Annotated in this window: 201 protein-coding genes, 1 tRNA gene, 1 pseudogene and 2 riboswitches (2 of these 205 only partly in view); of the genes and pseudogenes, 98 read left to right on the plus strand and 105 right to left on the minus strand. The window is 69.9% G+C overall.

Annotated features, from left to right (window positions below):
* Positions 1–431, plus strand: partial view of an AAA family ATPase gene (locus tag ACU6RU_RS10860; protein WP_120264724.1) — the end only. Its footprint begins 535 nt before the window's first position; 431 of the gene's 966 nt are visible here — the last part of the coding sequence; its start codon lies off the left edge, out of view; it ends in the stop codon at positions 429–431.
* A 6-nt stretch (positions 432–437) separates the two neighbouring features.
* Positions 438–1739, plus strand: coding sequence for a DUF58 domain-containing protein (locus ACU6RU_RS10865; protein WP_446726532.1), 1302 nt, complete (start codon positions 438–440; stop codon positions 1737–1739).
* A gap of 457 nt (positions 1740–2196) precedes the next feature.
* On the opposite strand, the gene katG is transcribed toward ACU6RU_RS10865, so the two are convergent.
* Genes katG through ACU6RU_RS10880 form a run of 3 tightly spaced genes read right to left on the minus strand, consistent with a single transcriptional unit; the run spans position 2197 to position 6070 of the window.
* Complete coding sequence (gene katG / locus ACU6RU_RS10870) at positions 2197–4542, minus strand: catalase/peroxidase HPI (RefSeq protein ID WP_446726533.1); 2346 nt, start codon at positions 4540–4542, stop codon at positions 2197–2199.
* A gap of 39 nt (positions 4543–4581) precedes the next feature.
* Entirely contained in the window at positions 4582–5019 is a 438-nt protein-coding gene (locus ACU6RU_RS10875; RefSeq protein WP_289330007.1) for a Fur family transcriptional regulator, read from the minus strand.
* A 55-nt stretch (positions 5020–5074) separates the two neighbouring features.
* A complete protein-coding gene (locus ACU6RU_RS10880) occupies positions 5075–6070 on the minus strand; it encodes a stage II sporulation protein M (protein WP_446726534.1) in 996 nt (331 codons plus the stop codon).
* Between the two features lie 16 nt (positions 6071–6086).
* Between ACU6RU_RS10880 and ACU6RU_RS10885 the strand changes: the two genes are divergently transcribed.
* Positions 6087–6929, plus strand: a complete 843-nt coding sequence (locus ACU6RU_RS10885) for an RDD family protein (protein WP_120264719.1) — start codon at positions 6087–6089, stop codon at positions 6927–6929.
* Here ACU6RU_RS10885 and ACU6RU_RS10890 read toward each other — a convergent pair.
* Positions 6919–7125 (minus strand): DUF3499 family protein, encoded by a 207-nt coding sequence (locus ACU6RU_RS10890; protein WP_120264718.1) that lies wholly within the window; start codon positions 7123–7125, stop codon positions 6919–6921. The genes ACU6RU_RS10885 and ACU6RU_RS10890 overlap by 11 nt on opposite strands.
* 80 nt (positions 7126–7205) lie before the next feature.
* Between ACU6RU_RS10890 and ACU6RU_RS10895 the strand changes: the two genes are divergently transcribed.
* A complete protein-coding gene (locus ACU6RU_RS10895) occupies positions 7206–7646 on the plus strand; it encodes a metallopeptidase family protein (RefSeq protein WP_120264717.1) in 441 nt (146 codons plus the stop codon).
* Positions 7647–7652: 6 nt separating this feature from the next.
* Here the strand turns inward: ACU6RU_RS10895 and ACU6RU_RS10900 are convergent, their stop codons facing one another.
* The 4 genes from ACU6RU_RS10900 to manA form a co-directional block, all read right to left on the minus strand.
* Positions 7653–9044 carry a DUF5719 family protein gene (locus tag ACU6RU_RS10900; RefSeq protein WP_120264716.1) on the minus strand — a complete coding sequence of 464 codons (1392 nt, stop codon included), beginning with the start codon at positions 9042–9044 and terminating at the stop codon, positions 7653–7655.
* The gene (locus ACU6RU_RS10905) at positions 9041–11878 is read right to left on the minus strand and encodes a glycosyltransferase family 2 protein (protein ID WP_446726535.1); all 2838 of its coding nucleotides are present in this window, start codon (positions 11876–11878) and stop codon (positions 9041–9043) included. The genes ACU6RU_RS10900 and ACU6RU_RS10905 overlap by 4 nt, the downstream gene beginning before the upstream one ends.
* Before the next feature lie 90 nt (positions 11879–11968).
* Positions 11969–12289, minus strand: coding sequence for a WhiB family transcriptional regulator (locus ACU6RU_RS10910; RefSeq protein ID WP_023955405.1), 321 nt, complete (start codon positions 12287–12289; stop codon positions 11969–11971).
* Positions 12290–12434: 145 nt separating this feature from the next.
* Positions 12435–13604 carry a mannose-6-phosphate isomerase, class I gene (gene manA, locus ACU6RU_RS10915; RefSeq protein ID WP_120264714.1) on the minus strand — a complete coding sequence of 390 codons (1170 nt, stop codon included), beginning with the start codon at positions 13602–13604 and terminating at the stop codon, positions 12435–12437.
* Between the two features lie 71 nt (positions 13605–13675).
* Between manA and ACU6RU_RS10920 the strand changes: the two genes are divergently transcribed.
* Genes ACU6RU_RS10920 through ACU6RU_RS10940 form a run of 5 tightly spaced genes read left to right on the plus strand, consistent with a single transcriptional unit; the run spans position 13676 to position 20837 of the window.
* Positions 13676–15100, plus strand: a complete 1425-nt coding sequence (locus ACU6RU_RS10920) for an O-antigen ligase family protein (RefSeq protein ID WP_446726536.1) — start codon at positions 13676–13678, stop codon at positions 15098–15100.
* A 36-nt stretch (positions 15101–15136) separates the two neighbouring features.
* Positions 15137–16585 carry an O-antigen ligase family protein gene (locus tag ACU6RU_RS10925; protein WP_120264712.1) on the plus strand — a complete coding sequence of 483 codons (1449 nt, stop codon included), beginning with the start codon at positions 15137–15139 and terminating at the stop codon, positions 16583–16585.
* Positions 16582–17928: an O-antigen ligase family protein gene (locus ACU6RU_RS10930; protein WP_446726537.1), complete on the plus strand. Its 1347-nt coding sequence runs from the start codon at positions 16582–16584 to the stop codon at positions 17926–17928. The genes ACU6RU_RS10925 and ACU6RU_RS10930 overlap by 4 nt, the downstream gene beginning before the upstream one ends.
* A 37-nt stretch (positions 17929–17965) precedes the next feature.
* On the plus strand, positions 17966–18910 hold the full coding sequence (locus ACU6RU_RS10935; protein ID WP_446726638.1) for a glycosyltransferase: 945 nt from the start codon (positions 17966–17968) through the stop codon (positions 18908–18910).
* 13 nt (positions 18911–18923) lie between these two features.
* On the plus strand, positions 18924–20837 hold the full coding sequence (locus tag ACU6RU_RS10940; protein WP_446726538.1) for a glycosyltransferase: 1914 nt from the start codon (positions 18924–18926) through the stop codon (positions 20835–20837).
* Between the two features lie 3 nt (positions 20838–20840).
* Here ACU6RU_RS10940 and ACU6RU_RS10945 read toward each other — a convergent pair whose 3' ends face one another.
* Positions 20841–21584, minus strand: coding sequence for an ABC transporter ATP-binding protein (locus ACU6RU_RS10945; protein WP_120264709.1), 744 nt, complete (start codon positions 21582–21584; stop codon positions 20841–20843).
* Positions 21584–22375 (minus strand): ABC transporter permease, encoded by a 792-nt coding sequence (locus ACU6RU_RS10950; protein ID WP_446726539.1) that lies wholly within the window; start codon positions 22373–22375, stop codon positions 21584–21586. The genes ACU6RU_RS10945 and ACU6RU_RS10950 overlap by 1 nt, the downstream gene beginning before the upstream one ends.
* A gap of 66 nt (positions 22376–22441) precedes the next feature.
* Between ACU6RU_RS10950 and ACU6RU_RS10955 the strand changes: the two genes are divergently transcribed.
* Positions 22442–23338 (plus strand): hypothetical protein, encoded by an 897-nt coding sequence (locus tag ACU6RU_RS10955; RefSeq protein ID WP_446726540.1) that lies wholly within the window; start codon positions 22442–22444, stop codon positions 23336–23338.
* Positions 23339–23340: 2 nt separating this feature from the next.
* On the opposite strand, the gene ACU6RU_RS10960 is transcribed toward ACU6RU_RS10955, so the two are convergent.
* Complete coding sequence (locus ACU6RU_RS10960) at positions 23341–24333, minus strand: glycosyltransferase domain-containing protein (RefSeq protein WP_446726541.1); 993 nt, start codon at positions 24331–24333, stop codon at positions 23341–23343.
* A 115-nt stretch (positions 24334–24448) separates the two neighbouring features.
* On the opposite strand from ACU6RU_RS10960, the gene ACU6RU_RS10965 reads away from it, so the two are divergent.
* Positions 24449–25390 (plus strand): NAD-dependent epimerase/dehydratase family protein, encoded by a 942-nt coding sequence (locus ACU6RU_RS10965; protein WP_446726542.1) that lies wholly within the window; start codon positions 24449–24451, stop codon positions 25388–25390.
* A gap of 17 nt (positions 25391–25407) precedes the next feature.
* On the opposite strand, the gene ACU6RU_RS10970 is transcribed toward ACU6RU_RS10965, so the two are convergent.
* The 4 genes from ACU6RU_RS10970 to glf form a co-directional block, all read right to left on the minus strand.
* A complete protein-coding gene (locus tag ACU6RU_RS10970; RefSeq protein WP_446726543.1) occupies positions 25408–26631 on the minus strand; it encodes an ABC transporter ATP-binding protein in 1224 nt (407 codons plus the stop codon).
* The gene (locus ACU6RU_RS10975) at positions 26631–27536 is read right to left on the minus strand and encodes an ABC transporter permease (RefSeq protein WP_446726544.1); all 906 of its coding nucleotides are present in this window, start codon (positions 27534–27536) and stop codon (positions 26631–26633) included. The genes ACU6RU_RS10970 and ACU6RU_RS10975 overlap by 1 nt, the downstream gene beginning before the upstream one ends.
* An 81-nt stretch (positions 27537–27617) precedes the next feature.
* Positions 27618–29609, minus strand: coding sequence for an acyltransferase family protein (locus ACU6RU_RS10980; protein WP_446726545.1), 1992 nt, complete (start codon positions 29607–29609; stop codon positions 27618–27620).
* Between the two features lie 52 nt (positions 29610–29661).
* Positions 29662–30798: a UDP-galactopyranose mutase gene (gene glf / locus ACU6RU_RS10985; RefSeq protein ID WP_446726546.1), complete on the minus strand. Its 1137-nt coding sequence runs from the start codon at positions 30796–30798 to the stop codon at positions 29662–29664.
* A gap of 168 nt (positions 30799–30966) precedes the next feature.
* On the opposite strand from glf, the gene ACU6RU_RS10990 reads away from it, so the two are divergent.
* From ACU6RU_RS10990 to ACU6RU_RS11025, 8 genes are read left to right on the plus strand one after another with little or no spacing between them, the layout of a single operon-like run.
* Positions 30967–32898 (plus strand): DUF6541 family protein, encoded by a 1932-nt coding sequence (locus tag ACU6RU_RS10990; protein ID WP_446726547.1) that lies wholly within the window; start codon positions 30967–30969, stop codon positions 32896–32898.
* Positions 32895–34106, plus strand: a complete 1212-nt coding sequence (locus ACU6RU_RS10995) for a glycosyltransferase family 4 protein (RefSeq protein ID WP_446726548.1) — start codon at positions 32895–32897, stop codon at positions 34104–34106. Before ACU6RU_RS10990 ends, ACU6RU_RS10995 begins: the two co-directional genes overlap by 4 nt.
* Positions 34103–35293 carry a glycosyltransferase family 2 protein gene (locus tag ACU6RU_RS11000; protein WP_446726549.1) on the plus strand — a complete coding sequence of 397 codons (1191 nt, stop codon included), beginning with the start codon at positions 34103–34105 and terminating at the stop codon, positions 35291–35293. The genes ACU6RU_RS10995 and ACU6RU_RS11000 overlap by 4 nt, the downstream gene beginning before the upstream one ends.
* Before the next feature lie 3 nt (positions 35294–35296).
* A complete protein-coding gene (locus ACU6RU_RS11005; protein WP_446726550.1) occupies positions 35297–36430 on the plus strand; it encodes a glycosyltransferase family 4 protein in 1134 nt (377 codons plus the stop codon).
* Positions 36423–37661 carry a lipopolysaccharide biosynthesis protein gene (locus ACU6RU_RS11010; protein ID WP_446726551.1) on the plus strand — a complete coding sequence of 413 codons (1239 nt, stop codon included), beginning with the start codon at positions 36423–36425 and terminating at the stop codon, positions 37659–37661. Before ACU6RU_RS11005 ends, ACU6RU_RS11010 begins: the two co-directional genes overlap by 8 nt.
* On the plus strand, positions 37658–38662 hold the full coding sequence (locus tag ACU6RU_RS11015; RefSeq protein WP_446726552.1) for a glycosyltransferase family 2 protein: 1005 nt from the start codon (positions 37658–37660) through the stop codon (positions 38660–38662). The genes ACU6RU_RS11010 and ACU6RU_RS11015 overlap by 4 nt, the downstream gene beginning before the upstream one ends.
* Positions 38663–38682: 20 nt before the next feature.
* Complete coding sequence (gene rfbA, locus ACU6RU_RS11020) at positions 38683–39552, plus strand: glucose-1-phosphate thymidylyltransferase RfbA (RefSeq protein WP_446726553.1); 870 nt, start codon at positions 38683–38685, stop codon at positions 39550–39552.
* Complete coding sequence (locus ACU6RU_RS11025) at positions 39549–41786, plus strand: glycosyltransferase family protein (protein ID WP_446726554.1); 2238 nt, start codon at positions 39549–39551, stop codon at positions 41784–41786. Before rfbA ends, ACU6RU_RS11025 begins: the two co-directional genes overlap by 4 nt.
* Here the strand turns inward: ACU6RU_RS11025 and ACU6RU_RS11030 are convergent.
* Together ACU6RU_RS11030 and ACU6RU_RS11035 are read right to left on the minus strand one after the other, a co-directional pair.
* The gene (locus ACU6RU_RS11030; RefSeq protein ID WP_446726555.1) at positions 41783–43717 is read right to left on the minus strand and encodes a rhamnan synthesis F family protein; all 1935 of its coding nucleotides are present in this window, start codon (positions 43715–43717) and stop codon (positions 41783–41785) included. The genes ACU6RU_RS11025 and ACU6RU_RS11030 overlap by 4 nt on opposite strands.
* A complete protein-coding gene (locus ACU6RU_RS11035; RefSeq protein ID WP_446726556.1) occupies positions 43714–45498 on the minus strand; it encodes a rhamnan synthesis F family protein in 1785 nt (594 codons plus the stop codon). Before ACU6RU_RS11035 ends, ACU6RU_RS11030 begins: the two co-directional genes overlap by 4 nt.
* A gap of 237 nt (positions 45499–45735) precedes the next feature.
* Between ACU6RU_RS11035 and rfbB the strand changes: the two genes are divergently transcribed.
* From rfbB to ACU6RU_RS11050, 3 genes are read left to right on the plus strand one after another with little or no spacing between them, the layout of a single operon-like run.
* Positions 45736–46734 (plus strand): dTDP-glucose 4,6-dehydratase, encoded by a 999-nt coding sequence (rfbB, locus tag ACU6RU_RS11040; RefSeq protein WP_446726557.1) that lies wholly within the window; start codon positions 45736–45738, stop codon positions 46732–46734.
* A gap of 3 nt (positions 46735–46737) precedes the next feature.
* Positions 46738–48156, plus strand: coding sequence for a sugar nucleotide-binding protein (locus tag ACU6RU_RS11045; protein WP_446726558.1), 1419 nt, complete (start codon positions 46738–46740; stop codon positions 48154–48156).
* Between the two features lie 55 nt (positions 48157–48211).
* A complete protein-coding gene (locus tag ACU6RU_RS11050) occupies positions 48212–48634 on the plus strand; it encodes a GtrA family protein (RefSeq protein WP_446726559.1) in 423 nt (140 codons plus the stop codon).
* A gap of 13 nt (positions 48635–48647) precedes the next feature.
* Here ACU6RU_RS11050 and ACU6RU_RS11055 read toward each other — a convergent pair whose 3' ends face one another.
* The 12 genes from ACU6RU_RS11055 to ACU6RU_RS11110 form a co-directional block, all read right to left on the minus strand.
* Positions 48648–49052, minus strand: coding sequence for a DUF2304 domain-containing protein (locus tag ACU6RU_RS11055; RefSeq protein WP_446726560.1), 405 nt, complete (start codon positions 49050–49052; stop codon positions 48648–48650).
* A complete protein-coding gene (locus ACU6RU_RS11060) occupies positions 49049–49780 on the minus strand; it encodes a glycosyltransferase family 2 protein (RefSeq protein ID WP_446726561.1) in 732 nt (243 codons plus the stop codon). The genes ACU6RU_RS11055 and ACU6RU_RS11060 overlap by 4 nt, the downstream gene beginning before the upstream one ends.
* Positions 49781–49833: 53 nt before the next feature.
* Positions 49834–51897, minus strand: a complete 2064-nt coding sequence (locus ACU6RU_RS11065) for a DUF7657 domain-containing protein (RefSeq protein ID WP_446726562.1) — start codon at positions 51895–51897, stop codon at positions 49834–49836.
* 71 nt (positions 51898–51968) lie between these two features.
* Positions 51969–54134: a hypothetical protein gene (locus tag ACU6RU_RS11070; protein ID WP_446726563.1), complete on the minus strand. Its 2166-nt coding sequence runs from the start codon at positions 54132–54134 to the stop codon at positions 51969–51971.
* 218 nt (positions 54135–54352) lie between these two features.
* Positions 54353–54886 carry a hypothetical protein gene (locus ACU6RU_RS11075; protein WP_289330045.1) on the minus strand — a complete coding sequence of 178 codons (534 nt, stop codon included), beginning with the start codon at positions 54884–54886 and terminating at the stop codon, positions 54353–54355.
* A gap of 74 nt (positions 54887–54960) precedes the next feature.
* A complete protein-coding gene (locus ACU6RU_RS11080) occupies positions 54961–55893 on the minus strand; it encodes a glycosyltransferase family 2 protein (protein ID WP_289330046.1) in 933 nt (310 codons plus the stop codon).
* A 34-nt stretch (positions 55894–55927) separates the two neighbouring features.
* Positions 55928–57013, minus strand: coding sequence for a glycosyltransferase (locus tag ACU6RU_RS11085; protein WP_289330047.1), 1086 nt, complete (start codon positions 57011–57013; stop codon positions 55928–55930).
* Positions 57014–57016: 3 nt separating this feature from the next.
* A complete protein-coding gene (locus ACU6RU_RS11090; RefSeq protein WP_289330048.1) occupies positions 57017–58459 on the minus strand; it encodes an LCP family protein in 1443 nt (480 codons plus the stop codon).
* Positions 58456–58923, minus strand: a complete 468-nt coding sequence (purE, locus tag ACU6RU_RS11095; RefSeq protein WP_120265158.1) for a 5-(carboxyamino)imidazole ribonucleotide mutase — start codon at positions 58921–58923, stop codon at positions 58456–58458. The genes ACU6RU_RS11090 and purE overlap by 4 nt, the downstream gene beginning before the upstream one ends.
* Before the next feature lie 111 nt (positions 58924–59034).
* Positions 59035–60162: a 5-(carboxyamino)imidazole ribonucleotide synthase gene (locus ACU6RU_RS11100; protein ID WP_289330049.1), complete on the minus strand. Its 1128-nt coding sequence runs from the start codon at positions 60160–60162 to the stop codon at positions 59035–59037.
* 78 nt (positions 60163–60240) lie between these two features.
* Positions 60241–60795, minus strand: a complete 555-nt coding sequence (locus ACU6RU_RS11105) for a PH domain-containing protein (RefSeq protein ID WP_289330050.1) — start codon at positions 60793–60795, stop codon at positions 60241–60243.
* Between the two features lie 62 nt (positions 60796–60857).
* Positions 60858–61646 carry a biotin--[acetyl-CoA-carboxylase] ligase gene (locus ACU6RU_RS11110; RefSeq protein ID WP_289330051.1) on the minus strand — a complete coding sequence of 263 codons (789 nt, stop codon included), beginning with the start codon at positions 61644–61646 and terminating at the stop codon, positions 60858–60860.
* Positions 61647–61775: 129 nt separating this feature from the next.
* On the opposite strand from ACU6RU_RS11110, the gene ACU6RU_RS11115 reads away from it, so the two are divergent.
* Both ACU6RU_RS11115 and ACU6RU_RS11120 read left to right on the plus strand, forming a co-directional pair.
* Positions 61776–63365 carry an acyl-CoA carboxylase subunit beta gene (locus ACU6RU_RS11115; protein ID WP_183045392.1) on the plus strand — a complete coding sequence of 530 codons (1590 nt, stop codon included), beginning with the start codon at positions 61776–61778 and terminating at the stop codon, positions 63363–63365.
* Positions 63362–63613: an acyl-CoA carboxylase subunit epsilon gene (locus tag ACU6RU_RS11120; RefSeq protein WP_120264677.1), complete on the plus strand. Its 252-nt coding sequence runs from the start codon at positions 63362–63364 to the stop codon at positions 63611–63613. The genes ACU6RU_RS11115 and ACU6RU_RS11120 overlap by 4 nt, the downstream gene beginning before the upstream one ends.
* Positions 63614–63832: 219 nt before the next feature.
* Here the strand turns inward: ACU6RU_RS11120 and ACU6RU_RS11125 are convergent, their stop codons facing one another.
* Genes ACU6RU_RS11125 through ACU6RU_RS11140 form a run of 4 tightly spaced genes read right to left on the minus strand, consistent with a single transcriptional unit; the run spans position 63833 to position 68095 of the window.
* A complete protein-coding gene (locus ACU6RU_RS11125; protein ID WP_289330052.1) occupies positions 63833–64909 on the minus strand; it encodes a hypothetical protein in 1077 nt (358 codons plus the stop codon).
* A complete protein-coding gene (locus ACU6RU_RS11130) occupies positions 64906–66144 on the minus strand; it encodes an ATP-binding protein (RefSeq protein ID WP_259455368.1) in 1239 nt (412 codons plus the stop codon). Before ACU6RU_RS11130 ends, ACU6RU_RS11125 begins: the two co-directional genes overlap by 4 nt.
* Positions 66134–66790, minus strand: coding sequence for a response regulator transcription factor (locus ACU6RU_RS11135; protein ID WP_289330053.1), 657 nt, complete (start codon positions 66788–66790; stop codon positions 66134–66136). The genes ACU6RU_RS11130 and ACU6RU_RS11135 overlap by 11 nt, the downstream gene beginning before the upstream one ends.
* Positions 66791–66799: 9 nt before the next feature.
* Positions 66800–68095 (minus strand): class I SAM-dependent RNA methyltransferase, encoded by a 1296-nt coding sequence (locus tag ACU6RU_RS11140; RefSeq protein ID WP_289330054.1) that lies wholly within the window; start codon positions 68093–68095, stop codon positions 66800–66802.
* Between the two features lie 44 nt (positions 68096–68139).
* Between ACU6RU_RS11140 and ACU6RU_RS11145 the strand changes: the two genes are divergently transcribed.
* The 3 genes from ACU6RU_RS11145 to ACU6RU_RS11155 all read left to right on the plus strand — a co-directional run bounded on the left by ACU6RU_RS11145 (position 68140) and on the right by ACU6RU_RS11155 (position 71124).
* On the plus strand, positions 68140–68796 hold the full coding sequence (locus ACU6RU_RS11145; protein ID WP_289330055.1) for a Maf family protein: 657 nt from the start codon (positions 68140–68142) through the stop codon (positions 68794–68796).
* A gap of 98 nt (positions 68797–68894) precedes the next feature.
* Positions 68895–70661 carry an acetyl/propionyl/methylcrotonyl-CoA carboxylase subunit alpha gene (locus tag ACU6RU_RS11150; RefSeq protein WP_120264673.1) on the plus strand — a complete coding sequence of 589 codons (1767 nt, stop codon included), beginning with the start codon at positions 68895–68897 and terminating at the stop codon, positions 70659–70661.
* Positions 70662–70674: 13 nt separating this feature from the next.
* A complete protein-coding gene (locus ACU6RU_RS11155; RefSeq protein ID WP_289330056.1) occupies positions 70675–71124 on the plus strand; it encodes a hypothetical protein in 450 nt (149 codons plus the stop codon).
* A 114-nt stretch (positions 71125–71238) separates the two neighbouring features.
* Here the strand turns inward: ACU6RU_RS11155 and ACU6RU_RS11160 are convergent, their stop codons facing one another.
* A complete protein-coding gene (locus ACU6RU_RS11160; RefSeq protein ID WP_120264671.1) occupies positions 71239–72702 on the minus strand; it encodes an NAD(P)H-quinone dehydrogenase in 1464 nt (487 codons plus the stop codon).
* A 68-nt stretch (positions 72703–72770) separates the two neighbouring features.
* On the opposite strand from ACU6RU_RS11160, the gene ACU6RU_RS11165 reads away from it, so the two are divergent.
* The 3 genes from ACU6RU_RS11165 (at position 72771) to ACU6RU_RS11175 (ending at position 75962) form a co-directional block, all read left to right on the plus strand.
* Entirely contained in the window at positions 72771–73604 is an 834-nt protein-coding gene (locus ACU6RU_RS11165) for a purine-nucleoside phosphorylase (protein ID WP_120264670.1), read from the plus strand.
* A 26-nt stretch (positions 73605–73630) separates the two neighbouring features.
* On the plus strand, positions 73631–75331 hold the full coding sequence (locus ACU6RU_RS11170) for a phospho-sugar mutase (RefSeq protein ID WP_446726639.1): 1701 nt from the start codon (positions 73631–73633) through the stop codon (positions 75329–75331).
* A 61-nt stretch (positions 75332–75392) separates the two neighbouring features.
* Complete coding sequence (locus tag ACU6RU_RS11175) at positions 75393–75962, plus strand: GNAT family N-acetyltransferase (RefSeq protein ID WP_120264669.1); 570 nt, start codon at positions 75393–75395, stop codon at positions 75960–75962.
* A gap of 10 nt (positions 75963–75972) precedes the next feature.
* Here the strand turns inward: ACU6RU_RS11175 and ACU6RU_RS11180 are convergent, their stop codons facing one another.
* On the minus strand, positions 75973–77892 hold the full coding sequence (locus ACU6RU_RS11180; RefSeq protein ID WP_446726564.1) for a BglG family transcription antiterminator: 1920 nt from the start codon (positions 77890–77892) through the stop codon (positions 75973–75975).
* A gap of 107 nt (positions 77893–77999) precedes the next feature.
* Between ACU6RU_RS11180 and ACU6RU_RS11185 the strand changes: the two genes are divergently transcribed.
* From ACU6RU_RS11185 to ACU6RU_RS11220, 8 genes are all read left to right on the plus strand, one after another.
* Complete coding sequence (locus ACU6RU_RS11185) at positions 78000–78350, plus strand: PTS sugar transporter subunit IIB (protein ID WP_120264667.1); 351 nt, start codon at positions 78000–78002, stop codon at positions 78348–78350.
* Positions 78347–78619 (plus strand): HPr family phosphocarrier protein, encoded by a 273-nt coding sequence (locus ACU6RU_RS11190; RefSeq protein ID WP_120264666.1) that lies wholly within the window; start codon positions 78347–78349, stop codon positions 78617–78619. The genes ACU6RU_RS11185 and ACU6RU_RS11190 overlap by 4 nt, the downstream gene beginning before the upstream one ends.
* Positions 78620–78669: 50 nt before the next feature.
* Complete coding sequence (gene ptsP, locus ACU6RU_RS11195; RefSeq protein ID WP_289330059.1) at positions 78670–80325, plus strand: phosphoenolpyruvate--protein phosphotransferase; 1656 nt, start codon at positions 78670–78672, stop codon at positions 80323–80325.
* Positions 80326–80378: 53 nt separating this feature from the next.
* Entirely contained in the window at positions 80379–81962 is a 1584-nt protein-coding gene (locus ACU6RU_RS11200; RefSeq protein ID WP_446726565.1) for a PTS mannitol transporter subunit IICB, read from the plus strand.
* 86 nt (positions 81963–82048) lie between these two features.
* Positions 82049–82486 carry a PTS sugar transporter subunit IIA gene (locus ACU6RU_RS11205; protein WP_023955519.1) on the plus strand — a complete coding sequence of 146 codons (438 nt, stop codon included), beginning with the start codon at positions 82049–82051 and terminating at the stop codon, positions 82484–82486.
* Positions 82483–83649, plus strand: a complete 1167-nt coding sequence (locus ACU6RU_RS11210) for a mannitol-1-phosphate 5-dehydrogenase (RefSeq protein WP_446726566.1) — start codon at positions 82483–82485, stop codon at positions 83647–83649. Before ACU6RU_RS11205 ends, ACU6RU_RS11210 begins: the two co-directional genes overlap by 4 nt.
* On the plus strand, positions 83646–84443 hold the full coding sequence (locus tag ACU6RU_RS11215; RefSeq protein WP_446726567.1) for an alpha/beta hydrolase: 798 nt from the start codon (positions 83646–83648) through the stop codon (positions 84441–84443). Before ACU6RU_RS11210 ends, ACU6RU_RS11215 begins: the two co-directional genes overlap by 4 nt.
* 202 nt (positions 84444–84645) lie before the next feature.
* Positions 84646–85446 carry an endonuclease domain-containing protein gene (locus tag ACU6RU_RS11220; protein WP_289331520.1) on the plus strand — a complete coding sequence of 267 codons (801 nt, stop codon included), beginning with the start codon at positions 84646–84648 and terminating at the stop codon, positions 85444–85446.
* An 81-nt stretch (positions 85447–85527) separates the two neighbouring features.
* Here ACU6RU_RS11220 and ACU6RU_RS11225 read toward each other — a convergent pair whose 3' ends face one another.
* The 8 genes from ACU6RU_RS11225 to ACU6RU_RS11260 form a co-directional block, all read right to left on the minus strand.
* Positions 85528–86643, minus strand: a complete 1116-nt coding sequence (locus ACU6RU_RS11225) for an adenosine deaminase (protein ID WP_120264660.1) — start codon at positions 86641–86643, stop codon at positions 85528–85530.
* Positions 86644–86716: 73 nt separating this feature from the next.
* Positions 86717–88027: a thymidine phosphorylase gene (locus ACU6RU_RS11230; RefSeq protein WP_120264659.1), complete on the minus strand. Its 1311-nt coding sequence runs from the start codon at positions 88025–88027 to the stop codon at positions 86717–86719.
* Positions 88024–88425, minus strand: coding sequence for a cytidine deaminase (locus tag ACU6RU_RS11235; protein ID WP_023955526.1), 402 nt, complete (start codon positions 88423–88425; stop codon positions 88024–88026). The genes ACU6RU_RS11230 and ACU6RU_RS11235 overlap by 4 nt, the downstream gene beginning before the upstream one ends.
* An 8-nt stretch (positions 88426–88433) precedes the next feature.
* Entirely contained in the window at positions 88434–89711 is a 1278-nt protein-coding gene (locus ACU6RU_RS11240) for an ABC transporter permease (RefSeq protein ID WP_120264658.1), read from the minus strand.
* Entirely contained in the window at positions 89711–91045 is a 1335-nt protein-coding gene (locus ACU6RU_RS11245) for an ABC transporter permease (protein WP_120264657.1), read from the minus strand. The genes ACU6RU_RS11240 and ACU6RU_RS11245 overlap by 1 nt, the downstream gene beginning before the upstream one ends.
* Positions 91042–92556, minus strand: a complete 1515-nt coding sequence (locus ACU6RU_RS11250; RefSeq protein ID WP_289330064.1) for an ABC transporter ATP-binding protein — start codon at positions 92554–92556, stop codon at positions 91042–91044. Before ACU6RU_RS11250 ends, ACU6RU_RS11245 begins: the two co-directional genes overlap by 4 nt.
* Before the next feature lie 85 nt (positions 92557–92641).
* Complete coding sequence (locus ACU6RU_RS11255; protein WP_120264655.1) at positions 92642–93754, minus strand: BMP family lipoprotein; 1113 nt, start codon at positions 93752–93754, stop codon at positions 92642–92644.
* Positions 93755–93881: 127 nt separating this feature from the next.
* Positions 93882–94997, minus strand: coding sequence for a mannose-1-phosphate guanylyltransferase (locus ACU6RU_RS11260; protein ID WP_120264654.1), 1116 nt, complete (start codon positions 94995–94997; stop codon positions 93882–93884).
* 189 nt (positions 94998–95186) lie between these two features.
* On the opposite strand from ACU6RU_RS11260, the gene sdhC reads away from it, so the two are divergent.
* Genes sdhC through ACU6RU_RS11300 form a run of 8 tightly spaced genes read left to right on the plus strand, consistent with a single transcriptional unit; the run spans position 95187 to position 102374 of the window.
* Positions 95187–95621, plus strand: a complete 435-nt coding sequence (gene sdhC / locus ACU6RU_RS11265; RefSeq protein ID WP_120264653.1) for a succinate dehydrogenase, cytochrome b556 subunit — start codon at positions 95187–95189, stop codon at positions 95619–95621.
* Positions 95621–96064 carry a succinate dehydrogenase hydrophobic membrane anchor subunit gene (locus ACU6RU_RS11270; RefSeq protein WP_023955540.1) on the plus strand — a complete coding sequence of 148 codons (444 nt, stop codon included), beginning with the start codon at positions 95621–95623 and terminating at the stop codon, positions 96062–96064. The genes sdhC and ACU6RU_RS11270 overlap by 1 nt, the downstream gene beginning before the upstream one ends.
* A 46-nt stretch (positions 96065–96110) precedes the next feature.
* Complete coding sequence (gene sdhA, locus ACU6RU_RS11275) at positions 96111–97937, plus strand: succinate dehydrogenase flavoprotein subunit (RefSeq protein WP_120264652.1); 1827 nt, start codon at positions 96111–96113, stop codon at positions 97935–97937.
* Positions 97937–98707 (plus strand): succinate dehydrogenase iron-sulfur subunit, encoded by a 771-nt coding sequence (locus ACU6RU_RS11280; protein WP_120264651.1) that lies wholly within the window; start codon positions 97937–97939, stop codon positions 98705–98707. The genes sdhA and ACU6RU_RS11280 overlap by 1 nt, the downstream gene beginning before the upstream one ends.
* 58 nt (positions 98708–98765) lie before the next feature.
* Positions 98766–99926: a YihY/virulence factor BrkB family protein gene (locus ACU6RU_RS11285; protein ID WP_289330067.1), complete on the plus strand. Its 1161-nt coding sequence runs from the start codon at positions 98766–98768 to the stop codon at positions 99924–99926.
* A gap of 33 nt (positions 99927–99959) precedes the next feature.
* Positions 99960–100799 (plus strand): exodeoxyribonuclease III, encoded by an 840-nt coding sequence (locus ACU6RU_RS11290; protein ID WP_446726568.1) that lies wholly within the window; start codon positions 99960–99962, stop codon positions 100797–100799.
* A 59-nt stretch (positions 100800–100858) separates the two neighbouring features.
* On the plus strand, positions 100859–101863 hold the full coding sequence (trpS, locus tag ACU6RU_RS11295) for a tryptophan--tRNA ligase (protein ID WP_446726569.1): 1005 nt from the start codon (positions 100859–100861) through the stop codon (positions 101861–101863).
* Positions 101856–102374: a hypothetical protein gene (locus ACU6RU_RS11300; protein ID WP_259455367.1), complete on the plus strand. Its 519-nt coding sequence runs from the start codon at positions 101856–101858 to the stop codon at positions 102372–102374. The genes trpS and ACU6RU_RS11300 overlap by 8 nt, the downstream gene beginning before the upstream one ends.
* 577 nt (positions 102375–102951) lie before the next feature.
* Here ACU6RU_RS11300 and ACU6RU_RS11305 read toward each other — a convergent pair.
* On the minus strand, positions 102952–103833 hold the full coding sequence (locus ACU6RU_RS11305; protein ID WP_446726570.1) for an endonuclease domain-containing protein: 882 nt from the start codon (positions 103831–103833) through the stop codon (positions 102952–102954).
* Between the two features lie 402 nt (positions 103834–104235).
* On the opposite strand from ACU6RU_RS11305, the gene ACU6RU_RS11310 reads away from it, so the two are divergent.
* The 10 genes from ACU6RU_RS11310 to ACU6RU_RS11355 all read left to right on the plus strand — a co-directional run bounded on the left by ACU6RU_RS11310 (position 104236) and on the right by ACU6RU_RS11355 (position 113671).
* Positions 104236–104799 carry a GNAT family N-acetyltransferase gene (locus tag ACU6RU_RS11310; protein WP_446726571.1) on the plus strand — a complete coding sequence of 188 codons (564 nt, stop codon included), beginning with the start codon at positions 104236–104238 and terminating at the stop codon, positions 104797–104799.
* A gap of 105 nt (positions 104800–104904) precedes the next feature.
* The gene (locus tag ACU6RU_RS11315) at positions 104905–105768 is read left to right on the plus strand and encodes an Fpg/Nei family DNA glycosylase (protein ID WP_289330072.1); all 864 of its coding nucleotides are present in this window, start codon (positions 104905–104907) and stop codon (positions 105766–105768) included.
* 56 nt (positions 105769–105824) lie between these two features.
* Positions 105825–105971, plus strand: a riboswitch (FMN riboswitch).
* 57 nt (positions 105972–106028) lie between these two features.
* Positions 106029–107111, plus strand: coding sequence for a bifunctional diaminohydroxyphosphoribosylaminopyrimidine deaminase/5-amino-6-(5-phosphoribosylamino)uracil reductase RibD (gene ribD, locus ACU6RU_RS11320; RefSeq protein ID WP_446726572.1), 1083 nt, complete (start codon positions 106029–106031; stop codon positions 107109–107111).
* Positions 107111–107743: a riboflavin synthase gene (locus ACU6RU_RS11325; protein ID WP_446726573.1), complete on the plus strand. Its 633-nt coding sequence runs from the start codon at positions 107111–107113 to the stop codon at positions 107741–107743. Before ribD ends, ACU6RU_RS11325 begins: the two co-directional genes overlap by 1 nt.
* The gene (gene ribA, locus ACU6RU_RS11330; RefSeq protein WP_446726574.1) at positions 107740–109071 is read left to right on the plus strand and encodes a GTP cyclohydrolase II; all 1332 of its coding nucleotides are present in this window, start codon (positions 107740–107742) and stop codon (positions 109069–109071) included. The genes ACU6RU_RS11325 and ribA overlap by 4 nt, the downstream gene beginning before the upstream one ends.
* Complete coding sequence (gene ribH / locus ACU6RU_RS11335) at positions 109068–109541, plus strand: 6,7-dimethyl-8-ribityllumazine synthase (protein ID WP_446726575.1); 474 nt, start codon at positions 109068–109070, stop codon at positions 109539–109541. The genes ribA and ribH overlap by 4 nt, the downstream gene beginning before the upstream one ends.
* A gap of 40 nt (positions 109542–109581) precedes the next feature.
* Positions 109582–109932 (plus strand): Fe-S protein, encoded by a 351-nt coding sequence (locus ACU6RU_RS11340; RefSeq protein ID WP_094260210.1) that lies wholly within the window; start codon positions 109582–109584, stop codon positions 109930–109932.
* Between the two features lie 221 nt (positions 109933–110153).
* Complete coding sequence (locus ACU6RU_RS11345) at positions 110154–111596, plus strand: MFS transporter (RefSeq protein WP_120264641.1); 1443 nt, start codon at positions 110154–110156, stop codon at positions 111594–111596.
* Between the two features lie 123 nt (positions 111597–111719).
* Complete coding sequence (locus ACU6RU_RS11350; protein ID WP_120264640.1) at positions 111720–112700, plus strand: NADP-dependent oxidoreductase; 981 nt, start codon at positions 111720–111722, stop codon at positions 112698–112700.
* 41 nt (positions 112701–112741) lie between these two features.
* The gene (locus ACU6RU_RS11355) at positions 112742–113671 is read left to right on the plus strand and encodes a phosphotransferase (RefSeq protein ID WP_120264639.1); all 930 of its coding nucleotides are present in this window, start codon (positions 112742–112744) and stop codon (positions 113669–113671) included.
* Between the two features lie 9 nt (positions 113672–113680).
* Here the strand turns inward: ACU6RU_RS11355 and ACU6RU_RS11360 are convergent, their stop codons facing one another.
* Genes ACU6RU_RS11360 through ACU6RU_RS11370 form a run of 3 tightly spaced genes read right to left on the minus strand, consistent with a single transcriptional unit; the run spans position 113681 to position 116306 of the window.
* The gene (locus ACU6RU_RS11360) at positions 113681–114511 is read right to left on the minus strand and encodes an ABC transporter permease (RefSeq protein ID WP_446726576.1); all 831 of its coding nucleotides are present in this window, start codon (positions 114509–114511) and stop codon (positions 113681–113683) included.
* Positions 114508–115368, minus strand: coding sequence for an ABC transporter permease (locus tag ACU6RU_RS11365; RefSeq protein ID WP_120264637.1), 861 nt, complete (start codon positions 115366–115368; stop codon positions 114508–114510). Before ACU6RU_RS11365 ends, ACU6RU_RS11360 begins: the two co-directional genes overlap by 4 nt.
* Complete coding sequence (locus tag ACU6RU_RS11370) at positions 115365–116306, minus strand: ABC transporter ATP-binding protein (protein ID WP_114599154.1); 942 nt, start codon at positions 116304–116306, stop codon at positions 115365–115367. The genes ACU6RU_RS11365 and ACU6RU_RS11370 overlap by 4 nt, the downstream gene beginning before the upstream one ends.
* 62 nt (positions 116307–116368) lie before the next feature.
* Between ACU6RU_RS11370 and ACU6RU_RS11375 the strand changes: the two genes are divergently transcribed.
* Entirely contained in the window at positions 116369–117220 is an 852-nt protein-coding gene (locus ACU6RU_RS11375; RefSeq protein ID WP_446726577.1) for a sulfurtransferase, read from the plus strand.
* Positions 117221–117256: 36 nt separating this feature from the next.
* Complete coding sequence (rraA, locus tag ACU6RU_RS11380; protein ID WP_120264634.1) at positions 117257–117724, plus strand: ribonuclease E activity regulator RraA; 468 nt, start codon at positions 117257–117259, stop codon at positions 117722–117724.
* Positions 117725–117728: 4 nt separating this feature from the next.
* Here rraA and ACU6RU_RS11385 read toward each other — a convergent pair whose 3' ends face one another.
* Positions 117729–118265 carry a hypothetical protein gene (locus ACU6RU_RS11385; RefSeq protein WP_120264633.1) on the minus strand — a complete coding sequence of 179 codons (537 nt, stop codon included), beginning with the start codon at positions 118263–118265 and terminating at the stop codon, positions 117729–117731.
* Between the two features lie 96 nt (positions 118266–118361).
* Between ACU6RU_RS11385 and ACU6RU_RS11390 the strand changes: the two genes are divergently transcribed.
* Entirely contained in the window at positions 118362–120314 is a 1953-nt protein-coding gene (locus ACU6RU_RS11390; RefSeq protein WP_446726578.1) for an ABC transporter transmembrane domain-containing protein, read from the plus strand.
* Positions 120315–120426: 112 nt separating this feature from the next.
* Here the strand turns inward: ACU6RU_RS11390 and ACU6RU_RS11395 are convergent, their stop codons facing one another.
* On the minus strand, positions 120427–122325 hold the full coding sequence (locus tag ACU6RU_RS11395) for a phosphoenolpyruvate carboxykinase (GTP) (protein WP_446726579.1): 1899 nt from the start codon (positions 122323–122325) through the stop codon (positions 120427–120429).
* Positions 122326–122443: 118 nt separating this feature from the next.
* Between ACU6RU_RS11395 and ACU6RU_RS11400 the strand changes: the two genes are divergently transcribed.
* A complete protein-coding gene (locus ACU6RU_RS11400) occupies positions 122444–123886 on the plus strand; it encodes an XRE family transcriptional regulator (RefSeq protein ID WP_289330084.1) in 1443 nt (480 codons plus the stop codon).
* Positions 123887–123973: 87 nt separating this feature from the next.
* Here the strand turns inward: ACU6RU_RS11400 and ACU6RU_RS11405 are convergent, their stop codons facing one another.
* On the minus strand, positions 123974–125110 hold the full coding sequence (locus ACU6RU_RS11405; RefSeq protein WP_446726580.1) for a winged helix DNA-binding domain-containing protein: 1137 nt from the start codon (positions 125108–125110) through the stop codon (positions 123974–123976).
* Between the two features lie 238 nt (positions 125111–125348).
* On the opposite strand from ACU6RU_RS11405, the gene ACU6RU_RS11410 reads away from it, so the two are divergent.
* Genes ACU6RU_RS11410 through ACU6RU_RS11420 form a run of 3 tightly spaced genes read left to right on the plus strand, consistent with a single transcriptional unit; the run spans position 125349 to position 127815 of the window.
* Complete coding sequence (locus tag ACU6RU_RS11410) at positions 125349–126200, plus strand: ABC transporter substrate-binding protein (protein WP_446726581.1); 852 nt, start codon at positions 125349–125351, stop codon at positions 126198–126200.
* Positions 126201–126220: 20 nt separating this feature from the next.
* Positions 126221–127066: an amino acid ABC transporter permease gene (locus ACU6RU_RS11415; protein WP_289330087.1), complete on the plus strand. Its 846-nt coding sequence runs from the start codon at positions 126221–126223 to the stop codon at positions 127064–127066.
* The gene (locus tag ACU6RU_RS11420) at positions 127063–127815 is read left to right on the plus strand and encodes an amino acid ABC transporter ATP-binding protein (protein ID WP_446726582.1); all 753 of its coding nucleotides are present in this window, start codon (positions 127063–127065) and stop codon (positions 127813–127815) included. The genes ACU6RU_RS11415 and ACU6RU_RS11420 overlap by 4 nt, the downstream gene beginning before the upstream one ends.
* 112 nt (positions 127816–127927) lie before the next feature.
* On the opposite strand, the gene ACU6RU_RS11425 is transcribed toward ACU6RU_RS11420, so the two are convergent.
* Positions 127928–128809, minus strand: coding sequence for a bifunctional methylenetetrahydrofolate dehydrogenase/methenyltetrahydrofolate cyclohydrolase (locus ACU6RU_RS11425; protein WP_120264626.1), 882 nt, complete (start codon positions 128807–128809; stop codon positions 127928–127930).
* Between the two features lie 132 nt (positions 128810–128941).
* Positions 128942–130216: a serine hydroxymethyltransferase gene (gene glyA / locus ACU6RU_RS11430; protein ID WP_120264625.1), complete on the minus strand. Its 1275-nt coding sequence runs from the start codon at positions 130214–130216 to the stop codon at positions 128942–128944.
* 38 nt (positions 130217–130254) lie between these two features.
* A riboswitch (ZMP/ZTP riboswitch) is annotated at positions 130255–130338 on the minus strand.
* Positions 130339–130407: 69 nt separating this feature from the next.
* On the opposite strand from glyA, the gene ACU6RU_RS11435 reads away from it, so the two are divergent.
* From ACU6RU_RS11435 to ACU6RU_RS11455, 5 genes and pseudogenes are all read left to right on the plus strand, one after another.
* Entirely contained in the window at positions 130408–131904 is a 1497-nt protein-coding gene (locus ACU6RU_RS11435; RefSeq protein ID WP_289330090.1) for a family 20 glycosylhydrolase, read from the plus strand.
* Positions 131892–133052, plus strand: a complete 1161-nt coding sequence (locus ACU6RU_RS11440) for an N-acetylglucosamine-6-phosphate deacetylase (protein ID WP_446726583.1) — start codon at positions 131892–131894, stop codon at positions 133050–133052. The genes ACU6RU_RS11435 and ACU6RU_RS11440 overlap by 13 nt, the downstream gene beginning before the upstream one ends.
* 61 nt (positions 133053–133113) lie before the next feature.
* Entirely contained in the window at positions 133114–133512 is a 399-nt protein-coding gene (locus ACU6RU_RS11445; RefSeq protein ID WP_289330092.1) for a YrdB family protein, read from the plus strand.
* Positions 133509–134876, plus strand: coding sequence for an FAD-binding oxidoreductase (locus ACU6RU_RS11450; protein WP_446726584.1), 1368 nt, complete (start codon positions 133509–133511; stop codon positions 134874–134876). Before ACU6RU_RS11445 ends, ACU6RU_RS11450 begins: the two co-directional genes overlap by 4 nt.
* Before the next feature lie 44 nt (positions 134877–134920).
* A pseudogene (locus tag ACU6RU_RS11455) lies at positions 134921–135187 on the plus strand (NUDIX hydrolase); the annotation flags it as partial.
* Here ACU6RU_RS11455 and ACU6RU_RS11460 read toward each other — a convergent pair.
* From ACU6RU_RS11460 to ACU6RU_RS11480, 5 genes are all read right to left on the minus strand, one after another.
* On the minus strand, positions 135082–136158 hold the full coding sequence (locus tag ACU6RU_RS11460; RefSeq protein WP_446726585.1) for an ROK family protein: 1077 nt from the start codon (positions 136156–136158) through the stop codon (positions 135082–135084). The pseudogene ACU6RU_RS11455 and the gene ACU6RU_RS11460 sit on opposite strands and share 106 nt — an antisense overlap.
* Positions 136155–137120, minus strand: coding sequence for a carbohydrate ABC transporter permease (locus ACU6RU_RS11465; RefSeq protein WP_120264621.1), 966 nt, complete (start codon positions 137118–137120; stop codon positions 136155–136157). The genes ACU6RU_RS11460 and ACU6RU_RS11465 overlap by 4 nt, the downstream gene beginning before the upstream one ends.
* On the minus strand, positions 137117–138088 hold the full coding sequence (locus tag ACU6RU_RS11470) for a carbohydrate ABC transporter permease (protein WP_120264620.1): 972 nt from the start codon (positions 138086–138088) through the stop codon (positions 137117–137119). Before ACU6RU_RS11470 ends, ACU6RU_RS11465 begins: the two co-directional genes overlap by 4 nt.
* 64 nt (positions 138089–138152) lie before the next feature.
* Positions 138153–139412: an extracellular solute-binding protein gene (locus ACU6RU_RS11475; RefSeq protein WP_120264619.1), complete on the minus strand. Its 1260-nt coding sequence runs from the start codon at positions 139410–139412 to the stop codon at positions 138153–138155.
* A 94-nt stretch (positions 139413–139506) separates the two neighbouring features.
* Entirely contained in the window at positions 139507–140655 is a 1149-nt protein-coding gene (locus ACU6RU_RS11480; protein WP_120264618.1) for an ROK family transcriptional regulator, read from the minus strand.
* 172 nt (positions 140656–140827) lie between these two features.
* Here ACU6RU_RS11480 and ACU6RU_RS11485 point away from each other — a divergent pair, with 172 nt between their 5' ends.
* From ACU6RU_RS11485 to ACU6RU_RS11495, 3 genes are all read left to right on the plus strand, one after another.
* On the plus strand, positions 140828–141265 hold the full coding sequence (locus tag ACU6RU_RS11485; RefSeq protein ID WP_120264617.1) for a hypothetical protein: 438 nt from the start codon (positions 140828–140830) through the stop codon (positions 141263–141265).
* Between the two features lie 123 nt (positions 141266–141388).
* Complete coding sequence (locus tag ACU6RU_RS11490; RefSeq protein ID WP_446726586.1) at positions 141389–142828, plus strand: L,D-transpeptidase family protein; 1440 nt, start codon at positions 141389–141391, stop codon at positions 142826–142828.
* Positions 142829–142906: 78 nt separating this feature from the next.
* Positions 142907–143359 (plus strand): GNAT family N-acetyltransferase, encoded by a 453-nt coding sequence (locus ACU6RU_RS11495; RefSeq protein ID WP_094260231.1) that lies wholly within the window; start codon positions 142907–142909, stop codon positions 143357–143359.
* A 76-nt stretch (positions 143360–143435) separates the two neighbouring features.
* Here ACU6RU_RS11495 and ACU6RU_RS11500 read toward each other — a convergent pair whose 3' ends face one another.
* Positions 143436–145652, minus strand: coding sequence for an NADP-dependent isocitrate dehydrogenase (locus ACU6RU_RS11500; protein WP_289330095.1), 2217 nt, complete (start codon positions 145650–145652; stop codon positions 143436–143438).
* A 115-nt stretch (positions 145653–145767) separates the two neighbouring features.
* Here ACU6RU_RS11500 and ACU6RU_RS11505 point away from each other — a divergent pair, with 115 nt between their 5' ends.
* Both ACU6RU_RS11505 and ACU6RU_RS11510 read left to right on the plus strand, forming a co-directional pair.
* The gene (locus ACU6RU_RS11505; RefSeq protein WP_289330096.1) at positions 145768–146748 is read left to right on the plus strand and encodes an acetylxylan esterase; all 981 of its coding nucleotides are present in this window, start codon (positions 145768–145770) and stop codon (positions 146746–146748) included.
* Positions 146745–147671, plus strand: coding sequence for an N-acetylglucosamine kinase (locus ACU6RU_RS11510; RefSeq protein ID WP_446726587.1), 927 nt, complete (start codon positions 146745–146747; stop codon positions 147669–147671). Before ACU6RU_RS11505 ends, ACU6RU_RS11510 begins: the two co-directional genes overlap by 4 nt.
* Positions 147672–147774: 103 nt before the next feature.
* Here the strand turns inward: ACU6RU_RS11510 and ACU6RU_RS11515 are convergent, their stop codons facing one another.
* The 8 genes from ACU6RU_RS11515 to ACU6RU_RS11550 form a co-directional block, all read right to left on the minus strand.
* Entirely contained in the window at positions 147775–149586 is a 1812-nt protein-coding gene (locus ACU6RU_RS11515; RefSeq protein ID WP_446726588.1) for an ABC transporter ATP-binding protein, read from the minus strand.
* Positions 149583–151403 (minus strand): ABC transporter ATP-binding protein, encoded by a 1821-nt coding sequence (locus ACU6RU_RS11520; RefSeq protein WP_120264611.1) that lies wholly within the window; start codon positions 151401–151403, stop codon positions 149583–149585. The genes ACU6RU_RS11515 and ACU6RU_RS11520 overlap by 4 nt, the downstream gene beginning before the upstream one ends.
* 309 nt (positions 151404–151712) lie before the next feature.
* On the minus strand, positions 151713–152258 hold the full coding sequence (locus ACU6RU_RS11525) for a methylated-DNA--[protein]-cysteine S-methyltransferase (protein WP_120264610.1): 546 nt from the start codon (positions 152256–152258) through the stop codon (positions 151713–151715).
* A complete protein-coding gene (locus ACU6RU_RS11530) occupies positions 152255–153769 on the minus strand; it encodes a DNA-3-methyladenine glycosylase 2 family protein (RefSeq protein ID WP_446726589.1) in 1515 nt (504 codons plus the stop codon). Before ACU6RU_RS11530 ends, ACU6RU_RS11525 begins: the two co-directional genes overlap by 4 nt.
* A gap of 141 nt (positions 153770–153910) precedes the next feature.
* The gene (locus ACU6RU_RS11535) at positions 153911–154528 is read right to left on the minus strand and encodes a hypothetical protein (RefSeq protein ID WP_446726590.1); all 618 of its coding nucleotides are present in this window, start codon (positions 154526–154528) and stop codon (positions 153911–153913) included.
* A gap of 28 nt (positions 154529–154556) precedes the next feature.
* Positions 154557–155201 (minus strand): hypothetical protein, encoded by a 645-nt coding sequence (locus tag ACU6RU_RS11540; RefSeq protein ID WP_446726591.1) that lies wholly within the window; start codon positions 155199–155201, stop codon positions 154557–154559.
* Between the two features lie 57 nt (positions 155202–155258).
* Positions 155259–156950, minus strand: coding sequence for an alpha/beta hydrolase (locus ACU6RU_RS11545; protein ID WP_446726592.1), 1692 nt, complete (start codon positions 156948–156950; stop codon positions 155259–155261).
* The gene (locus ACU6RU_RS11550) at positions 156947–157240 is read right to left on the minus strand and encodes a hypothetical protein (protein ID WP_289330103.1); all 294 of its coding nucleotides are present in this window, start codon (positions 157238–157240) and stop codon (positions 156947–156949) included. Before ACU6RU_RS11550 ends, ACU6RU_RS11545 begins: the two co-directional genes overlap by 4 nt.
* Positions 157241–157742: 502 nt before the next feature.
* Here ACU6RU_RS11550 and ACU6RU_RS11555 point away from each other — a divergent pair.
* On the plus strand, positions 157743–159170 hold the full coding sequence (locus ACU6RU_RS11555) for a dihydrolipoyl dehydrogenase family protein (protein ID WP_446726593.1): 1428 nt from the start codon (positions 157743–157745) through the stop codon (positions 159168–159170).
* A gap of 27 nt (positions 159171–159197) precedes the next feature.
* Here the strand turns inward: ACU6RU_RS11555 and ACU6RU_RS11560 are convergent, their stop codons facing one another.
* The 9 genes from ACU6RU_RS11560 to ACU6RU_RS11600 form a co-directional block, all read right to left on the minus strand.
* The gene (locus ACU6RU_RS11560; RefSeq protein ID WP_120264602.1) at positions 159198–160007 is read right to left on the minus strand and encodes a hypothetical protein; all 810 of its coding nucleotides are present in this window, start codon (positions 160005–160007) and stop codon (positions 159198–159200) included.
* Entirely contained in the window at positions 160004–160654 is a 651-nt protein-coding gene (locus ACU6RU_RS11565) for a hypothetical protein (RefSeq protein WP_446726594.1), read from the minus strand. The genes ACU6RU_RS11560 and ACU6RU_RS11565 overlap by 4 nt, the downstream gene beginning before the upstream one ends.
* Before the next feature lie 107 nt (positions 160655–160761).
* Positions 160762–161178, minus strand: a complete 417-nt coding sequence (locus ACU6RU_RS11570) for a hypothetical protein (protein WP_446726595.1) — start codon at positions 161176–161178, stop codon at positions 160762–160764.
* 103 nt (positions 161179–161281) lie between these two features.
* Complete coding sequence (locus tag ACU6RU_RS11575) at positions 161282–161956, minus strand: hypothetical protein (RefSeq protein WP_289330108.1); 675 nt, start codon at positions 161954–161956, stop codon at positions 161282–161284.
* A gap of 10 nt (positions 161957–161966) precedes the next feature.
* Positions 161967–162608, minus strand: coding sequence for a hypothetical protein (locus ACU6RU_RS11580; protein ID WP_446726596.1), 642 nt, complete (start codon positions 162606–162608; stop codon positions 161967–161969).
* Entirely contained in the window at positions 162608–163735 is a 1128-nt protein-coding gene (locus tag ACU6RU_RS11585) for a hypothetical protein (RefSeq protein WP_120264597.1), read from the minus strand. Before ACU6RU_RS11585 ends, ACU6RU_RS11580 begins: the two co-directional genes overlap by 1 nt.
* The gene (locus ACU6RU_RS11590) at positions 163732–164034 is read right to left on the minus strand and encodes a hypothetical protein (RefSeq protein ID WP_023955668.1); all 303 of its coding nucleotides are present in this window, start codon (positions 164032–164034) and stop codon (positions 163732–163734) included. Before ACU6RU_RS11590 ends, ACU6RU_RS11585 begins: the two co-directional genes overlap by 4 nt.
* Positions 164035–164098: 64 nt before the next feature.
* On the minus strand, positions 164099–164386 hold the full coding sequence (locus tag ACU6RU_RS11595) for a WXG100 family type VII secretion target (protein ID WP_112617469.1): 288 nt from the start codon (positions 164384–164386) through the stop codon (positions 164099–164101).
* 216 nt (positions 164387–164602) lie between these two features.
* Entirely contained in the window at positions 164603–164896 is a 294-nt protein-coding gene (locus tag ACU6RU_RS11600) for a hypothetical protein (protein WP_120264596.1), read from the minus strand.
* Between the two features lie 110 nt (positions 164897–165006).
* Between ACU6RU_RS11600 and ACU6RU_RS11605 the strand changes: the two genes are divergently transcribed.
* On the plus strand, positions 165007–166401 hold the full coding sequence (locus tag ACU6RU_RS11605; protein WP_446726640.1) for a DUF222 domain-containing protein: 1395 nt from the start codon (positions 165007–165009) through the stop codon (positions 166399–166401).
* A 623-nt stretch (positions 166402–167024) separates the two neighbouring features.
* Here ACU6RU_RS11605 and ACU6RU_RS11610 read toward each other — a convergent pair.
* The 7 genes from ACU6RU_RS11610 to ACU6RU_RS11640 all read right to left on the minus strand — a co-directional run bounded on the left by ACU6RU_RS11610 (position 167025) and on the right by ACU6RU_RS11640 (position 177866).
* Positions 167025–167393: a hypothetical protein gene (locus ACU6RU_RS11610; RefSeq protein ID WP_446726597.1), complete on the minus strand. Its 369-nt coding sequence runs from the start codon at positions 167391–167393 to the stop codon at positions 167025–167027.
* A 256-nt stretch (positions 167394–167649) separates the two neighbouring features.
* Positions 167650–168015 carry a hypothetical protein gene (locus ACU6RU_RS11615; RefSeq protein WP_289330111.1) on the minus strand — a complete coding sequence of 122 codons (366 nt, stop codon included), beginning with the start codon at positions 168013–168015 and terminating at the stop codon, positions 167650–167652.
* 80 nt (positions 168016–168095) lie between these two features.
* Positions 168096–172673, minus strand: a complete 4578-nt coding sequence (locus ACU6RU_RS11620) for an FtsK/SpoIIIE domain-containing protein (RefSeq protein ID WP_446726598.1) — start codon at positions 172671–172673, stop codon at positions 168096–168098.
* A gap of 42 nt (positions 172674–172715) precedes the next feature.
* Positions 172716–174203 carry an RDD family protein gene (locus ACU6RU_RS11625; protein ID WP_446726599.1) on the minus strand — a complete coding sequence of 496 codons (1488 nt, stop codon included), beginning with the start codon at positions 174201–174203 and terminating at the stop codon, positions 172716–172718.
* A gap of 113 nt (positions 174204–174316) precedes the next feature.
* The gene (purH, locus tag ACU6RU_RS11630; protein ID WP_120264589.1) at positions 174317–175921 is read right to left on the minus strand and encodes a bifunctional phosphoribosylaminoimidazolecarboxamide formyltransferase/IMP cyclohydrolase; all 1605 of its coding nucleotides are present in this window, start codon (positions 175919–175921) and stop codon (positions 174317–174319) included.
* A 39-nt stretch (positions 175922–175960) separates the two neighbouring features.
* Positions 175961–176575, minus strand: coding sequence for a phosphoribosylglycinamide formyltransferase (purN, locus tag ACU6RU_RS11635; RefSeq protein ID WP_289330113.1), 615 nt, complete (start codon positions 176573–176575; stop codon positions 175961–175963).
* A gap of 4 nt (positions 176576–176579) precedes the next feature.
* Positions 176580–177866, minus strand: coding sequence for a cell division protein PerM (locus ACU6RU_RS11640; RefSeq protein ID WP_446726600.1), 1287 nt, complete (start codon positions 177864–177866; stop codon positions 176580–176582).
* Between the two features lie 80 nt (positions 177867–177946).
* Between ACU6RU_RS11640 and ACU6RU_RS11645 the strand changes: the two genes are divergently transcribed.
* Positions 177947–179383, plus strand: a complete 1437-nt coding sequence (locus ACU6RU_RS11645) for an NCS2 family permease (RefSeq protein WP_289330115.1) — start codon at positions 177947–177949, stop codon at positions 179381–179383.
* Between the two features lie 78 nt (positions 179384–179461).
* Here the strand turns inward: ACU6RU_RS11645 and sucD are convergent, their stop codons facing one another.
* From sucD to ACU6RU_RS11665, 4 genes are all read right to left on the minus strand, one after another.
* Entirely contained in the window at positions 179462–180364 is a 903-nt protein-coding gene (gene sucD, locus ACU6RU_RS11650) for a succinate--CoA ligase subunit alpha (protein ID WP_120264586.1), read from the minus strand.
* Positions 180365–180391: 27 nt separating this feature from the next.
* Positions 180392–181558: an ADP-forming succinate--CoA ligase subunit beta gene (sucC, locus tag ACU6RU_RS11655; RefSeq protein ID WP_120264585.1), complete on the minus strand. Its 1167-nt coding sequence runs from the start codon at positions 181556–181558 to the stop codon at positions 180392–180394.
* 132 nt (positions 181559–181690) lie between these two features.
* Positions 181691–182293 (minus strand): response regulator transcription factor, encoded by a 603-nt coding sequence (locus tag ACU6RU_RS11660; RefSeq protein WP_120264584.1) that lies wholly within the window; start codon positions 182291–182293, stop codon positions 181691–181693.
* Positions 182290–183546 (minus strand): histidine kinase, encoded by a 1257-nt coding sequence (locus ACU6RU_RS11665; protein ID WP_446726601.1) that lies wholly within the window; start codon positions 183544–183546, stop codon positions 182290–182292. The genes ACU6RU_RS11660 and ACU6RU_RS11665 overlap by 4 nt, the downstream gene beginning before the upstream one ends.
* 111 nt (positions 183547–183657) lie before the next feature.
* Between ACU6RU_RS11665 and ACU6RU_RS11670 the strand changes: the two genes are divergently transcribed.
* Both ACU6RU_RS11670 and ACU6RU_RS11675 read left to right on the plus strand, forming a co-directional pair.
* Positions 183658–184158 (plus strand): small multidrug efflux protein, encoded by a 501-nt coding sequence (locus ACU6RU_RS11670; RefSeq protein WP_120264583.1) that lies wholly within the window; start codon positions 183658–183660, stop codon positions 184156–184158.
* Positions 184159–184220: 62 nt separating this feature from the next.
* Positions 184221–185915, plus strand: coding sequence for a long-chain-fatty-acid--CoA ligase (locus tag ACU6RU_RS11675; RefSeq protein ID WP_120264582.1), 1695 nt, complete (start codon positions 184221–184223; stop codon positions 185913–185915).
* Positions 185916–185920: 5 nt separating this feature from the next.
* Here ACU6RU_RS11675 and ACU6RU_RS11680 read toward each other — a convergent pair whose 3' ends face one another.
* On the minus strand, positions 185921–187447 hold the full coding sequence (locus tag ACU6RU_RS11680) for an FAD-dependent oxidoreductase (protein WP_446726602.1): 1527 nt from the start codon (positions 187445–187447) through the stop codon (positions 185921–185923).
* A gap of 61 nt (positions 187448–187508) precedes the next feature.
* On the opposite strand from ACU6RU_RS11680, the gene ACU6RU_RS11685 reads away from it, so the two are divergent.
* Both ACU6RU_RS11685 and ACU6RU_RS11690 read left to right on the plus strand, forming a co-directional pair.
* On the plus strand, positions 187509–188174 hold the full coding sequence (locus ACU6RU_RS11685; RefSeq protein WP_120265147.1) for a TetR/AcrR family transcriptional regulator: 666 nt from the start codon (positions 187509–187511) through the stop codon (positions 188172–188174).
* Positions 188175–188229: 55 nt separating this feature from the next.
* Positions 188230–189477: an acyl-CoA dehydrogenase family protein gene (locus tag ACU6RU_RS11690; protein ID WP_289330121.1), complete on the plus strand. Its 1248-nt coding sequence runs from the start codon at positions 188230–188232 to the stop codon at positions 189475–189477.
* Here the strand turns inward: ACU6RU_RS11690 and ACU6RU_RS11695 are convergent.
* Together ACU6RU_RS11695 and ACU6RU_RS11700 are read right to left on the minus strand one after the other, a co-directional pair.
* The gene (locus tag ACU6RU_RS11695) at positions 189470–190459 is read right to left on the minus strand and encodes a COG1470 family protein (protein WP_446726603.1); all 990 of its coding nucleotides are present in this window, start codon (positions 190457–190459) and stop codon (positions 189470–189472) included. The two genes, ACU6RU_RS11690 and ACU6RU_RS11695, sit on opposite strands and share 8 nt — an antisense overlap.
* 75 nt (positions 190460–190534) lie before the next feature.
* A complete protein-coding gene (locus tag ACU6RU_RS11700) occupies positions 190535–192406 on the minus strand; it encodes an alkaline phosphatase (RefSeq protein WP_446726604.1) in 1872 nt (623 codons plus the stop codon).
* Between the two features lie 218 nt (positions 192407–192624).
* On the opposite strand from ACU6RU_RS11700, the gene ACU6RU_RS11705 reads away from it, so the two are divergent.
* The 4 genes from ACU6RU_RS11705 (at position 192625) to ACU6RU_RS11720 (ending at position 198443) form a co-directional block, all read left to right on the plus strand.
* Positions 192625–193782 carry an AI-2E family transporter gene (locus tag ACU6RU_RS11705; RefSeq protein WP_120265146.1) on the plus strand — a complete coding sequence of 386 codons (1158 nt, stop codon included), beginning with the start codon at positions 192625–192627 and terminating at the stop codon, positions 193780–193782.
* Positions 193783–193791: 9 nt separating this feature from the next.
* Entirely contained in the window at positions 193792–194835 is a 1044-nt protein-coding gene (locus tag ACU6RU_RS11710) for an ATP-dependent DNA ligase (RefSeq protein WP_446726605.1), read from the plus strand.
* 141 nt (positions 194836–194976) lie between these two features.
* Positions 194977–197073, plus strand: a complete 2097-nt coding sequence (locus tag ACU6RU_RS11715; protein WP_446726606.1) for a phosphatase PAP2 family protein — start codon at positions 194977–194979, stop codon at positions 197071–197073.
* Positions 197074–197144: 71 nt separating this feature from the next.
* Positions 197145–198443, plus strand: a complete 1299-nt coding sequence (locus ACU6RU_RS11720; RefSeq protein WP_120264575.1) for a threonine/serine ThrE exporter family protein — start codon at positions 197145–197147, stop codon at positions 198441–198443.
* 40 nt (positions 198444–198483) lie between these two features.
* On the opposite strand, the gene ligD is transcribed toward ACU6RU_RS11720, so the two are convergent.
* From ligD to ACU6RU_RS11745, 5 genes are all read right to left on the minus strand, one after another.
* Positions 198484–199515, minus strand: a complete 1032-nt coding sequence (gene ligD / locus ACU6RU_RS11725) for a non-homologous end-joining DNA ligase (RefSeq protein ID WP_446726607.1) — start codon at positions 199513–199515, stop codon at positions 198484–198486.
* A 103-nt stretch (positions 199516–199618) separates the two neighbouring features.
* Positions 199619–200710 (minus strand): SseB family protein, encoded by a 1092-nt coding sequence (locus tag ACU6RU_RS11730; protein ID WP_446726608.1) that lies wholly within the window; start codon positions 200708–200710, stop codon positions 199619–199621.
* Positions 200711–200756: 46 nt separating this feature from the next.
* Positions 200757–203225, minus strand: coding sequence for an ATP-dependent helicase (locus ACU6RU_RS11735; protein WP_446726609.1), 2469 nt, complete (start codon positions 203223–203225; stop codon positions 200757–200759).
* A gap of 68 nt (positions 203226–203293) precedes the next feature.
* Entirely contained in the window at positions 203294–203953 is a 660-nt protein-coding gene (locus ACU6RU_RS11740; RefSeq protein ID WP_289330129.1) for a LuxR C-terminal-related transcriptional regulator, read from the minus strand.
* The gene (locus ACU6RU_RS11745) at positions 203946–205187 is read right to left on the minus strand and encodes an ATP-binding protein (RefSeq protein ID WP_446726610.1); all 1242 of its coding nucleotides are present in this window, start codon (positions 205185–205187) and stop codon (positions 203946–203948) included. The genes ACU6RU_RS11740 and ACU6RU_RS11745 overlap by 8 nt, the downstream gene beginning before the upstream one ends.
* Positions 205188–205301: 114 nt before the next feature.
* Between ACU6RU_RS11745 and ACU6RU_RS11750 the strand changes: the two genes are divergently transcribed.
* The 3 genes from ACU6RU_RS11750 to ACU6RU_RS11760 all read left to right on the plus strand — a co-directional run bounded on the left by ACU6RU_RS11750 (position 205302) and on the right by ACU6RU_RS11760 (position 207343).
* On the plus strand, positions 205302–206798 hold the full coding sequence (locus ACU6RU_RS11750; RefSeq protein ID WP_446726611.1) for a PspC domain-containing protein: 1497 nt from the start codon (positions 205302–205304) through the stop codon (positions 206796–206798).
* The gene (locus ACU6RU_RS11755; RefSeq protein ID WP_289330132.1) at positions 206791–207204 is read left to right on the plus strand and encodes a hypothetical protein; all 414 of its coding nucleotides are present in this window, start codon (positions 206791–206793) and stop codon (positions 207202–207204) included. Before ACU6RU_RS11750 ends, ACU6RU_RS11755 begins: the two co-directional genes overlap by 8 nt.
* 63 nt (positions 207205–207267) lie before the next feature.
* A tRNA-Met gene (locus tag ACU6RU_RS11760) sits at positions 207268–207343 on the plus strand.
* A 7-nt stretch (positions 207344–207350) separates the two neighbouring features.
* Here the strand turns inward: ACU6RU_RS11760 and ACU6RU_RS11765 are convergent.
* From ACU6RU_RS11765 to ACU6RU_RS11775, 3 genes are all read right to left on the minus strand, one after another.
* Complete coding sequence (locus ACU6RU_RS11765) at positions 207351–207665, minus strand: biopolymer transporter Tol (RefSeq protein ID WP_120264557.1); 315 nt, start codon at positions 207663–207665, stop codon at positions 207351–207353.
* A gap of 42 nt (positions 207666–207707) precedes the next feature.
* Positions 207708–208739 carry a fatty acid desaturase family protein gene (locus ACU6RU_RS11770; RefSeq protein WP_120264556.1) on the minus strand — a complete coding sequence of 344 codons (1032 nt, stop codon included), beginning with the start codon at positions 208737–208739 and terminating at the stop codon, positions 207708–207710.
* A 240-nt stretch (positions 208740–208979) separates the two neighbouring features.
* Entirely contained in the window at positions 208980–209315 is a 336-nt protein-coding gene (locus ACU6RU_RS11775) for a DUF7882 family protein (RefSeq protein WP_120264555.1), read from the minus strand.
* 133 nt (positions 209316–209448) lie between these two features.
* On the opposite strand from ACU6RU_RS11775, the gene ACU6RU_RS11780 reads away from it, so the two are divergent.
* From ACU6RU_RS11780 to ACU6RU_RS11790, 3 genes are all read left to right on the plus strand, one after another.
* Positions 209449–209658 carry a hypothetical protein gene (locus ACU6RU_RS11780; RefSeq protein ID WP_120264554.1) on the plus strand — a complete coding sequence of 70 codons (210 nt, stop codon included), beginning with the start codon at positions 209449–209451 and terminating at the stop codon, positions 209656–209658.
* 186 nt (positions 209659–209844) lie between these two features.
* Positions 209845–210171 (plus strand): DUF7882 family protein, encoded by a 327-nt coding sequence (locus ACU6RU_RS11785; protein WP_289330134.1) that lies wholly within the window; start codon positions 209845–209847, stop codon positions 210169–210171.
* Between the two features lie 121 nt (positions 210172–210292).
* Positions 210293–211108, plus strand: coding sequence for a helix-turn-helix transcriptional regulator (locus ACU6RU_RS11790; protein WP_147374400.1), 816 nt, complete (start codon positions 210293–210295; stop codon positions 211106–211108).
* Between the two features lie 10 nt (positions 211109–211118).
* Here the strand turns inward: ACU6RU_RS11790 and ACU6RU_RS11795 are convergent, their stop codons facing one another.
* The 5 genes from ACU6RU_RS11795 to ACU6RU_RS11815 form a co-directional block, all read right to left on the minus strand.
* Positions 211119–212306: a sensor histidine kinase gene (locus ACU6RU_RS11795; RefSeq protein WP_120264551.1), complete on the minus strand. Its 1188-nt coding sequence runs from the start codon at positions 212304–212306 to the stop codon at positions 211119–211121.
* Positions 212307–212313: 7 nt separating this feature from the next.
* Positions 212314–213405, minus strand: coding sequence for an ABC transporter permease (locus ACU6RU_RS11800; protein WP_446726612.1), 1092 nt, complete (start codon positions 213403–213405; stop codon positions 212314–212316).
* Positions 213402–214343 (minus strand): ABC transporter ATP-binding protein, encoded by a 942-nt coding sequence (locus ACU6RU_RS11805; protein ID WP_446726613.1) that lies wholly within the window; start codon positions 214341–214343, stop codon positions 213402–213404. The genes ACU6RU_RS11800 and ACU6RU_RS11805 overlap by 4 nt, the downstream gene beginning before the upstream one ends.
* A 10-nt stretch (positions 214344–214353) precedes the next feature.
* Positions 214354–215976, minus strand: coding sequence for a sensor histidine kinase (locus tag ACU6RU_RS11810; RefSeq protein ID WP_120264549.1), 1623 nt, complete (start codon positions 215974–215976; stop codon positions 214354–214356).
* Positions 215977–216066: 90 nt separating this feature from the next.
* Positions 216067–217065, minus strand: coding sequence for a glycerophosphodiester phosphodiesterase family protein (locus ACU6RU_RS11815; RefSeq protein WP_446726614.1), 999 nt, complete (start codon positions 217063–217065; stop codon positions 216067–216069).
* Between the two features lie 156 nt (positions 217066–217221).
* Between ACU6RU_RS11815 and ACU6RU_RS11820 the strand changes: the two genes are divergently transcribed.
* From ACU6RU_RS11820 to ACU6RU_RS11855, 8 genes are all read left to right on the plus strand, one after another.
* Positions 217222–218124, plus strand: coding sequence for a Bax inhibitor-1/YccA family protein (locus ACU6RU_RS11820; protein WP_183045430.1), 903 nt, complete (start codon positions 217222–217224; stop codon positions 218122–218124).
* A gap of 88 nt (positions 218125–218212) precedes the next feature.
* Positions 218213–219442, plus strand: coding sequence for an ROK family transcriptional regulator (locus ACU6RU_RS11825; protein ID WP_120264546.1), 1230 nt, complete (start codon positions 218213–218215; stop codon positions 219440–219442).
* Positions 219443–219549: 107 nt separating this feature from the next.
* Positions 219550–220905, plus strand: coding sequence for an extracellular solute-binding protein (locus ACU6RU_RS11830; RefSeq protein ID WP_289330140.1), 1356 nt, complete (start codon positions 219550–219552; stop codon positions 220903–220905).
* A 7-nt stretch (positions 220906–220912) separates the two neighbouring features.
* Positions 220913–221857 (plus strand): carbohydrate ABC transporter permease, encoded by a 945-nt coding sequence (locus ACU6RU_RS11835; RefSeq protein ID WP_120264544.1) that lies wholly within the window; start codon positions 220913–220915, stop codon positions 221855–221857.
* 1 nt (position 221858) lies between these two features.
* Positions 221859–222710, plus strand: a complete 852-nt coding sequence (locus tag ACU6RU_RS11840) for a carbohydrate ABC transporter permease (RefSeq protein ID WP_446726615.1) — start codon at positions 221859–221861, stop codon at positions 222708–222710.
* 27 nt (positions 222711–222737) lie between these two features.
* Positions 222738–225767 carry an alpha-mannosidase gene (locus ACU6RU_RS11845; protein WP_446726616.1) on the plus strand — a complete coding sequence of 1010 codons (3030 nt, stop codon included), beginning with the start codon at positions 222738–222740 and terminating at the stop codon, positions 225765–225767.
* A gap of 217 nt (positions 225768–225984) precedes the next feature.
* Positions 225985–227781 carry a ribonucleoside triphosphate reductase gene (locus ACU6RU_RS11850; protein ID WP_446726617.1) on the plus strand — a complete coding sequence of 599 codons (1797 nt, stop codon included), beginning with the start codon at positions 225985–225987 and terminating at the stop codon, positions 227779–227781.
* A gap of 1 nt (position 227782) precedes the next feature.
* Positions 227783–228508, plus strand: coding sequence for an anaerobic ribonucleoside-triphosphate reductase activating protein (locus ACU6RU_RS11855; RefSeq protein ID WP_289330144.1), 726 nt, complete (start codon positions 227783–227785; stop codon positions 228506–228508).
* A 33-nt stretch (positions 228509–228541) separates the two neighbouring features.
* Here ACU6RU_RS11855 and ACU6RU_RS11860 read toward each other — a convergent pair whose 3' ends face one another.
* The 3 genes in view from ACU6RU_RS11860 to ACU6RU_RS11870 are tightly spaced (at most 25 nt apart) and all read right to left on the minus strand, a layout consistent with a single transcriptional unit that may run on beyond the window.
* Positions 228542–229138: an energy-coupling factor transporter transmembrane component T family protein gene (locus ACU6RU_RS11860; protein WP_120265144.1), complete on the minus strand. Its 597-nt coding sequence runs from the start codon at positions 229136–229138 to the stop codon at positions 228542–228544.
* A 25-nt stretch (positions 229139–229163) separates the two neighbouring features.
* Entirely contained in the window at positions 229164–229883 is a 720-nt protein-coding gene (locus ACU6RU_RS11865; protein WP_446726618.1) for an energy-coupling factor ABC transporter ATP-binding protein, read from the minus strand.
* Positions 229880–230019 carry the end of a biotin transporter BioY gene (locus ACU6RU_RS11870; RefSeq protein ID WP_446726619.1) on the minus strand. It continues 502 nt past the right edge of the window, so only the last 140 of its 642 coding nucleotides appear in the window; the start codon falls outside the window, past its right edge; its stop codon occupies positions 229880–229882. Before ACU6RU_RS11870 ends, ACU6RU_RS11865 begins: the two co-directional genes overlap by 4 nt.

The following is a 230019-nucleotide window of genomic DNA, read 5'->3' on the forward strand; positions in this document are numbered from 1 at the left end:
TCCCCGCGCGCGACGACGAGATCTCGGTGCTGCGCCGGCACGCCGACGGCTTCCGGCCCGGGTCGCTCGAGACCGCGGGCGTTTCGGCCGTCGTCACGGCAGCCGAGATCCGCGCCGCTCAACAGGCCGCCGCCGCGGTGGAGGTTTCCGACGACGTCCTCGGGTACGTCGTGGACCTCGCGCGGGCGACCCGGCAGTCCCCCTCGGTGCAGCTCGGGGCGAGCCCGCGCGCCGCGACCGCGCTGCTCGCCGCCGCCAAGGCGTGGGCGTGGCTCGGCGGGTACCCGGCGATCACGCCTGACCATGTCCAGACCATGCTCGTGCCCGCCTGGCGTCATCGGCTGCAGCTTCGCCCGGACGCCGAGATCGAGGGGGTCTCGCCCGACACGATCCTCACCTCGGTGCTGCAGCAGACGCGCGTCCCGATCTGAGTCGCCGTGTACCTCTCCGGCTTGTTCGTGCTGCTCGTCGCCCTCGGCGTCGTGCCCGTCGTCCTCGCCCCCTCCGCGGGGATCGACGCGGCGTGGACGGCGCTCGCATGGGCCGCGCTGTGCCTCGTCCTCGCCATCGTCGATACCGTGCTGGCCGGCCCGCTGCGCGACATCGAGATCGAGCGGCGCATCCCCTCCCGGGCGCGGGCGGGCGAACGCGTCGAGACGAGCCTCCTGCTGCGAAACCGCGGACCCCGCCGCATCCGCGGCGATCTTCGCGACGGCTGGCAGCCGACCGCCGGTGCCGGCGAGGCCCGCGCCACCATCGACATCCCCACCGGTGAGCGCAGATCCGTCGCGATGCCACTGCTGCCCCGACGTCGCGGCGAGCTGCGCTCGGCCTTCATCGCGGTGCGCAGTCGCGGCCCGATGGGGCTCGCGGGACGGCAGCGCGTGATCGCCGCGCCGGGGGCGTTGCGGGTGCTGCCGCCGTTCGCCTCGCGCCGGCACCTGCCGTCGCGCCTCGCCCGCCTACGGGAGCTCGACGGCAACACGAGCGTTCAGGTACGCGGGCGCGGAACCGAGTTCGACAGCCTCCGCGAGTACGTGCGGGGCGACGACGTCCGCTCCATCGATTGGCGTGCGACCGCCCGAGCGGGGACGACCATGCTGCGCACCTGGCGCCCGGAACGCGATCGTCACGTCGTGATCGTCATCGACACCGGCCGCACGAGCGCGTCACGCGTGGGCGACGGTGTCCGTCTGGATGCAGCGATGGAGTCGGCGCTGCTGCTGAGCGCTCTCGCCGCACGTGCGGGCGACCACGTCCACCTGCTCATGTTCGACCGAGCTCGGCGCGCGCGGGTCACGGGCATCGACGGTCCACGGCTGCTGCCCGCCCTCGTGGACGCGATGGCGCCGGTCGAGCCGACACTCATCGACACCGACTGGAACGCCGTACTCACGGAGGTGCGCGCGCTGACGTCGCGCCCCTCGCTCGTGGTGCTGCTGACCGCGCAAGACGCCCCCGACGCCGCCCGGGGCTTCCTCGGAGCTCTGCCGTCGGTGACCGAGCGCACGACCGTGCTCGTCGGCTCGGCGCAGGACGCCCCGGAGCCGGCACCGGCCGAGCGCCTCGCCGAAGACGTCTACCGTGAGGCGGCGATCGCTCACGCCACGCGTGACGCCGAACTGGTCGCCGGCGCGATCCGCCGTGCCGGAGGCGAAGCCCTCAGCGCGACCCCGGAGGCCCTCCCGCCCGCGGTTGCCGACCATTACCTCGCACTGAAGGCCGCGGGCCGCCTCTGAGCGGTGCCCCGGTGCTGGGCTCTGAGCGCGGCCGCTCAACCGCGGAGAGAGGGCCGCAACTGTCAACCCGCCTCGCAGCCTCCCGCTCGCTTGGCAGCTCGCGCCCACACCCAGCGCGCGATCGGGCACCATCTGCCAACCCAAGCCAGCGTCTCCCCCTCACCTGGCAGCTCGCGCCCCCTCGGGCTCAGAGAAGCGGCGCCAACTGCCAACCCAAGAGCCTGTGGCAGCGCGCCCCAACCTCCGGCGAGCAGGCACGCCGGCTACGCAGCCACCCCGCACCACCAGCATCCCGCTCGCTTGGCAGCTCGCGCCCACCCCCAGCGCGCGATCGGGCACCATCTGCCAACCCAGGCCTGCGTCTCCCCCTCACCCAGCCACCCCGCCCCACACAAAGCCCAGACGACGAAGGCCCGCCCCGGAGAATCGGGGCGGGCCTTCGAGAGGATGCCGCGGATCAGCGCAGGTCGAACCGGTCGAGCTCGGTGACCTTGGTCCACGCGGCGACGAAGTCGCGCACGAACTTCTCGCTCGCGTCATCCGAGGCGTACACCTCGGCGATGGCGCGGAGCTCGGAGTTCGAGCTGAACAGCAGGTCGACGCGCGTGCCGATGCCGATCTCCGACCCGTCGGCGTTCACACCGCGGAAGGCGTGCGACCCCGGGTCGAGCGGCTTCCACGTGGCGCCCAGGTCGAGCAGCTTGACGAACACGTCGTTCGTGAGCACCCCCGGACGCTCGGTGAACACGCCGAACGACGATCCGTCGTAGTTCGTTCCCAGGGCACGGAGGCCACCGACGAGCACCGTCATTTCGGGCGCGCTCAGCGTCAGCAGGTTCGCCTTGTCGATGAGGTGGTGCTCGGCCGGCAGCACCGCGTTCGGGCCGTAGTAATTGCGGAAGCCGTCGGCGACCGGCTCGAGGTGGCTGAACGACAGCTCGTCGGTCTGCTCGGCAGTTGCGTCGGTACGTCCCGGACGGAAGGGAACCGTCACGTCGACACCACCGTCACGCGCGGCCTTCTCGACGCCGGCGTTGCCCGCCAGCACCAGGAGGTCGGCCAGCGAGACCTTCTTACCGTCGGTGCGGCCGCCGTTGAACGATGCCTGCACGCTCTCGAGCACACCCAGCACCCGCTGCAGCTGGGCCGGGTTGTTGGCCTCCCAGTCCTTCTGCGGGGCGAGACGGATGCGGGCGCCGTTGACGCCGCCGCGCTTGTCACTGCCTCGGAAGGTCGAGGCTGCTGCCCACGTCGTGGAGACGAGCTCGCTCACGGTCAGGTCGGTCGCGAGGATGCGGGCCTTCAGGTCGGCGGCATCCGCGTCATCGATCAGCTCGTGGTCGACGGCGGGAAGCGGGTCCTGCCAGATGAGCTCCTCCTGCGGCACCTCGGGACCGAGGTAGCGCGCGATGGGGCCCATGTCACGGTGCGTGAGCTTGAACCAGGCGCGGGCGAACGCGTCGCCGAAGGCCACCGGGTCGTCCTTGAAGCGGCGCGAGACCTCGTCGTAGGCAGGATCCATTCGCAGCGCGAGGTCGCTCGTGAGCATGCGCGGCTCGCGACGGCCGTTCGAGTGCGCGAGCGGCACCATGTCGGCACCGGCCCCGTTGACGGGACGCCACTGGTGTCCGCCGCCGGGGCTGCGCATGAGCTCCCAGTCGTAGGCGTAGAGGATGTGGAAGAACTCGTTGTCCCAGCGCGTGGGGTGGTAGGTCCAGGTGACCTCGAGTCCCGACGTGATCGTGTCGTCGCCGTGGCCGGTGCCGAAGTTGTTCTTCCAACCGAGGCCCTGCATCTCGACGCCTGCGGCCTCGGGGTTGTCTTCGAGGTTCGAGTCCGGAGCCGCGCCGTGGGTCTTGCCGAAGGTGTGACCACCGGCGATGAGGGCGACGGTCTCCTCGTCGTTCATGCCCATGCGGCCGAACGTCTCGCGAATGTCGCGCGCCGACTTCAGCGGGTCGGGCTCACCGTTCGGGCCTTCGGGGTTGACGTAGATGAGGCCCATCTGCACCGCCGCGAGCGGCTTCTCGAGGTCGCGGTCGCCGGAGTAGCGCTCGTCGGCGAGCCACGTGGTCTCGGGACCCCAGTACACGTCGTCGTCCGGCTCCCAGACGTCGGGACGACCGCCGGCGTAGCCGAAGGTCGAGAAGCCCATCGACTCCAGCGCGACGTTGCCGGCGAGAATCATGAGGTCGGCCCACGAGATCGACTGGCCGTACTTCTTCTTGACGGGCCACAGCAGGCGCCGGGCCTTGTCGAGGTTGACGTTGTCGGGCCAGCTGTTCAGCGGGGCGAAGCGCTGCTGACCGGCCCCGCCGCCGCCGCGGCCGTCGGTGACGCGATACGTGCCCGCCGAGTGCCAGGCCATGCGGATCATAAGCGGGCCGTAGTGGCCGAAGTCGGCCGGCCACCAGTCCTGCGAGGTGGTGAGGACCTCTTCGATGTCCTTCTTCACGGCGGCGAGGTCGAGGGCCTCGAACGCGGCCTTGTAGTCGAAGTCCTCGCCGACGGGATTAGCCACGGCGGGGTTCTTCTTCAGGATGCGCAGGTTGAGCTGGTTCGGCCACCAGACGTGGTTGGCGTTGCCGACCGTCGGGTGGGGCTGTCCGCCGTGCGAGCCGTGGCCGTGCCCCTGTCCCTGCTCGCCGCCGTGGATCACGGGGCAGCCGCCGGCGTCGTTGGAACGCGGCCGGGTCTCACCGTCGCCGCGCTCGTCTTCGGGTGTGTCGATGGGGGTGACCGCCTGGTCGGTGTCGGTCACGTCCTCGCCGATGGGCGCGGACTGCGGGTCGCGATCGCTCATGGGGATCCTTCCGTTGGGGGTTTCGGGAGAGAGAGAAGTTCAGGATGCCGCCGGGGTCGCGGATGAAGCGCATTCCGCGCACCGCCCCCAGTAGGTCACCTCGGCCGAGGCGACCTCGAAGCCGTGGTCGTCGGACGGGTGCAGGCACGGCGTGTGCCCGACGGCGCAGTCGACGTCTTCCACTCGGCCGCATGCGGTGCAGACGAGATGGTGGTGGTTGTCGCCGACGCGGAGTTCGAACAGCATCGAGCGGCCGGCGGGCTCGATGCGACGGGCGAGGCCCGCGTCGGCGAAATCGTTGAGGGCGTTGTACACCGACTGCCGGCTGGCCTGCGGCATCCGATCCGCGACGGCCGTGTACACCTCGTCGGCGCTCGCGTGGGGTCGCGCGTGGAGCGCGGCGTAGACGGCGGCGCGAGACTCGGTGACTCGCAGACCGAAGGCGCGGATGGCCTCGGGGGCGGTCGCGATCGTCATGCTGCGATCGTAGCTTTTATTTTTGATTAGATCAAATTAACCCGATGCGACGGGTTCATCCGGCGACCAGGCGCGGCGTCCCCGCTTCATACTCCGTGAGGTCACCCGTCTCGCCTCGTCGCGCGGCGATCCGCCCGAGTCCCAGCATGTAGGCGAGGAAGACGCCGAGTGCGAGGGCGCCGATCCCGATCTTGAGCGGCCAGGGCCACGGCTGACGGGTGACGAAACCCTCGACGAGTCCGGAGAGCGCGAGCGCCAGGATCAGCCCGATCGCGACCGTCGCGAGCGAGCGTCCCGCCGCGGCGAGCGCCTCGCCGCGGCTCCGCCGCCCCGGTGCGACCCACGCCCAGAAGATGTGGAGACCCGTCGCACCTGCGACGAAGATGCACGTCAGCTCGAGCAGCCCGTGCGGGGCGATGTGCAGCAGGAACACGTCTCCCCGGTCGAACGCGATGAGGATCGCCGCCGCCTGACCGATGCTCACCGCGTTCTGCATGAGCACCATCACGGGCCACAGCCCGGTGATCCCGAACAGCACGCACTGCGCGGCGATCCAGGCGTTGTTCGTCCACACGGTGCCGGCGAACACCGCCGCGGGGTTGTCGCTGTAGTAGGCGGTGAAGTCGTTCTCGGCGTACTGCTGGAGCTGGGCCTGCGACCCCAGGGCGGCCACCGCGGCGGGATCGCCCGAGACCCAGAACGCCACGAGCGAGCTGATGGCGATGAACGCCACCGCGACCGCGAGCGTCGTCCAGCGCACGCGATAGAGCGCGGCCGGCAGCTGCTGCACGAAGAAGCGCGGCAGCAGTCGCAAGACGTTCTCGGGCGCGCCGGTGAGGCGCAGCCGGGCGCGCGAGAGGATCATCGACAGCCGGTCTCCCTCGACGCTGCGGCCGGCGGAGGTCTTGATGTCGGCGAGGTCGGCGGACGCGGCACGATAGCGCGTGACCAGCTCGTCGACCTCGGCGCTCGACAGCCGGCGGGCACGCCCGAGCGCGTCGAGCCGATCCCACTCGGCGCGACGCGCGGCGACCAGGGCGTCGAGGTCCATTTGCTTAACTGTACCCATGACCACGCCCGCTCCCCCGGCGCAGATCCGTCAGGACGAGATCCTCACCGGTGAGGCGGTCGCGCTCGACGTCCAGCCCCTGGGCTTCTTCCTCCGCGCGCTCGGCGTGCTCATCGACGTCCTCTGCGGCATCGTGCTGCTGTTGTTGTTCTCCTTCGTCGGAGGCCTCCTCGTCGGCGGCTTCGGCCTCGAGAACCTGTCGGGGATCCTGGTCATCTCAGCCCTCGTCCTCGTGCTGGTCGTCATCCCGACGGCGATCGAGACCCTCACCCACGGGCGCAGTCTCGGCAAGCTCGCGGTCGGCGGCCGCATCGTGCGCACCGACGGCGGCGCCACCGGGTTCCGGCAGGCATTCATCCGCGCCCTCGTCGGAGTACTGGAGATCTGGTTCACATTCGGAGCACTCGCCGGGGTGGTCGCCGCGTTCACGCCGCGCTCGACCCGATTGGGCGACATGGTCGCGGGGACCTATTGCGAGCGCACGCGCGCTCCGCGCCTGCCGCATCCTGCCGGCCCGATTCCCGCCGAGCTGCGGGAATGGGCCGAGGTCGCCGATGTCGCGAGGCTGCCCGATCGCGTCGCGCGGCGGGCAACGCAGTTCGCCCGCTCGGCCGAGGGAATGGAGCCCGGGGCTCGACAGCGCTCTGCGACGATGATCGCCGCCGAGGTCGCACCGTTCGTCTCGCCTCTGCCGCAGACCGACCCCGAATCCCTCGTCCGGGCCGTCGTCGCAGCTCGCCGGGATCGGGAGTATGCCGCGATCACCCGGATCGATGACCGGGCGCGCGCGCTCGTCGGGGCAGCCACCGAGACTCCGCGCGGGTTCCCCGTCAGATCTTGAGCGTCTCGTGACGAATGACGACCCATCCCTTGGGCACGGAGAGTCGTTCGGTGTGGATGGCGCACAGGTCGTGCGCGTGCGGGTCGGTGCCGCCTCCCAGCGGGCCGAGAGCGGCCATCTGATCGCCGTAGTCGAAGGTCAGGGTCGTCACAGCCTCGCGGGCGCAGCCCACCTTCGAACACAGTCTCTCGCGCATCCCGTCCACCGTAACGCCGCAGACGCGGCACGATCGGATGCCGCGCCGGGCCGGCGTCCGGGGCCGCATAGGATGGCCTCATGATCCGGCGTCGTTCCCGAGCCGTGCCGCCTCGGCGGAACCGGCCGTCGCGCCACGGGCGACACGGCCGCGATGATCGCAGCCCGGTCGTTCGCCCCCCGCTCCCGCCCCTCGAGACGCGCTCCGAGCGGTTCGATCTCTCGGTCGGGACAGCCGCGGAGTTTCTGCGGAGCGCGTGGCCCGAGCTACGCGAGGTGCGATTCGAAGTCGCCGGCATGCCGGCGGCAAGCGACGAGGACGGCATCCCGCGCTGGCAGGTCTTCGCGAACGAGAAGCGCATCGTTCTCTATCGCCTGCCCATCGAGCGCCTGAACCGGCTGCACCGCAACGACGATCTGCACCGCCGGATGATGGTCGAGAGTTGCGTCTTCCGTGCGGCGGCCGAATACCTCGACCGCGATCCCTGGGACCTCGGACCCGACCGGTTCCGCTTCCTCTGACCCGGGTCAGGGATACACGGTGAGCTCGGCCGCTGCTGCGGCCGACCCCGTCACGGGATACGTCCCGAGCTGTCCGGCTGCCGAGAAGCCGACGGAGCCGCGGATGCCGCCGGTGCCGGGGTCGAGTCGGTAGACGGTCCCCGCCGCGACGTCGATCGTGCCGGACTGCCCTGCTGCCAGCTGCACTGTCTGCGGCGTTCCGCCGGCGATGGGGGTCAGCGTCGCGACGGTGTCCTGATCGGCCGTCAGGGTGAGCGACGGCGCGGGACCGGATGCGACGGCGACGAGGGTCGGAGCGTCGACGAGCGGCGCGGCGACCGCCCAGGCGAAATCAGCCGGCGCGGCCTGGTCGGTCGAGGTCCACGCTGCGGCTACAAGAGGATCGGATGCGGTCGCGGTGACGGTGTAGTCGCCGACGGGCATCCCCGTCACCTCGAGCTCGACCGGTCGCCCGGCGGTCACGGCGATCGCGTCCTGTTGCGACACCACGCTCCCGTCGGCGACGGAGCGGACGGTCACGTTCGCGGAGGTGTCGGCCGCAGTCGCCATGAGCCGCACCGACAGTCCGCCCGCCGAGGCGACGGAATCGGGGGCGACGGTGACGTTCACGGCCGGAATGGTCTGCTGCGTCGCCGGCAGGGCACTCGCCCCCACCTGGTCGACGCCACCGGCGATGAGCGTGCGTGTCAGTGCCGACTGCAGGGATGCCCGCACCGGGGCTCCCTGCGCCGTGACCTGCACGACGGGACTCTGCTCGCCGCGGCGAAGCGCCGCGAGGGGAATGGCGCGCTGCGAGCGAGCGGCCACGACGATGTCGCGCCCCGCGACGGGGTCCTGGGCTCCGTCAGCACCGAACACCCTCAGATCGACGGTCGCCGCGACATCACCCGGGTTCGTCAGGAGCACGAGGTCGCTCGCCCCCGTGGCGGCCGATCCGCCGACCAGCCACGACTCCATCGCGGGGCGCGTGCACGCCGAAACCGCCAGGCCGCGCAGATCGGGGTCATCGAGCGATGCAGACGACGCCGCGCCGAGATCGGTCGGCACGCCGTCCGTCGGCTCTGCCGAGAAGGCTTCGGGTGACGCTCCGTCGCCGGTTCGATCGGGGGTCGCGAGCGTGTACTCCGTCGACTCTGCGCCGTCCGTCGCCGAGACGACGCTCGATGGCGCCGCGGCGGTGATCGCGCCGGCCGCCGTCGCGTCGCGGCCGAGAGCGAGGAGCGGGCCGTCGCACGCGGCGATCGAACGCGCCGCCTCGGGAACGACATCGAGCGACATGGGCTCGCGTGCGAAGGTCGGCCAGGGGGCCGCTGCGGCGGCGATGACGCCGCCTCCGACGACGACGGCGGCCACCGCGCCCACGGCGAGACGGGTCACGAGTGCGGTTCGCGAGTTCATCGGTCCCTCCTGCGGAGCGCTCGTATCCCCACGAGGCGTGGTGCCGCCCGCGAAGCCGACCGGCTGCCGCGTGTGGGCAGGGCGAGGAGCAGGGCCACCGCGAACACCACCGCGATGCCGCTCCACAGCACCGACGTCACGGCGCGCGCCGTCGTCGGAGCTTCGGCGCGGGGAGCGACGTCTCCCGACAGGCGCCACAGCTCACCCTTGTCGGTCGATCCGACGGCGTCGAGGCCGTCACGACTGCCCAGCGCGGTCGCTGCGGCGAGCCGTGTGCTGCGAGCGGTCGCGGCTTCATCCTCGGACGAGGCGAGCAGGATGAACGCGACGCCGTGGTCACGCAGCTGCGCGACGACGTCGTTCGCGGTGTCGGCGACCAGGTCGGCGGCGATCTGCGCCGCCTCCCGATCGGCATCCGTGAGTTCGGTGCGTGCGGTGACGAGCGTCGACTGGCCGCCGAGGGTCGCGCTGCCACCCCACACCACGTCCACCGCGACACCGTCGTCGGTCGGGGTGAGCACGATCGTGCCGAGCCCGGGCGAGTTCGCGCCCTCGGCCGCGACGAAGGCGGGGAGGGTGCTCGTCTCGCCGCGACCGACCAGCGACGCATCCCGCGCCTGAGCGGTGAGCATGGGGACCGCGGCGATGACGAGCCCGGCGACCGCGGTCGCCGCGGCGACCGCGCGGACCACGCGAGTCGGCACGACGCTGTCGAGCGTGAGAAGCGCTCCCCCGGCGACACCGACCCAGGCGAGGCTGAGAGCCGCACCGGGCCAGAGAGCGATGGCGGTCGTGCCGTCGATGGCCACCGCCAGCCCCGCGGCCGCGAAGGCCGTCGCCGTCCCGAGGCCCGCGATGGCGAGCAGGACGATGCCGACGAAGCGTCGCGCCGAGACGGCGGCGGCCAGCGCGAGGGCGAGCAGCGGCGCGGTGAAGAGGATCAGCCACCACACCGGGCCGCTGGCACCGGTGAAGGCCGCCCAGCCGGCGTCGGCCGGGAAGCCCGCCGCGAGGAGGAACCTCCCCAGGACGTCATCCGCGAACCGGGGCCCGCTCCACGGAATGCCCGGATCGGCCAGGAGCGACCACGGATCTCCCGCACGGAGTCGCGCGAAGACGAGCGGCGCCGACAGCGCCGCGGACGGGACGATGATCCAGAGCCACCGGAAGGCCGCCCGCCGGCCCCGCAGCACCATCGACAGCACCACGGCGAAGAGCCAGATGACCACGACGGGTGCGGAGAGCATGGGCGAGCACGCCAGCACGGCGGCGAGCAGGATGGATGCCGTTCCGGCGTTGCCCCACGACCGATGCGCAGCCGCGGCTGTGAAAGCCAGCCAAGGCAGCACGAGGTGGGCGATGACGGATGCCGGGCGCCCGTCCCCCAGCGCCACGAGAAACATCGGTGCGAGGGCCCAGACCACCGCGCCGACGATGCGCAGGACCGGACGTTCGGTGATGCGGGTCGCGGCGAACCATCCGCCGAGCACCGCGAGCGGGAGCGCCAGGAGCCACAGCACCACGAGCGCGCGCGACGGGTCGGTCGGCGAGAACGACGCGAGCACGGCCAGCACGGCGCTGAACGGGTCGGCGGGCCCGACGACATCCCAGCCGAGCGGGCGCTGCGCTCCGGTGGCTTCGGACCACGCGCGGGCCGCGTTGGCGGCGAGGGGCGCGAGCGCTCCGCCGCCGATCGAGGGCCAGCTCAGCGCGGCGGGCATCGCTGCGATCGAGACGGCGAGCGCGGCGAGCACGGCCCAGGCACCGCCTCCCGAGAAGAAGCCGAGCTCGGTGCGGCGGGGACCGTCGCCGGCAGGCTGGTCTTCGATGAGCCGCTGCCGCATGACGCGGGAGCTCACGCGCAGGGGCGCCAGCTGCGACCAGGATGCGCGACGGTGGCGCGCGATGCGACGTCGGGCGCGGGCGACCGCCGTCAGCCGCACCGGCACGGTGACCGCTGCCGACCACTCCGGACCGATCCGAGCGGGCCGCTTGCCGACGAGGTGGAGGATGCTGCGCCACAGCGCCAACGGCAGCAGGGTGAGCCAGTGGATGGCGACCGCGGGCGGCGGGGCGTAGACCAGCCGCCGGTGGAGCTGCGCCACACGCGCGGCGTGTGCGGTTCGTGCCCGGGCGCCGGTCGTCCGCGGCGCAGGCGATCCGGCGACGCCGTCGTGCGCGACGGCGATGCGTGCCCCGGGCGCGAGGACGACGCGTCCGCCCGCCAGCCGCACGCGCACCCCCAGATCGAGCCCCTCGTCAGCGCCGGCGAGTGCTTCGTCGACGCCTTCGAGCTCGCGCCAGGCCGCCGTGTGGACGAGGATGCCGCGCACGTCGCCGCCGAGGACGTCGTCTGCGCCGTCGTGCTGACCCTGGTCGTGCTCACCGTCGGCGAGGCCGACCGCGGCGCCGAACCTCGTCATCGAGCGCCCGAGCGAGACGATGCGGGTGGTGTCGTCCCATTCGACGAGCTTGGGGACGGCGATCGCGACGGACGGTGCCGTCTCGAGGGCCGCGGCGAGACGCTGCAGCGCCTCCGGCTCCGGAGCGACGTCCTGCGCGAGCAGCCAGACGGCGTCACCGTCGATACGGCGCGACGCGAGCCGGAGGGCGGCGGCGAACCCGGTGCGAGACGGCGCCGCGATCACCGCCTCGGCGCCAGACTCCTCGGCGAGAGCACGCAACCGCTCATCGCCCCCGCAGAGCACGATGGTCAGCGCGTCGACGGCGCGCGTCTGATCGCGCAGCGCGGCGAGCGTGCGCGTGAGATGGAAGGCCGCCGGAGCGCGTCCGTCGGGACGCACGACCAGGAGCGCGTGAACACGGGCGGGCATGACGGAGCAAGCCTAGGCGGCGATCCTGAGCGGGCTCGGCAGCGGCGGGGCGGGTCGCCGATCTCGTCGAGAGCCGTCGGCGACGTGGGATCAGACCGCGCGGCGCTTCAGCTTGCGGCGCTCGCGCTCGCTGAGACCGCCCCAGATGCCGAAGCGCTCGTCGTTCTGCAGGGCGTATTCGAGGCACTCTCCGCGCACGTCGCACGACGTGCAGATGCGCTTGGCGTCACGCGTGGAGCCGCCCTTCTCGGGGAAGAAGGCCTCGGGGTCGGTCTGCGCGCACAGTGCGTCGGTCTGCCAGGCGAGAGCGTTGTCGTCGCCGTCGGTGTCGACGCGCCGCACCCCGGGCACGCCCAGGTTGACCGGGTCGACGAACCAGTTGTCGGGAACGCCCGAACGGTATGCCGTCATATCGTGTTCCCTCCTCGCCGGCCGGCACGCGAGCCGCGTGTCTGGGATTAATTACACCCGTGTCATTCCTCCGGGTCAAGTCGCGGATCGTAAACCCTCAAGCGCGTGTTTAAGCTTCGCGGCGACACATCGGCGTGTCGCGCGCTCACGCCACGCCCGGCTGAGCGACGAACGCCTCCCCCGCGCCGCCGATCGCCACCGACGTCGCCGACACGACGGCCGCCGTGCCGGGTACGAGCTCCACGCGGTCTCCGTCTGCCTCGACGACGATGTCTCCGCGCGTCGCGAGCACGATCGCGATGCCGTCGAGCGCGATCTCGGCGACCGCTTCGAACGTCGTCTCGACGCGCACGAGGCGGAAGTCCGACACGCCGACGTCGTAGCCGAACACGCCGGGCGCGACGTCGAGCGGCTCGACGATCGGCGCCGGACCGCTCTCGGTGCTCACGACCTGCAGCAACTCGGGCACGTCGACATGCTTGGGGGTCAGACCGCCGCGGAGCACGTTGTCACTCGCCGCCATCAGCTCGACGCCGAGGCCGTCCTGATAGGCGTGGAGAACGCCGGCCGGAGCGAAGAGCGCTTCTCCTCGCCGCAGCTCGACGAGATTCATGAGGGTCGCCACGACGAGGCCGGCGTCACCGGGGAAGGCGCCCGCGATGTCTCGGAGGACACGGATCTCGGCGGCGAACTCCGAGGCGACCTCATCGCTCGCGGAGCTCTCCAACGCAGCGGCGAGGTCGGTCACGACATCCGATGCCTCGCCCGAGAGCGCCCAGCCGATGACCCGGCGCAGCGCCGCGGGCTCGTCCTCGGCGTCGGTCGGGGAAAGGGCCGCCGAGAGCGCGCCCACACCACTGCCCTCGCCGAGCGAGGCGAGCAGACGCTGCGTATCGGCGATCGGCCGCAGCCCGACCAGCGCACGGAAGGTCTCCGACAGGGCCACGATGATCTCGGGCTTGTGGTTCTCGTCGCGGTACAGCCGGTGCGGGGCATCCCGCGGGATGCCCGCGGCCTCTTCGCGGGCGAATCCGGCCGCCGCCTGATCCCGAGAGGGATGCGCCTGGATGGACAGCGATGTCCCCGCAGCGAGGATCTTCAGCAGATAGGGCAGGGGTGCGATGCCCGCCTCGGAGAGGACGAGGTTCAGGGGACGTCCGGTGCCGTCGTCGACGCGCGACGGGCTTCCCGGGTGGTCCCCGAACCAGATCTCCGCCTCGGGCGTCCCCGAGGGTTCCCGCCCCTGCAGCTCGGCGATGAGCGTCGTGGAGCCCCACGCGTAGTCCCTGGCCATGTTCGAGATCGGAATCAGCACGAGCCCAGCCTAGGACTCGGACGCCGCCCAGCCCCTGTCAAGACGCGACGCCGCGGTAGCCTGTCTGCACCATGGCCGTCCACTCCCGCCACCCCGTCTCGGCACCGCCAACGGCGCCCGCGCGCGAGACGACCGGCCATCTGCTGCTGCGCGCCTGGTGCGTCTTCATCATCGCGGCGTCGATGGCAGGCACGAGTTGGCTGATGGCCTTCGGGTCGACGGGCGCGGCCATCGTCGTCGTCGCCACCGGCGTCGTGTCGGCGATCCTCTGGGTGTCGTTGCGTCCGCGGGTGCAGTGGCGCCGGTTGCCGTGGTTCGCGCTCGCCTATGTCGCGTGGGCGGTGGCCTCGATGCTCTGGTCCTCCTGGCTCGGCGCGACAGAGCTCACGCTGCTGCTGCTGGTGTCCACGACGCTCCAGGCGATGTTCGTCGGAGCGGTGCTGACGTGGCGAGAGATCCTCCGTGCCGTCGCCGCGGCGCTGAAATGGATGCTCGGCCTGTCGATCGTCTTCGAGCTGTGGGTCGCGCTCATCTGGCGCGGCGACATCCTGCCGGGGTTCGTGCGCCCGGACCCCGACTACGCGGGGCATGCGATCACCCTCTGGTCACGCGACAACCTCTTCAACGGGGGCCGACTGCAGGGCATCTTCGGAAACGCCAACCCGCTCGCGTACATCGCGCTCCTGGCGATCATCGTCTTCATCGTGAGGATCGCCTCGGGAGCACCGCGGCGATTCCTGCTCGGGTTGTGGACCGCCCTCGCCCTGTTCCTTTTCTGGCGCGCGGCATCGGCGACCGCGTTCCTGTGCGCCGTCGCGGTGGCGGTCGTCCTCGTCACGATCCTGTTGATGCGCACGGCCCGGCGCCCCGGCGAGCGCACGCGGTTCTACATCATGTACGTGGCCGTCGCCGGCATCGGGGGCGCGGCCGTCTGGCTCACGCGCGACACGGTGTTCGGGCTCCTCGGCCGGTCCTCTGACCTGACGGGCCGGCAGCGGATCTGGGATGCCGTGGGCGAACGCATCGCCGAGCGCCCGGTGATCGGATGGGGCTACTCGACACCGTGGGTGCCCTCCGACCCTGCCTTCGACGGCTGGATCGTCGATCACGGCGTGAGCGTCATGCAGGCGCACAACATGTGGCTCGACGTCGCGCTCCAGCTCGGGTACATCGGCGTCGCGCTGATCGGGCTCGCACTGCTGGCCTTCATCTGGCGTTCGTGGTTCTTCGCGGTCGATCGCCCGCGCTGGGATCTCGTCGCCGATCGTCCCTACAGCGCCCTGACCCTCGTCCCCTCGCTCGTCGCGACGATCCTCCTCGTCCAGGGCCTCGCCGAGTCGGCGCCGCTGTTGAACTGGGGGTGGTTCCTCATCATCCTGTTCGCCTTCAAGATCAAGCAGGCTCCGCTCGTCGGACGCGGGCCGGCCGAGCAGCGTCTCGACGCGGAGCAGGGCGACGGTCTCCCCGACCAGCGGGAGCCTGTCCGCAGCCCCTGAGTGCTCTCAGGGCCCTCCGGCTAATCTGAGAGCATCATGGCCAGTCATACGCGCGAGGGATCAGGAACGGCTGCGCCGACGACCCCGGCACCGCGGCGCCTCCCCCTCCGGCTGGTGCGCGCGTGGTGCACCCTGATCATCGCCTCATCGATGGCGGGCACGGCCTGGCTCATGGCGATCGGCGTGGGCGGCTCGGCTGTCGTGGTGGCGGTGACGACCGCTGTCTCCGCGGCGATCTGGGTGATCCAACGGCCGCGCCGCCGCTGGCGCCGCCTCCCGTGGTTCGCCCTGGCCTACGTCGGCTGGGCGGTGCTCTCGCTGCTGTGGACCGAATGGCCGCGCGCGACCGCGATGACGCTCGCCCTTCTGCTGGCGACGACGGCGCAGGCGATCTTCGTCGCCGCCGTGCTCACGGGGCGCCAGATCATCGAGGCCATCGCCGCGGCGGTGAAGTGGATGCTGGCCCTCTCGCTCGCCTTCGAGCTGTGGGTCTCGCTCATCTGGCAGGGACCGATCCTGCCCGGATTCGTGCGGCCCGGACCGGATTTCACGGGCGACCCGATCATGTTCTGGTCGCGCGACAAGCTCTTCACCGACGACCGCATCCAGGGCATCTTCGGCAATGCCAACTCCCTGGCCTACATCGCGCTCCTCGGGCTCGTGGTGTTCGGCCTCCAGATCAACACCCGCGCCGGCCGGCGCGGGCCGCTCGTGGCGTGGACGCTGCTGGCGGCATTCTGCTTCTGGCGGGGGTCGTCCGCGACAGCGGCGATGTGCGCGATCGCCATCGCTCTCGTGATCGTCGTCGTGCTGCTCATGCGCCGCGCGCGCACCGCACGTACCCGGCGCATCCTCTACATCGTCTTCACCGTCACGGGCATCACCCTCATCACGACCCTGTGGATCGTGCGGGAAGCCCTCTTCGAGCTGCTCGGACGCTCCTCCGATCTCAGCGGCCGCAAGGAGATTTGGGCGACCGTGGGCGAACGGTTCGCCGAGAGCCCGATCATCGGCTGGGGCTATTCCGTGCCGTGGGTGCCCACCGACCCGTTCTTCGACGGGTGGATCATCGATCGCGGCGTCACGGTGATGCAGGCGCACAGCACGTGGTTCGACGTGGCGATGCAGCTCGGCGTCGTCGGGGTGCTGCTGTTCGCCGTCGCCCTCGGCGCCTTCACGTGGCGCGCGTGGTTCCTGGCGCTCGGCCGCATCCCCCGCCCCGGTGCCGAGCGCGAACCCCGGTCGCGCCTGCTGCTCATCCCGGCGCTGGTGGCGACGATCCTGCTCGTCCAGAGCGTCACCGAGTCGTCACCCCTGCTCAACTGGGGCTGGTTCCTGCTCGTGATGCTCGCGTTCGCGATCAAGCAGGCTCCTGCGTCTGTGCGGGGCACCCCCGTGCGTCGCCGCTCGACGCTTGCAGCCGCCTGGCCGCTCGAAGGCGGGGCCCCCATCGAACGCGGTGCGCCCGTCGAGGGCGCGGCGTGACGACGCCACCGGCACTGTCGACGTCGTGGCTCGTGCGGACCCTCGACTCGGCGGCGTTCGCGCAGGCCTTCGCCCACACCGCGATCGCCGCGGTCTTCGCGGAGCATCTCGTCGAGCGGACGGCGGGCCGCGTCACCTGGCTCACCGTGATCGCGGGGCTGTGCGTGGTGGGCGCGGCCGTGTTGCTGGTGCGTCGCCGCGAGTTCACCCTCGTGCGACTGATCCCGTCGACCCTCGTGGTCTTCCTCGGCTGGGCGCTCGCGAGCATCACCTGGACCACCGACGCCTCCGGAACGCTGGGCGGGTGGCTCGCGCTCGCCTCGATCGCGTTCCTCGCCGTCGTCATCGCCAACACGCGCGACACCCTCCAGACGGTCCGCGCGCTGGCCGACGTGTTCCGCGTCCTGCTGGTGCTGTCGCTGGCGCTCGAGCTCCTCTCGGGCGTGTTCTTCGACATGCCCTTCAGCTTCCTCGGCATCGAGGGAGACATCGCCGTCCTCGGTCCGGTCCAGGGCATCTTCGGCACCCGCAACTCCCTCGGGTTCATCGCGGTCCTGGCTCTGATCACCTTCTATATCGAATGGCGGACCGTGTCAGTCCGCACCGGCGTCTCTCTCTTCTCGGCGGTCCTGGCCGCACTCCTCGCCGCCTTGTCGGACTCCCCCACCGTGCTCGTCCTCGCCGTCGCGACGGGGATCGCGACGGCCGCCCTCGGCCTCGTCCGCCGCACCCGCCGTGCGCTGCGCCGGCCCGTGCAGTCCGTGCTCGCCGCGACCGTCGTCGTCGGAGCGCTGGTCGGATACCTCTTCCGCGAGCGCATCATCGCGTGGATCGGCGCGGGCACCGACTTCTCCATCCGCGCTGAGCTCTGGGACCAGGTGGCCTCGTTCGTCCGCGTGGAGCCCGTGCGCGGGTGGGGCTGGTTCGGACCGTGGTCACGGACGGACTTCCCGTTCAACGCCATCAACTTCGCACTCGGCGACCGTCACACCTCGGCGCTCAACGCTTACGTCGACGTCGTCCTCCAGCTCGGCTGGGTCGGACTCCTCATCTTCATGACGTTCGTCGGCCTGGCCCTCGGCCGCGCCTGGCTCGTCGCGAGCGAGCGCCGCTCGATCCTCTACGCCTGGACGCCGCTCATCCTCGTGACCGTGCTCGTCGACGCCCTCTTCGAGAGCTTCCCCCTCCACGGCTACGGCTGGCTGATGCTCGTGCTGTGCGCCCTGCGGGCGGGGCAATCGCGATCCTGGCGCGAGAACATCCGGGATGCCGTGCGGCCGACGACTCCCGCCGCAGGTCTGCCCGGGGACACCTCGACGGGAACCCACGGCATCGCACGGTAGGATCGGGCCGGTGAGCGCGCAGGTTTTCGACCCGACAATGGCGACCATCGCCATCGTCACTTTCAACCGCTCCGCGCTCCTGTCGCGGCTGCTCGAGAGCATCGTCCGCATGGACCCGAAGCCCGGGCACGTGGTGATCATCGACAACGCGTCGTCGGACGACACGACATCCGTCGTCGACTCGTTCCGCGATCGGCTCGGCACGCAGCTCGAGTACCGGCGTCTCGAGACGAACACGGGCGGGTCGGGCGGATTCAGCGAGGGCGTGCGCGTGGCGTACGAGCTCGGCTCCGAATGGATCTGGCTCATGGACGACGACGTCGAGGTGCTCCCCGACGGCCTCGCGAAGATGGGCCGCTGGGCGCCGCGTTTCCGTAGCATCCAGGGCCGTCGCTACGACTACGACGGCAGCGAGTTCTACTGGCAGTACCGCGTCGCCGAACGCATGGGCATCCCGATCCCCTTCGCGCCCGCCGGTTTCGGCGAGGCGGGCTACAAGGAGATGAACTCCGGATGCTTCGAGGGCATGTTCATCCACCGCGACATCGTCGCCCGCATCGGGCTCCCCGACCCGCGGTTCTTCATCTACTGGGACGACCAGCTCTACGGATGGCTCGCCTCGCGCATCACGACGTCGGTCATCGTCGACGAGTTCGTCCTGCGCCGCACGCGTGAGATCCGCCAGTGGGACATGGGCATCCGCCACATGAACGCCTCGAGCAACGCCTACCGGTACTACATCATGCGCAACCGGGCGCACATCAAGCAGTACTACCGGACGAAGGGCGTCTACAACCCGGTGCTGTTCGGTCTGGGGACGACGCTGACCTTCGGCAAGGAGCTCATCCGGCTCTTCCTCGTCGAGCGCACGGTGCGCGGCACCTCCAACCTCTTCCGCGGTCTCCGCGACGGCCGGCGCATCTCGCGCGACCGCACCTGGCAGCCGATGCAGCCGCTTACCGATCAGCCGGCCCGTCCCTGACGAAAGACAGACCATGACTCACCTGCTGCAGCGCGCCGTGCTCCCGCTCGAGCACGACCCCGACCTCCTTCCCCTCTACGTCGACCCCGAGACGTGGACCGAGATCGACGAGGAGCCGGTGCGCGTGTCGTCGCGGGCGCAGCTGTCGAACATCCTCGGCCGTTCGGAGGCGCGCATCGTGGGCGGGCGACGCGTGTCGTTCGGCACGTACTTCAACGCCTTCCCGGCGTCGTACTGGCAGCACTGGACCCCGGTCCGCGACGTGACGCTGACGGTGCGCACCGAGGGGCCGGCCACCGTCCTCGTCTACCGTTCCAACGGCGGCGGCACCCGCCAGCGCCTGGAGACCCGCGAGGTCACCGGGGAGGCGACGAGCACCTTCGACCTCACCCTCAACCAGTACAGCGACGGCGGGTGGATCTGGTTCGACATCGCTGCCGACCGCGAGGACGCCCGGTTCCTCGGGGCGGAATGGACGACCGAGCAGAAACCGGCCCGGACGGGCAAGGCCTCGCTCGGCATCACGACGTACAACAAGCCCGACTACTGCGTCGCGACCCTCCGCGCCCTCGACGAGGCGCCCGACGTGCTCGAGCTGGTCGATCGCATCTTCCTCATCGACCAGGGAACGGACCGCGTCGACGCGCAGCCTGACTTCGCTGGCGTCGCCGACAGCCTCGGCGAGACGCTCCAGATCGTGACGCAGCCCAACCTCGGCGGCTCCGGCGGCTTCGCCCGCGCGATGCACGAGACCCTCCAGCGGCCCGACAGCGACTTCGTCCAGCTGCTCGACGACGACGTGCGCATCGAGCCCGAGTCACTCCGTCGGTCGATCGTGTTCGGCCGGTACGCGACGACGCCGACGATCGTCGGCGCGCATATGTTCGATCTGCTCGACCGCCCGAAGCTCCACGCCTGGGCCGAGGTTGTCGACGACGAGCCGTTCATGTGGCGCACGCTGCAGCAGGAGAAGATGCCGCACGACTTCTCGGTCGCGAACCTCCGGCAGTCCCCCGAGCTGCACATGCGGCTCGACGCCGACTACAACGGTTGGTGGATGTGTCTCATCCCGGTCGAGGTCATCCGTGAGATCGGCCTCTCGTTGCCCGCGTTCATCAAGTGGGACGACGCGGAGTACTGCCTGCGCGCGCGCGACGCCGGCTTCCCCACGGTCTCGATGCCCGGCGTCGCGCTCTGGCACGTGTCGTGGGTCGGCAAGGACGACTCCATCGACTGGCAGGCGTACTTCCACGCGCGAAACCGCATCGTCGCCGCGCTGCTGCACTCGAACAGCCCGCGCGGTGGCACGCTGCTGAGGCACAGTCGACGACTCGACCTCAAGCACCTGATGATGATGCAGTACTACCCCGTCGAGCTGCGCCACCGTGCCCTGCGCGACATCCTGTCGGGACCGGAGCACATGGCGGCGGGAATCGCGACGGCCATGCCCGCCGCCAGGGCTCTGCAGAAGGAGTTCCCCGAGACGGTCATCCACCGCGACACCGGCGTACCACTGCGTTCGCGGAGGGGGCGTCAGGTCTTCAAGCGCCTCCCCCGCCACACCTTCGACAGCCCGACGGGCCTCAAGCTCCGCTGGTTCACCCTGTCGACCCTCGCGTCACACTGGCTGCATGCTCCGCGCCCGGAGAACATCGCCCAGCCCGAGGTGGAGTTCGGCAAAGGGGACGCGCAGTGGTGGCGACTCCCCCGCTACGACAGCGCCCTGGTGAGCGCGGCCGACGGGTCGGGCAAGAACATCTACACCCGTGACCGGGCGGCCTTCCGGCGGATGCTGCGAGAGAGCCTGCGACTGCACGCGCAGCTCAAGCGCGACTGGCCGAAGCTGTCGCGGCGCTACCGCCGCGCGATGGGGCAGCTGACCTCGCCGGAATCGTGGGAGAGCATCTTCGGCCCTGCGAAGCGCTGAGCCTCAAGCCCCGCCGTTGTGGTCGTCGTTGTACCGGTCGAGCACGTCGCCGATCGGTCCGTCGAGGACCAGTGAGCCCTTGTCGAGGTAGAGACCACGCGTGCAGAAGCGACGCAGGTCCTTCTCGTTGTGGCTGACGAAGAACAGCGTCCGCCCCTCGGCGAGCAGCTCGTCGATGCGTTTGTAGCACTTCGCGCGGAAAGCACGGTCGCCGACGGCGAGCACTTCGTCGACGAGCAGGATCGGCTCGTCGAGCTGCGACACCACGGAGAAGGCGAGGCGGACCTTCATGCCGTTCGACAGGTGCTTGTAGGGCGTGTCGACGAAATCGGCGATCTCCGCGAAGTCGATGATGTCGTCGAACCGGCGGTTGACCTCGGCCTTCGACATCCCGTGCAGGCCTGCCGTGAGGCGCACGTTCTCGCGCACGGTGAGGTCTCCCACGAAGCCGCCCGTGATCTCGATGAGCGGAGCCACCCCGCCGTTCACGTCGACGGTGCCCTCGTCGGCCAGGAGAACGCCGGCGACGAGCTTGAGGAGCGTCGACTTGCCCTGCCCGTTGCGTCCGACGACACCGATCGACTCGCCCGGCTCGACGGAGAACGAGACGTTGCGGAGCGCCCAGAACTCCCCCGGGCGGCTTCGGCGCGAGGCGCCGCCGAACAGGTCCTTGAGGTTGCGCCTCCCGCGCCGGTTGCGGCGGAAGCGCACACCGAGGTCGCGCACCTCGATCGCGAGTCCGGTCATCACAGCTCCTTCAGCACCGGACGCTCGAGGCGTGAGAAGACGAGGAGTCCGAGCCCGAAGATCAGGATGCTGGTGGCGGCCCCGACGATCACCGACAGCGTGTCCCACTGGTCGGGGAAGAACCCGACGCGGTAGAGCGTGAAGATCCCGGCCAGCGGGTTGAACGCACCGAGCTCCTTGAAGACGCCCGGGAGGTCGGCGACCCCGTAGATGATCGGTGAGGCGTAGAACAGCGCCCGGAGAACGAGTCGCGTCGTGCGCTCGAGATCGCCCCAGAGGACGCAGAGCGGCGCGACGATGAGCCCGAGTCCGAGGAGCAGGATCACCTGAAGCACGACGGCCACCGGGAAGAGCAGCAGCGCAGCGTTGACCGTCGCTCCCCCGAAGATCGCGAACATCGCGAGCACCGGCAGCGAGAAGAGGAACTCGATGCCCTTGCTCAGGACGATGCGCCCCACCCAGATCGAGCGTGGGATCGAGGTGGACCGGACCAGCCGTGCGTCCTTGTTGAACGCACGCGTGAAGTCGGTGACCGCCGAGTTGAACCACACCCACGGCAGCAGCGCGGTGATGAGGAAGACGATGTAGGGGTTCTCACCGACGTCCCGATGGAAGACCTGCGTGAAGACGAACCAGTAGATCCCGCTCATCACGAGCGGGTCGAGGACCGACCAGAAGTAGCCGAGCGCACTCGTGGAGTAGCGCACCCGCAGATCGCGCGCCGACAGCAGCCACAGAGAGTGGAGGTAGCGCCGCGGCGATCCGGGGGCGCCGACGACGGCGGGACTCACCCGACGAGTTTATGCCGCTCCGCGCCCGCGATGACGCGCCCGCTGCAGGGATGGTTCAATCGAGGGATGCGAGCATCCCTGCGTCGACACCGGCCGGTGCGGTTCGTCTTCGCTCCGCAGCACGCGAGTTCGGGGACGACCATCATGCGGGGAGCTCAGCTCGCTGCCATCGCGGAAGGCTCCCGCGACCTGCACGAGCGGACGGTGGCCTTCGCCCCCATGACGGCAGACTTCCGTCAGTCGGATCTCTTCCTGACCAAAGGCGCATCGCGCACGGCCGGCCCCGCGCTGCTCGACCGGTGGCGGCGGAACGGCAATCGCATCTTCTTCGACCCGGTCGACGAGGCGATTCCCGACGAGCAGATCGATGACGCCGACACCCTCGTTGCAGCCTCTCGGAGCGCCTTGGCCGCCTACCGAGAACACTGGCCCCATCTGCGCGTGCGCTTGGTGAACCACCATGTCGATCCACGTGTGACAGCCGCGATGCGCGCCGCGCCGCGACGCGAGCACGCACGCATCGCTTACTTCGGCGAACCGCAGAACACCGTGATACCGGCGGGGGTCGCCTCTCTCATCGACGTGCACCCAGTCGACACCTCGCGCTCCGAACAGACGTGGTTTTCGCGCCTCCCGCCCTATGCGGTTCATTACGCGATCCGTCGGTCGCGCGCGCTCGACCACCACAAACCATTCTTGAAGGGCTTCACCGCGGCCGCCTGTCAAGCGAACATCCTCGTCCAACGGGGACAGCCTGAGCCGGAACTGTGGTTGCCGTCCGACTACCCGTTCTGGGTCGACGCCCCCGCGTCCCAGGACGACATCGCAGCGGCAGTCGATCTCGTCCGCGGTGCTTTCGGCACCGCCGAGTGGCGTTACGGTCTCGACGTCATGCGCCAGATCGAGGATGCCACGAGCGAGCGAGCGATTCGCCGAGCCCTGGAAACCCTGTTCGCCGCCTGACGTCAGCGTCGCGTGAACCGCCGAAGACGACGGATCACGTTACGCCGTACCGCGGCCGTCGCTCCGGCGATACTGTCGGTCTCACGCAGCATGAGGTCACGCTCCCAGACCTGATGCTGATACGCCTCGATGCGGGCCTCCAACTGGCGCCGGGTCTGGGTACCGTCGGCGATCTCGTCACGAAGCTCCGCGACCGTGCGCTCGAGCACGCTGATCGACGTCGCGTCAAGACGCGCCACCTCGCCTTCCAGCTCTTCGACCCGGCGCGCGCACCGGCGCAACTCGGCGAGCATCGGTCCGTGGGAGACCCCCCGCGACTTGCCCAGTGCGACCTTGCGTTCGGTGATGACTGGCCAGCGGTGGTAGTCGGACTCGAAGTTGTCGACGTCGACCGCTCGCCAACGGACGTCAGTGTGCAGAAGGGCGACCATGAGAGAAAGCTGATCACGTCGGGAGTATCGGAGCACGTGATCGAACCAGAGCCGCATCGCGGCGGCGACGGCCTCGGTGTTGCGCCGGACGAGGATGCCGCCCCAATGAGGTCGCGACTCCAGCACGTCCGCGTACGAGAGCGCGTAATCGTTCAGTTGCTCGTAGACGCGTGCCGGGTCGTCGTAGTTCAGCCGGATCACCTCGTCGAACTCGTCGATCACGCGGTCGCGGAAGCTGTGCGGAGCCAGAGCAAAATCGACGTCGGCCGACAGCCAATCACTGATGAGTCGTTCCGGCGCTGCGGTCAGCTGCACCGATGCGTCGATGCACACCGTGACGTCGTATGCGGCGAGCCGCTCGTGGCCGAGGATCTTGAGGACGCGTGAGCTACGGTGCAGATCCCGCGGAAACCGGGGCTCGACGAGGACAACGTCCCAGACGTCCGAGGTCAGCGTCGGGTCATCCGTGAAGCAGATGAAGTCAGCCTCGCTGTCGGCGGCCGGCGGCTGGTCGAGCAGACGGTCGTAACCGCCGAGCGACACCGTGTAGACACAGACCTTCATCGCAGACCTCTCTCGCCGGCTCTCGGGCACACCGGCCAAGCCAGCCTAGTGCGGGCCCGCATCCGGGTCCGGCGGCACACCCCGGGTAAGCTGAGCTGATGGAAAGCGACGCACGTTGAGAGCGCTGGTCACGGGTGTTGCCGGGTTCATCGGCAGCACGCTCGCGGAGAAGCTCCACGCGACCGGCTGGACGGTCACCGGTATCGATAACCTGAGCCCCTATTACCCCCCGGAGCTCAAGCAGCGCAACCTCCGTGCCGCCGGCGACGCGATCACACGGTTCGTCGAGGCAGACATCCGATCAGCGCCCTTGGACGAGCTCGTCGCGGAGACCGACGTCGTGTTCCATCTCGCTGGTCAGCCCGGTGTCCGTAAATCATGGGGCGACAGCTTCACCGACTATGTGGACGCCAACATCTCCGCGACGCAGCTCCTCCTCGAGTCGGTACACCGCTCCTCATCACGGCCGCGCGTGGTCTACGCGTCGTCATCCTCCGTGTACGGCGACGCGGAATCCTATCCGACCCGGGAAGACCTCGAGCCTCGTCCGCGTAGCCCGTACGGCGTGACGAAGCTGGCGGCCGAGCATCTGTGCCGCCTCTATGCGGCGAACCACGGCTTGTCGACGGTGTCGCTGCGCTTCTTCACCGTGTACGGCCCGCGCCAGCGCCCTGACATGGCTTTCACACGGTTTCTCTCCGCGGCTCTCGAAGGCGACTCGATCTCGGTCTATGGCACGGGCGAGCAGACCCGCGACTTCACGTTCGTCGGCGACATCGTCGAGGCGGTCGTACGCGCCGCCACAGCGGAGGTCTCGCCAGGCTCGGTGTACAACGTTTCTGGCGGTGGCAGCCACTCCGTGAACGACGTGCTCGACGTCATCGAAGATCTCGTGGACCAGCCTCTCGACATCCGGCGCGGCGCTCCTGCCGTCGGAGACGTGCAGCGGACGAGCGCAGACACGAGCGCGATCGCCCGTGACCTCAACTGGAGAGCCTCGACCGACCTGACGGCCGGGCTCGCAGCACAGCTCGAGTGGGTGCGGCAGGGGCGCTGAGGCCACACCGCCGCGACTCAGTCGACGGCCACGCTCGCAGACGTGAGCACCGTTCCGGTCTGGCGGAACTCGAGCGGCACGAAGAACGAGGCTCCCTGCCACATGACGTCCGACGGCGAGCCTTCGGCGTCGCTGACCTCCGCGTTGATGAAGTACTGCCCACCGGCGAACGCCGGCGCCGCGAGGCGATACGACACGCTGTGCTCGCCCGCAGCGACCGCGTCGTGTGGCCGCTCCATCCGTCTCGTGCCTGTGCCGAACACCTGCTGACCGTGGGGGGTATCGATGCTGATACTCGTATTCCACTTGTCCGCCGCAGTCGGGTGAGACACGCGCAACGTGACGATGAGGTCGTCGCCCGGCTGAGCAGTGCGCACCTGCGCTCCGCGCTCATCGGTGAGGGAGATGCTCAGGATCTTCGGCGACTCGCTGTCTGCGGGCTCGTCCGTTGCCGCGTCCGCGGTCGCTTTGCGCTTGCCCTCCAACACTTCACGGTGGATCTTCGTGGCCTCAGCCGCGGTGCCCGCGAACACGAGCTCGCCGTTGTGGAGGACGACACCCCGATCGCACACCTCCATGACCTGAGACGCCGAATGCGACACAAGGATGATCGTGCGACCCTCGTTCTGGAACTGACGGATCTTGTCCATGCACTTGCGCTGGAACGCTTCGTCACCGACCGCGAGGACTTCGTCGACGAGGAGAAGGTCGGGATCGGTGTGGATGGCCACTGCGAAAGCCAGCCGCACGTACATACCGGATGAATAGAACTTCACCTGGGTGTCGATGAAGTCACCAATCTCGGCGAATGCGACGATGCTGTCGAACTGGGCATCGGTCTCAGCACGCGAGAGTCCGAGGATCGACGCGTTCAGATAGACGTTGTCCCGCCCGGAGAGATCCGGGTGGAAGCCGGCACCGAGTTCGAGGAGCGCGGCCATCCGCCCCCGCCGCTGCACCGAGCCGGACGAGGGGTCGATGATGCCGCCGATGATCTTCAGCAGCGTGCTCTTCCCCGAACCGTTGGGTCCCATGAGCCCGATGGAGGTCCCCGCGGGGATCGAGAACGACACGTTCTTGAGCGAGTCGAACTTCTCGCGGTGGACGCGGCCCTGGCGACCGAAGGTGACCACGCGCTCCTTCAACGAGTTGTCCCGCCGGATCACGAAATGCTTGGAGACGTCGTCCACCACGACGATCTCGGGATGACCCGTTCCGGGTTCGATGTCCACGACGTCCATTACAGCTCCTGCGCGAAGTTGCCCTGCAGACGCGAGAAGACGCGCTGACACAGCCAGAGAAGGATGAGACCGACCACGAATGCCACCAGCATCCGCAGCGCGAGATGGGGCGGGTAGTCCGCAGGGGTCCCGGAGACCCAGAACGCCCGGTGGAAGCCGAGCACGGCCAGGGTGAGCGGGCTGTTCGTATAGACCTCGAGCAGCCACCCAGGGAAACGGAACTGCTGGAAGACGGAGTTCACCATGGTCCACGCGTACACGATCGGGGAGGCCCACATCGCGAGCATGAGCACGACCTGGGTGAGGTACTGCACGTCGCGCAGGTACACGTTCAAGGCCGACAGCAGGAGTCCGATCGCGAGCCCGTAGACGATGATGAGCGCGACCGCGGGCACGAAGTACACGATCCCGGCTGAGATCGGCGGCGCGCCCAGGATCACGCAGGCGGCGATGAGGACGAGCAGCTGTACGCAGAACGTGAACATCGCCGAGCCGGCGCTGGCGAGCGGGAAGATCTCCCGCGGCACGTACACCTTCTTCACCAGCCCGGAGTTGCCGACGATCGAACCGGTGGATCCCGAGAGCATCTCCGAGAAGAAGGCGTAGACCGTCAAGCCCGAGAAGATGTAGATCGCAAAGTCGGGGATACCCCGAGCCGCGCCGAGGAACTGGCCCATCACCACGTAGTAGACCGTGAGCTGAACGATCGGGTTGATGAGGACCCAGAGAAGGCCCAGCACGCTGTCCTTATACCGCGCCTTGATGTCACGGCGCACGAGAAGACCGAGGAGCTGCCGATGTGCCATGACGGCACGCGCCGAGGCCCAGAAGCCCGAGCCGGCCGCGATCGGGGCGAGTGGCAGCGAGGCGAGGCGCGCGTATCGTGTATCAGCGGTTTCAGTCACGAGGTTGTTCCATTCTGTACGCCAGGCACACCGGGAAAGAATACAGCCGCGCTTCTGTGAACCACCCGCGGAACGCCCGACTCACCAACGCTCGCCCAGCTGGGCCTCCAGCACCGGCGCGAGAGTGCGCGCGTACGAGCTGGAGAGGTGGTTGTCGTCGCGATACACAGCGACGTTGCCGACGACGGCAGGGCAGACGTCATCCGGGCAGATCCACTCGGTCAGGTCGACGTGCGTGATGCTCTCGCGCTGCAGGATGCGCGCCGGGTTCGCGGCCGCCAGTGAGCTGCCTCGCGGCATGGAGCAGCCTTCCGGTTCGTCCGACTCGATGACGCAACCGAACATGTTGTATCCGAAGCGCGGGTTGTCCCGTACCGCGATGATCGGGATGCCGGCGGCGTCCATCCGGTCGATGAACCGCTCGATGCCCGGCCGGAGACGCTCGTCCTCGTCGCCAGCGTCAGCGGCGGTGACGACTGTCATGACCGCCGACGGTTTGATCGCCTCCACGTGCCGGATCGCCGCTTCGCGCCACTGCGGGCAGAAGTCGGGATCGAAGCCCGGGTCATCGAGACCCATGGCGCAGCCACCCCGCACGAGGGTGATCACGCCCCAGCCGCGCTCCTCCGCGATCGGCACGAGGGCCGCAGTCATCTGCTGCGCGTGCGAGTCCCCGATCACCGCGATCAACTCTCTCGCGCGCTGGGTACCCGGCATCTCGAAGCACGAGCCGTGCAGGATGTCCTCGGTGATGGCGCGCACCCCGCTGCACTCCAGTTCGAGTTGCACCCATTCGTCCTCTATCGCCGTCGCGAGCGGGATCATCGGAAGTTCCGGGTCGGGCTCGGAGATCTCGTCGTCGAAAAGCACATGCGCCCCGGGGTTGGCGCTCAGCTGCTGCTCCGCGATCTGCTGCTCACGGTACGCGGTCACGCCCTGCCATGTCCCGACGGGGACAACGACGACCAGAGCGGCGATGGCGACGACTGCGACGGAGGAAAGGACGCCGCGTTCCGCTCGTCGCCACTGTCGCACGGGGTGGTCAACAGCGAACGTCAGCAGCCTCGCGCTCACCAGGGAGGCGGCGACGATCGCCACGCCCCCCACCGCTCCGACCTCGGTGCGCTCGCGCACGACGAGCCAGGTGACGAGGATCGGCCAGTGCACGAGGTAGAGGCCGTATGCGTCGCGCCCAGCGAGGCGGAGCGGGCGCGACGCGAGCAGTCTGGCGGGCCCGCGACCGGCGTCACCGGTTCCCGAGACCACGATCATCGCGGCGCAGACGACAGGCCACAGCGCCAGGTATCCGGGGAACCCGCCCTCGACATCGAGCAGAACGCCGCACGCGAGAAGCCCGGCGATACCCACCCATCCGAGAACGGCGCTCACTGTGGGCCCGGGCCGCAGGTACGGGAGCGCGACGACCAGCAGCGACCCGGCGGCGAACTCCCAGAGCCGAGCGCCGGTGTCGAAGTACGCGAGCTGCTGAGCGGTGTCGGTCCGAACGATCGAGTACGCCAGCGACACCACGAAGACCGCACCGAAGACCACCGCGACGACGGCGTCCGGAGTCCGCCGGGAGTGCCGGATGATCAGGAGGCAGATCGCGAAGAGCACAGCCCAGATCACGAATGCCTGCCCCTGTACCGAGAGCGACCAGAAGTGCTGAAGCGGGCTGGGCGCCTCGCCGCGGTTGTAGTAGTCCACCGCGTCGGCGGCCAGAACCCAGTTCTGGACATAGAGCAGGGACGCCCATGTCTGTTCCCAGAGGGAACGCCACGTCGTGGCAGGGTAGAACACGCGCGCCAGCACCAGGACAGACAGGAGCGTGACCGCGGCGGCGGGCAGGAGGCGCCGGAACGCCCCGACGAGCCGACGTGCGATGTCCGGCGGGGCGCCGGTGTGGATGCGGTGCAGGAACGTGCGCGTGAGGAAGAAAGCGGACAGCATCAGGAAGACGTCGACACCGCCCGACACTCGCCCAAGCCAGACGTGATAGGTCACGACCAGCAGAATGGCGACGGCACGGAGGCCATCGATGTCAGCGCGATATCCCCAGCGGTCCGCGTCCATCGTCGGGGGCCCGACGCTGTCCGGACGGGCCGTCACCGAACCCACGACGACCTCACGCGAGATGGTTGTTCCACATCGACAGCGCTGAGCCGATGGCCATGTGCATGTCGAGATACTGGTAGGTGCCCAAGCGCCCGCCGAAGTGGACGTCTTGCTCACCCTTGGCGAGGTCGCGGTATGCCAGCAGCCCCGCACGGTCATCGGCCGTGTTCACCGGGTAATAGGGCTCGTCGGCACGGGTCGCGAAGCGCGAGTACTCCCGCACGATCACGGTCTTGTCTGTCGGGTACCGATCGGCGCGCTCCGGGTGGAAGTGCTTGAACTCATGTATCCGCGTGTAGGGCGCGTCAGCGTCGGCGTAGTTCATGACACTCGTGCCCTGGAAGTCGGGAATGTCGAGGACGTCCTGCTCGAAGTCGAGCGTGCGCCACGACAACTCTCCCTCGGTGTAGTCGAAGTACCGGTCCACGGGACCGGTGTAGACGATCGGCGTCTGCCCGACGGTCGCCTTCTTGTTCAGCGGCTGCGACTCGTCGAAGAAGTCCGTGTTCAGCTTCACCTCGATGTTCGGGTGGTCGGCCATGCGCTCGAGCCACGCGGTGTAGCCGTCGACCGGGAGGCCTTCCCAGGTGTCGTTGAAGTAACGGTTGTCGTAGGTGTAGCGGACCGGCAGGCGCGAAATGATCTCCGCCGGCAACTCCTTCGGATCGGTCTGCCACTGCTTCGCGGTGTAGTCCCGGATGAACGCCTCGTACAGCGGGCGCCCGATGAGCCCGATGGCACGCTCCTCGAGGTTGTTAGCCTGCTTCGGGTCGAACTCGCCGGCGAGCTCCTGGATGAGGTCCCGCGCCTCCCCGGGCGTGTAGGCAGCCTGGAAGAACTGGTTGATCGTGCCGAGATTGATCGGAAGCGGGTAGACGACGCCCTTGTGCGTCGTGTAGACGCGGTGGACGTAGTTCGTGAACTGCGTGAAGCGGTTGACGTACTCCCACACGGTCGCATTCGAGGTGTGGAACAGGTGCGCCCCGTACCTGTGCACCTCGATGCCGGTCGTCGGCTCGTTCTCGGTGTATGCGTTGCCGCCGATGTGGTGACGGCGGTCGATGACGGTCACCTTGCGACCGGATGCTGCGGCGCGCTCGGCGATGGTGAGGCCGAAGAAGCCGGAGCCGACGATGAGGAGGTCCATGGGGGCGAACGCTTTCGTTTCGGGTCAAGGAAGAAGCCTGTCAGCCCCCTAGGGGGCATCGTGCGATTCTACGCGAGCCTCCCCGCCGGCCTGGGGAAAGCATGGGAGGGGGCGAAGAGGGCGTCAGCTACGATGTCTCACTGGTGTCATTCGAGAAGGTGGATCACGATGCTCCAGGAATGGTACGTCGCGTTACCTCCGTTCTTCGTCGCAGCCGCGGCGATGCTCTTGCCTGGCCTCGCCGTCCTGATCGCCGGATGGGGCACCTCGCGCATCTCTCTGTTTTTCGTCGCACCGGCTGTGTCGACGGCACTGCTTGCCATCTCCGCGACCGTCGGCCCCGTCGTCGGACTCGCCTGGTCGCCGGTTCCGCTCGCTCTCCTCACGCTGTTGGCCGCGACCGTCGCGTTCGCGCTTCGTCGTTGGGTAGGCCCGCAGGACCTCGCACCACTCGGCGTGTGGCGAACGGTCGCACCTATTGCCGCCTTCGCCCTTGCCATGGTTGTCGTTAGCGGTCAGCTCGTGTGGGCGTTCGGGCGCCCCGAGAACATCTCACAGACGTTTGATGCGATCGTTCACCTCAACACGGCGGCGTACGCCATCGATACAGCCGACGCCTCGGCGTTCCACATCGGGGCCACGTCCGATATCCCGTTCTACCCGAACGCCTGGCACAGTCTCGTCTCGCTCGCGGCGCTGTCTACGGGGGTCACCACGCCCATCGCGGTGAGCGCCGCGAACATCGTCATCGGCGCGATCGCGTGGCCGGCCTCGTGCGTAGCTCTCGCGGGCGCGGTTTTCCGCGGCCGTACCGCCGCCCTCGTCTCGGCGGCAGCTCTCGCCACCGGATTCGGTGCGTTCCCGATGCTGCTGTTCTTCTTCGGCGTCCTCTACCCGAACATCTCCGCGTATGCGGTGCTACCCGCCGGCGTGGCCGTCGTCATCTGGCTCCTACGAGCCAACTCAGGTCGGGATGTCGTGCGGTGGTCGGTGCTGCTCCTCGTGCTCTGCGCGGGGATCGGCCTCGCGCACCCGAATGCCTTTCTCGCGCTCTTCGCGTTCGGGGCGGTGCTCGCGATTGCCGAACTCGCGAGGCGGACCATGGCAGACCCCGCTCGACGGACCTGGGTGCTGAACGGGACCCTCGTGGTCGCGATCCTGGTGGTCGGCGCGGGCCTCTGGCGATTCTCGCGGACGAACTACGAGATGTCGCGCTGGGGCCCGTGGCAGAGCACCGCGCAGGCAGCCGGAGAGGCACTCCTCTTGTCGCCTCGCGCGTATCCGGTCACGGTGACGGTCTCCGTCCTGGTGATCGTGGGTCTCATCACGATCGTCCGACGCCCGGGGCTCTACTCGATCGCGCTGCCCTACGTCGTCGCGGGATTCATGTTCGTCCTGGTCTCAGGCACCAGCGGGAACAACTTCTTGCGTGAGATGGTCACCAACCCTTGGTACAACGACTCGTTCCGCCTCGCGGCACTTTTGCCGATCGCTGGCATCCCGGTCGCGACTCTAGGCGCGCTTGTCATCGTCACCGAGGCCGGACGTCTCCTGTCACGGTGGCGAGCCCCGCTCTCGGTGTCGGTGATCGCAGCTTTCGTCGCGACCGTCGCGATCTTTTCCGTCGGCGCCGGACCGAACGTGCTGAGCGTCGCGGCCAGCACACGATCCGCCCACACGATGGACTCGACGTCCCCACTCCTCACGATCGAAGAGCAGTCCCTGCTCGAGCGCTTGGACGAGACGACCCCAGCGGATGCGCTCATCGCCGGGAGCCCCTGGACGGGAACTTCGCTCGCCTACGCCATCGCCGACCGCGAGGTGCTCGAAAAACACGTCTTCGGCTCGCGCGGCGCCGATGAGACCTATCTGGACGAGAACCTCCGCAACATCGATTCCGATCCGCTCGTCTGCGATGCCATCGACGCACTCGGCGTCGATTACGTCCTCGACTTCGGCGCACAGAACGTTTGGAACAACCCCGCGGCCTCGGTCGACCGAGAGGGCATCCAGGACCTCCCACCGACGGCGTCCCTCGAACTGATCGACTCCGAAGGTCCCGATGCGAAGCTCTATCGTGTCGTCGGGTGCGACCGATGAACGATACCCGCCCCGTCGCGATCGCCTACGACTGTCTGTACCCGTACACCACCGGCGGCGGTGAACGGCAGTATCGCGCGTTCGCCGAGGCCATGGTGAGCCGTGGTGAATCCGTCGAGTACCTCACCGCGCGGCAGTGGGATGAAGCGCACGCCCCGGGAGAGTCCTTCGGCGTTCGAGCGGTCACGCCCGAATTGGCCCTGTACGACGCGTCCGGCGTTCGCCGCAGCGCCGCTGCGGCCCGCTTCGCGGTAGGGCTCTTCCGATCGCTACGCCGCCGGTCATATTCCGCTGTGCTCGTGAGCGGTCTGCCCGTACTCAACGTCTTCGCTGCTCGTTTGGCCCTGCTGGGCTCCGGAACTCCCCTAGCGGTCGACTACCTCGAGGTCTGGGGCAGGCGCCAGTGGATCGACTACGCCGGACCACTCATGGGCAATGTCGCGTGGACCCTGCAGCGGCTGGCTATCGCGGTGACACCCATCGCCACCTGCCACTCGCAATTGAGCGCGAACCGCCTCCGCGCAGAGGGGTTCCGCGGTGAGCTCCTCCTCAGCCCGGGCCTTATCGATGATCACGCCGGCGATTCGTCGCCTGCGCCGGCGACCGTCGCAGACCCTCCGTTCGTTCTCTACGCAGGGCGTCACATCGCCGATAAACGCGTCGAAGCACTCCCCGCGGCGGTGGCGATGGCCCGCCGAACCGTTCCCGACCTCAGACTCGTGATCCTCGGCGATGGGCCACATAGTGCCATCGTCGATCAGGCGATCCGTTCCGCCGAGGCTGCGGCGTGGACCGACCGACCCGGGTTCGTCTCGGCGGAATCGCTCCGAGAGCTCATGGCCTCCGCAGCCGTCCTAGTCAACCCTTCCCGCCGCGAAGGCTACGGTCTCGTCGTCGTCGAGGCCGCTGCGTCCGGCACCCCCGTCGTCCTCGTCTCTGATCCTTCGAACGCGGCTACCGAGCTCGTCACGCCCGGCGTCAATGGCGCCATCGCCCCTGATATCGACCCGGCTTCGCTGGGCCAGGCGATCGCGACCGTTCTGGAAGGCGGGGCCGCCCTCCGAGAGCGCACGCGTGAGTGGTACGCCGACGCCGTGCAGACCCGTACGATCGGGCGTACCGTGGATGGGATTCTCGCGGCGTTCGACCGCGCCCGAAAGAAAACCCGCGGGGCGCGCTCAGCCTCCGCGCAGGAAGGATGTCTGTGAACGACCAGCCCGCGATCGAGCTGACGATTCTGATGCCGTGCCTCAACGAGGCCGAGACCCTTGAGGTCTGCATTCGCAAGGCGCAGGGATTCCTCGCCCGCACCGGCATCAGCGGCGAAGTGCTGATATCCGATAATGGCAGCACCGACGGATCCCAGGAGATCGCGACCCGACTCGGCGCCCGGGTGTCTAGCGCGCCCCGCCGCGGTTACGGGGCCGCGCTGATCAACGGCATCGAGACAGCTCGCGGCCGCTACATAATCATGGGCGATGCCGACGACAGCTACGACTTCGAGAACCTCGAACCCTTCGTTGAGCGGCTCCGCGGTGGCGCCGACCTCGTGATGGGCAACCGGTTCGCCGGTGGCATCGCGCCGGGCGCGATGCCACCCCTCCACAAGTACCTGGGCAACCCCGTGCTCTCCACGATCGGGCAGCTCTTCTTCCGGCCGAACGTGCGCGACTTCCATTGTGGTCTGCGCGGATTCAACCGCGATCGCATCCGAGACCTCGCCCTGCAGACGACAGGCATGGAGTTCGCGTCCGAGATGGTCGTGAAGGCGTCCCTGTCGAAGTACCGCATCGAAGAGGTTCCCACCACACTGAAGAAGGACGGCAGGTCGCGTCCTCCGCACCTGCGCAGCTGGCACGACGGATGGCGCCACCTCAGGTTCTTGCTGCTGTTCGCCCCGCGCTGGCTCTTCGTCTACCCAGGCCTTGTCGCGTTCTTCCTCGGGGCCATCACCGTCGCGGTTCTCGCCTTCGGGGGGATCGAGGTGGCAGGCATCGGGTTCGATGTCACAACGATGGTGTACGCCAGCGCGCTGGCGGTGCTCGGTTATCAGTCTCTCCTCTTCTTCTGGCTCACCAAGCTGTACGCGACCCAGGAGGGCTTCCTGCCGACCAGTGCCCGTTATCGCGCGGTCGTGGCCAAATGGTCGGCCGAGCGCGGCCTGCTCATCGGTGTCGGCATCTTCCTGCTCGGTGTTGTGATCGGCATCGTGCAGGTGGTTCGATGGGGCAGCATCGACTTCGGCACGCAGGATGCGGCGCAGGCGGTCCGCATTGCAATCCCCAGCGCTCTGGGCATCATTCTCGGGTTCCAGACGGTCATGATGAGCTTCTTCTCGGGCGTGCTCACGACTCCGCGCCGCGAGCAGAGCCCCGAAGCCGTCATCGAGAGCTGAACCGTGCGCGTCCTGGTCGATCTCCTCGGCTACACCGGTGGCCGAGGGGGCACCGAGACATACGTGCGCGAGCTGCTCCCCCGACTCCACGCACGGCTCCCGGAAGCCAGCTTCATCGCGTTGACCGGCCGTGACGGAACCGCCGGAGTGACAGCGTTCTTCCCCGGACCAGTCGAGACAATCCGCTGGGTGGGCCGCGGGCGAGCCGCGTGGGCCGCAGGCGAGGTTTTGGCCGTCAATCGCGCCGCACGGCGCCTCCGTGCCGATTTGATCTGGTCACCAGCGAACTTCGGTCCCTTGACTCGTGGAAAAGTCGGCCGGATCGTCTCGATACACGATGTGATCTATCACGAAGTTCGCGGTTCGGGCGTCGCAGGGATGGCGCGAGCCGTTACCGCATGGCTTATGACGCGAACCGCTAGCACCGCGGACCGAGTACTGACGGTATCGGATGCTGCAGCACACGGCATCGCCAGACACCTGGGCATTCCGCGGACCCGGATCAGCGTGGTACACAACGGCAGTGCTGAACCCCGCACCATTGAGGACCCTTGGGAGCATCTGAAGCCGCTCGGTATCGACGCGAGTCGCCCGCTGCTGTTGAGCGCTGGTAATCGCATGCCGCATAAGAACTTCATCGGGTTGCTCGACGCGCTCGCGGCGCTCGCACCCGATCGGCGGCCCCGCGCCGTCATCGTCGGTGGTGGACCGAACGACCCCCTCGTGCCGGCCGTTGCGGAGCGCAGCCTCGTCGCCGACGTCGTGCTTCCTGGCTGGGTTTCGGAAGACCAGCTCGCGTCGCTCTATTCCGCCGCGAACGTCTACGCATGCCCGTCCCTCACCGAAGGCTTCGGACTCCCCGTGGTCGACGCGCTGCGTGCGGGCTGCCTGGTCGTGGCCAACGACGCGCCCGTCCTGCACGAGGTGGGTGGCGAGCACGCGTTCTACGCCGATGCGACAGATCCAACGGCATTCGGCGCAGCGATCACCCGTGCGCTCGGCGTCGACCGCGCCACCGGCGACCGGCGTCGGGCGGAGGGGCGCGCGTGGGCCGAGCAATTCAGCTGGGACGCCGCGGCGGAGGCTGTCGCGGAGGTCTTGCGGTCCGCGCAGCACGCGGAGCGCTCTCGTGCGTGAGACCAGCAGCCTTCGGTCCCGTCTGTTCGGCTTCACGCTGATCCCGGCGATCGCCGCCGTCTCTCCGCTCGTGGTTCTACCCGCCGTGTCGCGGTCCGCGGGCGAGGACGGATGGGCGAGTGCGATCGCCGGAGAATCTGTGGGCACCTTCGCGGCCATCGCTGTCGCCTACGGCTGGACGACGGTCGGGCCTGCCGTCGTCGCAGGAACGACCGACAGCGTGCGTCGCGGCACGATCTACCGGGATGCGGTCGTGGTGCGGGTGGCCGTGTCGGTGATCGCCCTGCCGCTCCTGGTCGTCCTCTGCACAGTTATCGCGGCACCGGGGCATGCCCTCCTCGCCGCGCTGATGGGTCTCCAGGGAGCTTTGATCGGTCTCTCCTTCACGTGGTTCGCTGTGGGCGTCGGCGACCCGCGCTCCATCCTGTTCTACGACGCGATTCCGCGCCTGTGCGTCGCGGTGGCCGCGATGCTGGCGATCGTGAACGGTTTTCCCGTCGAGGTGTACCCGCTCACCGGGATCCTCGTGACGCTGATCGGAACCACGGCATACACCGTTCGTCTCCTGCGCCGGTACCCGGCGCCTTGGCCGGCGCTGCGCGATGTTCCCGGCCTCTTCCGCGTCGGCGCACCTGTCGCGCTGAACGATGGCGCACTCGGTGCCTATTCCTCTGTGCCCATGCCTCTGGTCAACACCATCGCGTCCGGGTCGGCCGCCGCGGGCTTCGCATCAGCGGACAAGCTGGCCAAGCTCGGTCAGTTCCTCCCTCTCACGCTCGCGAACGCCCTGCAGTCGTGGACTGCCGAGGTGCGTGGAGATGAGCGCGGAAAACGACTCAAGATCGCGCTCGCGATGCACGGCAGTTTCGGGCTGCTCGGCACTATCGTGCTCGGCCTCGCAGGTCCGCCGGTGACAGCGCTGTTCTTCGGCCAGCCCGCCGCCGCGGCAGTAGGAGTCTGCTTCGCCCTCGGGTTCGGATTCGCCATGTACTCGCTGCGGACGTCAATGACCCGTCATGTACTCTTTCCCGCGGCCGAACAGAAAAGCGTGATGTGGGCGACGTTGACAGCGACCGTCGTCGGCGTCCCGGCGATGTTGATCGGCGCGTCGCTGTGGGGCCCACTTGGCGTTGCGCTGGGTTATGCGGCCACGGAGACCATCTCGACAGCGCTTCTCGTACGGCGCACGAGCACAGCACTGGAACGATTGGTACGGGAGGAAGCACGATGACAGCGCACCCGAGCCCCCGAGTCGACATCATCATCCCCGTCCACGGCGGATGGGCATTCGTCGAGGCGTGCATTGCCGCTGCCCTCTCTCAGACGAGCCGGGCGAACGTCATCGTCGTCGATGACGCGTCGCCTGACGACACTCCGGAACGTATCGCCGCGGCCTACCCTCGGGTGCGCCTCATCCGCAATTCGCAGAACCTCGGCTTCGCTCGCAGCTGTAACGTCGGCATCGCTGCTGGCGAGAGCGAGTTGGTCATGCTGGTCAACAGCGACGTCGAGCTGGCCGAGAACGCCGTCGAAATGGCAGTCGCCACCTTCGACGCGCAGGGCTCGCGCGTCGGTAGCGCGAGTCCGCTCCTCGGCGCACCCGATGGCACCGTCGATTCGTTCGGGATCGTCGCCGACGTCACCGGCGCCGGTTTCGTTCGGTTCCACGGAGCGGATCGGGCCGCCACCGATCCGATTAGGCCCCGCCTTCTCGGCCCGTATGGGGCTGTCGCCGTCTATCGACGAGCGGCACTTGCGGAAGTCGGGGCCTTCGACGAGAACATCTTCATGTACGGCGAAGAACTCGACCTTGCGTACCGCCTGCGCGCGGCCGGGTGGCTCGCTGTCGCGATCCCCCACCAGCTCGGCGTGCATCTGGGGGGAGCCTCCGCGGGCCGCGAGTCTCATCGACAGCGCTACCTGTCAGGCTTCGCGCGCGGATACACCCTGCGGGTTTACGACGTGTTGCGGTCGCGACACACGCTGCGGGCACTAGCAACGGAAGCTCTTGTCTGCACCGCCCGGCTCTTCTTGCGACGTGACCTCGCCTCCCTCCGCGGTCGGATCGACGGGTGGAGGAGAGGCAAGGATGTCGCCAAGCGAGAGCTCCCACGAGACGGGATCGATTCGAGCATCGGCTTCGCACAGTCGATACGCATGCGCGAACCGGGTTACTGGCGTTCCACCTCGCCTCACGCCCAGCACACCCCTCCGGCGGGATCTCCACGGTAGGTCTGGCAGAATTGAGCATCATGAAGGGCATCATTCTCGCCGGTGGTTCGGGCACGCGGCTTCACCCGATCACTCTGGGTGTTTCCAAGCAGCTGATTCCCGTCTACGACAAACCGATGGTGTACTACCCGCTGTCGACGCTGATGCTCGCGGGCATCCGCGACATCCTCATCATCACGACACCGCATGATGCACCGTTCTTCGAGCGGCTGCTGGGCGACGGATCACAGTTCGGGATCTCGCTGACGTTCGCGCAGCAGCCGTCCCCCGACGGTCTGGCACAGGCATTCACGATCGGCGCGGACTTCATCGGCGACGACAAGGTGGCACTGGTCCTCGGTGACAACCTGCTCTACGGTCCAGGCCTTGGTTCGCAGCTCAAGCGCTACGCCGATGTCGACGGCGGCGCCGTCTTCGCGTACTGGGTGGGCGAACCGTCAGCGTACGGCGTCGTCGAGTTCGACGACGCCGGCCGTGCGGTGTCGCTCGAGGAGAAGCCGCGCGAGCCGAAGAGCAACTTCGCGGTGCCGGGCCTGTACTTCTACGACAACGATGTGATCGACATCGCCCGCGACCTCGAGCCCTCGCCCCGCGGCGAGTACGAGATCACCGACATCAACAGCGCCTACCTCGAGCGGGGAAAGCTGCAGGTCGAGGTCCTCCCCCGCGGAACCGCCTGGCTCGACACCGGTACCTTCGACCAGATGACCGACGCAGCCGACTACGTGCGCACGATGGAGCGGCGGACGGGTCTGCGCATCGGCGTTCCCGAAGAGGTGGCCTGGCGTCAGGGATTCCTCACCGACGACGAACTGCGCAACCGCGCCGCGAAGCTCGTGAAGTCCGGATACGGAACGTACCTGCTCGAGATCCTCGAGCGCGGTCGGTGACGTCCCGCCCCGCGTCGCCGGGCACCATCGTCCGGACGACAATCCGGCGCGCGGCCACGGTCGCCCGCTCGCGCGTGCGAGACATCCGGGGCTCTTGGTGGGGTGGGCCCGTCATCCGTCGTGTCGACCGTCTCTGGTGGGCGCGCATCATCAATCGTGCCGGCATCGTCGACCCGGTCACCGTTTCGGCTCAGCGACCCGGCCTGAGCCCGCGGGCCGCCGTCCGGCATTACGTCCGCCGGGGCTTCCGCGACGGCTTCGTACTGAACCCGCTGTTCTCGGAACAGATGGTATCGATGCAGCTCTCCGATGCGGGCAGAGTTCCGGCGCTGTACGCGTACCTGGTCAACGACCGTCGCCGGATCCGGACCAGCCTCTTGTGGGACGCCCCCGGCTACGCCGTCGCGCATCCCGAATCCTGCGATGACCCTGCCGGGCCGCTCGGTCATGCTTGGCGCAGCCTGCAAGCGGGGTCTGCCCTCGATTTCGGCTTCCCGGGCGGTCGGGGGGCGTCGCGCGCGGACCAGATCTCGACTCTCGCGAGCCGCGCTCTCTCGCCCGCCGGGCGCAGGTCGGCCGAGAGCGACCTGGACGACCTGGCATCCGCCCCCGTCGTGCTCTTGTGGCGCCTCGCTGGCCGCGAGCGCGATTTCAGTCTCACGATGGAGACGGCCGCGGAAGCGAGCCGCCGGATCGGCGCCCGCCTCGTACTCGCCGTTGGCGGAGAACGGCCGGATGCTTGGTTGCCGGCCGTCGCGGCCTCGACAGCTGCTTCCGGGGTGTCGGTCGTCGCCGACAGGCATGGACCTTCCGTCGTCGGCAGCGTCACGCGTCAGCTCGCTCGCGGGTCGCACCTGATCGTCCGCGGTCCCGGCGACGAGATCACGACAGACAGCGTCATCGCCCTTGCGGCGGCGGATGCCGGGATCACGTCACCGATCGTCCTCGACGTCGACGGCGTCGTCATCAACTGCGGTCTGGTGCGCCGCGGCGCGCGTCTGCACCCGCTGCTGCACGGCCATCCCGCCGAGGATGCGCGCCGGCTCGGACAGCGAGTGTCCGTCGACGGCGTCGCCGCGGCGACGTTCGCAGTGACCATCGGGAGCTCGAAGACTCCGGAGACGGCTCAAGTTCGCACGGACGCGTGGGTGATTTCCCCCGAGCGCCATCTGCCAGCCCATTCGCGCATCGAAGCGGCTCAAGGCATGGACGAAGACCTCGACCGACTCGTTGCCCGCATCGGCCTGAGGGCGGTCGATGACGGCGGCGCACGACTCGGGCGGCGCGCGCCCTCGGTTCGATCCGCGGCGCCCCGGTTGCGATGGGCACTCAAGACCGCTGCCCCAGCCGGTCTCGGTGCGGAGTGGTGGGGCGACACGCACTTTGCCCGCGGGCTCGCCGACGCGCTCCGACGCCTGGGACAGGACGTCGTCATCGATTCCATCGGCGCCCGGAATCGGCCGTCCCACCATCTCGATGACGTCGAAGTGGTCCTGCGCGGACCGGAGCGGATCGAGCCGCACCCGTCAGCGGTCTCACTGCTGTGGATCATCAGCCACCCCGACCACGTGACACGCGACGAGACCGCCGCATTCGACCACGTCTTCGCCGCCTCCGAGAAGTGGATCAGGTCGACGGCCGGAGCCCTGGGGCCGATCGAGCCGCTGCTGCAGTGCACGGACGTACACCGGTTCCATCCCACGGGCGCACCACGCACCGACCGGATCGTCTTCGTCGGCACCGCCCGCGGCATCCCTCGCCCGTCCGTCATCGAGCCGATCCGCGCCGGCTTCGAGGTCGACGTCTACGGCCCCGATTGGACCGGCTGGATCCCCGCGTCATCCGTCGTCGGGTCCGGGGTGCCGAACTCCGAGCTGCCCGCACTCTACGAGGGCGCGCGACTCGTTCTCAACGACCACTGGCCGGCGATGCAGGCATCCGGGTTCATCTCGAACCGACTCTTCGACGTGGTCGCCGCAGGCGGCCGTGCGATCAGCGACGACGTCGAGGGCATCGACGAGCTTTTCGGTGGCCAGGTCCGCACTTACCGGACGATTCCCGAGCTTCTCGCCCTGCTCCGGCAGGACCCGGAGCGTCTCTTCCCTTCCCGGGAGGCCGCAGAGGGGATCTCGACGCAGATACGCCAGCAGCACTCCTTCGACGCCCGAGCCGCGACGCTGCTCGAGACTGCGTTGCGCGGGCGCGACGGAATCGCGCCCAGCGGTCGGCGTTAGCGACGTCGCAGTGGCTGCAGCACCCGCCTGACACGTCGACGCCACGCCAAGGAGCGGTCGTAGATCGCCAGAAGCCGATCCTCTTGCTCGGGCCGGTGAAGCCGGGCGTACATCTTCAGGAAGTCGCGGAACGTTCCCCACTCAAATTCGCCTGCCCGGCGCAGGAACTCGATCTGCTCCATCGTCGACGCGGGCGGAAGTGTCACCGAGATCTGATCGAAGTTGTAATCCAGCGCGGTGTAGCTGACGGCCATGTAGTCGGGAGACGTCACCGTACGCGTGTGATACCCGGCCTCGCCCGCGACGTACGCAGGGACGCGCTCCAGGATGTGAGCCAGCCCGCCGTCGATGTACGCCTCCGCGCCGCCGAACTGGTCGTAGTCCCACGGCTGTTCCACGAGACGACGCAGCGATTCGGGGCGGGCGAAGAACATCGATCCGTATGGCGCGAGCGGCGTCCCTTCGTCGACCGGGACGCGCACGCCCATCTTCGCCATCAGTTCCAGGAATCCGGGCTTGTTCGCCCACCATCCGTGCCCCAGGGTGGGATGCCCGATGTGCACGACCGGAGGGAAAGCCATGCCTAGGCCCGGTTCGCGTTGGAAGAGCGCGACGAGGTTGGCGGTGTAGCCGGTCGAGAACAACAGGTTCTCGAACTGCTGCAGCTTGAAGTGACGTCCGACGTTGTCGGAGTCTTGGGGCGTCTTCTTGGAGTGCACCTTCACGACGAGGTCGTATCCCCCGTCGAGCAATTCGTCGCGGCAGCCGATCAGGAACGCTGCCTGATCTCGCCCGTTGTTCGACGGAAGGACCCGCACCTCGACCGAGCCCCGTTCGGTGCGCCGAGACAAGTGATCGCGAATGCCGCGAGCGCGCTCCTCCTCCGGAGTCGTGATCACCAAGTCGTACGCACCGGGGAGCGTGTCGATGCGGTCCATGATCTCGTCGGTCATCTCGGGGTAGTAGATGTGAGCCACCGCGAGGGTGCGAAGCGGGCGGGAGGCGTCGTAGGTTCCGTCATCCTGCTCCGCGAGCACCTCGAGCATGGCCGCGTCCGCATTCAGCGTCTGAGGCTCGACGTTGCGCGCGAGATCCTGGTAGATCAACTCCATCGGGTAGCCCCGGCGCTCGGCAGCCTCGAGGGTCCACCGGCCGATGACCGAGAGGCGATCCATGAACGGGGGCCATTGGAAGAACGGCCGCCGTTTCAGGGTCGGGCATCCCGCCTCGATGAGCTGCTGCGCGTAGAGCACGGCGTTGTTCTCGATCTTGTCGGTGAGGCTCGGGAAGGCTACCTCAGCGACGAAACCGAAGTCGACGAACTTCTCGGTGAAGACCGCCTCGTGCTTGGCGACGGCATCCGAGTAGCTGTCGAGGGACGGCAGATCGCGCCAGTACTGGGCCCATTCGTCCGAGAGGAACATGTCGCGCCGAACCGCCATCCAGTATGACTGGAGGTGGTAGGCGAGATACGAGTCGCCGGTGAAGGGGTTCGGCTCGACACGTGGGTGATCGGTCATTCCCCAGAAATGCAGGGGTCTCCGGTCCATACGCTCGAACAGCGGGCCGAAGTCGCCGATCGGTCCGAACCACGTGTCATTCGCGAGGACGACCTCGTCCCAATCATCGAGGCGATCGGACAGGTGTTCGAGACCCTCTTTGTAGCCGGTGATGTCGAAGCCGTGGTTCTCGCGCACGAGGATCTCATCGGCGACGGGCTCGAGCGCGTCGCGACCAGCATCGGTGAGGAGGCCGTTGACGACGACGAGGACGTGGTCGCAATGGGCGCGCAGCTGCTGGAGCGCATAAGGGATGTACGCCTCGACGTCTCCGCGACGGTCGTATACGACGTAGATCAGCGCGCGCTTGCCGCCTTCGGGGAACTCCGCGGCGGCGCGAGCCGGGAAGTTCACGAGCTCAGCAGTCTTCATTCCGAGTCCTCCCCGCGTCGCAGTCCCCGCGACAGCACGCGCCGCACGCGCGCCACGACACCGTAGCCGCGTCGCGCGAAGTAGTAGATCGGCAGCAGACGCCGCGCCACGCCGAAGTGGTTGAGCCGCAGGTACATGCGGAACAAGGCCACCGGCCCGCCGAACCCCATCGCGCCCGCCCCGTGCAGGAACCGGATCTGATCGATCGGGTAGCCACGAACCGACATCGACACCTGGTCGGTCTTGAACTGGATCGCGGTGTGGCTGATGCTCGCATGCTCGGGGGTCAGCACAGTACGCGCGTGGAACCCATCTTCGGCGGCAGCCAGCACGACGGTGCGCTCCTGGACATGCGCGAGCTCGCGATCACGCTTACCCCGACGGTAGTCGGCGTGCCGCCATCGCGGTTCGACCATTCTGCGAAGCGCATCGGGACGCGCGATCCACATGCCGCCATAGGGCGCGAGCGGCGAAACGGCGTCCACCGGCACACGGATGCCGAGCTTGTCCAGCAGACGCTGGGTCGGTGCTTCGAGGCCGGCCCAGCCGCGCCCCATCGTACCGAACCCGATGTGGACCATCGGCGGGAACACCAGCCCCAGGCCCGGCTCGTGAACGAACATCTGCAGGAGGTTGCGGGCATACCCGCGGCTGCCCAACAGGTTGTCGAGCTGATATCGCCGCGAGTAGCGGCGCAGATTCAGGGTCTTGCGAGGAGATGGCCGGTTGTGGAGCTTGATCACGATATCGTGCCCCCCATTAAGCAGCACGTCGCGACAGCCGACGAAGAAGTCGCTCATGTCACGGCCCGGGCCGGGCGGCACCACTCGCACTTCAAGCGAGCCGAAACCAAGATCGTCGAGCTCCTCCAGGCGGGCCTGCACCTGCGCCGCGGTCATGCCGTCGCCCGTGGTGACCAGGAGGTCATAGCCCGCGGGCACGTTCCGGATCGCCCGCAACACCTCGTCAAGCCCGACGAACTCGCTCGCGTGCAGGATGACGATGATGGCGAGGGAGTCCACCGCGTCGGTGTCGGGGCGCGCCTGCAGAGGAAGAACGTTGAGCATGCCCGCGTTCGTATTGAGCGCCTTCGGGGGAACCGATCGCGCCAGGCTCTGTCGGACGAGCCCGGTGGGGAAACCGCGCTCATCCAGACGGGTCAGCGTCTCGCGCCCGATCACCGCATGCTGGTCGAGGTAGGGAGGAAAGAGCCGGAACTGCGCTTTCCCCACGACCGGGCATCCGGCGCTCAACAGCGCGTGCGTGCTGAAGACGAGCGGGTCGCCGCTGCGGAAATCCGCTGCGGGAAAGGCGAAATCGACTACCAGACCGGCCTCGCGCAACACGCGTGGGAGGATGTACTCGGCGTCGTGCGGGCGCTCCTCCGCATGCGAGCCCCAAAACTCTTCGAGGGCTGCAGTACTCAACGCCTCGTCGCGCAGCACGGTCCACACCCATGGTGCGCTTAGCAGCGGGAATCCCTCGCCGGGGAAGGACTCCGGCTGGTGGCCGTGTGAGTTCTCGACCAGCTGCCAGGCCGCGCAGGGAACTTCGGACATGCGGTCGATCACTGCGGAGAAATCCGAGACGGGACCGAACCACGAGTCACCGCTCAAGATGACCTCGTCGACGGGCCCCGACTCGTCGGTGCGCTGTCGGATCGCGTCACGGTAGTCGATCGGCTGGAACACCGACGCCGCCGTCTCTGCGATCGAGTCACAGATCGCGCGGAGACGCTCACGTTCGGCTACGCCCAGCGCGTCAGGGACGATGACGACCATGTCGTCCACCAGAGTCCGGAGCGCCGAGAGAGCGTGGATGACATGGTCGTCCACGACGGCGCGCGGGCCCTCGATGGCGTACACCATTCGGCGTCGTACGCGCTCTGCCGGTTCATCCATGTCGGCGGACGGCTCCCTTCGCGCCGCGGTATGCGGCCGATGAATTCTATCGAGCGAGCATGAGCCTTCTAGGCGCGTTCCCTCAGCCCGCAGGTGTAGGCAGGTAGCCTGGAGGGCGTGTCCACGCTTCTTGTCACCGGCGGCGCCGGGTTCATCGGTTCGAACTTCGTTCACCACGTCATCGACCACACCGACCACACGGTGATCGTGCTCGACAAGCTCACCTATGCGGGCAACGCCGCATCTCTTGCGGGCCTTCCCGAAGACCGGGTGCGCCTCGTTCAGGGCGACATCGCCGACGCGGCGCTCGTCGACGAGCTGTTCGGCCAGGTCGACGCCGTCGTGCACTACGCGGCCGAGTCGCACAACGACAACTCGCTCCACGACCCACGGCCGTTCCTCGACACGAACATCATCGGCACCTACACGCTGCTTGAGGCCGCGCGGAAGCATGACAAGCGGTTCCACCACATCTCCACCGACGAGGTGTACGGCGACCTCGAGCTCGACGACCCGGCTCGGTTCACCGAGAACACCCCCTACAACCCCTCTTCGCCCTACAGCAGCACGAAGGCCGGCTCGGACCTTCTCGTGCGTGCATGGGTGCGGTCGTTCGGGGTGAAGGCGACCATCAGCAACTGTTCGAACAACTACGGGCCGTATCAGCACGTCGAGAAGTTCATCCCCCGCCAGATCACGAACGTCCTGCGCGGCATCCGACCCAAGCTCTACGGCACGGGCGAGAACGTGCGCGACTGGATCCACGCCGACGACCATTCCTCCGCGGTGCTGACCATCCTCGACAAGGGCATCATCGGCGAGACGTATCTCATCGGCGCCGACGGCGAGAAGGACAACAAGACCGTCGTCGAGCTGATCCTCGCCCTCACCGGCAACCCGACCGACGCGTACGACCACGTCACCGACCGCCCCGGGCACGACCTCCGCTACGCCATCGACTCCACCAAGCTCCGCACCGAGCTCGGCTGGACGCCCCGGTACGACGATTTCGAGGCGGGTCTCAAGGCGACCATCGACTGGTATCGCGACAACGAGGACTGGTGGGCGCCCGCGAAGGACGGCGTCGAAGCCTTCTACGCCTCGAAGGGGCAGTGACCCGTGGCCATCGAGTTCGGCAAGACGCTCACGGTCACCGAGACCCCCATCCCCGGGCTCATCGTCCTCGACCTCCCGGTGCACGGCGACTCACGCGGCTGGTTCAAGGAGAACTGGCAGCGCGAGAAGATGACCGCTTCCGGCATCGATCTGCCCGATTTCGGGCCTGTGCAGAACAACATCTCGTTCAACGACGCCGTCGGCACGACCCGCGGCATCCACGCCGAGCCCTGGGACAAGTACGTCTCGGTCGCCACCGGTCGGATCTTCGGCGCCTGGGTCGATCTCCGCGAAGGCCCGACGTTCGGCGCGGCCTACACGACCGAACTCGACCCCTCACGCGCGATCTTCGTCCCGCGCGGCGTCGGCAACTCCTATCAGACGCTCGAGCCCGACACCGCGTACACATACCTCGTGAACGACCATTGGTCGCCCGATGCGACCTACACGTTCCTGAACCTCGCCGACGAGACCGCCGCGATCAAGTGGCCGATCCCCCTCGACCAGGTCGAGATCAGCGCGAAGGACAAGAACCACCCGCGACTTGCAGACGTGGTTCCGATGCCGCCCAAGCGCATCCTGGTGACGGGCGCGAACGGGCAGCTCGGCCGCGCACTGCGCGCCGAGTTCGGTGATCATCCGTGGATGGAGTACGCGAGCCGGGACGAGCTCGACCTGACCTCGCCGGATCTCGCCTCCGCGCGCCGGTGGCGCGACTACAGCACGATCATCAACGCGGCCGCGTACACCAAGGTCGACCTCGCCGAGACCCCCGAGGGCCGCGTCGACGCCTGGGCGGCGAACGTCACCGCGGTCGCCGCGCTGGCGCGCATCGCGACGGCGAACGGCATCACCCTCGTCCATGTCTCGAGCGACTACGTGTTCGACGGCACGAAGGACGGCGCGTACACCGAGAACGACCCCGTGTCGCCGCTCGGCGTGTACGGGCAGACGAAGGCGGCCGGGGATGCCGTCGTGTCCGTCGTCCCCCGGCACTACATCATCCGCACCAGCTGGGTCATCGGCGACGGAAACAACTTCGTCCGCACGATGACCTCTCTTGCCGACCGCGGCATCGATCCCAAGGTCGTCGACGACCAGATCGGACGCCTGACGTTCACGGACGACATCGCCCGTGGTATCCGGCACCTCATCGAGGGCACGGCCGATTACGGCACGTACAATCTCAGCTCGGCAGGCACGGCATCGAGCTGGCTCGACGTAGCACGGGATGTGTTCGCGCAGACCGGGCATAATGCCGGCCGCGTCAGCGGGGTGAGCACGGAGGAGTACTTCGCGGGAGCAGGGCACCCCGTATCACCGAGGCCACGTAACAGCGAACTGGATCTGTCTGCACTGGAGGCGAGCGGGTTCTCACCCCCCGCAGGTGCCGACGCCCTCCGCGCATACCTCAAATCGTGACACTGCGCTGCGCGACAGCCGGCCCGGTGCCACGGCCTCAGGCAAGGACCCGAGCATGCGGCTGAGCGCGCTCGTCCCCGGGCCGGTCAAGCGGATGTGGAGAAGCAGCGCGGTCAGGTACCTGGTCGTGGGTGGCGTGGCCTTCCTTTTCGACTTCGGGCTGCTGTTCGTCCTCCACGACCTGGTCCACATCGACCTGGTCATCGCTACGCCGGTCGCCTTCTTCACGAGCTTCGCGCTGACGTTTGTGATGCAACGGTCGATAACGTTCCAGACCGGCGCGGGATGGCGATCGAGTGCCGTCAAGTACACCGCACTCGTCGTTTTCAACGCCTTCGCCACCACCGCGATCGTCACCGGCATCGACGCTCTCGGATGGCCGTGGGCCGTGGGGAAAGGGATCGCGGTCGCGTCGACAACGGTGTGGAACTACTTCGGCTACCGCTACTGGATCTTTCCGGCGGCCCGCAGCGAGTAGCGTCGACGCGCGCTCACTCGGTGGGCGCGTCCCGAGGCCAATCGCCGTGGACCTCTGAGCCTGCCGCCCCGGAATCGAATCGCGCTTTCAACTCGTCGAGGTCAGTTCGAAGGATCGCGGACTCCTCCGCGAGGCGACGGATCTCGTCTTCGGCGCGGGAGAGCTCCCACGAGAGGTGGAGCGCGACTCCGACGAGCAGCACGATAGAGAGGGCGAAGATGAGGTTCGCCGGCACCTCGACACCCAGTACGTCGGTCAACTGCAAGAGCAGCCCGGGGAACACGGAGATGACGAGGAGAGCGAGACCGATGATCAGCCAAAGGGTGGCGTACTTCTCGCGAAGCTGACGTTTCAGCAGAAGGCCGATGATGATCGCGAGGACCACGATCGCAAATGCGATCCCTGCCGCGATGATCATGACGCGGCTTCCAGGGGTTTAGCGGGCCCGCGCATCAACGCAAGGCTGAGGGCGAACACCGATCGCGTCAGGTACACCGTGGCACCGAACGGATTCTGACTCGGCCGACCGAAAGCCCGCGGCCGCATTGCAACCGGCACCTGCGTGACCGTCAATCCCGCGTGCAACGCATTCACCAGCGAGTCGACCGTGTCGCCGAGGTACTCGGCGGGGTAATACCGGACGTACTGGTCGATCGCGACCTCGTTAGCGGCACGGAAGCCACTCGTCACGTCCGTGAGAGTGGTCTTCGCCACCCGGGATAGAACCCCGGCGAGCAGCTTCATCGCCCACCGACGTGGCCCCCTCGCGGAGTAGTCGCCGACGTCAGCGAACCTCGCCCCGATCGAGATGTCGGCCTCGTCGAGCCCAGCGAGCACGGCGGCGATATCGCGCGGGTTGTGCTGACCATCGGCATCGACCTGAATCGCTCGCTGGAAGCCATGGCGCTGCGCATAGGTGAACCCGGCGCGCATCGCCCCACCCACTCCCATGTTGAAGGGGAGAGTCATCACGGTCGCGCCGGCTGCGCGGGCACGGATGCCGGTGCCATCGCTCGAACCGTCATCGACGACGAGGACGTGGTAATCGCGGCTCGCCGTTAGAACCTCCGCTACGGTGTTCCCGACGTTCTCGGCCTCGTTCCACGCCGGAACGATCACGAGCGTCTTGGGCGACTCTTCAGACATCCTCATCATGATATCGCGGGCGTCTGATCGCTTTCGAACGAGGGGCACACGGGTCATTGCTCGCCCCGGACGGCGTAGATCAACATGACGCCCGGCCCCTGCTCTATGCGCTCGATGAGATCGAGACATCCTTGGTCGAGGGGTGCTTGGGTGAGCACATACGAGACGTGTTCCGCGGCGAACCGATTGCAGGAATCGAACGTCATCTGAATCTGGTCAGGTGCCGGGTTGCGTGGGGCCGGCTCGCCCTCGCCCGGAACCCACGAGAGGGTGGCCAGACGGTTCCAAGCTTGCTCCGACACACCGGTCGGATCGATTGCGTCCCACATCTCGGAGGCCGGGGACCCTTGGACGCCGTTGTAGGACTGGACTCCGGACTCGACGAGCATCATCGTCGTAACGAGCGACGTGTTGATGCCTACCCACACGCCGGGGTCCCGTGCGTCGATTTGCTCGATACGCTGCACGGTCTCGGTTTGGCGCAGGTCGAGCACTCCCACGTACACCGGGTTGACGAGCCCCGATTGCGCCAGGGTCAGCACGAGAAGACCAGTCGCCGCTGTGAGGAAGCGTCCCGAGGCCATGAGCCAGACGATGAGCACGAACGCCGCGGCGAATATCGCCAGCAGCGCCAAATCACGCCGTGCGATGGCATCCACGGATCCCGTGATGTCGACCGCTCGCCATGCAACCACGCCTACCGACCCAGCCGCGAGCGTCGTTGCGACCAGCTTCACCCACAGCGGAGGCACGAGGCCGCGAGACCGCGCATCGTCAAACCGCATGGCGGTGAGCACGACCAGCACGACGCTGACGACGCCGAAACCGATCCGCATCCGCGCGTTCGTCGTCCTGTCGAGAAAGAGCAGATGCGCGAGAGGGTCCCAGCCAGGCACGAGAAGGTAGCCGAGCATCAGGACGAGCGCGCAGATCGTCGCGATCGCCAGGGTGTCCAGCACTGCGCCGTTCTTGCGGCGAACCCAGACCAGCCAGCCCAGCACTACTACGAGAAATACGCCGGGAAGGAAGAACGTGGAGGCCTCGGAGGAGTTCACGCTCAGCGGCGCACCCTGGGTGCGTTCGAGAGCGAAGGACGAGAACGCGGAGAACAACTGGGATATCTCATTCACACCGGCCTGCCCGACCTGCTGAAGCCGCTCCCCCGGATAAAGGGTCGAGGTGAACGCCTGGATCGTCTGCAGTCGCGTGAGGATCCAGACCACCATCACCAGTCCGCCGACGAGACCGGCCACCAGGACGGGTGAAACGTCGACCAGTCGTTGTGGGAAGCGAGGCCGACCGACGTCGCGGGCCATCACAGCCCCCACACCGAAAGCGGCCGCCACGAGCGTCACGGGAACGATGAACGGAACGTAGATCCCCATCGCCAATGCCGGTGTGAGGTAGGCCACGAGCGCGGCGAGTATCCACACGGGGCCACGCTTCCGTGATCGCAACGACCAGATGATCGCCGACATGACCAGCATCGCCCACAAGGCGGGGTACAGCGTGAGCGAGAGGTACCACCACTGGAAGAAGGGCGCGAAGAAGAAGCCCACCGCCAGAGCCAAGCTCGTCAACGGGCGCCGCGGAAGGAGGGTGACCGCGAACAGGTATGTGGCCGCGATGACGCCGAGGCCTGGGAACCACCATCGGAATGCCATCGCCTGGTCAAGCGGAAGGAAGAAGAAGCCGAGCAAGTGAGGCCGAAAGGCAGTCGACCAGTCGGCGTTCGGCAGGTCGTTCTGCACGGTCGCGTCCATGCCGCCGGGGAAGGTCTCGTTCTCAATCGGAAGTGACTGCTCGACCTGCGAGATTACCCAGCTGGACTGAACGAACCACTCGTCGCTACGTATCTCGCGCGGTTCGCCGGCGACGAGACGGGGATCGTCTCCGCTAGACACCATCGAGTGGAGGACGCCGGTCGAACTACCCGTCACACCGAAGGCGACCAGAACCACGAACACGCCCGCGAGCAATGCCAACGGCAAAGCCAACACGCGACGAGATGGGAGGCCGTCTGCCGTGGGGGCGATCCAGCGCTCCCATCTTCCGTCGTCTCTGCGGTTACGGGTGACAAGTGCGCGGGGGTCTGGATCTCCCGGGGATGAGAACATTCGTGCTGCTTCTGTTCGTACGCGGCCAGGAATCAACCGATCCTACCGCGCCTTCACGGGGCGCGCCCCGGTCAGGGCACCAGGACGCTGTGGCAGCCGAGCGACGAATTGTTGCCGGGACCCTGGTTGATCGCATAGCTGCAAACCTGGTGCCGTCCAGGCTTGAGTTCCAGCGTGAGATCGATCCCATGCGCATTCCCAAACCCGGGGTAGGCCCGCGCCACATCGGGACGCGCGACGGCGGCCGTCGCGACGGCGAAGCCGACGCCATCAACGTAGACATGAACCTGGAGCGATGCCGACGTATCCGGATCGATCGTCCAGCCGCGCAGACGAACCCCTCCGGCTTCGACAGTCACGTCCGTACCGCCGAAGGGCGAGTGGTTCTCGATCACCACCGATTCGCAACCAAGAAGTTGATTCGTGCCGGGGCCGACATTGATGGCGTACGCGCAGATCCGGTGGGATCCAGGATCGAGCTCGAAAGTCTGATCGATACCGTGATCGGCCCCGTAACCAGGATAGGCCCGTGCGATGTCCGCTCGCGTGACATCGGCTCTTCCGACGACGGCCGTTCCGTCGATGTACGTGTGGATCGTAAGCGAGTCCCGCGTATCCGGATCGATGGCCCATCCGCGCATGCGAACCGATTCTCCTGTCACCGTCGTATCGATGCCGCCGAACGCCTGACCCGCGCGCACCTCCAGATTTCGGCACCCGAGCGTCGAGTTCTGCCCCCAACCGACGTTGATACCGTAGACGCACACGGTGGATGACCCCGCGGGCGCGCTGACGAACTCGTCGAACCCGCTCCGGCGGTTCGCGCTCGGATAGAGCTTCAGAACGTCGTCTCGGACCACGGTCGTCTGGATGGCGCGCCCCGAGTTCCCGCGGTACACGTGAACAGTCATCGGTTCGGTGGTGTTGGGGTCCACAGCCCACCCGCGTACGCGGAAGCCGCCCGGCACCGGATAGAGGTCATCGACCATACCCTGCGGGTCGGCGCTCCGAGTGACCTCCACCGTCTGACAACCGAGAAGCTTGTTCATACCGAGACCGACGTTGATTCCGTAGGTGCACACCTGGTGGCTGCCGACGGAAGTGGGAATGGACACGTCGATGCCGTGGTTCGGCCCGAACCCCGGGAACACCGCGGCAACATCCGGCCGTGGTCGGTCCGCCTTATGGACCGACCCCTGACCGTCGATGTAAACGTGGATGTCCAGCGAGTCCCGGGTGTCGGTGTCGAGCGTCCAGCCGGTGATGCGCACGCCTCCGACCAACGCCTCGACCGTCGTGCCCCCGTAGGGCGAAGCGGTCTCGACCTCGACCGTTTGGCAGTCGAAGGCCGTGTCCGATCCTCTGCCCACGTTGCGTACCGTGACGCAGATCTCGGTCGTACCCCCGACGACCTCGAAGTCCGCGCGCATGCCGTGATTGGGCCCGTAGCCGGGATGAGCCGCCGCGACGTCGGGACGCGGATCGTCCGCGCGGAACTCTCCGAGACGAGCGCCGTTCGCCGAGACGACGACGGTAAGGGCCGCCGCCGGGTCGCTCGGATCGAGGGTCCATCCGCGGATTCCGACAATTCCCCGGGAGACTTCGACATTGAAGCCACCGAAGGGGCTCTCGTTATCGGCCTGCGTCGACCCGAACCAGTCGGTGTAGAGCCGCCAGAAGTTGCGGTTTCCGTATGAGGAGCAGGTGTCTCCCGTGCCATACAGGTTGTTGAGCGCGGCCTGGTTGGGCACGTACGGCGTGTAGATGTAGAGACCGGCGGTGGCCTGGTTCTCGATGTAGACCCGCTGCGTCCCGCAGTTGTTGTACGGGTGGTACAGGATGTTGTTCCACCGGCCAGCCTGGTAGCCGAAGTCCTGCGGGAAAGCCTTGTAGATCTTGTACTGCCGGGCCGCGTAGTACACCTGGTAGAAGAAGCCCAGCGTCGCCGAATCACACGGAGCCGTGTCAGGGCACCCCTGCCCGGTAGCTGCTGCGTAAGCGCGCGCTGTCGGAGCGTTCCAGGTGACCAGAGACTGCTCCTTCTCGAGCAGCACCAGGATGACCTTCTGGCTGATGCCGCACGAGCGGGCGACGCGATCGATGATCGTCGACGCGCTCTCGTTGCCGCGACCCTCGTACCCGTTGCAGTAGCGGTCGGACGGGCGGTTGTCGGTGTTCTGCCGGTAGTCCTTCAGACACGTGAAACCCGAGGCGCACGACCGCACCTGACGCTCCATGAATGCCTGGATCTCGGGCGATCCCATCGCATTCGAGTCGTAGAAGGCGGCGTCGCTGATGATGTTGCCGGGGTTGAAGTCCGATCCCGATGCGGCCGCGGCAGCCGGAGCCGGAGCGATCGACGACGACAACGCCACCGGCGCCGCGACGAGCAGCGCGATAGCGCACACCCATGCGGCGAGGACCGCGACGGACGAGCGGATGCTGCGACGCGCGCTCACTGGCTCGACTCGACGCTCGAGTCGGCGGAACGCGCCCGCGTCGACGAGGACTCGTACCGCACATCGAACCGCGTTGCCGCGGAGTCGGACGCGACGTCGGCCGACATGAGGCCGCAGTACGTCACACCGTTACCGGCCGTGCTGGTGATGGTGGCCACCCCGACGCCGTCGACGCGGAGCGTGCAGGTGCCGTCATCCTCGCTGACGCCCGGGACCATCGCCGTCACCTCGAGGGTCGCACCCCGCTGCTCGGCGGTGATGATGAGGACCTCACCGTTGTAGGGGGTGTCCACTTCGACCGTTTCCGTCGGAACCGGCACGTCGGGGGTCGCGGCGTCGTCCGGAGTCGGCGTCGGTGTCGGCTCGGGAGTCGGGCTCTCAAGGGTCGCCGTCGGAGTCGGAGTCATCGCGCCACCCACGGGGGTGGCGCAAGCGCTCAAGGCCAGCATCCCGACAACGAGGCCGCCGAAGAGGCGGAAGCTCGTCGCGGTCACCGAGGTCGTGGTTCTGCGCGCACGGGGAGAGGTCACGCTTTTATTGTGCGGCCAGCGCCGCGTTCACACAGCATCCACGCCGATTCGTCATCCGTCCGTTACGGCGGCGCTCAGCGCGACATCCGGCGGCGCAGGCGACGTAGCCGCGACCAGATCGGCTGGTGCGCATCGATCTCGGCTCGGATGACAGCCCGCTGATCTCGCTGTTCGCGCCGCAACGACTCGACCTCGCTCCGCAGCTCCGCGACGATGCGACGTTCCATGGCTCCCAGGTAGAGCGGCAGGCCGGCACCGTTCTCCGCCACCCAGGAGCGGAGCTCACGGTCGCGCACGATCATGTCGTCACGGTCGTGGAGATGCTCCAACGCGAACATACTGTTCCCCTCGGCACCCGACGCCCCCGGACGCTGAGTCCAGAAGGCCAGCGGCTCTCCCCCGATGAAGCCGAGCGTCCCCACAGCAAGGACGCGGAGGTAGAACTCCCAGTCCTCGACGGCTTCGAGCGACTCGTCGTAGGGACCGACCTGTTCGTGAAGCGCGCGACGGTAGAGCAACGAGATGGGGACAGCGCGGTTGACCTCGAGCAGATCGATGAAGCGCAGCGCCGTCAGATCGGCCCAGAACGGCACGCGTCCCGTCTCGACCCACCGCCCCGCGCGCTTCTGCTCGTAGACGATCGCGGTCGCGACGCCGACCCCGGAGTCGTTCGGGTGGTCGTCGAGAAAAGCGACGGTGCGCTCGAGGAACTCCGGAGCCCAGAGGTCGTCATCGTCGTGGATGACGACGAACTCGGTGTCGAGAGCCTCCACGCCGGTGTTCGCCGCGGCGCATCGGCCGCCCGGGGCCCGCGAGTCGAGGACCGTCACGGTGTCGACGGCGGCGGACGCCGACACCACGGCGTCGACGGCGGTCCGGTCGCTGCCGTCGTTGACCACGACGATCCGTCGGTCGCCGAAGGTCTGGGCGGCGACGTCGGCGAGGGCCCGAGCGAGGAACTCGGGCCGGTCGGCCGTGCGGATGACGACTCCTACGCGTGCGGGCATGTGTCCACCCTAGGAGGGAAGATCTACCGACAGCTCACAGCTCGGCGTGGAGCGCCCACACGCGCTCTGCGTGATCGCGCCACGAGAACGCTCGGCCGCGGTCGCCGGCGCGCACAGCCCACCGGTGCAGCTCGTCCGGCGACGACAACACCTCTCCCGCAGCATCCCGCAGCTCGTCGAACGGCGCGACGCGCGCGCCGTCGAGCAGCACCTCGTGATGCACGGGTGAGTCGCACGCGACGACGGGAACGCCCAGCACCATCGCCTCGACCGCGCGCCAGGGGAACCCCGACCCGTCGGAGAGCGCGATCAGCAGCACGGCCGCGTCGAGGACGGCAGCTCGGTCGGCGGCATCGAGCCGGCCGGGAACGATGACGCGGTCGCGGTCGATCCCGGCCCCGGCGATCGCGCTCGCCACTTCGGCCGGCTCGTCGAACACGACGACGCTGGAGGTCTGCTCCCCCGCGATCGAGGCCAGCACGGCGCGCAGCTGCTCCTCGGTGCCGCCGGCGACGACGGCCACACGATCGGGCACGCCCAGCTCGCGCCGCCGCCCGACCGCGTCGGTCGGGACGCGGAAGTCCCCGGGCGCGGCGCCGGGGATGACCCGGATCCGGCCACTGAGCTTGGGCGCGATCTCGGCGAGACGGTGCGCGGTGGCGTGCGCGGGGACCACGACGGCATCCGCATGCTTCTCAGCGCGCTTGAGCAGCGCTCGATGGGCGAGCAGCGTCGCCCGGGGGAACAGTGCGGGCGTGTCCCAGACGGCGAGGTCCCAGACGGTGACCACGGTCTGCTCGTTGTCGTGCGCTCGATCGTGCTTGACGAGCGGGGCCAGCAACGTGGGGGCGTGTAAGAGACCGCCCGCGACGCCTCCCGAGATGCCCATCGGCCACGAGGCCAGCAGGCCCGTTCGAGGGAACGGCGCCCGGATGGTCTGGGCGACACCGCTGAGCGCGGAGGCGGCATCCACGGCATCCGACGGGACGACGGCGGCTACCTCGCATCGCGCCGGCGCGGTCTCGATGAGCGCGCGCGCCACCTCGAGGGATGCCTCGGCGGAGTCGGCGTCGACGACGTCGGTCAGTTGGTCGAGGACGACACGGAGGACGGTGGCCATCGCTCAGCCCTCCGGCGCCGGGGTCGGGGTCTGCGGGTGGAGCGCATCCTGCACCATCTGCCGGACGAGAGCCCAATCGGGGTCGGCCTCCTCGATGCCGTTCTCGGGAGTCAGCTCGATCGTGGTGACCGGCTGCTCCTTGGCCTTCATCGCGATGTCGGCGAGGAACGGCAGGAGGTCGGCGGGGATGTCGGTCTGCACGAGTACCTGCCCGGCGTCGGCGATCTCGGTGAACCGATCGAGCACGTTCTGCGGCGTCATCTGGGCGAGGATCGCCTGCTGCAGCTCGCGCTGGCGGCGCATCCGGTCGAAGTCGCTCGTCGTGTAGCGCGAGCGGGCGTACCACTGGGCGGTGTCGCCGTCCATGTGCTGCTGTCCGGCCTCGATCCACCCCTCGGCCCAGTCCTCGGCGCTCTGGCCCTCGTAGCGCGGGCCGCCGCCCTTGGGCAGGCGCTCGACGACGTTGATGTCGACACCGCCGAGGGCATCGACGAGGTCGGCGAAGCCCTTCATGTCGATGAAGACGTAGTACGGGATGGTGATGCCCAGGATTCCCTCGACGGCGTCCTTGGTCGCCTCGACGCCCGGCGACGACCCGTCGCCTCGGGCGTCGGGGTACATCGCGTCGCCATCGCGACAGATCTCGACCTCGGTCTGCAGCTGGTTGATGCCGCTGCTCCACCCGCAGTTCGGATCGACACGGCCCTCGTGGACGTCGGGGTATAGGTCGTGCATCGGTCCCGGCGCGAACGGGAAATGCCCCATGTCGCGCGGCACACCGGTGATCGTCGTCGCCCCCGTCTCGGCGTTGACCGAGACGACGGAGATCGAGTCGAACCGCATCGAGTCGCGCCCCTCACCGCTGTCGGCGCCGAGCAGGAGGACGTTGTAGTACCCGTCCGACGGCGGAACGCTGGGTCCGCTCGCCCCGAAGACGGTGCTGAGGGTCTCGCGCACCGAGTTGACCCGGTCGAAGGTCCAGGCTGCCGCGGACGTCGATGCGACGGCGAGGAGGATCGCGAGGAGCGGCACGCCGATGCGGGCGACCGTGCCGGCGCGGACGAGCTTCACCAGGCGCAGCGTGTCGATGGTGAGCACGATCCACAGCACCGCATAGAACGCGATGACCGCCTGGACGATCAGGAGGACGAACCAGTTGGTCGCCAGCGACAGCAGGAGGGGGCGCCAGAGCAGCCCGGTCAGCACGGTCAGCAGTGCGAGGACCCACATGGTGATCGTGGCCGCGAGACCGAAACGCCCGAGGCGCCGGTTGCCCGCGAGTACCTGGGCCGACCCGGGCAGCACGAAGTTGAGCACGACGAGCCACCAGCCGCGTCGTCCCATCACCTCGGGCGACGACGTATCGGGATGCCGGAGGGGACGCTCCTCGATCAGGCTCGAGGAACGCGGCCGGGCGGAGCTTCGCGGCGGTGCGCCGACGCTCACAGGGATTCCTTCAGGCGGCGGTTCTTCTCTTCGACCTGCTGCTCGAGCCCGCGCGCGTACTCCTCGAGCCGGTCGGCGAGCGCCGGATCAGCGGCCCCGATGATGCGCGCGGCGAGGAGGCCGGCGTTCTTCGCTCCGTTGATCGAGACGGTGGCGACGGGGATGCCGCCGGGCATCTGCACGATGCTCAACAGGGAGTCGAGCCCGTCGAGGGTTGCGAGCTGGACGGGAACCCCCACGACAGGGAGGGGCGTCAGCGATGCGAGCATGCCCGGGAGGTGCGCTGCTCCTCCGGCTCCCGCGATGATGACGCGCAGCCCGCGCCCGCGTGCCTCACGGCCGTAACGCAGCAGCTTGTCGGGCGTGCGGTGGGCCGAGACGACCTCGACCTCGTGCGCGATGCCCAGGTCGGTCAGTGCCTGCGATGCGTCGCTCATGACGCGCCAATCGGAGTCCGAACCCATGACGACTCCGACCAGCGGAGCGTCCGACGAATGCAGCGGCGAGGATGTCACCGACCCAGGTTAGGCGGGCCACCTGAGGAATCCCCGGAGCGGCGCGGTACCCGGTGATGCTCAGTCGTCGAAGTGCGCGGCCACCACGCGGGCGTCGCCCACGACGGCGTCGAGGTCGTCGCCCGAGAGGTTCACGTGACCGACCTTGCGTCCCGGCCGCGGCGCCTTGCCGTACGTGTGCACCTTCGCGCCCGGGTGGGCCTCGAGAGCGGCGGGGATGCGCGCGGCGAGCGAGTCGGAGACGGGGCCGCCCAGGATGTTGATCATGACCGACCACGGCGCGCGCGGCGACGTGTCGCCGAGCGGAAGGTCGAGCACTGCGCGCAGGTGCTGCTCGAACTGTCCGGTCACGGCGCCGTCCTGGCTCCAGTGACCGCTGTTGTGCGGCCGCATCGCGAGCTCGTTGACGAGCAGACGGTCGTCTGCCGTCTCGAAGAGCTCGACGGCGAGCATGCCCGTCACACCCAGCCCCTCCGCGATCGAGACGCCGATGCTCTCGGCGACCTCGACCAGGCGCCGGCCCGCCCGCGGCGCCGGAGCGATGACCTCGGCGCACACGCCGTCGCGCTGCACGGTCTCCACCACGGGGTACGAACGCCACGCCCCCGAGGGCCGGCGTGCGACCTGCTGAGCGAGCTCGCGCGTGAACTCCACGAGCTCTTCGACGAGGAGCTGTCCGCCGGGTTCGAGCGCGTCGAGCCAGTCGGCCGCCTCCTCGGCGGCGCGCACGACGCGCACGCCTTTGCCGTCGTAACCGCCGCGCGGGGTCTTCACGACAGCACGCCCGCCGTTGTCGTCGAGGAACGCCTGCAGACCGGCGGCATCCGAGATCGCGGCCCACTCGGGCTGCGGCATGTCGAGCTCGGCGAGGCGAGCGCGCATACGCAGCTTGTCCTGCGCGTAGAAGAGCGCGTCGGGGCCGGGGTGCACGGCCACGCCCTCGTCGACGAGGGCACGCAGAACGTCCTGCGGCACGTGCTCGTGGTCGAAGGTGATGACGTCGACGTCGCGGGCGAATGACCGGACCGTCTCGAGGTCGCGATAGTCACCCGTCGACGTCGCCGCGATGGCGGCGGACATCCCGGGCTCCTCGGCCAGCACCCGCACGTCGATTCCCAGCTCGACGGCCGGCGCGATCATCATGCGGGCCAGCTGTCCTCCGCCGACGATTCCTACTCGCAACGACATGGCGCCTCCTCCGGTTTCGGATCCATCATCGCGCACAGCGGGCCACGCGACCGCACGTGCGATCGGACTCGGACGGGCTCAGGATTCGGAACCGATGACCGGCATGCTGTGCGAGTCGCGATGCGCGAGGATCTGGCTGACCTCGACCTGGTCCGCGAGCACCTCGTGGACGAGCGCGACAGCCGGGATGCTGCGCAGCCGCATCGAGGGGTCGACGCCGTTCGAGAGCGTCAGGGTTCCCGTGCCGTTCAGTCGCTGCAGCGGGCCGCGCGACTCATCGATGCCGTAGCCGCGGATGTGGCTGAGCTCGGACCGGCGACGCACGATGAGTCCCGAGGTCTCGATGACCCGGCGCGTCGTGATCGTGTACGAATGCGCGAGCCAGCGCAGGAACGGCAGCACGACGAGCAGCACGACCACCAGCCCCGCGGCCGACCAGAGCATGACATCCGTGAACGGCGCGGGGAGGTTGTCGGTGAAGTACCCCGTGACACCCGCGACGACGATGAGCAGAAGCGCAGGCCACAACAGCGGCCCGGCGTGCGGGCGCAGCCGGGCGACGCGCAGCTCGGGCGCGGCGGCACCGAGCGCGGGCGCGACGGGTCGGCCGAACGAGGCTGCGGGCTGTGTCACAGCACCATCATGACCCGCCGGTACGACAACGCGACGACGGCACGCCCGGATGCCGCGAGGCCTCAGCCGACTCCGCGGACGTGAACGACGTCACCGGCGCCGACGACGCTTTCGACCGACCCTGTCCGCACGACCAGACGCCCATCCTCGTCGAGGCGCTCCGCCGTTCCCGTCAACGTCTCGCCGCCGGGCAGCGAGACGACGACGTCCTCGCCGATCGTGACGCACGCCGCCGCGACGCGCTCGCGCAGCGCGTCGTCTGCGCCCGACACCGCGAGGTGGGCGATGTGGTCGCGCAGACCGGAGAGGAAGTCCGCCAGCAGCCGATCCTCGTCGGCCGAGGCACCCAGCGCGGTGAACGACGTCGCGGTCGCGACCGGCAGATCGACCTCGGCCATGGTCGTGTTGACTCCGGCACCGAGGATCACGTCCCCCGCCTCACCCGGGAGGACTTCGGCGAGGATGCCGCTGATCTTCCGGCCGTCGACCAGCACGTCGTTCGGCCATTTGACGCCCACGCGCCGACCGTGCAGCTGGGCGGCGACCGCGTCGCTCATCGCGAGACCGGCGACGAGCGGGATCCAGCCGCGCAAGCGGACCGGCACGGCCCCGACGCGCAGCAGCACCGAGATCGCGAGGGCGGTGCCGGCCGGAGCGGTCCAGCTGCGATCGAGCCGGCCCCTCCCGGCGCGCTGGTCGGTCGTCACGACGACGGAGAGATGCGGGTGGGCATCGGGATCGGCCTCGACGTCGCGACGGAAGTGGGCGTTGGTCGAATCGGTGTGCTCCACGACGTGCAGGCGGGGCGATACCGCGGCCGCACGGGGATAGCCGTTCTCGGGGATCGTCATGGCGTCACCCTACGATGCCGGATCGGCGCGAGGCGAGGGGTTGCGTCCGAGGGTTTCCACAGGTGATCACCGCCGTCGTTGTGGGCGTGCTCCAACGGCTGCGGGGCAGCGCTGGATAGGGTGGAACGCGTGACCGACCAGCCCGACCTGTCCACGACCGCCGGCAAGATCGCCGACCTCCGCGCGCGCTACCAGTCGGCCGTCGTCGACGCCGAGAACACGGCACGCGAGAAGCAGCACAAGAAGGGCAAGCTCACCGCGCGCGAGCGTATCGAGATGCTCGTCGATCCGGGGTCGTTCGTCGAGCTCGACGAGTACGTGCGGCATCGCACCACCGCGTTCGGCATGGACCGCTCCCGCCCGTACGGCGATTCCGTCGTCTCCGGGGTGGGCACGATCCACGGACGCACGGTCGCGGTCTACTCGCAGGACTTCACCACGTTCGGCGGCTCGCTCGGCGAGTCGGCAGGCGAGAAGATCATCAAGGTCATGGAGCTCGCCCTCCGCGGCGGGATGCCGATCATCGGCATCCTCGACTCCGGCGGCGCCCGCATCCAGGAGGGCGTCGTGGCGCTCGGCAAGTACGGCGAGATCTTCCGCCTGAACACCGCCGCATCCGGCGTCATCCCGCAGATCTCGCTCATCATGGGCCCGGCCGCCGGCGGCGCGGTGTACTCCCCCGCCCTCACCGACTTCGTGATCATGGTCGACAAGACGAGCCAGATGTTCGTCACCGGCCCCGATGTCATCAAGACGGTGACGGGCGAGGACGTCGGCATGGAGGAGCTCGGTGGCGCCCACACCCACAACACGCGTTCGGGTGTCGCGCACTACCTCGCCGAGGACGAGGACGACGCGATCGACTACGCGCGCTCGCTCCTGAGCTTCCTGCCCGACAACAACATGTCGGACGCCCCGGTCTACGAGACCGGTTTCGAGTGGGAGACCACCGACGACGACCGCACCCTGAACACCGTCATCCCCGACTCCCCGAACCAGCCCTACGACATCCACCAGGTGATCGCCGGCATCGTCGACGAGGGCGACTTCCTCGAGGTGCAGCCGCTGTTCGCGCCGAACATCGTCGTCGGCTTCGGCCGGGTGGAAGGCCGCACCGTCGGCATCATCGCCAACCAGCCCTCGCAGATGGCGGGCACGCTGAACATCGACGCCGGCGAGAAGGCGAGCCGGTTCGTGCGCTTCTGCGACGCCTTCTCGGTGCCGATCGTCACTCTCGTCGACGTCCCGGGCTACCTCCCCGGCACCGACCAGGAGTGGACCGGCGTCATCCGCCGCGGCGCCAAGCTGCTCTATGCCTACGCCGAGGCGACGGTCCCCCTCGTCACGGTGATCTTGCGCAAGGCCTACGGCGGCGCGTACATCGTGATGGGGTCGAAGCAGCTGGGCGCCGACGTCAACGTGGCCTGGCCCACGGCGGAGATCGCCGTGATGGGCGGGCAGGGTGCGGTGAACATCCTCTACCGCGGTGAGATCAAGCGCGCCGAAGAGGCGGGCGAGGATGTCGCCGCCGTCCGATCGCGCCTGGCATCCGAGTACACCTACAACGTGGCTTCCCCGTTCCTCGCAGCCGAACGCGGCGAGCTCGACGGCATCATCGAGCCCGCGCAGACCCGCGTGTACATCGCCAAGTCGCTGCGCGCGCTGCGCGGCAAGCGGGCCGAGCTGCCCGCGAAGAAGCACGGGAACATCCCGCTGTGACCGGGCCGGATGACGCTCGTGACGAGGCGGCGCGCGAGGAGCGGCCCCTCCGCATCGACGTGCGCCGCGGCAACCCGACGCCCGAAGAGCTCGCCGCGCTCATCGCCGTCGTGAGCGAGTCGTACGCCCAGGAGGCGGCCGAGGCCGTCGCCCCGGAGCCGACGCCCGAATCGGCGTGGCGTCGCTCGGCGCGCGCGCTGCGGACCCCGCTGCGCCGCGGTTTCGGCTGGGGCAGGTTCACCGGCTGACGGCTCGCTCGGGGCGGTTCGCTCCCGAGCGATTTTGTCCCCCGAAATACCTACAGACAGATCTGGCACATTGCCACAGACTGGATCTGCTGGAACGCTACTGCGTTCGGTCACCTGAGCCTCGTGCCGGTGACTGCTGCGAGTCGGTTTTCGGGTAACCACTCGCATGGCGAGGGGCGGGCGGCTTCGCCGCCCCTCGCCCCCAGCACCCCGTCGGCATCAGAGGCGCGGGCGAGGCCGCGCGATCTCGCGCCAGAGGTCGACCGTCTCGTCGGAACCGTCGTCGTGACGTGATCGGCCGACCACCGTGACCGCCGTATCGGGATGCGTCGACGTGCGGATGTAGAGGCGCTCCGACCGCACGCCGTCGAGCACGTCGGCGAGCTCGGCTCGAATGGCGGCGAGTTCGCGTTCATCGAGCCCATCGAGCCCGCCCTCGTCGAGGAAGGTGACGTGAGAGCCCGAGCGTCGGACGTCCTCGAGGACGCGTCTCACCGCATCGTCCAGCAGGCGGGGCCCGCGCAGCTCATCACGCAAACGTCCCTCGGCGAGCCGGGCTTGGAGCCGTTCGTCATCGTCGAGGTCGCCATCGGCTTTGATGGTCCGCGAGAGCACCGGGCCCGCGACGGCGAGCGCTCGCTGGACGCGAACGCGTCTCTCCCGCCGGCGCCCTTCCTGCGTCGCGAGCCACTCGGACGCCTCGCGTTGAAGGGCCGTCAGTTGCGCGGTCTCGACGGCGGCTCGGTCGATCAGCAGCACGATGATCTGCGCACCGCCCACCCAGAGGGCGGAACCGACGGCGCCGAGCGACAGAGTCGGCTCGGGACCGATCCAGATGACCGACTGCAGGAACAGCATCGCGATCCCCGACCAGGCCACGATCGACCGCCGCCGGACGACGAGGATCGCCATCAGCGCCCCGAGACCGCCGAGGCTCCAGGTTGCGAAGGGCTGCAGCCGCCCGGCCTCGCCTGCGGCCCACCACGTGGCGGACGGGATCACGATCGTCACGGCGAAGGCGAGCAGCGCGATCCACAGGGGCAGCGGCGCCGGGCGGCTCATCCCCGCCGTCACCGCGCTCAACGCCGGGACGTCGGCGGCGGGCCGCGACGGAACGCCCATCGGCCGCGCGGGCCAGAAGATGCACAGCCCGGTGACGGCGAGGTACACCACGAGGTTGAGGACCAGCACGACCGGCACGTCGACGGGGCGGGTCCAGAACATGCCGCCCACCGCGAGATACGCGGTGAACGCGACGCCGAGCGCTGAGAGCACCCAACGGACCGAACGGTTCATGGGCGCTCCCGCCAGCTGATCGACACGGTCGTTCCGGTCGCGCCGGATTCGACCGTGGCCACTCCTGCCACCGCGGCGACGCGCGCGATGATCGACGCGCGGATGCCGAGGCGGTCTTCGGCGACGCGAGACGCCTCGAAACCGGGACCGTCATCGCTCACTGCGATGCCCAGCCCGGTGGCGTCGGCTCGGAACGAGACGCGCAGGTTCGCCGCAGCGGCGTGTTCGACCGAGTTGGTGACGGCCTGCGCGGCCGCGAGCTGCAGCGCACGCGCGACGCGACCCGGAACCGCCACGGCGTCGGGGCCGATGTCGTGGGTGACGGCGGTCGCCGGATGCAGCCTCCGCACGCTCGCTTCGAGCTCGGCACCGAGAGCGGGGGCCGACACCGGCGCGTCCGGGCCCTCCCCCGCCTCCTGGTCGACGTTCGCAAGACGGGTGAGGGCGTCACGAGCCATCGATACCGCGAGGGTGCGCTCCCGGTCGGTCTCGGCCCGTTCGGCCGCGATGAGGGCCGCCAGCACACTGTCGTGCATGAGCGCTGCCACAGCGACCCGCTCCTTCTCCACCGCGTCGGCGGCCGCCGCCTGCGCGAAGGAGCGCACGGCCCCCTCCCGCCCGCTGTCGATGCTGGCGGCGAGAGAGCGGAGGATCCATCCCACGACGATCAGGACACTGGCGAGGATGATGGCGAACGCGGAGTCCAGCGCCACATCGAGCACGGTGGCGGGCGTGAGTGGCAGCAAGGTCAGCCGCATGGTGCCGTAGAGCAGCGGCAGCAGGAACGCCCAGACGATCTGTCCCGCGAGCGGCATGCAGAACACGGCCGCGACGGTGCCGACGTTGATGAGGAACCACAGCCAGGGTTGCTCGTCGACCGTCGTGCCGGTTCCGGCTGCGAGCGGCCAGAGGAGCGTCGCGATCGGGAAGACGCCCGCGAAGATCCCCGCGAAGACGCGGACACCCCGGGAGGTGAGGAGGGAGATGCACATCATCAGGAGCGAGCCGAGGACGACGACCAGCAGAATCGTGTTCCAGGTCGGGTTTCCCGCCGGCGCGCTGAGCGCGCCCACGAGCGCCTGGATGCCGATGACCGAGCTTCCCGCGCCGACGACGATTCCCAGGATGCGGTCGATGCGCGACTGGGTGAACCGCTGCGTCTGAGCCAGAGCTTCACGGAACTCCGCGGGCCGGCGGGGACGGGGGACTCCGGTGTCAGGGGGGTCAGCGGACATCGGAGGCTTCGGCGACGAGACCGTCTTCCATCGCACGGCGGAGGAGGTCGACCTTGGTGGGTGCGGGGCGGCCGACCTCGACGTATTTCACCCGCACGCGGGTGATGTTCTCCTTCGCGGTGGAATAGGCGATCCCCAGGCGTTCGGCCACGGCCTTCAGCGGAAGGCCCGCCGCATAGAGCCGCAGCACGTCGCGCTCGCGCGCGGAGAGCTGAGCGTCGGCGAACGCCCGGTCGCCGTCGACGGCGCTGGCCCACTCGACGTTGTCGAGGTGCTCGCCGCGCGCCACCGTCCGGATCGCCGCGACGACGTCATCGGCGCGCGCTGATTTGCTGATGACGCCGAGCGCTCCGGCGGCGAGCGCCTCGCGCACGGCGGCCGGCCGGTCGGCGACGCTGTGGATGATGACCTGCGATCCGTCCCACACGAGCTGCGCGACGTTCTCGGAGACGGTGGCGCCGTCGCCGAGCATGAGGTCGAGGACGACGACATCCGCCGGTGCCTCGCCGGTCTCTTTGCGCCAGCGCAAGTACTCGGCGACGGTGCTGCCCGTGAAGACGACGTCGCCGACGGACGCGCGGGAACAGGCGGCAGCGAGCCCGAGTCGGACCGACTCGTGATCGTCGATGAGTGCCACCCGTGTCATGCGCTCAGCCTAGGACAGCGGACCCTCGTCGGTGAGTACCGCGACCGCCTCGACGTGGTGCGAGTTGGGGAACAGATCGAGCCCCTGCAGCGACACGGGCGCATAGCCCCCGGCGCGGAGCATGCCGAGGTCGCGCGCGAGGGCGACGGGATCGCACGCGACGTAGACGAGGGTCGCGGGGCGCAACCGCAGCAGCGAGTCGACGACCTCGCGGCCGGCCCCCGCCCGCGGCGGATCGAGGAGCGTGACCCCGGCGCGCATCCGAGCACGCTCGGCGCTCGAGGCCGCCTGCTCCGTCTGGGCGAGCCAGCGGTCGACGCGACCGGTCTCCGCGCGCGCGCCGACCCACTCGGCGAGGTTCTCACCGGCATGGTCGGTGGCACGCGGATCGGACTCGACGCTCGTGATCCGGGTGGCGGGGCCGCCGAGCTCCGCGACGGCGGCCGCGAGCAGCCCCACGCCGCCGTACAGATCGAGGTGCCACGCCTCGGGATCCACCGCGTCGCGTCCTGCCGCGCGCAGCCCCTCGTGCACGGCGTTCCGCAGAGCAGCCGGCGCGAGACGGTGGACCTGCCAGAAGCCCCCCGCGTCGACCCGGAACTCGCGGTCGCCGACCCGCTCGATCACCGTCTCGCGCAGAGCCGGGTCCACGACCGGGCGGGGGCCGCCCCGACCACGACGGCGGGGGGTCTCGGGCCGCGGCAGCGCGCGCACCCGCCCATCGGAGGGCTGCACCAGGTCGAGACGACCGGGAGCCGCCGAGCGGCCGCGCGACACCGCGTCAGCGATCGCGGGCGTCGCCAGGGGCAGCTCGTCGACCTCGACGACGCGATGCGATCGGGCCGCGAAAGGACCGATGCGCCCCTCGTCGTCGACGTGGAGGCTGACGCGCGTGCGCCATCCGGTGCCGTCGGCGGTCTCGTCGGCACCCGCGGCGGCCACCACGACGTCGCTGTCGACACCGCCGAAGCGCTGCAGGGCGTCGCGCAGGACCCGCTGCTTGAGCTCGCGCTGGTGCGTGAGCTCGATGTGGCCGAAGTCCGCCCCGCCGGGCCGGTTCTCCGGTGCGGTGCCGATGTCGGCCGGCGCCCAGACATGGGACCTCCGGTGCGGCGACGCCTCGAGCACCTCGAGAGCTTCGGCCCGCCAGAACGAGGACTTCGCGGTGTCGGTCAGCCGTGCCCGCACCCTTTCTCCGGGGATCGCGTCGGGGACGAACACGACGCGCCCCTCGTGACGGGCGACGAAGACGCCGCCATGGGCGACGTCGGTGACGTCGAGATCGAGAAGGTCGCCGGACTGCATCCCACGATGCTCGCACACACGCGCCCACGGGTAGCGTGAACGGCATGCGCGTGTGCCTCGCCTCGACCTCCCCCGCCCGACTCATGCTGCTGCGACAGGCCGGCATCGAACCGTCGACACGTGCGCCCGAGGTCGACGAGGAGGCTGTCGTCGCCGCGCTCGAATCAGCGGAGGGCCGGGTTCTGCCGCCCGAGGAGCACGTTCTGCTGCTCGCGCGGCGCAAGGCCGCCGACGTCGTCGCGGCTCTCCTGCGCGACGAGCCCGAGTTCGACGGCATCGTCATCGGCGGTGACTCGATGTTCGCCTTCGACGGCGAGGTGCTCGGCAAGCCCCTGCTCCCGACGGTCGCGACCGAGCGGTGGGAGCGGATGCGCGGGGGCACCGGCATCCTCCACTCCGGTCACTCCGTGTTCCGGGTTCGTCCGGGCGCCGCTCCGCGTGAGGCTCACGCGGTCGCCGAGGCCGCGGTGACCTTCGCCGACGACATCTCCGCGGACGAGATCGCGGCTTACGTCGCCACCGGCGAGCCGTTGCAGGTCGCGGGCGCCTTCACCGTCGACAGTCTCGGCGGCGCCTTCATCACGCGGGTCGAGGGCGATCCCTCGACCGTGGTGGGGATGTCGCTGTCGACGCTGCGCCGCCTCGTCGGCGAGCTCGATGTGGCCTGGCCAGACCTGTGGACCACGCCCCGCGCGTCGTGACCGAGACGCCACGTTGGTAGGCATCCGCCCACGTTCAGTCGATCACTTTGTGCGAGTGATCCAAAAGAGGAGCGCCTGGGCTCGCTAGGCTGGCATTCATGCCTGAGATCGCCAAGGTCCTGATCGCGAACCGCGGCGAGATCGCCGTCCGAATCGTGCGCGCCGCCCGAGACAGTGGGAAGGCGTCGGTCGCCGTCTACGCCGACCAGGATCGCGATGCGCTCCACGCTCGCCTCGCCGACGAGGCGTACGCCCTCGAGGGATCCACGAGTGCCGAGACCTACCTCTCCATCGAGAAGATCCTCTCCGTCGCCCGCCGCTCCGGTGCCGACGCCGTGCACCCCGGCTACGGCTTCCTCGCCGAGAACGCCGAGTTCGCGCGTGCCGTCATCGGCGCCGGCCTCACCTGGATCGGCCCGACACCCGAAGCCATCGAGGCTCTCGGCGACAAGGTGACCGCGCGCCACGTGGCCGAGAAGGTGGGCGCTCCCCTCGCCCCGGGCACTCCGGGGCCGGTGGGCGGCGCCGACGAGGTCATCGCCTTCGCGAACGAGTACGGTCTGCCGATCGCCATCAAAGCCGCCTACGGCGGCGGCGGGCGGGGGCTCAAGGTCGCGCGCGAGCTCGACGAGGTCGCCGAGCTCTTCGAGTCGGCCACCCGCGAGGCCATCGCGTCGTTCGGTCGCGGCGAGTGCTTCGTCGAGAAGTACCTCGACAAGCCGCGCCACGTCGAGACCCAGTGCCTCGCCGACGCGGCCGGCAACGTCGTCGTCGTCTCCACGCGCGACTGCTCGCTGCAGCGACGCCACCAGAAGCTCGTCGAAGAGGCACCCGCCCCCTTCCTCACCGCCGAGCAGAACGACATCCTCTACTCCGCCTCGAAGGCCATCCTGCGCGAGGTCGGCTACGTCGGCGCGGGAACCTGCGAGTTCCTCATCGGCGCCGACGGCACGATCTCGTTCCTCGAGGTCAACACCCGACTGCAGGTCGAGCACCCGGTGTCCGAAGAGGTCACCGGCATCGACCTCGTCCGCGAGCAGTTCCGCATCGCCGAAGGCGGCACGCTCGACTACGACGACCCGGCCCCCGTCGGGCACTCCATCGAGTTCCGCATCAACGGCGAGGACCCCGGGCGCAACTTCCTGCCCCAGCCCGGCCGCATCCACGTCTTCAAGACGTTCGGCGGCCCCGGCATCCGTCTCGACTCCGGCGTGACCGCGGGCGACTCGGTCTCGGGCGCGTTCGACTCGATGCTCGGCAAGATCATCGTCACCGGGCGCACCCGCGAGGAAGCCCTCGAGCGCTCGCGACGCGCGCTCGACGAGTTCGAGGTCGCCGGCATGCCGACGGTCCTGCCGTTCCACCGCCGCGTCGTGCGCGAGCCCGCCTTCACGGCGGAGGACGGCACGTTCGGCGTCTTCACCCGCTGGATCGAGACCGAGTTCGTCAACGACATCCCTGCATGGGACGGCGAGTCGGAGGCTCCCGCGCAGCCGAGCGGCCGCCACACCGTGGTCGTCGAGGTCTCGGGCAAGCGGCTCGAGGTCAGCCTTCCCGACCGTGTCGCCACACCGCCGGTCGCCGTGGGGCGCCCCGCTCAGGTGCCCCCGTCGCGCCGCTCCCACGCCGCGAGTGCGAGCGCCGCGGCATCCGGAGACGCCGTGAAGTCGCCCATGCAGGCGACCGTCGTCAAGGTCGCGGTCGAGGCCGGTCAGCAGGTCGTCAAGGGCGACCTCGTGGTCGTGCTCGAGGCGATGAAGATGGAGCAGCCCATTCAGGCGCACAAGGACGGCGTCGTCGGCGCCATCGATGCGACCCCGGGCACCACGGTCGGCGCGGGCCACCCCCTGCTCACCATCTCGTGACGGGAGCGGGGCCATGCCGCATCGTTCACGTGTCATCACCGTCTGCTCGTTGGGGCTCGTGCTCGGGTTGAGCGCCTGCGCTCCCACCACCGTGGATCTCGCGGCGGCGGATGCGTGGCTCGCCTCGGTGGCCGCTGAACGCGCGGATGCGGACCTCGGGGTCGGCATCGCGAGCGGGAACACGAGCCCCGTCGGAGACAGGACCGATGCCGCCGCCGGCGTCACCCTGACGCTCGGCGACCCCAGCCCGGTGGCCGCGGTCGAGGTGCGCTGCTTCGGCGGGCACACCGCGACCGTCTTCGTCGAAGCAGCCACCGCGACCGGCTCGCGTGCCCTGCAGTCCGATATCGCCTGCGACGAGCAGCCGCACCGGCTCGACCTCGCCGATGCCGGCCGGACGACCGCGGTCACCGTCGACGTCGCCGCAGACCCCGAGACCCGGTTCTACGCCGAGGTCGACTGACCTACCCGCGTCCTGCGCCGCGCGAACGTCGGAGAATGTCGCGAACAGCGGAACCGTTCGCTCGTACCGCTCCGACCTTCGCGCGATTCTCCGACGTTGGTACGTCGGCGCCGCTCAGGACAGCGGATCCTCGTCGCGCTGGACGAGGTGCATCGCGCGAGCGGCATCGGTGATGCTGCCCGTCAGCGAGGGGTACACCGCGAAGACGCGCGAGACCTGGTCGACGGTGAGACGGCGCTCGACGGCGATCGCGATCGGATAGATGAGCTCGGATGCACGGGGGGCCACGATGACGCCGCCGATGACGGTGCCCGAGCCCTCACGCGCGATGATCTTCACGAAGCCGTCCTTGACGCCCATCATCTTCGCGCGCGGGTTCGCGGCGAGCGGGAGCTTGTGGACGTAGCCGTTGACGAGGCCCGACTCGACGTCCTTCTGCTGCTGACCCACCGTCGCGATCTCGGGAGCGGTGAAGATGTTCGCGGTGATGCGGCGACGATCGAGCGGGATGACGGTGTCGCCGAGCGCGTGGAAGACGGCCTGGCGCCCCTGCATCGCGGCCACCGAGGCGAGCGGCACGAAGGTGGTGCAGTCGCCGGCGGCGTAGATGTTCGGCACGGAGGTGCGCGCGACGCGGTTGACCTGGATGTGACCGGAGTCGGTGAGCTGGACGCCCGCCTCCTCGAGCCCGATGCCAGCGGTGTTGGGGATCGAGCCGACCGCCATGAGGCAGTGGCTCCCCTCGACCGTGCGACCGTCCGAGAGCGTCGCGACGACGCCGTTCTCGGTGCGCTCCACTCGTTCGGCACGGGACTTCGACAGCACCGTCATCCCGCCGCGCTTGAAGACCTTCTCGATGACGGCGGCCGCGTCGACGTCTTCGCCCGGGAGCACCTGGTCGCGGCTGGAGATCAGCGTGACCTTCGCGCCGAGGTTCATGTACGCCGACGCGAACTCCGCGCCGGTGACGCCGGAGCCCACGACGATGAGGTGCTCGGGCAGGGACTTCATGTCGTAGAGCTGCGTCCACGTCAGGATGCGTTCGCCGTCGGGCTTCGCGCTCGGCAGCTCGCGCGGCGAGGCGCCCACCGAGACGACCAGGGTGTCGGCTTCGACGCGGTCGAAGTCCGTGCCCCCGGGGCCGGTCGCCGCGATGAGGGCGTGCGTGCCGTCGAGGCGGCCGTGACCGGAGATGATGCGCACGCCGGCCTCAACGAGCTGCGCGCGCATGTCGTCGGACTGCTGGCGAGCGAGGGAAAGCAGTCGGCGGTTGACCGCCGCGAGGTTGATCGCGACCTCCGGCTTGAGCGGCGTGCCGGAATCGGACCGCGCGAACAGCTGCACCCCCAGATCGGATGCCCCGCTGATGGCGACGGCCGCATCAGCCGTGGCGATGAGCGACTTCGAGGGGACGACGTCGGTGATGACCGCGGAGCCGCCCACGCCGGCGCGTTCGACCAGCGTCACCTCCGCGCCCTGCTGGGCGGCGGCGAGGGCCGCCTCGTATCCGCCGGGGCCGCCACCGAGGACGGCGACGCTTTGGGTGCGCTCGAAGCTGAGAGGCGACATGGTCTCCATTCTTCCTCAGCCGCGGAGGCCATCGCGCACGCCTGCGTCGGAGCGGTCGCGCGTCTTAGAGTGGGGGGATGCTTGACTCCTCCGTGCACCCGCTCGACGATCCCGCGGTCGACCCGCTCGATGTGGCCCGCGAGGCCGCGGCCGACATCGCCCGTATCAGCGGCGTCGAGCGCCACGACATCGCGCTCACCCTCGGCAGCGGGTGGGGTCGTGCGGCCGAGCTGATCGGTGAGACCACGGCGACCATTCCCGCCACCGACGTCACCGGATTCAGCAAGCCCGCGCTCGAGGGGCACGTCGGCACGCTTCGCAGCATCCTGACCCCGGAGGGCAAACGCATCCTCGTCATCGGCGCGCGCACCCACTACTACGAAGGTCACGGCGTCCGCCGGGTCGTTCACAGCGTGCGCACGGCCGCGGCCACGGGCGCGAAGATCATGGTGCTGACCAACGGCGCCGGCGGCATCAAGCCGACGTGGCGCCCCGGCCAGCCCGTGCTGATCAGCGACCACCTGAACCTCACCGCCGACTCGCCGCTCGAGGGCGCGACCTTCGTCGACCTGACCGACCTGTATTCCTCGCGGCTGCGCGACATCGCCCGCTCGATCGACCCGACGCTCGACGAGGGCGTGTACACGCAGTTCCGTGGCCCGCACTACGAGACGCCGGCCGAGGTCCGGATGGCTCGCACGCTCGGCGGCGACATCGTGGGCATGTCGACGGCGCTCGAGGCCATCGCCGCGCGCGAGGCCGGCATGGAGATCCTCGGGTTCTCCCTCATCACCAACCTCGCCGCCGGCATCCAGGAGAGCCCCCTCAGCCACGCCGAGGTGATCGAGGCCGGACGCGAGGCCGAGCCGGTGATCTCGGCGCTCCTCGCCCGTGTGATCGAGGCGCTGTGACCGCCGCGGACGAGCCCGTCATGGGCATGGGCGTCGAGACGACGACCCCGGTGGTGCCATGGGACGCCGCGCGAGCCTGGCTCGCTCAGGATCCCGACCCCGAGACCCGGGACGAGCTGGCTGCGGTCATCGCGGCGGCTGAGGCGGGGGATGCCGTCGCCGCAGCCGACCTCGTCGACCGCTTCGGCACCCGCCTGGCCTTCGGCACCGCGGGACTCCGCGGCCGGCTCGGCGCCGGAAGCAATCGCATGAACCGCGTTCTCGTGACGCAGGCCGCCGCGGGCCTGGCGGCGTACATCCTCGAGAAGGCGGGCTCGGACGCCCCTCCCGTCGTCGTCATCGGTTACGACGGACGCCGGGGCTCAGCACGGTTCGCACAGGACTCCGCCGAGATCTTCGCGGGCGCCGGCCTGCGGGCCATCCTGCTCCCCCGTCTGCTCCCGACGCCGGTTCTGGCGTTCGCGGTGCGGCACCTCGGCGCTGACGCGGGCGTCATGGTCACCGCGAGCCACAACCCGCCTGACGACAACGGGTACAAGGTCTACCTTGGCGGCGCCGACGACGGCTCGCAGATCGTGCCGCCCGCCGACGCTGAGATCGCCGCGCACATCCAGCGGGTGGCCGACGCGGGCGACATCTCGGTCCTCCCCCGCTCCGAGCGGTACGAGACCGCCGACGACGCGGTCGTCGAGGCTTACGTCGCGGCGACGGCGACGGTCGCCCCGGCTCCTGCCGGCGCGAACGGGATGCGCTGGGTTTACACCGCCATGCACGGCGTGGGGACCGAGACGATGCTGCGCATCCTCGACGCCGCCGGCTACCCCCACCCCGTTCAGGTCGCCGAGCAAGCGGAGCCGGACGGCCGGTTCCCCACCGTCGCCTTCCCCAATCCCGAGGAGCCGGGCGCGATGGACCTGGCGCTCGAGACAGCGCGCGCGAACGACGCCGAGGTCATCCTGGCCAACGACCCCGACGCCGATCGTCTCGCCGTCGCGATTCCGGATGCCGCGGCGGAGGGCGGCTGGCGGCGGCTGACGGGCAATCAGATCGGTCTGCTGCTCGGCTGGCGCGCGGCGCGTCGCGCCGCGGAGGGTGGCACGACGCCAGGGTCATCGCTCGCCTGCTCGCTCGTCTCCTCCCCCGCGCTCCAGGTCGTCGCCGAGCGCTACGGCCTCGACTTCCACGCCACCCTGACCGGGTTCAAGTGGATCTCACGCGCCCCCGGGCTCGTCTTCGGATTCGAGGAGGCGCTCGGCTACCTCGTCAATCCGGAGACGGTGAAGGACAAGGACGGCATCTCCGCCGCCATCGCGATCCTCGGCCTCGCCGCCGAGGCGCGAGAGCAGGGCCGTGCGCTGGGCGACCTGCTCGCCGAGTTCGACGCCGAGTTCGGCAGCTTCGCCAGCGGACAGGTGTCGGTGCGCGTCGACGACCTCGCGGTCATCGGGCGCATCACCGCCGCCCTCCGCGCGGCGCCGCCCACGCGGATCGGCGATGCCGCAGTCGTGTCGTTCGAGGATCTCGCCGCTCCGGTGACGGGGCCGCCGCTCGGCGACATCCTCCGACTGTGGCTCGAGGGCGACGCCCGCATCCTCGTACGCCCGAGCGGCACCGAGCCCAAGCTCAAGCTGTACCTCGACGTCCGCGGAGACTCGCCCGCCGACGCGGCATCCCGGCTCGCCGCTCTCGAGGCCGGCGTCCGCGAGCTGCTCGCGACCATCGGCTGACGCACGCGTTCCGGCACGCACGGCCCACGCGTCGCGCATTCCGCGCCGCTAGGCTTCGGGAGTGCTGCTGACCGAACCCGTAGAGCTCGCCGACGACCACGTGCGGCTCGTGCCGCTCGCGTACGAACATGCCGACGACCTGACGCGGGCCACCGTCGGACTCGAGTACGCCTGGTACACCTCGGTTCCCGACTCGGTGTCGGCGGACATCACGCAGCGACTCGCCTGGCGCGACGAGGGGCACATGAACCCGTTCGCCGTGCTGCGGGGCGACATCGCGGTGGGGATGACGACGTTCTGCAACATCGACCAGCCCAACCGCAGAGTCGAGATCGGGCACACCTGGCTCTCGCCCGCCGTGCAGCGCACAGCCGTAAACACCGCCGCGAAACGCCTCCTGCTCGCCCACGCGTTCGAGGCCTGCGACGCCATCGCGGTGGAGTTCCGCACGTCATGGCACAACCGCCAATCGCGCGCGGCGATCGAGCGGCTCGGCGCGAAGCAGGACGGCGTGCTCCGCAACCACCGGCTCGGGCCGCACGGAACGCTGCGCGACACCGTCGTGTACTCCGTGCTCCCGCACGAGTGGCCCGCGGTGAAGCTGGGACTCGGGGCGCGACTGGCCCGCTGAGCGCAGGCGATCAGCCGTCGACGACCGCCACGAGCTCGTCGAGGAAGGCGCTGAAGGTCGTGCCGCGGCGCACGATCCGCTGCACGCTCTCGCGCTCGCTGAAAACCTCGACCAGCTGCTCGAAGACGGTCTGGAACGCGGCGCGATCCGATTCGGAGAACGCCACCATCGCCACGACCTGCACCCGCCCGTCGCCCCACGCGATCGAGGGATCCGCGATGCCGAGCGAGATGGCCGTGCGCGTGGCCGTCATGCCGATGGCGTGCGGCACGGCGAGCGCGTCGGTGAAGGCCGTGGACGACAGCCGCTCGCGCTCGATCGTGCGCTCGATGTAGTCGTCGTCGATGACCCCCTGCTCGACGAGCAGCGAGCCCAGTCGGCGTATCGAGGCCTCTTCCCCGCCCTCGCCGTCGAGCCCGCGGATGAAGGCGGAGGGGTCGAAGTAGCGCTCGAGCTCGGCGCGCAGGCGCGCGAGGCGGCGAGCGCGTCGAAGCCGGGCCGCGGCGGTCTGCACGCGATCGATGTCGGCGTCGGTGAGGAACGGCTGGATGTGGACGATCCGATCGCTCATCACGGGAGGCGCGATGGTGGAGAGGATGAGGTCGGTGTCGATCGAGGCCCAGTCCGGGTCGACGCGCGTCTCGACGCCCACGACATCCAGTGCCTGCCCCAACGACCGGTCGACACTGGAACGCAGCAGCTCGTGGAGCTCGTAGTAGCCGGGGCAGACGATCGTCGCCGTCAGCGCCTGCGCCGACAGCCGGCTGCGTTCGAGGCGCCCGCCGACGTGCATCGCGATGTAGGCGATCTCGTCGTCGAGGAGAGGGATGCCGAGGAGGCCCCGAAGCGCGTCGGCGATGTAGACGGCGACCTCGAAGATCATCGGATACGTCGTCTTCAGCGACCGGGTGAGCGGGTTCCGCGACCACGCCTGCTCACGCGCCCGGTGTTTGAGGTTCTGCACGTGCAGCGACAGGCGCAGCACGAAGTCCTCCTGGTCGATGTCGACGAGGAACTCCGCGGCCGCGCGCCGCACGACGTCGCGCACCGCGGTCGCGGCATCCGGGTCGATGCGCTCGCGGATGAGCGCCGCCGGCTCGGTCGCCCCCGGGGCGACGACACGTGTGAGCACGAGGGCGGCGAGGTGCTGCCGGTCGCCTGAGCCCAGGACGACCCCGAGGTGGCGTCGCGTGAGGCGATCGAGGATGTCGCCGACCTCCGCGCGGAATGCGGCGTCGTCGGCCTCGGCCACTTCGAGCGCCCGACCTCGAGTGATGCGATCGGCGGCGATGGCGATGTGCATGACGACGTCGCCGATGCCGAACTCGTTGACGAAGTAGCCGAGCTCGGTGAGCTCGGCGACGAGATCATCCTTGAACGGGCCGAAGGCCACCGCCCCGACGGACCGCTCGCCGAGAGTGCGACGAAGACTGTCGAGGTCGAACGATCCGTCGTCGGTCTCTTCGTGCGCGAGCCGGCTGAGGAGCCGCCGCTGAGCCATCTCCGTGCCGCGCAGGCGCGCCCGCGACGACGTGCGCTCGAGGCTGAGCTCGGTGCCGCCGAGCAGGCCGCGCACCCGGCCGAGGTCGGCGTCGATCGTGGCGGGGCTGACGAAGAAGGCCTCCGCGGTTTCGAAGAGGTCGATCCCCTCGGAGGAATCCAGCAGTGCGCGCACGAGGCGGTGCAGCCGGTCGCGAGGTGTGCCCGCGTCACCCACGTGCACCGCGGCGGCACTGTCCGGCCCCGCACGATAGCCCTGCGGCCCGGACTCGACCACGGCGCCGTCGGGGACCCGGGCGTTGAGCGCCGTGACATAGCTTCGGATGGAGCGCGGCGTGACCCCGATCGCGTCGGCGAGCGCGGCTGCCGTCACCCAGTCGCCGTCTCGCGCGAGAATCGCGAGGACGCGGTCCTGCCGGCTCCTGGTCACGCTCCCATTCCATCATGGCCCGACTCACCTTCCGCCCCTGCGGAAGCAGGAAGGCCTTGTCGCCTCTCAGGCCGCTCACAACAATGGGGAGAGGAGGAGGCGGGTCGATGAGGATCCTGGTCGTATGCGGCGCGGGTGCGTCGAGTACTTTCGTCGCACAGCGAGTGCGCCATGCGGCGCAAGCGCGCGGTCTGGACATCACCGCCACCGCCGGAACCGAGCAGTCACTGCCGATCGATCTCGACGCGGCGGACATCGTCCTCGTCGGCCCCCAGCTCATCCCGAAGCTGGACCGGATCACCGAGGCCGCGGCTGCCCGCGGAACGCGCGTCATCCTGATGCCCGCCGACATCTTCCGAGATCTCGACGGCAGCCGGACGCTCGCGCTGATCACCGCTCCGGCTGCCACCACACGTTCCAGCACCGACATCCCTTCAACGGAGAGGACCTCCTCATGAGCGAGGCATCGCGTACCGTCCGCATCGGATCGTCCAACGGGCTCCACGCCCGTCCCGCGAAGCTGTTCGCCCAGGCGGTTAAGCAGTCGGGTGCCAACGTCACGATCTCGAAGGGATCGGGCTCGCCCGTGAACGCGGCGAGCATCCTCGGAGTCATCGCGCTCGGCGTCGAGTACGGCGATTACGTCACCCTCACGGCCGACGGCGACAGCGCGGAGAACGTCCTCGACGAACTCGCCGACCTCCTCGCCACCGACCACGACGAGTGACCACGAACGACCATCGATACGAACACGGACGATACGAAGGAGATCGAGCAATGAGTGAGCTTCGCGGAGTGGGCATCGGCCTGGGAGTCGCGCAGGGACCGATCGCACGGATGGCGGAGCCGCTTCCCGCTCCGAAGGACGAGAAGTCGGAGCGCTCGCTCGACGAAGAGACGGCGCGCGTGAAGGATGCCGTCGCCGCTGTCGCGCGTGAACTCGAACAGCGCGGCGCACAGGCGGGCGGAGCCGCCCGCGACGTGCTCGAAGCGCAGGCCATGATGGCCGAGGACCCGAGCCTCGAGGCCGAGGTCGCGACCCGCCTGCAGGCCGGCAAGACCGGTGAGTTCGCCGTCTACGACGCCTTCGCCTCGTTCCGCGACCAGCTGTCGGCGATGGGCGGCTATCTCGGCGAGCGAGCCGCAGACCTCGACGACGTCGCGCAGCGCGTCATCGCGCACCTCCGCGGCGTCCCCGCCCCGGGCGTGCCCGAGCCGGGACACCCGTTCGTGCTCGTCGCGAAGGACCTCGCCCCCGCAGACACCGCGCTGCTCGACCTCGACATGGTCCTCGCGCTGGTCACCTCCGAGGGCGGTCCGACCTCGCACACCGCGATCCTGGCCCGTGAGAAGTCGATCGTCGCGGTCGTCGGCGTCACCGAGGCCGCGAGCCTCTCCGACGGCGAGACCGTCATCGTCGACGCCGCGAAGGGCGTCGTCACGACCGACCCGAGCGACGACGAGCTCGCGCAGGCCCAGAACCGCGCCGACGAGCGGAAGTCGGCGGCATCCGCCCCGATCACCCCCGGTGCACTCGCCGACGGCACGGCCATCCCGCTGCTGGCGAACCTCGGCAAGCCCGAGGGAGCGGCGCAGGCCGTCGAGCTCGGCGCCGAGGGCGTGGGCCTCTTCCGCACCGAGTTCCTCTTCCTCAGCTCCGCTCAGGCCCCCACCGTCGCGCAGCAGCGCGAGGCCTACACGAAGCTGCTGCAGGCGTTCCCGGGCCAGAAGGTCGTCGTCCGCGCCCTGGATGCCGGGGCCGACAAGCCGCTCGCATTCCTCAACGACGCGCACGAGGAGAACCCGGCGCTCGGGCTCCGCGGGCTCCGCGCCCTCCGCGCCAGCGAGGACATCCTGCGCGAGCAGCTCACCGCGCTCGCCGAAGCGGATGCCGCGACCGAGGCCGACCTGTGGGTCATGGCCCCCATGGTCTCCACCGTCGAGGAGACGGAGTACTTCGTCGGAATCGCTCGCGAGTACGGCATCAAGACCGCCGGTGTCATGGTCGAGGTGCCGTCGTCGGCGCTGCTCGCCGACCACGTGCTCAAGGTCGCCGACTTCGCCTCGATCGGCACCAATGACCTGACGCAGTACACGCTCGCCGCCGACCGCCTGCTCGGTTCGGTGTCGTCGTTCCAGGACCCCTGGCACCCGGCCGTGCTGCGTCTCATCCACGAGACCGGCAAGGCGGGCCAGGCCAACGGCAAGCCCGTGGGCATCTGCGGCGAGGCCGCGGCCGACCCGCTGCTGGCCGTCGTGCTCGTGGGCCTCGGCGCCACGAGCCTGTCGATGGCGCCCACCGCGCTCGCCGACGTCCGCGCCACCCTGCTCGCCCACACCCTCGACGACGCACGTCGCATCGCCGAGGCCGCCCTGACCGCGACGGACGCGGCCTCGGCACGCGCCGCCGCGCAGACCGCCGCCGGCATCTGATCAGCACCAGCACCCGCACCACACACTGCACCGCACCAGAAGGAGAACCAGAAATGACAACGACGTCAACACCATCCGCGGGAGGTGGGGTCCGGGTCCGCGTCCAGCGCTTCGGAACCTTCCTCTCGGGAATGGTCATGCCCAACATCGCGGCCTTCATCGCATGGGGTCTGATCACCGCTCTGTTCATCGACACGGGATGGGTCGGACAGGACGGGCCGATCGAAGCCTGGCAGTGGGCCGACTCCCGCATGCTCGGCGGCGGGGTCACCCCTGACGGCACCGAGTGGACCGGCCTGGTCGGTCCCATCATCACCTACCTGCTGCCGACCCTGATCGCCTACACCGGTGGCCGCATGGTCTTCGGCGTCCGCGGCGGTGTCGTCGGCGCAGTCGCGGCGATGGGCGTCATCGTGGGCGCCTCGGGCACCATCATGTTCCTCGGCGCGATGGTCGCCGGTCCCCTGACCGCTCTGGCTCTCAAGTGGATCGAGAAGCTGTGGGCGGGCAAGGTCCGCGCCGGATTCGAGATGCTCGTCGACAACTTCAGTGCCGGCTTCGTCGCATTCTTCGCGGCGCTCGCAGCCTTCTTCTGGCTTGCCCCGGTGATGAAGTTCGTCACCGACGTGCTCGGTGGTGCCGTCGGCTTCCTCGTCGACCGCGGCCTGATCCCGCTGGCGAGCATCATCGTCGAGCCCGCGAAGGTGCTGTTCCTCAACAACGCCATCAACCACGGCGTGTTCACCCCGCTCGGAACCCAGGAGTCGCTCGAGACCGGGAAGAGCCTGCTCTTCCTCGTCGAGGCCAACCCCGGCCCGGGTGCCGGCCTCCTGCTCGCGATCTCCGTCTTCGGGGTCGGCATCGCGCGCGGTACCGCACCGGGTGCGTTCATCATCCAGTTCTTCGGCGGCATCCACGAGGTGTACTTCCCGTACGTGCTGGCGAAGCCCCTCCTGATCGTCGCGCTCATCGCCGGTGGCGCCAGTGGTGTTGCCACGAACGCCATCTTCAACTCCGGCCTGGTCGCCGCGGCCTCGCCGGGATCGATCTTCGCGGTGCTCATCCAGACCGCGCCGGGCAGCCACCTCGGCGTCATCCTGTCGGTCGTCATCTCGGCCGGTGTCACCTTTGCGGTCTCGGCGGCGATCCTGCTCGCGGGCCGCAAGCGCGACCTCGCTCGCGAGGCCGCCGGTGAGGGCAATTTCCAGGACGCCATCGCACGCACCGAGGCGAACAAGGGCAAGAGCTCGGAGGCCCTGTCGGGTCTGCGCGCATCGGGCACCGCCGCCGCCACCGGTGCCGCAGCGGAGACCGGCACCGGCACCGCGACGGCCACCAAGCCGATCCAGTCGATCGTGTTCGCGTGCGACGCGGGCATGGGCTCGTCGGCGATGGGCGCGAGCGTGCTCCGCAACAAGATGAAGAAGGCCGGCATCGAGGACGTCACCGTCGTCAACAAGGCCATCGCGAACCTCGACGGCACCGCCGACCTGGTCATCACGCAGCAGCAGCTGACCGACCGCGCGAAGGCGCAGAACCCCGACGCGCTGCACGTGTCGGTGGACAACTTCATGAACTCGCCGAAGTACGACGAGGTCGTGGAGATGGTCCGCAAGCAGCACGACGCCGACGCATAGGCTCGAAACCCAGACCCGGGGCCGGGGCGGTCCATCCGCCTCGGCCCCGCGTCATCCCCCCGCAACATCACTCGAAGGAGACAGACATGGCACGTGAGGTCCTGAACATCGGTCAGATCCGCATCCACTCCGGAAGCGCTACCCGCGAAGAGGCGATGAAGGAGGCCGCTGACCTTCTCGAGTCCGCCGGTGCCGTCACTTCCGCGTACTTCGACGCCATGCAGCAGCGGGAGCAGACCGTGTCGACGTACATGGGCAACGAGCTCGCCATCCCCCACGGCACCAACGAGACCAAGGACGCGATCCTCGACTCGGCGCTGTCGTTCGTCCGCTACGACGGCGGCGTCGACTGGGGCGGGGAGCCCGTGTCGTTCGTCGTCGGCATCGCCGGCAAGGGCGACGAGCACCTCGACATCCTGTCGCAGATCGCCCTGCTCTTCTCCGAGGAGGACGACGTCGCCCGACTGAAGGCCGCGCAGACCCCCGACGAGCTCTACGCCCTGCTCGCTTCGGTGAACCAGTGAGCACCGCGGTCCACTTCGGAGCCGGCAACATCGGCCGCGGCTTCGTCGGCCTCCTCCTGAACGAAGGCGGCTACGAGCTCGTCTTCTCCGATGTCGCCGGTCCCCTGGTCGACGCCATCAACGCCGCGTCCGAGTACACCGTCCACGAGGTCGGCGAGGGCGGTGTCGACCGCACCGTCACCGGTTTCCGCGCACTCAACAGCGCGGAGGACCCGCAGGCCGTCGCGGATGCCGTCGCGACCGCGGACGTCGTCACGACCGCGGTGGGTCCCACTGTTCTGAAGTTCATCGCGCCGCACATCCTCGCCGGTCTCGCGCTGCGCGACCCCGCGGCCGCTCCGCTGGCCGTGATGGCGTGCGAGAACGCGATCGGTGCCACCGACCTGCTGCGCGACGAGATCCGCGCCCAGGCCGGTGACGCGTGGGAGGCCGTCTCGGGCCGAGCGATCTTCGCCAACACCGCCGTCGACCGCATCGTGCCCGCGCAGCCCGCCGGCACCGGCGTCGACGTCACGGTCGAGCCGTTCTACGAGTGGGCGATCGAGTCCGGCCCGTTCGGGGGCGACCTGCCGAACATCCCCGGCGCGCACTTCGTCGACGACCTCGAGCCCTACATCGAGCGCAAGCTCTTCACGGTCAACACCGGACACGCCACGACGGCGTACTTCGGTGCGCAGGCCGGTACCCCGACCGTGGCCGAAGCCCTCGCCGTACCCGAGATCGCCGCGAGCGTCTCGGCCGCGCTCGAAGAGACCTCGGCGCTCCTCGTCCACAAGCACGGTCTCGACGCCGGCGAGCTCGCGGAGTACCGCGCCACGATCCTGCGGCGCTTCGCCAACCCCGAGCTGCCCGACACCGTCGGACGCGTGGGACGCCAGCCCCTCCGCAAGCTCTCCCGGCACGAGCGCTTCGTCGGCCCCGCCGCGGAAGCGGCCGAGGCCGGCCTGTCGGTGGATGCGTTGGTCGCGGCGATCGGCGCCGCCCTTGCGTTCGACGACCCGGAGGACCCGCAGTCCGTCGAGCTGCAGCAGCGCCTGCGCGCCGAGGATGCGGCATCCTTCACGGCCTCGGTGACGGGACTCGAGCCCTCGCACCCGCTCTTCGCGCGGGTCGAGCGCGCGGTCGCCGAGCGCCAGTCGGCGATCGGCTCAGACCCCCGATGAGCGACGCGGCGGTGCGGGCGGCGGGTGACGAGCCCGGACGCCCGCACCGTCGGTTGCGGACGCGACGGATCGTCCGCGTCGGCCTGCTGTCAGTCGCAGGCATCCTGGTGGCCGCCGTCGTCGGCATCCTCGTCTGGAGCCAGGTCGGAGTCATGGACGCCGAGGCGGAGCCCCTCGCCGCCGTCCGCGCCGACGCGCGCATCGCGATGTCGGAGGCCGACGGCAGCCTCGTGCTCGAACCCGCCGCGGGACCGGGGGGTGTCGGCCTCGTCTTCGTGCCGGGCGCGAAAGTGCAGGCCGAGGCATACGCGGCGATCCTCGCCGACGTGGTGGCCGACGACGATGTGACGGTGGTGATCACCCGGCCGTGGCTCAACCTCGCATTCTTCGACCCGCGGCCGCTCTCGTCGTTCACAGACCTCGTCCCCGGGGTCGAGACCTGGCTGGTTGGCGGGCACTCGCTCGGCGGCGTACGGGCGTGCCAGTTGGCGACGGATGCCGACGGGCTCGTCCTGTTCGGGTCATACTGCGCGACCGACCTGTCGGCATCAGGGCTGCCGGTGCTGAGCCTGTCGGGCTCGGACGACGGCCTGACCACACCGCAGAAGGTCGACGACAACCGCCACCTGCTGCCCGCCGGTGCGACTTTCGTCGAGGTCGCCGGCGCCAGCCATGCATCCTTCGGCGACTACGGCCCCCAGGCCGGCGACGGTACCCCCTCGATCTCGCCCGCCGACATGCGGGCCGAGGTCACCGCGGCGCTGTCGGCACTCGTGGCATCCCTCCCCCGCTGACCCGGCGCCCCGGGCGGCCGAACTCCTCAGATATGGGCATCGGAGGCGCCTGAGACTGCCGCAGGCCCTACTGAGGCTGGAACACTGAGGAGTTGACGCCCGGGCGGCGGGCCCTCCCCAAAGCTGATCCCGAGGTCTGCTGTCCTCAGCACCCCACTTACCTCGATCACGGTAGGCACAGAGTTCGCATACTGCCGACGTGATGCCGACAGATTGGAAGAGCGCGACGGACCTCGGTCTCCGCCGTTCAGAGGTCGACCGCGCGCTCGCGCAGGTAACACTCGTACGCGTCCGCCGCGGGCGCTATCTGCCCGGCTCGACCCATCCCGATATCCTCGCGGCGGCGCGGCTGGGCTGCCGGCTGGACTGCGTTTCACTGCTGAGGGCTGTCGGCGTCTTCGTGCTGGACCGGCATCCGCTCCACGTCAACGCCCGCGTGGGGTCCAGCAGGCTGCCGGAAGCCCCCGACGGTGTCGTCCGACACTGGCGAACGGATGACGACCCGCCGACCTCGGTTACCGCCGATCTCGTCTCCGCGCTGGCGCAGGCGTGCCGCTGCCAAGATCCCCGCGCCGCAGTCGCCACGCTCGACAGCGCATGGCACCAGCGCATGATCGACGCTGAGGGCATTGCCGAGATCTTCGCACGCCTGCCGCGCCGATACCGCCGGCTACAGCTCCTCCTCGACCCCTCAGCAGAATCCGGTTCCGAGTCACTCCTCCGCCTCGTCCTCCGTGCGATCGGATGCCGATTCGAGACTCAGGTCGACATTCCGGGAGTCGGCCGGGTCGACTTCCTCGTCGAAGGCTGGCTGATCGTCGAATGCGACAGCGAAGCCCACCACTCCGGCTGGGATGCTCAGAAGCGCGACAGGCGACGAGATCTCGCAGCCGCAGCCCAGGGGTACACGACTATTCGCCCGCTAGCCGAGGACATCTTCCACAACCGTGACCGGCTGGCGCAGCAGCTTCGCGCTGTGGTCGCCCACCGTCCAACGCGATAACTCCTCATACCGGGCTCCCTAGCCTCGGTCGAACCCAGAAACTCGGCGGACCCGGCACAGAACTGAGGAGTTAGGGCGGGGTCAGGCTCCGAAGCCCTCCGCGATGACCTCGATGAGCTCCTCCCGCTCCTCGACCGAGAGGAACGCGCCGGCGGCGGCGTTCAGCTGGAAGGCCTGGAGATCGTCGAGGTCGTAGTCGAAGGTCTGCGCCAGGGTCGCGAGCTCACGCGTGAGCGATGTCCGGCTCTGGGTGCGGTTGTCGACGTTCACCGTGACCGAGAAGCCCAGCTGGTACAGCAGATCGAAGGGGTGATCCTCCCACTGCGTGCCCCAGCCGGCGATGGCACCGGTCTGCAGGTTCGAGGACGGTGCCAGCTCGAGCGGGATCTCGCGGTCGCGCACCCACCGCGCCAGGTCGCCGAACTGGACGAGCACCTCTTCGCCCTCACGTGAGACGACGTTGAGGTCCGAAGCGATGCGCACACCGTGGCCGAGGCGCAGCGCACGCCCGTCGATGAGCGCCGAACGGATCGAGTCGAGGCCCGCGGCCTCGCCCGCGTGCACGGTCACCGGGAAGAACTCCGAGGCGAGATAGTCGAACGCCTCGCGGTGGCCCGCCGGAAGGAAGCCGTCCTCGGGGCCCGCGATGTCGAAGCCCGCGACGCCGCGGCCGCGGTTGTCGACCGCCAGACGGGCGATCTCCAGCGAGCGGTCGGCCTGACGCATCGCCGACAGGATCTGACCGACACGGATGTCGTCGCCCGCAGCCTCGGCGGCATCCTCGCCCTCTTCGATGCCCTCCTGCACGGCGTCGACGGCGTCCTGCAGCGACAGACCAGCGCGCAGGTGCTGCTCGGGCGCCCAGCGCACCTCGCCGTAGACCACGCCATCAGCGGCGAGGTCGGTGACGAACTCGCGCGCGATGCGGCGCAGCCCCTCACGGGTCTGCATGACCCCGAGTGTGACCTCGAAGGTCTTGATGTAGTCCACGAGCGAACCCGAATCGCTCTGCTCCTCGAACCAGTCGGCGAGGTCGTCCGCGTCGGTCTCGGGCAGGTCGGTTCCGAGCTCGTCGGCCAGCTCGACGATCGTGGCGGGACGCACGCCGCCGTCGAGGTGGTCATGCAGCGAGACCTTCGGCAGCGACCGCACCGAGACGCCCTGCAGTTTCACGTCGGCGTGCTGTTCGATCGGCATGGCGGGCTCCCTGGTGTGAACGAGCGGGTAGGACGGTTAGGAAGGACGGCATCCGAGGGGCGGATGCCGGAGCTCAGGCTGTGATGCGCTCGAGGACGAGCGGCCCCGCGGGCGGAGCGTCGTCGTCGATCTCCCACGCGCCGTGCAGCGCGTCGAGAGCACGGTCGAACCGCGCACCATCATCGGCCAGAAGGGTGAACAACGGCTGACCGGCAGCCACCTCGTCACCCGGCTTGACGTGCAGGTCGATGCCCGCGGCGTGGATGACCGGGTCCTGGGCACGGGCGCGACCGGCGCCGAGGCGCCAGGCGGCGATGCCGAAGGGCAGCGCCTCGAGCCGGGAGATCACGCCGGCGGTCGGCGCGGTGACCGTGTGCGTCTCGCGGGGCGCGGGGAGCGCGGCATCCGGGTCGCCGCCCTGTGCCTGGATCATGCGGCGCCAGACGTCCATCGCCCGGCCGTCGGCGAGGGCCGCCTCGACGTCGGCGTCGGGCTGTCCTGCGAGCGCGAGCATCTCGCGCGCCAGCGCCACGGTGAGCTCGACGACGTCGGCGGGGCCGCCGCCGGCGAGGACCTCGACCGATTCGCGGACCTCGTTCGCGTTGCCGATCGCAAGGCCCAGGGGTGCGTTCATGTCGGTGAGGAGCGCGGTCGTCGCAACGCCCGAGTCGGCGCCGAGCGCGACCATCGTGCGGGCGAGCTCGCGCGCCTTGTCGACGTCCTTCATGAAGGCGCCGGAGCCGAACTTCACATCGAGCACGAGCGATTCCGTACCCTCGGCGATCTTCTTCGACATGATGCTCGACGCGATCAGCGGGATCGCCTCGACCGTGCCGGTGACATCGCGCAGCGCGTACAACCGCTTGTCGGCCGGCGCGAGGCCCGAGCCTGCGGCGCAGATCACGGCACCGACGTCGCGCAGCTGAGCGAACATCTCGTCGTTCGACAGCGCCGCACGCCACCCGGGGATCGACTCGAGCTTGTCGAGCGTGCCGCCCGTGTGTCCGAGGCCACGGCCCGACAGCTGCGGCACGGCGACACCGAAGGCGGCGACGAGCGGCGCGAGGGGCAGGGTGATCTTGTCGCCGACACCGCCGGTGGAGTGCTTGTCGACCGTGCGCTTGCCGAGTCCGGCGAAGCTCATGCGCTCGCCCGAGGCGATCATCGCGTCGGTCATGACGCGGATCTCGTCGCGCTCCATGCCGTTGAGCAGCACCGCCATGGCGAACGCCGCCATCTGCGAGTCGGCGACGTACTCACGCGTGTAGGCATCGATCATCCAGCGGAGGGCGTCTTCGGCGACGGCGCCGCCGTCGCGCTTGGTGCGGATGACATCGACGGCGTCGAACGCCTCGACAGCGGATGCGGTGGACTCGGCGCTCATCGGGCGGCCTCCTCGAGGTCGCGGGGCCCGAACGCGTCGGGCAGCACCTCGTCGATCGTGCGGATGCCCGAGACGGTCTCGAGCAGCATTCCGGGCAGGGCGAATTCGTTCAGCAGCTGGCGGCACCGACCGCACGGCATGATCGTCTGCCCGTCGTTGTTGACGCACACGAAGGCGACGAGCTGTCCGCCGCCCGACATGTGCAGGTCGCCGACGAGGGCGCACTCGGCGCACAGCCCGACGCCGTACGACGCGTTCTCGACGTTGCATCCCGAGACGATGCGTCCGTCGCTGACGAGCGCGGCCGCGCCCACCCGGTAGCGCGAGTACGGTGCGTACGCACGCGTCATGGCTTCCGTCGCGACGGCGCGCAGCTCGTCCCAATCGATGTCTGTCACAGCAGAGGTCACCCCTTGATGTACGGCTTGCCGGCGGCTGCCGGCCCACGGATGTGCCCCGCGAACCCGGCGACCGCGAGGATCGTCACAAGGTACGGGAGCATGAGCATGAACTCGCTGGGGATCGGCGTCCGCAGCACCGTCAGCAGATTCTGCAGGTTCGTCGCGAACCCGAACAGCAGCGCCGCCAGAGTCGCGCGGATCGGGTCCCAGCGTCCGAAGATGACGGCGGCGAGGGCGATGAAGCCCAGGCCCGCGGTCATCTCCTTGGTGAAGGTCGGCACCGACACCAGGGTGAAGTACGCACCTCCGGCGCCGGCGATCGCACCGGCGAGGCTGACGTTCCAGAACCGGGTCGGGTTGACCTTGATGCCGACGGTGTCCGCGGCCTGCGGGTGCTCGCCGACGGCCCGCAGCCGCAGACCCCACCGGGTGCGGTAGAGGCCCCAGGCGACGAGACCGACGGTGACGTACATCAGGTACACGATGAACGTCTGGTTGAACAGCACGGGCCCGATCACGGGGATGTCGCTGAGCAGCGGGATCGGCAGGCGCTGGAACGTCGTCGCACGGTTGAGCGTCGCCTCGTTCGGCGCGAGGAGCGCACCGAAGAGGAATCCGGTGAGGCCGGTCACGAGCACGTTCAGCACGACACCGACGATCACCTGATCGACGAGGTAGCGGATCGAGAAGACCGCGAGGACGAGGCTCACCAGGACGCCGCCGACCATGGCGGCGATCAGTCCGATGAACGGGTTGCCGGTCATGCTGCCCACGAGCACCGCGCCGAAGGCGCCGAGCAGGAACTGACCCTCGATGGCGACGTTGACGACGCCGACACGTTCACCGATGACGCCGCCGAGGGCACCGAAGATGAGCGGGACCGACAGCGACACGGCGCCGAACAGCAGACCGATGACGGGAACGAGCCCCTCGGCAGCTGCCCAGACGAGGAAGGCGAACACGCCGACGAACCCTGCCACAGCGATCAGCCACGTGCGGGGGCGGCGGTAGGCGAACGCGTCCCACGTCGCGACCGCCGTGATGACGGCCATGAGCGCGAGCAGCGTCCAACTGGTCGGCCCGGTCGGGAGCGCGACGTCCGGGATCGGGATCGTCGAGCCGCCGTCGGCGAGGCGGAACGTGCTCGTACCGCCGCGCGGGACGAGGGCGAACAGCATCGCCAGCAGCAGCGTGGCGACGCCCAGGGCGATGGCCGGCTTGAGGTGGCGGACCTTCACCGCGACGGGAGCAGCGGCGGCGGAGGTCAGATCGGTCGTTGCCATCAGGCACCCGCCTTCACAGCGGCGCGGCGCGACGAGTTCTTCGTGCGGCCCGACGCGCGCTTCTCAGCATCGGTCTTGGGAAGGAAGAAGATCGTCCGCACGAGCGGCGGAGCCGCGATGAACAGAACGATGAGCGCCTGCACCACGAGCACGATCTCGACGGGGATCCCCTCCGAGCCCTGCATCGTGAAGCTGCCCGCCTTGAGTGCGCCGAGCAGGATGCCGGCGGCGAAGACGCCCCACGGACGCGAGCGTCCGAGCAGAGCGACGGTGATCGCGTCGAAACCGATGCCGGCGTCGATCGAAGCGGTGAAACCGGTGGTGACCTGACCCTGAACCTGGTTCATGGCGGCGAGGCCCGCGAGCCCGCCGGCGAAGAGCATCGCATAGACGTACATGCGCTCGACCGAGATGCCGGCGGCGCGTGCGGCGTGCGGGTTCTCGCCCACGGCGCGCAGCCGCAGGCCGAGGCTGGATCGCTCGATGACCCACCACACGACGACCGTCGCGATGATGACGACGATGAAGCCCCAGTCGAGCAGCGGGTACTGCGGGCCGAGCAGCTCGGGGAACTGGGCGGACTCCGGCGTTCGCAGCGAGATCGACTGCGTCGTGCCCGTCTGCTGCAGCAGCGAGGGGGTCCGCACCATCCAGCTGACGAGGTAGTAGGCGATGTAGTTGAGCATGATCGTGAGGATCACCTCGTGCGCGCCGGTGCGCGCCTTCAGCAGTCCGACGAGCCCGCCCCACAGGGCGCCGCCCACGATGCCGGCGATCAGCGTCAGCGGCAGGTGGATGAACATGGGCAGATCGAGGTTGAACGTCACGAGGGCGGCGAAAGCGGCCCCGATGAGGATCTGGCCGCGGCCGCCGATGTTGAACAGACCTGCGCGGAACGCCAGCGCGACGCCGAGTCCGGCGGCGATCAGCGGAGCCGCGAAGCCGAGCGTATTCGTGAGCGGACGGATCTGCGTCGCGAAGTCGTCGACGCGCGTGTTGAACACGGCGCCGCGGAACAGGGCGTCGTAGCCGCCCGAGACCGACTGCCAGATCGCGGCCAGGGTGTCACCCGGGCGAGCGAAGAAGTAGCCGGACGCCGCAGCCACCCGCTCGTCCGTGACGGCCATCATGATGCCGCCGACGATGAGCGCGAGCACGATGGCGAGCACCGTGATGACGGCGCTGCTGCGCATCACCTCGGTGATGACGCGGTTCGTCGTCGGCGGCGGGGCCACCTCGGGCTTGCCCGTCAGGGGGCCGCCGACAGGGGGCAGCTGCGAGTCCGCGGGCTCGACGGGAAGGTCGGGCCCGGGACCGGGCGTGGGGGTGGTCATGCTGCTGACTCCTCGGGAACCTCGCCGGCCATCATCAGACCGAGCACGTCGCGCGGCGTCGTCGCCGGAACCACGCCGACGATGCGACCGCGGTACATCACCGCGATGCGGTCGGCCAGGGCGACCACCTCGTCGAGCTCGGTCGAGACGACGAGGACGGCGACGCCGGAGTCACGGGCCTCGATGATGCGCTTGTGGATGAATTCGATGCTGCCGACGTCGACGCCGCGTGTGGGCTGGGCCGCGACGAGCAGTCGCAGCGGCCGGGCCATCTCGCGGGCGATGACGACTTTCTGCTGGTTGCCGCCCGACAGGGTGCCGACCGGGGTGTCGGGGCCCTGGGTGCGGATGTCGTACTCGGTGATGCGCTCGCGGGCGAACGCTTCGAGCGCCCGGCGGTCGATCGTGCCCGCGCGGCTGAAGGCGCGGTCGTCCGAACGGTCGAGGATGAGGTTCTCCTGCACGGAGAACGCTCCGACGAGGCCGTCCTCCTTGCGGTCCTCGGGCACGAACCCGACGCCGCGGTCGAGGATCGCGCGGACACTGCGTCCGCCGAGCTCGTCGCCGTCGAGGCGGATCGAACCGTGGTCGATCGGCAGGAGCCCGAGGATCGCCTCGACGATCTCGGTCTGACCGTTGCCCTGGACGCCGGCGACGGCGACGACCTCACCCGAACGCACCTGCAGGTCGACGTCGTCGACGACGACGATTCCCGACGGCGTGACGACGCGGATGCCGTCGAGGACGAGACCGCCCTCCCCCACGTTCGGTGCCCCCTTGGCGACGACCATCTCGACCGGGCGGCCGACCATGAGCGCTGCCAGCTCGGCGTTGCTCGCCGTCGGCGAGGCTTCGCCGACGACCTTGCCCAGGCGGATGACGGTGATGCGGTCCGCGACTTCGCGGACCTCACGGAGCTTGTGGGTGATGAAGACGATCGAGGTGCCCTCGTCACGCAGCTGACGCATGATCGCCATGAGCTCGTCGGTCTCCTGCGGAGTGAGCACGGCGGTGGGCTCGTCGAAGACGAGGACCTTGGCCTCGCGCGAGAGCGCCTTGATGATCTCGACGCGCTGCTGCACGCCGACCGGCAGATCGCCGACGACGGCGTCGGGGTCGATCTGGAAGCCGAAGCGGTCGGCCACGGCGCGCACGTGCGCGCGGGCGGCGGCGAGGTCGAGCACCCCGAGACCCTTGGTGTTCTCGTGACCGAGCATGACGTTCTCGGCGACGGTGAAGACCGGGACCAGCATGAAGTGCTGGTGCACCATGCCGATGCCCGCGCCCATGGCGTCGCCGGGTCCGCGGAAGTCCTGGACGACGTCGTCGAGGAGGATGTGGCCCTCATCGGCCTGGTACAGGCCGTAGAGGACGTTCATGAGAGTCGACTTGCCGGCGCCGTTCTCCCCGAGGAGAGCGTGGATCTCGCCCGGCCGGACGACGAGGTCGATGTGGTCGTTGGCGACCAGGGTGCCGAAGCGCTTGGTGATGCCCCGGAGTTCGAGCTTCATGTCGGCCAATCTATGCGACGGAGGGTGGGTGGACAGCGGTCGGGGCCGGGGAACTTTCGTCCCCCGGCCCCGACGACTCATGAACTCACGGGGAGTTCGGCGAGTCCACGGTGATGTCACCGGCGACGATCGACTCCTGGAGGGCGGTCAGCTCGTCGGCGAGACCGGCCGGCAGACGCGACTCGAAGTCGTGGAAGCTCGACAGCTTCACGCCCTCGTTCTTCAGCGTGCCGACGTAGGGGTCGGTCGTGAAGTCGCCGCTCTGGGCAGCAACGGTGGCGTCGTAGACGGCGACGTCGATCGCCTTCTGGATCGACACGAGCGTCAGGTCGGCGACCGTGTCGTCGGAGACGGCGAGGTCGCTGTCGACGCCGAGCATGACGACGTCGCTGCCACCCTCGCGGATCGCCTGCGCGGCGCTCTGGTAGATCGGGCCGCCGACGGGCAGGATCACGTCGACACCCTGGTCGAGGATGCCCTGAGCGACCTGCTTGGCGGTGTCGTTGGCGGTGAAGCCGCCCGTGAAGTTGCCGTCCTGGGCGGTGATGTCCCAGCCGACGACGCCGACGTTCGCGCCCTTGTCCTCGTTGTACTTCTCCACACCCAGCTGGAAGCCGTCCATGAAGACCGTGACCGAGTTGAACTTGTCGCCACCGAAGGTGCCGACCTTGTTCACACCGGCGTCAGCCGACCACGAAGCCGCCGCGTAGCCGCCGAGGTAGGCGGCCTCAGCGGTGTTGAACACCAGCGGCTTGATGTTGGGCGCGTCGGTCGTGCCGTCGAAGTCGGTGTCGGCGTAGTCGTCGATGATCGCGTAGTCGATGTCGGGGTTCGCCGTGGCCGACGCGACGGTGGCCGGAGCGAGCTTGTAGCCGACGGCGACGATCAGGTCGCAGCCCTCCGAGACGAGCGTCTCGAGGTTGGGCGCGTAGTCGTTCTCCGTGGTGGATTCGACCTCGATCGATTCCACGCCGAGCTCCTTGGCCGCGCGGTCCATGCCTTCCTTGGCCGACTGGTTGAACGAACGGTCGTTCCAGCCGCCCTCGTCGGAGACGAGACAGGGGGTGAAGTCCGAGCCCGCCTCGGGTGCGGCGGATCCGCCGGCCTCATCGGGTGCGGCTCCGCAACCGGCGAGGGCGACGAGAAGGCCCGCGGCAGCTGTGATGCCGACGAGCTTCTGAGGGGTCGAGAGTGTCAATGCAGCCTCCACATTGAAGGCGCCGCGGACTTCGCGGCGGCTGGAATGAAGTTACCTACTGTTTCGTCCGGGTTGCACCTCGGACGCACCCCGCCTCGCGAATGGTTACAAAGACGCAATGTGCGCGTCACAGAACGTCGCCGCGGCCCGTCAGCTTGAGGGCGTCGACGACGTGCTTGACGCGCTGGGCGTTCTCGCTCGTGGTGACCAGCAGCGCGTCCGGGGTGTCGACCACGACGATGTCCTTGACGCCGATGAGGCTGATGACGCGCGACGTGTGGCTCACGACGATGCCGCTGGCGGCGTCGGAGAGGATGCGGGCGTTCTCGCCCAGGATGGCGAGATCGTTCTTGCGCCCGTTCGAGTTGAGCTTGGCCAGGCTCGCGAAGTCGCCGACGTCATCCCAGTCGAAGTGACCCGGGACGACGGCGAGCTTGCCCTTCTCTGCTGCGGGCTCGGCGACGACGTAGTCGATCGCGATCTTCTTCAGTCGCGGCCAGATGCGGTCGACGGCGGGGCCGCGACGGTCGCGGTCGTCCCACGCTTCGGCCAGTTCGAGCAGTCCGGCGTGCAGCTCGGGGCTGTTGGCCTCGATCTCGGCGAGCAGCACGTCGGCGCGCGAGATGAACATGCCCGCGTTCCAGAGGTACGACCGATCGGAGACATAGGCGCGTGCGGTCTCGAGGTCGGGCTTCTCGACGAAGCGCTCGACGAGAGAGGCGTCGCGGGCGCCCTCGACGATGAGCTCGCCGCCGCGCTTGATGTACCCGAATCCGACCGCCGGCTCGGAGGGGGTGATGCCGATGGTGCAGATGTAGCCCTCGCGGGCGACCTCGACCGCGTCGCGGACCGCGAACTCGAACACCCGGCTGCCGCGGATGACGTGGTCGGCCGCGAACGAGCCGATGATGACGTCAGGGTGCCGCCGGTGCAGGATCGCCGCCGCGAGACCGATGGCTGCGGCCGAGTCGCGCGGCTCCGACTCCAGGAAGACGTTCTTGTCGGGGATGCCGGGAAGCTGAGCCTCGACCGCGGCGCGGTGAGCACGGCCGGTGACCACGGCGATGCGATCGGGGCCCGAGAGCGGCGCGAGCCGATCCCACGTGTCGCGCAGCAGCGAATGGCCCGATCCGGTCAGGTCATGCAGGAACTTCGGGGCGTCGGCGCGCGACAGCGGCCACAGCCTGCTGCCCACCCCTCCCGCGGGGATGACGGCGTAGAAGTCCGGGATCTCGTCGACCATGCTCCGAGCGTACCCGGGCGCCGGTGCGGCTCCCGGCGCAAGAACCCCCTTTCTTTAGGGTGCCCTTCGTCGCCCCGCGTCATTTTCCCGGCCTAGAATCGTTGTGCGCCCATGTGACGCCGGGGGTCAACCACCCCACCGGGGCATCGATCGCCCCCACGAACCGTGTTCGATCCAGGGAGGACGACCGTGTCTGCACCAGCACGCGTCACACCGTCGGTAGCCCAGACCACATCAAAGACCCCGCGCGGCACGCTGTACCGCGGCAACGAGGGCATGTGGTCGTGGGTGCTTCACCGCATCACCGGCGTGGCCATCTTCTTCTTCCTCTTGGTCCACGTGCTCGACACCGCGCTGATCCGCGTGTCGCCCGAGGCCTACGACGCCGTCATCGGCACGTACAAGAACCCGATCATGGGTCTCGGCGAGGTCGCCCTCGTCGCCGCGATCGTGTACCACGCCTTCAACGGCCTGCGCATCATCGCGGTCGACTTGTGGCCTTGGGCCACGCGCCACCAGCGCCAGCTGTGGTGGGGCGTGCTGGCGGTCTGGGCCGTCACGATCGTCGGCTTCGCAGCCCGCCACGTGCCGATCGTTCTCTCCGAGATTGGAGGGGGTCACTGATGACCGCCGACACCCTTGCCGCTCCCCGCAGCCCGCAGGTCCGCAAGAAGGGCGCCAACCTCGAGAAGTGGGGCTGGGTCTACATGCGCGCATCCGGCGTGCTCCTGGTGGTCCTGATCTTCGGTCACCTCTTCGTCAACCTGATGCTCGGTGAGGGCATCAAGGGAATCGATTTCGCGTTCGTCGCCGGAAAGTTCGCCAGCCCGTTCTGGCAGTGGTGGGACGTCCTCATGCTGTGGCTCGCGCTGATCCACGGCGCGAACGGCATGCGCACGATCGTGAACGACTACGTCACCGGTGCCACGGCGCGCAAGGTTCTGGTGTGGGCCATCTGGCTCTCCGCCGGACTGCTGATCCTGCTCGGCACCCTGGTCGTGTTCACCTTCGACCCCTGCCTCGGAGTGACGGCGGACAGCATGCTCTGGGAGACCTGCCAGGGCTGACCCTGCGCTCCGACGACGTGAATCACAGCAACGAAAGGCTCGCCCCGTGAGCACCCAGACCGAAGAGGTCGTCGTCAAGGACGGCATCCACTACCACCAGTTCGACATCGTCATCGTCGGCGCCGGCGGCGCCGGCATGCGGGCGGCGATCGAGGCCGGTCCGGGTGCCCGTACCGCGGTGATCTCGAAGCTGTACCCGACCCGCTCGCACACCGGTGCGGCGCAGGGCGGCATGGCGGCGGCACTCGCCAACGTCGAAGAGGACTCCTGGGAGTGGCACACCTTCGACACCGTCAAGGGCGGCGACTACCTCGTCGACCAGGACGCGGCGGAGATCCTCGCGAAGGAGGCCATCGACGCGGTCATCGACCTCGAGAACATGGGCCTCCCCTTCAACCGCACACCCGACGGCAAGATCGACCAGCGCCGGTTCGGCGGCCACACCGCCGACCACGGCAAGTCGCCGGTCCGCCGCGCCTGCTACGCCGCCGACCGCACGGGCCACATGATCCTGCAGACGCTGTTCCAGAACTGCGTCAAGCTCGGCATCAACTTCTTCAACGAGTACTACGTGCTCGACCTCATCACCGTCACCGCCCCCGACGGCTCGACCCAGACCGCCGGCGTCGTCGCGTACGACCTGGCCACGGGCGATCTGCACGTCTTCCACTCGAAGGCGGTCATCTTCGCCACCGGCGGTTTCGGCAAGATCTACAAGACGACCTCGAACGCCCACACCCTCACGGGCGACGGCGTCGGCATCGTGTGGCGCAAGGGCCTGCCGCTGGAGGACATGGAGTTCTTCCAGTTCCACCCGACCGGCCTCGCCGGTCTCGGCATCCTCCTCACCGAAGGCGCGCGCGGCGAGGGCGCGATCCTCCGCAACGCGTCGGGCGAGCGGTTCATGGAGCGCTATGCGCCCACCATCAAGGACCTCGCTCCCCGCGACATCGTCTCGCGATGCATGCAGCAGGAGGTCGCCGAGGGCCGCGGGGCGGGCCCGCACCGCGACTACGTGCTGCTCGACTGCACGCACCTGGGGGCTGAGGTCCTCGAGACCAAGCTCCCCGACATCACCGAGTTCGCCCGCACCTACCTCGGCGTCGACCCGGTCGTCGAGCCCGTGCCGGTCATGCCCACGGCGCACTACGCGATGGGCGGCATCCCCACGAACGTCAAGGCCGAGGTCCTCGCCGACAACACCACCGTGGTTCCGGGCCTCTACGCCGCCGGCGAGTGCGCGTGCGTCTCGGTGCACGGCTCGAACCGTCTCGGCACGAACTCGCTGCTCGACATCAACGTCTTCGGCAAGCGGGCCGGCCGCAACGCCGTCGAGTATGTCAAGACCGCCGACTTCGTCCCGCTGCCCGCCGATCCCGCCAAGGAGGTGCGCGAGCTGATCGAAGGCGTGCGCAACAACCCCGGCACCGAGCGGATCGCGGTCCTGCGCAAGACGCTCCAGGACGAGATGGACAAGGGCGCCCAGGTGTTCCGCACCGAGGAGTCGCTCCTGCACGTCATGGACGTCATCGCCGACCTGCGCGAGCGGTTCAACAACATCCACGTCGACGACAAGGGCAAGCGGTTCAACACCGACCTGCTCGAAGCGGTCGAGCTGGGCTTCCTGCTCGACATCGCCGAGGTCGTCGTCGTCGCCGCGCGCAACCGCAAGGAGAGCCGCGGCGGACACATGCGCGACGACTTCCCGACGCGCGACGACGAGAACTACATGAAGCACACGATGGCCTACCTGTCGGGCGACCCCCACTCGTCGCACCCCGAAGACCACATCCGGCTCGATTGGAAGCCCGTCGTGTTCACCAAGAACGAGGCCGGCGAACTGCGGTACCCGCCGCTGGAGAGGAAGTACTGATGACGATCGTCGAGACCGATGCCACGGCCCCTGCCGAGGCGGCGAACGACACCGGCATCCAGTCGTTCCTGGTCACCTTCATCATCCGGCGCTTCGACCCCGAGGTCGACAGCGAGCCGAGGTGGGTCGACTACGACGTCGAGCTCTACTCGACCGACCGCGTCCTCGACGCCCTGCACAAGATCAAGTGGGACGTCGACGGGTCGCTGACCTTCCGCCGCTCGTGCGCCCACGGCATCTGCGGCTCCGACGCGATGCGGATCAACGGCCGCAACCGCCTGGCATGCAAGACGCTGATCAAGGACCTCGACATCTCGCAGCCGATCTACGTCGAGGCGATCAAGGGCCTGCCCCTGGAGAAGGACCTCGTCGTCGACATGGAGCCGTTCTTCGCCTCCTACCGCGAGGTGCAGCCGTTCCTGATCGCCAACTCGAAGCCCGAGGCCGGCAAGGAGCGCATCCAGTCGATCGCCGACCGCGAGATCTTCGACGACACCACGAAGTGCATCCTGTGCGCCGCGTGCACCTCGTCGTGCCCCGTGTTCTGGACCGACGGTCAGTACTTCGGGCCGGCCGCGATCGTCAACGCGCACCGCTTCATCTTCGACTCGCGCGACGATGCCGGCGACGTCCGCCTCGATATCCTCAATGACAAGGAGGGCGTGTGGCGGTGCCGCACGACCTTCAACTGCACCGAGGCATGCCCGCGCGGCATCGAGGTCACGAAGGCGATCGCCGAGGTCAAGCAGGCGGTTCTGCGCGGTCGTTGAGCCGGCCGGGCCTCGCGCTCGATCAGCTGACACCGACGCTGCCGGTACATTCGACGACGTGGAACCCGACCCCTCGGCGACAGATGCGCTGCGCGAGCGGTGGGACTCGTCCCGATTGCGCGAACGCCTCGATCAGCCTCTCGAGCGTGCGACGACCATCACGCGTCGCACGCTCGGCTGGTTCCCCATCCGGGTCTGGCGGCACTTCCTCCGCCACAACGGGTTCCTCCTCGCGGCGAGCATCAGCTACCAGTCGCTCTTCGCGCTCTTCGCCACCCTCTACACGGCGTTCGCCGTGGTGGGGCTATGGCTCGGCGGGTCGCGCATGGCCATCGACGCCCTCATCGGGGTCGTCAACAGCTACATCCCGGGGCTGATCTCGCACGACGGTCCCGTCTCCCCCGAAGACGTCGCCAGCATCGCGCGCGACAGCGGCAGCCTCCTCGCCGTCACCGGTACCGCCGCCCTGGCCGTCGCGGTGTGGACGGCCATCGGATTCGTGACCTTCACGCGACGTGCGGTGCGCGACATCTTCGGCCTGCCGTTCGACACGCGCAACTACGTGCTCCTGAAGCTGCGCGACTTCGGCGCGGCCCTGCTGTTCGGCCTCGCGCTCGTGCTGGGGGCCGCGCTCGGCCTCGTGGCCGGCGGCGTCGTCCGGCAGCTGTTCGACCTGTTCGACGTCGCCTACGAGTCGACCACGATCGACGTACTCAGCCGGCTCGCATCGGTGCTGGTCGCGATCGTCATCAACGCCGCCGCGCTCACCGCCCTGATCCGGTTCCTGACCGGCACAGCACTGCCCTGGCGCAAGATCATCCCCGGATCGATCTTCGGCGGCGTCGCGCTGAGCGTGCTGCAGCTCGGGGCCGGCTTCCTCGCCGTATACTCCCCCACCAACCCGCTCCTGGCGACGTTCTCGGTGCTGATCGGATTCCTCCTCTGGCTGCGGCTCGCGGGGATCGTCATCCTCGTCGCGGCGTCGTGGGTGGCCGTGTCGGCCGCGGACGACGACATCCCGCTCGAGGTCAGGACCGAGGAGGAGCGCCGCGCGGACGAGCGGCGGGCGCTGCGCGTCGTCGCCGAAGCACAGCTGCGCGACGCCGAGCACGCTCTCGCCGAGGCGGGCTGGTGGCAGCGCATCCCCGCTCGGCGCGACGTGAACCGGGCTCGCGAGCTGCTGCGGCGACTCGACGCGGAGCAGACGACCGCCCGGTGAGCGGTGTCGGAGGTCGCGGTTACGCTGGCAGACGTGTCACGCCGTCTTCGTATCGCCTCCGTCAACGTCAACGGCATCCGCGCCGCCGCCCGCAAGGGCATGCATGAATGGCTCGAGACCGCCGACGTCGACATCCTGACTCTCCAAGAGGTCCGCGCGCAGGCCTCCGACCTCGCCGCCGCCCTGCCCGGCTGGCACTTCGTCTCCGATGAGGCGCTCGCCAAGGGACGTGCGGGCGTCGCGATCGCCGCCCGCGAGCCGCTCGACGTGTGGCGTATCGAGCTCGGCGACGACGACCTCGACTCCAAGGGACGCTGGGTCGAGGCAGACATCGAGGTCGCGGGCGAGCACCTCACCGTCGTCAGCGCCTACGTCTTCACCGGCGAGGCCGACACCGAGAAGCAGGTCGCGAAGTACGCGTTCCTCGACGCGATGGAGGAGCGGATGCCGCAGCTCGGCGAGCTCGCGGTCATCACCGGCGACCTGAACGTCGGCCACCGCGAGTTCGACATCCGCAACTGGCGCGGCAACCGCAAGAAGGCGGGCTTCCTGCCGCGCGAGCGCGCCTACTTCGACCGTTTCACCGCGCCCGCGGGCGTCGAAGTCGACACCGTCGACGGCGGGCGGGGCACCGGTCTCGGGTGGGTCGATGTCGGACGCCGGTTCGCCGGCGAGGTCGACGGGCCGTACACGTGGTGGTCCAACCGCGGCAAAGCCTTCGACACCGACACCGGATGGCGCATCGACTACCACCTCGCCACCCCGCAGCTGGCGGAGCGGGTCACCGACTACCGCGTCGTACGCGCGCCCTCGTGGGACACCCGGTGGAGCGACCACGCCCCCGTCGTGGCGGACTACGACTTTCCGGGGTGACGTTCGCGGGGCGAAGGGCTGGGCGACGAAGCGCGGGGTGACGCCCGTAGACTTCTCTGGTGACCAAGCCCCGCCTGTACTCCGGAATGCAGCCGTCCGCCGATTCGCTCCAGATCGGCAACTACATCGGGGCTCTCATGCAGTGGCGCGACCTGCAGGACACCTACGACGCATTCTTCTCGGTCGTCGACCTGCACGCCCTGACCCAGCCGAACGATCCGGCCGAACTGCGGGCGAAGACCCGGCGTACCGCAGCCCAGTACATCGCGGCGGGCATCGAGCCGTCTCGGTCGACGCTGTACGTGCAGTCGCACGTCCGCGCTCACGCCGAGCTCGCGTGGGTGCTCTCGACCATCACCGGCTTCGGCGAAGCCGGCCGGATGACGCAGTTCAAGGACAAGTCGCAGCGCTACGGCGCTGACGCCACCAACGTGGGGCTGTTCACCTACCCGGTGCTCATGGCCGCCGACATCCTGCTCTACCAGACCGACATCGTGCCGGTCGGTGACGATCAGAAGCAGCACGTCGAGCTGACGCGGACCCTTGCGGAGCGCTTCAACTCGCGCTTCGGCGAGACCTTCCGCGTGCCGATGCCCGTCATCCAGCAGGACACCGCCCGCATCTACGACCTGCAGAACCCGACCGCGAAGATGTCGAAGTCGGCAGAATCGGATGCCGGTGTGCTGTGGCTCCTCGACGACCCGAAGGTGTCGGCGAAGAAGGTCATGCGGGCCGTGACCGACTCGGAGGGGTCGGTGCGATACGACCGCGAGAACAAGCCCGGGGTGTCGAACCTGCTCGTGATCTACGCGGCGCTCACCGGCCGTCAGATCCCCGCCATCGAGGACGAGTACGCCGGCCGCGGCTACGGCGACTTCAAGAAGGGCCTCGCCGAGGTGGTCGTGTCCGAGTTCGGACCGGTGCGCGAGCGCGCGCTCGAGCTGCTCGACGACCCCGCCGAGCTCGACCGGGTGCTCGCATCGAACGCCGCCCGTGCCGACGAGGTCGCCGACCGTACGCTCGGCGACGTCTACGACAAGCTGGGACTGCTGCGACGTGTCTGACAACGAATCGACCGGGGCCGGGGCTGCTGTTCCCGCGGAGTCGGCATCAGCGTCCGCGGAGCCGTTGGCGGAGGTGCCGGCCGAGCCCGCACCCGAACTGATCGCAGCGCTCGACGAGGCCGCCGCCGCATCGAAGGCATCGCCGACCGACGCCGCAGTTCAGGAGCGGCTCTGGCGCGCCGCCTTCGCGCTCGACCGCTGGCTCTTCATCGCCCGCGGTTCCGACGACGAGCCCACCCCCTTCGCGCTGCGGTCCGACGAAGGTGCCGTCATCTTCGCGTTCTCGACGGCCGACCGGGCGCACGAAGCCGCCCTCGGGTTCGGCCTGCCCGAGGATGAGGCGTCGCGACTGCTCGCGGTGCCGCTTCCGTCGGCGGCGGCCTGGGTCGCGTCGTATGCCGAGGCGGGTGTCGAAGCGATGGTCTTCGACGCGCCGGCCAACGGCGCGATGGCTCCGTTGTCGAACCTGGCCGCGATGGCGGTCTACATCTCGCAGAATCCCTCAGCCTGAGGCCCGCATCCTCAGTCTCGATCTCGTCTGTGTTCCGTCGACAGGCTCAGCACCCCGTTGACGCCCGCACGTCCCGCCGCGGCGCCTCTCAGCCTGAACGCGGCACGCGGAACAGCGGGCGCAGGCGGCCGAGCCGCGTCCGGCCACGCCCGGACCAGAAACACGGCGATATCAGCGTCGATACCGGCCCGGGGTGGGACCTCAGCCCCCATCCCCCGTGCAGATCCGGGTTACCGAAGCCGGGCGACGCGGACCGAGCATCCCTTCGGCTCATCCCCGTTCCGTCGACAGGCTTAGTACCCCGCGCACACCCACAGGACCCGCCGCGACGTACCTGAGCCTGCTCACGGCACGCGAAACAGCAGGCACCGCCCCCGTCCACCAGCCCACACCACGACCACGACCACATCCGTCGACACCGGCCGGGGCGGGAGGGGCCGGGGACCAATCCTCGACTCATCCCCGTCCCGTCAACAGGCTCATCACTCCCCACACACCCACACGACCCGCCGCGACCCCCCTCAGCCTGCGCACGGCACGCGCGACAAGCCGCGCGACGAGGCCCGCCCGTCCGGAGTCAGCGCACGCGCGCCCGCGGCGCGCCGCGACCGAGAAGTCCCCGCACGGCTTCGAGCACCCGGTCGGGACGCCACATGATGTCCGCCGCCATCGGTCGCAGCGTCAGGTAACCGAGGGCTGCCGCCGCGAGATCGCGCGTGCTGTCTCGTCGCCGCGCGTCGAGTCCGGAATGATGCGCATCGCTGTCGCATTCCACGATCAGCCAGCCGTCGACGAGCAGATCGACTCGCCCCACTCCAGGTATGCGCACCTGCAGTTCGACAGTCTTCGCGACGCCGCGCAGAAGGAGCCGCATGAGCGTCTCCGGCCCGGACTCGGCCCGTCCGTCGATCAGGCGCCGGAGGGAACGGTACCGGAGCGGTAGCGCCGCGAAGACCGCGTCGAGATCGGCGGCATGGAGGAGCCCGAGCTGAAGCGCGCTGTCGAGCGTCGCGACGGCCGCTCGGGGCGGCTGACACATCACCGCGCGCGCCAAGGCGTCGATGATGCTCGAGCACGCGAACCAACGGGGCCGCGGTGCGGCGGGCGGTGTCCAGTGCAGGACCGGCTTCGCGTCCGTCCCCGCCGTTCGGAGCGGTAAGCGGGATGCCGTCGGCGGGAGCTGAACGTGCGGTTGTCCAGGCTCGAGGACGAACACCCCGAGCAGACGCAGGAGGCTGACGCAGGTCAGCCGACCACCGAGCGACACGGCGGTCACGACGGACCGTGGCGCATCGGCGACGAGATACGAGCCCCTCCGGGGCCTCACGAGCCGGCCCGTGGCAACGGCATCCGCAATGTCGCGTTTGCGCATTCCGTCGGCGCGCAGCTCGGATGTCGACCAGCAACGCAGATCCATGACGTCGGCGGCGGGCCAGGCTGAGGAGGCGCGAAGGTCCATGCGGAGACGGTGCCGCTTGCGGTCACGTCAGCGGCCGGAGCAGTAGCAGATTGTGAGCAGATCAGCTCATCCGCCGCTTGTGGGGGAGTCGCGGTGTCGGTGCCGCCGACAGGCTCACGCGGGCCGCCGCGCGCGGTGGCGCGCGCGATGATGCCGTGAGCCTGTTCGCGGCACAGCTAGCGCGGTCCACTCCCCCATCGCCCCATCGCCCCATCGACGCACGAAAGACCGGCGAGCAGACCCGCCCCACCCGCACAGCCGACGGACGTGCCGCCAGCAGGATGGACGCGGCGCACCGAGCCGTTCGACGCGGGAACACGAAGCTGAACCTGTTCGCGGCACCGAACCGAGGTGTGGGGCCGCGGAACCGGACCACGCGCCGGACCTCGGTAGGGTCGGGGCATGGAACCGGTGACCCTCCGCACGGCGCGGCTCGAGCTGTCGATCCCTACTCTCGATGATGCCGAGGCGATCACCGCTGCCGCCCAGGACCCCGAGGTCCCGCGCTGGACGACGGTGCCGTCGCCGTACACCCGCGCGCATGCCGAGGAGTTCGTCGCGAAGGCGGCGGCCTGGTGGGACGAGCAGTCCGAGCTCACCTGGGGTATCCGTCGTGACGGCGAGTGGATCGGCATGATCGGCCTGCACCGGGTGAGCCCGGGAGGCGCGGCGGAGATCGGGTTCTGGATGAGCGCACCGGCGCGCGGGCACGCATACCTGAGCGAGGCGGCGCGGGCGGTCATCGACTTCGGGTTCGCCGAGCCACTGGCGCTCGCGCGCATCGAGTGGCGGGCGATCGTCGGCAACATCGCCTCAGCACGCGCGGCGCGCACTCTGGGCTTCCGATACGAGGGGATGCTGCGCCAGGGGCTCTCGCACAGCGATGCCCACCACGACGGCTGGATCGCCGGCCTCCTGCCGACGGACGACCGTGAGCCGCAACCCTGGCCGATCCTCGCCGACTGACCCTCGCCGACTGACCCTCGCGGATCGACCCGCGCGGCCTGAACCGCGCCGAACCAGGCGTGCAACCCGGTGCTCGATGGGGGTGATGCGTGCCAGGATGACGCCATGCCCGAGATGCCGGAAGTGCAGGGACTCGTCGACTACCTCGGCGGCCGCCTCGCCGGGCGCCGCATCACGAAAGCCCGGGTCAGTGCGATCTCTGCGCTGAAGACCTACGATCCGCCGATCGAGTCGCTCGAGGGCGCGACGGTGACCTCGGCGTCCCGCCACGGCAAGTTCGTCGACCTGGCCACCGACGGCGGCACGCACCTCGTGTTCCATCTCGCCAAGGCCGGATGGCTGCGCTGGTACGACGCGCTGCCGTCGACCGTCATCCGCCCGGGCAAGACCCCGATCGCGCTCCGCATCGGCTTCGACGACGACTCGGGGTTCGATCTGACCGAGGCCGGTACGAAGAAGTCGCTCGCGGTCTACGTCGTCCGCGATCCGGCCGAGGTGCCCGGCATCGCGCGGCTGGGGCCCGACCCGCTCGATGCCTCCTTCGACCGCGACACGCTCGCGGGTCTGCTGACCGGACGTCGCACGCAGATCAAGGGCGTGCTGCGCGATCAATCGATCGTCGCCGGCATCGGCAACGCGTATTCCGATGAGATCCTGCATGCCGCGAAGATGTCGCCGTACGCCCTCGCCGCAAACCTCGACGACGCCGAGGTCGACCGCCTCTACGCAGCGCTCAGCGCGACGCTCGCCGAGGCGGTTGCCGCGGCATCCGGCAAGCCGCCCGCCGATCTGAAAGACGCCAAGCGCCGAGGGATGCGGGTGCACGGCCGCCGCGGCGAGGCGTGCCCCGTCTGCGGCGATGAGGTGCGCAGCGTCTTCTTCGCCGACAACAGTCTCGAATACTGCCCGACGTGTCAGACCGGGGGCAAGCTGCTCGCCGATCGCCGGCTCTCACGCCTGCTCAAGTGACGGCGGAAGTCGGGAATGCCGCGGACGCCCGCGCGTTGAGTACGATCGGAGTATTGAACGTGCTCCGGGGTCGGTGAGAATCCGAACCGGCGGTGAGAGTCCGCGACCCTCGAGGCCCTCGGGCCGAGAGGTTGATCCGGTGGAATTCCGGGACCGACGGTGATGCGACGCGAGTCGCTAGTCCGGATGAGAGGAAGCACGGCAGCGTTCGCGCTGCGCGCGCCCGCCCGCGTCCCCGGAGACTGACCGAAGGACGAAGGATGCCGGGCACCACCGACCGCGAGATCGCCGCGATGCGTCGCGCTTTCGAGCTCGCCGGCAACGGTCCGCGCGGACTGAACCCCCAGGTCGGCGCCGTGCTGCTCGCCGCCGACGGCTCCGTGCTCGCCGAGGGCTGGCACCGCGGCGCCGGCACGCCGCACGCCGAGGTGGATGCGCTGTCGCAGCTGCCCGCGGGCGCGGCGCGTGGCGCGACTGCCGTTGTGAGTCTCGAGCCCTGCAACCACACCGGCCGCACGGGCCCGTGCGCGCTCGCCCTCATCGAGGCCGGCGTGGCGCGCGTGGTCTACTCCGTCTCCGACCCGGGCGACGCGTCGGCCGGTGGAGCCCGGCGTCTGCGGGATGCCGGCGTCGATATCGAGGGCGGAGTGCTGGGCGACGACGGTCACGCGCTCATCCACGACTGGCTCACCGTGCAGCGCCTCGGCCGACCGCACGTCACCGTGAAGTGGGCGCAGTCGCTCGACGGACGCGCGGCGGCCCCTGATGGCACGAGCCAATGGATCACCGGCCCGGTCGCACGAGCAGACGTCCATCGCCGCCGCAGCGAGGCGGACGCCATCGTGGTGGGAACGGGTACCCTCCTCTCCGACGATCCCGCCCTGACCGCTCGGCGTCCCGACGGCACCCTCTACGACCGGCAGCCGATGCCCGTCGTGCTCGGTCAGCGGTCCGTGCCCGACGACGCCCTGGTGCGCCGTCATCCGATGCCGCTGCTTCACCGCGACGGCGAGAACCTGGGCGGCGAGAGCCCCGACGGGCCCTCGCTGATGACGCAATTGCGGGAACTCGGCGTGCAGCGCGTCTTCGTCGAGGGCGGCCCGACCATCGCGAGCGCGTTCGTGCGGGCCGGGCTCGCGGACGACATCCTCGCATACATCGCGCCGACCCTCATCGGCTCCGGATCGGCCGGCGACGACCGTCCCGCACTGCGTTCGCTCGGCGTCGAGACGATCGCGGACCAGCGACGCCTGCGGGTGAGCTCGGTCGAGCCCCTCGGCGACGACCTGCTGATCGTCGCCTCCCCCGTGCCCCCGACATCCCCCTCCGAAGGAGACGCCTGATGTTCACCGGAATCATCGAAGAGATCGGCGAGGTCGTCGCCGTCGAGCCGTCGGGCGACGGCGTCCGGATCACCGTGCGCGCGCCGAAGGCGGTGTCGGATGCCCGGCACGGCGACTCGATCGCCGTCAGCGGCGTCTGCCTCACGGTGGTCGACCAGGGCGACGATTGGTTCACGGCCGACGTGATGCGCCAGACGCTCGACGTGTCGAGCCTGACGGGCATCGAACCGGGCCGCGCCGTGAACCTGGAGCGCGCCCTCGCGGCACACACCCGTCTGGGCGGGCACATCGTCCAGGGGCACGTCGACGGCCTCGGCCGCGTGCTGGAGGTGCGTCCCGGTGAGCAGTGGCGCGTGCTGCGCATCTCGGTGCCTGCCGACCTGGCACCGCTCGTCGTCGATAAGGGCTCGATCACGGTCGACGGCGTCTCGCTGACGGTGAGCGATGTGAGCACGGCGACCGCACCGCAGGCCTGGCTCGAGGTCTCGCTCATCCCCGCGACCCTCGCCGCGACGACGCTCGGCGACCGTGTCGCCGGCGACGCGGTCAACCTCGAGACCGACATCCTCGCCCGACACGTCCAGCGGTTGCTGGCATTCACCACCCTCTCGAACGAAGGAGGCTCCCGATGAGCCTTTCTCCCCTCTCCGAGGCGCTCGACGCGCTGCGGGCCGGAAAGCCGATCATCGTCGCCGACGATGAGAACCGTGAGAACGAAGGCGACGTCATCCTGTCGGCCGCTCTCGCCACTCCCGAGTGGATCGCGTGGACGGTCCGCCACTCGAGCGGGTTCATCTGCGCTCCCATGCCCGCCGAGTGGGCCGACCGTCTCGACCTCCCCCCGATGGTCGAGACGAACGAGGACGCCCGCGGCACCGCTTACACCGTCTCGGTCGACGCGGCCGAGGGCGTGACGACCGGGATCAGCGCCGCCGACCGCGCCCGCACCCTCACGGTGCTCGCCGACCCCGCCTCCACGCCCGGCAGCGTCATCCGTCCGGGGCACATCCTGCCCCTGCGCGCCGTCGAGGGGGGCGTCCGCGAGCGCAGCGGTCACACCGAGGCCGCCGTCGAGCTCATGCAGCTCGCCGGTCTCGAGCCGGTCGGCGCGATCGCCGAGATCGTCGCCGACGACGGCTCGATGATGCGGATGCCGGGACTGCTCGAGCTCGGCGAGCGCGACGGCATCCCCGTCATCACGATCGAGCAGCTCATCGCCCACCTCGAGGAGACGGATCCACGCCCCGCCGGCGGCGCCGCGGCCAACCGCCGCCGCGTGAGCCTGCGTGCGGAGGCGCAGGTGCCGACCTCGCACGGTGCGTTCCGCTTCCTCGCCTATAAGGACCGCGTCACCGGGACCGACCACATCGCCGTCGTCTCGGGCGATCTCACCGATACCGCCCCCCTCGTGCGCGTCCACTCGGAGTGCTTGACGGGCGAGGCGTTCGGGTCGCTCAAGTGCGAATGCGGTCCGCAGCTGGATGCCGCCCTCGACGCGATCGACCGCGACGGCGGGATCGTCATCTACATGCGCGGCCACGAGGGTCGCGGCATCGGCCTGATCAACAAGCTCCGGGCGTACCAGCTGCAAGAGCGCGGGCTCGACACGCTCGACGCGAACCTCGCGCTCGGCCTGCCCGCCGACGCCCGCGACTACGCGGCAGCGGCCGGCATCCTCGCCGATCTCGGCGTGGGCAGCATCCGCCTGCTGACGAACAACTCCGACAAGGTTTCGCAGCTGCGCGCGCTCGGGCTCGACATCGCCGAGCAGGTGCCGCTCCTCGTCGGCGTGGGCGCGAACAACCACCAGTACCTCGCCACGAAGCGCGACCGTATGGGCCACATCATCGACGACGCCGAGCTGAGCGCGGCGCTTGCGCGCGGCACCGTCGCAGCCGCCTCCACCGGCGGGGCCGACGAGACCACCGACCCCCGACAGAACCCGGAGAACATCGCATGAGCGGACACGGCGCCCCCGAACGTCAGCAGATCGACGCGACCAACCTGAAGGTCGTCGTCGTCGCCGGAGAGTGGCACGACGTCATCACGGACGGACTGATCGCCGGCGCCGAGCGCGTGCTCGAGGAGTCGGGCGCAGCCTGGCGTCTGGTGCGCGTGCCGGGCTCGTTCGAGCTGCCGGTCGTGGCGAAGGCGGCGCTCGACGCAGGCGCCGATGCGGTCGTCGCCCTGGGCGTCATCATCCGCGGCGGAACGCCGCACTTCGACTTCGTGTCGTCGGCGGCCACCGACGGGCTGACGCGCGTCGCGATCGACACGGGCAAGCCGGTCGGTTTCGGCGTGCTCACCCTCGACGACGAGCAGCAGGGCATCGACCGGGCGGGTCTGCCCGGCTCGAAGGAGGACAAGGGCGCTGAGGCGGCGGATGCCGCACTGCGCACGGCGCTGACGCTGCGCTCGCTTCGCGGCTGACACCGTGTCGGAACCCCGTACCTTCAGGTAGGCTGAGGGTATGGAAATGCTCCGCGGAATCGTCCTCGTCGTCCACCTCATCGGTTTCGCCACGCTCTTCGGCGCCTGGCTCGTCGAAGCCCTCGGCGCCCGCCGCATCACGCGGGTCATGAGCTACGGCCTCCTCGTCGCCGGTGTCGCCGGGCTCGCCCTGGCAGCACCGTGGGGCACCGACCACGAGTTCAACTACACGAAGATCGCCGTCAAGCTCGTCATCCTGCTCGTGATCGGTGCACTGCTGGGCATCGGCTCGGCCCGCCAGAAGCGCACCCAGGCGGTTCCGGCGGCCATCTTCTGGCTGATCGGAATCGGCACGGTGGCCAACGTCGCGATCGCGGTGCTCTGGCGCTGACGACGCGGGCCCCGGCCCACCACGCACGCGGATGCCGCGACTCGGACGCCGGGTCGCGGCATCCGCCGTAGAATGGACGATCGTGCGTCGCCGACACCGTCGACGCCGCCGGTGATCCCCGCGTCGAACGTCCGCCGCACCACCCCGCCTCGGACGTCCGCCCACCGGCACGCTCCCACGAGGGCGCTCACCCGTTCTCCCAGACAGGCATCACACCGCACATGTCATCCGCCACCGCGGCCCCCGCCGCGCCCGCGAACCCCCGTTCCCGCGTCATCACCGCCAGCCTCGTCGGCACCACGATCGAGTTCTACGACTTCTACGTCTACGCGACCGCGGCCGTCCTGGTCTTCCCGATCCTCTTCTTCCCGAGCGATGACGACACCGCGTCGCTCCTCGCCTCGTTCGCGGTCTTCGGCGCCGCGATGGTCGCCCGACCCATCGGTGCCGTCGTCTTCGGCCACTTCGGCGACAAGTTCGGCCGTAAGGCCACCCTCGTCGCGTCGCTCCTGACGATGGGTATCGCAACGATCCTCATCGGATGCCTCCCCACCTTCAACGACATCGGCTGGTGGGCGGCGCTGCTGCTCCTCGTGCTGCGTCTCGCTCAGGGCTTCGCCCTCGGCGGCGAGTGGTCGGGAGCCGCCCTCGTCGCGACCGAGAACGCACCGAAGGGCAAGCGCGCCTGGTACGGCACCTTCCCCCAGCTGGGCGCCCCGATCGGCTTCATCATCGCCAACTCGGTCTTCCTCGTGATCTACTTCGCGCTGCCGCACCCCGACGGCCCGGCCCAGCGATCCGAGGAGTTCCTCGCCTGGGGCTGGCGCGTGCCGTTCCTGTTCTCGGCCGTCATGGTCATCGTCGGCCTGTGGGTGCGTCTCAAGCTCGTCGAGAGCGAGACGTTCGCCAAGGCGGAGAAGACCGGTGCCATCCGCAAGTTCCCGCTCGGGTCCGTCGTCCGCGGGCACTGGCGGGCGCTCATCCTCGGCACGTTCATCATGCTCGCCACCTACGTGCTCTTCTACCTGATGACGAGCTTCACCCTCGCGTACGGCACCAAGCCGACCCTCGAGACCGCGCAGGCGACCGCCGAGGCATCGGGGGCGGCCTTCGACGCGGCGGCCTACGTCCCCGGCCTCGGGTTCGGGTTCACCGACTTCGTCATCATGCAGATCGTCGGCGTGATCTTCTTCGGCATCTTCACCCTGCTGTCGGGCCCCGTGGCCGACTCCATCGGCCGGCGCAAGCTGCTGCTGTGGGTCACCGGGGTCATCGCGGTTTTCGGCCTGCTGTTCGCGGTCTTCCTCGCGCCGCAGCTCGACCCGAAGTTCACCGGAGCCCTCGTGCAGGCATTCCTCGTGCTCGGGTTCATGCTCATGGGCGCGACCTTCGGCCCGATGGGCGCGCTGCTGCCCGAGCTGTTCCCGACCAACGTGCGCTACACCGGCTCGGCCATCTCGTACAACGTGGCGTCGATCCTCGGTGCGGCCGTCGCGCCCAGCATCGCGACGACCCTGTGGGCGCTCGCGGGCGGCTCGACCTGGCTCGTCGGCGTCTACCTCACGGCGTCGGCGGTGCTCACCTTCATCGCGCTGTGGCTGTCGAAGGAGACCAAGGACTCCGAGTACGACACCAACATCGGCGAGGCGGCGGCCACCCGCTGATCGCCACGGCGAACGAACGGATGCCGCGGGCCTTCGGGCTCGCGGCATCCGTCGTTGTCAAGGTCTCCCCACCTCATCACGCGCGGTCTACTGTCTGACTCACATTCAGGTGAGGAGCCCGTCATGAAGAAGGTCGCCGAGGCGTCGGTCGTCGAGTACGAGCAGGCCGGCGGGCCCGAGGTTCTGCGTCTCGTGAAACGTCCGCTTTCCGCGCCCGAGGCCGGAGAGGTGACGGTCGAGATCATCACGATGGGCCTCAACCACATCGACGGCTTCGTGCGATCGGGCGCCGAGAAGGAATGGGACGATCCCTTTCCTCGCCGCTCGGGCAGCTGCTTCGCGGGCACCGTGATCGCGGCGGGCACCGGTACCAGCGGGTTCGCCGTCGGCACCGATGTCGTCGGCCACGTGCGATCGGGGGCGCATGCGAGTCACCTCACGGTCGGGGTGGACCGGCTGGTCCGCAAGCCGCGCGGCGTGACCTTCGAGATCGCTGGCGGGCTGTATCTGGCGGGCACCACCGCGCTCGACATCCTCGACGAGCTCAAGATCGACTCCGGCGACACCGTCGTCATCTCAGCGGCCGCAGGCGGGGTCGGCAGTATCGAGGCGCAGATCGCGCTGCACCGCGGCGCCCGGGTCATCGGCACCTGCGGCGAGCGCAACTTCGACTACCTGCGCCAGCTCGGCGTCAAGCCGGTGCGCTACGGCGAAGGGATCGTCGAGCGCATCCGCGCTCTCGCGCCCGGGGGAGTGACGGCGTTCATCGACAACTTCGGGCAGGACGGGCGCGAGGTGGCCGAGGCTCTGGGGGTGCCCGCAGGGAAGTTCCGCTCGAGTGCCGATCGGCGCGACCGTGAGGTCGCCTTGCTCTCCGACAGCCCCGACGCCGTCGCCCACGGCACGACTCAGCTGCGGAAGGTTGTCGAGCTCGCCGAGAAGCGGGTCGTCTCGCCGCTCGTGTCGGGCTTCTACCCGCTCGCGGACGTCGCGGAGGCATACGACGACCTCCAGAAGCTGCATTCGCGCGGCAAGGTCGTGCTCGCGACGCATCCGGTGAATCCGCGGCGCATCCGGAAAGCGCGCGAGGTCATCGAGTCGTAGCCTCGTCGCGTCACGGACCAGCGCCGGGATAGCGTGGCCGGGTGGCCACCGCATCATCGCTTCCGCCCGGGATCGTCGAACGGATCGTCGACGCCCTGGGGGTCGTCACTCGTCCCGCGGAGGCGCTCATCACCCCGATGGAAGCCGGCTCCAGCGGTGACCGTGTCTGGCATGTGCATACCCGCGACGGCATCCCCGACGCGGTCGCGCGGTGGGCGCCGTCGGCTCCGGGCGGCTCGGACGACGAGAGGTCAGTGGGAACGACGGCGCTGCGCCTGGCCTCTGAGGGCGGCCTGACGGTTCCCGCGGTCCTGCATGACGAGCGACAACGAGACGGGCGTCTCACGATCGTGGCATTCTGCGACGGCGAGACGCTCGCAGGACGCCTCGCACGCGCTCCCGACGAGGCTGAGCACTGGGGAGCGGCGTGCGGCGATGTTCTGGCTCGCCTGCACGCGGCGCACCTCGACGTCTCGGCGTTGCCTTCGTGGTCGGCGGCCTGGGCGATGCCGCCCACGGCAGCGGCGCGAGCGAGCGTGCACGCGACCTTCGAGGGCACGCGACAGAGCATGCTGCACCTCGACCTGCATCCGTTCAACGTGATCGTGCGCGACAGCGAGGTCTCCGGCGTCATCGATTGGGCGAACGCCCGCCGTGGCCCCGCGCTGCTCGATCTCGCGAGGACCCACTCGCTCGTCGAGTTCATCGGCCGCCTCACGAGCACCCCGGCATCCCCGGGCAGCGCGCTGGCTCCCGATTTGCTGCCTCGCTTCGGGCGCGCGCTGCACGACGCGTATGTCGCGCGATCGGCCCCCATCGACGACGCCCGGTGGGCGGTCGCGCGCGCGTGGGCGTTCGCGGTCCTCGAGGCCGACATCCGGCCGAAGGCGGGCCACGTCGACTACGTCACCCCGGACGTCCTGGCCTGGATATCGAGGCGCCGCGAGGAGGCGCAGGCTGCCGCGCGGTGAGTCTCGGCGTCAGTCGAGGAAGAGGGCTCGCAGTCGTTTCGTGGTGAAGACCAGACCGAGCCCGATCATCACGACGAAGTAGAGCACGTGCCACAGCATCCCGGCGGAGAGGATTCCGGTCGTCAATCCTCGGATCAGCTCGACGCCGTGCCAGAGCGGCAGCGCCTGCACGATCACCTGCACCCACTCGGGGTACACCGTGATCGGGTAGAAGGTCGCCGAGAAGAGGAACATGGGCAGCAGCACGAAGTTGATCCAGTCCATGTGCTGGAAGGTCTTCATGTAGCTCGTGACGGCCATCCCGATGCTCGCGAACCCGAACGCGATGAGCAGCACCGCCGGGAGAGCGAGCACGGCGGTCCACGCGAGGTTGAGCCCCAGCACCTGCATGATGATCATGAAGCCGGTCGCGTAGACGAGACCGCGGAGCAGCGCGTAGAGGATCTCGCCGAGCGCGACGTCGAGCGGCCCGAGCGACGTCGACAGCATGCCCTCGTAGAGCTTGCCGTAGTTCAGCTTGAAGAAGACGTTCCACGTCGAGTCGTACACGGCGCCGTTCATCGCCGAAACCGCGAGCAGCGCGGGGGCGATGTACGCGGCGTACGGAACCTCGGCGCCCGACGAAGTCTCGACGTCGCCGATGAGAGCGCCGAGCCCGATCCCGAGGGAAGCGAGGTAGAACACGGGCTCGAAGAAGCCCGACAGCACCACGATCCAGCTCGACGACCGAGCCGCGATGAGACCGCGCTGCACGACCGCACCGGGGTTGCCCGCCCAAAGCGCGCGCACACCGCCGCGGCGCCCGGCCGGCGACGTCTCTCGCGCGATCAGGGCGCTCATTTCGCGAGCCTCTCGGTGAAGACCCGCCGGCCCCAGAGGTAGCCGACGGCGGCGAGCGCGAGGAGGTAGAGCACGTGCACGGCGATCATCCCGGCCCCGATGTCGGCCCCATAGGTCGCCGCGCGCCCGAGCTCGGCGCCGTGCCACAGGGGCGAGATCCAGGCGATCCACTGCAGGCCGATCGGTAAGGTCTCGACCGGGTAGAAGGTGCCCGAGAAGAGGAACATCGGCATGAAGATGAACCGCTGAACGAGAGCGAACTGACCCTTGTCGTCTTGGATCGACCCGGCGTACGCCATGAGGGGGATGCCGAAGGCGACGCCCGCCGCGACGCCGGCGAGAATCGACAGCCAGCCCGTCGCGGGGTTCGGCACGGCGCCGAACGGCAGCAGCCAGATGAACAGGTAGTAGGCGCCGACGGCGACGATCATCCGCGCCGTCGCCCCGATGATGACGCCGTTCGCGATCTGCGGGCTCGACAGCGCCGAGGCGTTGAAGCCGTAGAAGTAGCGGCGCCATTTGAACCCCGCCATCACCGGGTAGGTCATCTCTTCGGATGCCACCGCGATCGCCGCGGTTACCAGCAGAGCCGGGGCGACGAACGGGAGGTAGCCGACCTCCTGCCCGTGGGAGGAGATCGGCACCGTGATGAGGGCAGCGAGTCCGACGGCGAGCCCGAGCAGGTACATGATCGGCTGCCCGACGGCGCCGACGACGATGGTCCAGCCATAGGCGCGCATCGCGCGGACCATGTGCTCGGCGACGTACCAGGTGCCGTAACGGCGGGGCCTGCGCCCGCCGGCGAGGGCTTCGGCACGCAACTCGTCGAGGGTGGGATGTGCGGTTCGCGTGCTCATTCGATCAGCGACCGTCCGGTCAGGCGCAAGAAGACGTCCTCGAGGCTCGACCGGCGCACGAGGCTCGTGAGCGGCGTGAGGCCGGCTGCCGACACCCGCTCGAGAGCGGCCTCGCCGTCGTGCGCGTAGACGAGGATACGGTCGGGCAGCACCTCGACACGGTCGCCGATGCCGCGCAGCTGGACCGCCGCGGACTCGTTGCGATCGGAGCCGAAGCGCACCTCGAGCACCTCGCGGCTCGAGTGCTCGCGGATCAGGGAGGCGGGAGTGCCTTCGGCCATGATCCGCCCCTTGTCGACGACGATGAGCCGGTCGCACAGCTGCTCGGCCTCGTCCATGTAGTGCGTGGTGAGCACGAGGGTCGTGCCGCGTTCCTTCAGCCGGAACAGCCGGTCCCACAGCACGTGGCGCGCCTGCGGGTCGAGACCCGTGGTCGGCTCGTCGAGCAGCAGGATGCGCGGGTCGTTGATGAGACCGCGGGCGATCGTGAGGCGTCGCTTCATGCCGCCCGAGAGCTGGTCGACCTTGTTCTTGGCCTTGTCCTCCAGCTGCGCGAACGCGAGCAGCTCATCGGCCTTCTCGTGACAGACCTTGCCGGGAAGACCGAAGTAGCGCCCGTAGATGTAGAGGTTCTCGCGCGCGTTGAGCTCACCGTCGAGGTTGTCTTGCTGCGGTACGACACCGAGCCGCGACCGGATCTCGGGACCGTAGCGATCGGGGTCGAGCCCCAGGATCTGCAGGTCGCCGCCGCTGCGCGTCGAGACCGCGCCGATCATCTTCATCGTGGTCGACTTGCCCGCGCCGTTCGGGCCGAGCAGCCCGAAGGACTCGCCGGGCGCCACCTCGAACGAGAGGTCGTCGACGGCGACGAAGTCGGGCTTGCCCTTGACGGCGTAAGTCTTGCGCAGCCCACGGGCGGAGATGACGGATTCTGGCACGCGACAACACTAGCGATGCGGTCGGACAGCGACCGGAGCCGCGGTGCGCGAGAATCGCACGCATGGATCGCATCCTCACCACTGCCGCTGAACTCCGCACCGCCATCGCGGCGGGCCGCTACTCCGATGGCGGCCCCGTGCGCATCCTCGACGTCCGTTGGTGGCTCGACCGCCCCGACGGACGCCCCGCGTTCCGCGCCGGCCACATCCCCGGCGCGCGCTACGCCGACCTCGACACGCAGCTCGCCGAGCACGGCGACCCGGCTGCCGGGCGGCATCCGCTTCCCTCCCGCGAGACGGTGCAGGCCGCCGTGCGCGACTGGGGAATCGACGACGGCGACACCGTCGTGGTCTACGACGACGTCGCCAACCTCGCGAGCGGCCGAGCGTGGTGGGTGCTGCGGGATGCCGGCATCGCCGACGTCCGGGTGCTCGACGGCGCCCTGGCCGCCTGGATCGACGCGGGATTCGACCTCGAGGAGGGCGACGCGCCAGCCGTGCGTCCGGGCACCGCGGTCGTGTCGCCGGGCGCACTGCCGGTCCTGGGCATGGACGACGTCCTCGACCATGCCCGCGCCGGCCTGCTGCTCGACGCCCGCGCCGGCGAACGGTTCCGCGGCGAGGTCGAGCCGATGGACCCGCGCGCTGGTCATATCCCGGGCGCGGTGTCCGCGCCGACGACGCAGAACAACGACGAGTCGGGGCGGTTCCGCAGCATCGACGAGCTGCGGGCACGATTCGCCGCGCTCGGCGCGGAGCCCGGCTCGACGGTCGGCGTCTACTGCGGCTCGGGGGTCAGCGCCGCGCACGAGGCCATCGCCCTGAGCCTCGCGGGGTACCGGCCCGTCCTCTACCCCGGCTCGTGGAGTCAGTGGTCGCAGCATCCCGATCGGCCCGTCGCCACCGGCGCCTGAGGGGCCGCGCTCGGCGGTCGCCGCTACCCTGTCGACATGACGACCGCCACCGCTGATCTCTATGACGAACGCGGCGACGAGCTCGACTCGCTCGGCGTCCAGCTCCTCGACCTCGGCGGCCGGAGAGCCTTCGAGGGCCCGATCCGCACCGTGCGCTGCCATCGCGACAACGCACTCGTGAAACAGGTGCTGGCGACGCCGGGCGACGGCGCGGTGCTCGTCGTCGACGGCGGAGGGTCGCTCGAATCGGCTCTCGTCGGCGATCTGATCGCCGCATCCGCCGTCGAGAACGGGTGGGCGGGCATCGTCGTGAACGGCGCGATCCGCGACCGTGCGGCGATCGCGTCGCTCGACCTCGGTGTCAAGGCGCTCGGCTCGAACCCGCGTAAGAGCGGCAAGGCGGGCATCGGCGAGGTCGATGTGCCGGTCACGGTCGGGGGCGTCGTCTTCACACCCGGCCGGCGCCTCTGGGCCGACGCCGACGGCGTGCTCGTCGAGCGCTGAGCGTCTAGGCCATCCGCTCGAACGTGAGCGCGTAGATGGTGGGGTCGCCGGCAAGGTCCATCGTGACGCTCATGCCGGGCTGGTCGATGGTGACGTCGAAGGCGATCGTGCTGTTCTCGCACGTCACGGGCTCGCTCGGCGAGGCTCCGTCGACCGGGCCCGCCGTCACCGTGATCGTGCCGGCGCCGCGGCACGCGACCTGCGCCTGGTAGGTGCCGGCGGGCAGCGACGAGAACTGCGATGTCTGGTGCGCGGAGGTGTGCTGACTGAGCCACCCCGACAACGTGCCCATGCCGGTCGTGTCCGAGGAACGCGGCACGGCCGTCTCGGCCCAGTCCGCGATCTCATCGACCGGCAGCGGCAGCTGCTCCTCGTCGGTGCGTGCATCGGATGTCGGTGTGGGCGATGGCGTGGAACCGACGGATGCCGACGGCTCTGCCACCTCGCCGTCTACGACCGGACCGGTGCAGCCGGCGAGGGAGAACACGAGGAACGCGGCCGCCGCAAGCGGCGCCGCCTGACGTTTCGTGGTCGAACGCATCCGGGCACTCTGCCATCGATGCCGTGAGCAGACAACCACCTCGGGCGAAAGAAAGTACGGTCGAAGGTGACAGCTTCGCCGAACCGAGGGGACCGCATGTCCGACACCCGCAGCCGCATGCGCGGCGGACGCCGCCGCACCGATGAGGGGCCCCGAGCCCGGCTCTCGCAGCTGCTCCCCTACCTGTTCGAGCACAAAGGAGTGCTCGTCGCGGTCGCCGTGCTGAGCGTCGTCGAGGCTGTCGCCACGCTGGGCCAGCCGCTCGTCGTCGGGCAGGTCATCGAGCGTGTGCAGGCGGGCGACGCGCTCGGCATCCTCGTGTGGGCACTCGTGATCCTCGTCGTCGTCTCATCCGCCATCGGCGCCTTCCAGCACTATCTGCTCCAGCGCACCGGCACGGCGGTGGTGTTCTCCAGCCGCCGCCGTCTCATCGCGCGGCTGCTGCGGCTGCCGATCTCCGAGTTCGACGCCCGGCGCACCGGCGACCTCGTCTCGCGGGTGGGCACCGACACGACCCTGCTCTACGCCGTGCTCACCCAGGGCCTCGCCGACTCCGTCGGCAACGCGTTGATCTTCGTCGGCGCGATCGTCGCGATGCTCTTCATCGACCCCTTGCTCCTGCTGCTCATCGTCATCGTGATCGGAGCCTCCGTCGCCGTCGTCGTGGGCCTGAGCACCCGCATCCGCCGTGCCACACGCGAACAGCAGGAGCGCGTCGGCGAACTGGCCTCGGGCGTCGAACGGGCGATCGGCTCGATCCGCACCATCCGTGCCGCTGGAGCGACCGAGCGCGAGGAAGCAGCCGTCACGGGTTCCGCTCGCCAGGCGTACGACGCGGGGGTGCGGGTCGCGAAGGCATCGGCTCTCGTCGTGCCCGTCGCGGGCATCGCGCTTCAGCTGTCGCTGCTCGTCGTGCTCGGCGTCGGCGGATACCGCGTGGCCTCGGGCGCCATCTCGATCGCGAGCCTCGTGACGTTCGTGATGTTCCTGTTCTTCCTCGTGCAGCCGCTGGCGTCGTTCCTCGGGGCGATCACCTCGGTCAACCAGGCGCTCGGCGCGCTCGGCCGCATCCAGGAAGTGCTCGATCTGCCCACGGAGGACTCGGCCGACCCGGATGCCGCGGCCGCCGTCACCGCCTCGGGCGACAGCGACGTCGCGATCGAGTTCCGAGACGTGCACTTCCACTACCCCGAGGCCGTCGTCGCGGCTCGGCGCACCGCGTCGGACGAAGCGCTGCGCACGCTCGCCGACGCGCGCGTCGACACCTCCGCGGTCACCGCGGTGACCGAGGGAGCCGGTGCTTCGGAGAGCGACGCGGATGCCGAAGCGGTCTCCGTCCCGGCAACCGGGGCTGTCGCCGCCGGTGAGGGCGAGGTGCTCCGGGGCGTCAGCTTCCGCGTTCCCCGCGGCGCGCGCGTGGCCCTCGTCGGCCCCTCGGGTGCGGGCAAGTCGACGACCCTCGCCCTGATCGAACGGTTCTACGACGTCACCGGCGGAGCGGTGCTGGTCGGGGGCACCGACATCCGGTCGATCCCCCGCGCCGAACTGCGCGCACAGCTCGGTTACGTCGAGCAGGACGCCCCCACCCTCGCGGGCACGATCGCCGACAATCTGCGGCTGGCCGCCCCCGAGGCCACCGACGCGGAATGCGAACGTGTTCTGCGCGCGGTCAACCTCGGCGACGTGCTCGAGCGCAGCGAGCTGGGGCTCGAGGCTCCGGTCGGCGAAGCGGGTGTCATGCTCTCGGGCGGAGAGCGTCAACGTCTCGCGATCGCGCGCGCGCTGCTGGCGGCTCCCCCGGTCCTCCTGCTGGACGAGTCGACGTCGTCGCTCGACGGACTCAACGAGCAGCGGATGCGCGAGGCCATCGACGCGGTCGCGACGGGACGCACCCTCGTGGTCATCGCGCACCGGCTCTCGACGGTCGTCGACAGCGACGTCATCGTGGTGCTCGACCATGGCCGGGTCGTCGGCCAGGGCACGCACTCCGAGCTCGTCGCCACGGTGCCGCTGTATCGCGATCTCGCGAAGCACCAGCTGCTCGTCTGAGGCCCACGCCTTCTCGCCGAGAACGCACCATCGCCACGAGCGCGCACCCTCTGCGGTGCGTTCTCGCGGCGACGGTGCGTCCTCGCGGCCGGCGCGGGGCGGCGGGGCGGCGTCAGGCGCGGTGGCCGAGGCGGTAGCGCAGGGCCTCGAGCTCGGAGCGCAGTGCCGCGGGCAGCCGGTCGCCGAAGGTGTCGTAGAACTCCTCGGTGAGGTCGGCCTCCCGCAGCCACGACTCCGTGTCGACCGCGAACAGCTCGTCGAGATCACGCTGGGACACCTCGATGCCGTCGAGGTTGAGGTCATCGGTGCGCGGCAGACGGCCGATCGGGCTGTCGACGGCGTCGACCTCACCGTTCAGGCGGCGGACGATCCAGTCGATGACCCGCGAGTTGTCACCGAAGCCGGGCCACAGGAAGCGCCCGTCCGCGCCCTTGCGGAACCAGTTCACCTGGAACACCCGCGGCGCCCGGTCGAACCGCAGCTTCTGCCCGACCTTCAGCCAGTGGGCGAAGTAGTCGCCCATGTTGTATCCGCAGAACGGCAGCATGGCGAAGGGGTCGCGGCGCAGCTCGCCGAGCGTCCCCTCGGCCGCCGCCGTGCGCTCCGACGAGATGTTCGAGCCCATGAAGACGCCGTGCGTCCAGTCCGTGGCCTCCACGACGAGGGGGACGTTGGTCGCCCGCCGCCCGCCGAACAGGATGGCGTCGAGAGGCACGCCCTCGGCGGCATCCCAATCCGACGCGATCTGCGGGCACTGGGCGGCGCTCACCGTGAAGCGCGAGTTGGGGTGCGCGGCCGGCCGGCCCGAGTCGGGGGTCCAGGGCTTGCCCTCCCAGTCGATCAGCTCGGCGGGCGCCTCATCGGTGAGCCCTTCCCACCAGACGTCGCCGTCGGGGCGCAGCGCCACGTTCGTGAAGATCGTGTTGCCCCACAGCGTCTCGACCGCCGTGACGTTCGTCGACTCGCCCGTTCCCGGTGCGACGCCGAAGAAGCCGGCCTCGGGGTTGATCGCCCACAGCCGGCCGTCGGACCCCGGACGCAGCCACGCGATGTCGTCGCCGAGCGTCTCGACCCGCCACCCGGGGATGGTGGGACGCAGCATCGCCAGATTCGTCTTGCCGCAGGCGGAGGGGAACGCGGCCGCCACGTGGTAGGCCTTGCCTGCCGGATCGATGACCCGGATGAGCAGCATGTGCTCCGCGAGCCAGCCCTCGTCACGACCGATCACCGATGCGATGCGCAGCGCGAAGCACTTCTTCGCGAGGATCGCATTGCCGCCGTAGCCCGACCCGAACGACCACACCTCGAGAGTGTCGGGGAAGTGGACGATGTACTTCTCGTCGTTGCACGGCCACGCGACATCCGTCTCACCCGCCGCCAGCGGCGCGCCGACCGAGTGCACGGTCTTGACCCAGGGCTTGCCGCCGGCGATCTCGTCGAGCACGGCCGAGCCGACGCGGGTCATGATGCCGATCGACGCCACCGCGTAGGCGCTGTCGGTGACCTGTACCCCGATGTGCGACAGCGGGCCGCCGACCGCTCCCATCGAGAACGGCACGACGTACATGGTGCGTCCGCGCATCGATCCGGCGAACAGGGGGGTGATGGTCGCCCGGATGTCGTCGGGGGCCACCCAGTTGTTGGTGGGGCCGGCGTCCTCCTCGCGCTCGGACGCGATGAAGGTCCGCGCCTCGGTGCGAGCGACGTCGCTCGGGTGCGATCGGGCGAGGTACGACCCGGGCCGCCACTCGGGATTGAGCTTGATGAGCTTGCCCTCGTCGACCATTTCGCGCAGCAGCGCGTCGTTCTCGGCGGCCGAGCCGTCGACCCAGTGCACCCGATCGGGCCGCGTGAGCGCGGCGATCTCGTCGACCCAGGCGACGAGATCCGCGAGCGGTCCGGATGCCGTCGCGGGCCGGGCGCCCAGATCGGTGCGGGGGCGGCGCTGCGCGCTGGCCGCGGCGGACGTACCGGTTGAGGCGGGACGGGTGAAGAGGTCGGCGATGGCCATGTCGGTCTCCTACATCGGCGGCGAGATCGGTGATACCTGACGATTCCAACGCACGAATACCCCGTCTTACAGAGATCGGTGCCTTCAAGAAACCCGAATCTTTCCCTATGATCAAAGAATGGCTGCATCCGGAATCGAACTCGCGACCCTCGGCCACCGCATCCGTCACCACCGAGTCGCCCGCGGGCTGACGCTCGACGAGCTCGGCGCGCAGGTCGGCGTCGCCGGCAGCCAGCTGAGCCTCATCGAGAACGGACGGCGCGAGCCCAAGCTCTCGTTGCTGCAGTCGATCGCCTCGGCGACCGACACCGATGTCGCCGATCTCCTCTCGCCCGAACCGCCGAACCGGCGCGCGGCCCTCGAACTCGAGCTCGAGCGCGCACAGGCCAGTCCCGTCTTCCGCAGGCTCGGGATCGCACCGGTACGCGCGGGCAAGACGATGAGCGACGAGACACTGGAGTCGATCCTCGGGCTGCATCGCGAACTGCAGCGCCGCGAGCGCGAGGCGATCGCGACGCCCGAAGAGGCTCGGCGTGCCAACACCGAGCTGCGCCTACGGATGCGCGAAGTCGCGAACTACCTCCCCGACATCGAGCGCCTCGCCGAGAAGCAGCTGAAGGCGGCCGGACACACCTCGGGCGCGCTGACGCATCGCACCGTGAGCATCATGGCCGAGCAGCTGGGGTTCGAGCTGCTCTACGTCGCCGACCTCCCGCACTCGGCACGCTCGGTCACCGACCTCGAGAACGGGCGCATCTACCTTCCCCCCGCGTCGATCCCGGGCGGCCATGGCCTGCGGTCGATGGCACTGCAGGCGATGGCCCATCGCCTGCTGGGACACACTCCCCCGAACGACTACGCCGATTTCCTGCAGCAGCGCCTCGAGATCAACTACTACGCCGCGTGCTGCCTCATGCCCGAGACGGCCTCGGTCGCGTTCCTGTCGCAGGCGAAGAAGGACCGCAACCTGGCTGTCGAGGACTTCCGCGACGCGTTCGGGGTGACGCACGAGGCGGCCGGGATGCGGATGACGAACCTCATGACCACGCACCTGGGCATCCCGTTGCACTTCCTGCGCGTCGACGGGGCGGGCGCGATCACGCGGGTCTACGAGAACGACGGCCTGCCGCTGCCGATGGACGTCACCGGCAGCGTCGAGGGCCAGGTCGTGTGCCGGGCCTTCTCGGCGCGGTCGGCGTTCGAGGAGCAGAACCGCACCGTCGAGCACTACCAGTACACCGACACCCCGGGCGGAACCTTCTGGTGCTCGAGCCAGACCGGGACCACCGCTGAGGGCGAATTCTCGATCACCGTCGGCGTACCGTTCGATGACGCCCGCTGGTTCCGCGGACGCGAGACGCAGAAGCGGGCGACATCCACGTGCCCCGATGAGTCGTGCTGCCGGCGGCCCGATCCCGATCTGACGTCGCGATGGGAGGGCAAGGCCTGGCCGAGCGCTCGCGTGCACATGCAGATGTTCTCGCCGCTGCCGCGCGGCAACTTCCCCGGTGTCGACGACGGCGAGGTCTACGCCTTCCTCGACCGTCACGCCGCCGGCTGACCCGGGACAGCGCTCGAGGTCCCAGTTGGGCCGGGAATCACGCCGGGATACCCGGCCGAACTGGGACCTCGGAGGCGCCGCGCGAGCTCAGCCGGCGAGGAAGCGTGAGACCCGCGCGAGCGCCGCCGCAATCGCGGATGCCGCGACCGACGGGTCCGTCACGAGCGTGGAGCCGGGTGGCAGATGGTGCCGCCCGAGGGCGACGGAGTGGCGCCAGGTGCCGATGACCCGGCCACGGGAGATCAGGATCGGCGCGACCTGGCCGTTCATGGTCGGGCCGATCCGCGACGCGAGGTCGGGGTCGCAGACGGTCGTCCGGTCGGCGTAGGAGAGGTAGTACTCGTCGAAGGCGGGGAGGGCGACGACATCCCCGCCGTCGCGGCCGGGAACCGAGCCGGAGGTGGATGCCGACGCGCCGGGCTCGGCATCCGGCGCCGCGAACAGTCCGGCCTCGATCTCGACGACCCGGTCACCGGCCGCCTCGGCCGCACGTCGCGACATCCCGATCGGCAGGCCCGCCCACCATCGGAAGTCCTCGATGCGCGCGGGTCCGTGCGAGCGGATGTAGCTCACGAACATCTCGGCGAGCGGATCGTCGGGCATCCGCCCCGATGGCAGCTCGTCCACGGCGACGAGGAACTGGTCGCGGGTCGGCCCGCCCTCGCGCGGCACCACCGGGCCGAAGGCGAGCACCCCGCGCACGGCAAGCGCCGAGAGGATGTGGTTGCCACGCGAGCGTTCCGTCTCGATGCCGGCGCCGCGCAGGAGGTCGGCGAACTCGTCGCGCGTGAGCCGGTTCCCGCCGCGCAGCGCCTGCCGGGCGGCGCGCTCAGCCGTCGCCAGCACCGCATCGTCGACCGCGAGCCCACGCAGGATGCCGGCTGCCGCGCGCTGCTGGCGCTCGGCGGTCACCGCGAGCATCCCGGCGAGGTCGACCGAGCGCACGATGTGCAGCGTCCCGCGTTGCGTCCACGAGCGCACGAGCGTGCCGTCCTCGAACGCGGCATCCACCGCGCGCAGCGCGGGCTCGCCGTCGGTGCGGACGGCGAGCGCCCATCGTCCGGACCAGAAGTCCTGCGCCTGTAGCGCGAGCATGTGAGCCGCGGCCTCGCCGAGTGACGACGCGGGTTCACTCAGCAGGTGGGAACGCAGCCGCTGCGCCGCGATCACCTCAGCTCCCCCGCGGCATCCTTTGCCGCTATCGCCCCCACCGTTGTCCCGCACGCCGCCGATCCTGCCCGATCCCGCCCCCGCGGGTCCACTTCCTGCGAGGTCCCACTTGGGCCGGGTAAGCGCGGCTCATACCCGGCCCAAGTGGGACCTCGCAGGGTTCGGGCCCCGCCGCCGCGCAGGCCGTAACACGACGACCCGCGCGCCCCGCGGTATCCGGGGCAGGTGAGAATGGATGCAGCCGCCGGTGACAGCACGCCGATGCGCGGCATCCGCACCCGGAGGTTCCCCGATGTCCCGCTCTCTTGTCCGCGCCGCGTCGATCGGCGTCGCTGCGCTCGCGATCCTCCTCGCCGGCTGCTCGTCCTCGCCTGCGCCCGCCGCCTCCGCCGACGCCTCCGGACCTGCCGCCGAAGACTACGTCACCCCCGGCAAGCTCACCTTCGCCACCGGCGAGACGGCCTACGAGCCGTACTTCGTCGACGACGACCCCGAGTCGGGCGAGGGCTTCGAAGCCGCCGTCGCCTACGCCGTCGCCGACAAGCTCGGCTTCGCACCGGATGACGTCGTGTGGGTGCGCACGAGCTTCGAGGCCGCGATCGCGCCCGGGCCGAAGAGCTTCGACATCAACGTCCAGCAGTACACGATCACGGATGAGCGCAAGCAGGGCGTCGACTTCTCGTCGCCCTACTACTCGGCCAGCCAGTCGATCGTCGCGATCGCGGGCGGCGCGGCCGACGGCGTCTCCGACATCGCGGGCCTGACCGACCTCACGATCGGCGCGATGGCGAACTCCACCAGCGCCCAGACGCTGGCAGAGGTCGCGCCCGACGCCGAGGCCCGTCTGTACAACTCCAACGAGGATGCCGTGGCCGCCCTCGGCGCGGGACAGATCGACGCGATCGTGCTCGACACGCCCACCGCCTACCTCGCCGTCAACTTCTACATCGAGAACTCGTTCTTCGTCGGCGAGCTGCCGAAGGCGGGCATCGAGGACGAATGGGGCCTGTTGCTGGCGAAGAACTCGCCGCTCACCCCGGCCGTGACGGCCGCCGTCGACGAACTGCGCGAGGACGGCACCCTCGCCGACCTCGAGCAGAAGTGGCTCTCGGGTCTCACGGAGGGCGTGACGCTCCTCCAGTGAGGGCGCGCTAGCGTCTATCCGTGACCTCCTCCGTCCCGAGCGCGCTCGAACTCGAGCGCCGTGCGTATCGGCGCGGCCGCGAGCGCCGGTCGGTGCTGATCGCCGTCGCGTCGACGCTCGCCTTCGCCGCCGTCGTCTGGGTGATGGTGATCAACACGGAGGGCTGGGCGACCGTCCAGCGGAGCTTCTTCGACCCCGCCGTGGCGGTCCAGGCGCTGCCGGAGGTGTGGCAGGGGTTCCTCGTCAACCTGCAGGTGCTCGCGATCTCGGTGTTCACGGTCGCCGCGGTGGCCCTGGTGCTGGCGCTGCTGCGCACCCTGCGGGGGCCGGTGTTCTTCCCGCTCCGCCTGATCGCCGCCGCCTACACCGACCTGTTCCGAGGCCTGCCCTTCGTCATCGTGCTGTACCTCATCGGGTTCGGGCTGCCGACGATCCTGAACACCCGCATCGACCCGGTGCTGCTGGGTGTCCTGGCCATCACGCTGACCTACTCGGCCTACGTCGCGGAGGTCGTCCGGGCGGGCATCGAGTCGGTGCATCCGTCGCAGCGTCTCGCCGCCCGCGCGCTCGGGCTCAGCTACCCGCAGACCCTGGTGCGAGTCGTGCTGCCACAGGCGCTGCGCAAGATGACCCCGCCGCTCATGAACGACTTCATCTCGATGCAGAAGGATGTCGGGCTGATCTCGATCCTCGCCGCATTCGACGCGATCGCCGAGGCGCGGGGAGTGGTCGCGACGACCTACAACTTCACCCCGTATGTCGTGGCGGGCGTGCTGTTCGTGCTGCTCGCGATCCCGACGATCCGGCTCACCGATTGGTACACCGCGAGGCTTCGACGCCGCGAGCAGACGGGATCGGTGCTGTGAGCGAGGTCACTGCGGGCACCGACGTCCTGCACGCCAGCGGCATCCGCAAGTCGTTCGGCGATAAAGAGGTGCTTCGCGGCGTCGATGTATCGCTCGCCGGGCACGAGGTCGTCGCCCTGATCGGTGCGAGCGGTTCGGGCAAGTCGACCCTGCTGCGTTGCCTCGGCCTGCTGGAGCCCATCGACGACGGGCAGATCCTGCTGGCCGGCGAGGACATCTCCGATCCTCGCGTCGACGCGAACGCGGTGCGGGCACGCCTGGGAGCGGTGTTCCAGAGCTACAACCTCTTCCCGCATCTGTCGGTGCTCGACAACGTGACCCTGGCCTCCCGCGTCGTGCATCGCGTGCCACGGCGCGAGGCGGAGGCGCGGGCGCGTGAGCTCCTCGCGCGCATCGGGCTGGCCGACAAGGCCGGTGAGCACCCCGATCGGCTCTCGGGCGGCCAGCAGCAACGGGCGGCGATCATCCGTGCGATCGCGACGGACCCCGAGGTGCTGCTGCTCGACGAGATCACGTCGGCACTCGACCCCGAACTCGTCGGCGAGGTCCTCGAGCTGGTCCGTGATCTCGCCGTGGCCGGGTCGACGATCCTGATGGCGACGCACGAGATGGCGTTCGCGAGGGATGTCGCCGACCGGGTGGTCTTCCTCGACCAAGGCGTCATCGTCGAGGAAGGTGCACCGTCGGAGGTCTTCGGCTCCCCGCGCGAACCGCGCACGCGCGCCTTCCTCTCCCGCTTCCTCCTCTGACCCCACTCCCCCTCCACCCCGTCGAGTCGCCAGACAACGCGGGTCCGGGCGGGCCGGCATCCGCAGTTCGTGGCGAGTCGACGAGCGGGGGGCGGGGACGCGGAGGCCGGGGTCAGGCGGTCGCGCGCTCGGCGGCTTCGACGACGTTGGTCATCAGCAGGGCGACGGTCATCGGGCCGACGCCGCCGGGGTTCGGCGAGAGCAGGCCCGCGACCTCGGCGACATCCGGTGCGATGTCGCCGTAGACCTTCGACTTGCCGGTCTCGGGGTCGTTCTCGCGCGTGACCCCCACGTCGAGCACGGCGGCGCCCGGCTTCACATCGGCAGCGGTCACGAGATGCTTCACGCCTGCGGCGCCGACGATCACGTCCGCCTCGCGCAGGTGCGCACCGAGGTCGGCGGTTCCGGTGTGGGTGAGGGTCACCGTGGCGTTGATCTCGCGACGGGTCAGCAGCAGGCCGATGGAGCGGCCGATCGTGACACCGCGTCCGACCACGACGACGTGCTTGCCCGCTAGGTCGTACCCGTTGCGCTGCAGCAGCTCGATGACGGCACGCGGCGTGCAGGGCAGGGGCGTCGTGATGGGGTCGTTGACGTTGAGCACGAGACGCCCGAGGTTGACGGGGTGCAGACCGTCGGCATCCTTCGCGGGGTCGATGCGCTCGAGGATCCGGTCGGTGTCGAGGTGCTTCGGCAGCGGGAGCTGCACGATGTAGCCGTGGCACGTCGGGTCTGCGTTGAGGCGGTCGATGACCTCCTCGACCTCGGCCTGGGTCGACTCTGCCGGCAGCTCGATCTGGATCGAGTTCATGCCGATCGCCTCGGACTCGCGGTGCTTCATCCCGACGTACAGCTGGGATGCCGGGTCGGCGCCGACCAGCACCGTCGCGATGCCCGGGGTCACCCCGCGCGCCTTCAGCGCGGCGACGCGCTCGGCCAGTTCGGTCTTGATGGCGGCGGCGGTGGCCCGCCCGTCGAGCTTCTGCGCGGTCATGTCAGTCTCCGTTCGAGAGGGATCGCGGTCGTGGGGCCGCGGCCGCCGAGAGCGCATGGCCCCCGCGAGAACGTACCGTGCGGGGTGCGTTCTCGCGGAGCGGGTGCGTTTTCGGCGACCGGCGACGCCGGGTTACTGCTGCAGGCCGGGGTACAGCGGGAAGGCGTCGGCGAGCGTCGCCACGCGAGCGCGCAGGGCCTCGAGGTCGGCGCCGGGCTGCAGCGCGAGCGCGATGATGTCGGCGACCTCGGTGAATTCAGCGTCGCCGAAGCCGCGGGTCGCGAGAGCGGGCGTGCCGATGCGCAGGCCCGAGGTGACCATCGGCGGACGCGGGTCGTTCGGCACCGCGTTGCGGTTGACCGTGATGCGGATCTCGTGCAGCAGGTCTTCGGCCTGCTTGCCGTCGAGCTCGGCGTCGCGCAGGTCGACGAGCACGAGGTGGACGTCGGTGCCGCCCGAGCGGACGGCGATGCCGGCATCCGCGACATCCCGCTGCGTCAGGCGGTCCGCGATGATCGCGGCGCCGCGCACGGTGCGCTCCTGGCGTTCCTTGAACTCCGGCGTCGCGGCGAGCTTGAACGCCGTCGCCTTCGCCGCGATGACGTGCATGAGCGGGCCGCCCTGCTGACCCGGGAAGACGGCGGTGTTGATCTTCTTGGCCAGGTCGGCATCGTTCGTGAGGATGATGCCCGAGCGGGGGCCGCCGATGGTCTTGTGCACCGTCGACGAGACGACGTGGGCGTGCGGCACGGGCGACGGGTGCACACCCGCGGCCACGAGACCGGCGAAGTGCGCCATGTCGACCCAGAGGTACGCGCCGACCTCGTCGGCGATCGCACGGAACGCGGCGAAGTCGAGCTGACGCGGGTAGGCCGACCAGCCCGCGATGATGACCTTCGGCTTGTGCTCGTGGGCGAGGCGGCGGACCTCGTCCATGTCGATCAGCGAGGTCTCGGGATTCACGCCGTAGGCGACGATGTCGTACAGGCGGCCCGAGAAGTTGATCTTCATGCCGTGGGTGAGGTGGCCGCCGTGGTCGAGCGAGAGGCCCAGGAGCGTGTCGCCGGGGCGCGCGATGGCGTGGAGCACGGCGGCGTTGGCCGTCGCGCCCGAGTGGGGCTGGACGTTGGCGAACGCGGCGCCGAAGAGCGACTTGGCGCGCTCGATCGCGAGCTCCTCGGCGACGTCGACCTCTTCGCAGCCGCCGTAGTAGCGGCGACCCGGGTAACCCTCGGCGTACTTGTTGGTGAGCACCGACCCCTGCGACTGCAGCACCGAGACGGGCACGAAGTTCTCGGATGCGATCATCTCGAGGTAGCCGCGCTGGCGGTCGAGCTCGCGCTCGAGGACCTGAGCGATCTCGGGGTCGACCTCGGCGAGCGGGGCGTTGAAATACGAATCGGTCATGACGATCTCCTGACGACGGCTTTCACGAACAGAGGTTCCACATCGGCCCAGGCGTGCGGTCGAATGCCGTGTCGGTCGCTCCCCGGTGGTGGCCCACCTCAACGCCAGTCGCGACGCGTCCGAGCATAACGGATGCCGCGCTGGTACGCTGGCACGAAAGTTTGTTAGGCATCCTTACAGATAGGGGCGCGATGACGTCGCTGCCACTGGTCCCGCTGCCCTCCTCCGTCACGCCCTCTCCCGGCGCATTTTTCGCGCTCACCGCCGACGTGGCTGTGACCGGCGATGCGGATGCCGCGGGCGTGCTCCACCGGCTCATCCTGACCCGCACGGGCCTCCACATCACGGCAGATCCCGGTCGCGCCGTCATCGACGCCGCAGTCGACGGCGACGGCCCGCCCGAGTCGTACCGGATGTCGGTCGACGAGCACCGCGTGTCGATCCGAGGCGCCGACGCCGCTGGCCTCTTCTACGGAGCCCAGACTCTCGGCCAGCTCATCGCCGGGTCGCCGGAAGGCTGGGTCATCCCCGCCGTCGACATCGCCGACGAGCCTCGCTTCGCCTACCGCGGCGTCATGCTCGACGTCGCGCGCCACTTCCACGACGTCTCGACCGTCACCGCCTACCTCGAGCGGGCGGCGAGCCTGAAGTTCAACGTCCTGCATCTGCACCTCACCGACGACCAGGGCTGGCGGCTCGCTCTGGCCAGCCGCCCCGAGCTCGCCGCCCGCGCTTCGTCGAGCGCGGTGGGCGGTGATCCCGGCGGGTTCTACACACCCGACGACTACCGCGCGATCATCGCGCACGCCGCCGCGAACCACATGACCGTCGTCCCGGAGTTCGACATGCCGGGACACACCCACGCCGTCGGCCTGGCCTACCCCGAGGTCGCGGCCGCGCCGTCGCTGGAGGGGTGGGATGCCGCGGGCGGCCCGACCCCCGTCGCCGGAGAGCCGTACTCGGGCATGGGCGTCGGCTTCTCGTCGCTGCGCATCGGCGCACCGGCGACCGACGCGTTCGTCGAGGACGTCCTGACGGAGCTGGCGGAGCTGACGCCCGGGCCGTACCTGCACTTCGGCGGCGACGAGGCGCACGGCACCCCGGCGGCGGACTTCGCGACCTTCGTCGCGCGCACGTCGCGAGTCATCTCGCGCCTCGGCAAGACCCCGGTGGCGTGGCACGAGGCCGGCGCGGCCGACGACCTCGCACCGGGCACGATCGGTCAGTACTGGGGCTTCGTCACACCGACCGACGGCGCTGACGAGCGGGCGCGGGCGTTCGTCGCGCGGGGCGGCCGCGTCATCCTCTCCCCCGCCGACGCCGTGTACCTCGACATGAAGCCGACCGCCGATGCGCCGCTCGGGCTGACCTGGGCGAACGGCCCGACGAGCCTCGAGCGGGCGTACTCGTGGGAGCCGGTCGATGTCGTGTCCGGCCTCACCGACGACGACATCCTCGGGGTCGAAGCCCCGCTGTGGACCGAGACCGTGCGCGATCTCGACGGCATCGACGCCCTGGCCTTCCCGCGCATCGCGGCTGCGGCCGAAGCCGCCTGGTCGGTCGCCACCGGGGCCGCCGATGACCGCACGTGGGAGTCGTTCCGCGAGCGGGTCGGCGGGCTCGGGCCGTTGTGGACGACCCTCGGCATCCGTTTCCCCGCTTCGTCGGAGGTGGCGTGGACCCCGTGAACCACGTCATCCATTCCGCGCGGCTCATCGACGGCGGACGCGAGACGCCCGACGCGTGGCTCGTCGTACGCGGCGGCCGGGTCGAGGCGCACGGCACCGGCGACACGTGGCGGGGCGCGGTGGCCGGCGCACCGGTCGACGAGATCGTCGACGCCGTCGAGGCCGCTGGTCCCGGCGCGACGATCACACCCGGCTTCATCGATATCCATGGTCACGGCGGCGGTGGCGCGGCGTACGACGACGGCGCCGACGCGATCCGCACGGCCCGCGAGCTGCATCGCGCTCACGGCACGACCCGTGCGGTCATCTCGCTCGTCACCGCGTCGGTCGACGACCTGGCACGCCGGGTCTCGGCGATCGCCGATCTCACCGAAACAGACGGCACCGTCTTGGGCTCGCACCTCGAGGGCCCGTTCCTCGACCTCGGGCACCACGGCGCCCACGACCCCGGGCTGCTCATCGCCCCCGCGTCCGACGCCGTGGCGCGGCTGATGGATGCCGGGCGCGGCACCGTCCGTCAGGTCACGATCGCCCCCGAGCTTCCCGGCGCCCTCGCCGCGATCGAGCGCATCGTCGCCGCGGGTGCGGCGGCCGCCGTCGGGCACACCGACGCGGATGCCGAGACCACGCGCGCCGCGTTCGATGCCGGCGCCACGATCCTCACCCATGCCTTCAACGCCATGCCGGGACTCCACCACCGCGAGCCCGGCCCCATCGGCGCGGCCACCGCCGACCCGCGGGTCACGCTCGAGGTCATCGCCGACGGCGTGCATCTCGCTCCCGAGGTGGTGCGGATCGCCTTCGCCGCCGCCCCCGGGCGCATCGCGCTCGTCACCGATGCGATGGCGGCTGCCGGCTCGGCCGATGGCGACTACGTGCTCGGGGCGCTCGCGGTGCGCGTCGAGAACACCGTGGCACGGCTGCTCGACGGAACGATCGCCGGGTCCACCCTCACGCAGGATGCCGCGCTGCGGACGGCGGTCGCCGCGGGCGTGGACCTGCCGGCGGCCGTCGCGGCGCTGACAACCACTCCGGCCCGGGCGATCGGCCGCCCCGAGCTCGGATCGCTCGCGATCGGAAGCCCCGCGGACGCCGTACTGCTCGACGCCGATCTCGTGGTCCGCCGCGTGTGGACCGGGTGCGCGTGACCCGCTCGCCGGAGGTCTCTCCCGGGGCGGTGGCGTGAGGCCGGCGCCTAGAATCGGAGGCATGTCCGAACTGCCGAACGTCCGTCCTGCCAACCCCGAGGCGCCGCAGCAGGCGGCCGGCACGCGGCGGGCTCTCTCGGCGGTCGAGCTCCTCGCCTTCGCCTGCCTGCTGTTCGCCGTCGCGACGTTCGCGATCTGGGGCTTCGCCGCGTGGGACTTCCCGCTCAATCTGGTCGCGGGCATCGGGGCTCCTGTCGCCGCGATCCTCCTGTGGGCTCTGTTCGTCTCGCCGCGCGCCGTGCTCGTCGTGCACCCGTTCGTGCGCGCCCTCGTGGAGCTGTTCGTGTACGCCTCGGCCACCATCGCCTGGTGGAGCATGGGCCAGGCCTGGATCGGTCTGGTGTTCGGAGTCATCGCGGTGACCTGCGGCGTGATCGCCGGGCGCCGGCGCCTGTCATGACCGTGCCCGACGTCGTCGCCCGGCTCGTCTCCGAGCTCGGCGATCGCGTCGACGTCACGGACGCCGGCCGCACCGCTGCCCGGGCCGACAAGTCCGGCCAGGCGGCATCCGGGTCGCCCCTCGCTGTCGTCCATGCCCGCACCGTCGACGACGTCCAGAAGACGATGCGCATCGCCTCGGCGACCGGCACCCCCGTGGTCCCGCGCGGCGCCGGCACGGGGCTGGCCGGCGGCGCGAACACCGGCGCCGGCGAGATCGGGCTGTCGCTGCGTTCGATGGATCGCATCCTCGAGGTCCACCCCGACGACCTCATCGCGGTGGTCGAGCCCGGCATCTTGAACGGACAGTTGAACGCCGCCCTCGCGGAGCACGGCCTGTGGTGGGCTCCCGATCCCGCGAGCCGCGACATCTCCACCGTCGGCGGCAACATCGCCACGGGCGCGGGCGGCCTGCTGTGCGCGAAGTACGGCGTGGTCCGAGACGCGGTCCTCGGGCTCGATCTCGTCCTCGCCGACGGGCGCCTGATGCGCCTGGGCCACCGGACGGTCAAGGGCGTGACGGGTCTCGACCTGACCTCGCTCGTCATCGGCTCGGAGGGCATCCTGGGCATAGTCGTCGCCGCGACGCTGAAACTCCGCCGCCTCGTTCCCGGTGAGGCGCGCACGATCGCCGCGACGTTCGGCGATGTCCGCGCCGCGGCGGTCGCGGCGTCGGCGGTCACCGCAGCCGGGATCCAGCCGGCGATCATGGAACTGATGGACGCAACCTCGCTGGCGGCCTCGCATCGTCTGCTCGGTCTTCCCGCCCCCACCCCCGGCGCCTCGCAGCTGACGGTCCAGACCGACGGCCCCGGGGCGACCGCCGAAGCGGAGGCCGTCGTGGCGGTGCTCGCCGCGGCAGGCGGCACCGTTCGCCTCGCCCGGGACGACGCGGAGGCTCAGCAGCTGTGGACCGTGCGGCGGTCGATGCATCCGGCCATGGAGACGCTGGGGACTGCACTCATCGAAGACGTCTCGGTGCCGCGCAGCGCCCTGCCCGCGATGTTCGACGAGATCGCGCGCATCGAAGAGCGCTTCGGTCTGACGATCCCCACCGTCTGCCACGCGGGCGACGGCAACCTGCATCCGAACTTCATCTTCGACGGCGACGAGGTTCCCGAGGTGATCTGGGAGGCGGCGGAAGACCTCTTCCAGTCGGCTCTGCGCCTCGGCGGAACACTCACCGGGGAACACGGCGTGGGCGTCCTCAAACGACGCTGGCTCGCCGACGAGCTCGGCGACGACCAGTGGGAGCTGCAGCGCCGCATCGCGCGGGTCTTCGACCCCGCCGGCATCCTGAACCCCGGGAAGGTGTTCGCACAGTGACCGCATCCGTCCCCGCCCGGGAGGTGCACGTCAGCGCCGCGGTGGTGACCGACGGCGACGGGCGCACGCTCCTCGTCCGCAAGCGCGGCACCGAGCGGTTCATGGCGCCCGGCGGCAAGCCCGAGCCGGGCGAGTCGGCCGGCGCGGCCCTCGTCCGCGAGCTGCACGAAGAGCTCGGCGTCGTCGTGGCCGAACCCGACCTCGTCTATCTCGGCCGGTTCGAGTCGGATGCCGCGAACGAGCCGGGTTTCCGCGTGGTCGCCGAAGCGTTCGCGATCACACTCGACCCCGCGTCGGTCAGCGCAGCCGCCGAGATCGCCGAGGCGCGTTGGCTCACGGCGGACGAAGCCGCCGCGTTGCCACTGGCACCGCTCAGCACCGAGCATCTGCTTCCGCTCGCCTGGGCCTGAACAGCGGCCCCCAGGGCTCCCACCGGCACATCGCGGGGCACGAGCTCGACCCGCTGGTCCAGCCGCAGTGACCGCAGGAACGGCGACGCCGCGGCGGACTTGGCGAGCGCCGCCCGCACGGGGCTGAGCAGGCGGTCGGCGAGCGCGGCGATGCCCCCACCCAGGACGACCACGTCGACGTCGGTCGTGAGCACCAGAAGCCGCACCCCTCCGGCGACGCCACGAACCAGGTCGGCTCGGATGGCGCCCGCGCGCTCGTCTCCCGCATCGGCGGCGTCGAAGACCGTCAGCACCGGGAGCGGCGCGGCTTCGCCCCAGCGCTCGGCGACGGCTCCGCCGCCGGCGAACGCCTCGATGCATCCGTATTGTCCGCAGCGGCAGCGAGGGCCGTCGGGGTCGATGGGGATGTGGCCGATCTCGCCGGCCGCGCCGCGTGCGCCGCGCCTCGGTCCGGTCTCGTCGACGATTCCCGCCGCGACGCCGGTACCGAGATTGAGGTAGGCGAGCGATCCGCCCGCGGGCCGGAGTGAGCGCGCGCCGACAGCCGCGTAGCGCACGTCGTTGTCGATCGAGGGCCTGACGCCCAGCCGCGCCCCGACAGCCTCGGCGAGGTCGTACCGCTCGATCCCGAGGTTCAGAGCGTGCTCGACGACGCCGCTTCCCGGCAGGATCTGTCCCGGAACCCCGACGCCGATGGCGACGTCCGTCTCACTGCCCGCGAGGTCGGCGACGATGGCTGCGACGCCGTCGGCGACGGCATCCCCGCCCCATCCGGTGGGCCGGCGCCGCCGCGCGATCTCGTCACCGTGGTCGTCGACGGACACGGCGAGGATCTTCGTGCCGCCCACGTCGACACCGATGCGCAGCGTCATCCCTTCACTGCGCCCGAGACGAGCCCGCCCGACATCCGCCCCTGCACGATGAGGAAGAAGATCACGACGGGGATCGAGATGAGGGTGGATGCCGCCATCACGGCGCCCCAGTTGGTCGCGGCGGTCGCCGACTGGAACGACAGCAGCCACGGCGGGAGGGTCAGGTTGTAGCCCTTCATGAGCAGCAGCGCCATCGTGAACTCGTTCCACGACTGGATGAACGCGAAGATGCCGGTCGCGACGAGCCCGGGGGCCAGCAGCGGGAAGGTCACCTTCCAGAACGCCTGGGTGCGCGTGCACCCGTCGATCATGGCCGCCTCTTCGAGGTCTGCCGGGACTCCCGCGACGAAGCCGCGCAGGGTCCAGATCGTGAAGGGGATGACGGCGGCGACGTAGACGATGCCGAGGCCGATGAGGGTGTTCATCAGGCGCCAGTCGTCGATCATGCCGTAGATCGTGAACATCATCGCCTCGCCGGGGATCATCTGCACGATGAGCACGGCGACGATGAACGAGCGCCGGCCGCGGAAGCGGATGCGGGCGACCGCGATCGAGGCGAGGAAGGCCAGCACCAGGGTGACGACGAGGACGCCCACGGTCACCAGGGTCGACGACAGCAGACCGTGCACGAAGTCGGTCTGCCCCGGAGCCGCCTCGCGCGTCCACGCGGTCGCGTAGTTGCCGAGGGTGAAGTCGAAGGGCAGGAAGCTCGGGGTGCGGCTGATGATGCTCTCGCCGCGCGTGAACGACATGTTCAGCATCCAGTAGACGGGGAACACCGAGCAGACGAAGACGATCAGCGCCGCGAGGTTCAGTCCCGCCCGCGAGAGGATGCGGCGACGCGGCGGTCGCCTCACGTCGAGCGATCGCGGCCGGGGGCGCTTCGCGCGCCCCACCTCGCCGACGACCTCGTCGACCCCGATCGTGCCGAGCTGGGTCGCCGGGGTGACCTGGGTGCTCACAGCTCCTCCTCCTTGAGCGTGGTGCGGATGTATCCCCATGACAGGGCGAGGAGCAGCACGACCATGAGCACGCCGATCGCACTCGTCACGCCGAACTCCCCCGGCCCTTGCCGGAAGATGTAGGTGCCGAGCACGTTGGTCTCGGAGATGAGGCCGCCGCGCTGCTGCAGCGCGTAGACCTGGGTGAAGATGCGGAGGTTCCAGATGACCTGGAGCACGACGACGACCGTGACGACATTGCGCAGGTAGGGGAAGACCACGAGGCGGAAACGCTGCCAGCCCACCGCGCCGTCGAGGGATGCCGCCTCGAGCACCTCGGCGGGAACCTGTCCGAGTGCTGCGTAAAGGGTGAAGGCGGCGAAGGGCACGCCCTGCCAGACGACGATCACGGTGAGGACGAAGAAGAAGGACCACGGGTTGGCCAGCCACGAATGGTTGGTCCAGTCGGTCGATCCCGTCATGGTGTTCAGGGCCCAGTTGACGATGCCGTACTGCGAGTCGAAGATCCAGCCCCAGACGGTGGTCGCCGCCAGCGGCGGCATCGCCCAGGCGAGCAGGAGGCCGAGCGACACGAGGACGCGCCAGCCTCGCCGCAGCCGCGTCATGAGCACGGCGACGAGAGCGCCGAGGCTGACGATCAGCACGGTCATCACCACCATCAGCCCGAGGCTGCGGACGAGGACGGCCGGGAAGTCGGACTGCGTGAAGACCTCGAGGTAGTTCTCGAAACCGATGAAGTCGGGCAGCGTGCCCTGCACCTTGTTGCGGATGGCGTAGTCGGTGAACGACTGCACGAGCATCAGCACGGCGGGATAGCCGACCATCACCCCGAGGATGATGAGCGATGGGCCGAGCAGTGTCAGCGCGCCGACGTTGTCACGCCGTCGGCGCGACCGTTCCCGCTCGCCCGGCGTCGGCGACGCCGGGCGCTTCGCGCGGCGGGGCGGGCGGGTGAGGACGTCTGTCATCGTCCTGTCCTCTCTGCGATCGTCGTGGGACGCGGGGCCGGGCGCCGCGTCCCACGACGCCCGGCTACTTGTTGAGGATCGCTTCGATCTGGCTGTCGAGCTCGGTCGCGATCGCGGTGACGTCGCCGCCCTGTGCGATCTTGACCAGCGCGTCCTTGATGGCACCGGATGACTCGACCTCGGACCAGTTCGGGCTCGCCGGCACGGCCTTCGACGACGCGACGGCCTTGGCGGCCTCGGCCGTGATCTCGTCGTCGGGCAGGAACTCGGCGAAGGAGGTCAGCGCGGGGATCAGGCCGTTCTCGGCGAGGATCTTCTGGTAGCCCTCCGAGAGGATGATCTTCAGCGCAGCCTCGGCCTTGTCGGGTGCGTCCGACTTCGCGGCGACGGCGATGTTCGAGCCTCCCGCGAACACCGGAGCGACCTCGCCGGCGGTCATGCCGGGAAGCGCGAAGGCCTTCAGGTCGGCGCCCGCGGTCTCGGGGCAGCCGGGAGCCTTCGCGTCGTCGGCGGGTGCGAGGATCGACCACTTCACCCAGGCGGGAGCGGAGAGGAATCCGACCTCGCCGGCGCAGAAGGGCACCTGGGGATCGGTCTCGTCCGCGTCGGCCGGCGCGATGGTGGCATTCTCGTAGACGTCCTGGAGCATCTCCAGACCGGCGATGCCGCCCGAGCTGGAGAACCCGCCCTTCCAGGTGTCGCCGTCCTGGGTCGCGATCTCGCCGCCGTTCGCCCAGACGTAGGGAAGGGCGTTGTACCAGTCCTTGCCGGGTGCGTAGATGCCCGACTTGGTGGCTGTCGTCGCGGCGATGCCGTCGGCCACGTACTCCTCGAGCGTCGTGGGCACCTCACCGCTGTATGAAGAGGGCGAGTAGAAGACGATGCGCGACCCCGCGTAGTACGGCGCGGCGTAGAGGCTGCCGTCCGCGGATCCGAGCTCGACGAAGCTCTGCAGCAACGCATCGCCGCCGAGGTCGGCCTCGATGTCGGAGATGTCGAGGAACAGGCCCTGGTCGATGAAGCCGGGCGACTGCGTGTTGCCGACCTCGACCAGGTCGGGTGCGTCGTTCGATGACAGCGCGGCGACGTAGTTGTCCGCGGTGTCGGCCCAGGTCTTCTCCTCGATGGTCAACGTCCAGCCTTCGTTCTCGGCTTCGAACGTCTTCTTGAGGTAGTCGCGGGCGTCCTGCGGGGTGTCGGTGCCGACAAGCCACACGGTCAGGTCTCCGGTCTCGGCGCTCTGCCCCGCGTCGCCGCTCGCGCAACCGGCGAGCAGCAGGGCGGAGGCACCGAGGAGCGACAGTGCTCCGAGGCTCTTCTTCATGGTGATTCCTTCTTCTCTGGTGTCGACGAGTCGGATGGCTCGTCCGGGTGTGGAGCGGTTGGTGCGGGTGGATCTCAGCGGATGTGGAGCAGGGTCAGGAGACGCCGAGGCGACCTGACAGGACCATGACGGCAGCGCCGCGCAGGACGATGTCCTGGCCTTGCTCCGTCATCCGCACCTGCAGCTCGTCGTGGAACGTGGCGAGCGTGCGGGTGCGCACCGTCTCGGCAGCCGCCCGTGCGAGCGGGCCGTCGAGAAGTTCTGCGGGGCCGGAGAGGACGACCTCCGACAGATCGAGCGCCCCGACGATGGGGGCCAGTGCGATGCCGAGCCGCTCGCCCGCGTCGCGCAGGAGTCCCTCGCGATCGCTTTCGGCACCGGCTGCGAGGCGGGCGGAGAGAGAGGGGACCGAGATCCATGCCTCGAGACATCCCACCTTGCCGCAGGCGCAGTCGGGGCCGCCGTCGGTGCCCACGGTGACGTGACCGATCTCACCCGCGGCCGATCGCGCACCGCGCAGGGGGTCGCCGCCGGTGAGGAGCCCGGCACCGACGCCTCGGCCGACTTTGACGAGGATGACGTCGTCACCGGCTCCGCCGAACGTGTGCTCCGCGAGCACCGCGGCGTTCGCGTCGTTCGCGACGAGGACGGGCACGCCGACGGCATCGCTCAGGATGCCGGTGAGGTCGACGCCTTCCCAACCGAGGCCGGGCGCGGCGAGCACGACCCCGGCCGCGTCGACGACACCCGGGGTACCGACGCCCACCCCGAGCACGGGCGCATGCGCATCGCGCACGAGAGTGCGCGCCAGCTCGACGACCACCGGCAGGATGTCGGCGCGGTCTCGGGGGACGGCAGCCTCGTGACGCGCGACGATCTCGCCGTCGAGGGTCATGACTGCCCCCGCGAACAGGTCGTTCCCCGAGAGGTCGAGGCCGACGATGCGGTGCCCGTCACGAGCGAGATCGATGAGGATGGCAGGCTTGCCCGGGCCCGCGGCCTCGCGGACACCCTGTTCCGCCACGAAGCCGTCGCCGATGAGCTCGGCGACGAGGTCGGAGATCGTGACGCGCGTCAATCCGGTCTCGCGGGCCAGGTCGGCACGGCTCATCGCTCCCCCGTGGAAGAGCCGTTCGAGAACGAGCGCGCGGTTGTGCGCCCGAGCGTGCTCGGGCAGGATCTTCGCGCCTGGGCGCCGCGTGCGGGTCGTGCGCCGCGGGGCCTGGGTGTCCGAGCTCGTCATGTTTGTTAGTAGACCTTACGAAAGGGGCTGGCACAAGCGGCCGGGTCGGTTTTGCTAGTGATGTTTACAAACCCGTTACATCCGCGCCGCACGTCCAGACCAGATGTCAAGTGGGACTCTCCAGCGCCACTCCTCCGTAGGGTGGAGTGATCGCCGCCCCGAGGAGAACCGCATGAACCGTCGCCTGACCGCCCTCACCGTCACCGCGCTGGCGCTCGTCGCCCTGACCGGATGCACCGGGGGCGACGACTCCGCCTCCGGAGGCTCGAACGCCGCGAGCAACCAGTCGGTCGAAGACGCGTGCACGCAGGTCGACGACGTCATGACCGAAGCCACGCAGGGCATCCAGGAGATCGACCCCTCCGACCCCGCCGCGGCGGCGAGTGCGCTGCGCACCATCTCCGACGGCATGGGCGAGGCTGCCGCCCAGGTCACCAACGAAGAAGTCTCGGGCATCCTCCCCGACCTGCAGACGGCGTTCTCCTCGGCCGCCGATTCGATGGAGGCCGTCGCCGCCGGCGACACCGATCGAGCCACGGAGCTGACCACGGCGCTCAGCGACGTCCAGGGCAGCATCGACACCTACACCGAACTCTGCGGCGCCAGCTGAGCACCCGGCGCGAGCCGGATCGCGCCGCTGAATAACACTCTGGTTTCACTCAGGCCGCTCTCGGACTGCTGTCGCGTACCATGAGTTCCGAGTGCGCGTTCACGCGCAGACGGGGGTACAGCGGTGACGGATGTCGCGTCGAAGCATGATCACGAGAGCACGGCCGAATCGGGCGTGCCCTCGACCGATCCCGATCAGCGCGTCGAATGGGCACCTGTCGAGCCGGCGCGCAAGAAGCGGCATCTCGGCCTGTGGATCGGTGTTCCCGTCGGCGTCGTCGCGCTGGGAGCAGCCGCGGCATCCTTCTTCCTGATCGCCCCCGGCACGACCATCGCAGGCGTCCCCGTCGGTTTCATGACCCCCGGCGCCGCAGCATCGGCTGTGCAGGACCGGCTCGACCAGACCACCGTCACGCTCGGTGACGGCGGGGCGAGCGTCTCGGGTGCCGACCTCGGGGCGCAGGTGGACGGCACGGCGCTCGCGGCATCCGCCTTCGACGCCCGACCCGCGTGGAACGTCACCCAGTGGTTCGGCGACCCCATCGCCGCCACCGTGACCCTCGACGAAGCCAGCGCCAGCAGCGCGCTGCGGGGCGCTGCGGGCGACCTCTACGTCGAGCCCACGGCGGCATCCATCTCGTTCGACGGTACGTCCTACGTCGTAAACCCCGACGTGCCCGGCGCGGGAGTGGACCCCGAGGCGGCCCGTGCGGGCCTGCAGAGCGCGTTCGACTCCGGCGCGACCGGCGCCGCCATCGACCCCGAGCTCACACCCGTCTCGGCACTGACCACCACCGCCGCCGCGGAAGAGACCGCCGCGTCGCTCAACAGCATGCTCGACGGCGTCGGCTTCTACGTCGGCGACGAGCGCACCGTTCCCGTCGACCGCGCCACGGCGGCGAGCTGGCTGACGGTCGCGACCGCCGACGACGGGTCGTTCGAGATCACGGCAGACCCCGCCGCCATCCAGCCCGTCGTCGACACGCTGCCGAGCCTCGTCGATCGTGCCCCCGTGAACGGCGTGGTGTTCGCCAACGCCGCCGGTGAGATCATCGACGACTCCGACGCCGGTCTCGACGGCCGCACGCTGACTTCGACCGACGGCATCGCCGCCGATTTCGCCGAACAGCTCGCGACGGGGGATGCCGCCTACCGTCTGCCCGTGGATGTCGTCCCGGTCACTACCGAGACCATCACCCGTCTTCTCGAGGTCGACCTCGGCGAGCAACGCCTCTACCTCAAGGAGAACGGCGTCGTCGTCGACTCGTGGCTCGTCTCGACGGGCCGCCCCGGCGCCGACACGCAGACCGGCTACTACACGATCGGGTGGAAGACCCCGCGCCAGGACATGCGCGGCACCGCTGCCGACTCGGGTGTCAGCTACGTTCAGCCCGACGTCAAGTGGGCCATGTACTTCAACGGCGATCAGGCGTTCCATGGCGTCTACTGGCACAGCAACTGGGGCAACCGGATGAGCGCCGGGTGCGTCGGGATGCCCGACTCGCGCGCCGCCCAGATCTACGAGTGGGCCGTCGCCGGAACCGACGTCTACGTCCACGCCTGATCGACGGGAACCGACGTCTCCCGTCGTATCGTCCGATCGATCGATGCGCGACGGATCGATCACCGTTAGCCTGTGACCATGGCTGACCTCCGAGTGGAAGAACTGTCGGCGTCGACGATCGTCGCGGTGAACAACCTGTCGCTGAAGCCCGGGCAGGAGCGTTTCGTCGTGCCCGAGAGCTACGCCATCGCCGCGACCGTGGTCGACCCCGCGACCTCATGGCAGCGCGTCATCCTCGACGGCGACGAGGTCGTCGGATTCGTCAGCGCCGGTTTCGACCCCGACGCGCCGCACGAGCACTTCCGCTCGGTGCTGTGGCGCATCAACGTCGACGCCGACGACCAGGGCCGCGGCGTCGGACGCTTCGCGGTCGAGCAACTGGTCGACGAGGCGCGCAAGCGCGGTTTCGACTGCCTCAACGTGATCTACGAAGCGGGCGAGGGCGGGCCCGAGGCGTTCTTCACCCGTGTCGGCTTCACCCCCGTCGACGAGACCGAGTACGGCGAGGTCGTCGCCGAGATCCGCTTCTGACGGACTCCCCCACGCACGCAGCAGAACGCCCCGGACCGCCGAAGCGGCCGGGGCGTTCTGTTGCGTCAGAGTGAGGTCACATCCCGTCGATGATGCGGTTCAGCGTCGCCGAAGGCCGCATGACGGCAGCGACGAGCTCGGCATCGGGGCGGTAGTAGCCGCCGATCTCCGCCGGCGATCCCTGAACCGCCACCAGCTCGTCCACGATCGTGGTCTCGTTCGCGGCGAGCTCCTCAGCGACCGGCGCGAACGCGGCGGCGAGCTCGGCGTCGACCGTCTGTGCGGCCAGCTCCTGAGCCCAGTACAGCGCGAGGTAGAAGTGGCTGCCGCGGTTGTCGATCGTGCCGAGCGCGCGGCCGGGCGACTTGTCCTGCTCGAGGAACGTGCCGGTCGCGGCATCCAGCGTGTCGGCGAGCACCTTGGCGTGGGCGTTGCCGGTGTACTCGGCGAGGTGCTCGAACGAGGCGGCCAGAGCGAAGAACTCGCCCAGCGAGTCCCACCGCAGGTAGTTCTCGGCGACGAGCTGCTGCACGTGCTTCGGTGCCGAGCCGCCTGCGCCGGTCTCGAACAGACCGCCACCGGCCAGCAGCGGGACGATCGAGAGCATCTTGGCGCTCGTGCCCACCTCGAGGATCGGGAAGAGGTCGGTCAGGTAGTCGCGCAGGACGTTGCCGGTGACGGAGATCGTGTCCTCACCGCGGCGGATGCGCTCGAGCGAGTAGCGCGTCGCGTCGGCGGGCGCCAGGATCTCGATGGTGAGGCCGTCGGTGTCGTGCTCGGCGAGGTAGGTCTTGACCTTCGCGATGAGGTTCGCGTCGTGGGCACGGGTCTCGTCGAGCCAGAACACGGCGGGGACGCCCGTTGCGCGCGCGCGGGTGACCGCGAGCTTGACCCAGTCGCGCACCGCGACATCCTTCGTCTGGGTCGCACGCCAGATGTCGCCGGCCTGGACCTCGTGCGACAGCAGGACCGAGCCCGAGGAGTCGACGACCTCGACCGTGCCCGCAGCCGGGATCTCGAAGGTCTTGTCGTGCGAGCCGTACTCTTCCGCCGCCTGGGCCATCAGGCCGACGTTGGGCACCGACCCGATCGTGGCGGGGTCGAGCGGGCCGTGCTCGATGACGTCGTCGATCGTCGCCTGGTAGACGCCGGCGTACGACGAGTCGGGGATGACGGCGATCGTGTCGTCCTCGCCGCCGTCGGCACCCCAGAGCTTGCCGCCGTTGCGGATGAGGGCGGGCATCGAGGCGTCGACGATCACGTCGGAGGGCACGTGGAGGTTCGTGATGCCCTTGTCGGAGTTGACGTACGACAGACGCGGGCCGGCGGCGATCGCGGCGTCGAAGGCGGCACGGATCTCGTCGCCGTTCCCGAGCTGAGACAGGCCCGCGAGAATCGCACCGAGGCCGTCGTTGGGGGTGAGGCCGGCAGCGGCGAGGTCGTCACCGTAACGGGCGAACACGTCGGCGAAGAAGGCGCGCACGACGTGACCGAAGATGATCGGGTCGCTGACCTTCATCATCGTCGCCTTGAGGTGCACCGAGTACAGCACGTCCTCGGCGGCGGCCTGCGCGACCGTGTCGGCGAGGAAGGCGTCGAGGGCCGCGGCCGACAGGAAGGTCGCGTCGACCACCTCGCCCGGGAGCACCTTGAGGCCCGACTTCAGCTCGGTGACGGTGCCGTCCTGAGCCGTGAAGCGGATGGTGAGCACGTCGTCGCCCTCGATGACCGTGGAGGTCTCGTTCGACTTGAAGTCGTCGTGGCCCAGCGTCGCGACGCGGGTCTTCGACCCGTCGGCGAACGGCTTGTTGCGGTGCGGGTGCTTGCGCGCGTAGTTCTTCACCGACAGCGGAGCGCGACGGTCGCTGTTGCCCTCGCGCAGCACGGGGTTCACGGCGGAGCCCTTGATGCGGTCGTAGCGGGCGCGGACGTCCTTCTCGTCGACGTTCTGCGGCTCGTCGGGGTAGTTCGGGATGTCGTACCCCGCAGCCTGCAGCTCGGCGATGGCCGCCTTCAGCTGCGGGATCGAGGCCGAGATGTTCGGCAGCTTGATGATGTTGGCCTCGGGCAGCGTCGCCAGGCCGCCGAGCTCGGCGAGGGCATCGCCCACCTGCTGCTCGGGGGTGAGGTTCTGCGGGAAGGCGGCGAGGATGCGGCCCGCGAGCGAGATGTCGCGGGTTTCGATGGCCACGCCGGCCGCACCGGCGAAGGCCTCGACGATGGGCAGGAAGGAGGCGGTGGCCAGTGCCGGCGCCTCGTCGGTGTACGTGTAGATGATGGTCGAGTCGGGCACGTGTCGTCTCTCCAAAAAGCGCGTCGAGGGTCGGTCCTCAGCGTATCGCACGGGGGCAGTTCTCTCGATGTCGAGATATCTCTCACGACTCCGGGCTTCGCGCTAGGGTGAGCGCGTGCCGCGCTTCGATCTTCCGCTCGCCGAACTGCAGGACTATCGCCCGGAGGTGAGCGAGCCCAGCGATTTCGACGATTTCTGGTCGGCCACGATCGCGGGCTCGCGTGAGGCCGGAGGCGAGGTGACGGTGTCTGCGGCATCCGAGCTGTACGCCACCGTCGATGTGCACGACGTGACCTTCCCCGGTTACGGCGGTGATCCCGTGAAGGCCTGGCTGATCCTCCCCGCGCATCGCGAGGGGCCGTTGCCGGCGGTCGTGGAGTTCGTCGGCTACGGCGGCGGTCGGGGTCTGCCCACCGAGCGGCTCGCCTGGGCCACCGCCGGATACGCCTCGTTCGTCATGGACACCCGCGGACAGGGCAGCGTGTGGGGCAGCGGCGGCGAGACGCCCGATCCGCACGGGTCGGGCCCGGCCGTGCCCGGCTTCATGACTCGCGGCATCGAATCGCCCGAGACCTACTACTACCGACGCGTGTTCACCGACGCCGTGCGCGCTGTCGACGCGGTGCGATCGCTCCCCGAGGTCGACCCCTCGCGGGTATCGGTGACGGGCGGCAGCCAGGGCGGCGGCATCGCCATCGCAGCCGCCGGCCTGAGCGAAGGCCTCGTCGCGGCGATGCCCGACGTGCCCTTCCTCTGCCACTTCGAGCGTGCCGTCGGGTTCACCGGCAGCGACCCCTATCAGGAGGTCGTGCGCTGGCTGGCCGTCCACCGCGGCGACGAGGCCCGGGTCTTCGAGACCCTGTCGTACTTCGATGGCGTGAACTTCGCCCGTCGCGCCGACGCCGCCGCCCTGTTCTCGGTGGGACTGCTCGACCCGGTGTGCCCGCCGTCGACGGTCTACGCCGCATTCAACGCCTACGGCGGCACGCACAAGGAGATGTCGGTCTTCCCCTTCAACGAGCACGAGGGCGGGCAGGGCTACCAGTGGGAGGCCCAGGCGGCGTTCCTGCGTCGTGTTCTCGGAGGCGACGCATGAGCGCACGTCGCGTGCTCGCCATCGACGCGGGACAGAGCGGGATCAAGGTGCGCCCGGCCGCGGCATCCGGTGGAGACCTCCTCTTCCCCGGCATCCGCACCGGCGAGCCGCTGCTCCCCCAGCTCGCCGCCGTCGTCGCCGAGACGGCGGCGCGCACCGGAGAACCGGCCGACGTGGTTGTGGCGGGCATCTCGGGGCTGACCGACGCGAACGCCGACGCCGACGCCCTGCTCGCCCTGACGGCGGCGCAGGGCGTGCGCGGGGTCGTGCTCGCGCACGATTCGACGACCTCGTTCCTCGGCGCCCTCGGCGACCGGCGCGGGGCCGTGGTGGCAGCCGGCACCGGAGTCGTGACGCTCGCCGTCGGGGCCGAGACCACCGCTCGCGTCGACGGTTGGGGCTGGATCATGGGCGATGCCGGCAGCGGCTACTGGATCGGCCGCGAGGCCCTCGACGCCGTGATGCGCGCTTACGACGGTCGTGGCCCGACGACCGAGCTGACGGCGGCGGTCTCGGACCGCTGGCCCGACCTGTCGCAGGCGTACATGAGCCTGCAGGCAGACCCCGACCGCGTCCGCGTCGTCGCGAGCTACGCGGCCGTCGTCGCCCGCGCGGCCGACGCGGGCGACGCCGTCGCGCAGGACATCTCGGTGCGCGCCGCGCATGAGCTCGCCCAGAGCGTGCGCGCCGCGATCGCCCAGGTGCGCAGTGACGAGAAGACGTTCCCGGTGTGCGCGATCGGTGGCGTGTTCGGCTCGACCCCGCTGCGGGAGGCCTTCGCCGACGATCTGCACGCGGGCGACGAGTCGGTGCGCCTGGTGGCCCCCGTCGGCGTCGGCATCGACGGGGTGATGGCCCTCGCCGACCTCGACGAGTCGCACCCCCTCGCCGCGGTCACCCATGCCGCCGGCGTCATCCGCTGACGGCCTCCACCCAACGCCGACCCCCGCCGAGAACGCACCGCAACGCCGAGAACGCACCGTCTCCGGTGCGTTCTCAGGGCGAGGGTGCGTTCTCGGCGTGCGGTCAGACGAGCGACTCGCGCCAGGCGGTGTGCAGCTGGGCGAACTTGCCCGTTCCCGCGATCAGCGCGGCGGGTGTGTCGTCCTCGATGATGCGGCCGTGCTCCATCACCAGCACACGGTCGGCAATGGCCACTGTCGACAGGCGGTGCGCGATGATGATCGCCGTGCGGTCGGCCAGCAGCGTCCCGAGGGCCTCCTGGATCTGCCGCTCGCTCGGGATGTCGAGCGAGGCCGTCGCCTCGTCGAGGATCAGCACCGCCGGGTCGGCGAGGAACGCGCGCGCGAACGAGATCAGCTGACGCTGCCCCGCCGACACGCGGCCGCCTCGCTTGTTGACGTCGGTCGCATATCCGTCGGGGAGTCGCTCGATGAACTCGTGCGCGCCCACGGCCCGTGCCGCGGCCTGGATCTCGTCCATCGTCGCGTCGGGCTTGCCGAGCGCGATGTTGTCGGCCACCGTGCCGCTGAACAGGTACGCCTCCTGCGTGACCATGACGATCGCGCGCCGTAGGTCTTTCGGATGCAGCTGACGCAGGTCGACGCCGTCGAGGGTCACCCGGCCCTTCGTGGGGTCGTAGAAGCGCGCGACGAGCTTGGCGAGTGTCGACTTGCCGGCGCCCGTCGTCCCCACGAGCGCGATCGTCTGCCCCGCGGGCATGTCGAGCGAGAAGTCGGGCAGGATCGTCACGGCATCCGAGTACCCGAAGGTCACGTCCTCGAAACGCAGGTGCCCGCGGGCCTCACGCAGCTCGACCGGAGCCGTCGGGTCGGGAACCGTCGGTTCCTCTTCGAGCACGCCCGACACCTTCTCGAGCGCCGCTGTCGCCGACTGGTACGAGTTGAGGAAGAAGGCGACCTCCTGCATCGGCGCGAAGAAGTTGCGCACGTACAGCACAGCCGACAGCAGGAAGCCGAGGCTCAGCGTGCCGTCGACCACCCGGAATCCGCCCCATGCCAGCACGAGGGCGAGCGAGACGGATGCCACCGCCATGAGCGCCGGCTCGAACGTTCCGAACAGGCGGATCGAGCGCATGTTCACATCGCGGTAGTCGCTCGAGAGCCCGCCGAACTCGGCATCGTTCGCGGGCTCCTTGCGGAACGCCTTCACCGCGCGGATGCCGGTCATCGACTCGACGAACTTGACGATCACCTTCGCGCTGATGACGCGCGACTCGCGGTAGACGACCTGCGAGCGCAGGTAGAACCAGCGCATGAGCAGGAACAGCGGAATGCCCATGACCGCGAGGATGACGCCCGACTGCCAATCGAGCAGCAGGAGCGCGATGAGGGTGAACCCGCCGTAGAGCAGACCCGAGACGAGCTCATTCAGGCCGCCGTCGAGCAGTTCGCGGATCGTGTCGAGATCGCTGGTCTGACGCGAGATGATGCGCCCCGAGGTGTACGACTCGTGGAACTCCAGGCTCAGCCGCTGCGTGTGGCGGAAGATCCGCTTGCGCAGGTCGATCATGACCGCCTGGGTCAGGCGAGCTGCGACGACGGCGTACCAGCCGATGAGCGCGGCGCCGCCGATAGCCGTGATGAGGAAGACGATGACGACCGCGATGGTCGGCATCCAGTCGGCTTCCTTCTGCACGGCGGGTAGCGCATTGGCGATACCCCAGCCCACGAGAGCGGGGCCGGCGACCCGCAACGCCGTCGACACCACGAGCACGACCGCCGCCAGCGCCAGTTGCATGCGCAGCGGCGAGACCAGCGACCCGAGCAGGCGCAGCGAGCGCCGCCGGATCTCGCGGCTCTCGTCGCGGGTGTAGTCGGAGCGGTCCTCGCCGCTCGTCCCGGTGACGGTGCTCACAGGGTCACCTCCCTTTCGTCCTGTCGTTGCTGTTCGTCCTCGAGACTCGAGATGACGTGGCGGTAGTGCTCGCTGGTGCGCAGCAGCTCGGAGTGGGTGCCGACGGCGGTCACGCGCCCCTCTTCGAGCAGCGCCACCCGGTCGGCGAGCGTCACCGTCGACGGGCGGTGCGCGACGATGAGGGCGGTCGTGTCGGCGAGCACCTCGCGGAGCGCGTCTTCGACGAGCGCCTCGGTGTCGACGTCGAGTGCCGACAGCGGATCGTCGAGCACGAGCACGGCCGGACGAGCGGCGACGGCGCGGGCGAGCGCCAGGCGCTGCCGCTGTCCGCCCGAGAGGCTGAGCCCCTCTTCGCCGATGACCGTGTCGACCCCCGCCGGCAGCGTGTCGACGAAGTTCGCCTGCGCGACAGACAGCGCCTCTCGCATGACGCGCTCGGCCTCCGCGCTGCCGCGCTCGAGGTCTTCGCGCCCGAGCAGCACGTTCTCGCGGACGGTTTGCGAGAACAGCGTCGCGTCTTCGAATGCCATGCCGACGTGGCGGCGCAGCTCGTCGAGCCGCAGGTCGCGCACGTCGACGCCGTCGAGCAGCACACGGCCGCCGGTGACGTCGTACAGCCGGCCGGGCAACGTCGTGAGCGTCGTCTTACCCGACCCGGTCAGGCCCACGAGCGCCATCGTCTCGCCCGGACGCAGCGCGAGGTCGATGCCGTCGAGCAGATCGCGCTCGCTCTCCGGCGCATCCTGGTAACGGAAGCGGGCGCCCTCGAAGACGAGCTCGCCGCGCGGCTGCGCGATGGTCGTCGGGTTCTCGGGGTCTGTGATCGTGTTCTGCTCGTCGAACACCTCGAAGATGCGGTCGGTCGCCGTGCGGGCGTCGACGAGGAACGAGAAGAGGAACCCGATCGACTCGACGGGCCAGCGCAGGATCGTCGCCATCGCGAAGAACGCGATGAGCGAGTCGACTCCGAGCTCATCCGCCTGCACGAGGTAGATGCCGGCGCCGAGGCACAGTGCGAAGGCGATGTCGGGCAGCAGAACGAGCCAGAACCAGATCCAGCCGACCGCTTTGGCCTTCTTGACCTCGGTCTCGCGCAGGGTCTCGGCCTGCCGCGTGAACTTCTGCAGGGCGTGACCGCCGCGGCCGAACGCCTTCAGCACGCGGATGCCGTGCACCGACTCCTCGACGGCCGTCGCGAGATCACCGGCCTGGTCCTGGCTCTGGCGCGAGAGCAGCCCGTAGCGGTTCTCGAACACGAAGCCCGCGATCCACAGGGGCGCGGAGACGACAACGAAGATCGTGCCCAGCAGCCAGTGCCACCGGAACAGGATGATCGAGCCGACGACGATCGTCACCATGTTCACGACGAGCAGGACGATGCCGAAGGCGAGCCAGCGGCGGATGAGGCTGATGTCCTGCATCATCCGGCTCAGCAGCTGGCCCGACTGCCAGCGATCGTGGAAGGCGACCGGCAGGCGCTGGAGCCGCGCGAAGAAGTCGGTGCGCAGCTCGTACTCGACCTTCGTGGCAGGGGCGAGCACGAACCAACGGCGCGCCCAGACCATGAGCGCCTCGAGCAGGCCGAGTGCGAGGATGGCGCCGGCGCCGAGGACGATGAGCCATGGGTCGCCCGAGGAGATCGGCCCCTCGGGGCCGACGATCACCTCGAGGACGAGCGGGATGCCGAGAGCGAGCAGGCTCGCGACGAGCGCGCTGGCGAAGCCGAGGCTCAGTCGCGGCAGCACCGGTTTGGCGAACGGAAGCAGACGCGCGAGCGCGCGCGGCGTGGACAGACGAGGGGGCGTCGAGGAGGTCATGATCCTGAGGTGTGTCGAGCGGGATGCCGGTGACGGCGAGGGGCGCGCGCGAGCGCGGCGAATCGGGGCACGGACCCCGAGGGAAGGAACGTCTGAAGCGCTGAAGCGCTTCCCGGAGCTACCGGACGATTCCTCCGCGTGCGGGACGCCCGTCGGCCGTGACGAGGAAGGCGACGGACTTCGTGATGACGATGGCCGATGACATGGCTTCCTCCTGGGGTCGAGCGGACGGGGCACCCGCTACGCACACGGGAGCCCTCCAGGATATATCTGTGTATTCGCTGAGTGCAAGGAAAACCTGGCAGCGATTCAGGCGCGAAGCCGCGCCTCGCGCTCGAGGAGACGTTGTTTGACCTCGACGCCCCACGCGAATCCCCCGAGCGCCCCACCCGTGCGGAGAACGCGATGGCACGGGACGAACAACGCCGCTGCATTGCGGGCGCAGACGGATGCCGCGGCACGCACGGCTCCGGGTGAGCCGAGCGCCGCCGCGAAGCCCGCGTAGGTCAGCGGCTCACCGGGAGCGATGCGCCGGAGCGCCTGCCACCCCGCGCTCTGCAGAGTGGTGCCGGGCTGACGCACCGGCACCGCGTCGATGGCGGTGAGGTCGCCACCGTAGTAGGCGGCCACGGCGGCCGCGGCATCCGTAGGACCGTCGAGGATCTGCGCGGGACGCGCGACGGGGCGGAGTCGGTTGAGGATCGCATCGGGATCGCTGGTCCACCCGGAGGCGAGCACCTCACCGCCCGCCTCGAGGATCGTGAAAGGCCCGTCGGGCGTCGCGACGGTCTGGAGCCGGGCCGTCTCGACCAGGGTGGTCTCGGTCGGGGCGGAGGCGTCGGTGGTGGCGGTCATGCTCGGGCCTTTCGGGACGGCGAGAGGGTGGGCTCGGTCGCGCTCTCGCGCCAAGCCTGGGTGACGGGGGCGGCGTACCAGAGGTGCGCCATGAGGTAGCTGCGCCAGGGCGCGACGCGCTCGGACCAGGCGACGAGCTCGGACGGGCCGGCGGGGATGCCTGCTGCGGCGGCCCCTGCTCGGGCCGCGACATCGCCGGGCAGGAGGATGTCGGGGTCTCCGAGCACCCGCATGCGCACGTAGTCGGCCGTCCAGGGGCCGATGCCCGGGAGGGCGAGCAGAGCGGAGCGCTGTTCGTGCGTGTCGTCGCCGGGAGACAGGCGCAACGAGCGGTCGGCGAGCGCGGTGGCGGCGCCGACGATGGCACGGATGCGGGCGCCGGGCCCGCGCAGGACGTCGGCGCCGTGCTCGGCGACCGCCGACATCGTCGGGAAGAGGATCGCCGGGCCGGCGGCGGTCTCGACCGGTTCGCCGAGCTCGGCGGCCAGCCGCCCCTGCACGGTGCGCGCCGAGGCGACGCTGATCTGCTGGCCGATCATGGCCCGGATGAGCATCTCGTCGGGGTCGATGGCTGCGGGCAGGCGCACTCCCGGAATCCGTGCGACGAGGGGCGCCAGCTCGGGATGCCGCGCCAGGGCTTCGTCGACGGCGGTCGGATCGGCGTCGAGATCGAACAGCCGTCGGACGCGCGCGATGAGGGTGGACAGGTCGGTCAGCGAGGCGAGCTCGGCGCGCAGACGCACGCGGCCCGCGTCATCCTGGCGCACCTCGAACCAGGCCGGACCGCCCGCGAGCCGGACGACCCGGGCGAACGAGCGCTCGTCACCCGACTCGACACCGGGGATGGCGTGCGCCCGCATCCAGCCGAACAGGCCGGCGGCGTCGAACGGTTCCCGCACCGGAAGGACGAGGTCGATGCGGCCCGGCATCCGCTCCCCCGCCTGCCGGCGCGCCCGCAGCTGGCCGGGAGGCATCGCGAACACCTCGCCCACCGTTTCGTTGAACTGCCGCACGCTCGCGAATCCCGCGGCGAAGGCCACGTCGGCGATGGGCAGGTCGGTGTCGACCAGCAACGCCCGCGCCGTGTGGGCGCGGTGCGCGCGGGCGAGCGCGAGCGGACCGGCTCCGAGCTCCGATGTCAGCAGCCGGGTGAGGTGCCGCGAGGAGTAGCCGAGGCGGGATGCCAGCCCCGGGACGCCCTCGCGATCGACGACGCCGTCGGCGATGAGACGCATCGCACGCGCGGCGAGATCGCCGCGCAGGTTCCACTGCGGCGAGCCCGGAGTCGCCTCGGGCAGGCACCGCTTGCACGCGCGGTAGCCGGCCTCGTGTGCCGCGGCGCTCGTCGGATAGAAGGTCACGTTGGCGGGCTGCGGGGTGCGGGCGGGGCAGCTCGGGCGGCAGTAGATGCCCGTCGAGCGAACGGCCGTGACGAACTGGCCGTCGAAGCGGCGGTCGCGCGCGTCGATGGCGCGATACCGCTCGTCGAAGGTCATCCCGTCACTCGTCATGCCCCCAGCCTGACACGCCCCGCCGACACCGGCTCGCGGAAATCGGACACGACCGTTCCCGGGGCACGGCACGGTCGACTCGCCACGGGATGCGGATCCCGCCCCTCCCGGATCCGCGCTTTCTGGCGAGTCGACGGGAGGTCAGCGAGGCGGGAAGGAGAACTGCGGGACCGAGGAGGGACCTTCCGTCGCGGGAAGCCGGCGCCAGACGTCCGCGGGCAGGCGTTCCTCGGCGAAAACCTCTGTCGCGAGGGCATGTGCCGACCCGGGGGCGCATTCCGTCTCGGCCGACACCCTCACCCGGCCCGTTGCCGCGTGGATCGTGACGACCGTCCGCTCGGCGATGACCCCCTCGGCGACGACTGTCACTTCGCGCGCGTCCCCCTGCCCCCGGTCGCTCGTGTCGCTGTCGATCCCCAGTGAGGCGAGAGCCTCGACCGCTGCGTCGGCTACCTCCCATGCGTCGCGTCCGGGCAGCTCCAGACCGCGGACGGCCACGAGACGGTATCCCCCGTCCTCGCTGAGCCCGCGCTGGCATCCTGTCGGATGTGCGCCGTACGCACCGTCCACGACGCTCCACTCGGCCGGCTCGATCGCCATGATCACCGTGTGAACGCCCGTCGCCAACGCGAAGAACCGGTCCCGCGCCTGCGCGTACGTCTCGCTGTCACCGACGCCGCCGGAGCCTCCGCATCCGCTCACCAGCAGCACCGAGAGCAGCACGAGTGCGCCGACGCCGGCACGGCTCACACTTCTCACCCGGAACATCTGCGAGCGTGTCAGGTCATCATCGAGGCGGAACCGGGGCGTCCGTCACGAGTGGCTGCGGCTCGACCGGCGTGCCGTCCTCGCTGTAGTACACGGGACCGTCGGGCGGGAAGAAGAACAGGGGCACCGACGACGGACCTTCCGTCGCGGGAAGGCGACGCCAGACGTCATCGGGGTACAGCTCTTCACCGAACATCGTGGTGAGGATGTCGGAGCTCGATCCGGCGGTGCAGGCGGTCTCGCTGGAGACGAGCACACGGCCGTCGACGGGGCGGATGACGACCACGGTGCGGGCGGCGTCGCTCTCCCCCACGACGGTCACCTCCCGCGCGTCCCCCGAACCGCGCTCCACGGCCTCCGCGTCTATCCCGAGCTCGGCGAAACCCTCGGATGCCGCAGCCGCGATGTCCGCAGCATCCCGCCCCGGCAGCTCGAGCGCGCGCACCGCGGTGAACGAGTACCCCGTGTCGGAGCTGACCCCCAGCTGACATCCGCTCGGGCGGGCTCCGTACTGTCCCTGGTCGACCCGCCAGTCGGTCGGCTCGATCGCCATGATCACCGTATGCAGCTCGTCGGCCATCGCCGTGAACTGCTCGCGCGCCTGGGTGTACACGTCCGCGGCCGGCTGTTCGTCACTCGGCGTCGCCGCACACGAACTCATCATCAACACCAATCCGACGGTGAAAGCCGTCATCGTCATCCGCGAGGTCGGTCTCATCAGTCACGTCCGGTAGGGGTCAACGGGCAGCCATCGCAGCCAATCGGGCAGATCCCAGAAGCCGCGCTCGCTGCCCTCACCGTCAATCTCCGTCCCGGGTTCACCGGTCAGGATGATCTGCTGGATGTTGTAGAACGATTCCGATCCTTGCACGAGGTACCCCTCGCCGTCGCCCGATGGAAGTGGGCCGTTGCCGCCTTCGTGGGCGCCGTGCCCCGGGGTGGGCGCGAGGTGCTGGTCGCCCGCGTAACCGCCGTCACTACCGAACTCGGTCACGCCCGGGAGCGTCTCGGGCACCGTGCCGTGCGCGCCACCCCAACTCGTGTCACGGCCGATCCGCGCCCACGCATCGTTCTCCGACAGCGTCGCGTACATGCGCAGGTCGTCGGCGTTCTGAAGATTCGAGAGCACCTGAGGGTCGCTCGGGAAACCGGCGGAGCCCACGGCGATGAACTGGTCGACGCCGAGTGCGCCCGGGCGCGAACCGATCGCGAGGGCGGCGGTCGTGCTGCCGTAGGAGTGGGCGATGACGGCCTTCTCCGCCGTCGGATGCACCGCGTCGATTCCCAGCAGGAACGAGCGGAGTGCTGCCGCGCCGTCACGCGCCCGGTCCATGCCGGGCTCTTCGATCTCGTTGGGAGAGTCGTAGCCGAACCACGCGATCGTCGCGAGGCCCGGTCCGGCGTTGTTGAGCGCGCGAGCCGAGTCTCCCCACTCACCGATGCCCGCCACAGACGAGTTCATACCGGGAACCAGCACGTTGATGTCCGTCGCGGAAGCGAGATCGCCGTAGGCCAGTGCCGCGGTGGTCTGCGCCGAACCGTCGGGATCGAACGAGATCAGGAGCGGGAAGGGCGGGCCATCCGTCAGCTCTTCCCACAGCGCCGCGACGTCGTCGCCGAGGGCACCCCCGGGGTTCGTGGCGCGCAGCGCCTCGAGGCGCTCGCGGTTGATGCGACCGCGGACGTCGTAGGGGATGCCGTCGAGATTGCCGATGATGTCGGGATGCGCCCGGGCGATCTCATCCTGCAGCTCGGGATGCGCGAGCCACAGCTCGAGCACCGCTTGCGGGGTGTCCGCCGCGAGCAGCTGGTCGAGCAGGTTCTGCGCCTGCGACGTCATCGCCGGCCCCGCCCCGCCGGCGAGCTCGGCGAGCGCCGCGTCGTAGGCGGTGTCCCAGGCGGAGTAGTGGCTCTCGAACTGCTCCCACAGATCGGCGAGATCGCTGGCCGCGGCATCCCGGGCGGCGACGGCATCCTGTGCCTCGTCGTTCGCGCGCCGGACGTCGGCAGGCTCTCCCGAGCGCGAGGTCCACAGCGCGTTTAGCCCCGCTTCGTTCGCCGTGGCCGATGCCGACGACAACGCGGCGTGGGCGGACTCGATGTCGTCGATGAGCCGGTTGGCCGCCTCGGCCGACGATGAGAACGCGTCGGCGTAGCGCTGAAGCACCCCCGCGAGCAGCTCCGCCTCGGCGATCTCCGCGGCGAGTCCGCTGGCGACCTCTTGCGCTTTGGAGCGCGCCGACCGGATCGATGCGCCGACGCCGTCGAGGTCGGTCGCGGACTGGACGGTCGTGCGGAGGTCTCCGAGCGAGCCCGCGACGCGGCTGAACGCACCACTCCACCAGCTCATCGACCCGGGATTGCCCTCGAGGCGCTCGAGCGGGTAGCCGCGGTTCGGCGACGTGAGGGTCACGGCTGCTCCTGCCCGGTGAGCTCGACGTCGAGATCGGAGTAGCGCGTCGCGATCGCGGTCAGCAAGGCGGCGACCTCGGATGCCGCGGTGGTCCGGTCGAGCACGACCCGATTCAGTGAGCTCAGCCGCCGGTTCATCTCGAGACGGAGCGCGACCCGGTGTGCGGGGTTCTCGACGCCGGTGTCGTCCCCCTGGATGTCGGCGTTGTCCACCACCGCGCTCGAGACCCGCGTCTGGATCGCATCCGCCGCGCTCGTGAGCGCGTGATAGTAGATCTCGACGTCTGACATCGGGCCCCCTCCACCGGCTCGGTCCGGCCGACGCTGACACGCTATCGACAGGCCCGCTGCCGCGTCGATGGGGAGGACTCCCCTGCCGCACCCCGCGCGCTGCGGCCGCGGCATCCGCCGGTTCATCCGCGGCGCGACCGGCTCGCCGTGCCGCAAACAGGCTCACCCGGCCCCAACCTCCGAGCACAGGCGGGATGCGTCGACGCAGCCTGTTCTCGGCACGCCCCGAGGCGCGCAGCGGTGCCACCGGTGTCTTCGTCGGCCCGGAGGGGCGGGCGGGTCGAGCCTGCGCCGCGCGCCGATGCGCGGCCGACCGAGCGTGCCGTGCGCAGGCTCAACCCCACGCGATCTCCGTTCATCGGTCGGGTTGAACCGCTCAGCCTGTTGACGGCACACGCGGACGAGCGACCGGCTGCGCCGCCCGCGCCCGGCGACGTGACCCCCGCGACGCTTCCGAGCGCAAGCGCTGGCGTGCAGCCCGCGACGGGGTTAGCGTCGCGGCATGAGCGAACGCATCTACGACCTCGTCGTCATCGGAGCGGGCCCCGTCGGCGAGAACGTCGCCGACCGTGCCGTACAAGGCGGCCTGAGCGTCGCCATCGTCGAGAGCGAACTCGTCGGCGGCGAGTGCTCGTATTGGGCGTGCATGCCGTCGAAGGGACTGCTTCGGGCCGGCGCGGCGCTGCGCGCGGCCCGCGCAGTCGACGGCGCGAAGCAGGCCGTGACAGGCGATGTCGACGTCGCCGGTGTGCTGCGCCGTCGCGACTCGCTCACGTCCGACTGGAACGACTCGTCCCAGGTCGAGTGGCTGCAGCGGGCGGGAGTCGATCTCGTCCGCGGCCACGGCCGGCTGGCGGGCGAGAAGCGCGTCGAGGTCACCGAACCCGACGGTTCCGTCACCACGCTCGTCGCGCGCCACGCCGTCGCGGTGTGCACGGGTTCGGCGGCCCTCCTCCCCGATGTCCCCGGCCTCGCCGATGTCTCGCCGTGGACGAGCCGCGAAGCGACCGCCGTGCAAGAGGTTCCGGGTTCGCTCGCCATCGTCGGCGGCGGTGTCGTCGCCGCGGAGATGGCCACGGCGTTCGTCGACCTCGGCAGCGACGTCACACTCATCGCGCGCAGCCGGCTGCTCGGACCGATGGAGCCCTTCGCGGGCGACCTCGTGGCGCAGTCGCTGACCGACCGCGGCGCGCGCGTGCTGCTCCACACCGACCTCGTCTCCGCCCAGCGCGTCGAGGACGGCCAGGTCGAGCTCGAGCTGTCGAACGGCACGCGCGTCCGCGCCGACGAGGTGCTCGTCGCGACCGGTCGTGTCCCTCGTACCGGGGATCTCGGACTGGATGCCGTCGGCCTCGAGCCCGATTCCTGGATGGATGTCGACGACACCATGCTCGTCCGCGGATCCGATTGGCTCTACGCGGTCGGTGACGTCAACCGCCGCGCTCTCCTCACCCATCAGGGCAAATACCAGGCCCGCGCGGCGGGCGATGTCATCGTCGCCCGGGCGACCGGCGGCACCGTCGACGACGCCCCGTGGGGCGCCCATGTCGCGACCGCCGACCATGCCGCCGTGCCGCAGGTGACCTTCACCGACCCCGAGGTCGCTTCGATCGGCGAGACCGAGGCGTCCGCGCGCGCCGCGGGTCGCAACATCCGCGTGCTCGACTACGACCTCTCGTGGATCGCGGGCGCGTCGACGCGTTCGGACGCGTACACCGGTCAGGCTCGGGCGATCGTCGACGAGGACCGCGGCGTTCTCATCGGTGCGACCTTCGTCGGGGCGGATGTCGGTGAGCTGCTCCACGCCGCGACGATCGCTGTCGTCGGCGAGGTTCCGCTCGCGCGGCTGTGGCACGCCGTGCCGGCGTACCCGACGCTCAGCGAGGTCTGGTTACGCTTCCTCGAGACGTACGGCCGCCCGACCGTCTGAGCCGGTCGGCCCGCCGCAGCCACCGGCTCACGCGCGCCGCTCGGCGTCGAGGAGGAACAGCGTTCCCGGCTCGCACCCGAGGGCCTGCTCCAGGGTGCCGGCGTCGATCAAGCCGCGCTCGTGCAGCACGGCGAGCGCAGCGTTGCGGTCGTCGACGATGGCCTGACGCTCACCCGCCGGCAGCGCCGCGATGCGGGCGCGGATGTCGCCGACGCTGAGGCCTGTCTCGGGCGCGCCCTCGCCGTCGCCATCGGGCTCGCGGACGCGGAAGCGCACCAGCATCACGAGGGCTGCCAGCCCGGCGACGCCGAGCGCGATGAGGACCGGAACCCGCCACTGCTGCCACCCCGTGTAGTCGTCGAGCTCGGCGACGCCGGGCATCGTGCCCAGCGCGAGAAGTGCCATCGCCGCCGCCACGAGGTGGATGGAGAACTCCGGCCACGAGAACCGGGCGCCCCGGAGCAGCCAGATGACCAGGAGGGTGGCCTGGCTGACCGCCGCGACGGTGAACATCGCGCCCGCGATCGGCATCGCCCGCTGGGCCTCGATGCGGTGGAAGTCGAAGCGGTCGCCCATGAGCACGGCGAGGCCCGTGATCGGTGCGAAGAACGCGCCGATCACGAGGGCCCACAGCACGACGTCGAGGATGCGATGTAACGATGACCTCTTCGCGTTCGCGTGCAGGCGTTGCGCCATCGCGGCGCCGTCGGCGCCGAAGTGCTGGAAGATCTCCGGATGCCGCTGGTAGGCGACAGCCTCGAGCTGCGCGAATCGGACGTCGGCGGCGAGCGAGTGGTCCTCCGCCCAGCCGCGTGCGGTGGTGCGGAGGAAGCTCATGAGCCACCGCCGTAGGGGGCGACGGGAGACTCGGTGGACGCGGGCGGAGGTTCGATCGGCGTTCCGTCCTCGTTCCAGTACACCGGGCTGCCGTCCTCGGGGAAATAGAACCGGGGTTGCCAATCGGGCCCCTCGAAGGCCGGCACGCGCAGGGCGAGTCCGGGGTAGGAGATGCCGGCGAAGACCATGTCATACAGCTTCGCGGCGTCACCGGGGAAGCACCCGGGTTCCGCGGTGACTCGGATCGTGCCCCGCGCAGGGCGTATGGTCACGACGCCACGACCGACGGGACCACCCGTCGCGATCACGTTGACTTCCTGGCGGTCTCCCTCGCCGTAGGTCGTGGTGGTCGCCGTCATGTCTGCGGCCTCGAAGGCAGCGGATGATGCCGCCACGATCGCGTCGACATCCGGCGCGTCCTGCTCCAGCAGTCGGGCCCACGAAAAGGCGTACCCGTCGGAGCCGCCCTCTCTCCGGCACGGGATAGGCGAGGCTCCCCACGACCCCTGATCCACCTTCCACTCACCATCGTGGATCGCCATGATCACCGAATGCATGGTCGTCGCGTACGAGAGGTATCGATCCTCGCCGTCGCGGTAGAGCGCATCTCCCGTCGGTGCTTCGGCTGCGGAACTGCATCCCGTCATGATCACTACCATTCCCGTGGCCAGCGCCATGGCAAACGTGCGTCGCGCTCGCCCTGTCGCGCGGAGGCGGTATGAGCTGCTCCGCGAGTGCCCCAGCCGGCCCGCCGTCATCGCTCACCAATCGAGGAACGTCGGGAGAGCATGGCGATGCCCACGACCAGGATGACGACCGCGAGAGCCGAGATCGGGGCCGCGGCCCATTGCGCACCCCAGACCATGTCCCCCGTTCGCACGCCGTGCTCCGGCGTCATACCGGCGAACAGGACCGCAGCGATCGCGGCGGCGATGCCAGGCCCGATAAGTCCGCGCAGACCCGGCACATCGTCGCGACGAGCGGTCGCCACCGAGACGACGGCCAAGACCACGGATGCACCGGCTAGCGCGATCAGGACTCCGGCGGGTATGACGAAGAGCGGATACGGCGCCGCGACGGCCCACTTGGCCCTTGTGGACTCGCTGACCTGCCCGCCCGAGAGGATCAGCGACCCCACGAGGAATACGATCAGCGCAGCGGGAGGAACCACGCCGACGATCGCAGAGGCACGCGTGGCGAACGCGTGCCTCTGCGGCTCGGCGGCGACGACGGCGGGACCACGGTGTCAGCGTATGCGGCAGATGGAGCGCGTGTCAGCGAGCGCGCACCGAGCGTGTGAGCCACGACCACAGCGGGTCGCCCGCACTCAGGCCGTTGACGATACGCAAGACGCCGCCGCTCTGCCCGATTCCACTGAGGGCGCCGCAGATGCCGACGAGCAGGGCCGGCACCGTGAAGATCGAGACGCCGGCGCCGAGGTCGCGTATGAACACTGCGACGCCACCCACAGCGACCAGCAACGCGAGCGCTACCGTGAGCAGGCGGACGAGGATGCGGGGCTCGAGGTTCACTGTTCGCGCCTGCACCCACCCGGCGGCTCGCGGCGCGCGCTGGCCGTTCACGTACGGCGCGCGCAGCCAGTACGACGCCGCCCGGGTGAGCGCGCGGCCGGTCCACCACAGGGCGACGAGCAATGTGGAACCTGCCAGCGCGATCACGACGGCGATCAGGGTCACGATCACATCGACAGCGTCTACGCGCCCGGGGGTGCTGAGTGACGCGACCATTCCCGCTGCGATGAAGCCTCCCCCGGCGGCGACGACGAAGGCGACGACGCCGAGAGCCCAGCGCGACCATCGCTCGTAGTCCGAACGCAGTACGGCGGCGGCACGATCAGCTTCGGCGGCCGTCGGGGGCGCGTACGGATCCACGGTCTCACCCGTCCCGAGGAACGGGCGGGATGCGGCCTGGATCAACGCGAACGCCATGAACAGAATGCTACGGGGTGGCTGAGACGGCGTCTGCGGGCTCGACGCCCTCGGGCAGAGCCTGCGTGGTCGTGAGCGCGAACGCGACGTGCAGCGCCAGCTCGGCCGACTGCTGCGGGTCGGAGCACAACCCCATGACGACGGCTGTGCCCGCGTCGCCGGGAAGACGGATCTCGCCGACCGCGGTGAGGTGCGGCATCCCGCCGTCCATCGACGCACCGAGGGTGATCGTGCCGACGCGACCGTCCGGGGTAGTGAAGCTCTCGCTGCGCCCACCCTCGCCGAACCGCGCAAGCGGGAGCAGCCGGTGGAAGGCCGTCGCGGCGCCGTCGGTCGCGGCCGCCCCCGGCACCACGTTCGTGCAGAGGAAGAATGCCGCCGGGCGCTCGCCCAGCGTCAGCGAGACACCGGCGAAGGCGAAGGCGGTGTCGGCGAACAGCTCGACGCCGGCACGGAAGCCGTCGACGATCGCGTCGCGCGCGGCATCCGGGAGCCAGCCCTCGGCACTCACGAGGTACCAGTCGAGCCACTCCTGCGGCGAACGATCGCCGAACGAGCGGAACTCGATCCACCCCTGGGGCACCCGCTGCCAGACCCGCAGCGGCGCACCCTCAGCCGCGATCGGGTCGAGCGTCGCCTCCTGCTCGGCCATCAGACCTCCTCGTCGGTGCGCGGACCGTTGCCGCGCAGGGTGTTGTTGAACCGCTCGGAGAGGTTCTGCCACGGCCCGGTCAGACTGTCGACGAAGTCCGTCCCCTTGCTGTGGGCGTCCATCGCACTGTTCACGGTCCAGTAGGTGTTCGCGACCATGTTGGGCAGATTGACGTTGAGCGCCACGGCGACGCTTCCCGCCGCGGCTCCACCGCCGGCCATGGCCGGCGTCATGCCCTGGATCGACGGGATGAGCACCTGTCCGCCGGGTCCGATCAGCGCCTTTGCCGCCTGCCCGAGCGCGCCACCCGCGAGCAGTCCGAGGGCGCCGGTGGCGAACTCGGCGAACGTTCCGCGACCGGTCGCCCACTGCAGGCCGTCGATCGCGACGAGCGCGATGGACATGATGAGCGCCACCGTGCCGAGGACGGGGATGAAGAGCGAGAGGATCGCGATGATCGGCAGCGCCGCCCGGAGGATGTCCTCCAGGATCGGCACCACGTTGTCCATGAGCCAGTTGCCTGCGTCGGCGAGCCAGTCGCCGGCCGAGCCCATGAAGTTGGTGAACTTGTTGCCCGCGTAGGAGTCGAGCGTGTCGCTCGCCGACAGGAGCGCTCCCGCCGCGGCGGCCGCGTCGGCGTCGACCTCGTCCTTGAGCTGACGAGCGCGCGCTCGGATCGACTCCAGCTCGCCCTGCGCGTTCGCCAGCGCCGTCGACGCGTTCGACACGGCATCCGGGTCGGCATCCTCGGCGTCTTTGTTCGCCTGCGCTTGCGCATGCGCCGATTCCGATGAGGCGACGCTCGCGGATGCCGCTGAGGCCTCCTCCGCGAGCGCTGCGGCACGCCGCTGGTAGTTGGTGAGCTGATCGGTCCAGGTTGCGAGGGCGGTCCGCGATGTGCGCAACGCCTCGCCGGTGTCGCTGAGGTGCGGTCGGAAGTCCTCGCTGAGTGCGGCGCGGAAGGCCGTCGCCGACTTCCCGATCCAGGCGGCGTCGTCGGAGCCGTCCATCATCGAGAGCGCGTCATCGACGCCGTCGCAACTGGTGGTGAGCGCATCCACATATCCGGAGAGCGTCGCGACGTCTCCCGGGGCGGGGTCGAAGCCGAGAGCGGAGAAGTCGGTCACGACGCCGATCCTTCCTGCGGAACCATGCTGTTGCCGAGCTCGGTGTCGAGCTGCTGGAATGCCTCGAGAATGCCCTCGAGTCCCGTGCCCGCGTCTTCGGCATAGCGGGCGAGTTTGTCGATACCGCCACCCCACGAGTCGTGGAGATCCTCGAGACGCCGCCGCAGCACGTCTTGGGGCACGGCCGCGCCCGAGACGTTCGACATCGCCCGTGTCGCCCCGTCGAGAACATCTCGCATGTTCGCGTAAGCGTTGCGGCTGGCGCGCATCGCGCCGTAGTCGATCCGCACGTCGACCATGGTCACCTCCGAGAATCGAGCGGAGCCGAGGCGCCCAGGACGCCTCGGCTCCGAGAAGACGAGATCAGCTGCCGGCGAGCTGCTGGTCGAGGTCCTGGATCGCGCGCATCATGCCCAGCAGCGACTCGGACATGTCGTTGATGCCATCCACCGCGTTCTTCAGACCCGTGGTGAGCTCCGAGTAGCCCTCACCGAACTTGCCCGACGCGTGCTGCGTCTTGAAGTCGTCGCCCAGAAGCGTGTCGACCTGCGACTTCAGGGTGTCCAGCTGACCCTGAATGTCATCACGAGCCTGCGCCAGCGAGCTCGCAACCTGCTCCATCTCGCCATAAGACGCACCGAAATCAGCCATGACGGCCCTCCTGAAAGTAGATGTCCCGACCCCCCTCCGGAGCCGACACCCAAAACCTATCGGCACCGATCACATCAGGTCGATGGGGAGAACTCCCCATCTCGGAATGTGCTAGGCAATCGCTTTCCTCCGGCAGCCCGTGGCGCAGTTCCGCCCTTCATGCCGAGAGGACGCGCCGTGATACCGCGGTCTTTTCCATCCCGCCCGTCGGTGAGCTCAGGTGAGGTGGCCGACACCCGCGAGCGCGGCCTTCGTGCGAGGCGACATGACCTCCGGCGCCATCGTCATCTCGAGCTTCTCGACATCGGACCACCCCCCGCGGAATCGGACGACGCGCGAGAGGAAGACGTGCAGGGCGATGTGAGCCGCGGCCGCGGCCAGCCAGAACGATCGCGGCGGGGGCGATGTTGACGACGGCGATGATGATGAGCGGAACCCAGGCGCTCGGGAGGCTCCACCGCGGTCCAAACGTGCGTGACGCGTCAGGTTCGGACGGCTGTGCTGCGGCATGTTCCGACGGTCGATCGCGCGGATGCCGCAGCCTGTGGACAGTTCGGGTGAATGTCGGAGGTCGGCGCCATGATTAGAACGTGCATTCGAACCACGCATCCGGCAGCGGGATGGGCAGCGACGCCGACGTCGCCGCGCTCGCGGCGCTGGTCGCGGATGCCGAGGCGGCTGCGGATGTGGTGCGGGCCGGGCAGGTCCGGGAGGTGCGGGTTCTGGCGGCGGCGGGGGTGCTGGCTGAGCAGCAGTCGGCGGGCGCGTCCGAGCGGGTGAAGGCGCGGGAGATGGCACTGCGTGGGATCGCCGCCGAGCTTGCCGGGGTGTTCGTCGCGACCGACCGGACGTTGCAGCGTCGCATCGACGAAGCCCGAGACCTCGTCGACAACTACCCGTTGACGATGGCGGCATGGGAGGCCGGGCGGATCGTCCGCGGGCACGTGCGGGTCATCCAGGACGTCGGATGCGTCATCCCGGCGGGTGACCGTGCGGAGTTCGAACGCCTCGCGATCGAGAAGTGCGAACGCGACGCCCCGAACCGGGTGCGCGACGCGCTCCAGATGGTCGCCGAACGGGTGCACCCGCGATCGTTCGCGGAACGCCACGAGGAGGTCGCGGCGGGGAGGTGCGTCTCGGTTAAGCCCGGCCCGGACGGGATGTCGGATTTGATCGCGACGCTGCCGACCGTGATCGCCGACGGAATCGTCGACCGACTTACGCGACAGGCGCGGGAGATCATCAACGCACGACCTGCGCGCGACGCCGCGGGCGTTCCTGACGAGCGAGCCGACACGCGAGCCGACGCGAATGGCGGCGCACCCGACGCCGAAACGACGCTTGATGTCGGGTCGTCGTTCATCGACGACGGCCGGAGCATCGACCAGGTTCGAGCCGACGTGTTCTCCGACCTCCTGCTGGCCGGAACACCGGCCCTCGACCCCACCGCGACCGGTGACGGCAACGGCACCCTCGGAGCGATCCGCGCGCACGTACAGGTCGCGGTGTCGGCTTTGACCCTGATGGGCAACGATGAGGAGCCGGCTGATCTCGCCGGACGCTCCCCCATCGACGCCGCCACCGCCCGCGAGCTGGCGGGCAACGCCACCTCGTGGGGCCGGCTCCTCACCCACCCCGTCACCGGAACCGTCCTGGAATGCGACGCGTACCGGCCCACCGCGGCAATGATCCGGTTGCTGCGAGCCCGGGACCGGCACTGCCGGTTCCCCGGATGCCGACAACCCGCCATCCGATGCGAACTCGACCACACCATCGCCGCATCCGACGGCGGCAAGACACACGTGTGCAACCTCGCCGACCTCTGCAAACGCCACCACGACGTCAAACACCACACCAGATGGCACGTGGCACAACTCGCGGGTGGAACCCTCGTCTGGACCTCACCGACCGGGCGAGTCTATCGCGAAGACGCACCACCACCACTGGTCACCTTCACGATCCCAGAACCACCCGGCACGGCTGGGCCACCACCCGACGTACCACCACCGTTCTGACGCGCATCTCCGCCGTCCCGACGCGCAGCGCCAGGGTATGAAAGATCTCGGAATGCCGCTGGAAAGCGACCGTTTCGAGGCGACTGAACCGCGTCTCCGCGCTCAGGATCGCGCGAGAACCCCGGAGAGCCGCAGCGAGGCCGACCAGGATCGCCGTCGGCACGAGGAAGAGCGGTGAGGGGATGACGGCGTCCCGCTTCGTGTCCATCGGTGCGCTCACTTGGCCACCCGACAGCACGAGCGACCCGATGAGGTATGCAACGAGTGCGTGAGACGACGGTGATCACCACATAGAGCGTTCGGCTCGCGGAGTGCGCTCGGCGTGGTGAGGCGGTCGGCTGCGGCACGGCGCCAGCCCAGGCGGACAACGACGACACCGTCGGACGAGGTCCCGGCGCGGCAACCGCACCGTACAGTCCCGTACGCCAGGCGGCCGGCAGCACTGCCGGCCGACAGCACGTACGCGGGAGAGCGCGCGGCCCCCACGAAGACGGCCATGGCGACGACCGGACCCCGGTTGCGCTCGTGGCGGGGTGGCACGAGCACCGCGGTGCCGGAGAACGACGCCGCCACTCCCAGGGGTGAGTGTGATCCACAACCCCGGTCAACTCTCCGCGGCCCGCTCAGTCTGCGGGCGGCGGGGAAGAGGGCAGCCGCGGCTCACCATCGGCGATGCCGAAGAAGATCGGGTCGGAGGGCGCCTCCTGCTCTGGGACCGGCCAATCCGGAATCGGATCGTCACCATAGATCATCCGGTCCAATTCCTCGATGTCGCCGGGCTGGCAGGGCGAGGTCGCGGTCAGCACCACGTTGCCGTTGTCGATCAACGTCACCGTCAACAGCGAGTACACCCCCTGCTTGCGCACGATCACATCACCCGACGACACCGTCCCGGACGCGAGATCCATACCCTCGACCTCGAAACCCGCCTCGACCAGATGCTGAGACACCGCCTCCCGTTTGTCCGGGATCTCCGCCGGATCGATGCTCACCGTCCGGGTCAGATCGAACTTCCACCCGTCGCCGCACCCGACTCCCGACGGCAGCATCCCGTACGCCCCACCTCCCAGGGCCCGTCGTGGACCGCCGCAAGCACTCCGTTCGTCGTCTCCCGGAAATCCAGATACAGGCTCTCCGCCCGCTCGAACAGTTCCTCACCTGTCGGTTCTGCCACCGTCGCCCCACATCCCGTCAGAACGGTGACCGCGAACGCGGCCGCCGTCGCACCGAACAGACTTCTCCGCATGCTCACCGCCGCACCTCATCGGCGCGCCGGGGGCGGGGCGATCGCACCGCGATGATGACGAGGAGCACGACCTGCGCCACGGCGAGTGCGAACCACAGCCGCAGTTGCGCTTCCGAGAACGACGTGCCCGCAGACGTTCCCACCACAGCGCGGTATCCGATCGCCGCGACCATTGCCACCGCGACGATCGTGGCGATGATCGCGGCATCCGTTCGCCTTGCCGCAGGCCGGACGACGGCCGCCGCGCCGAGAGCGAGAACCGCGACGACGGATGCCGTCACCATGATCGGAAGGGCGAGGCCGGGGTCGAGCCGGATACGCCGGAGCGGTGGATACATCACGGCAGCCGAGACGACCGCGGACGTCATCCCGGTGCCCGCGATCCACGCCCACCACCGCCCGCCCGCAGTGGCTGGCGACGCGCGGACCCGCCCCGACGACATCCGACTCAGCGAATGGTCTCGGTGACGGTGTCCGTCGACACGACCTCCGCGGCGCTGGCCGCCACAGGACCGGGCGCCGCGACGGTCTCGGACTCGACGAGCGGCATCTGCACCGTGACGGCGCGACCGGCCTGCACGAAGATTCCGCGGCCTTCAGGGAAGTCGCTGCGCTTGACCTTCGGGAACGGCACCTTGAACACGGCGTCGCCGTCGAAGGCATCCGGTTTGAGGATGATGCCCTTGCGGCCGCCCTTGAAGTCGCCGACGAGGCCGAACCCGCTGGTCACCTGCGTGACGTCGGCATCGCCGATGAGCAGGTGATCGCTGCGGTTCACCGCCTGGAACAGCGCCTTCAGGGGGCGCTCCGCGGGCGAGTCGGCGAACTGCGGCACGTCCTCGACGACGATGAGGATGCGGCGCCCCAGCGTCTCATCCGCGACGAGCTCCGCGAGCTCGGTGGCGAGCTCCTTCGCGTCGTCGGGCGTCGTGGCGCTGCGCACCCACGGCGCGAAATCGCGCAGCTGCGACCGGCGCCCGCCGAAGTGGAACAGCGTCACCTCGGGGTCGAGGCGCGTCATTGAGGTGATGAGCGCCTTCATCGCCGTGGTCTTGCCCGCCATCGGCGGGCCGGCGACGACGAAGGTGCCGACGGGGTCGAAGTCGCGCGCCGCCAGCGTGTCTTCGGCGACACCGAGTACGGGGAACTCCCCGATGCGGTCGGGCAGGTCGGCGAGTGCCAGACGCGTCGGCAGCGAGCCGATCTCGGCGACCTCGCGCACGCCGCGCGAACGCAGCTCGTCGGCGAGCTGACCGAGCAGCTTCGTCTGCTCAGCGACGTTCGGCGTGCCGCCGAGCACCGCGATCTGGGTCTCGAACCCGTCGACGATCGCCCGACCCGGCGCAGATCGCTCGTCGAGGACATCCTTCGGCGCGTTCAGTAGCGCGTAGGCATTCTCGTCGGAGAGGCGCAGGACGACGCGACGCGAGATGTTCGAGCTGACGGCCGTCGGCACCGACCCGGAGCGGTCGGCGGTCGCCACGACGTGGACGCCGAGCGGGCGGCCCTCGCCGAGGATCCGCATGAACGCCTGGTAGAACGGCATCCGCGCCGTCGTCGACTCCCACTCGGCCCGGAACTGCGGCAGCCCGTCGAGCAGCAGCACGATGCGCGCCTCGTCACGGCCGGTGAGCTCGCGGTACTCGGCGATCGTCGACGCGTTGGCGGCGCTGAAGCGCTTGCCGCGATCGTCGAGGACCTTGCCGAGCGAACGCATGATGCGCTGCACACGCTCGGCGTCGTCACCGGGGATCACCGATCCGACGTGTGGCAGGATCTCTAGGCTCTTGAGCGATCCCGATCCGAAGTCGAGGCCGTAGACCTCGATGTTCTCGGCGCGGCGGCCCGTGGTCGCGGCGGCGATGGCGATCGTGCGGAGGACCGTCGACTTGCCCGAGCCGCTCGTGCCGTACACGAGCATCGAGCCGTCGCGGTCGGGATCGAAGTAGACCGCTTCCTGCAGCTGGCGTTCGGGGATGTCGCTCTTGCCGATGAGGATCGACCCGGCTCTGCCCGCGGGCAACGAGCGGATGTCGACGGTCGTCTCCAGATCGTCGAGCCACGGCCGCCGCGGCGCAGGGATGGCCGCCCGGTTGGCCGCAGCGACGAGGGTCGCGACGATGCGCTTCTGGTCGTTGGGCCCGGGGTCGACCTCGGCAGCGGGGTCTTCGGGCTTCTCGTCGACCTCCCAGCGCTGCACCGAGCCGAAGCGGAGCTCGGCGACGCTCACATCGGCGGCGACGACCTCATCGGTGCTCCAGCCGCCGGCATAGGCGGACTGGAAGGGCACGAGCCGGCCCGGGCCGGTCTTCGCGATACCGCGGCCGGGGATGCTGGGGTCGAAGCGTGCCGCCACGGGATCGTCGACGACGTCCTTCGAGTCGGACTCGTCGGCCATGCGCAGCGCGACGCGCAGGTTCGTGTTGGCGCGGAGGTTGTCCTTGATGACGCCGGCGGGACGCTGCGTCGCCATGATGAGGTGGATACCGAGCGAACGGCCGCGCTGAGCGATGTCGACGACTCCGTCGACGAACTCGGGCACCTCGCCGGCGAGAGCGGCGAATTCGTCGATCACCAGCACGAGAGCGGGCGGGGTCTCGGGGTCACGACGCTTCTCGAGCTCGAGGAGGTCCTTCGCCTTCTTGCGGTTGAACAGGTGTTCGCGGTGATGCAGCTCGGCCCGGAGGCTCGTCAGGGCGCGGCGGACGAGGTGCGGGCTCAGGTCGGTCACCAGGCCGACGGTGTGCGGCAGCTCGACGCAGTCGGCGAAGGCCGACCCGCCCTTGTAGTCGACGAAGAGGAAGGTGACGCGGTCGGGGCTGTGGGCGGCCGCCATGCCGAGCACCCAGGCCTGCAGGAACTCCGACTTGCCGGCACCCGTGGTACCGCCGACGAGGGCGTGGGGGCCCTGTGTGCGCAGGTCGAGCGTCATGGCGTCGGTGGCGCCCTGGCCCACGATCGCGCGGAGGTTGCCCGCCTTCTTGAGGCGGGGCAGCGCAGCGCCCGAGCGATCGAGGATCGTGTTGTTCTCACGCCAGCGCTCGACCGCGAAGGTGGGGTCGGACGCGAGCTCCGAGCCGACCAATGAGAGGAACATCACCGAGTTCGGGATGTCGGAGGAGTCCTCGATGATCGTGCTCGCGTCGGTGACCGGCGCGAGACGCTTCGCGAGCACGGTCATGAGCTCGTTCGAGACGCCCTCGACCTCGGTGACGGGGTACTCCACGCCGCTGCGCACCGTACCGACGCGCGCCGCGCCGAGACCGGCCGACACGTCGACGAACGAGCGGCACACGGCGGGCAGCGCATCGACGACGGGTGCGACGAAGATGCCGTAGACCCCGACGTCGGCGCCTCGCTCGAGCACCTGGATCAGACGCGCGCGGTCGACGGGCGCGTCGGCGGTCACGATGACGAGCACCGCGGTCTGCCCCGGGAAGGTCGCCTCTTCAGCGGCGCGCCGGACGTCGGTGCCGTAGCGCATCGGGTCCCAGTCGTCGTCGAACGGCAGACGCGGCGCGGCCGCCGCCTTCGACCGACGCATCACGAGCTCTTCGAGACCCGACAGCAGCGCGGCCCCCGTGGAGGCGGAATCCGACAGCGGCATGTCACGGAACGGGCTGCGCTCACTCGAGGTGTGCGGCAGCCACTTGAGCCATTCGAGCTCCTTCGCCCACTCGGGCTCGGTCAGCGCGACGGCCGCGAGGTCGTTCGGGGAGTGCAGGCCGAACAGCTGCACGGCCAGCCCTCGGAGCGCATCGGCCGCTTCGCGCGCACCGCCGGCGACACCGAGAACGCCGACGCTCTGGAGCGATTCGAGCACCGGGACGCCGTCGATCAGACGGTAGCGCTCGCGCAACCGGTCGACGCGTTCGACGTACTCCTGCAGGGCGTCGGGGTTCTCCGCGCGCTTGATGCTCGTGCGCGAGGGAGCCTCGGAGGTGCCCATGCGCACCGAGAGGAAGTTCCAATGCTCGGGCCGGCGGGTCCACAGCATCGGGCCGAGCTGCATCGACTGTTCGAAGACGACCGCGACAGGCGGCACCTCCGCGTTGCGCACCTCGCGCTCACGTGGCCGCAGCCGGTACAGCGTCTCTTCGAGCTCCTCGAAGGTGCGCTCGAAGATCTCGACCTCTTTGCGCTGGCGCTGGCCGAGCTGGGTGCGCTGCGAGACGAAGTTGCCGAGCAGCATCATCGGGGTCATGAAGACGATCAGCAGCGTCCGCGGCTGATTGGTGATGGAGAACATCGCGATGCCCAGGATGAGCGGGGCGATCAGCATCGGCCAGGGGAAGAGCCGGGATACCGGGTCTTTCGGCATCCGGGGCTCTTCGAGCTCCTCCCCGACGTAGCGCGCCTCGACCCGGGGGCTGCGGTTGAACAGCAGGCTGCCGCCGCGTTCGAGGACCGGATCCTGCTCGACCGGAGCGAACGTCTCGGCCATCGAGACCACGAGCTCGGTGTCGCCGAGCTGGAAGCGCTGACCGGGGATGACGCGGAGACGCTGAACGAGACCGCCGTCGATCACGATGCCGTTGGCCGAGTTCAGGTCGACCAGCTCGACGGATGCCCCGATCTCGATGCGAGCGTGGCGCTTGGAGACGAGCCGGTCGTCGAGGACGATGTCGTTGCCTTGCGCCCGGCCGATCGTGAAATGACCCTGCGGCAGCGAGAACTCGCGTCCCGCGAGGGGGCCGCCGACGACGTGGAGAATGGCGGCGACGGGGCCGCCCGCTCCGCGCGTGGCGACGTAATCCGCGCCCAGGTTGGTCACCGACGCGACGAACCCCGACCCGATGGGCGCGTCGCTGACGAGCATGTGCGGGTCGAGCATGACGAAGTCGGGTGAGGTCGGCGGCGCGACCGTGAGTGTCAGGACATCCGCCTCGCCTGCCGCGACCTCCCGTCGCGGATCGCTGTCGACGATCCGGCGGGCGACGTCGTGCACGGTGGCCGTCGAGTCCGACGTGACGACGATGTCGGTGCCGGTGTGATCACGGCGCTGGAGAGTCAGCTTGAGTCTCATCGAGGTTTCCTGTCAGCCGTGCGACGTCGGTCGGCGGGGAGGTCAGCGGATGGCGATGACCGCGGAGCGGTCGCCGAAGCGGATGGTGTCGCCGTCGCGCAGGTCGACGGGGTGCCCGGGCACGAGAGCCTGCTCGCGAGCCCCTCGCACCAGCACACTGCCGTTGGTCGAGCCGCGTTCGACCGCCACGACCCGGCCGTCGAGGCGCAGCAGTGCCCAGTGCGTCTTCGAGATCGACCGGGTGTGGTCGATCACCGGCACGGGCAGCACGTCCACGTCGTCGGGGCCGGTCGCGGGCGCACGCCCGAGGACGACGCCTCCGCCCGGCACGGCGATGGTGTCACCCGAGTCGAGGGTCAGCTCGACGACCGCGGACGACGCGGATGCCGGCGCGGGCACCTGCTCGGAAGCGGCGGGAGCAGGAGGAGCAACCGCGGGTGTCGCGTGAGCAGCCGGCGGCGCCGCCGGAGCCGGCGCGGGTGCCGGGTCCTCGAGAAGGGAGGGCGGTGTCCAGGATGCCGAACCCGCGGCCGGAGCGACGATCGCGCCGGGCGCGACAGCAGCGGGCCTCGGCGCGGCGGCAGACACACCCGGGGTCGCCGGGGGCGACGCCAGGCTGCCGCCGCCGGCGGGTGCTTCCGGCGCACCGGGCGACGGTGACGCAGCGGGCATTCCCGGAGCGGGCGCGACGAACGGTGCCGGCGCGACGGTCGTGGGGATGCCGGGGCGGACCTCGTCATCGGCGGCATCCGTCTCGCCGATGATCCCGCTGCCGGGAGCGGAGCGCACCGCACCGAGCACGCCCCCCTTGTTACGCGCGAGCGGGACATAGGCACCGGCCGAGCCGGTGGCCACCGGCGTCGCGAGCGAGGGGAGCTCGGCCTTCACATCGAGCAGATCGGTCGCGACGGTCTTACGCGCGATGCGCATCCGCTTGTCGTCGTAGGGGTTGAGCCCGTGCTTGACGTCGACGAGCCAGACGGCGGCGGCCATGTCCGGCCAGCCGCGGCCCCGCCGGGCGGGATCGAACAGGGGCGAGAGCGCGATGACGAGCAATGGACCGAGCAGCGGAACGATCATGCTCGCGCAGAGCACGAGATAGCGCACGACGGCCCCGCGCCAGAACCCCGGCCGCTCGAGGGTGCGCACGTTCACGGCCCGCAGGCCGGTGAGCGCCTTGCCGAGGGTGACACCGCGGCGACCGAGCAGGATGAGCTGGACCAGGAGGAAAGCGGTCGACAGCCCCGAGCTGACGGCGGCGAGGATGATCAGCAGCACCAGATCGTCACGAGCGGTCAGCGCCTCGACGGGATCGGCCGCGAGGATGGCCGTGCTCAGCGCCGGGACGACGACGATGAGCATCGGCGACTGGATCAGCAGCAGGACGATGGCCTCGAGCACCGTCGCCAGCACGCGCCGGCCGAACGGTGCTGGACGCAGCCCGAGCGACGCGGCGTACTCCGGTCTCGGCCGACCGTCGGCATCGAGCCCCTCGATCGTCCGAGCGCGCTCATCGATCTCCCAGATCACTCGTTCCTCCCCGAAACGGTTCACACCCGAAGCGACCCTATCGTCCGTCGCGGGCCCGGCGATCGACTATTGACTCGACGGGCCCGCACGACGCCGGCGGAGAGGCCGGAACGTCAGTGGAAGAAGTGGCGCTCACCCGTGAAGAACATCGTCACGCCGGCAGCCTGGGCCGCGTCGACGACCTCCTGGTCGCGCACCGACCCGCCGGGCTGGATGATCGTCTTGATCCCGGCGTCGATGAGAACCTGCGGACCGTCGGCGAAGGGGAAGAAGGCATCGGATGCCGCAACCGAGCCGGCCGCGCGCTCGCCCGCGCGCTCGACGGCGAGTCGGCACGAGTCCACGCGGTTGACCTGGCCCATGCCGATCCCGACCGTCGCGGAGCCCTGTGCGAGCACGATCGCGTTCGACTTGACGGCGCGGCACGCCTTCCACGCGAAGATCATGCCCTCGAGCTCGGAGGGGTCGGGGCGCTCGCCGGAGACCAGCTGCCAGTCCTTCGCGACCGACTCGATGTCGTCGGGGAAGCGGTCGGCGTCCTGCAACAGCAGTCCGCCGGAGACGAGGCGGACGTCCATGCGCTCCTGGCGCCAGTCGGCCGGAAGACGGAGCACCCGCAGGTTCTTCTTCAGCTTGAACACCTCGAGTGCCTCGGGCTCGAAGTCGGGGGCGACGATCACCTCGGTGAAGATGTCGCGCAGGTTCTCGGCCATCTTCAGCGTGACCGTGCGGTTGGCGGCGATCACGCCGCCGAAGGCCGAGACGGGGTCGCACTCGTGGGCCCGCAGGTGTGCGGAGGCGATGGGATCCAGCGCCTGCGGCGCGGTGACGGCGATGCCGCACGGGTTCGCGTGCTTGATGATCGCGACGGCGGGCTTGACCATGTCGAACGCGGCGCGGAGGGCCGCATCGGCGTCGACGTAGTTGTTGTACGACATCTCCTTGCCCTGCAGCTGCTCGGCCTGGGCGATGCCGTGGCCGCCCGCGCGGGTGTAGATGGCGGCGCGCTGGTGGGAGTTCTCGCCGTAGCGGAGCGTGGCCAGCCGCTCGGCGCGAATCGTCAGGTGCTGCGGCAGCTCGTCGCCCTCGAGCGTCGACTCGGCGAACCACGTCGCCACGGCACGGTCGTACTCGGCCGTGTGCGCGAACGCACGGGCGGCGAGGTCGCGGCGCTGCGCGAGGCTCGTGCCGCCGGCGGAGACGGACTCGATGATGGCCGGGTACGACGAGGGCGAGACGACGATCGCGACGTTGGCGAAGTTCTTCGCCGACGCGCGCACCATCGCCGGGCCGCCGATGTCGATCTGCTCCACGACGTCGTCGGGCGCGGCGCCCGACGCGACGGTCTCGACGAAGGGGTACAGGTTCACGACCACCAGGTCGAACGCCGAGATGCCGAGCTCCCCGAGCTGGGCTTCGTGGCTCTCGAGCCGCAGATCGGCGAGGAGTCCCGCGTGGACGCTCGGGTGCAGGGTCTTCACACGACCGTCGAGCGACTCCGGGAATCCGGTGACCTCGGCGACATCCGTCACCGTCAGGCCCGCGTCGCGCAGGAGCGCGGCCGACCCTCCGGTCGAGACGATCTCGACGCCGGCGTCGGCGAGCGCCTGCGCGAGGGGCAGGAGATCGGTCTTGTCGCTCACCGAGATGAGCGCGCGGCGGACGGCGACGAGGTCGCGTGCGCGGTAGAGGGCGGGGTCGTGGCTCGGTCCGGCCATGGCGGTTCTCCTCGGGTGCGGTGTGGGGCCTGCGGTGCGTCAGGCGGTCGGAGCGGTCGGGTTCGGGGAAGCGGGCGCGGCGAGGTCGATGTCGCCGGTCGCGATGCGCCGCACGACGTCGATCAGCAGGCGGCGTTCGACGGGCTTGATGCGCTCGTGCAGGGTCGTCTCGTCGTCACCGGGCAGAACGGGAACCCGCTCCTGCGCCAGGATCGGCCCGGTGTCGACGCCGGCATCGACGACGATGACGCTCGCCCCCGTCCGGTCGGTGCCCGCGGCCAGCGCGTCTCGCACGCCGTGCGCTCCCGGGAACTCGGGCAGGTATGCCGGGTGGGTGTTGATGATGCGGGGTGCCCACGCGTCGACGACGGCGGCGGGCAGCAGCCGCATGAGACCGCTGAGCACGATGAGATCGGGAGCCCAGGCCTCGAGCTGGCGCAGGAGCTCGTCGCCCCACTCCTCGCGCGTCGCGTACTCCCGGAACGGAACCGCGAAGGTGGGGATGTTGAAGGCGTCGGCGTGGGCGAGACCGTCGGCGGGGCGATCGGCGCCGACGACCACGACGCGGGCCGGGAATCCGGGCTCGGCCGCGGCATCGAGGAGGGCCCGCAGATTCGACCCGCCACCGGAGATGAGGACCGCGACCGTCAGCACCGTCTTACTCTACCCGCGCCGTTCCGGCGAGCCGCGCCTGATCGTCATCCCCCGCGGTGGAGCGTTCGGCGGCCGCGTCCGCGTGGCGGGCGGTGCGCGGGCCGAGCAAGGCGATCGTCGCGCCGATGCCGATCTCGACCGCGAAGGCGAGACCGACGGCGCCCGCGGACGGGCCGATCTGGTCGAGTCGGCCGGGGCCGAAGGCGCCCGACGCCAGGAGCGAGAGGACGGCGACCGCGAGCCCGCCCCCGACAGCCACGATCGCCGCGGCGGCGAGGCGGGGAAGGACGGGATCGGCGACGAGCGCGGATGCCGGCGCGGGCATCCGGCGACGTGCTGCGCTGCCGGCGATGAACCCGAGCGCGACCAGGAGCAGCGCGACGAGCAGCAGCACGGGGGGCGTCGCCGGCGGGATCGCCCCGAGCACGGGGATGCCGGGAACGACGCCCAACTGCGTGCCGGATGCTGCGACCGTCGAGCCGGCACCGAGCGAGAACCCGGGCCCGGCGGCGAAAGCTCCACCCCACACGAAGAAGGTCGGCAGGTACGCGGCCTGCCCGATGGTGACGGCGGTCGCACCGATCGCATCGACGTTGGCTGCTTGGAAGAGCGACACGATCTCGCCCCCGCGGACGAGCACGGCGACGCCGACGAGCAGCGCACCGACACCCGCGAAGCCGACCACGGCGATCGCGAGACCGCGGGCGCCGGCCGAGACGGCCGTTGCGTAGCCGCTCCGGTCGAGCCTCACGAACAGCGAGTCGACGGGCCCGTCGTCACCGTCGCGCCACGCACGGGCGACCGAGCCGAGGAGGGCGGGGACGGCGAACACGAGGGTGGGCAGCAGAACGGCCTGCCAGGTCTCGACGACGGCATAGGGGGTCGAGGCCGTGGCGGCCACGAGGGCTGAGGCGACGGCGACGGTCGCCGTCCCGGCGAGCACCCCGGTGAACCCGGCTCCGGCACCGGCTGCGCGCGCCCCCGACCGCGCGGCGAACAGCGCGATCAGCAGCGCGACCGCGAGGGGCGGCAGCGAGAGCGAGAAGGTGAGCGCGTCGGGGGCGATGCCGGCTGCCACGGTGTACTCCTGCGGCAGCGAGACCTGCAGCGGCACCAGGTTTCCGAACTGCCACAGCCGCACCGACGCGGGCCAGAGCGACGACCAGTCGGCTCCCCCGCCGAAGCCGACCGCCCAGAGCACGGTCAGCGGCGCGAGGGCCGCGGCAACGCCGACGGCCACCGCGACGAGGGCGTCGAAGGCGGAGAGGAGGGCGACGAGGAGGCGATTCATGCCTGATCGACCCTACCCAGCGAGTCTGTGCGTGTCGGGCGGACGCGCGCGGGCGCGCTAGCGTCTTCTCGGAGGATCTTGTGAACACTACGCAATCGCGCGCGCCCCAGGGGGCCATCGACCGCTTCTTCGACATCAGCCGGCGCGGCTCGACGATCGGCACGGAGGTCCGTGGCGGCCTCGTGACATTCGTCACGATGGCCTACATCGTGATCCTGAACCCGATCATCCTGTCGGGCAAACCCGATGTGGCGGGAACGACCCTCGACTTCGCCGCGGTGAGCGCCGCGACGGCGCTGACCGCGGGCGTCATGACGATCCTGTTCGGGCTCATCACGCGGCTGCCGTTCGCCTTCGCCGCCGGGCTGGGCATCAACGCGTTCGTCGCCTTCGGCGTGGTGGGCGAGGTCACCTGGGCCGAGGCGATGGCGCTTGTGATGATCAACGGCGTCATCATCGTGCTGTTGGCGGCCACGGGTCTGCGCAAGCTCATCTTCGATGCGGTCCCCGTACAGCTCAAGCTCGCGATCACGGTGGCTATCGGTCTGTTCATCGCGTTCATCGGGTTCGTCAACTCCGGCTTCGTGACCTCGACCGGCCAGGCCTCTCCCCCGGTCGGGCTCGGCGTCGGCGGATCCGTCGCGTCGGTACCGACCCTGATGTTCGTCATCACCCTTCTGCTCACCGGCATCCTCGTCGCCCGAAAGGTCAAGGGCGGCATGCTGATCGGCATCGTGACGGGCACCGTCCTGTCGATCGTCGTCGAGGCCATCTGGCACCTCGGGCCGGCCACCGAGAACGCCGGCGGATGGGGGCTGACCGTCCCGGCACTATCGGGCTCGCCGGTCAGCGTCCCGGACCTGAGCCTCATCGGCGCGGTCGACTTCGGCTTCGACCTCGGCAAGGTCAGCATCGTGACCCTCGTCATGCTCGTCTTCACGCTCGTGTTCTCGAACTTCTTCGACGCGATGGGCACGATGACGGGCCTGGCCAAGGAGGCGAACCTCGCCGACGCGAAGGGCGACTTCCCCCGCATCAAGTCGGCGCTGATCGTCGAGGGCGTCGGCGCGATCGCGGGTGGCGCGACGAGCTCGTCGTCGGCCACGGTCTTCGTCGAGTCGGGATCGGGCATCGGCGAGGGCGCACGAACGGGACTCGCCAACGTCGTGACGGGCCTCGTCTTCCTGCTCGCGATGTTCTTCACGCCGCTGACCTCGATCGTCCCCACCGAGGTCGCCGCCGCGGCACTGGTCATCGTCGGAGCCATGATGCTGTCGCAGATCGCGCACATCGACCTGAGCGACTTCCGCGTCCTGCTGCCGGTGTTCCTCACCGCCACGGTGATGCCGCTGACCTACTCGATCGCCAACGGCATCGGCGCGGGCTTCATCTCGTGGGTGCTGGTCAACGCGCTCTCGGGCCGCGTCAAGCAGATCAGCCCGCTGCTGTGGGTCGTCGCCGGCGGCTTCGTGATCTTCTTCGCCCGCGGCCCCCTCGAGGCGCTCCTCGGGGTCTGATCGCCGCCAGACGCGCTTCTGGAGAACAGCGAAGGGGCGGATGCCGCAGCATCCGCCCCTTCGTCGTATCCGGAAGCGTCAGAGCTTCTCGATGATCTCCCGCATGAGCGCGGCGGTCTCGGACGGCGTCTTGCCGACCTTGACACCGGCGGCCTCGAGGGCCTCCTTCTTCGCCTGCGCGGTTCCCGCCGAGCCCGAGACGATGGCGCCGGCGTGGCCCATCGTCTTGCCCTCGGGCGCGGTGAAGCCCGCGACGTAGCCGACGACCGGCTTCGTCACGTGGGCCTTGATGTACTCGGCCGCGCGCTCTTCGGCGTCGCCGCCGATCTCGCCGATCATGACGATGGCCTTCGTGTCGGGGTCTGCCTCGAACGCTGCGAGGGCGTCGATGTGCGTCGTGCCGATGATCGGGTCGCCGCCGATGCCGATGGCGGTCGAGAAGCCGAGATCGCGCAACTCGAACATCATCTGGTACGTCAGGGTGCCCGACTTCGACACGAGACCGATCGGGCCCTTGCCCGTGATGTTCGCGGGAGTGATGCCCGCGAGAGCTTCGCCGGGGGTGATGATGCCGGGGCAGTTCGGCCCGATGATCCGGGTCTTGTTGCCCTTCGACTTGGCGTAGGCCCAGGCCTCGGCCGACTCGCCGACGGGCACGCCCTCGGTGATGACGACGAGCAGGGGGATCTCCGCGTCGATGGCCTCGACCATGGCGTCCTTCGTGAACGCGGGGGGCACGAACGCGACCGAGACGTCGGCGCCGGTCTTCTCGATCGCCTCGGCGACCGAGCCGAACACCGGCAGCTCGACGGCGTTGCCGTCGGCGTCGGTGTGCGAGACGGTGGTGCCGGCCTTACGGGCGTTGACGCCGCCGACGATGTTGGTGCCCGCCTTGAGCATCAGAGCGGTGTGCTTGGTGCCCTCACCGCCCGTGATGCCCTGGACGATGACCTTGGAGTCCTTGTTGAGGTAGATAGACATGTCGTTGGTCCTTTTCGCGTCCGGAGCTCAGGCGTTCGCCAGCTCGGCGGCCTTGTCGGCGCCCTCGTCCATACCGGCGGCGAGGGTCACGAGCGGGTGGTTCGCGTCGGCGAGGATCGCACGGCCCTCGTCGACCTGGTTGCCGTCGAGACGCACGACGAGCGGCTTGGTCGCCGAGTCACCCAGGATCTCGAGGGCCTTGACGATGCCCTCGGCGACGGCGACGCACGAGGTGATGCCGCCGAAGACGTTGACGAAGACGCTCTTGACCTGCTCGTCGCCGAGGATGACGTCGAGCCCCGAGGCCATGACCTGGGCGTTGGCGCCGCCGCCGATGTCGAGGAAGTTGGCGGGCTTGACGCCGCCGTGCTTCTCGCCGGCGTAGGCGACGACGTCGAGGGTCGACATGACCAGGCCCGCACCGTTGCCGATGACGCCGACCTGACCGTCGAGCTTGACGTAGTTCAGGCCCGACTCCTTGGCCTTGGCCTCGAGCGGGTCCGCGGCGCCCTTGTCCTCGAGCGCCTCGTGCTCGGGGTGACGCACCTCGCTGGCGTTCTCGTCGAGCGAGACCTTGCCGTCGAGGGCGACGATGTCACCGGCGCCGGTGCGCACCAGCGGGTTCACCTCGACGAGGGTCGCGCCCTCGCCCTTGTAGACGTCGTACAGCTTGACGAACACGTCCGAGACCTTCTCGACGAGGTCGTCGGGGAAGTTCGCGGCGCGGGCGATCTCGACGGCCTTGGCCTTGTCGATGCCCTGCAGCGGGTCGACCTCGATGCGCGCGAGCGCCTCGGGACGCTCGACAGCGAGCTCCTCGATCTCCATGCCGCCCTCGACCGAGCACAGGCTCAGGTACGAGCGGTTGGCGCGGTCGAGCAGCACCGAGAAGTAGAACTCCTCGGCGATGTCGGCGCCCTGCGCGATCATGACGCGCTGGACCACGTGGCCCTTGATGTCGAGGCCCAGGATGGCCTCGGCCGCGGCGTACGCCTCGTCGGGGGTCTTGGCGACCTTGACGCCGCCGGCCTTGCCGCGACCTCCGGTCTTGACCTGAGCCTTGACGACCACGACGCCGCCGATCTTCTCGGCCGCCGCCTTCGCCTCCTCAGGGGTGTCGGCGATGATGCCGGCGAGCACCGGCACCTCGTACTTCTCGAACAGGTCTCGGGCCTGGTACTCGTAAAGGTCCACTGCAATCCTTCGCTGGGCGACGGTGGGTGATGGGCGTGAAGAATCTCGATGTCGAGATATCGCCCGATCGGAAAGCCTACTACCCGCGCCTGACGGCCCCTGCCCGATCCCCGCCGAACGAAGGGGGCCGAGTCAGATCCAGCCGCGCTCGCGCGCCATGATCGCCGCCTGCTGACGGGTCGCGAGATGCAGCTTGCCGAGCACGGACGAGACGTGGTTGCGGACCGTGCCCGCCGACAGGTGAAGTGTCGCCGCGATCTCGGCGATGGTCTCGCCGCGCGCACCCGCTCGCAGCACGTCGAGTTCGCGGTCGGTCAGGGGGCTCCGCTCGTCGCTGAGGGCGTCGGCGGCGACTTCGGGATCGACGTACCGGCGCCCGGCGGCGACCTCGCGGATGACGGCGGCGACATCGTCGGCGCGACGCGATTTCGGCACGAATCCGTCGACTCCTGCGCTCAAGGCGCGCCGGAGGACGCCGGGCCGTGCGTGCCGGGTCACCACGACGCAGCGAGCTGGGACGTGCCGGCGGATGCGGGCCGCCGCCTCGACCCCGTCGATGCCGGGCATCTCGAGGTCGAGCAGGCAGACGTCGGGCCGGAGCTCGAGCGCACGCTCGACCGCGCTCTCGCCGTCGCGGCACTCCGCGATGACCTCGAGATCGTCCTCCAGGCGCAGCAGCGCGGCGAGGGCGGAGCGGATCATGTCCTCGTCGTCGGCGATGAGCACCCGGATCATTGCGGCAGCCCCTCCTCGGCCGGCTCCCGGCGCCCCGCCCCGGCAGCTGAAGCCGCGGGGATCGAGACGACGACCTCGAACCGATCGTCGTCGCGACGGGTGCGCAGGTCGCCGCCGGCGACCCCGACCCGGTGCGAGATGCCGTCGAGGCCCGAGCCGGAACCGAGAGCCGACCCGGCACCCGGATCGTTGGCGAAGGCGACACGCCAGTACGCACCGTCGCGGTCGAGCCTCAGCTCCGCCCAGCGACCGCCGCCGTGCTTGAGGACGTTCGTCGTGCATTCCCGGATGACGGGACCGAGGGTGTCGGCGGGGGCGAGAACGGCATCGGCCGCGACGTCGAGCCGCACCGCGAGCCCCGCGGCCCGCAGCAGATCGGCGGCGTTGGCCAGTTCGTCGGGGAGCGGCACACCGCGGAAGCGCCCGGCGAGCTCGCGCGTTCCGGTCCGCGCCGCATCGACGGATGCCCGCGCCAGACGGATCTGCTCGCCCGCGGCATCCGGATCGCGCTCCAGCATCCGCTCGGCGAGCTCGAGCTGCAGTGCGATCACCTGCAGGTGGTGTCCTTGCAGGTCGTGCAACTCGCCCGCCAGGCGCAGACGCTCCTGCGTCGCCGCCAGACGCGACTCGGTCGCGCGGGCGCGGTCGAGCTCGAGCACGACGTCCCACGACCACAGCGACAGCGCGATGGAGGCCGGGAGGGCGACGGCGAAGACGAGAAGGGCGAAGGCGAATGATCCCGTGCCCTCGAGCGCGGCTTCGATGCGTGCCCGCTCCGCGAACCAGAGCGCGACCAGCGCGGCCTCGACGAGGATCACGCCGCGCCACCGGATGCCGGGCCCCCAACGCACCAGGCACAGGATCGTGGCCAGGACGGCGGCGGCGAACAGCACCGTCATCGTCGTCACGCCGACGAGCAGCGATCCGGCCACCCCCACCAGGACGGGCCACGACAAAAACCGCCGCAGCCGGGGCGGCCGGTCGGCCTCACCCACGTCGCCGTCGGTGCGGTAGCGCGACAGCAGCACGACGGTCGAGACCAGGACGGCGACCGAGCCGGCCGCATACCCGACGATCACCGCCGGATCCTCCAGGCGGGTGCGGACCAGCAGCGCCCATAGGCTCCAGATGCCGAGCGCCGAGATCATGAAGAAGACGATGGATGCCGCGATGTACCACGAGGTGGCCACGACCTCGCGGGCCAGCGTCGTGCTGCGCGGCGCGGATGCCGGTCGAGGGTCGCGGTCTTTCACGAGGCCAGAGTACGACCATGACGTTTGTCATGGCCGAGGCCGCCGAACCTCCCGGTCGCGGGTGACGCCCCGACACTCCCGCCTGCGATCGGGCGCGGCTGGGATGGATCCATGACCAATCCCCTTGCAGACCTCATCCTCGGCTTCCAGGACCTCGTGGCCCGAATGCCCGACATCCTCCAGCCCGTCATCGTCGCCCTCGCGGGAGCGGTGCCGTTCATCGAGGGCGAGGGCGCCGCCGGCATCGGCATCATCGGCGGCATCCACCCCGTCGTCGCCGCGCTCTCCGGCGCGATCGGCAACTTCGTCTGCGTCGCCGTCGTCGTACTCGTCGCCGCGCGCGTGCGCACCGCCGTCACCACGCGGGGCGGCGCACCCGAGAAACCGAAGTCGGCCCGCAGCGAGAAGTTCCAGAAGGCGTACCACCGCTACGGCACCCCGGGGGTGAGCCTGCTCGGCCCGCTCCTGCTGCCCACGCAGTTCACCGCCGCCGCCCTGACCGCCACCGGGGTGCCCCCGCGCATCGTCCTCCTGTGGCAGGGAGCCGCGATCGTGATGTGGACCACGATCATCACCCTCTTCATCACCGGCGTGCTCTACGTCGCCACCTGACACTCCCGCAACCCCCAGGCCGTATTCAGCGGCCGGCATGCCCTGGAATGCAGGATGGTGACATGACCGCCCTGGAGTCCCGCCCGTGGCTGTCGGCCTACGCCGACGGCGTCCCCGCCGAGATCGACGAGGTCACGCAGACCCTGCCGGAGATGCTGGCCGCGACCGTCGCACGGCACGGCAACCGGACCGCGCTGGAGTTCTTCGGCGCCTCGATGACCTATCGCGAGCTCGGGGCAAGCGTCGACCGGGCCGCCGAGGGGCTGCGCCGGCTCGGCGTGACCGCCGGAGATCGGGTGGCGATCGTGCTGCCGAACTGCCCGCAGCATGTCATCGCGTTCTACGCAGCGCTCCGCCTGGGCGCGATCGTGGTCGAGCACAACCCGCTCTACACGGCGCGCGAGCTGCGGCACCAGTTCGAGGACCACGGCGCGCGGTTCGCGATCGTGTGGGACAAGACCGTCGACACCATCGCCGACTTCCCGACCGATCTGCGCGTCGAGCGCATCATCAGCGTCGATGTCACGGAGGCTCTCCCCCGCGGCAAGCGGATGCTCCTGCGGCTGCCCGTCGCGAAGGCACGGGAGTCGCGGGCGCAGCTGACGGCGAAGCCGCGCACGAAGGACGCGCTGCCCTGGTCGCGGCTCCTCCACCGCCGCGCGGTGTCGAGGCGTGTGGCGGGGCCGAGCCTCGACGACACCGCGCTGCTGCAGTACACCAGCGGCACCACGGGCATCCCCAAGGGCGCCGTGCTGTCGCACCGCAACCTCCGGGCGAACGCGATGCAGGGTCGCGCGTGGGTGCCAGGACTCGTCGAGGGCAACGAGACGTTCTACGGCGTTCTGCCGCTCTTCCACGCCTACGGCATGACGCTCTGCCTGACGTTCGCGATGAGCATCGGGGCGAAGCTCGTGCTGTTCCCGAAGTTCGACGTGGGCCTCATGGCGGATGCCGCGAAGAAGAGCCCGCCGACGTTCCTCCCCGCTGTGCCGCCGATCTACGACCAGCTCGCGCGTGCGGCATCCCGCGGCGCGATCGACCTCTCGCGCGTACGGTTCGCGATCTCGGGGGCGATGAGCCTGCCGGTCGCCACGGTCCGCCGCTGGGAGGACACCACCGGGGGCCTGCTCGTCGAGGGATACGGGATGACCGAGTCCTCCCCCGTCGCGCTCGGCAATCCGATGGGCCCCTCGCGCCGTCCCGGCACCGTGGGTGTCCCGTTCCCGAGCACGGACATCCGCATCGTCGACCCCGACGACCCGTCGGTCGACCGTGAGCCGGGCGAAGAGGGCGAGCTTCTCCTGCGCGGACCACAGGTGTTCTCGGGCTACTGGCGACGCCCCGCCGAGACCGCCGATGCGCTTCTGCCCGGCGGCTGGCTGCGCACCGGCGACATCGCCGTCGTGTCGCCCGACGGCTTCGTCTCGATCGTCGACCGCCTCAAGGAGCTCATCATCACGGGCGGGTTCAACGTCTCGCCCAGCGAGGTGGAAGACACCCTGCACGCCCACCCGGATGTCGAGGCCGCGGCCGTCGTCGCCGCCCCGCGCTCATCGGGCGGCGAGGAGGTCGTCGCCGCGGTCGTGCTGCGCGACGGCGCCACGCTCGATGTCGAGGGTCTGCGCGACTTCTGCCGCACGCGGCTGGCGGCGTACAAGGTGCCGCGCCGGATCATCGCCGTCGACGATCTGCCCCGGTCGCTCATCGGCAAGGTGCTCCGGCGCCAGGTGCGCGAAGAGCTTCTCGCTCGCGACTGAGCCTCTCAGCCCAGCCGCCGCAGGCCCGTCGAGGCGGGGCCCTCGATGCGCTCGCCGTCGGGGGTGAACCGAGATGCGTGCAGAGGGCAGTCCCACGTGCACTCGAGGTCGTTCCACTCGAGCACGCCGCCGAGGTGCGGGCAGATCGCGCTGACCGCCCGCGTCTGACCGTCGACCGTCGAGACGCCCACAGGCCGGGCATGATGCTGCGCTACGGTGCCCTGGCCCTCTGCCGGCTGCGCGACCGGCGTGGATCGCGTCGCCGCGCCGACCCAGCCGCGCGCAGCAGCGGCCCCGACCTTCGCGTTCTCCGTCGCGCCGCGAGCGAGGTCGGCAGGAACCGTGAGGCGCGTGCCGATGACCGTCATCCATGTCGGGCGCTCGCGCATCTTCTCGCCGCGCAGCTCGCTGGCGATGCGCAATGCGGCAGCGGGTGCGTTGGTCAACCCCCACTTGGCGTAGCCGGTCGCGAACCGCACGCGCCCGAGCGAGCGGGGCATCACCCCGATGAACGGCACGAGGTTGTGCGAGGTGTAGTCCTGCGCCGACCAGCGGTGGGTCTCCGTCCCCACGGGGAACGTCTCCCGCGCCCACGTGACGAGCTCCTCGAGCATCGCCAGCTCGCTCTCGACTCGGCCGACCGGGTGACCGGCGCCGCCGACGATCAGCTGCGGCGCCGCATCCGTTCCGCCGCCCGCGCCGTCGGCGGCCGTCACGGTGCGCACCGACCGGGTCGGGCTGTCGGCCGAGAGGTACATGCCGTCGGGTACCTCGCCCTCGAGGTCGAACGAGACGCACGCCGACCGCATCCCGCTCACCTTCGCGAAGTACAGTCCGCGATCGGTGAGGGGCGCCCCCGTGGCCAGCACGATCTTCGCGGCGAACAGCGTGCCGGCCTCGGTGTCGACCCGGGGCCGCGGCACGACCCGCACGCGCCGCACCGCCGTGTTCAGATGCAGCCGGCCGCCGGCGGCGACGAACGCGGTCGCCAGTGCCGTCAACAGGCTCATCGGGTCGATCGCGCGCTGATCGTCCAGGGCGACGGCGCTGACCATGCGGACGGGACCGGCCGCGAGCTCCTCGGGACCGGCGAGACGCACGGCGAGGCCCGCTTCACGGGCCGCGCGGTACTCCTCCGTCACCGACGCCACGCCGTCGGCACCGTGAGCGTAGGTGTACGCGGTGCGGACGGTCGTCGAGACACCGAGCTCGTCGGCAGCACGGGCGACCCACTCGAAGCCGTCGCGGTTCGCGTCGGCGTAGGCACGGACGAGGGATGCCGGGTGATGCCGGCGCAACGACGACAGCGTCGTGCCCTGCAGCAGCGAGATCTTGCCGGTGTTCGAGCCCGACGCGAGTTCGCCGATGCCGCCGCGCTCGACGATCGCGACATCCATGCCGCTGCGGACGAGCTCGAGCGCGGTCGCGAGCCCGGTCAGCCCTGCCCCGACGATGACGACATCGTGACGCTGCCCCGGTTCGAACGGCGTTCCGGTGGGCGCGGACACATCGGTCTTCCACAGCGGCGTCATGCCCGCAGTCAACGCCGCGCACCGGACGGCGACAAGCGACTTGACACTAGGCTCGGTGCCCATGACCGAGGCCTCCCGCACCCCCGGCGACCCCCTCGTGGCCGCGGCCGTCGCCCTGTTCGACGAGCAGGGATATGAACGCACCTCGGTCGACGACATCGCTCGGGCGGGCGGTCTGTCGCGATCGACGTTCTTCCGGCAATACGGCGGCAAGGACGATGTGGTCTTCGCCGACCACGACGTCGCTATCGCGGCGCTGCGCGAGCTGCTCGAGACGACGGACGAGACCCCGTGGCGCGCGGTGTGCGATGCCGCGCTCGCAGCTTTCGACCACTTCGCCGCCGACGTCGAGCTCGCCCGGCGGCGATACCGCGTGGTGCGCGGCGTCCCGGCGCTGCGCGACCGCGAGATCGTCATGGTCTTCCGCTACGAACGGCTGTTCGGCGATCATCTGCGTGCGCGTCTGCCCGAGCTCGATGCCGCCGAGCTCGTCGGCTTCAGCGCGGCCGTGACCGCCGTCCACAATCACGTCCTGCGCCGCTTGCTCCGCGGCGATGACACGGTCACCCGGCTCACGGTCCACGCCGCGCTCGATGATCTGCTGCGTCGGTTCGGGGTGCATCCGGACGGCGAGCCTCCGGCCGACGAGGACGTCGTCGTCGCCGTCTTCCCTCGCCGGATGCCGCTCGCGGAGGTCACCCGCCGCATCCGGTCCGAGCTCTCCTGACCGACCCCGGGTGCCGGCGTGACACTCAGTGTCGTTCGGGGTGATACTGGATGCCATGAGCGATGAAGCCGACCGTGACCTCGACGCACTCCCCGGCGAGCGCGTCGCCTCGTACGCCCTGACGGGCCGCCGCGACACCGACTACTACGGCGTCTTCGCCGACGTCGACGACGCCGACCGCGCCGCGTGGGACCGCGCCCGCACGTTCGTCGACGAGGTCGGCGACCGGATGCAGCGCGCCTGGGACACCGCGACCTACCCGCTCGACCTCGTCCGCCGCATGGGCGAGCTCGACCTCTTCGTCGACGGGATCGACCACCCGGGTCTCACGCGCATCACCCCGCTGGGCGCCGGCCTGGTGAATATGGAGATCTCGCGCGGCGACGGCTCGCTCGGCACGGCGCAGGCCGTCCAAGGCGGGCTCGCGCTGCGCACCCTGGCCCTGTTCGGGTCTCCTGACCAGCAGAAGCGCTGGTTGCGGCCGCTCGCCGGGGGCGAGGTTCTGGGTAGTTTCGCGCTCACCGAGCCGGACCACGGCTCGGATTCGGTCTCGCTCGAGACCGTCGCCCGCCGCGAGGGCGACGAGTGGGTGCTCCGCGGAGCCAAGAAGTGGATCGGCAATGGGGCGTCGGGCGGCATCACGTTCGTCTGGGCACGCGTCGACGACGAGGGCGATGAGCTGCACGGTTCCGTGCGCTGCTTCCTCGTCGAGCAGGACCGCCCCGGTTACACCGGCACCGTCATCGCGGGCAAGGCGTCGCTGCGCGGCATCCACCAGGCGCATGTCGCGCTGCGCGACGTGCGGCTTCCGGCCGACGCCGTCCTCGCGGGCACGCGATCGTTCCGGGATGCCTCGACGGTCCTCTACGCCACCCGTTCGGGCGTCGCGTGGTCTGCGCTGGGACACGCGACCGCCTGCTACGAGGCGGCGGTCACCTATGCCGGCGAGCGCATCCAGTTCGGTCGGCCGCTCGCCCGCTCGCAGATGGTGCAGGAACGCCTCACGCAGATGCTCGACGAGCTCACCGCGATGCAGCTCTACTGCCGCCGGCTCGCCGACCTCGAAACGACCGGCGGCCTGCGGCCGACCCAGGCGTCGCTGGCGAAATACCACAACACCCGGGCCGCGCGACGGATCGCGCAGACCGCGCGCGACCTCCTCGGAGGCAACGGCATCCTGCTCGAGAACGGGGTCATGCAGCACATGGCCGACATCGAGGCGATCCACACCTACGAGGGCACGGAGAGCGTCCAGGCGCTCCTGCTGGGCCGCGACATCACCGGAGTCGGCGCGTTCACCTGACCCGCCGCGCGCGTCGGCGCGCGAAGATACTCACCACGAGCGCGATGATCCCCGCCCCCAGCGCGACGACGGCGATCGACGACCACGCCACGGCCGGCGTCGAGAACCCCGCGGATGCCGCTTCGGGCAGCGGCACGCGATCGTCGCCGAGCGACACCGGGGTGACGGTGATCTCGCCGGCGGCGAAGAACAGCGGCGCGAGCGGCAGCTCGATGCGCTGCGTCGCCGTGCCGCCGGGCAGCACCTCGAACGCCGCGGCGGTCCCGCCCCCGGGCATGAGCCCCAGCGGGCCCGAAGCATCGGCGGCGACGCTCGCCCCGAACCGGACGTTGCCGGTGTTGGTCACGCGGTACTCGACCGTCAGGGTGCCGGGAGCGAAGGGGATCCACGAGGGCGTGAAGCTCGCCGCGGCAGCGTCGACGCTGAGCATCGGAGCGATCTCGCCGGCGACCTGCAGATGCACGCGCACGCCGACACGGTGCGTCACCGTGACCCCCGACTCCGCGGCACTGAGGCCCACGACGATCCCGGCCGGGTGATCCCCCGGCGTCGCATCCGCCGGCACCGTGATCGTGACGGGGAGCACCCGGGTCTCGCCCGCGGCGAGCGCGAGGCCGTCGCCGTCGACCCCACCGACGTCGATCCAGGCTCCGCCGGCTGCCGGATCGTCGGCACGGACGTCGTACGCGCCGTCGGCGCCCACGACACCGTCGCCGGCGGCGACGGTGAACACCGCGGGCTCTATCGAGTGATTGGTGACCGCGATGGCATCGGTGATCGCGCCGCCCGGGTCGATCGTGTGGCGCAGTGACACCCTGCCGTCGGGGCCGGCGGCGTCGGCGGGGACGACCCCCCACTCGATCGTGGGCGGCTCCGGCGCCGCGGCCGATGCCGGGACGACGGTGAGCGATGCGGATGCCGTGAGCGCGGCGAGCACGCCTGCTGCCAGCAGCACGGCACGGATGAGGAGGACGCGGGGCATGAGGTCTCCGGTGAGCTGGGGGCGGGGACGGGCCGAAGCCCGCCCCCGCCGATGCATCGATGTCGCGTGGACCGGTCAGTCCTGTGCGAACAGGGTGAGCGTGATCTCGCTGCCGTAACGGCCGCCGGCAGCGTGCGCGGGAACCGTCAGATCCAGATCGGCGCCGACCACCGTCGTTCCCACACGCGACGTCCGGTCGGCGGCGGCGAGCGTCGCAGGCGAGTCGAGCGTCGCCCGGCCGCCCGCGGCGGCGCCCGACTCGGATCGGACGATGCGCGGCGCCCACGCGAGGTTCTCCGCCGCCAGCGTGCGATTGCCGGCCACGAAGTCCGTCGCCGATCCCGCGAGTGTCCAGCCGCGTCCCTGGGCGCGGACCTCGTTGCGCGTGTCGGCGACCGTCACGAGCGGCATCGTCGCATCCAGCTTCGCCCCGGAGCCGCCGAACGCGACGCGCTCGCCGTGTCCGGCGACGCTCAGGCTGAGCGCACCGTCCGCCGGCTGGCGCGAGATCGCGGCCTCGAGTGCGACGGCATCGGCCGAGCTCCGTTCCCCGTGCCCGAGGAAGTCGAAGATGGTCTCGCCGATCGCGGTGTTGTCGAGATAGGCGCCGCGGACGACATCCCACTGGTCGGCCCGCGCTTCGAGCGCTTCAGCCCCGGCACCCTTGGCGAAGAGCGGGACGAGCGCGTTCGTGTGTCCGCCCGAGTGCCACGTCAGGTCGGGGAGCTGCCCCGCCGTTCCCGTCATCGGCGTCCACCCGGTCTCCGGCCCGGACCCTGCACCGGCGAGATAGCCGGTCTCATGGTCGGCGGTGACGACGACGAGCGTCTCGTCCCAGCTGCTGTTCTCCTCGACCCACGACTCGACGGCCTCGACGGCGTCGTTGAAGGCGATCTGCTCCTCGATGAGGCGGGTGGTCTGGTTCGCATGGCCGGCCCAGTCGACCGCGCCGCCCTCGACCATGAGGAAGAAGCCCTCGTCACCCGTGTCGAGAACGTTCAGCGCCCCGCGGGCGAGGGTGTCGAGGTCGGGCACGTCGTTAGCCGGATCGGTGTACGGCAGCGCGGCGTCGTTCGCCAGTCCGGGGCGGTTGTACTGCAGGGTCTCGGCGACCTGCGCGAGACCGAACACCTTGTCGGGAGTGGCGGTTCCGGCGGCGAGAGCTTCGAAGTCGGCCTTGTCGTCGATGAAGCTGAAGGGCGTCGCTCCGGTCGAGAGGCGCTCGTAGTCGGTCTGCGCGATCCATGTCCAATCGGCCGGACGAGGCTCGTGGGCGTCGGTGTACATCGGGTGACCGCCACCCATGAGGACGTCCACGCCGCTGTCGATCATCTCGGTCGCGAGGCCCTGGTAGTCGTTGCGGTCGGCGTTGTGGGCGATGAAGCCCGCGGGAGTGGCGTGGTTGAAGGGCACGGAGGTGACGAGCCCGACCTTCTTGCCCACCTCCTGCGCCTGCTCGCCCACGCTGAGCAGGCGATCGCCGCCGGGCTCGAAGCCGAGGGTCCCGTTGTTCGTCTTCACACCGGTTCCGAGCGCCGTGCCCGCTGCGGCGGAGTCGGTGGCGCCAGAAGCGACCCAGCCGAAGTCTCCCCATGCCTTCTCGGTGACGTACTCCGCCCGGCCCGATGCCGAGTAGTGCGACTGGGCGACCTGGACGGGCCAGGTCTCGTAGACCTGACCCGGCGTTGCCGCCCCGTGCGCGATCGCGCCGGTCCCGGGATCGACGGTGACCTGATGCGCGCTCGTGCCATGCTCGTACAGACTCGCGGCGTCGAACTGGTTGTAGCCCGCGCCATCCGAGATCATCAGGATGACGTTCTTCGGAACGGATGCCGCGTCGGCATCGGATGCGCTCGCGACGACGGCCGGGGCCGACGCGAGAACGAGACCGGCGACGACGCTCGCCGCGGTCAGGGTGCAGGCGCGCGTGTGCGCTCTCCGGTGCATGGAGATCCTCTTTCGTATCTGGGGGGGGTGCGAAAGCCGCCGCGTTGCGGGCGGCACCTCCACGGTCGTCGGCGGGGGTGGCCGCGCGGAGACCTCCCGGCGACGCGACGGTGAACGGGAGCAGCCGCGGAGGTGACCGCGGCAGCCCGGCACTGTCGCACGTGTGCCACGAACGCAACCCCGGGTCATCGTCGTCGCCGTCCGCTACCGTCGTCGTCATGAGTCTGTTCCGACGGAGCCCACGGCCCGAGACCGTGCTGGCGGATGCCATCGATCGCGATGCCGAACGGCCGCCCACGGGGCTGTGGGCCGACGGATTCGGCCGGCTCGCTATCCGCGGGGTGCAGATCATCGTCCTGGTGATCCTCGCCATCGGCATCGTCTACGTCCTGCGGCAGGTGTCCGTCGTCGCGATCCCGCTGATCCTCGCGCTCATCTTCGCGTGCGCGTTCGCTCCCGCCATGAGCTGGATGCGGCGCCACGGCGTGCCGTCGCTGCTCGCGACGATCATCACCCTGCTCACGATCGTGGTCCTGCTGACCGGTCTGTCGTGGCTGATCGTCTGGGCCGTCCGCGACCAGTGGGACGACCTGTATTCGCAGGCCGAGGAGGGCTTCCAGCAGCTCATCGCGTGGGCGCAGACGCTCCCCTTCTCGATCGACCAGAAGCAGATCGACGAATGGCTGGGTGCCCTCGGCGACTTCGTCACGAGCGCCCAGTTCGGCTCCGGCGCCATCGCGGGCGTGAGTGCCGTGGCGACCTTCATCACGGGTGCGGTGCTGCTCGTGGTCATCCTCTTCTTCTTCCTCAAGGACGGACCCCGCATGTGGGCGTTCCTCCTGCGCCCGTTCCGCGGCTCGAACGAGCAGCGCGCTCGTCGCATCGGCGACAAGACGGTCGTCGTGCTCGGCTCGTACATCCGCGGCACCGCCGCCGTCGCTTTCGTCGATGCAGCCGGCATCTTCATCGCCCTGCTCGTGCTCCAGGTGCCGCTGGCCCTCCCCCTCGCGGTCCTCGTCTTCCTCCTGGCCTTCATCCCGATCGTGGGTGCGACGCTTGCCGGCATCCTGGCCGCCCTCGTCGCGCTCGTCGCGAACGGTCCGCTCAACGCGGTGCTCGTCGTCGGGGCGGTGGTGCTCGTCAACCAGCTCGAGGGCAACTTCCTGCAGCCCGTGCTCATGGGCCGCACGATGAAGCTGCACTCGTTCGTCGTGCTCGTCGCCCTGACCGCCGGCACCGCGATCGGAGGCATCCTGGGAACGCTGCTCGCCGTGCCGATCACCGCCGTCGTGTGGGGCATCGTGCAGGTGTGGGACGGACCGGACCTGCCGGCCCGCTGGGCCCGGCCGAAGCCCCGCGAGCAGCTGCAGGCCTGAGGCGACCCGATGACGTACGACATCCCCGCACCGATGCTGGCGAAGGCCGTGGCCGCGATCCCGGATCCGAGCCGATACGCCGCGGGGCTGTCGTTCGAGCCGAAGTGGGACGGGTTCCGCGCGATCGTCTCGTGGGACGGCGAGAACGTCGAGATCGGCAGTCGCGGGTCCAAACCCCTCACCCGCTACTTCCCCGAGCTCGTCGACGCCTTCTCGCGCCTGCTTCCCGAGCCGTGTCTGCTCGACGGCGAGATCGTCGTGGCCACCGACACGGCGAGCGGCCGCCGGCTGCAGTGGGAGGCGCTGTCTCAGCGCATCCACCCGGCAGCGTCCCGCGTCGCCCTGCTCAGCGAGCAGACGCCGGCGATGTTCATCGCGTTCGACCTTCTCGCCCGCGGCGACCGCGGCCTGCAGGCCGAGCCGTTCTCGCAGCGCCGCAGCGAGCTCGTCGAACTGCTGCGAGCCGTGCCCGATCCGATCCACGTCACGCGGACGACCGACGACGTCGACACCGCCCGACGCTGGCTGGCGGAGTTCGAGGGTGCGGGCCTCGACGGAGTCGTCGCCAAGCCCAACGATCAGCCCTACGCGCCCGGCAAGCGGACGATGCTCAAGATCAAGCACGCCCGCACGGCAGACGTCGTCGCGATCGGATACCGCATCCACAAGTCCGGCACCGGTGTCGGGTCGCTGCTCGTCGGCCTCTACGGCGACGACGGCGAGCTGCACGGGGTCGGCGGCGTCTCGGCCTGGAGCGACAAGCGACGGCGCGAACTGATCGACGAGCTCGCGCCGCTCGTGGAGCGGGATGCCGCGGGGGCCGCCGTCACCGGCGAGTCCGACCGGTCGCGGTTCACGGCGTCGAAGGACGTGTCGTTCGTACGGCTGCGACCCGAGCTGGTGCTCGAGGTGCGCTACGACCAGCTCGAGGGGCAGCGGTTTCGACACACCGTCCAGTTCGAGCGGTGGCGCAACGATCGGGACGTCCGTTCGTGCACCTTCGACCAGCTCGAGACGGTCGCAGCCTACGATCTGGCCGACGTCCTGGACTGACGGCGGACGCGGGTGCGACACCCGCCGTTCACGCCTCGGCCACCGATCGTTGCGCACCGCTTCCTAGCGTGCGAGAGTCGCCCGCAACCCCGCCCACCCGGGCTGGGGCGCGCTTCTCCCCCCGCATTCGAAGGACGCTGCATGCATCTCACTTCCCCTGCTCCCGGTCCGTGCCGGCACCGGACGGCCATCTCCGCGTCCGTGGCGGCGTTCGCCATCACGGCCCTCGCTCTCGGCTCAGCGGCGCCCGCCAACGCGGCTGATCGCGGCCTGCTCGACGAGAGCACGATCGCGCCGCACGCCGCTCCGTACGGCACGTTCGTCGACGTCTACACCGCGAACAGCTCCGCGAACACCACGCCCGAGACGAACCCGGCGATCGGGGTGCTCGCGGGCATGCTCGACCTCTGGCAGCCGGGCGCGACGTGGGATACGGGACAGGCGACGGATGCCGGGGCCCCCGTGCTCGACGCCAACATCGCGCGCAACGTTGAGGTCGCGCGGTCGCGCACCGCGTCGGATGAGACCGCCGCGTGGGTCTTCGATCGCCGCCACCAGAGCTACAGCGCCATCGACGGCCTCGGCCCGGCCGCGTCGGCCTTCCGCGCAGCGATGAACGCCGGCACCACGATCCCCGACACGATTCCCGCCGATGCCACGACGGTGCGCTACGACGACGCCGGCAATGCCTCGGGCCGCTGGGCGGACCCGGACTCCGACCTCGGTTCGGTCGTCGCTCTCGTCGACACGGTGCGCGGCCCCTCCGCCTCGTCGAACCCGTCGAAGAACTTCTTCAGCTACAAGCGCCCCTTCCGCTGGGTGGACGATTCGATCGTCGTTCCGGCGCTGATGCCGGTGCGAAAGCCCGACAGCGAGGCGGCGAGCGACGGCGGCTTCCCGAGCGGTCACACCAACGCCGCCTACCTCGCCTCGTTCGCCCTCGCCGACGCGGCACCGCAGTACCAGGACCTCCTCATCGCGAACGCCGCGGAGATCGGCGACAGCCGCATCGTCGCCGGGATGCACTCGTCGCTCGACGTGATCGGCGGTCGTGTGCTCGCGACCGCCCTCGCCGCCGCGAGCCTGAACGATCCCGACCATGCCGAGCTGCGCGCCGCTGCGTCGGGCCAGGCACAGGAGCTGCTTGCGACGCTCCCCACCACCGCATCCGGCAGCGCACCCGCCGACGACGATTACGACCTCCTCGCGCAGGAGTATCGCGAGCGCATGACGTACGGGCTCCCGGCGACGGGCGCCACCGGCCAGGCCGCACGGGTGCCGGCAGGCGCCGAGGTGCTGCTCGAGCACCGGCTGCCCTACCTCGACGCCGAACAGCGCCGCTGGGTGCTCCACTCGACCGCGATCGACTCGGGCCATGCGGTGCTCGACGACCCGGAGGGCTGGGGCCGGCTGAACCTCTTCGAGGCGTCGAACGGATACGGAGCCTTCGACACCGATGTGACGGTGACGATGGATGCCGCTGCCGGCGGCTTCGCGGCGACGGACGAGTGGCGCAACGACATCGACGGTGCGGGCTCGCTGACCAAGGACGGCTCGGGCACGCTCGTCCTGTCGGGAGAGAACACCTACACCGGCGGCACCGTCGTCGACGACGGCATCATTCGGGCCGCCGCGCCCGCGGCCCTCGGCGCGGGAGATCTGACGATCGCCGGCGGTTCGCTGATCGAGGCGACCTCGGGGCTCGCGGTCGGCGGCGACTACACCCAGGCTGATGCCGCCACGCTCGAGCTGTCGGTCGACGACGATGCACCGGCGCTCACGATCGCCGGCACCGCCACGCTCGGGGGAACCCTGCGCGTCGACCTGCCCGGGGGCGTCCCGGCCGCTCCGGTACGCCTGATCTCGTACGGCGATCATGCCGCCGACACCCGCTTCGACGCGGTCGAGGTCTTCGCCGCCGATGCAGGCTTCGACGCTGCGCTGGAGTACCGAGCCGATGGCGTCTATCTCGTCGAGGCTGCCGCAGGCGGCGGTGAGACGCCCGGTGAGGCACCCGGTACTGCCGTGCCCGCCGATCCCGGAGCAGGGAGCGGAACCGGGAGCGGGACCGACGGCTCCCCTGCCGGCACCGGCGTCGCGGCGCGCCCCGTCGCCGAGCGGATCGCGCGGACCGGCGGTGAGGGAGCACCGGTCGGCATGATGATCGGCGGCGTCGTGCTGGCCGCGGCCGGCGGCACCGTGCTGCTCTCGCGCCACCGGCGCCCGGCGCGGCGCTGACGGCAGCCCGAGCGGATTGGTCCGGCAGATCCTCCCACCCGGGCGCACGTCCCGGGTGGGAGGATCGAACCATGCGGGATGACCAGCGCGACGACGTCCCCGACGGCACCGCCGAACTGCACCTCGAGCCCCTGAGGTTCATCGCCCGGACCGACGCGGTGCTGCGCCTCGGCACGCTCATGCTCGGGGCGGGGGCGTCGTCGGCGCGGGTGCGCGACACGATGGACCGCACCGCCCGCGGTCTCGGCCTCGAGCGTCTGGAGTCCCGCGTCGGCATGACCGACATCGTCATCACCGCCCAGCGTGGACAGCTCTTCCGCACGCGCGTGGCCGAGGTGCGGCATCCGGTGGTCAACTCCGAACGGATCGCCGAGGTCATGCACCTGTCTCATCGCGTCGCTGCGGGCGTGACTGCCGACGAGCTGCAGCGTGAGCTCGACCGGATCGAACGGATGCCGCCGCGCTACCCGACCGCGGTGCGGGTGCTCGCCGCCGCGGCCGCCTGCACGGCATTCGCCTTCCTGAACAACGGCGGCTGGGCGGAGTGCCTGAGCGTGGCACTGGCCGTCGCGCTCGGCCAGTACGTCCGCATCCGCGGCGCGCGACTGCAGGTCAACGAGTTCCTCCTCGTATTCCTGTCGGCTTCGGCCGCGCTCCTCGCCTTCCTCGGCGTCTCGCACCTGATCGAGCTGCTCGGCGCGCCATCGCCCCAGTACGGCGCGGCTCTGACCAGCGCCGTGCTGTACCTCGTCCCCGGTTTCCCCCTCGTCACGGGTGCGCTCGACCTGGCCCGACTCGACCTCAACGCCGGAGTGAACCGCGTCGTGTACGCATGCCTGGTCCTGCTGTCGACGGGATGCGCCGTGTGGGCCGTGGCCGCGGTGTTCCAGACGAGCGCCGTCGCCGTCGCCGCGCCGGAACTGACCGAGCCGCTGCTTTCGCTCGGACGCCTCGTCGCGGGGTTCATCGGTGTGATGGGCTTCGCCCTGCTGTTCTCGACTCCGTGGCGCATCGCGCTGGCGGCGGCGGCGATCGGCACGGTCGCCAATGTGGGCCGTCTGCTCATGATCGATCACGGCACCATGCAGCCGGTCGCGGCCGCGGCCGCCGGCGTCGCCGTCGGCTTCGGGGCCTTCGCCGTCTCACGCTTCGTCCGGGCGCCGCGCATCACGCTGACCGTTCCCGCCGTGCTGATCATGGTGCCGGGAGCATCCGCCTACCGCGCCATCGTCGGCACGATCGAGTCAGACACCCTCAGCGCGGTGCAGTACGGAGTCACCGCGGTGTTCGTCGTCGTCGCGCTGGCCGTCGGCCTGACCGTCGCCCGTGTGGTCACCGAGCGCGAATGGCAGCGCCCCTCCGCCCCGTGACCGGCGATGGGGCCGGCGGGTCGGCTGGTCGGCTGATCGGCTAGTCGGCCTCGGGAACTCGAGCACGGCTCGGCTGCACGCGCGGCGGTTCCCCGGGCATCTTGGGGAACTCCGGCGGGAATGGCAGCTCGCCCAGCCCGGCGTCGAGGTCGCGCCGCCACCATTCCAGCAGCGTGTCGATACGGCCGGGCGCGGCCTGCAGCTCGGCCCAGGGGTCGCCGATGTCAGCGAGCCGCTGCGGCACCGTACGCACCGTGAAGGCCGTCGGCTCGACGCCGGCCTCCAGCTCGTCCCAGGTGATCGGGGTGGCGACCGTCGCCGTCGGCAGAGCGCGCGCACTGTAGGCGCCGGCCATCGTGCGATCGCGATTGGCCTGGTTGAAGTCGACGAAGACCCGCTCGCCCCGTTCCTCCTTCCACCAGTTCGTCGTCACACGGTCGGGCATCCGACGCTCCAGCTCACGGGCGGCGGCAATGACCGCATGCCGGACGTCGAGGAACTCGTGCTCCGGCTCGATGGGGCAGAACACATGGAGCCCGCGGTTGCCGCTGGTCTTGAGGAACGCCGTCAGCCCGGCCTCGGCGAGAACCTCGCGCAGCGCGGGGGCGACAGCCGCAGCATCCTCGAAGTCCGTGCCCGGCTGCGGGTCGAGGTCGACCCGCAGCTCGACAGGGTCGTCCGTGTCGGCGGCGAGCGACGCCCACGGGTGGAACACGACGGTGTTCATCTGCACGGCCCAGACGACCGCGGCGGCTTCGTTGAGCACGACCTGCGGATGCCGTCGCCCGCTGTTGTATGTGCAGACGACCTGGTCGACGTAGTCGGGCGCCCCCTTCGGCGGGTTCTTCGAGAAGAACCGCTCCCCGTCGACCGTGTCGGGGAAGCGTTCGAGCGAGACGGGCCGATGACCGTTCGCGCGCAGGAACGGCTCGGCGACGGCGATCGCGTACTCGGCGTACTCGTGCTTCGTGATGCCGAGCTCGGGCCACAGCACGCGGTTGGGACTCGACAGCCCCACCTCGCGATCGCCCTCGGGGCCGGGCACGGTCAGGGTGATGCGCTCGCTCGCCATGGCCCGACCTTAGGGCGTCGGCGCGCGACGACCTACCCCCTGGACAAGTCCACCGGCGCGGCTCGGCGCGCGCAGCGCCGACGGCTGCAGCAGAGCCACGGCGTCAGGATTCCGAAGGCTCCGACGGCTCCGAGGCCGCGGGTGCTGCCGGGGCGCCGGCAGGCTCGGGGTCGGGCTCGTCGGCGCGGGCGAGGACGGGACCGAGGTCGGCCCGGTCGACGTGGATCCAAGGGCCGCCCGGGTCGACGATGACGCCGCTGAGCGCGGGGTTGGACTGGAGCGCGCGAGCGAGCTGCGGCGCGGTGACCGGCACGGGACGGTCGCCGCGCTGCAGCACGAGGACCTCGAGCGGGTGCGAGTACACCTCGAGGCGCCGCTCACCCGAGGCGGTGCGCGACTCGGCAAGGCCGAGCTGACCGCCGTCGCCCGCAGGCCCGGCGGCCACCCACAGCGGCGCCTGCGCGAGAGCTTCGCCGACGGCGGCGGCGGTCTCGGGGCCTCGCGGTCCGGCGAGCAGGTTCTTGATCGTGAAGGCGGGGTCACCCTCTTCGAACGCCTTGGTGATGAGCTGGACGGGCAGCACGATGCGCGAGCCGGCCACGGCGTGATCGATGATGAGCCCCTCGTACGGGCCCTCGATCGCGTTGCGGAAGACGTTCGCCACGGGAAGCCCCAACGCCGAAGTGTCGCGGTCGCCGTCGGCCTCGACGCTCGCGCGCAGCGACGCGCCGCCCGTGAAGGCGAGGAGGAACCGTGCTCCGTCGATCTGCGAGACGGCGAGTGTGATCGGCTTGCCCTCGGCGGTGAGCGCCCGAGCGTCGCCGCGCACGCGGACGTACATCGTGCCCTGCATGCTCTGACGCATGACGTTCATGACGTCGACGTTGCCCGGCTTCTCCGGCAACGACGCGAGCGCCGCCTGCACCAGGGTGTTGTCGGGCATTCCCGTCACCGTCTCGGTGCGGAGAGGAGCCTCCGCGGGCGGGCGGGTGACGGTCCGCTGGGGCTGAGCCGGAGCGGCGGATGGTGCGGGCGCGCCGAACGTCGACATCGAGATGCCCACGTGGGGCACGGCCTCAGCCGGGGCCTCGTCGACGGGCTGCGCGGCGACGTCGCCGTCGGTCGCGGCGCCGACCTCATCGTCGTTCGCGGGCTGGCTCGTGGTGTCTCGCGCGGAGCGCTTGAAGATCGCCATGCCTCCGAGCCTAACCCGCGCCTTCTCGAGGCGCGGGGGGCTTGCGTTACAGCTTGACGATCGGCGCGATCTTGATGAGCAGCTTCTTCGGGCCGGCCGAATCGAAACGCACATGTGCGACGCGTTTGGCTCCCTCGCCCGTGACGGCGTCGACCCGCCCTTCGCCGAAGTCGTCGTGTTTGATGCGGTCGCCGGGCCCGAGTTCGAGGTCGCCGTTGTCGCGCACCTTCGCCGGGATGCGGTTGGCGAACTTCGCGATGTCGCTGCTCTTCTCGCGCCGGGGCAGCGGCACGAGGTCGTCGCCGTAGCGCTTGCCCGAGCCGCCGAACCCACCGCCGGAAGTGCCCGACCGCCGCCCGTTGAGCGCACGCGACTGCATGCCCCCACGCGAGTTCACGTCACCCGGCGACTGGCGCCAGTCGATCAGGTCATGCGGGATCTCCTGCAGGAACCGACTCGGCATCGCGGCCGAGACCTCGCCGAACTGTGCGCGGGTCATGGCGAGCGAGAGGTGCAGGCGTTTGCGGGCACGGGTGAGGGCGACGTAGAACAATCGCCTCTCCTCCTGCGGCCCACCGGGCTCGTTCGCCGAGATGCGGTGCGGGATCAGGTCTTCCTCCACACCGGTGACGAACACGGCGTCGTACTCGAGCCCCTTCGCCGTGTGCATCGTCATCAGCGAGACGGTTCCGGACGCGTCGTCGAGGTCGTCCGCGTCGGCGACGAGAGCGACCTCGGTGAGGAAGTCGAGGATGGTGCCCTCGGGGTTGTTCCGCGCGAACTCGCGCGTCACGGCGATCAGCTCGTCGAGGTTCTCGAGGCGCGCTTCGTCCTGCGGGTCACGGCTCGCGCGCAGCGCATCCATGTAGCCGGACTTGTTCAGCAGCACGGTCAGGCTCTCGGTCACGGCCGTCGGCGGGGCGATCTCGCCCGAGCTCGGCAGCATGATCTCGGACGCCTCGGCGAGCACGGCGTCGAGCTGCGCGATCGCGGCCTGGATCTTCGGGCCCACGCCCAGCGCCGAAGCGTTGGCGAGCGCGTCGCGGAAGGTGATCTGCTGCTCGGCGGCGTACCGGGCGATGGACGTCTCGGTGACGTCGCCGATGCCGCGCCGCGGCCGGTTCAGGATGCGGCGCACCGCGAGCTCGTCGGAGGGGTTCGCCACGGCGACGACGTATGCCAGGGCATCCTTGATCTCGGCACGGTCGTAGAACTTGGTGCCGCCCATGATCTTGTACGGGATCGCCGCGCGGATGAAGATCTCTTCGAGCGCACGCGACTGCGAGTTCGTCCGGTAGAACACCGCCATCTGCGAGTAAGGCACGGCTGAACGGTGCAGCGCCTCGATCTCGTCGGCCACGAACTGGGCCTCATCGTGCTGCGAGTAGCCGGTGAAGCCGACGATCGCGTCGCCCGCTCCGACATCCGTCCAGAGCTTCTTGTCTTTGCGGTCGAAGTTGTTCGAGATGACGGCGTTCGCGGCCGAGAGGATGTTCTGCGTCGAGCGGTAGTTCTGCTCGAGCAGCACGACCTTCGCACCGGGATAGTCGCGCTCGAACTCGGTGATGTTGCGGATGTCGGCGCCGCGGAAGGCGTAGATCGACTGGTCGGAGTCGCCGACGACGGTCAGCGACGCTGCCTCGACTTCGGGCGCCGACTCGGGTTCGAAGATCATCATGCCGCCCGACGAGAACGCGTCGCCGCCCTGCCCCTGGACGGGACGGGTCAGCTCGTGGATCAGCGCGTACTGGGCGTGGTTGGTGTCTTGGTACTCGTCGACGAGGATGTGCCGGAACCGCTTGCGGTAGACGTCGGCGACGTGCGGGAACGCTCGGAAAAGGTAGACCGTCTGGGCGATGAGGTCGTCGAAGTCGAAGGCGTTGGCCCGCTGGAGCGCGGACTGATAGGCGCCGAAGAGCTCGACGAACACGCGCTCTGCGGGGTCGGACATGTTTGCCTGGCGCGCATAGGAGTCGGCGTCGGCGAGCTCGTTCTTGAGCTTGGAGATGCGACTCTGCACACCCGCCGGGGTGAGCCCGAAGGCATCGGCCTCGTGCTCCTTCACGAGACGCTTGATGAGCGCTCGCGAGTCTCCCGAGTCGTAGATCGTGAAGTTCTTGGTGAACCCGAACTGCTGCGCCTCGCGGCGCAGGATCCGCACGCACGCCGAGTGGAAGGTCGAGATCCACATGCCCTGCGCGCTGTCACCGATCAGCTGCTGCACACGCTCGCGCATCTCGCCGGCGGCCTTGTTGGTGAAGGTGATCGCGAGGATCTGGCTCGGCCACGCCTCGCGGCCACGCAGGAGCGACGCGATGCGGTGCGTGAGCACGCGGGTCTTGCCCGACCCGGCGCCCGCGACGATCAGCAACGCGGGGCCGCGGTAGGTCACCGCTTCGCGCTGGGGTGGGTTCAGCCCCTCGAGGAGGTCGGCGTCGGGACGCTCGCCGGAGGAGGCGCCGGGGCGCACGGATGCGGCGGAGCCGACGATGACGGGCTTGATGGGCTCTGGCATGACCCCTCGATTCTACGTTCGGCCACCGACACCGGTCGGGTCCGCGCGATCGCCGGCCGACGCGAGGCTCAGAGCAGGCGCCGCGCGGTCGCCCAGGCGGTCAGCTCGTGCCGCGACGAGAGCTGGAGTTTGCGCAGCACGGCCGACACGTGGGTCTCGACGGTCTTGACCGAGATGAACAGCTCGGCGGCGACCTCCTTATAGGCGTATCCCCGCGCGATGAGACGCATGACCTCCTGCTCGCGCGACGACAGGCGGTCGAGCTCGTCGACCGCGGTCGCCGTCTCGCCGGCCACCGCGCCGAATGCATCGAGGACGAAGCCCGCGAGCCGGGGCGAGAAGACGGCGTCGCCGCCCGCGACAGCCACGACCGCGCGGCTCACCTCCTCACCCGAGGAACCCTTCGTGATGTAGCCGCGAGCGCCGGCGCGGATGACGCGGACGACGTCGTCTGCGGCATCCGACACGCTCAGCGCCAGGAAACGAGCCGAGGTCGGGACGGCCCGGGCGATCACCTCGGCTCCGCCGGCGCGCTCCTCGCCCGATCCGCCGGGCAGATGCACGTCGAGCAGCACGACGTCGGGTTCCGTTCGCATGACGACCTCGACGGCGGACTCGACGTCCGCAGCCTCCCCGACGACGGCGATGCCCGAAGACAGATCGGCCCGGAGCCCCGACCGGAAGATGGAGTGGTCGTCGACGATGACGACGCGCAGCGCGTCAGCCACGTGCGTCCCCCTGGCCACCGACGTGGAGGTGGACCTCGGTGCCGCCCGACGCCGCCGCCCGGACGGACGCGGATCCGCCGGCGCGCCGCATCCGGCCGATGACCGACTCGCGGACGCCGAGCCGGTCATCCGGGATCGCCGCCACCTCGAATCCGGGCCCGCGGTCGCGCACGTAGACGTCGACTCCGCGGGATCCGCCCTCGATGTAGACCGAGACGTCGCCGCCGGCGTGCCGCGCGGCGTTGAGCATCGCCTCCCGAGCCGCCGCGGCGAGCTCGCCGCTCGCCCGCTCGGCCGACAGGCCCGCGGAGACCACGTCGATCCGCACCGCGTAGTCGAGTTCGAGAGCGGCGGCGTAGTCGCGCAGGTCGGTCGCGAGGTCGCTGTCCGCGTGAGGTTCGCCGTCGAAGAGCCAGGCGCGCAGCTCGCGCTCCTGGGCCCGGGCGATGCGTGCGGCCTCGCTCGATGGCCCCGCCGTGTTCTGGATGAGGGCGAGGGTCTGCAGCACCGAGTCGTGCAGGTGCGCCGCCATGGCGCTCCGCTGCTCTTCGCGGATGCGGCGCACGCGCTCGCCCGACAGGTCGCGCCATCGGCTGACGAGCACGGCCCCGACGAGCGCGAGCAGCCCTGCGACGGGCAGGGTGAGGGCCGGAAGCGCCACGAGGCCGTCGGAGTCGACGCGCGGCAGCATCGAGACGGCCACCACGAGCAGGATGCCGACGGCGACGACCCGCACGATGACGGTATGCCGGCCCCCGCGGTCGATGTCGCGGCGATCGACGATCTCGGCCCAGCATCCTGCAGTCGCGGCGAGAACGCTCACGAACGCGACGACCGCCAGAAGCACCGGTGAGAACGAACGCGACATCCAGGCGTCGCGGGCCTCGACGGCGAGAACCGCGAACAGAATCGGCAGCGCGGCGATCGCCCCCGCGGCCAGGATCCAGGCGACCGGCGCCTGTCGGGTCGGCGACGTCGTCCCGGCTCGGCGGGGCACAATGGCCCAGAGCCAGAGATACAGGAGCGGACCGGCTCCTGCGACGAGCGTCAGGACGATGAACAGCGCCCGGATGCTGCCCACGCCGACGCCGATGTGCCGCGCGAGCCCCGCGCTGACGCCCGAGACCACGCTGTCGCGAGCGCGCTGCAGCGGTGGCCGCGTGCGGGGCCCGACGACCGGTCGCGGCGGCGGCGGTCCCGGGTGGACGGCGGGGGTCGCGAGAGCAGAGGACATGGCCACATCCAATCAGTCCGGCCTCGGCCGCACACCGGCGCCGGCGCAGGATCAGGGAAGCGTCAGGGCGATCCCCCATATCGGCCGCTGCCGCCGACCGCGGAGGATCGGATCATGACTTCCGCGCCGCCTCTCGCCGCCCCGCCAGGATCCGACCCCACGTCTACGACGGACGGCGGGTTCTTCCGTTGGGTCGAGGGCCTCGGCCTGGCCCGCCGGGACGGGTGGGTCGGTGGCGTGTGCGCGGGAGTGGCTGCACGGTGGGGCATCGACCCCGTCATCGTGCGCGGCATCGCCGTCGTCGCCACCATCATCGGCCTCCCCGCGGTCGTCGCCTACGCCCTGGCGTGGGCCGTCCTGCCCGACGCTTCGGGACGGACGCACGCCGCCGATCTGGAACGCGGCCGGTTCACCTACACGCAAGGCGCGATCCTCGCCGTCGCGATCGTCGGCGCCGTTCAGATCCTCGGTCTGCTGATCACGCTCGCCGGCCTCGCGACGAGTTCGAGCGCGGGGGCGGTCACGGCCGTCCTCGTGGCACTCGCCCTCATGGGCGGGGCCGTTCTCGCAGCCGCCGTGATCGCGCTGCTGGTCCGAGCAGCGCGTCGAACCCCGGGCACCGACGAGGACGAGTTGCGTCGGGCTTCCGCAGCGTCCGAAACGGTCCCGGCCGCATCCGCCGACGGCTCTGTCGCGGATGCCGGCGCGGGCGAAACGGAAGGTGACGCCGTCGCCCCCGTGCCGCCCGCGCCCCTGAGCAACGACGCCGGCCCCGCCGACCTGGCTGCGTGGCGCGCGCAGCACGCGGCCTGGAAGGAGCGCGATCGCGCCTGGCGGCGGGAGCAGGATGACGCTGATCGCGCGGCTCGCGCCGCCGCACGGGAAGAGCGTCGCGCCACGGCGGCCGCGTTCGCGCGGGAGGCGGCGGAGCGCCGCCGCGCACGACGCGCTGAGCGCCCCCGCACGAGCATCGCCTTCGTCGCCGTGAGCGCCGGGGTCGCCGTCATCGCCGGCACGGTCGCCGGGCTGGCCGCTCCGGGCAGCCTGTCCGTCGCGCTCGGGCTCTTCATCGCAGCCCTCGTCACGGCCCTCGCCATGATCGTCGCGGGCGCCACCCGCCGGCGGAGCGGCTTCCTCGCCTTCACCTCGGTGTGCCTGCTGATGGGCGGCGGTAGCGCGATCGCGCTGACGGTCGTCGCCGAGCTGCACATCGGCGCCTATGCGATCTCGAACGTCTCGTCCGACGCGGCGACGGCCCCGTTCCGGCAGACCTTCGGCGACCTCCACGTCACCCTCGTCGACGCCCCGGATGCGCACTCGGTGAGCATCGAGAAGGGAGCGGGGACGACCCTGGTGACCGTCGATCCGGGCGTCGAGGTCGTGCTGCGCGCTTCTGTCGGCGACGACGCGTCGTTCGTGCTCTCGCACGACGACGAATGGACCCTGCTCGCCGACGGCCCCGACGCGAGATCCGACGGTCCGGACCGTACCGCTATCGAGACGACGATCGCCTCGATCGGCCCGACGACCACGCAGCAGGTCCTGACGGTCGACCAGGAGAGCGGTTACATCGAGATCCGTCTCCTCGGGACGAAGCGGACCCATGAGTGATCCGACCGCGGTCCGATCCGACGACACCGACGAAATGGACACCATCCAGATGGACGACACCATGATCCAGACGACCGAGGTCGAGACTCCCCCGTTCACCGCTCCCGTGGATCGGCCCCGGGTCCGCTGGGCCGGGATCGTGTGGGGGGTCGCGTTCGCGGCGGCCGCGGCAGGCGGCGTCGTCCTCACGCGCTCGCCCGAGGCCTACGGCACGCTCGTCGGGTGGGTTGCCGCGCCCTCGATTCCGGCACTGGTCGCTGCTGCCCTGCTGACGGTAGGAGCGTTGATCCTCATCGCCGGGGTCGTCGGGTTGCTGCGCCGCGGTCAGCGGCTTCTGTCAGCCCGACGCGCGGCATCCGCGGGGGCGCCGGCACCCGCAGACTCCTCCGAGCGTCATACCGCGTAGCACGACGACTCCCGCCTTCACAGCGCTGGCCGTCGCCGACGGTCCGACGTAGCGTGATGGCATCGCGGCGATCCGGGTGGTCCCGGGCATCGGCTCATAACCGATCGCGTTGCGGGTTCGACTCCCGCCGTCGCGTCCATTCGAGTTCACTCCCCGGCAAGACCGTCGAGCGCGTTGAGCCGCCGGAGGGCGTCTCGCGCTCGGCCGAGACGCTCGTCCTCGGGCTCGTCCCACCAGTAGGGACCGCGCTCCCCCAGGCCGTGCTTGGCGAGCCCGACGCGTTCGCGTGCCGCCGCCACGGCGTCGTCGTCTCCGCGACGCTTGGCCGCTCCGACCGCCGACCTGCCCCGTCCGAGGTGCGATTTCAGCGCCGCGACGATGTCGTCGGGCAACGACGGGTCGGTGCGCCGCCAGCGTCGCCCGTCGATGACGAGCCAGCGTTCGGAATCGACATCGGCCACGGACTCAGTATGAGCCGTGGCCGATGTCGAAGATGCTGCGCGTCAGGCGCGGCGGAGCTCGGCGCGCATGGGGCAGTCGAACGGGTCGCGTGCCGCGAGCCCGACGCGGTTGAGGTAATCGATGACGATCGCGTACGACCGCCACAGGGTCGTCTCGGTGTACGGCACGTTCAGGGCGTCGCACTGGTCCTTGACGATCTCGCGGGCACGGGCGAGGGCGGGACGCGGCATGTTCGGGAAGAGGTGGTGCTCGATCTGGTAGTTGAGGCCGCCCATCAGCCACGTCGCCCACCAGCCGCCGCCGATGTTGCGCGAGGTGCGCACCTGCTTGCTGAAGAAGTCGAGCTTCGCGTCGGGCGCGATGATCGCCATGCCCTTGTGGTTCGGGGCGAACGAGGCACCCATGTACAACCCGAAGACCGCAACCTGGACGCCGAAGAAGGCGAATGCCATGCCGACCGGCAGGAAGATGAAGATCGGGGCGACGAAGATCGCGAAGCGCGCGAGGATCAACGTGATCTCGAGCGCACGCTTCTTCACCGGGCCGCGGCTGAACAGGTGGCGTACCGACAGGGCGTGCAGATTCAGGCCTTCGAGAAGCAGCAGCGGGAAGAAGAACCAGCCCTGGCGCTGGGTGATGAACCGGCGGACGCCGCGAGCCGTGGCGGCATCCTCCTCGATGAACGAGATCGTGTCGATCTCGATATCGGGGTCCTTGCCCACCTTGTTGGGATTCGAGTGATGCCGAGCGTGCTTCGACGTCCACCACGACAGGCTCATGCCGACCACGCCGACAGCGAGGATGCGGGCCAGACGGTCATTCGCAGGCCCGGAGGCGAGCACCTGACGGTGATCGGCCTCGTGCGCCAGGAAGGCCACCTGTGTGAAGACGATGCCGAGCGCTGCGGCGATGAGCAGCTGGAACCAGCTGTCGCCGAGCAGGACGAAGCCGGTCACGCAGCCGCCGATGGCGAGGACGAGGGCGAGGCCCACCATCCCGTAGAACCACGGGGTGCGGCGGAGAAGGCCCGATTCGCGGACGACGCGGGAGACATCGGTAAAGGCCTTGGCCATCGGCGGGAAGTCGGCGGTTCCGGCGTAGGTGGTGCGGATGGGGCCGAGACGCGACTCGACGACGGTTGAAGCGATGAGAGCACCTGCTGACTCGTTCGTGACCGGGGAAGGTCGGGGAGCGGAAGGCGGATGCCGACGGCTTCAGGCCCACACTACGGAGCGCTGGATCGCCGCAGCGGTATATGCCCGGCTCTCACGGACGATGCACGGCAGCCGTTCAGGCGCGAAGTGCCCGCCCGGTTATTCGGACCCGTCCGGGAATGCATGCCCGCGGGACGAGTCGGGCGGCTCCGGCACGACGTACAGGCCGGTCGGCGAGTTGGCGGTGTAGGTCAGCGCCTCGAGCCAGGTGCGGTTCAGCGCCGGCGTGCGCGAGCCGTAGTACTTGAAGACGAGCCCGCATCCCGGATGGAGCCACACGGTGGTACGGCCGTCTCCGATGCTCACGTCGTCCTTCCAGGTGAGGGTGAAGGCTTCGCCACGACGGAGCTTCGTGGTGATCACCGTCTGGAGGTGCGCGAGCGTCCGGTCCTCGAAATCGGCTCGGATCTGATTCTCGTAGATGAAACGGCCCATCACCTGTCCTTCCGGTCCGGCCCGACCCTAACGCCCGCAACGCACGACCGGCATCCCCTTGCGCCCGACGAAGGGGTCGGTAGTCTCGCCTGACGCGGCGCGCTCAGCGCCGGTGGAGCGAGAGGCGGATGCCGTGTCCAAGAGAGTCGATGTGTTCTACGGCGGTCGCCCCTACAGCATCGGCGGACGCGACATCGACGACATCCGCGCCGAGATCGCCGCCGCGCTCGCGATCGGCCACGGATGGCTCACCGTCAACGACGGTGAAGGCGTCGCGCAGACGACGGATCTGCTCATCACTCCCGGTGTCGACGTCACCCTCGCCGACATCCCCGGCGACTGAGGCTTTGCGCATCCGGCCGCGAAAGTCAACCCCCTCCCCCTTCCTGAGAACTGCCTCAAACCTGCGGAAGCACAGCGCGGCTGTGCGCGTCGCGGATCGAGCGCGCGCGGATCGGATTCTTCCGCGATCCCCGCCGACTCGATCGCGGAAGCTGTTGATCGCGCCATCGGCGCGCGAGGAGGAATATTGGGCAGGTTTGTTTACGACGGCAACAATCGCGTCGACATCGAGGACCGCACGCTCGCACACCTTCAGATGACCATCGGGGCCAAGCTCCGACGAGGCGAGGCGTTCTTCTTCACTTGGAAGGACGATGTCAGCGTCGGCAAGGGCCGAACGACCGTCTGGATGCACTCTGCGGCATCCCTCGTCTTCACCTTCCACGGCAGTCGCACCCCGGCGATCAACCGCGCCTGGCTCGAGGCGCTGATGTACACGGCCAACTCGCCCACCGGGCTCTACGTCGTTCCCGAGCCGGCGGAGTCCGCGACCGACAAGCTCGGTGTTGAGTAGTCAGCCCGTTCGACGGGGGTTGCAGACCGACGACCCCGGTCGGGCACAGGAATCGATCAGCTCGCTCTACGAGTCCTCGGTCTCTCTCGCGGTCGACGGTTCCACGCCGTTCCGATACGAGATGGCAGCTCTCGCTCACCCCGAAGCGGCGGCCGCCGCGATCCGTTTCACCGGCACCATGCGTTCGGCCACGCACGCGTTTCCCCGCATCATCGTCGCGCACGCGGCCCAGGGCAGCCATCGCTGGCACGTGGGCGGAGAGTCCGGCGACGGACGCACGCCCTTCGTCGTGCCGCCCGAGACGGAGTTCACGGCCGAATTCCGGCAGCTGCACCTGCGCACCTTCAGCATCACCGTCGAGACTCTCGACCATGTGCTGCGCGCACTGATCGGGGACGACCCGCGCAACCTGCAGTTCGCCGGGCTGAACCGCCGGGCCGAGAACCCGCGGCTCGTCGCCGAGACGCTCCGCTTCCTCGAGGCGACCATCCTGGCCGACGAGAAGGTCGCGGCGTCGCCGCTCATGCGGACTCAACTCATCCACCAGGCGGTCGCGTCGCTCGTGACGGCATTCCCGCTCATCGACCCGGACGAGGGGGAACGTCGCCGCCCGACGGCGCGCGCCGTCCGCCGGGCCGTGGCCTTCATGGAGGAGAACGTCGGCAACCCCATCAGCATCAGCGACATCGCGGTCGCTTCGGGAACATCGGTCCGAGCGCTCCAGAGCGCGTTCCACAAGGCCTTCGAGATCCCGCCGAGCACCTATCTGCGCCGCCTGCGCATCGAGGGAGCTCATCGCGAGCTGCGCGCTGCGCCTCCCGGCTCGACGACGGTCCGGGATGTCGCGCTGCGCTGGGGCTTCGCTCACACGGGTCGTTTCGCCCAGCTCTACGCCGCGATGTACGGCGAGCACCCGTCGCACACGCTGCGCCGCTGAGCCGCCTCCCTCAGGCGGCCGATGCGGCCGCGGCGTCGGGGAGCAGGATCCATACGCGGGCGCCGCCCAGCGGCGAGTCGTCGAGACCGATTCGCCCGCCGTGCGCCTGGATCACGCGTCGGCAGGTCGACAGGCCGATCCCGAGTCCGTCGACGTCGGAGTCGCCCCGCTCCATCAGCGCGAACACGCGCTCTCGGTCCTCCGGCGGCACGCCGGGGCCGTTGTCGTCGACGGTGATGCGCCATCCGCCGGGCACGGCGTGCGCCTCAACCCGCACCCGGGGCGCGAGCTCGGCCGCGGCGGTGAACTTCAGGGCGTTGGCGACGACGTTCTGAAGCACCGCACGCAGGAGGGTGGGATCCCCGACCGGCTGCACGTCGATGTCCTGGCTGACATCGGCGCCCGAGGCGGAGATCTGCGCATCGAGGTCCTCGACGACGGCGTGCATCACGGCATCCAGATCGACCCGCTTCCGCTGCGGGCTCGCGCCGCCGACGCGGGCGTAGGAGAGGATGTCCGAGATCATGGCGTTCATGCGGTCGGCCGCCGACTCCGCACGGGCGAGCACCCGCGCCGCTTCGGGAGCGTTGTCCATGTCGGGGCTGTCGATCGCGAGCTCGAGGAAGCCGGTGAGCGCCGTGAGCGGATTGCGGAGGTCGTGACTGATCTGCCCCGCGAAGCGTGAGAGCTGATCGTTGGACTCGCTGAGCTCACGACTGATCCGGCGCAGTTCGAGCAGGTCCACCACCTGGTGCGCGAGCAGGTCGAGCGCATCACGCGAGGACTCGTCGAGATCGCCGACGGAGTCGTTGAAGACGCACAGCGTGCCGATCGCGACACCCGCCGGGGTGATGAGGGGGCTCGACGCGTAGAACCGCACGTGGGCGACCTCGCCGGTGACGAACGGGTTCGCGGAGAAGCGGTCGTCGAGGCGGGCGTCGGGAACGACGACCCGTCCGGGGCGTGCGATGACCGCGGCGCACATTGAGTCCTCGCGCGAGCAGACGGCCGGTTCGAAGCCGACGGCGGCGATCTGGTGCTGCGACCGGTCGTCGATGATGTTGATGACGGCCGTGTCGACGCCGCACACCGTGGCGGCGAGGCGGACGATTCCCTGCAGGTCGGGCGCGGGGGCCTCACCGATGACGTGGTAGGCGTCGATCGCCTCGCGGCGGCTGATGTCGAGTTCGGTGACCATGGCTCTCTTACGCTATCCGCGTTCCCGGCGGGAGGGCTCGGGCCGGCGTCCTCGTCCGCGACCAGGCTCCCGCCACCAGCAGGCCGGCCACGACGATCTGGCCGCCGAGTCCGACGAACCAGCTCGGCACGGTCCGATCGCGGATCTCGGCGGGTGTCGCCACGTAATCGCGCATGGTCGGTCGGCATTCGTCGTACACCGTCGCGAGGTCGGGCGGGATCTGCGCCTGGCGGACTCCCGACGCGATCTGTCCGAACAGGTCGACGGGCTGGCCGTATCCGTTGTACTCGGCGGGCGTCGCGTCAGCGAGGATGACGAAGGGATTGGCCGCGAGCACCCACCAGACGCGGTCGAACCGCGGCACGGTGTACGTCGAGTCCTGCGGGGCGCCGCACACCATGCGGGCCGGATCGTTCCAGCAGTCGTCCGCGCCGTCGACGCACTGCGGCGAGCCGTCGGCGTTGTACATCGCCGGGCGGTAGGTCGTGGTCGCCTCACTCGAGAACGCGGTCGCGCCCAGGCCGAAGGCGATGAGCGTCCCGAAGACGAGGGCGGAGACGACGAGGTAGGTCGCCGCCACCGAGAAGAGGGGGCGGGCGATCAGGCCGCTGAGCCCGACCCCGATCGCGGCGATGATGCCGATCTCGACGATGAGGACCGCCAGCGACACCACGACCACGACGGGGTCCACTCCCCCGGCCAGCGTCGCGACGACGAGGAAGGGTGCCGCGACGGCGGCGAAGGCGAGCCCGGTGATCCAGGCGGCGAGCACCTTGCCCAGCAGGATCTCGGACGTGCGCGCGAGGGTCACCTGGACGGGTGCGAGGGTCGCGGCATCCCGGTCGCCGTTGATGGAGTTGCCGCTCAGCGTCGGTGAGACCAGCACGACGAGCAACAGCGTGATGATGACGATCGTCGAGTAGATCCCCGCGCCGCGTTGGTCGGCCTGAGAGACGATGCCGCCGAACGCGAGGAACGCGAGCGCCGTCACACCGATGAGCAGGACGGCGAAGATACCGAGCAGCACGTACCACGAGACGGTGCGCACGCGCTGGAGCAGCTCGAGGCGGGCGACGGTCCACAGCCGCGCGATGCTCATGACGCCTCCTTCCACTCGGAGCCGAGATCGAGGAAGGTGTGCTCGAGCATCCCGGTGGCGGCCGAGAACTCCGCGACGGCGACGCCGGCGTCGATCAGCACGCGCAGGCCGGCCGCCGCCTCCGCCTCCGACGCGAACGGGATGAGCACATCGCGGCGATCGATCGGCACCCGCGCGACATCGAGCCCGAGTGCCGTCGCTATCGGGAGCACAGCGGCCTGCGCCTCGAGGTCGGCGACGCGCACCCGCCACGTCCGGGTGCGACCCGCGGCCGCCGCGACGCGGTCGGGGCTGACGGTCGCGCCGTCGAGGAGGAACACCGCGTCATCGACGACCTCCTCGAGCTCGGACAGGATGTGGCTGGAGATGAGCACGGTCTTCCCCGCCGCCGCGAAGCCGCGCAGGAGTCCGCGCAGGTCGACGCGCGCCTGCGGATCGAGCCCGGAAGCCGGTTCGTCGAGGAGGAGCACGGAAGGGTCGTGCACGAGAGCGCGCGCGAGTCCCAGCCGTTGCTTCTGCCCCCGTGAGAGCACACGGGCCTGCGATCCGGCAAGACCGGTCAACCCGACCTGATCGAGCAGTTCACCCGCACGGCGGGCCGCCGCGGGCTTGTCGAGGTCGTACAGCCGAGCGGTCATCTCCAGGGTCTCCCGCACCGTGAGCGACCCCCATGCGCCGAGTGCGTCGGGCATCCAGCCCAACCGTGCGCGCGCCTGCGCCGGATCGGCGACCGGGTCGATGCCTGCGATGCGGATGCTGCCGGCATCGGGCTGCAGCAGCGACGCGAGCATCAGCAGCAGCGTCGTCTTGCCGGCGCCGTTGGGGCCGACCAGTCCGGTCACGGCACCGGCTCGGGCATCGAGATCCACGCCACGCACGGCGTCGACCCGCCCGAACGATCGACGAACGTCGCGGACGGTGATCCCGGCGGTGAGCATGTCCGACACCCTAGGGGACGGCGGTGCCCGGATCGAGCGATGATCCGGCGGCGGGCGCGTCGTCTCGGGGCAGGCGGACGACCGCGGTGGTTCCGCGCACGGTTCCGGGAAGCAGTCGGACATCACCGCCGTAGGCCCGCGCCAGACCCCTCGCGAGCGAGAGCCCGAGGCCGAGCCCCTGGTCCGCGCTTCGACGAGAACGCGCGGTGCGGTAGAAGCGCTCGAACGCCTGCCGTCGCTCGGCGGGAGTCATCCCCGGGCCTGCATCGGATACGGCGATCACGATGTCGTCGGGACGGTTCGTGATCGCCACCGTCACTTCGCCACCGCGGGGCGACACCTGCCGGGCGTTGTGCAGCAGCTCCGCGACGATCGATTGGAGGTCGCGGTCCGCGATGCGCGCCCGGGCCTCGGTTCCCGTCACGGTGACCCGGACCTCGGGAACACCGTCGGCCGTTTCGGACACGGCCCGGTCGACGACCACGCGCACGTCGCTCGACGGCACCCCGGGCGACACATCCGCGCGGCCCGTCGCGAGCATGAGCTCGACCGTCCGCTCCAGCCTCTCGGCGGCGCGGTGGACGGTCTCCCACCGGTCGCGATGCTCGGGCATGGCCCCGGCGACGGCGAGTTCGGCGTTGCCGAGGATGACCGTGAGCGGAGTGCGCAGCTCGTGGCCGACCGTGTCGAGGAAGCGGTCGCGTACGGCGACAGCCTCGATCAGCTCGGTCACATCCTGAGCGACCACGAGGACCCCGATGGTCTCGCCGTCGAGAGCGATGGGGCGGGCGACGAAACGCAGGGCCACCTGGGCGCCGGGCTCGCCGACCCACACCCGACGCGCGTCGGCGAGTTCGCCCGAGACGATGATGTCGCGCAGGTACGGTCCCCACGCGATCGGTGTGACCCGGTCCTCCTCGTAGACGGCGCCGCGCCCGTCCTGGTCGAGCGAGATCTCGATCCCGGCGCGGCGCGCCAGCGCGCGTGCGGGGGCGTTCGCCACCAGCACCGCGCCGTCGTCGCCGAAGAGGACGATGGCGTCCGGGCTCGTGTCGAGCAGCTGACGCAGGGTCGCGTCGGCTCGACCCGACGACTCGAGCGCCTCGGCCAGTCGATGCGTGGTGCTGTGGACGGTCGTGCGCTGACGGCGGAGGTCGATGGCGACGAAACGGGTACCGATCGCGAACAGGCCGAGCAGCGCCGGCAGCGTCACGAGCGACAGCCATTCGCCGAGCCCCGCGGGGACGGCGGGGTCCGCTGCGAGAGGCAGGAGCCCCGCGACCACCACGCCGAGCGCCGCGACGACCGGCGGGAACGCGAACGCGAGCCAGGCGATGGCGAAGATCACGAGCATCCCGGCGACCGGCAGCAGATCGATCGCGCTGCTGCGTATGGGGGCGCAGGCGAGGATCGAGGCGAGCGGCACGATGCAGACCCAGACGGTTCCGCGGGTCGGTTTGTAATGCCAGACGAACCCCATGGCGATGCAGGCGGCGAGGATGACGCCGGCGCCGATGACATAGGCGACGGTGATGCGCGTGGGTTCGACGATCGCGACGGTCGTGGAGATCATCGCGGTCGACACCGCCATCAGGTACTGGGCGTACGGCTGGATCCGGGGTCTGCTGAGCATCGGGCCTCATCCGCGGGCATCCGCTCGCCCGACGACGATCACCCTCCCGACCCGGCGCGTCCGATGTCAAGTCCGTGACAAGCGCCGGCGTCAGTTCCTGAAGGCGTCGACACCGAGATCGGGGTGGTCGACGAAGACACCGTCGACGCCGGATGCCGCGAGTTCGGCCCACTCGGCGCGGTAGTCACCCCACGCGGATCGCCCGCCGCGGCGTCGATGCCGACGGACGAGGAAGGCATTCTCAGGCCGCGCGGTCCAGGTGAAGACGACCAGATCGCGCTCGTGCGCTGCGTCCACGAGCACACGCCCGCCGTCCGCACCCTGAGCGGGGTCGAGGATCATCCGCTTGTCGAGGCTCACGCCGGCGACGCGGCCGCGCAGCGCATCGAGCCCCGCGGGCGATGCCCACGCTCGATAGCAGCGGGCATGCTCGCCCTCGGCGGCGACGAGGTCGTACGGGGCGCCGTCGGCCTCGAGGAGGAAGATCCGCGTTCCGGCGACTCCGGCGTCGGCGAGCCGGTCGAGGATCGTCAGTTCGAACGACTCGATCCACAGCGGCAGACCTGCGAGATCGGCGCGGACCGCCTCGATCTCGGCGCCGACGAGGCCGGCGACGTCGAAGCCCGCGCTCTCGAAGAAGGTCGCGTGCTTGATCTCGACCACGATGCCCGGTCGGCGCCCGGACTGCTCCGCGAAGTCCGCGACCAGGTCGAAGAGGTCTCGCAGCCGCAGCATCGGCTCCGCGCCGTCACGCCGGGCGCTGTCGGGCCGCAGCTGCGGGAGTCGCTCGCGACACCGCAGCCGCGACAGCTCGTCCCACGTGAAGTCCTCGGTGAACCAACCGGTGACCGCGGCGCCGTCGACGGTCTTCGTCGTACGCCGCGCCGCGAACTCGGCGTGGTCGGCGACGTCGGTGGTCGTGCCGATCTCGTTCTCGTGGCGGATGATCGCGACGCCGTCCCGGCTGAAGACGACGTCGGGCTCGACGGCGTCGACGCCGTTCTCGAGCGCCAGCAGATACGACGAGCGGGTGTGCTCGGGGAGGTACCCGGGCGCACCGCGGTGTCCGATCACGAGGGGGCGAGGCACCGTCTCAGGCTAGGGCCGGCCCGCGGTGTTTCGCTGAGGGCGATCGGCTTCATGGCCTGCTCACAGCGGGGAACGCGCACCGCGGGAACCGGTTCCCCTAGGCTGGGTGGACACGGCATCCAGCTGTGTCGACCCTCGACTTGGAGTGTGAGAGCAGTGGCCCTCAATAACCCCGCATTCGACAATCCCGCGTTCAAGGAGCAGCGGCCGGGTCTGACGCCGCCCGCCGCTCCCGGCATGCAGACCGCCTCGGCGCAGCACGCCGGTGTGGACGTCGCCGCACAGGCGCAGCTCGAAGGCATGTACGCCTCGCCGGCCGCCGGTGCCCGCGAGACCGACCGCATGACGGTCGAAGACACCGTCGTCAAGACGCTCGGCCTCTTCGCCATCCTCCTCGTGACGGCAGCCGTCGGCTGGGTGTGGACGCTGTCCACCGTCGACCGCACGAGCCTGAACCCCAGCCCGACGCTCCTCCCGTGGATCATCGGCGCGCTCGGCGGCTTCGTCCTGGCGATGGTCATCACCTTCACGTCGCGTAAGAAGGTCCGCCCCGGCCTGATCTTCGCGTACGCGGCCTTCGAGGGGCTTTTCGTCGGCGGCATCTCCGCCTACCTCGAGTTCATCTTCCCGGGCATCGTGATGCAGGCGACTCTCGCGACGCTGGCCGTCGTCGGCGTCACCCTCGCGCTGTTCGCGAGCGGCAAGGTCCGGGCCTCGGCCAAGGCGACCAAGATCTTCATGATCGCGATGCTCGGCTACCTCGTCTTCTCGCTGCTGAACGTCGGCCTGATGCTCTTCGGCGTCATCCCGGGCGGCATGATGTTCGGTCTGCACAGCATGAAGATCGCCGGCATCCCGCTCGGGCTGATCATCGGCGTGCTCGTCGTCATCATGGCGGCGTACTCGCTCGTGCTCGACTTCGACAACATCCAGCAGGGCGTCCGCAACGGCGCACCGCGCAAGTTCGGATGGGTCGGCGCGTTCGGCATCATGGTCACGGTCGTCTGGCTGTACGTCGAGATCCTGCGGATCATCGCGATCCTGCGCGGAAACAACTGACGCGACCCCGCGATCCTCGAAGGCCCGTCCGGTTCGCCGGGCGGGCCTTCGCCATGCACCCGCACAGTATGGTTCGACGGGAGGAACCATGAGACGCGGCTCGAATCTGCCGGCCGTCGGCACGTACAACCAGACGCTCGTGCTCGACCTGATCCGACGCTCCCCCGAGGGCATCAGCCGCATCGAGCTGGCCGCCCGCACCGGCCTCTCCGCCCAGACGCTCAGCAACGTCGCCCGCCGTCTCGTCGCCGAGGGCTGGGTGCGCGAGGGCACGCCGGTCGTCTCGGGCCCCGGCAAGCCCCGCACCCCGCTCCAGCTCGATCCCGCCGCGCGATGCGCCGTCGGCATCCACCTCGATCCTGCGGTCGAGACCGTCGTCGTCGTCGATCTCCTCGGTCACGTGGTCGCGCAGACCGAACGGACGCCGCGCCCCGACGCGACTCGGGATCAGATCGTCGCCGACCTCGTCGGCACCGTCGAGTCGCTTCTCGTGGAGGGTGGGCGATCGCGGGCATCCGTGCTCGGCATCGGCGTCGCGGCCCCCGGCCCCCTCGACGCGGAGGCAGGCATCCTGTTCGAGCCCCCGCTCCTCCCCCCGATCTGGCACGACCTCGCCCTCGGCCCGCTGCTGCACGAGGCGACGGGACTGCCGACGACGGTGGAGAAGGACGTCGTGGCCGCGATGGTCGGCGAGCTCTGGCGCGATGCAGCGCAAGAGCTGCAGGACTCGATCTTCGTCTACTACGGTGCCGGCGTGGGTGTGGGCCTCGCGGTCGACGGCACTCCGATCCGCGGCCGGACGGGCAACGCCGGCGACGTCGCGCATCTCGTCGTCGAACCGAACGGGCCGATGTGCGGATGCGGTCAGCGCGGGTGCCTCGGCGCGGCGATCGCGCCCGAACGGCTGCTCGTCGACGGCGGCGTGATCGACGGTGCTGAGCCCGTCGCCGCGCCCGCGCTCCGGGAGCGCCTGCGCGAGCTGGCATCCCGGGCCGGCGGCGGTGACGAGCGCGCTGCGGCCGCGGTCAGGCGGGCCGGGTCGAGCCTCGCGCGTGCGGTCGTTCAGATCAACAACCTCCTCGACGCGGATGTCGTCGTCGTCGGCGGCCCCCTGTGGACGCTGCTGTCGGCGAGCGCGAGCAGCGCCCTGTCCGACGCCGTCGCGGCGAGCACCGAGACAGCCACGGTCCGCGGCATCCGGGTGCTCGAGAGCGCGCTCGCAACCGACGCGGCAGCCGCCGGGGCCGCATGCCTCGTGCTCGACGCCGCGATGACGCCGCGCCCGACCGACCTGATGATCGCGGGCACGGCGGGTTGACCCCGCGAAGAAAAGGTGCGGGCGAAACCTTGTCCTTTTATTCCATTTGGTTTAGAAAAGACGTGCGCGCGCACCAGCGCTCTTGTCCAAGCAAAGGAGCTTCGACCATGAAGAGATCCACCACGACCGCAGCGGTCGTCGGAATCGCCGCGTTCTCGCTCGTTCTCACGAGTTGCGGCAGCGGCGGAGGCGACGAGGCGTCGTCGGACACCATCCGCGTCGCCTACCAGAAGACCACGTCGTTCACCGCGATGGACGAGCTTATGAAGAAGACCAAAGAGGAGTACGAGGCCGCGAACGAGGGGATGACGGTCGAGCTCGTCCCGATCGAGGCCGAGCAGGACCAGTACTTCACCAAGCTCGCCCTGATGAACGGGTCGGCGGGGACCGCCCCCGATGTCATCTACGAGGACACCTTCCAGATCCGATCAGATGCCGCCGCCGGATACCTGCAGCCGATCGACGACTACCTCGCCGACTGGGACCAGTGGGAACAGTACGACGAGGGCGCCAAGCAGGCGGGCCTCGGCGACGACGGCAAGACGTACGGCGTCTCACTCGGCACCGATACCCGCGGCCTCTACTTCAACAAGCAGCTGTTCGCGGCGGCGGGCCTGCCCGAGGACTGGGCGCCGGAGAGCTGGGACGACGTGCTCGAGGCCGCGCGCACCATCAAGGAGAGCAACCCCGACGTCATCCCGTTCAACATCTACGCCTCGCAGGCGCTGGGCGAGGCGACCTCGATGCAGGGCTTCGAGATGCTGCTCTACGGCACGGGAGACGAACTGCTCGACACCGACACCAACAAGTGGGTCACCGGGTCGGCCGGTTTCCGCGACGCGCTCGAGTTCTACAAGACCGTCGCCGACGAGAAGCTCGGCCCCGACCCCGCGCAGGCGCTCGACGCCGGCTGGGGCACCAAGGTCAGCACGGAGCTGCTCCCCCAGGGCGGCATCGCGATCGCGCTCGACGGCTCCTGGCTGCCGAGCAACTGGATCGACGGCGAGAACGCCTGGCCGGAGTGGGAGCAGACGATGGGCTTCGCCGCGATGCCGACGCAGGACGGCGGCGGCGACGGCTTCACCTCGATGTCGGGCGGCTGGACGCTCGCGATGGGATCCAACGCGAAGAACCCGCAGGCCGCGTTCGACTTCATCGCGCAGGCGCTGACCTTCGAGAACGCGCTGATGTACCACCAGGAGGCCGGGCAGATCGCGGTGCGCAAGGATGTCGCCGCGAGCCAGGAGTACCTCGACTACAACCCGTCGTTCGAGTTCTTCTCCTCGCTCGTCCCGTACACCCACTTCCGCCCGGCGACGCCCGACTACTCGCAGATCTCGGCCAACATCCCACGGGCGACGGAGTCGATCTTCACCGGCCAGGCGACCCCGCAAGACGCGCAGGCCGCGTACGACTCCGCTCTCGTCGGCATCGTCGGCGAGGAGAACACGCAGGCGGGTTGAGCCAGCGATGACCGCCACCGCCACCGTCACCACCGGCGGTCGGCACCGGCCGGGCCGGGAGATCACCTCCCGGTCCGGACGGTCGGCCGGCCGTGCCGCCGCACGTCTGCTCCCGCTCCTGCCCGCGGTCCTGCTGCTGCTGGCGTTCATGCTCGGGCCGATCGTCTACGCCCTCTACGGCTCGCTCACCGATCGCGCGATGACCGGCCCCCGCGCCGCGAACCCGCAGTTCATCGGACTCGACAACTACACCGCGCTCTTCGGCTCCGCGGAGTTCTGGCTCTCACTCGCGCTCACGGTCGTCTTCGTGCTGGCCTCCGCCGTGCTCGGCCAGAACGTCCTCGGGATGCTGCTGGCCGTCCTCATCCGCAGCTCGGTGAAGCCACTGCGCTCGATCGTCGGCGGCCTCGTGGTGCTCGCCTGGGTCCTTCCCGAGATCGTCGCCGCGTTCGCCCTCTACGCCTTCTTCCAGACCGACGGCACGCTCAACACCTTCCTCGGATGGTTCGGCCTCGAGGGCACGAGCTGGCTGTACTACTTCCCGATGCTCGCGGTCATCCTCGCGAACATCTGGCGCGGCACCGCCTTCTCGATGATGGTCTACAACGCCGCGCTCTCGGAGGTGCCGCCCGAGCTGATCGAGGCCGCGACGATCGACGGCGCCGGAGCCTGGCAGCGGTTCATCCGCGTCACCCTGCCCGTCATCCGTCGCTCGATCTCCACGAACCTGCTGCTGACGACGCTGCAGACGCTCGGGGTCTTCACCCTCATCTGGGTCATGACGGGAGGCGGGCCGGGAACGCAGTCGTCCACGCTGCCCGTGCTGGCGTTCCAGGAGGCGTTCAAGTTCGCCCAGGTCGGCTACGGCACGGCGATCGCCGTCGTCACCCTCCTGATCGGCGCCGTGTTCTCCGCCGTGTACATCCGCATCCTCAAGCCGGAGGTCGACTGACATGACCGCCATCGCCACCTCGGTCTCGGCGCCGCGCAAGCGCGCCCAGACCGTGCTGTCCTCGGTCATCCTCGCCGCGATCGGGGTGCTCTTCCTCGTCCCGCTGCTGTGGATCGTGTTCGCCTCGTTCGACGGCGACGCGAAGGTAACCATGAAGGTGCCCGACACCTGGACGCTCGAGAACTACACGCAGGTGATGACGTGGGAGCTGACCTTCCAGCCGCTCCTGAACTCGATCCTGGTGTCGCTCGGCACCGCCGTCATCACCGTCGTCGTCGGCGTGCTCGCCGCCTACCCGCTCTCGCGCTACGCGATGCGGTTCCAGAAGACGTTCATGTACGCCATCCTCTTCGGCACGGGACTGCCGATCACCGCGATGATGGTTCCGGTCTACGCGCTGTTCGTCTCGTTCGGACTGCTCGACTCGGTGTGGGGCGTCATCGTCTTCATGGCGGCGACATCCCTGCCGATGGCGATCTGGATGCTGAAGAACTTCATGGACTCCGTGCCGATCTCGCTCGAGGAGGCCGCGTGGGTCGACGGCGCCGGGTCGATGCAGGCCCTCGCGCGCATCGTCATCCCGCTCATGAGATCGGGCATCGGCGTCGTGTTCATCTTCGTCTTCACGACCGCGTGGGGGAATTTCTTCGTCCCCTTCGTGCTGCTGTTCACCTCGTCGAAGTTTCCGGCAGCGGTGTCGATCTTCAACTTCTTCGGTCAGTACGGCTCGATCGCCTACGGCCAGCTCGCCGCTTACTCGGTGCTCTACGCCGCCCCGATGGTGGTGCTGTACGTCCTCGTCCAGCGCTTCTCCGGCGGAGCGTTCGCGCTCGCCGGCTCCGTCAAGGGCTGACGCACCTCCTCTTCGAAAGGCTTCTCCATGCACGACCGCTCCGCCCTCGCGCTGCTGCGCATCGACCGATTCATGCGCGAGCGTCTCGCTCCCGCGATCCACCGCGCCTCGCACCCGCTCTCGGTCACCGCCTGGGACGCACCGGGCGAACCGGTGGCCTTCGACGAAGCCCGCGCCGGCGACTACCGCCCGATCGAGGTCGGTCAGCCCTGGGGGCGCCCGTGGGGGACGACCTGGTTCCGCGTCACGGGCGATGCGCCGGCCGACTGGTTCGAGGGCGGCCGGCCGATCCCGGGGACGCGCGCCGAACTCGTCGTCGACCTCGGCTTCACGTCGGGGCAGGCGGGCTTCCAGTGCGAGGCGATGGTGTGGTCGGTCGACGGCCGGCCGCTGCGCGGGATCGCACCGTTCAACAACGTCGCCGCCGAGGCGGTGTCGCCGGGCGGCGCGGTCGACGTCTTCGTCGAGGGTGCGTCGAACCCCGACGTCGGGAGCATCTTCACCTTCGCGCCCACACCGGTCGGCGACCGGGCGACGGCAGGCGCCGACCCCGTGTACGTGCTGCGCACGGTCGATGTGCGCCTGCGCGACCTCGAGGTCTCGGCGCTGCTGGCCGACACCTCCGCGCTTCGAGGACTCGCGGCGCAGCTCGACGCGACCTCGCCGCGGCGCGCCGACATCCTGCTCGCGTTGGAACGGATGATCGACGTCGTCGACCCGCAGGATGTGGCGGCAACCGCAGCAGCGGGTCGCGCCGTGCTCGCGCCCGTGCTCGCGGCTCCGGCCTCGGCGAGCGCGCACACGCTGCACGCCGTGGGACATGCCCACATCGACTCGGCGTGGCTGTGGCCGGTGCGTGAGACGGTGCGAAAGGTCGCCCGCACGTTCTCGAACGTCCTCTCGCTGATGGACGAGGATCCCGACTTCGTCTTCGCCGCGTCTTCGGCGCAGCAGTACGCGTGGGTCAAGGAGTACTACCCCGACCTGTTCGAGCGCATCCGGGCACGCGTGGCCGAGGGGCGGTTCGTGCCGGTCGGCAGCATGTGGGTCGAATCCGACACCAACCTGCCCGGCGCCGAGGCCCTGGCTCGGCAGTTCGTCGCGGGCAAGGGGTTCTTCCAGCGCGAGTTCGGCATCGACACCCCCGAGGTGTGGCTTCCCGACTCGTTCGGATACAGCGGCGCCCTCCCCCAGATCGCGAAAGCCGCGGGGGCGCGGTGGTTCCTCACCCAGAAGATCTCGTGGAACGAGACGAACCGGATGCCGCACCACACGTTCCGGTGGGAGGGCATCGACGGAACACGCCTGTTCACCCACTTCCCGCCGGTCGATTCGTACAACTCGGTCGTCTCGGCAGCCGAGCTGGCGCACGCCGAACGCAACTACGCCGACAAGGGACGCGGCACCGTCTCGCTGCTCCCCTACGGCTTCGGCGACGGCGGCGGCGGGCCCACCCGCGAGATGACAGCGGCGATCGCGCGCACCACCTCGCTCGAGGGATCGCCGCGAGTCGTGCACTCGACGCCCCGGCGATTCTTCGAGACCGCCGAGGCGGAGTACCCCGACCCCGAGGTGTGGGTCGGCGAGCTGTACCTGGAGTTCCACCGCGGCACCTACACGAGCCAGCTCGCTACGAAGCAGGGCAACCGACGCAGCGAGCACCTGCTGCGCGAAGCCGAGCTGTGGGCGACGACCGCGGCTGTGCGCACGGGCGCCCCCTACCCCGCCGAGAGACTCGCCCGCGCATGGGAGACGGTGCTGCTGCAGCAGTTCCACGACATCCTGCCGGGATCGTCGATCGCGTGGGTGTACCAGGACGCCGAGCGCAACTACGCCGCCGTCGCCCGTGAGCTCGAAGAGATCATCGGCGAAGCGTTGACGGCGTTGGCCGGGTCGCCCGAGCCGGGCGAGGCGACGCACGAGCTGCGGGTCAATGCAGCGCCCCACGCTCGCGGCGGGGTCGCGGCTCTCGGTGCAGCAGCCGCCCCCGAGGCCGCCCGCGTGCGCCCCGAACGCTCGCCCGAGGGCTGGGTGCTCGACAACGGTATCGTGCGCGTGGTGGTCGACGATCGCGGCGTGATCGTCTCGGCCGTCGACGTGGCGAGCGGTCGCGAGAGCGTGCCGCCGGGTACGGCATCCGCTCTGCTGCAGCTGCACCGCGACACCCCGACCCAGTGGGATGCCTGGGACGTCGACGTGCACTACCGGAACACCGTGACCGACCTCGACGGCCTCGATGGTCTCGAGCTCGACGGCGACGAGATCGTCGTCACCCGGTCGTTCGGCTCGTCGCGGGTGACCGAGCGCATCGGGCTGGCAGCGGACTCTCGCACCGTGTCGCTCGGGTTCGAGCTCGACTGGCACGAATCGCAGAAGCTGCTGAAGCTCGCGTTCCCCGTCGACGTGCACACCGACAGCGCGACCTCGGAGGTGCAGTTCGGCCACATCGAGCGGAAGACCCACACCAACACGTCGTGGGATGCCGCCCGCTTCGAGACCGTCGCGCAGCGCTGGGTACGCGTGGGCGAGCCCGGCTTCGGTGTCGCGGTGGTCAACGACTCGACGTACGGCCACGACATCACGCGCGCCGAGCGATCGGCCGGCGGCGGTACGATCTCGGTCGTCCGCCTGTCGCTGATCCGGTCGGCACTGTTCCCCGACCCCACGCAGGACCAGGGCACGTACGCGCTGCGAGTCGGCCTGGTCGTCGGCGCGGACGTGGCGGATGCCGTCATCGAGGGCTACCGGCTGAACCTGCCCGAGCGGATCGTCACGGGAACCGCATCCGCGATCGAACCGATCGTGACGGTGGAGGATTCGGGGGTCGTCGTCGAGGCGGTCAAGCTGGCCGAGGACGGCTCGGGGGATGTCGTCGTGCGGCTGTACGAGGCATGGGGCCGCCGTGTCGACACGGTCGTGCGCGCCGGCTTCGACGCCCGCGCGGTGACCCAGACCGATCTGCTCGAGCGCGAGGTCGCGGCATCCGCTCTCTCCGGCGACGCCGCGCCCCTGTCTCTCCGCCCGTTCGAGATCGTGACGCTCCGCTTCGCCCGCTGAGCCCCGGCTCCGCGACGCGACACGACACGGAACTCGGAGGATGTCGCGAACTTCGGACCCTTAGGCACGATACGTCCGAAGTCCGCGACATTCTCCGCCGCTGGCGCGCGTGGCGTGCGGGGATTTGTTCCGGCGCGCCACGCGAGGGCAACACATCATGTAGTGGCTGAATCGAGAACCGACCCCCACATCTGGGGCGCCTCGTGAAGGGACTCACATGACCATGCGCTCAATCCCCGTCCGAACAACCGTCGAGGAGTATCTCGAGAGACGCGACTGGCGCGTCAACGCGAACGCCAACCAGGGCTACAGCCTGGGCGGCCTCATCCTCAACGCGTCCGGCAAGCTGATCGCCAACTACTGGCTCGACGAGGTCTACGCGCCCGAGGCCGGGGCAGCGCACCGCGACGGCGACATCCACATCCACGATCTCGACGTGTTCGCCGGCTACTGCGCCGGCTGGTCGCTGCGCCAACTGCTCGAGCAGGGGTTCAACGGGGTTTCGGGCGCGATCTCGTCGACCCCGCCGAAACACTTCTCGAGCGCCCTCGGGCAGATCGTCAACTTCCTCGGGACTCTCCAGAACGAATGGGCGGGAGCGCAGGCGTTCAGCTCGTTCGACACGTACCTCGCCCCGTTCGTGCGGCTCGACGCACTCGATGACCGAGCGGTGCGCCAGGGCATCCAGGAGCTCGTGTTCAACCTCAACGTCCCGTCACGGTGGGGAACGCAGACGCCCTTCACGAACCTGACCTTCGACTGGACCTGCCCCGACGACCTCGCCGAACAGCGCCCGCTCGTGGGCGGTCGCCTCGCCGACTTCACCTACGGCGACCTCGCGCCCGAGATGGCGATGATCAATCGTGCTTTCCTGTCGGTGATGACGGAGGGCGACGCGGACGGGAGAGCCTTCACCTTCCCGATTCCGACCTACAACATCACGAAAGACCTCGACTGGGACGCCCCCGAGGTCGACGCATTGTTCGGGATGACGGCGAAGTACGGCCTGCCCTACTTCCAGAACTTCGTGAACTCCGACCTCGACCCCGGGATGATCCGGTCGATGTGCTGCCGGCTGCAGCTCGACCTCACCGAGCTGCTCAAGCGCGGGAACGGGTTGTTCGGATCAGCGGAGCAGACCGGCTCCGTCGGAGTGGTCACCGTCAACTGCGCACGGCTCGGGTTCGTGCACGCCGGCGATCGCCCGGGCCTGTACGCGCAGCTCGACCGGCTGCTCGAGATCGCCCGCGACAGTCTCGAGGCGAAACGGGCCGTCATCGGACGCCACCTCGACGCCGGTCTCTTCCCCTACAGCAGGCGCTACCTCGGCACCCTCGACAACCACTTCTCGACGATCGGCGTGAACGGGCTCAACGAGGCGGTGCGCAACTTCTTCGGCGACACGCACGACATCACGACGGACGAGGGGATGCGGTTCGCCGCAGACCTGCTCGATCACGTGCGCGCACGCATGGTCGAGTTCCAGGAGCAGACCGGGCACCTCTACAACCTCGAGGCCACCCCGGCCGAGTCGGCGACCTACCGCTTCGCCCGCGCCGACATCGCACGCTTCGACGGCATTCGTCATGCCGGGACGGCGACGAACCCGTACTACACGAACTCGTCGCAGCTGCCGGTGGCCTTCACCGACGACCCGTTCCTCGCGATGGAACTCCAGGAGGGTCTGCAGCAGAAGTACACCGGCGGCACCGTCCTGCACCTCTACATGGGCGAGGCTGCACCGACGGGCGAGGCGTGCAAGGCCCTCGTCCGCCGTTCGCTCGAGCGGTTCCGCATCCCGTACATCACCATCACGCCGACGTTCTCGATCTGCCCGCAGCACGGCTACCTCTCGGGCGACCACGCGACGTGCCCGCAGTGCCGCGCCGAGTGCGAGGTGTGGACGCGGGTGATGGGCTACTTCCGCCCGGTCGCGTCGTTCAACATCGGCAAGAAGGGCGAGGCGGCCGAGCGCCGGGCGTTCTCGTACGAGCGCGCCGCGGCGGTCGTGTGACATGCCTCCGGCGCACGACCACGCGGCATCCCGTCTGCGCATCGCGGGACTCTCACGGTTCTCGACGGTCGATTGGCCCGGCCGCCTGGTGGCGACAGTCTTCCTCCAGGGCTGCCCCTGGGACTGCCGTTACTGCCACAATCCCGATCTGATCGATCCGCGCGGGCGCGGCACCATGCCATGGGAGGCGGTCGCCGCCTTCCTCGGCGAGCGCCGCGGCCTGCTCGACGGGGTGGTCTTCTCGGGCGGTGAGCCGACGATGCAACGCGCCCTTCCCGACGCGATCGCACGGACCCGCGCGCTCGGGTTCGACGTCGGGCTGCACACGGGCGGCGCGTATCCGGCGCTGCTCGAGAGGGCGCTGCCGGCGCTGTCGTGGATCGGGCTCGATGTGAAGGCCTCGGCCGGCGACTACGCCGGCGTGACGGGTCGCGGTCCGAGCGGACGCGCTGCGCTGCGCTCGCTCGACCTCGTGCTCGCGGCTCAGCGGGAGCGCACCGCGACCCCCGATCCACTCGATGTCGAGGTCCGCACCACCGTGCACCCCGATCTCATCGACGACGAGCGGCTCGGTGAGCTCGGCGAGACGCTCGCCGACCGCGGGGTGCGTCGATGGGCGATCCAGCGATTCCGCGCGACGGGCAGCCGATGCGGCATCTCCGACGGCGAGCCGTTGCGTCTCGACCGCGTGCCGCGCGAGCGGTTCGAGCACGTCGACGTGCGGTGAGCCCGGGCGCGTCGGGGCGCGCCCGGGCTCTGATCAGCGCACTCCGCGCGCGGTGAGGGCGTCGCCCAGATCGTCCGCGTGCTTGAGCGCGAGGACGATGAACGCGAGCGCCGACGAACGGATGCCGCCCCGCGCTCCCCGCGCCCGGTGCGCATCCCGCACGTCACGGGCGATGCGGGCGAGCGTCGGCACGGAACCGAGCGCCACCACGAGGAGGAGCGACATGCGCTCGGGGTCGGCACCGACCGCCCGAGTGGGACGGAGGACTCGTTCGAAGAGGTCGAGGAGCGCCGCGACCGGCGTCGTGAGCGCCAGCAGCGAGGCCAGGAGGATCGCGACCAGGATGCGCACGGTCCCGACGATCGCGGGCTCGACACCGAGGAAGACCAGCTGACCGGCGAGCGCGATGACCAGGAGCCACCGCAGCGCCCACACCTGGCGGGCGAGCTCGCGCCAGCCTGTTCCCGGGATGCCGTAGCAGGCCAGGCAGAGGCTCGCCGCTACCGCTGCCGTCGGGGGCGATGCCGGCAGGAGCGAGACGATCATCACCATGCCGAGGATCAGCACGGTCTTGGGCGCCGCCGGCATCCGGTGCCAACCACGTTCTCCCGGACGGTAGAGCGTCAGCATCTCGCCCCGCACGCCGGGGCCGACGTCATCGCCATGTCCTCGCGTACGCGTCGACGACCTCGGACGCGCCACCCGCCGCGACGACGCGTCCCCCGGCCACGTGCACGGCGAGCTCGCATCGCCGCGCGAGCTCGAGGTCGTGGGTCACGAGGAGCAGCCGGTGGCCGGTGTCGCTGAAGAGATGTCCCGCGATGCGTGCGGCGTTCCGCCCGTCGAGGAATGCGGTGGGCTCGTCGGCGACGACGAGCTCGGGCTCGCGCACGAACGCGCCGCAGAGCGCGAGCAGCTGCTTCTGCCCGCCCGACAGCTCGTGGGCGGGGTGATCGCGCAGGTCGGTCAGACCGAACCGTTCGAGCGCTCGGCCGACGCGCGCCGCGCGCTCGGCACGGGAGGCACCGTCGCCGCGGAGCGAGAAGGCGACGTCCTCGGCGACCGTGGGCATGACGATCTGCGCGTCCGGGTTGCTGAAGACGATCGCGACGCGACGTCGCAGCTCCGCCGCATCGCGCACCGGGTCGCAGCCGAGCACCCGGACCGTTCCCCCCGTCGGACGCACCAGCCCGCCGATGAGCCGGGCGAGCGTCGACTTGCCCGACCCGTTGTCGCCGACCACCGCGATCGTTCGGGCATCGAGATCGAGGGTGAGGGGTGCCAGCACCTGAGCGTCGCCGAGTCGCACGGTCGCGGCATCGAGTCGGATGCCGCCGATCGTCGTGGCCGTCGCGCGGGGTCGCCCGGCCGTCATGCCGACGTGGGAGTCATCGTCGGCGCATCGTCGGTCACCCGAGCGTCCGCGCGCGGCCCCCACGTGCGCCGAAAAGCCCGCGGGTAGCCGCGCACGAGCGCGCCCACCACCAGCGTCGCGACGACGACCTTGACGA

Source organism: Microbacterium sp. F1-18, from assembly GCF_052921305.1.

Excerpts from the sequence above, each read along its gene's own strand:
- katG (WP_446726533.1), bottom strand. The coding sequence starts at position 4,542 with ATGAGCGATCGCGACCCGCAGTCCGCGCCCATCGGCGAGGACGTGACC.
- ACU6RU_RS10875 (WP_289330007.1), bottom strand. The coding sequence starts at position 5,019 with ATGACGATCGCGACCGCCCCCGAGGCCATCCGCGCCTTCGGTCTGCGA.
- ACU6RU_RS10880 (WP_446726534.1), bottom strand. The coding sequence starts at position 6,070 with ATGGACCTCGACGCCCTGGTCGCCGCGCGTCGCGCCGAGTGGGATCGG.
- ACU6RU_RS10885 (WP_120264719.1), top strand. The coding sequence starts at position 6,087 with ATGACCACGCCCGCTCCCCCGGCGCAGATCCGTCAGGACGAGATCCTC.
- ACU6RU_RS10890 (WP_120264718.1), bottom strand. The coding sequence starts at position 7,125 with ATGCGCGAGAGACTGTGTTCGAAGGTGGGCTGCGCCCGCGAGGCTGTG.
- ACU6RU_RS10895 (WP_120264717.1), top strand. The coding sequence starts at position 7,206 with ATGATCCGGCGTCGTTCCCGAGCCGTGCCGCCTCGGCGGAACCGGCCG.
- ACU6RU_RS10900 (WP_120264716.1), bottom strand. The coding sequence starts at position 9,044 with ATGAACTCGCGAACCGCACTCGTGACCCGTCTCGCCGTGGGCGCGGTG.
- ACU6RU_RS10905 (WP_446726535.1), bottom strand. The coding sequence starts at position 11,878 with ATGCCCGCCCGTGTTCACGCGCTCCTGGTCGTGCGTCCCGACGGACGC.
- ACU6RU_RS10910 (WP_023955405.1), bottom strand. The coding sequence starts at position 12,289 with ATGACGGCATACCGTTCGGGCGTTCCCGACAACTGGTTCGTCGACCCG.
- ACU6RU_RS10920 (WP_446726536.1), top strand. The coding sequence starts at position 13,676 with ATGGCCGTCCACTCCCGCCACCCCGTCTCGGCACCGCCAACGGCGCCC.
- ACU6RU_RS10925 (WP_120264712.1), top strand. The coding sequence starts at position 15,137 with ATGGCCAGTCATACGCGCGAGGGATCAGGAACGGCTGCGCCGACGACC.
- ACU6RU_RS10935 (WP_446726638.1), top strand. The coding sequence starts at position 17,966 with ATGGCGACCATCGCCATCGTCACTTTCAACCGCTCCGCGCTCCTGTCG.
- ACU6RU_RS10940 (WP_446726538.1), top strand. The coding sequence starts at position 18,924 with ATGACTCACCTGCTGCAGCGCGCCGTGCTCCCGCTCGAGCACGACCCC.
- ACU6RU_RS10945 (WP_120264709.1), bottom strand. The coding sequence starts at position 21,584 with ATGACCGGACTCGCGATCGAGGTGCGCGACCTCGGTGTGCGCTTCCGC.
- ACU6RU_RS10955 (WP_446726540.1), top strand. The coding sequence starts at position 22,442 with ATGCGAGCATCCCTGCGTCGACACCGGCCGGTGCGGTTCGTCTTCGCT.
- ACU6RU_RS10960 (WP_446726541.1), bottom strand. The coding sequence starts at position 24,333 with ATGAAGGTCTGTGTCTACACGGTGTCGCTCGGCGGTTACGACCGTCTG.
- ACU6RU_RS10970 (WP_446726543.1), bottom strand. The coding sequence starts at position 26,631 with ATGGACGTCGTGGACATCGAACCCGGAACGGGTCATCCCGAGATCGTC.
- ACU6RU_RS10980 (WP_446726545.1), bottom strand. The coding sequence starts at position 29,609 with ATGGACGCGGACCGCTGGGGATATCGCGCTGACATCGATGGCCTCCGT.
- glf (WP_446726546.1), bottom strand. The coding sequence starts at position 30,798 with ATGGACCTCCTCATCGTCGGCTCCGGCTTCTTCGGCCTCACCATCGCC.
- ACU6RU_RS10990 (WP_446726547.1), top strand. The coding sequence starts at position 30,967 with ATGCTCCAGGAATGGTACGTCGCGTTACCTCCGTTCTTCGTCGCAGCC.
- ACU6RU_RS10995 (WP_446726548.1), top strand. The coding sequence starts at position 32,895 with ATGAACGATACCCGCCCCGTCGCGATCGCCTACGACTGTCTGTACCCG.
- ACU6RU_RS11015 (WP_446726552.1), top strand. The coding sequence starts at position 37,658 with ATGACAGCGCACCCGAGCCCCCGAGTCGACATCATCATCCCCGTCCAC.
- rfbA (WP_446726553.1), top strand. The coding sequence starts at position 38,683 with ATGAAGGGCATCATTCTCGCCGGTGGTTCGGGCACGCGGCTTCACCCG.
- ACU6RU_RS11030 (WP_446726555.1), bottom strand. The coding sequence starts at position 43,717 with ATGAAGACTGCTGAGCTCGTGAACTTCCCGGCTCGCGCCGCCGCGGAG.
- ACU6RU_RS11035 (WP_446726556.1), bottom strand. The coding sequence starts at position 45,498 with ATGGTCGTCATCGTCCCTGACGCGCTGGGCGTAGCCGAACGTGAGCGT.
- ACU6RU_RS11050 (WP_446726559.1), top strand. The coding sequence starts at position 48,212 with ATGCGGCTGAGCGCGCTCGTCCCCGGGCCGGTCAAGCGGATGTGGAGA.
- ACU6RU_RS11055 (WP_446726560.1), bottom strand. The coding sequence starts at position 49,052 with ATGATCATCGCGGCAGGGATCGCATTTGCGATCGTGGTCCTCGCGATC.
- ACU6RU_RS11060 (WP_446726561.1), bottom strand. The coding sequence starts at position 49,780 with ATGTCTGAAGAGTCGCCCAAGACGCTCGTGATCGTTCCGGCGTGGAAC.
- ACU6RU_RS11065 (WP_446726562.1), bottom strand. The coding sequence starts at position 51,897 with ATGTTCTCATCCCCGGGAGATCCAGACCCCCGCGCACTTGTCACCCGT.
- ACU6RU_RS11070 (WP_446726563.1), bottom strand. The coding sequence starts at position 54,134 with ATGGAGCGTCAGGTGCGGTCGTGCGCCTCGGGTTTCACGTGTCTGAAG.
- ACU6RU_RS11080 (WP_289330046.1), bottom strand. The coding sequence starts at position 55,893 with ATGCCCGCACGCGTAGGAGTCGTCATCCGCACGGCCGACCGGCCCGAG.
- ACU6RU_RS11085 (WP_289330047.1), bottom strand. The coding sequence starts at position 57,013 with ATGGCCACCGTCCTCCGTGTCGTCCTCGACCAACTGACCGACGTCGTC.
- purE (WP_120265158.1), bottom strand. The coding sequence starts at position 58,923 with ATGGGTTCGGACTCCGATTGGCGCGTCATGAGCGACGCATCGCAGGCA.
- ACU6RU_RS11100 (WP_289330049.1), bottom strand. The coding sequence starts at position 60,162 with ATGTCGTTGCGAGTAGGAATCGTCGGCGGAGGACAGCTGGCCCGCATG.
- ACU6RU_RS11110 (WP_289330051.1), bottom strand. The coding sequence starts at position 61,646 with ATGACGATCCCCGAGAACGGCTATCCCCGTGCGGCCGCGGTATCGCCC.
- ACU6RU_RS11125 (WP_289330052.1), bottom strand. The coding sequence starts at position 64,909 with ATGAACCGTTCGGTCCGTTGGGTGCTCTCAGCGCTCGGCGTCGCGTTC.
- ACU6RU_RS11130 (WP_259455368.1), bottom strand. The coding sequence starts at position 66,144 with ATGTCCGCTGACCCCCCTGACACCGGAGTCCCCCGTCCCCGCCGGCCC.
- ACU6RU_RS11135 (WP_289330053.1), bottom strand. The coding sequence starts at position 66,790 with ATGACACGGGTGGCACTCATCGACGATCACGAGTCGGTCCGACTCGGG.
- ACU6RU_RS11140 (WP_289330054.1), bottom strand. The coding sequence starts at position 68,095 with ATGCAGTCCGGCGACCTTCTCGATCTCGACGTCACCGACGTCGCCCAT.
- ACU6RU_RS11145 (WP_289330055.1), top strand. The coding sequence starts at position 68,140 with ATGCGCGTGTGCCTCGCCTCGACCTCCCCCGCCCGACTCATGCTGCTG.
- ACU6RU_RS11150 (WP_120264673.1), top strand. The coding sequence starts at position 68,895 with ATGCCTGAGATCGCCAAGGTCCTGATCGCGAACCGCGGCGAGATCGCC.
- ACU6RU_RS11155 (WP_289330056.1), top strand. The coding sequence starts at position 70,675 with ATGCCGCATCGTTCACGTGTCATCACCGTCTGCTCGTTGGGGCTCGTG.
- ACU6RU_RS11160 (WP_120264671.1), bottom strand. The coding sequence starts at position 72,702 with ATGGAGACCATGTCGCCTCTCAGCTTCGAGCGCACCCAAAGCGTCGCC.
- ACU6RU_RS11165 (WP_120264670.1), top strand. The coding sequence starts at position 72,771 with ATGCTTGACTCCTCCGTGCACCCGCTCGACGATCCCGCGGTCGACCCG.
- ACU6RU_RS11170 (WP_446726639.1), top strand. The coding sequence starts at position 73,631 with ATGGGCGTCGAGACGACGACCCCGGTGGTGCCATGGGACGCCGCGCGA.
- ACU6RU_RS11185 (WP_120264667.1), top strand. The coding sequence starts at position 78,000 with ATGAGGATCCTGGTCGTATGCGGCGCGGGTGCGTCGAGTACTTTCGTC.
- ACU6RU_RS11190 (WP_120264666.1), top strand. The coding sequence starts at position 78,347 with ATGAGCGAGGCATCGCGTACCGTCCGCATCGGATCGTCCAACGGGCTC.
- ptsP (WP_289330059.1), top strand. The coding sequence starts at position 78,670 with ATGAGTGAGCTTCGCGGAGTGGGCATCGGCCTGGGAGTCGCGCAGGGA.
- ACU6RU_RS11200 (WP_446726565.1), top strand. The coding sequence starts at position 80,379 with ATGACAACGACGTCAACACCATCCGCGGGAGGTGGGGTCCGGGTCCGC.
- ACU6RU_RS11205 (WP_023955519.1), top strand. The coding sequence starts at position 82,049 with ATGGCACGTGAGGTCCTGAACATCGGTCAGATCCGCATCCACTCCGGA.
- ACU6RU_RS11215 (WP_446726567.1), top strand. The coding sequence starts at position 83,646 with ATGAGCGACGCGGCGGTGCGGGCGGCGGGTGACGAGCCCGGACGCCCG.
- ACU6RU_RS11220 (WP_289331520.1), top strand. The coding sequence starts at position 84,646 with ATGCCGACAGATTGGAAGAGCGCGACGGACCTCGGTCTCCGCCGTTCA.
- ACU6RU_RS11225 (WP_120264660.1), bottom strand. The coding sequence starts at position 86,643 with ATGCCGATCGAACAGCACGCCGACGTGAAACTGCAGGGCGTCTCGGTG.
- ACU6RU_RS11230 (WP_120264659.1), bottom strand. The coding sequence starts at position 88,027 with ATGAGCGCCGAGTCCACCGCATCCGCTGTCGAGGCGTTCGACGCCGTC.
- ACU6RU_RS11240 (WP_120264658.1), bottom strand. The coding sequence starts at position 89,711 with ATGGCAACGACCGATCTGACCTCCGCCGCCGCTGCTCCCGTCGCGGTG.
- ACU6RU_RS11245 (WP_120264657.1), bottom strand. The coding sequence starts at position 91,045 with ATGACCACCCCCACGCCCGGTCCCGGGCCCGACCTTCCCGTCGAGCCC.
- ACU6RU_RS11250 (WP_289330064.1), bottom strand. The coding sequence starts at position 92,556 with ATGAAGCTCGAACTCCGGGGCATCACCAAGCGCTTCGGCACCCTGGTC.
- ACU6RU_RS11260 (WP_120264654.1), bottom strand. The coding sequence starts at position 94,997 with ATGGTCGACGAGATCCCGGACTTCTACGCCGTCATCCCCGCGGGAGGG.
- ACU6RU_RS11270 (WP_023955540.1), top strand. The coding sequence starts at position 95,621 with ATGACCGCCGACACCCTTGCCGCTCCCCGCAGCCCGCAGGTCCGCAAG.
- ACU6RU_RS11280 (WP_120264651.1), top strand. The coding sequence starts at position 97,937 with ATGACGATCGTCGAGACCGATGCCACGGCCCCTGCCGAGGCGGCGAAC.
- ACU6RU_RS11305 (WP_446726570.1), bottom strand. The coding sequence starts at position 103,833 with ATGGACCTTCGCGCCTCCTCAGCCTGGCCCGCCGCCGACGTCATGGAT.
- ACU6RU_RS11310 (WP_446726571.1), top strand. The coding sequence starts at position 104,236 with ATGGAACCGGTGACCCTCCGCACGGCGCGGCTCGAGCTGTCGATCCCT.
- ACU6RU_RS11315 (WP_289330072.1), top strand. The coding sequence starts at position 104,905 with ATGCCCGAGATGCCGGAAGTGCAGGGACTCGTCGACTACCTCGGCGGC.
- ribD (WP_446726572.1), top strand. The coding sequence starts at position 106,029 with ATGCCGGGCACCACCGACCGCGAGATCGCCGCGATGCGTCGCGCTTTC.
- ACU6RU_RS11325 (WP_446726573.1), top strand. The coding sequence starts at position 107,111 with ATGTTCACCGGAATCATCGAAGAGATCGGCGAGGTCGTCGCCGTCGAG.
- ribA (WP_446726574.1), top strand. The coding sequence starts at position 107,740 with ATGAGCCTTTCTCCCCTCTCCGAGGCGCTCGACGCGCTGCGGGCCGGA.
- ribH (WP_446726575.1), top strand. The coding sequence starts at position 109,068 with ATGAGCGGACACGGCGCCCCCGAACGTCAGCAGATCGACGCGACCAAC.
- ACU6RU_RS11340 (WP_094260210.1), top strand. The coding sequence starts at position 109,582 with ATGGAAATGCTCCGCGGAATCGTCCTCGTCGTCCACCTCATCGGTTTC.
- ACU6RU_RS11345 (WP_120264641.1), top strand. The coding sequence starts at position 110,154 with ATGTCATCCGCCACCGCGGCCCCCGCCGCGCCCGCGAACCCCCGTTCC.
- ACU6RU_RS11350 (WP_120264640.1), top strand. The coding sequence starts at position 111,720 with ATGAAGAAGGTCGCCGAGGCGTCGGTCGTCGAGTACGAGCAGGCCGGC.
- ACU6RU_RS11360 (WP_446726576.1), bottom strand. The coding sequence starts at position 114,511 with ATGAGCGCCCTGATCGCGCGAGAGACGTCGCCGGCCGGGCGCCGCGGC.
- ACU6RU_RS11365 (WP_120264637.1), bottom strand. The coding sequence starts at position 115,368 with ATGAGCACGCGAACCGCACATCCCACCCTCGACGAGTTGCGTGCCGAA.
- ACU6RU_RS11375 (WP_446726577.1), top strand. The coding sequence starts at position 116,369 with ATGGATCGCATCCTCACCACTGCCGCTGAACTCCGCACCGCCATCGCG.
- rraA (WP_120264634.1), top strand. The coding sequence starts at position 117,257 with ATGACGACCGCCACCGCTGATCTCTATGACGAACGCGGCGACGAGCTC.
- ACU6RU_RS11385 (WP_120264633.1), bottom strand. The coding sequence starts at position 118,265 with ATGCGTTCGACCACGAAACGTCAGGCGGCGCCGCTTGCGGCGGCCGCG.
- ACU6RU_RS11390 (WP_446726578.1), top strand. The coding sequence starts at position 118,362 with ATGTCCGACACCCGCAGCCGCATGCGCGGCGGACGCCGCCGCACCGAT.
- ACU6RU_RS11395 (WP_446726579.1), bottom strand. The coding sequence starts at position 122,325 with ATGGCCATCGCCGACCTCTTCACCCGTCCCGCCTCAACCGGTACGTCC.
- ACU6RU_RS11400 (WP_289330084.1), top strand. The coding sequence starts at position 122,444 with ATGGCTGCATCCGGAATCGAACTCGCGACCCTCGGCCACCGCATCCGT.
- ACU6RU_RS11410 (WP_446726581.1), top strand. The coding sequence starts at position 125,349 with ATGTCCCGCTCTCTTGTCCGCGCCGCGTCGATCGGCGTCGCTGCGCTC.
- ACU6RU_RS11425 (WP_120264626.1), bottom strand. The coding sequence starts at position 128,809 with ATGACCGCGCAGAAGCTCGACGGGCGGGCCACCGCCGCCGCCATCAAG.
- glyA (WP_120264625.1), bottom strand. The coding sequence starts at position 130,216 with ATGACCGATTCGTATTTCAACGCCCCGCTCGCCGAGGTCGACCCCGAG.
- ACU6RU_RS11435 (WP_289330090.1), top strand. The coding sequence starts at position 130,408 with ATGACGTCGCTGCCACTGGTCCCGCTGCCCTCCTCCGTCACGCCCTCT.
- ACU6RU_RS11445 (WP_289330092.1), top strand. The coding sequence starts at position 133,114 with ATGTCCGAACTGCCGAACGTCCGTCCTGCCAACCCCGAGGCGCCGCAG.
- ACU6RU_RS11450 (WP_446726584.1), top strand. The coding sequence starts at position 133,509 with ATGACCGTGCCCGACGTCGTCGCCCGGCTCGTCTCCGAGCTCGGCGAT.
- ACU6RU_RS11460 (WP_446726585.1), bottom strand. The coding sequence starts at position 136,158 with ATGACGCTGCGCATCGGTGTCGACGTGGGCGGCACGAAGATCCTCGCC.
- ACU6RU_RS11470 (WP_120264620.1), bottom strand. The coding sequence starts at position 138,088 with ATGACAGACGTCCTCACCCGCCCGCCCCGCCGCGCGAAGCGCCCGGCG.
- ACU6RU_RS11475 (WP_120264619.1), bottom strand. The coding sequence starts at position 139,412 with ATGAAGAAGAGCCTCGGAGCACTGTCGCTCCTCGGTGCCTCCGCCCTG.
- ACU6RU_RS11480 (WP_120264618.1), bottom strand. The coding sequence starts at position 140,655 with ATGACGAGCTCGGACACCCAGGCCCCGCGGCGCACGACCCGCACGCGG.
- ACU6RU_RS11485 (WP_120264617.1), top strand. The coding sequence starts at position 140,828 with ATGAACCGTCGCCTGACCGCCCTCACCGTCACCGCGCTGGCGCTCGTC.
- ACU6RU_RS11495 (WP_094260231.1), top strand. The coding sequence starts at position 142,907 with ATGGCTGACCTCCGAGTGGAAGAACTGTCGGCGTCGACGATCGTCGCG.
- ACU6RU_RS11510 (WP_446726587.1), top strand. The coding sequence starts at position 146,745 with ATGAGCGCACGTCGCGTGCTCGCCATCGACGCGGGACAGAGCGGGATC.
- ACU6RU_RS11520 (WP_120264611.1), bottom strand. The coding sequence starts at position 151,403 with ATGACCTCCTCGACGCCCCCTCGTCTGTCCACGCCGCGCGCGCTCGCG.
- ACU6RU_RS11525 (WP_120264610.1), bottom strand. The coding sequence starts at position 152,258 with ATGACCGCCACCACCGACGCCTCCGCCCCGACCGAGACCACCCTGGTC.
- ACU6RU_RS11530 (WP_446726589.1), bottom strand. The coding sequence starts at position 153,769 with ATGACGAGTGACGGGATGACCTTCGACGAGCGGTATCGCGCCATCGAC.
- ACU6RU_RS11540 (WP_446726591.1), bottom strand. The coding sequence starts at position 155,201 with ATGATGAGTTCGTGTGCGGCGACGCCGAGTGACGAACAGCCGGCCGCG.
- ACU6RU_RS11550 (WP_289330103.1), bottom strand. The coding sequence starts at position 157,240 with ATGTCAGACGTCGAGATCTACTATCACGCGCTCACGAGCGCGGCGGAT.
- ACU6RU_RS11555 (WP_446726593.1), top strand. The coding sequence starts at position 157,743 with ATGAGCGAACGCATCTACGACCTCGTCGTCATCGGAGCGGGCCCCGTC.
- ACU6RU_RS11560 (WP_120264602.1), bottom strand. The coding sequence starts at position 160,007 with ATGAGCTTCCTCCGCACCACCGCACGCGGCTGGGCGGAGGACCACTCG.
- ACU6RU_RS11565 (WP_446726594.1), bottom strand. The coding sequence starts at position 160,654 with ATGACGGGATGCAGTTCCGCAGCCGAAGCACCGACGGGAGATGCGCTC.
- ACU6RU_RS11575 (WP_289330108.1), bottom strand. The coding sequence starts at position 161,956 with ATGGCGTTCGCGTTGATCCAGGCCGCATCCCGCCCGTTCCTCGGGACG.
- ACU6RU_RS11580 (WP_446726596.1), bottom strand. The coding sequence starts at position 162,608 with ATGGCCGAGCAGGAGGCGACGCTCGACCCGATCGCGGCTGAGGGTGCG.
- ACU6RU_RS11590 (WP_023955668.1), bottom strand. The coding sequence starts at position 164,034 with ATGGTCGACGTGCGGATCGACTACGGCGCGATGCGCGCCAGCCGCAAC.
- ACU6RU_RS11595 (WP_112617469.1), bottom strand. The coding sequence starts at position 164,386 with ATGGCTGATTTCGGTGCGTCTTATGGCGAGATGGAGCAGGTTGCGAGC.
- ACU6RU_RS11600 (WP_120264596.1), bottom strand. The coding sequence starts at position 164,896 with ATGCCGCAGCACAGCCGTCCGAACCTGACGCGTCACGCACGTTTGGAC.
- ACU6RU_RS11605 (WP_446726640.1), top strand. The coding sequence starts at position 165,007 with ATGGGCAGCGACGCCGACGTCGCCGCGCTCGCGGCGCTGGTCGCGGAT.
- ACU6RU_RS11615 (WP_289330111.1), bottom strand. The coding sequence starts at position 168,015 with ATGACGTCCGCGGTCGTCTCGGCTGCCGTGATGTATCCACCGCTCCGG.
- ACU6RU_RS11620 (WP_446726598.1), bottom strand. The coding sequence starts at position 172,673 with ATGAGACTCAAGCTGACTCTCCAGCGCCGTGATCACACCGGCACCGAC.
- purH (WP_120264589.1), bottom strand. The coding sequence starts at position 175,921 with ATGGCCGGACCGAGCCACGACCCCGCCCTCTACCGCGCACGCGACCTC.
- ACU6RU_RS11640 (WP_446726600.1), bottom strand. The coding sequence starts at position 177,866 with ATGAATCGCCTCCTCGTCGCCCTCCTCTCCGCCTTCGACGCCCTCGTC.
- sucD (WP_120264586.1), bottom strand. The coding sequence starts at position 180,364 with ATGTCTATCTACCTCAACAAGGACTCCAAGGTCATCGTCCAGGGCATC.
- ACU6RU_RS11660 (WP_120264584.1), bottom strand. The coding sequence starts at position 182,293 with ATGATCCGGGTGCTCATCGCCGACGACGAGGACATGATCCGCTCCGCC.
- ACU6RU_RS11670 (WP_120264583.1), top strand. The coding sequence starts at position 183,658 with ATGACCAATCCCCTTGCAGACCTCATCCTCGGCTTCCAGGACCTCGTG.
- ACU6RU_RS11675 (WP_120264582.1), top strand. The coding sequence starts at position 184,221 with ATGACCGCCCTGGAGTCCCGCCCGTGGCTGTCGGCCTACGCCGACGGC.
- ACU6RU_RS11680 (WP_446726602.1), bottom strand. The coding sequence starts at position 187,447 with ATGACGCCGCTGTGGAAGACCGATGTGTCCGCGCCCACCGGAACGCCG.
- ACU6RU_RS11685 (WP_120265147.1), top strand. The coding sequence starts at position 187,509 with ATGACCGAGGCCTCCCGCACCCCCGGCGACCCCCTCGTGGCCGCGGCC.
- ACU6RU_RS11690 (WP_289330121.1), top strand. The coding sequence starts at position 188,230 with ATGAGCGATGAAGCCGACCGTGACCTCGACGCACTCCCCGGCGAGCGC.
- ACU6RU_RS11695 (WP_446726603.1), bottom strand. The coding sequence starts at position 190,459 with ATGCCCCGCGTCCTCCTCATCCGTGCCGTGCTGCTGGCAGCAGGCGTG.
- ACU6RU_RS11700 (WP_446726604.1), bottom strand. The coding sequence starts at position 192,406 with ATGCACCGGAGAGCGCACACGCGCGCCTGCACCCTGACCGCGGCGAGC.
- ACU6RU_RS11705 (WP_120265146.1), top strand. The coding sequence starts at position 192,625 with ATGAGTCTGTTCCGACGGAGCCCACGGCCCGAGACCGTGCTGGCGGAT.
- ACU6RU_RS11710 (WP_446726605.1), top strand. The coding sequence starts at position 193,792 with ATGACGTACGACATCCCCGCACCGATGCTGGCGAAGGCCGTGGCCGCG.
- ACU6RU_RS11715 (WP_446726606.1), top strand. The coding sequence starts at position 194,977 with ATGCATCTCACTTCCCCTGCTCCCGGTCCGTGCCGGCACCGGACGGCC.
- ACU6RU_RS11720 (WP_120264575.1), top strand. The coding sequence starts at position 197,145 with ATGCGGGATGACCAGCGCGACGACGTCCCCGACGGCACCGCCGAACTG.
- ligD (WP_446726607.1), bottom strand. The coding sequence starts at position 199,515 with ATGGCGAGCGAGCGCATCACCCTGACCGTGCCCGGCCCCGAGGGCGAT.
- ACU6RU_RS11730 (WP_446726608.1), bottom strand. The coding sequence starts at position 200,710 with ATGGCGATCTTCAAGCGCTCCGCGCGAGACACCACGAGCCAGCCCGCG.
- ACU6RU_RS11735 (WP_446726609.1), bottom strand. The coding sequence starts at position 203,225 with ATGCCAGAGCCCATCAAGCCCGTCATCGTCGGCTCCGCCGCATCCGTG.
- ACU6RU_RS11745 (WP_446726610.1), bottom strand. The coding sequence starts at position 205,187 with ATGTCCTCTGCTCTCGCGACCCCCGCCGTCCACCCGGGACCGCCGCCG.
- ACU6RU_RS11750 (WP_446726611.1), top strand. The coding sequence starts at position 205,302 with ATGACTTCCGCGCCGCCTCTCGCCGCCCCGCCAGGATCCGACCCCACG.
- ACU6RU_RS11755 (WP_289330132.1), top strand. The coding sequence starts at position 206,791 with ATGAGTGATCCGACCGCGGTCCGATCCGACGACACCGACGAAATGGAC.
- ACU6RU_RS11770 (WP_120264556.1), bottom strand. The coding sequence starts at position 208,739 with ATGGCCAAGGCCTTTACCGATGTCTCCCGCGTCGTCCGCGAATCGGGC.
- ACU6RU_RS11775 (WP_120264555.1), bottom strand. The coding sequence starts at position 209,315 with ATGGGCCGTTTCATCTACGAGAATCAGATCCGAGCCGATTTCGAGGAC.
- ACU6RU_RS11790 (WP_147374400.1), top strand. The coding sequence starts at position 210,293 with ATGGCAGCTCTCGCTCACCCCGAAGCGGCGGCCGCCGCGATCCGTTTC.
- ACU6RU_RS11795 (WP_120264551.1), bottom strand. The coding sequence starts at position 212,306 with ATGGTCACCGAACTCGACATCAGCCGCCGCGAGGCGATCGACGCCTAC.
- ACU6RU_RS11800 (WP_446726612.1), bottom strand. The coding sequence starts at position 213,405 with ATGAGCATCGCGCGGCTGTGGACCGTCGCCCGCCTCGAGCTGCTCCAG.
- ACU6RU_RS11805 (WP_446726613.1), bottom strand. The coding sequence starts at position 214,343 with ATGCTCACCGCCGGGATCACCGTCCGCGACGTTCGTCGATCGTTCGGG.
- ACU6RU_RS11810 (WP_120264549.1), bottom strand. The coding sequence starts at position 215,976 with ATGCTCAGCAGACCCCGGATCCAGCCGTACGCCCAGTACCTGATGGCG.
- ACU6RU_RS11825 (WP_120264546.1), top strand. The coding sequence starts at position 218,213 with ATGAGACGCGGCTCGAATCTGCCGGCCGTCGGCACGTACAACCAGACG.
- ACU6RU_RS11830 (WP_289330140.1), top strand. The coding sequence starts at position 219,550 with ATGAAGAGATCCACCACGACCGCAGCGGTCGTCGGAATCGCCGCGTTC.
- ACU6RU_RS11835 (WP_120264544.1), top strand. The coding sequence starts at position 220,913 with ATGACCGCCACCGCCACCGTCACCACCGGCGGTCGGCACCGGCCGGGC.
- ACU6RU_RS11840 (WP_446726615.1), top strand. The coding sequence starts at position 221,859 with ATGACCGCCATCGCCACCTCGGTCTCGGCGCCGCGCAAGCGCGCCCAG.
- ACU6RU_RS11845 (WP_446726616.1), top strand. The coding sequence starts at position 222,738 with ATGCACGACCGCTCCGCCCTCGCGCTGCTGCGCATCGACCGATTCATG.
- ACU6RU_RS11850 (WP_446726617.1), top strand. The coding sequence starts at position 225,985 with ATGACCATGCGCTCAATCCCCGTCCGAACAACCGTCGAGGAGTATCTC.
- ACU6RU_RS11855 (WP_289330144.1), top strand. The coding sequence starts at position 227,783 with ATGCCTCCGGCGCACGACCACGCGGCATCCCGTCTGCGCATCGCGGGA.
- ACU6RU_RS11860 (WP_120265144.1), bottom strand. The coding sequence starts at position 229,138 with ATGCTGACGCTCTACCGTCCGGGAGAACGTGGTTGGCACCGGATGCCG.
- ACU6RU_RS11865 (WP_446726618.1), bottom strand. The coding sequence starts at position 229,883 with ATGACGGCCGGGCGACCCCGCGCGACGGCCACGACGATCGGCGGCATC.